This window comes from Plantactinospora sp. CNZ321 (assembly GCF_004217235.1).
Genome location: NZ_SHKQ01000001.1, coordinates 4492637 through 4723322, shown reverse-complemented (window position 1 = coordinate 4723322; position 230686 = coordinate 4492637). Strand labels below are relative to the sequence as shown.

Annotated in this window: 178 protein-coding genes, 1 tRNA gene and 4 pseudogenes (2 of these 183 cut by a window edge); 137 read left to right on the top strand and 46 right to left on the bottom strand. The window is 70.2% G+C overall.

Translation table 11 applies throughout. The features are described from left to right. From EV371_RS20555 to EV371_RS20490, 14 genes are all read left to right on the top strand, one after another. Positions 1-596, top strand: the 3' portion of a protein-coding gene (locus EV371_RS20555) for an ABC transporter permease subunit (RefSeq protein WP_130463493.1). 265 nt of this gene lie to the left of the window's left edge; 596 of the gene's 861 nt are visible here — the last part of the coding sequence; its start codon lies beyond the left edge, outside the window; the stop codon is at positions 594-596. Next, positions 596-1564, top strand: a complete 969-nt coding sequence (locus tag EV371_RS20550; RefSeq protein ID WP_130463492.1) for a branched-chain amino acid ABC transporter permease — start codon at positions 596-598, stop codon at positions 1562-1564. Before EV371_RS20555 ends, EV371_RS20550 begins: the two co-directional genes overlap by 1 nt. A gap of 273 nt (positions 1565-1837) precedes the next feature. Beyond that, positions 1838-8173, top strand: a complete 6336-nt coding sequence (locus EV371_RS20545; protein ID WP_130463491.1) for an RHS repeat-associated core domain-containing protein — start codon at positions 1838-1840, stop codon at positions 8171-8173. Then, positions 8167-8703 carry a hypothetical protein gene (locus EV371_RS20540; RefSeq protein WP_130463490.1) on the top strand — a complete coding sequence of 179 codons (537 nt, stop codon included), beginning with the start codon at positions 8167-8169 and terminating at the stop codon, positions 8701-8703. Before EV371_RS20545 ends, EV371_RS20540 begins: the two co-directional genes overlap by 7 nt. A gap of 83 nt (positions 8704-8786) precedes the next feature. After that, the gene (locus tag EV371_RS20535; RefSeq protein WP_130463489.1) at positions 8787-9926 is read left to right on the top strand and encodes an FUSC family protein; all 1140 of its coding nucleotides are present in this window, start codon (positions 8787-8789) and stop codon (positions 9924-9926) included. 146 nt (positions 9927-10072) lie between these two features. Further along, a complete protein-coding gene (locus EV371_RS20530; protein WP_130463488.1) occupies positions 10073-11494 on the top strand; it encodes a sulfatase-like hydrolase/transferase in 1422 nt (473 codons plus the stop codon). 20 nt (positions 11495-11514) lie between these two features. Beyond that, positions 11515-12357: a bile acid:sodium symporter gene (locus EV371_RS20525; protein WP_207230554.1), complete on the top strand. Its 843-nt coding sequence runs from the start codon at positions 11515-11517 to the stop codon at positions 12355-12357. 216 nt (positions 12358-12573) lie between these two features. Further along, entirely contained in the window at positions 12574-14286 is a 1713-nt protein-coding gene (locus tag EV371_RS20520; RefSeq protein WP_130463487.1) for an RICIN domain-containing protein, read from the top strand. Between the two features lie 142 nt (positions 14287-14428). Continuing rightward, positions 14429-15724, top strand: a complete 1296-nt coding sequence (locus tag EV371_RS20515; RefSeq protein ID WP_207230553.1) for a phospholipase D-like domain-containing protein — start codon at positions 14429-14431, stop codon at positions 15722-15724. Between the two features lie 461 nt (positions 15725-16185). Next, a complete protein-coding gene (locus EV371_RS20510; protein ID WP_130463485.1) occupies positions 16186-16866 on the top strand; it encodes a lytic polysaccharide monooxygenase in 681 nt (226 codons plus the stop codon). Positions 16867-17120: 254 nt separating this feature from the next. Then, a complete protein-coding gene (locus tag EV371_RS20505; protein WP_130463484.1) occupies positions 17121-17534 on the top strand; it encodes a DUF6069 family protein in 414 nt (137 codons plus the stop codon). Positions 17535-17573: 39 nt separating this feature from the next. After that, a complete protein-coding gene (locus tag EV371_RS20500; protein ID WP_130463483.1) occupies positions 17574-17927 on the top strand; it encodes a YciI family protein in 354 nt (117 codons plus the stop codon). Positions 17928-17947: 20 nt separating this feature from the next. Further along, positions 17948-19144, top strand: coding sequence for an RNA polymerase sigma factor (locus EV371_RS20495; RefSeq protein ID WP_130463482.1), 1197 nt, complete (start codon positions 17948-17950; stop codon positions 19142-19144). Continuing rightward, entirely contained in the window at positions 19141-19722 is a 582-nt protein-coding gene (locus EV371_RS20490; RefSeq protein WP_349340710.1) for a dihydrofolate reductase family protein, read from the top strand. Before EV371_RS20495 ends, EV371_RS20490 begins: the two co-directional genes overlap by 4 nt. Positions 19723-19927: 205 nt before the next feature. Here EV371_RS20490 and EV371_RS20485 read toward each other — a convergent pair whose 3' ends face one another. Together EV371_RS20485 and EV371_RS20480 are read right to left on the bottom strand one after the other, a co-directional pair. Then, a complete protein-coding gene (locus EV371_RS20485; RefSeq protein ID WP_130463481.1) occupies positions 19928-21124 on the bottom strand; it encodes an FAD-dependent oxidoreductase in 1197 nt (398 codons plus the stop codon). A gap of 122 nt (positions 21125-21246) precedes the next feature. Further along, positions 21247-22290, bottom strand: a complete 1044-nt coding sequence (locus EV371_RS20480) for an enoyl-CoA hydratase/isomerase family protein (RefSeq protein WP_130463480.1) — start codon at positions 22288-22290, stop codon at positions 21247-21249. A 57-nt stretch (positions 22291-22347) separates the two neighbouring features. Here EV371_RS20480 and EV371_RS20475 point away from each other — a divergent pair, with 57 nt between their 5' ends. Further along, on the top strand, positions 22348-23415 hold the full coding sequence (locus EV371_RS20475; protein WP_130463479.1) for an amidohydrolase family protein: 1068 nt from the start codon (positions 22348-22350) through the stop codon (positions 23413-23415). 77 nt (positions 23416-23492) lie between these two features. Further along, complete coding sequence (locus EV371_RS33490; protein WP_165436766.1) at positions 23493-23702, top strand: hypothetical protein; 210 nt, start codon at positions 23493-23495, stop codon at positions 23700-23702. 18 nt (positions 23703-23720) lie between these two features. On the opposite strand, the gene EV371_RS20465 is transcribed toward EV371_RS33490, so the two are convergent. After that, a complete protein-coding gene (locus EV371_RS20465; RefSeq protein WP_165436765.1) occupies positions 23721-24995 on the bottom strand; it encodes an amidase in 1275 nt (424 codons plus the stop codon). A 195-nt stretch (positions 24996-25190) separates the two neighbouring features. On the opposite strand from EV371_RS20465, the gene EV371_RS20460 reads away from it, so the two are divergent. From EV371_RS20460 to EV371_RS20290, 35 genes are all read left to right on the top strand, one after another. Next, positions 25191-25856: a GntR family transcriptional regulator gene (locus EV371_RS20460; protein WP_130463476.1), complete on the top strand. Its 666-nt coding sequence runs from the start codon at positions 25191-25193 to the stop codon at positions 25854-25856. A 132-nt stretch (positions 25857-25988) separates the two neighbouring features. Beyond that, complete coding sequence (locus tag EV371_RS20455) at positions 25989-28070, top strand: hydantoinase/oxoprolinase family protein (protein WP_130463475.1); 2082 nt, start codon at positions 25989-25991, stop codon at positions 28068-28070. Next, positions 28070-29806, top strand: coding sequence for a hydantoinase B/oxoprolinase family protein (locus EV371_RS20450; protein ID WP_130463474.1), 1737 nt, complete (start codon positions 28070-28072; stop codon positions 29804-29806). Before EV371_RS20455 ends, EV371_RS20450 begins: the two co-directional genes overlap by 1 nt. Beyond that, positions 29803-30990 (top strand): FAS1-like dehydratase domain-containing protein, encoded by a 1188-nt coding sequence (locus EV371_RS20445; RefSeq protein WP_165436764.1) that lies wholly within the window; start codon positions 29803-29805, stop codon positions 30988-30990. Before EV371_RS20450 ends, EV371_RS20445 begins: the two co-directional genes overlap by 4 nt. A gap of 3 nt (positions 30991-30993) precedes the next feature. Continuing rightward, entirely contained in the window at positions 30994-32151 is a 1158-nt protein-coding gene (locus tag EV371_RS20440) for an FAS1-like dehydratase domain-containing protein (RefSeq protein ID WP_130463472.1), read from the top strand. After that, on the top strand, positions 32148-33071 hold the full coding sequence (locus EV371_RS20435; RefSeq protein WP_130463471.1) for a nitrilase-related carbon-nitrogen hydrolase: 924 nt from the start codon (positions 32148-32150) through the stop codon (positions 33069-33071). Before EV371_RS20440 ends, EV371_RS20435 begins: the two co-directional genes overlap by 4 nt. Beyond that, on the top strand, positions 33068-34111 hold the full coding sequence (locus EV371_RS20430) for a zinc-binding dehydrogenase (protein ID WP_130463470.1): 1044 nt from the start codon (positions 33068-33070) through the stop codon (positions 34109-34111). The genes EV371_RS20435 and EV371_RS20430 overlap by 4 nt, the downstream gene beginning before the upstream one ends. Before the next feature lie 39 nt (positions 34112-34150). Next, positions 34151-35233: a zinc-binding dehydrogenase gene (locus tag EV371_RS20425; RefSeq protein WP_130463469.1), complete on the top strand. Its 1083-nt coding sequence runs from the start codon at positions 34151-34153 to the stop codon at positions 35231-35233. Continuing rightward, complete coding sequence (locus EV371_RS20420; RefSeq protein WP_130463468.1) at positions 35230-37536, top strand: CoA transferase; 2307 nt, start codon at positions 35230-35232, stop codon at positions 37534-37536. Before EV371_RS20425 ends, EV371_RS20420 begins: the two co-directional genes overlap by 4 nt. Beyond that, on the top strand, positions 37536-38657 hold the full coding sequence (locus tag EV371_RS20415; protein WP_130463467.1) for a CoA transferase: 1122 nt from the start codon (positions 37536-37538) through the stop codon (positions 38655-38657). Before EV371_RS20420 ends, EV371_RS20415 begins: the two co-directional genes overlap by 1 nt. Before the next feature lie 2 nt (positions 38658-38659). Then, positions 38660-39826, top strand: coding sequence for a CoA transferase (locus EV371_RS20410; protein WP_165436763.1), 1167 nt, complete (start codon positions 38660-38662; stop codon positions 39824-39826). Positions 39827-39845: 19 nt separating this feature from the next. Continuing rightward, positions 39846-40997 (top strand): FAS1-like dehydratase domain-containing protein, encoded by a 1152-nt coding sequence (locus tag EV371_RS20405; protein ID WP_130463465.1) that lies wholly within the window; start codon positions 39846-39848, stop codon positions 40995-40997. Further along, complete coding sequence (locus tag EV371_RS20400; protein WP_130463464.1) at positions 40994-41179, top strand: hypothetical protein; 186 nt, start codon at positions 40994-40996, stop codon at positions 41177-41179. The genes EV371_RS20405 and EV371_RS20400 overlap by 4 nt, the downstream gene beginning before the upstream one ends. Then, positions 41160-42317, top strand: coding sequence for a CoA transferase (locus EV371_RS20395; protein ID WP_130463463.1), 1158 nt, complete (start codon positions 41160-41162; stop codon positions 42315-42317). Before EV371_RS20400 ends, EV371_RS20395 begins: the two co-directional genes overlap by 20 nt. Beyond that, a complete protein-coding gene (locus tag EV371_RS20390; RefSeq protein WP_130463462.1) occupies positions 42314-43894 on the top strand; it encodes a class I adenylate-forming enzyme family protein in 1581 nt (526 codons plus the stop codon). Before EV371_RS20395 ends, EV371_RS20390 begins: the two co-directional genes overlap by 4 nt. An 11-nt stretch (positions 43895-43905) precedes the next feature. Beyond that, complete coding sequence (locus tag EV371_RS20385; RefSeq protein ID WP_165436762.1) at positions 43906-44499, top strand: cysteine hydrolase family protein; 594 nt, start codon at positions 43906-43908, stop codon at positions 44497-44499. After that, complete coding sequence (locus EV371_RS20380; RefSeq protein WP_130463460.1) at positions 44496-44636, top strand: class I SAM-dependent methyltransferase; 141 nt, start codon at positions 44496-44498, stop codon at positions 44634-44636. Before EV371_RS20385 ends, EV371_RS20380 begins: the two co-directional genes overlap by 4 nt. A gap of 38 nt (positions 44637-44674) precedes the next feature. Then, positions 44675-45490 carry an HpcH/HpaI aldolase/citrate lyase family protein gene (locus EV371_RS20375; protein WP_130463459.1) on the top strand — a complete coding sequence of 272 codons (816 nt, stop codon included), beginning with the start codon at positions 44675-44677 and terminating at the stop codon, positions 45488-45490. Further along, positions 45483-46361 (top strand): aldolase/citrate lyase family protein, encoded by an 879-nt coding sequence (locus EV371_RS20370; protein WP_130463458.1) that lies wholly within the window; start codon positions 45483-45485, stop codon positions 46359-46361. Before EV371_RS20375 ends, EV371_RS20370 begins: the two co-directional genes overlap by 8 nt. Before the next feature lie 76 nt (positions 46362-46437). Then, positions 46438-47601: an ABC transporter substrate-binding protein gene (locus EV371_RS20365; protein WP_130463457.1), complete on the top strand. Its 1164-nt coding sequence runs from the start codon at positions 46438-46440 to the stop codon at positions 47599-47601. Positions 47602-47876: 275 nt separating this feature from the next. Beyond that, the gene (locus EV371_RS20360) at positions 47877-48455 is read left to right on the top strand and encodes a cysteine hydrolase family protein (protein WP_130463456.1); all 579 of its coding nucleotides are present in this window, start codon (positions 47877-47879) and stop codon (positions 48453-48455) included. Positions 48456-48462: 7 nt separating this feature from the next. Beyond that, on the top strand, positions 48463-49845 hold the full coding sequence (locus tag EV371_RS20355; RefSeq protein ID WP_130463455.1) for an MmgE/PrpD family protein: 1383 nt from the start codon (positions 48463-48465) through the stop codon (positions 49843-49845). Between the two features lie 71 nt (positions 49846-49916). Continuing rightward, positions 49917-50687 carry an ABC transporter ATP-binding protein gene (locus EV371_RS20350; protein WP_165436761.1) on the top strand — a complete coding sequence of 257 codons (771 nt, stop codon included), beginning with the start codon at positions 49917-49919 and terminating at the stop codon, positions 50685-50687. Then, on the top strand, positions 50680-51465 hold the full coding sequence (locus EV371_RS20345) for an ABC transporter ATP-binding protein (protein ID WP_486484717.1): 786 nt from the start codon (positions 50680-50682) through the stop codon (positions 51463-51465). The genes EV371_RS20350 and EV371_RS20345 overlap by 8 nt, the downstream gene beginning before the upstream one ends. Beyond that, positions 51437-52312: a branched-chain amino acid ABC transporter permease gene (locus tag EV371_RS20340; RefSeq protein ID WP_130463454.1), complete on the top strand. Its 876-nt coding sequence runs from the start codon at positions 51437-51439 to the stop codon at positions 52310-52312. The genes EV371_RS20345 and EV371_RS20340 overlap by 29 nt, the downstream gene beginning before the upstream one ends. 30 nt (positions 52313-52342) lie before the next feature. Continuing rightward, positions 52343-53227 (top strand): branched-chain amino acid ABC transporter permease, encoded by an 885-nt coding sequence (locus EV371_RS20335; protein WP_130463453.1) that lies wholly within the window; start codon positions 52343-52345, stop codon positions 53225-53227. Then, a complete protein-coding gene (locus EV371_RS20330; protein ID WP_130463452.1) occupies positions 53224-54567 on the top strand; it encodes an MmgE/PrpD family protein in 1344 nt (447 codons plus the stop codon). Before EV371_RS20335 ends, EV371_RS20330 begins: the two co-directional genes overlap by 4 nt. After that, on the top strand, positions 54564-55763 hold the full coding sequence (locus tag EV371_RS20325; protein ID WP_130463451.1) for an MFS transporter: 1200 nt from the start codon (positions 54564-54566) through the stop codon (positions 55761-55763). The genes EV371_RS20330 and EV371_RS20325 overlap by 4 nt, the downstream gene beginning before the upstream one ends. A gap of 23 nt (positions 55764-55786) precedes the next feature. Further along, positions 55787-56323 (top strand): MaoC family dehydratase, encoded by a 537-nt coding sequence (locus EV371_RS20320; RefSeq protein WP_130463450.1) that lies wholly within the window; start codon positions 55787-55789, stop codon positions 56321-56323. Continuing rightward, on the top strand, positions 56320-58410 hold the full coding sequence (locus EV371_RS20315; RefSeq protein WP_130463449.1) for a hydantoinase/oxoprolinase family protein: 2091 nt from the start codon (positions 56320-56322) through the stop codon (positions 58408-58410). Before EV371_RS20320 ends, EV371_RS20315 begins: the two co-directional genes overlap by 4 nt. Further along, positions 58410-60125 carry a hydantoinase B/oxoprolinase family protein gene (locus EV371_RS20310; RefSeq protein ID WP_130463448.1) on the top strand — a complete coding sequence of 572 codons (1716 nt, stop codon included), beginning with the start codon at positions 58410-58412 and terminating at the stop codon, positions 60123-60125. The genes EV371_RS20315 and EV371_RS20310 overlap by 1 nt, the downstream gene beginning before the upstream one ends. Further along, positions 60122-61351 carry an MmgE/PrpD family protein gene (locus EV371_RS20305; RefSeq protein WP_130463447.1) on the top strand — a complete coding sequence of 410 codons (1230 nt, stop codon included), beginning with the start codon at positions 60122-60124 and terminating at the stop codon, positions 61349-61351. Before EV371_RS20310 ends, EV371_RS20305 begins: the two co-directional genes overlap by 4 nt. A gap of 27 nt (positions 61352-61378) precedes the next feature. Continuing rightward, on the top strand, positions 61379-62518 hold the full coding sequence (locus EV371_RS20300; protein WP_130463446.1) for a CaiB/BaiF CoA transferase family protein: 1140 nt from the start codon (positions 61379-61381) through the stop codon (positions 62516-62518). A gap of 43 nt (positions 62519-62561) precedes the next feature. Continuing rightward, entirely contained in the window at positions 62562-63722 is a 1161-nt protein-coding gene (locus EV371_RS20295; RefSeq protein WP_207230552.1) for an acyl-CoA dehydrogenase family protein, read from the top strand. Positions 63723-63929: 207 nt separating this feature from the next. Next, positions 63930-66164: a transketolase-like TK C-terminal-containing protein gene (locus EV371_RS20290; RefSeq protein WP_130466075.1), complete on the top strand. Its 2235-nt coding sequence runs from the start codon at positions 63930-63932 to the stop codon at positions 66162-66164. A gap of 210 nt (positions 66165-66374) precedes the next feature. On the opposite strand, the gene EV371_RS20285 is transcribed toward EV371_RS20290, so the two are convergent. Then, positions 66375-68021, bottom strand: coding sequence for an RICIN domain-containing protein (locus tag EV371_RS20285; protein WP_130463445.1), 1647 nt, complete (start codon positions 68019-68021; stop codon positions 66375-66377). Positions 68022-68433: 412 nt separating this feature from the next. On the opposite strand from EV371_RS20285, the gene EV371_RS20280 reads away from it, so the two are divergent. The 5 genes from EV371_RS20280 (at position 68434) to EV371_RS20260 (ending at position 75221) form a co-directional block, all read left to right on the top strand. Further along, a complete protein-coding gene (locus EV371_RS20280; RefSeq protein ID WP_130463444.1) occupies positions 68434-68898 on the top strand; it encodes a hypothetical protein in 465 nt (154 codons plus the stop codon). Positions 68899-69208: 310 nt separating this feature from the next. After that, on the top strand, positions 69209-70231 hold the full coding sequence (locus tag EV371_RS20275) for an SDR family oxidoreductase (protein WP_130463443.1): 1023 nt from the start codon (positions 69209-69211) through the stop codon (positions 70229-70231). A 115-nt stretch (positions 70232-70346) separates the two neighbouring features. Then, positions 70347-72161 carry a thiamine pyrophosphate-dependent enzyme gene (locus tag EV371_RS20270; RefSeq protein WP_486484716.1) on the top strand — a complete coding sequence of 605 codons (1815 nt, stop codon included), beginning with the start codon at positions 70347-70349 and terminating at the stop codon, positions 72159-72161. A 100-nt stretch (positions 72162-72261) separates the two neighbouring features. Beyond that, complete coding sequence (locus EV371_RS20265) at positions 72262-73350, top strand: enolase C-terminal domain-like protein (protein ID WP_130463442.1); 1089 nt, start codon at positions 72262-72264, stop codon at positions 73348-73350. A 488-nt stretch (positions 73351-73838) separates the two neighbouring features. Beyond that, positions 73839-75221: an RICIN domain-containing protein gene (locus tag EV371_RS20260; protein WP_130463441.1), complete on the top strand. Its 1383-nt coding sequence runs from the start codon at positions 73839-73841 to the stop codon at positions 75219-75221. Positions 75222-75355: 134 nt separating this feature from the next. Here EV371_RS20260 and EV371_RS20255 read toward each other — a convergent pair whose 3' ends face one another. Then, positions 75356-76102 (bottom strand): FadR/GntR family transcriptional regulator, encoded by a 747-nt coding sequence (locus EV371_RS20255; protein ID WP_349340716.1) that lies wholly within the window; start codon positions 76100-76102, stop codon positions 75356-75358. Between the two features lie 178 nt (positions 76103-76280). On the opposite strand from EV371_RS20255, the gene EV371_RS20250 reads away from it, so the two are divergent. The 8 genes from EV371_RS20250 (at position 76281) to EV371_RS20215 (ending at position 84379) form a co-directional block, all read left to right on the top strand. Next, complete coding sequence (locus EV371_RS20250) at positions 76281-77546, top strand: extracellular solute-binding protein (protein ID WP_130463439.1); 1266 nt, start codon at positions 76281-76283, stop codon at positions 77544-77546. A 154-nt stretch (positions 77547-77700) separates the two neighbouring features. Continuing rightward, positions 77701-78528, top strand: a complete 828-nt coding sequence (locus tag EV371_RS20245) for a carbohydrate ABC transporter permease (protein WP_486484715.1) — start codon at positions 77701-77703, stop codon at positions 78526-78528. Then, positions 78528-79355 (top strand): ABC transporter permease subunit, encoded by an 828-nt coding sequence (locus tag EV371_RS20240; RefSeq protein ID WP_130463438.1) that lies wholly within the window; start codon positions 78528-78530, stop codon positions 79353-79355. The genes EV371_RS20245 and EV371_RS20240 overlap by 1 nt, the downstream gene beginning before the upstream one ends. Positions 79356-79452: 97 nt before the next feature. After that, on the top strand, positions 79453-80580 hold the full coding sequence (locus EV371_RS20235; protein ID WP_486484714.1) for a mandelate racemase/muconate lactonizing enzyme family protein: 1128 nt from the start codon (positions 79453-79455) through the stop codon (positions 80578-80580). A gap of 154 nt (positions 80581-80734) precedes the next feature. Continuing rightward, complete coding sequence (locus EV371_RS20230; RefSeq protein WP_130463436.1) at positions 80735-81763, top strand: alcohol dehydrogenase catalytic domain-containing protein; 1029 nt, start codon at positions 80735-80737, stop codon at positions 81761-81763. Next, positions 81760-82521, top strand: a complete 762-nt coding sequence (locus tag EV371_RS20225) for an SDR family oxidoreductase (RefSeq protein ID WP_130463435.1) — start codon at positions 81760-81762, stop codon at positions 82519-82521. Before EV371_RS20230 ends, EV371_RS20225 begins: the two co-directional genes overlap by 4 nt. After that, positions 82518-83396, top strand: a complete 879-nt coding sequence (locus tag EV371_RS20220; protein WP_130463434.1) for an amidohydrolase family protein — start codon at positions 82518-82520, stop codon at positions 83394-83396. Before EV371_RS20225 ends, EV371_RS20220 begins: the two co-directional genes overlap by 4 nt. Continuing rightward, complete coding sequence (locus tag EV371_RS20215) at positions 83390-84379, top strand: aldo/keto reductase (RefSeq protein ID WP_130463433.1); 990 nt, start codon at positions 83390-83392, stop codon at positions 84377-84379. The genes EV371_RS20220 and EV371_RS20215 overlap by 7 nt, the downstream gene beginning before the upstream one ends. Positions 84380-84497: 118 nt before the next feature. Here EV371_RS20215 and EV371_RS20210 read toward each other — a convergent pair whose 3' ends face one another. After that, positions 84498-88043 (bottom strand): ThuA domain-containing protein, encoded by a 3546-nt coding sequence (locus EV371_RS20210; protein ID WP_130463432.1) that lies wholly within the window; start codon positions 88041-88043, stop codon positions 84498-84500. A gap of 522 nt (positions 88044-88565) precedes the next feature. Here EV371_RS20210 and EV371_RS20205 point away from each other — a divergent pair. The 9 genes from EV371_RS20205 to EV371_RS20165 all read left to right on the top strand — a co-directional run bounded on the left by EV371_RS20205 (position 88566) and on the right by EV371_RS20165 (position 100337). Next, a complete protein-coding gene (locus EV371_RS20205) occupies positions 88566-90101 on the top strand; it encodes an ATP-binding cassette domain-containing protein (RefSeq protein WP_130463431.1) in 1536 nt (511 codons plus the stop codon). Between the two features lie 55 nt (positions 90102-90156). Beyond that, positions 90157-91131, top strand: a complete 975-nt coding sequence (locus EV371_RS20200; protein WP_130463430.1) for an ABC transporter permease — start codon at positions 90157-90159, stop codon at positions 91129-91131. 2 nt (positions 91132-91133) lie between these two features. After that, positions 91134-92117 carry an ABC transporter permease gene (locus tag EV371_RS20195; RefSeq protein ID WP_130463429.1) on the top strand — a complete coding sequence of 328 codons (984 nt, stop codon included), beginning with the start codon at positions 91134-91136 and terminating at the stop codon, positions 92115-92117. Positions 92118-92128: 11 nt separating this feature from the next. Then, a complete protein-coding gene (locus EV371_RS20190; RefSeq protein WP_486484713.1) occupies positions 92129-93313 on the top strand; it encodes a substrate-binding domain-containing protein in 1185 nt (394 codons plus the stop codon). Positions 93314-93320: 7 nt separating this feature from the next. Next, positions 93321-94172, top strand: coding sequence for a sugar phosphate isomerase/epimerase family protein (locus tag EV371_RS20185; protein WP_130463428.1), 852 nt, complete (start codon positions 93321-93323; stop codon positions 94170-94172). A gap of 64 nt (positions 94173-94236) precedes the next feature. Further along, a complete protein-coding gene (locus tag EV371_RS20180; RefSeq protein WP_130463427.1) occupies positions 94237-96627 on the top strand; it encodes an RICIN domain-containing protein in 2391 nt (796 codons plus the stop codon). Positions 96628-97020: 393 nt separating this feature from the next. Continuing rightward, a complete protein-coding gene (locus EV371_RS20175) occupies positions 97021-97437 on the top strand; it encodes an endo-1,4-beta-xylanase (protein ID WP_130463426.1) in 417 nt (138 codons plus the stop codon). Positions 97438-97439: 2 nt separating this feature from the next. Then, positions 97440-98825, top strand: coding sequence for a family 43 glycosylhydrolase (locus EV371_RS20170; RefSeq protein ID WP_165436760.1), 1386 nt, complete (start codon positions 97440-97442; stop codon positions 98823-98825). 192 nt (positions 98826-99017) lie between these two features. Further along, positions 99018-100337 (top strand): pyridoxal-dependent decarboxylase, exosortase A system-associated, encoded by a 1320-nt coding sequence (locus EV371_RS20165; protein WP_349340727.1) that lies wholly within the window; start codon positions 99018-99020, stop codon positions 100335-100337. Positions 100338-100416: 79 nt separating this feature from the next. Here the strand turns inward: EV371_RS20165 and EV371_RS20160 are convergent, their stop codons facing one another. The 4 genes from EV371_RS20160 to EV371_RS20145 all read right to left on the bottom strand — a co-directional run bounded on the left by EV371_RS20160 (position 100417) and on the right by EV371_RS20145 (position 105153). After that, the gene (locus tag EV371_RS20160; RefSeq protein ID WP_130463425.1) at positions 100417-101967 is read right to left on the bottom strand and encodes an AMP-binding protein; all 1551 of its coding nucleotides are present in this window, start codon (positions 101965-101967) and stop codon (positions 100417-100419) included. Beyond that, positions 101964-102203 (bottom strand): phosphopantetheine-binding protein, encoded by a 240-nt coding sequence (locus EV371_RS20155; protein ID WP_130463424.1) that lies wholly within the window; start codon positions 102201-102203, stop codon positions 101964-101966. The genes EV371_RS20160 and EV371_RS20155 overlap by 4 nt, the downstream gene beginning before the upstream one ends. Continuing rightward, entirely contained in the window at positions 102196-104106 is a 1911-nt protein-coding gene (locus EV371_RS20150) for a condensation domain-containing protein (RefSeq protein ID WP_130463423.1), read from the bottom strand. Before EV371_RS20150 ends, EV371_RS20155 begins: the two co-directional genes overlap by 8 nt. Before the next feature lie 81 nt (positions 104107-104187). Further along, the gene (locus EV371_RS20145; protein ID WP_130463422.1) at positions 104188-105153 is read right to left on the bottom strand and encodes an aKG-HExxH-type peptide beta-hydroxylase; all 966 of its coding nucleotides are present in this window, start codon (positions 105151-105153) and stop codon (positions 104188-104190) included. 972 nt (positions 105154-106125) lie between these two features. Here EV371_RS20145 and EV371_RS20140 point away from each other — a divergent pair. The 8 genes from EV371_RS20140 to EV371_RS20115 all read left to right on the top strand — a co-directional run bounded on the left by EV371_RS20140 (position 106126) and on the right by EV371_RS20115 (position 114709). Further along, complete coding sequence (locus tag EV371_RS20140) at positions 106126-108024, top strand: radical SAM/SPASM domain-containing protein (RefSeq protein WP_130463421.1); 1899 nt, start codon at positions 106126-106128, stop codon at positions 108022-108024. 127 nt (positions 108025-108151) lie between these two features. After that, on the top strand, positions 108152-108304 hold the full coding sequence (locus tag EV371_RS33485) for a hypothetical protein (RefSeq protein ID WP_165436759.1): 153 nt from the start codon (positions 108152-108154) through the stop codon (positions 108302-108304). A 30-nt stretch (positions 108305-108334) separates the two neighbouring features. Continuing rightward, positions 108335-108487, top strand: a complete 153-nt coding sequence (locus tag EV371_RS33480; protein WP_165436758.1) for a hypothetical protein — start codon at positions 108335-108337, stop codon at positions 108485-108487. Between the two features lie 192 nt (positions 108488-108679). Beyond that, positions 108680-109690 (top strand): NAD(P)-dependent oxidoreductase, encoded by a 1011-nt coding sequence (locus tag EV371_RS20135; RefSeq protein WP_165436757.1) that lies wholly within the window; start codon positions 108680-108682, stop codon positions 109688-109690. Beyond that, positions 109677-110132: an SRPBCC family protein gene (locus EV371_RS20130; protein WP_130463419.1), complete on the top strand. Its 456-nt coding sequence runs from the start codon at positions 109677-109679 to the stop codon at positions 110130-110132. Before EV371_RS20135 ends, EV371_RS20130 begins: the two co-directional genes overlap by 14 nt. Next, positions 110129-112843 carry an aminotransferase class III-fold pyridoxal phosphate-dependent enzyme gene (locus tag EV371_RS20125; RefSeq protein WP_130463418.1) on the top strand — a complete coding sequence of 905 codons (2715 nt, stop codon included), beginning with the start codon at positions 110129-110131 and terminating at the stop codon, positions 112841-112843. The genes EV371_RS20130 and EV371_RS20125 overlap by 4 nt, the downstream gene beginning before the upstream one ends. After that, complete coding sequence (locus EV371_RS20120; protein ID WP_130463417.1) at positions 112840-113571, top strand: PIG-L family deacetylase; 732 nt, start codon at positions 112840-112842, stop codon at positions 113569-113571. Before EV371_RS20125 ends, EV371_RS20120 begins: the two co-directional genes overlap by 4 nt. Before the next feature lie 25 nt (positions 113572-113596). Next, a complete protein-coding gene (locus EV371_RS20115; RefSeq protein WP_130463416.1) occupies positions 113597-114709 on the top strand; it encodes an aminotransferase class I/II-fold pyridoxal phosphate-dependent enzyme in 1113 nt (370 codons plus the stop codon). On the opposite strand, the gene fxlM is transcribed toward EV371_RS20115, so the two are convergent. Continuing rightward, on the bottom strand, positions 114625-115917 hold the full coding sequence (gene fxlM, locus EV371_RS20110) for a methyltransferase, FxLD system (RefSeq protein ID WP_130463415.1): 1293 nt from the start codon (positions 115915-115917) through the stop codon (positions 114625-114627). The genes EV371_RS20115 and fxlM overlap by 85 nt on opposite strands. A 78-nt stretch (positions 115918-115995) precedes the next feature. Here fxlM and EV371_RS20105 point away from each other — a divergent pair, with 78 nt between their 5' ends. From EV371_RS20105 to EV371_RS20090, 4 genes are all read left to right on the top strand, one after another. Beyond that, complete coding sequence (locus EV371_RS20105) at positions 115996-116925, top strand: hypothetical protein (protein WP_130463414.1); 930 nt, start codon at positions 115996-115998, stop codon at positions 116923-116925. Further along, positions 116922-117284: a hypothetical protein gene (locus tag EV371_RS20100; protein WP_130463413.1), complete on the top strand. Its 363-nt coding sequence runs from the start codon at positions 116922-116924 to the stop codon at positions 117282-117284. The genes EV371_RS20105 and EV371_RS20100 overlap by 4 nt, the downstream gene beginning before the upstream one ends. After that, positions 117281-119272, top strand: a complete 1992-nt coding sequence (locus EV371_RS20095) for an ATP-binding cassette domain-containing protein (protein ID WP_130463412.1) — start codon at positions 117281-117283, stop codon at positions 119270-119272. Before EV371_RS20100 ends, EV371_RS20095 begins: the two co-directional genes overlap by 4 nt. A 62-nt stretch (positions 119273-119334) precedes the next feature. Further along, the gene (locus EV371_RS20090; RefSeq protein WP_130463411.1) at positions 119335-121062 is read left to right on the top strand and encodes an ABC transporter ATP-binding protein; all 1728 of its coding nucleotides are present in this window, start codon (positions 119335-119337) and stop codon (positions 121060-121062) included. 100 nt (positions 121063-121162) lie between these two features. On the opposite strand, the gene EV371_RS20085 is transcribed toward EV371_RS20090, so the two are convergent. Further along, positions 121163-122350 (bottom strand): cytochrome P450, encoded by a 1188-nt coding sequence (locus EV371_RS20085; RefSeq protein ID WP_130463410.1) that lies wholly within the window; start codon positions 122348-122350, stop codon positions 121163-121165. Between the two features lie 43 nt (positions 122351-122393). Next, positions 122394-123437, bottom strand: a complete 1044-nt coding sequence (locus tag EV371_RS20080) for a hypothetical protein (protein WP_130463409.1) — start codon at positions 123435-123437, stop codon at positions 122394-122396. Positions 123438-124021: 584 nt separating this feature from the next. Here EV371_RS20080 and EV371_RS20075 point away from each other — a divergent pair. The 24 genes from EV371_RS20075 to EV371_RS19965 all read left to right on the top strand — a co-directional run bounded on the left by EV371_RS20075 (position 124022) and on the right by EV371_RS19965 (position 154708). After that, the gene (locus tag EV371_RS20075; RefSeq protein ID WP_165436756.1) at positions 124022-125551 is read left to right on the top strand and encodes a class I adenylate-forming enzyme family protein; all 1530 of its coding nucleotides are present in this window, start codon (positions 124022-124024) and stop codon (positions 125549-125551) included. After that, positions 125505-126059, top strand: coding sequence for an NUDIX domain-containing protein (locus EV371_RS20070; RefSeq protein ID WP_130463407.1), 555 nt, complete (start codon positions 125505-125507; stop codon positions 126057-126059). Before EV371_RS20075 ends, EV371_RS20070 begins: the two co-directional genes overlap by 47 nt. A gap of 69 nt (positions 126060-126128) precedes the next feature. After that, entirely contained in the window at positions 126129-126599 is a 471-nt protein-coding gene (locus tag EV371_RS20065; protein ID WP_130463406.1) for an NUDIX domain-containing protein, read from the top strand. Next, positions 126593-126871, top strand: coding sequence for a phosphopantetheine-binding protein (locus tag EV371_RS20060; protein WP_130463405.1), 279 nt, complete (start codon positions 126593-126595; stop codon positions 126869-126871). Before EV371_RS20065 ends, EV371_RS20060 begins: the two co-directional genes overlap by 7 nt. Next, entirely contained in the window at positions 126868-127671 is an 804-nt protein-coding gene (locus EV371_RS20055) for a class I SAM-dependent methyltransferase (RefSeq protein ID WP_130463404.1), read from the top strand. The genes EV371_RS20060 and EV371_RS20055 overlap by 4 nt, the downstream gene beginning before the upstream one ends. Positions 127672-127726: 55 nt before the next feature. After that, positions 127727-129556 carry an acyl-CoA dehydrogenase family protein gene (locus EV371_RS20050; RefSeq protein ID WP_130463403.1) on the top strand — a complete coding sequence of 610 codons (1830 nt, stop codon included), beginning with the start codon at positions 127727-127729 and terminating at the stop codon, positions 129554-129556. Then, entirely contained in the window at positions 129553-131286 is a 1734-nt protein-coding gene (locus EV371_RS20045; protein WP_130463402.1) for an AMP-binding protein, read from the top strand. The genes EV371_RS20050 and EV371_RS20045 overlap by 4 nt, the downstream gene beginning before the upstream one ends. Further along, the gene (locus tag EV371_RS20040) at positions 131283-131690 is read left to right on the top strand and encodes a phosphopantetheine-binding protein (protein ID WP_486484712.1); all 408 of its coding nucleotides are present in this window, start codon (positions 131283-131285) and stop codon (positions 131688-131690) included. Before EV371_RS20045 ends, EV371_RS20040 begins: the two co-directional genes overlap by 4 nt. Continuing rightward, positions 131683-132747 (top strand): SDR family oxidoreductase, encoded by a 1065-nt coding sequence (locus tag EV371_RS20035; RefSeq protein WP_130463401.1) that lies wholly within the window; start codon positions 131683-131685, stop codon positions 132745-132747. The genes EV371_RS20040 and EV371_RS20035 overlap by 8 nt, the downstream gene beginning before the upstream one ends. A 14-nt stretch (positions 132748-132761) precedes the next feature. Further along, a complete protein-coding gene (locus tag EV371_RS20030) occupies positions 132762-133718 on the top strand; it encodes an isocitrate lyase/PEP mutase family protein (RefSeq protein WP_130463400.1) in 957 nt (318 codons plus the stop codon). A gap of 189 nt (positions 133719-133907) precedes the next feature. Further along, complete coding sequence (locus EV371_RS20025) at positions 133908-134573, top strand: nucleoside/nucleotide kinase family protein (RefSeq protein WP_165436754.1); 666 nt, start codon at positions 133908-133910, stop codon at positions 134571-134573. A gap of 26 nt (positions 134574-134599) precedes the next feature. Continuing rightward, positions 134600-135343, top strand: coding sequence for a hypothetical protein (locus tag EV371_RS20020; RefSeq protein WP_130463398.1), 744 nt, complete (start codon positions 134600-134602; stop codon positions 135341-135343). Between the two features lie 53 nt (positions 135344-135396). Then, positions 135397-136383 carry a hypothetical protein gene (locus EV371_RS33475; protein WP_165436753.1) on the top strand — a complete coding sequence of 329 codons (987 nt, stop codon included), beginning with the start codon at positions 135397-135399 and terminating at the stop codon, positions 136381-136383. Further along, entirely contained in the window at positions 136370-137299 is a 930-nt protein-coding gene (locus EV371_RS20015; RefSeq protein WP_165436752.1) for a methyltransferase domain-containing protein, read from the top strand. Before EV371_RS33475 ends, EV371_RS20015 begins: the two co-directional genes overlap by 14 nt. Beyond that, positions 137296-137940, top strand: coding sequence for a nucleoside/nucleotide kinase family protein (locus EV371_RS20010; protein WP_130463396.1), 645 nt, complete (start codon positions 137296-137298; stop codon positions 137938-137940). Before EV371_RS20015 ends, EV371_RS20010 begins: the two co-directional genes overlap by 4 nt. Positions 137941-137943: 3 nt before the next feature. Beyond that, on the top strand, positions 137944-138942 hold the full coding sequence (locus EV371_RS20005; RefSeq protein ID WP_130463395.1) for a nucleotidyltransferase domain-containing protein: 999 nt from the start codon (positions 137944-137946) through the stop codon (positions 138940-138942). A 10-nt stretch (positions 138943-138952) separates the two neighbouring features. Next, on the top strand, positions 138953-139417 hold the full coding sequence (locus tag EV371_RS20000; protein ID WP_165436751.1) for a hypothetical protein: 465 nt from the start codon (positions 138953-138955) through the stop codon (positions 139415-139417). 8 nt (positions 139418-139425) lie between these two features. Then, complete coding sequence (locus EV371_RS19995) at positions 139426-140022, top strand: alpha/beta hydrolase family protein (protein ID WP_130463393.1); 597 nt, start codon at positions 139426-139428, stop codon at positions 140020-140022. Continuing rightward, complete coding sequence (locus tag EV371_RS19990; protein WP_130463392.1) at positions 140019-140972, top strand: transglutaminase domain-containing protein; 954 nt, start codon at positions 140019-140021, stop codon at positions 140970-140972. Before EV371_RS19995 ends, EV371_RS19990 begins: the two co-directional genes overlap by 4 nt. Then, positions 140969-142168, top strand: coding sequence for a phosphoglycerate kinase (gene pgk / locus EV371_RS19985; RefSeq protein ID WP_130463391.1), 1200 nt, complete (start codon positions 140969-140971; stop codon positions 142166-142168). Before EV371_RS19990 ends, pgk begins: the two co-directional genes overlap by 4 nt. A gap of 221 nt (positions 142169-142389) precedes the next feature. Continuing rightward, positions 142390-148482, top strand: a complete 6093-nt coding sequence (locus tag EV371_RS19980; RefSeq protein WP_130463390.1) for an RHS repeat-associated core domain-containing protein — start codon at positions 142390-142392, stop codon at positions 148480-148482. Between the two features lie 645 nt (positions 148483-149127). After that, entirely contained in the window at positions 149128-150564 is a 1437-nt protein-coding gene (locus EV371_RS19975) for an endo-1,4-beta-xylanase (RefSeq protein WP_486484711.1), read from the top strand. Positions 150565-151262: 698 nt separating this feature from the next. Then, positions 151263-152693, top strand: a complete 1431-nt coding sequence (locus tag EV371_RS19970; protein WP_130463388.1) for an extracellular solute-binding protein — start codon at positions 151263-151265, stop codon at positions 152691-152693. Positions 152694-152818: 125 nt separating this feature from the next. Next, positions 152819-154708: an ABC transporter permease gene (locus EV371_RS19965; RefSeq protein ID WP_486484710.1), complete on the top strand. Its 1890-nt coding sequence runs from the start codon at positions 152819-152821 to the stop codon at positions 154706-154708. 235 nt (positions 154709-154943) lie between these two features. On the opposite strand, the gene EV371_RS19960 is transcribed toward EV371_RS19965, so the two are convergent. The 9 genes from EV371_RS19960 to EV371_RS19920 form a co-directional block, all read right to left on the bottom strand. Then, positions 154944-155639 (bottom strand): hypothetical protein, encoded by a 696-nt coding sequence (locus tag EV371_RS19960; protein ID WP_130463386.1) that lies wholly within the window; start codon positions 155637-155639, stop codon positions 154944-154946. Beyond that, complete coding sequence (locus tag EV371_RS19955; RefSeq protein ID WP_130463385.1) at positions 155636-156604, bottom strand: NAD-dependent epimerase/dehydratase family protein; 969 nt, start codon at positions 156602-156604, stop codon at positions 155636-155638. The genes EV371_RS19960 and EV371_RS19955 overlap by 4 nt, the downstream gene beginning before the upstream one ends. Then, the gene (locus tag EV371_RS19950; RefSeq protein WP_130463384.1) at positions 156601-157950 is read right to left on the bottom strand and encodes a nucleotide sugar dehydrogenase; all 1350 of its coding nucleotides are present in this window, start codon (positions 157948-157950) and stop codon (positions 156601-156603) included. The genes EV371_RS19955 and EV371_RS19950 overlap by 4 nt, the downstream gene beginning before the upstream one ends. Positions 157951-158114: 164 nt before the next feature. After that, complete coding sequence (locus EV371_RS19945; protein ID WP_486484709.1) at positions 158115-159197, bottom strand: glycoside hydrolase family 191 protein; 1083 nt, start codon at positions 159195-159197, stop codon at positions 158115-158117. Next, positions 159194-160090: an NAD-dependent epimerase/dehydratase family protein gene (locus EV371_RS19940; RefSeq protein ID WP_130463383.1), complete on the bottom strand. Its 897-nt coding sequence runs from the start codon at positions 160088-160090 to the stop codon at positions 159194-159196. Before EV371_RS19940 ends, EV371_RS19945 begins: the two co-directional genes overlap by 4 nt. Further along, on the bottom strand, positions 160087-160863 hold the full coding sequence (locus tag EV371_RS19935; RefSeq protein ID WP_486484708.1) for a sugar phosphate nucleotidyltransferase: 777 nt from the start codon (positions 160861-160863) through the stop codon (positions 160087-160089). Before EV371_RS19935 ends, EV371_RS19940 begins: the two co-directional genes overlap by 4 nt. 35 nt (positions 160864-160898) lie before the next feature. Beyond that, positions 160899-162452: a hypothetical protein gene (locus tag EV371_RS19930; protein ID WP_130463381.1), complete on the bottom strand. Its 1554-nt coding sequence runs from the start codon at positions 162450-162452 to the stop codon at positions 160899-160901. Then, the gene (gene pelF / locus EV371_RS19925) at positions 162449-164173 is read right to left on the bottom strand and encodes a GT4 family glycosyltransferase PelF (protein WP_130463380.1); all 1725 of its coding nucleotides are present in this window, start codon (positions 164171-164173) and stop codon (positions 162449-162451) included. The genes EV371_RS19930 and pelF overlap by 4 nt, the downstream gene beginning before the upstream one ends. A 44-nt stretch (positions 164174-164217) precedes the next feature. Continuing rightward, positions 164218-166326, bottom strand: a complete 2109-nt coding sequence (locus tag EV371_RS19920) for an Agd3-related carbohydrate-binding protein (protein WP_130463379.1) — start codon at positions 166324-166326, stop codon at positions 164218-164220. A gap of 1240 nt (positions 166327-167566) precedes the next feature. Between EV371_RS19920 and EV371_RS19915 the strand changes: the two genes are divergently transcribed. Beyond that, positions 167567-169558, top strand: a complete 1992-nt coding sequence (locus tag EV371_RS19915; RefSeq protein ID WP_130463378.1) for an acyl-CoA dehydrogenase family protein — start codon at positions 167567-167569, stop codon at positions 169556-169558. 73 nt (positions 169559-169631) lie between these two features. Here EV371_RS19915 and EV371_RS19910 read toward each other — a convergent pair whose 3' ends face one another. After that, complete coding sequence (locus tag EV371_RS19910; protein ID WP_130463377.1) at positions 169632-169913, bottom strand: hypothetical protein; 282 nt, start codon at positions 169911-169913, stop codon at positions 169632-169634. Between the two features lie 403 nt (positions 169914-170316). On the opposite strand from EV371_RS19910, the gene EV371_RS19905 reads away from it, so the two are divergent. Then, entirely contained in the window at positions 170317-172701 is a 2385-nt protein-coding gene (locus tag EV371_RS19905) for a tetratricopeptide repeat protein (RefSeq protein WP_165436750.1), read from the top strand. A 43-nt stretch (positions 172702-172744) separates the two neighbouring features. Beyond that, entirely contained in the window at positions 172745-173350 is a 606-nt protein-coding gene (locus EV371_RS19900) for a methyltransferase domain-containing protein (RefSeq protein WP_130463375.1), read from the top strand. 603 nt (positions 173351-173953) lie between these two features. Here the strand turns inward: EV371_RS19900 and EV371_RS19890 are convergent. After that, positions 173954-174829: an alpha/beta hydrolase family protein gene (locus EV371_RS19890; protein ID WP_165436749.1), complete on the bottom strand. Its 876-nt coding sequence runs from the start codon at positions 174827-174829 to the stop codon at positions 173954-173956. Positions 174830-174907: 78 nt separating this feature from the next. On the opposite strand from EV371_RS19890, the gene EV371_RS19885 reads away from it, so the two are divergent. Together EV371_RS19885 and EV371_RS34455 are read left to right on the top strand one after the other, a co-directional pair. Next, complete coding sequence (locus tag EV371_RS19885) at positions 174908-176734, top strand: hypothetical protein (protein WP_130463373.1); 1827 nt, start codon at positions 174908-174910, stop codon at positions 176732-176734. 43 nt (positions 176735-176777) lie between these two features. Beyond that, positions 176778-176913: pseudogene (locus EV371_RS34455) on the top strand (IS5/IS1182 family transposase); the annotation flags it as partial. Between the two features lie 84 nt (positions 176914-176997). Here EV371_RS34455 and EV371_RS19880 read toward each other — a convergent pair. The 7 genes from EV371_RS19880 to EV371_RS33470 form a co-directional block, all read right to left on the bottom strand. Continuing rightward, positions 176998-177660 carry a VWA domain-containing protein gene (locus tag EV371_RS19880; protein ID WP_207230550.1) on the bottom strand — a complete coding sequence of 221 codons (663 nt, stop codon included), beginning with the start codon at positions 177658-177660 and terminating at the stop codon, positions 176998-177000. 36 nt (positions 177661-177696) lie between these two features. Further along, positions 177697-178845: a hypothetical protein gene (locus tag EV371_RS19875; protein ID WP_130463372.1), complete on the bottom strand. Its 1149-nt coding sequence runs from the start codon at positions 178843-178845 to the stop codon at positions 177697-177699. Continuing rightward, positions 178842-179960, bottom strand: a complete 1119-nt coding sequence (locus EV371_RS19870) for a protein phosphatase 2C domain-containing protein (RefSeq protein ID WP_130463371.1) — start codon at positions 179958-179960, stop codon at positions 178842-178844. The genes EV371_RS19875 and EV371_RS19870 overlap by 4 nt, the downstream gene beginning before the upstream one ends. Position 179961: 1 nt before the next feature. After that, positions 179962-181077 (bottom strand): hypothetical protein, encoded by a 1116-nt coding sequence (locus EV371_RS19865; RefSeq protein WP_130463370.1) that lies wholly within the window; start codon positions 181075-181077, stop codon positions 179962-179964. An 8-nt stretch (positions 181078-181085) separates the two neighbouring features. Then, entirely contained in the window at positions 181086-183254 is a 2169-nt protein-coding gene (locus tag EV371_RS19860) for a hypothetical protein (RefSeq protein ID WP_130463369.1), read from the bottom strand. Further along, positions 183251-183862, bottom strand: a complete 612-nt coding sequence (locus tag EV371_RS19855; protein ID WP_130463368.1) for a TIR domain-containing protein — start codon at positions 183860-183862, stop codon at positions 183251-183253. The genes EV371_RS19860 and EV371_RS19855 overlap by 4 nt, the downstream gene beginning before the upstream one ends. A gap of 325 nt (positions 183863-184187) precedes the next feature. After that, a complete protein-coding gene (locus tag EV371_RS33470; protein ID WP_165436748.1) occupies positions 184188-184361 on the bottom strand; it encodes a hypothetical protein in 174 nt (57 codons plus the stop codon). Between EV371_RS33470 and EV371_RS19850 the strand changes: the two genes are divergently transcribed. The 8 genes from EV371_RS19850 (at position 184342) to EV371_RS19815 (ending at position 199517) form a co-directional block, all read left to right on the top strand. After that, complete coding sequence (locus EV371_RS19850; RefSeq protein ID WP_165436747.1) at positions 184342-190935, top strand: LamG-like jellyroll fold domain-containing protein; 6594 nt, start codon at positions 184342-184344, stop codon at positions 190933-190935. The genes EV371_RS33470 and EV371_RS19850 overlap by 20 nt on opposite strands. After that, positions 190925-191383: an SUKH-3 domain-containing protein gene (locus tag EV371_RS19845; protein ID WP_130466066.1), complete on the top strand. Its 459-nt coding sequence runs from the start codon at positions 190925-190927 to the stop codon at positions 191381-191383. The genes EV371_RS19850 and EV371_RS19845 overlap by 11 nt, the downstream gene beginning before the upstream one ends. Before the next feature lie 275 nt (positions 191384-191658). After that, complete coding sequence (locus EV371_RS19840) at positions 191659-192435, top strand: IS5 family transposase (protein ID WP_486484954.1); 777 nt, start codon at positions 191659-191661, stop codon at positions 192433-192435. 35 nt (positions 192436-192470) lie between these two features. Beyond that, complete coding sequence (locus EV371_RS19835; RefSeq protein WP_130463366.1) at positions 192471-193004, top strand: hypothetical protein; 534 nt, start codon at positions 192471-192473, stop codon at positions 193002-193004. Between the two features lie 586 nt (positions 193005-193590). Further along, positions 193591-193929, top strand: coding sequence for a substrate-binding domain-containing protein (locus EV371_RS19830; protein WP_165436746.1), 339 nt, complete (start codon positions 193591-193593; stop codon positions 193927-193929). Between the two features lie 337 nt (positions 193930-194266). Continuing rightward, positions 194267-196639 (top strand): non-reducing end alpha-L-arabinofuranosidase family hydrolase, encoded by a 2373-nt coding sequence (locus EV371_RS19825; protein ID WP_130466065.1) that lies wholly within the window; start codon positions 194267-194269, stop codon positions 196637-196639. A gap of 171 nt (positions 196640-196810) precedes the next feature. Further along, the gene (locus EV371_RS19820; RefSeq protein ID WP_130463364.1) at positions 196811-198187 is read left to right on the top strand and encodes a ricin-type beta-trefoil lectin domain protein; all 1377 of its coding nucleotides are present in this window, start codon (positions 196811-196813) and stop codon (positions 198185-198187) included. A 154-nt stretch (positions 198188-198341) separates the two neighbouring features. Next, positions 198342-199517, top strand: a complete 1176-nt coding sequence (locus EV371_RS19815) for a recombinase family protein (RefSeq protein WP_130463363.1) — start codon at positions 198342-198344, stop codon at positions 199515-199517. Between the two features lie 215 nt (positions 199518-199732). Here EV371_RS19815 and EV371_RS19810 read toward each other — a convergent pair whose 3' ends face one another. Beyond that, positions 199733-200155 (bottom strand): DUF2399 domain-containing protein, encoded by a 423-nt coding sequence (locus EV371_RS19810; RefSeq protein ID WP_486484707.1) that lies wholly within the window; start codon positions 200153-200155, stop codon positions 199733-199735. Here EV371_RS19810 and EV371_RS19805 point away from each other — a divergent pair. After that, positions 200136-200288 (top strand): annotated as a pseudogene (locus EV371_RS19805) (DDE-type integrase/transposase/recombinase); the annotation flags it as partial. The gene EV371_RS19810 and the pseudogene EV371_RS19805 sit on opposite strands and share 20 nt — an antisense overlap. 189 nt (positions 200289-200477) lie before the next feature. On the opposite strand, the gene EV371_RS19800 reads toward EV371_RS19805, so the two are convergent. The 9 genes and pseudogenes from EV371_RS19800 to EV371_RS19770 all read right to left on the bottom strand — a co-directional run bounded on the left by EV371_RS19800 (position 200478) and on the right by EV371_RS19770 (position 208035). Then, the gene (locus EV371_RS19800; RefSeq protein ID WP_130463362.1) at positions 200478-200750 is read right to left on the bottom strand and encodes an alpha/beta hydrolase fold domain-containing protein; all 273 of its coding nucleotides are present in this window, start codon (positions 200748-200750) and stop codon (positions 200478-200480) included. After that, positions 200747-202432, bottom strand: a complete 1686-nt coding sequence (locus tag EV371_RS19795) for a GH39 family glycosyl hydrolase (RefSeq protein ID WP_130463361.1) — start codon at positions 202430-202432, stop codon at positions 200747-200749. The genes EV371_RS19800 and EV371_RS19795 overlap by 4 nt, the downstream gene beginning before the upstream one ends. Further along, complete coding sequence (locus EV371_RS19790; protein ID WP_486484706.1) at positions 202425-203486, bottom strand: beta-xylosidase family glycoside hydrolase; 1062 nt, start codon at positions 203484-203486, stop codon at positions 202425-202427. Before EV371_RS19790 ends, EV371_RS19795 begins: the two co-directional genes overlap by 8 nt. 166 nt (positions 203487-203652) lie before the next feature. After that, positions 203653-204114 (bottom strand): annotated as a pseudogene (locus tag EV371_RS34450) (family 43 glycosylhydrolase); the annotation flags it as partial. Beyond that, positions 204114-204881 (bottom strand): alpha-L-arabinofuranosidase C-terminal domain-containing protein, encoded by a 768-nt coding sequence (locus tag EV371_RS33880; protein WP_207230548.1) that lies wholly within the window; start codon positions 204879-204881, stop codon positions 204114-204116. The gene EV371_RS33880 and the pseudogene EV371_RS34450, both read right to left, overlap by 1 nt. Next, entirely contained in the window at positions 204818-205072 is a 255-nt protein-coding gene (locus tag EV371_RS33875) for a hypothetical protein (RefSeq protein ID WP_207230547.1), read from the bottom strand. Before EV371_RS33875 ends, EV371_RS33880 begins: the two co-directional genes overlap by 64 nt. Beyond that, complete coding sequence (locus EV371_RS33870; RefSeq protein WP_207230546.1) at positions 205054-205572, bottom strand: hypothetical protein; 519 nt, start codon at positions 205570-205572, stop codon at positions 205054-205056. The genes EV371_RS33875 and EV371_RS33870 overlap by 19 nt, the downstream gene beginning before the upstream one ends. Positions 205573-205631: 59 nt before the next feature. Continuing rightward, a complete protein-coding gene (locus EV371_RS19775) occupies positions 205632-206561 on the bottom strand; it encodes a beta-L-arabinofuranosidase domain-containing protein (RefSeq protein ID WP_165436744.1) in 930 nt (309 codons plus the stop codon). A gap of 151 nt (positions 206562-206712) precedes the next feature. Beyond that, positions 206713-208035 carry a LacI family DNA-binding transcriptional regulator gene (locus tag EV371_RS19770; RefSeq protein WP_486484705.1) on the bottom strand — a complete coding sequence of 441 codons (1323 nt, stop codon included), beginning with the start codon at positions 208033-208035 and terminating at the stop codon, positions 206713-206715. A 348-nt stretch (positions 208036-208383) separates the two neighbouring features. Between EV371_RS19770 and EV371_RS19765 the strand changes: the two genes are divergently transcribed. The 7 genes and pseudogenes from EV371_RS19765 (at position 208384) to EV371_RS19740 (ending at position 218224) form a co-directional block, all read left to right on the top strand. After that, positions 208384-210051, top strand: coding sequence for an ABC transporter substrate-binding protein (locus EV371_RS19765; RefSeq protein WP_130463357.1), 1668 nt, complete (start codon positions 208384-208386; stop codon positions 210049-210051). Between the two features lie 70 nt (positions 210052-210121). After that, positions 210122-211156, top strand: coding sequence for an ABC transporter permease subunit (locus tag EV371_RS19760; protein WP_130463356.1), 1035 nt, complete (start codon positions 210122-210124; stop codon positions 211154-211156). Continuing rightward, positions 211153-212088 (top strand): carbohydrate ABC transporter permease, encoded by a 936-nt coding sequence (locus EV371_RS19755; RefSeq protein ID WP_486484704.1) that lies wholly within the window; start codon positions 211153-211155, stop codon positions 212086-212088. Before EV371_RS19760 ends, EV371_RS19755 begins: the two co-directional genes overlap by 4 nt. Positions 212089-212346: 258 nt before the next feature. Further along, positions 212347-214437 carry a glycoside hydrolase family 36 protein gene (locus tag EV371_RS19750; RefSeq protein WP_165436743.1) on the top strand — a complete coding sequence of 697 codons (2091 nt, stop codon included), beginning with the start codon at positions 212347-212349 and terminating at the stop codon, positions 214435-214437. A gap of 407 nt (positions 214438-214844) precedes the next feature. Next, a complete protein-coding gene (locus EV371_RS19745; protein WP_165436742.1) occupies positions 214845-216815 on the top strand; it encodes a right-handed parallel beta-helix repeat-containing protein in 1971 nt (656 codons plus the stop codon). Between the two features lie 43 nt (positions 216816-216858). Next, a complete protein-coding gene (locus tag EV371_RS34445) occupies positions 216859-216984 on the top strand; it encodes a hypothetical protein (protein WP_486484703.1) in 126 nt (41 codons plus the stop codon). A 111-nt stretch (positions 216985-217095) separates the two neighbouring features. Next, positions 217096-218224, top strand: a pseudogene (locus EV371_RS19740) (IS3 family transposase). A 95-nt stretch (positions 218225-218319) separates the two neighbouring features. On the opposite strand, the gene EV371_RS19735 reads toward EV371_RS19740, so the two are convergent. Beyond that, positions 218320-219585, bottom strand: coding sequence for an IS701 family transposase (locus tag EV371_RS19735; RefSeq protein ID WP_130465816.1), 1266 nt, complete (start codon positions 219583-219585; stop codon positions 218320-218322). Between the two features lie 101 nt (positions 219586-219686). Here EV371_RS19735 and EV371_RS19730 point away from each other — a divergent pair, with 101 nt between their 5' ends. Then, entirely contained in the window at positions 219687-220961 is a 1275-nt protein-coding gene (locus tag EV371_RS19730) for a recombinase family protein (protein WP_207230545.1), read from the top strand. On the opposite strand, the gene EV371_RS19725 is transcribed toward EV371_RS19730, so the two are convergent. Next, a tRNA-Leu gene (locus EV371_RS19725) sits at positions 220943-221026 on the bottom strand. The two genes, EV371_RS19730 and EV371_RS19725, sit on opposite strands and share 19 nt — an antisense overlap. Positions 221027-221182: 156 nt before the next feature. Here EV371_RS19725 and EV371_RS19720 point away from each other — a divergent pair. The 3 genes from EV371_RS19720 (at position 221183) to EV371_RS19710 (ending at position 223543) form a co-directional block, all read left to right on the top strand. Beyond that, on the top strand, positions 221183-221587 hold the full coding sequence (locus EV371_RS19720) for a RidA family protein (protein ID WP_130463353.1): 405 nt from the start codon (positions 221183-221185) through the stop codon (positions 221585-221587). A gap of 445 nt (positions 221588-222032) precedes the next feature. Then, the gene (locus EV371_RS19715; RefSeq protein ID WP_130463352.1) at positions 222033-222767 is read left to right on the top strand and encodes a PIG-L family deacetylase; all 735 of its coding nucleotides are present in this window, start codon (positions 222033-222035) and stop codon (positions 222765-222767) included. Then, entirely contained in the window at positions 222764-223543 is a 780-nt protein-coding gene (locus EV371_RS19710; protein ID WP_130463351.1) for a 4-carboxy-4-hydroxy-2-oxoadipate aldolase/oxaloacetate decarboxylase, read from the top strand. The genes EV371_RS19715 and EV371_RS19710 overlap by 4 nt, the downstream gene beginning before the upstream one ends. 330 nt (positions 223544-223873) lie before the next feature. Here EV371_RS19710 and EV371_RS19705 read toward each other — a convergent pair whose 3' ends face one another. From EV371_RS19705 to EV371_RS19695, 3 genes are all read right to left on the bottom strand, one after another. Continuing rightward, entirely contained in the window at positions 223874-225223 is a 1350-nt protein-coding gene (locus EV371_RS19705; protein WP_130463350.1) for a glycoside hydrolase family 6 protein, read from the bottom strand. 101 nt (positions 225224-225324) lie between these two features. After that, entirely contained in the window at positions 225325-226080 is a 756-nt protein-coding gene (locus EV371_RS19700) for a methyltransferase domain-containing protein (RefSeq protein ID WP_130463349.1), read from the bottom strand. A 49-nt stretch (positions 226081-226129) separates the two neighbouring features. Beyond that, the gene (locus EV371_RS19695) at positions 226130-227905 is read right to left on the bottom strand and encodes a DEAD/DEAH box helicase (protein ID WP_130463348.1); all 1776 of its coding nucleotides are present in this window, start codon (positions 227903-227905) and stop codon (positions 226130-226132) included. Positions 227906-228052: 147 nt separating this feature from the next. Here EV371_RS19695 and EV371_RS19690 point away from each other — a divergent pair, with 147 nt between their 5' ends. The 3 genes from EV371_RS19690 to EV371_RS19680 all read left to right on the top strand — a co-directional run. After that, positions 228053-228871 (top strand): SDR family oxidoreductase, encoded by an 819-nt coding sequence (locus EV371_RS19690; RefSeq protein ID WP_486484702.1) that lies wholly within the window; start codon positions 228053-228055, stop codon positions 228869-228871. Positions 228872-228966: 95 nt separating this feature from the next. Beyond that, positions 228967-229782, top strand: a complete 816-nt coding sequence (locus tag EV371_RS19685; protein WP_130463347.1) for a metalloregulator ArsR/SmtB family transcription factor — start codon at positions 228967-228969, stop codon at positions 229780-229782. 338 nt (positions 229783-230120) lie between these two features. Then, positions 230121-230686 carry the 5' portion of a pentapeptide repeat-containing protein gene (locus EV371_RS19680; RefSeq protein WP_349340380.1) on the top strand. The gene runs 295 nt beyond the window's last position, so 566 of the gene's 861 nt are visible here — the first part of the coding sequence; it begins with the start codon at positions 230121-230123; the stop codon falls past the right edge of the window.

The window sequence follows — 230686 nt, the reverse complement described above, 5'->3', positions numbered from 1 at the left end:
CACCCGGCGCTTCACTGATCATCACGCTCGGGCTGGCCGTCTTCGCGTACGCGGTCGAGGTGCTGGTCTGGGGCGACCAGCCTCGGTCGTTCGCCGGGGTACCCGGCGCGGTCGAGTTCGCCGGTGTCCGCTTCCAGGCGCACTATCTGCTCATCATCGGCGTGACGGCGGTCGTCTTCGCCGGCACGGCCGCGCTGTTCGCGCGCACCGACGTGGGGCGGGCGCTGTCGGCCTGCGCCTCCAACCCGTACGCCGCGCGGGTCGTCGGCATCGACGTCGTCCGGATGGGGCTGCTGGCCTTCGGCATCGGTGGTGCGCTCGGCGGGCTCGCCGGGGTGCTCGTCACGCCGATCCAACTCGTCACCTTCGACTACGACGTGACGCTGATCATCGGCGGCTTCGCCGCGGCCGTCTTCGGCGGGCTGATGCGGCCGCTGTACACCCTCGTCGGTGGACTGCTGCTCGGCGTGGCCCAGTCCCTCGTCGCGGGCTACGGCAGTGCCGCGTACCAGATGGAGGTGGCGCTGGTGTTGCTGCTCGCCGGGATGTTGGTGCAGGCGGCGCGGTCACCGGTGGCCGCGCCGGAGCCGACCTGATGGCCCGGCGGGCGCCGGCGGTGGCCGTGGCGGCGGGAACCCTCGTCCTGCCACCCCTGCTGTCCAGCAGCCACCTGACCGTCTACATCCTGCTCGGCCTCGCCGTGATGGTCACCGTCGGGCTGTCGCTGTTGATGGGGTACGCGGGTCAGATCTCCCTCGGACAGGCGTCCTTCTACGCGATCGGCGGCTACACCGCCGGTCTGCTCAGCGTGCACAGCCTGCCGCCGGTGCTCGGACTGCTCGCCGCGCCGCTGGTCTCGGCCGCGTTCGCGGTCGTGGTGGGAGTGCCGCTGCTGCGGCTGCGCGGTCACCACCTGGCCTTCGCCACCCTCGCCATGCAACTGATCCTGCTGTCCGTGCTCGCCCGCGCCGACTGGGCGGGCGGAGCGGTCGGCCTGCAGGGCATCCCACGACTGTCGGTCGGCGGCTACGAGTTCGCCGACGACATCTCCTACGCCTACCTGGTCTGGGCCGCCGTCGCACTTGTCCTGCTGGTGGCCCGCAACATCGTCGCTTCCCGTCCCGGTCGTGGTCTGCACGCCCTGTCCAGCAGCGAGACCACCGCAGCGGCCTGCGGCGTACCGGTGGGACGGTACCGGCTCACCGTCTTCGCGCTGTCCGCCGCATTCGCCGGCCTGGCCGGCGGCATCTACGCCTTCTACCTCGGCTACCTCGCGCCGGGTTCGTTCCCGGTGCTGCTCTCCATCGAGTACGTGGTGATGGCCGTCGTCGGCGGGCTCGGCACCCTGTGGGGCGCCCTCGTCGGCGCCGCCGCGATCGTCCTGCTCGTCCAGGTGCTCAACACGCTCGGCACCCAGCCCGGCATGCCCGGCTACGCGCCGAGCGTGCTGTCCTACGCCGTCTACGCGACGCTGCTGGTGCTGGTGGTGATGTTCCTGCCGCACGGCATCGTGCCGGCGGTGCGCGACCGGTTGACCGGCAGGGCGTCGAGCGGCACGGGGTAGCCCGGCACGATCGTCGCCGAAGGGGCCCGACCGACCGGTAGACCCGGGCCCGGACCTGGGCCTTTCCACAACGCCCCCGCGCCGCCCCCGCTCCGGCGGGCCGGGCTTGTACGAAAAATGTGCGGCGTCCTCACTACATTTGGCAGCCATCCAGTCCCCGAACACCCGCGCCGGATCCGCCGGTAGCGCCGCAGTGCCGCCCCCGACGGGAGGCGGGCGGAAATCGCTGGAGGCGGTCTGGCCCCGTCGTCGAACTTCCTGGGAGCGGCACCCATGAAAGCTCGGTCACGATCGCGGCTCCGACGGTCCCGGCTCGCCAGCCCGGTCGCCGTGGTCACCGGAATCTCGATGGTCATCACGCTGCTGGGCAACGTACCGGCGGCGGCAGCCGTCGCCTTCGCCTGGACCACGGCCGCGCCAGCGGAGCGGTCGGTGCCGGGCACCGACGCCGGGGCACGGCCGTTACCGAAGGACCCGGCAGAGGAGAAGGCGGTCCGTTCCAGCCCGACGGTCTCCTGGCCCGCACCGGGCCGGGCGGTCGTCGACCTGACGGCGCCGCCGGCCCGGGCCACCGACGGTGCCGGGGCGACCACCACCCGGGCCAGGGCCGGTGCACTGCCCGTCTACGTCGGTAGCGTCGCACCGGCCGCACCCGGCGTCGGCGCGGCGGTCGGCGGGTTCGCGGCGGGTGTCGGAACCTCCGGCGCGGCCCGGGCGGGCGCCGACCCGGCGGTACCGAGCCGGGTCGAGGTCAACCTGCTCGGCCGGCACGACGACGGGCTGCTGCTCCGGATCAAACGGGCCGACGGGGTGGACCGGGCCGGCCGGATCTCGGTCGAGGTGGACTACTCCGGCTTCCGGGACGCGTTCGGCGGGGACTGGGCCACCCGGCTGCGGCTGGTGCGGCTGCCGGAGTGCGCCGCGGTCACCCCGGCCGTGCCGGAGTGCCGGGGCACCGCGGTGGCGACCCGCAACAACGGCTCGGGTCGGCTCACCGGCGAGCTGCCGGTGGGTGGCGCGGAGTCCGGCCTGTTCGCCGTCGCGGCGGCCGCTGGCGGCCCGGCCGGCGACTTCGGGCAGAGCACGCTCTCACCGTCGGCCACCTGGCAGGTCGGCGGCCCGTCCGGCGACTTCAGCTGGCAGTACCCGATGGACGTCCCACCCTCGCTCGGCGGCCCGGCCCCGGAGCTGGCCCTGGCGTACTCCTCGGGCAGCGTCGACGGTCGCACCAGCGGCACCAACAACCAGCCGTCCTGGGTGGGGGAGGGGTTCAGCTTCGCGCCGGGCGGCTACGTCGAGCGCCGCTACGTGTCCTGCGCCTCGGACCGGAAGAACGGTGCGAACAACAAGATCAAGACCGGGGATCTCTGCTGGGGCACCGACAACATCACCCTGGTGCTCAACGGCCGGGGCGGCGAACTGCTCTACAACAGCGAGACACAGCGCTGGCACCTGCGCAGCGACGACGGATCCCGGGTCGAGCGACACCACGACACCAGCCTCGGCAACGGCGACAAGGACGGCGAGTACTGGGTGGTCACCACCCGGGACGGCACGCAGTACCACTTCGGCCGCAACAAGCTGCCCGGCTGGTCCGACGACACGCACGCGCAGACCAACTCGGCCTGGACGGTCCCGGTCTTCGGCAACCACGCCGGTGAGCCGTGCCACAAGTCGACCTTCGACGCCTCGCACTGCGACCAGGCGTGGCGGTGGAACCTCGACTACGTCGTCGACCCGCACGGCAACACCGCGAGCTACTTCTACACCCAGGAGAAGAACTACTACGCCCGCAACGTCACCGCGACCAAGGTCTCCCAGTACGTCCGGGGCGGCTACCTGCGCAGCATCCAGTACGGCCAGCGCGCCGACGCGATCTACACCTCGCCCTGGGTGGGCCGGGTGGAGTTCGAGGCGGCCGACCGGTGCATCCCGAACACCACCTGCACCAAGTCGGCACCGGCCAACTGGCCGGACGTGCCGTGGGACCAGGACTGCGCCAGCAGCACCAACTGCAACAACAAGTTCTATCCCACCTTCTGGACGCAGAAGCGGCTGAAGAAGGTGACCACCCAGGTCTGGGCCGGGACCGGAGCGCGCGACGTGGACTCCTGGACCCTCACCCACTCCTATCCCAACCCGGACGACGGCACCAAGGCACGGCTGTTCCTGGACTCGATCCAGCACAGCGGCCTGGTCAACGGCAGGCATGACCTGCCACCGGTCACCTTCCAGGGCAAGCAGCTCACCAACCGGGTCGACGGCAACGACAACATCCCGGCGATGAACTGGTGGCGCATCGAGACGATCCGCTCGGAGGGCGGCGGCGAGATCACCGTCAGCTACTCGCCACGGGACTGCTCCTACCAGGCCCTGCCCCAGCCAGCGACCAACACCAAGCGATGCCACCCGGTCCGGTGGACCCCGGAGGGGTTGTCCGAACGGACCGACTGGTTCAACAAGTACGTGGTCACCAGGGTCGTCGAGAGTGACCGCACCACCGGACTCACCCAGGAGATCTCCGACGTCGAGTACGTCGGCGCACCCGCCTGGCGGCACGACGAGGAGGACGGGCTGGTTCCCGAGGACCGCAAGACGTGGAGCCAGTGGCGCGGCTACGAGCGGGTACGGGTCCGCAAGGGCGTCTCCGGCCAGGTGCGGTCACTGACCGAGCTGGTCTACTTCCGGGGGATGGACGGTGACAAGACCGCCACCGAGGGGGTCACCAAGCGGGTCGACGTGGTCGACTCGACCAACACCGCGTGGCGGGACACCGACCAGTTCGCCGGGATGCTGCGCGAGTCGATCACCTACAGCGCGGACGGCAGCAGCATCCTGTCCCGGTCCATCACCGACCCGTGGCTCTCCCCGGCGACCGTCACCCGGGTCCGGTCGTGGGGGACCACGACCGCGCACAACGTGCAGCAGAAGCGGCTGGTGCAGGGCGAGGTCAGCGGCGGCCGCTGGCGGGAGACAGCGACCCTGCACACCTACGACAGCGGCGGCACGCTCCTGACCGAGCAGCACCAGGGCGACCTGGCCCGCTCGGACGACGACACCTGCACGCAGTACACGTACGCCCGCAACAGCGCCGCCTGGCTGCTGGAGACGGTGGTGCGCAAGCGCACCACCGTGGGCGGCTGCGACCGGGAGCCGACCGGCATCGCCGACGTCGTGTCGGACGAACGGTTCTACTACGACGGCAGCGACACCCTGGGTGCCACGCCGACCCGGGGCGCGGTCACCCGGCGGGAGGAGATCTCCGGCTGGTCCGGCGGCGCCCCGACCTACCTGACCACCATGGAGGCCAGCTACGACCCGCACGGCCGGCTGGAGGAGAAGACCGACGTGCTCGGCGCGCGGGAGCGGATCACCTACACTCCGGCGACCGGTCCCACCACCCGGGTCACCTCGACCAACCAGCTCGGCCACACCACCAGCACCGAGCTGGAACCGGCCTGGGGGGCCGAGGTCTCGGTCACCGCGCCCAACGGCGCCCGCAACGTCGCCGAGTACGACGCGCTCGGCCGGGTCGTCAAGACCTGGCTGGCCGGCCGAGTCCCGGGCCGGGACTCGCCCAGCGCGACCTACGAGTACACGACCCGCGTCGACGGGCCGAACGTGGTGACCGTGCGCACCCTGGAGGCGAATGGCGACTACCGCACCGAGTACCAGCTCCTGGACGGCAAGATGCGGCTGCGTCAGACCCAGGCGCCGTCGCCGCGCGGCGGCCGGGTGATCACCGACGTGAGTTACGACGTCCGCGGGCTGAAGGTGCGGGAGAGTGGCCCCTACTACAACGACGCACCGCCCGGCACCACCCTGTTCCTGCCGGACGAAGCGCTGCTGCCGGCCCAGACGGTGACCGTCTACGACGGAGCCAACCGGCCGACCGAGGAGATCTTCCTCAGCTACGGGGTCGAGAAGTGGCGGACCAGCCACGTCCACGAGGTGGACCGCCAGCACACCACCCCGCCGGCCGGGCAGACCCCGACCACCCGGATCCTGGACGCCGAGGGGCGGCTGGTGGAGCTGCGTCAGTACCGGGGCAGCACCCCGAGCGGCGAGTACGACGCCACGAAGTACACGTACAACCGGCGCGGCCAGCCGGAGACGATCGTCGACTCGGCGGGCAACGTGTGGCGGTTCGGGTACGACGCACGCGGCCGGAGGATCCGCACCGAGGATCCGGACCAGGGCGTCACGACGTACACCTACAACGACCGTAACGACATCGTCAGCGAGACCGACGCCCGTGAGGTGACCCTCTGGTACGAGTACGACGCGCTGGGCCGCAAGACGGCGCTGCGCCAGGGCTCGGCAACCGGAGCGAAGCTGGCCGAGTGGGGCTACGACCGGCTGCCCGACGGCACCCCGGCACCCGGGCTGCAGACCAGCGCGACGCGCTACGTCGACGGTGCGGCGTACACCACGGCGATCACCGGCTACGACGCGGCCAACCGGGTCACCGCGCGGACGGTGACCGTCCCGGCCCGGGAGGGCGCACTGGCCGGGACGTACACGTTCCGCAACACCTACCGGCCGGACGGCGAGGTGGAGACCGCCACCCTGCCCGGCGGTGGCGGGCTCGCCCAGGAGACGCTGCGGTACGGCTACAACGCCCTCGGCATGCCCACCACCCTCGCCGGGGCGACCAGCTATGTCACCGATACCGCCTTCTCGGTCTACGGGGACGTGGAGGAGTTGACCCTGTCCGCGGGTGACCGGTCGGTGCGCCGGTCGTTCCGGTACGAGGCCGGCACCCGGCGGCTCTCCCTGGCCGAGACGAGGCGGGAGGTCGGCCCCCAGCTGATCTCCAGCGTGGCCTACCGCTACGACCCGGGCGGCAACGTGATCCGGATGGTGGACACGCCGGACCCGGCGACCGGGGTGGCCGCGGACACCCAGTGCTTCCGCCACGACCACCTGCGCCGGCTCACCGAGGCCTGGACCCCCGCCTCCGGCGACTGCGCGGCGGCACCCACCGCCGCCGGGCTGGGCGGCCCGGCGCCGTACTGGCACTCCTGGACCCTCGACAAGCTCGGCAACCGGCTCTCCGAGACCCGGACCGCGCCGAACGGTTCCCGGAGCACCAGCAGCTATGCGTACAACCCGGCCGGTGAAGCACAGCCGCACGCGCTGCGCTCGGTGACCAGTACCGGCCCGGACGGCACCAAGAAGGTCGACGAGTACGCGTACGACGCGGCCGGCAACCTGACCAGCCGGGTCCGGGCCGGTGTCGGGCAGACCCTGGAGTGGGACGCCGAGGGGCGGCTGGCGAAGGTGACCGAGAACGGCCGGGTCACCTCCTACGTATACGACGCGGCGGGCGACCGGCTGATCCGCCGCGACCCGACGGGCACCACGCTCTACCTGGGCGAGACCCAGCTCCGGATGGACACCTCCGGCGCGGTCAGCGGCCTGCGCTACTACACCCACGGCGATCGAGCAGTGGCGATGCGCAACGGGAAGACCGGCAAGGTGACCTGGCTGGTCTCGGACCACCACGGCACGGCGGAGCTGGCCGTCGACGAGTCGAGCCAGTCCGTGACCCGGCAGCGCCGCGACCCGTACGGCGGCACCCGCGGCTCCGGTGACCCGAACCTGGCCGGTGACCGTGGCTTCGTCGGCGGCACCAACGACCCGTCCACCGGGCTGACCCACCTGGGCGCCCGGGAGTACGACCCGGCGACCGGCCGGTTCGTCTCGGTGGACCCGGAGATCAGTTACGACGATCCCCAGCACCTGAACGGCTACGCCTACGCCAACAACAGCCCGGTCAGCTTCACCGACCCGGACGGCCGGGCGTACGTCACCAAGCGGGTAACCAGCTACAAGACGGTCTACCGGACAGTGATCAAGAGAGTCACCCGGCTGATCAGGGTGCTGGTCACCATGTACGTCTTCATGCTCGTGTTGACCCTGCTCGGCTTCCTGGTCCCCCAGCTGGCGCCGATACTGGTGGCCGTCACGAAGGTGATCGTCAGGTATATCAAGGTGCTGGAGAAACGCCTGGTCAAGTACACGAAACTGATCAGGATCTGGATCAAGGACCCCAAGCACAAGAACAAAGCCCAACTGCGCGCGTTCAGCGACAAGCTGGAGGAGATGCGACGGAAGCTGAACAAGTTCATCCAGACCGCGCAGATGGCCAGCCGGCTGGCCGGGCAGCTCCTGGTCAGGGCCCTGTGGCACGGTGGGCTGATGGGTGCGCAGAAGGGGATCGGCCTTCTCGCCCGGTTCGGTCATCCGCTGAATTTCGTCGCCAACCGCGCCCAGTCCTACGGGATCGGCAAGTTGGTGGACTGGGGCACCCGGCTCACCGGCGGCGAGTGCAACACGCAGGAAGGCATGCGGGTCTGCTGGGGTGGCTGGGTGCCGTATGGTCGCACCGGCACCACCTACGGGGACACCTTCCTCACAAAGAACAGCCGACCGGACGCGGACATGATGGCGCACGAGAAGGTGCACCGCCGACAGTGGCGGCGGTACGGTGCCGCGTTCGGTCCGATGTATCTGCTGGAGGCCCTGCGGACGGGTGGTGACCCGTGCCGGAACACCTACGAGAACAGCGCCAATCTCGAGAAGGGCGACTACAAACATTGCTGAACCGGCGGCGGTCGGCCCGGGTGCTGCTGCTGTGGCTGCTCTGCCTCAGCCAGACCGCCGCGCACTGCGTCGGCGGCGGGCAGCAGGTCGAGGACGTGCTCGGCTACGTCGAGCTCGACGGCCGGACGGCGGTCTACGCGCCGCTCTGCCCGGATGACGAGGTCCGGGGCGTGCGGGTGTACACCGCCCCGGACCCGCAGCGGGGTGGCGACTTCATCCCGCTGTGGGAGGCTACCGGCCCGACCACCGACACGGTGCGGCAGGGACTCTTCGTCCTCGGCGACGACAGCCAGTTCGCCACGGTGACCCGGCCCGCCCCGGCCAGCTTTCCGCGCCGGCTCTCCGTGCACGCGGACACGGTGCGGGGCCGGTCGGCGGGCCAGGCCTGGGAGCACCCTGCGGAGCTGCCCCGCTATCCGGCCGACACCCCGCTGACGGAGCTGACCTTCGAGACCGACCGGGGCCGCCGGTCCTTCGCCGAGCTGCGCGACATGCTGTTCAGCCAGCCGGGTGCCTGCCCGGATCGCTGAGCGCTGGTGCACGCGGGCGCGCCGTGGCTGACAGGGTTTCGCGCCAGACGGTGTGCCGGGCGTGCGGGCGGGTAAACGCCGCCATGCCGTCCGGTGCGCCAGCGGAGAGCCCGGGATCACCGGTCGACCGGCTGCGGAGCCGGCTGGCCAGGACCGGTCGGACCTGGTCCCGCCGCCTCCGGACGTACCTGATCATCGGCGTCCAGGCCGGGCTCGCGGCGGCGCTCGCCTGGGTGGTCGCCCACCGGCTGCTGGACATCGAGGAACCCACGTTCGCTCCGGGCGCGGCGGTGGCGGTGATCGGCGCGTCGCTGGCCAGGCGGGCCCTGCGAACCGTCGAGCTACTCGTCGGCATCGGGATCGGCATCGCGGCCGGCGACGTGCTGATCGCGCTGATCGGCACCGGGGCGTGGCAGACCGGGGTGATCGTCTCCCTGGCGGTCACCGGCGCGGCTGTCGCCCGAGGCACCGGCCTGCTGATGACCCAGGCCGGTGCCACCGCGGTGCTGGTGGCGACGCTCACCCCGGCCAATCCGGACCTGGAGCTGCCCCGCGCGCTCAACGCGCTGGTCGGCGGCGCGGTGGGGCTCTTCGTGATGCTGGTCCTGGCGCCGCTCAACCCGCTGCGCACCATACGCCGGGTCGCCGGCTCCGCGCTGGAACTGTTCGCCCGCCAGATGCAGACCTGCGCCGAGGCCCTCGCCGCCGGCGACGCCGACCGGGCGGAGGCCCTGTTGGCCCAGATGCGCAACTCGGATCCGAAGCTGACGCAGCTGCGGGAGGCGGTCTCCGCCGCCGACGAGATGGTCCGGTTCTCCCCGCTGCGGTGGCGCCGGCGCCGGACCGTACACGCCTACCAGCACGGCGCGAAGCACATGGAGCGGGCGTACCGCAACAGCCGGACCCTGGTTCGTCGCGCCGGCACCGCGCTGCGGGACGCCGAACCGATGCCGCCGGACCTGCCGGCCGCCATCGGAGAGTACGGCGCGGCGGTGCGGCTGATGCACCGGGAGTTCCTGGCCGGTAAGGAACCGGTACAGGCCCGTGCACAGGTGCTCTCGGCGGTGCGGCTCGCCGGGGAGGCGTGCCGGCAGGAAATCGGCCTTTCCGGGACGATGGTGGTACTCCAGGTGCGGACCGTCGCCAACGAACTGCTGCGGGCCACCGGGATGCGACGCGACGAGGCCCGCCGCCTGGTCCGCCGCGCCGTCGCCGGCCACTGAACGTCCCCGGCAACCCGGACGGCACCGCGCTCGCCACCGGCGGCGCCGGCCCGCTGCGGCGCCTTTTCCCCGCAAGGGCGGCGCCGTTTCCTCCGAAGGGTGGTGCGGAGGATGTTAGAAACCATGACGAACAGGTACTGGCTCGTATGGCGACGACTGGACCCACGGGTAGGCCACCGACGGCCGGGCCGCCGGGTACGCCCCGGAGGACGCAGCCGCCGGACGTCCTGTTCATCCTGGCCGATGACCTGGGTTGGGGCGACCTGGGTTGTTACGGCTCCTCGATCCGAACCCCCAACCTCGATCGGCTGGCGGGGGAGGGCATGCTGTTCCGGCACGGCTACGCGTGCTCACCGTGGTGCTCGTCGACCCGCATCGGCCTCTACACGGGTCGTTACCCCACCCGGCTGCCGGCGGCCCTGGAGGAGCCGCTGACCACGCACACGAAGCACAACGGGATCCCCGCCGGCCACCAGACGCTGCCATCGCTGCTCCTGGCCGCCGACTACCGGACCGCGATGTTCGGTAAGTGGCACTGCGGCTGGCTGCCCTGGTACAGCCCGCTGCGTATCGGCTTCCAGACCTTCTTCGGGAATCTCGACGGTGCCATCGACTACTTCGAGCACGTCAACACGGTTGGCGAGGCCGACCTGTACGAGGGGGAGACCTCGGTCGAGCAGACCGGCTACTACACCTCGCTGATCTCCGAGCGCGCGGCCGACTTCGTCGCCCAGAATCGCGGTGGCCCGTTCTACGTCCAGCTCAACTACACCGCGCCGCACTGGCCGTGGGAGGGGCCACAGGACCGCGAGGTCGGTGCGGAGATCCGGCGCAGGTTCGGCCAGGAGGCCGAAGCCACCCCGTTAATCCACCGCGACGGAGGCTCGCTGGCGAAGTACGCCGAACTGGTGGAGGCGATGGACGCGGGGATAGGCACCGTGCTCACCGCGCTGGCGAACGCCGGGCGCGCCGACAACACCATCGTCGTCTTCACCTCCGACAACGGCGGCGAGCGATGGTCGAGAAACTGGCCGCTGGTGGGCGAGAAGGGCGATCTGACCGAGGGTGGGATCCGGGTACCGCTGATTCTGCGGTGGCCCGCCGCCGTGGCCGGGGGTCAGGTCGTCGACCACCCGATCGACACCCTGGACCTGACCGCGACACTCGTCGACGCAGCCGGGACGGCGCCGGATGAACGCTGCCCGCTGGACGGTGTGAACCTGCGGCCGTGGCTCGTCGACGGAGCCGACTTCCCCGAGCACGACCTGTTCTGGCGTACCTCGAATCAGGGCGCGCTGCGACGCGGCCGGTTCAAGTACCTGTTCGACCGCCGCGAACGGTCGGTGCTGGGCAACTGGCCGCGCCGCGACGGTCCCTTCCACCTGCTGTACGACCTGGCGGCGGACGGTCGGGAACAGGCGGACATCGCCGACCGGCATCCCCGGCTGACCGAGGAACTGGGCGCCACGTGGGCGCGGATCGACGCCGAACTGTTGCCCTACCCGCCGAGTCATCCGGGCGTACCGGAACCCTCGACGGCGAGGCCCGCCAGCAGCGAGCCGGACTAGGTCCGGGTGGCCGCGTCGCGATGATGATGCGTGATCTACTGTCCCGGGTGGCGGATCTGGCGGTCGTGATCTTCGCCGTGACCTCGATGCTCTCGGTCGGTCTCGCTCACTCGGCCAAGCAGATCCTCGGCCCGCTACGCGACGTGTGGGCGTTGCTGCGGGCGCTGCTGGCCAACTTCGTGCTGGTCCCTCTCCTCGCCCTCGGTATCGTCCGGCTCTGGCCGCTCGACCGACCGCTGGAGGCCGGGCTGATCCTGGTGGCGATGACGGCCGGCGCACCGTTCCTGATCAAACTGACCGAGGTGGCGCAGGGCTCGGTCGCGGTCAGCGCCGCATTGCTGGTGCTGTTGTTGCCAGTCACCGTCGTGTACGCGCCGATCGCCGTACCCCGGGTGTTGCCCGAAGCGGAGGTCTCCGCGGTCGCCCTCGCGGTGCCGCTGGTCCTGACCATGCTCCTGCCGCTCGCCGCCGGCCTGCTGGTCCGGGGCCGTTGGCTGGCCCAGGCCCGACGGCTGGGGCCGATCGCCCGCCGCACCTCGACCGTCGCGCTGGTGGTCATCGTCCTGGCCACCACGCTGGCCAATATCCCGACGATCGCCACCCTGTTCACCGGGGGGGCGATCATACCGGCCCTGCTGGTCATCGCGGGTGCGTTCGTGCTCGGCTACCTGCTCGGGGGCCGGGATCGCGGCCTCCGCGTCATTCTCGGGCTCGGCACCTCGCAACGGAACATCGCGGCGGCGACGGTGATGGCGACGCAGGGCTTCGCCGACAACGACACCCTGGTCATGGTGATCGTGACCTCGCTGGCCGGTTTCGCACTGCTCTTCCCCATCGCGGGCGTGCTGCGTACCCGCCGCTGACCCGGCGCCGTGCCGGGTACCCGCCGCTGACCCGACGCGCCGTGGCCGCGCCGTGATCCGGGTCGCCGGACCCCCACCAGGTCGGGCACTCCGGGGCGGCTGTGCGGCGTCTGTGCGGCCAGCCCGGAATACTCTGCGCGGCCAGCCCGGAATACTCTGCCGCGCGACGCCCGGTCGGCGACGAACGTCGGACCTGATACCACCTGGGAGGCACGGGTGCGGTCGAGACTCATCAGGGTGGTGGCGCTGCTGGTCGTCGTCGTGACGTCGGCCGGCTGGCCGCTGCCGAGGCCGGCGGGCGCGAGCGTGTTGCGCGGGATTCCGCTCGATCCGGGCTCCGCGTGGTACCCACGGGCGATCCGGCTGGAACACGCGCCGGCCCCGTACCGCGGCCGGATCCTGGTCTCCACGAACACCGGTGCGGGTGGCACGTTCTTCGAGAGCACCGACGACGGTGCGACCTTCCGGCGCATCGGCGGGCTCGCCGTCAGCCGAGGGCCGGGCGAGTTCTCCTGCTGCTCGACGCTGTTCGAGTTCCCCGAGCGGCTCGGCGACTATCCCGAGGGCACGCTGATCTGGGCGACCTCGGTCAACACCTTCGGCGGCGGCGACACGGTGCCGAACCCGGACGCGCGCATCGTCGCCTGGCGCAGCACCGATCACGGGCGCAGCTGGCTGGCGCTGCCGGGGCCGATCGTGACCGGTGGATCGGGACACGGGCTGTGGGAACCGGAGTTCTCGGTCGTCGGCGGAGACCTGGTCGTCCACTTCTCGGACAAGACACAGCAGCCCCGGTACGGCCAGACCCTGGCCCGGGCCCGCTCCGCCGACGGGGGCGACACCTGGGGCGCGAAGGTCAACACCGTCGCGGTCGACGCGAGCCCGGACCTGGCGGCGGAGGACAGCCCGGGGATGCCGGTGGTGCGCCGGCTGCCGGACGGCCGCTACCTGATGGCGTACGAGTACTGCAACATCAGCCCGGTGCCGGGCGGGCACGGCTGCCGCGTCCACTATCGGGTTTCCGCCGACGGCTGGGACTGGGGCGACCAGACCCACCGGGGCACCATCGCCAAGACCGTCGACGGCAGACATCTTGCCCACGCACCGACCATCGCCTGGGCACCAGGTGGCGGACCGAACGGTCGGCTCCTGATGATCGCCAGGCTGGTGCGGACCGGTGCCGACACCGGCGCCGCCACCGTGCTGAGGGGCCCGAGCGGCACCACCGTACTGGTCAACGACGAGAACGGGGTGGGTGCGTGGTACGAGATCGACGCTCCGGTCGGTATCGGCGACTTCCGGGACGAGAGTCTCAGCGGTGCCGAGCGCGATCTGGTCCTCGCGTGCCAGAACTACAGCTCCGCGCTGCTGCCGTCGGGGGACGGCACACGGCTGCTGGAGGTGGCGACCGACGTGCTGGACGGCACCTGCAAGGCGTTCTACGCCACCGGGGCCGTCGCGCCGCCCGGCGGTCCGGCCGGCGTGCGGGCGAACACGACGTACCGCCTGGTCAACCTGAAGTCGCGGGCCTGCCTGGACGTGGTGGCCGGCCGGGTCGCCGACGGCTCCCGGGTGCAGCAGTGGAGCTGCGACACCGGCGTGCTGGTGCAGCGGTGGCGGGCGTCGAGTAACCGACCGGGCCTCTTCTCGTTCGTCAACGCGAAGTCGGGACGCTGCCTCGACGTGCCGAACGGGAACATCTCGGTCGACGACGGCGACGTGACGCAGATCTGGACGTGCAACGGCACCGGCGCCCAGAACTGGCGGCTGTCCGCGGTCGGGCGGTCGACGTACACCATCTCGCCGCAGAACAACCCGGACCTGTGCCTGGCCGCCGCCGGCGGTTCGACGGCGAACGGCGCCGCCGCGACGCTCGTGCCGTGCGCCTCCGGCAGCGCCCGGCTGTGGTTCCTGTCCCCGACGAGCTGACCCCGGCACCGCTGGCGGTGTGTGCCGGATCTGTGCGCAGCGCTGGGAGGCTCGGCCGCGACGATGTACCCCGTGGGCGGCGTCGCCCGCCTCACCGTGACCTCGTGCCAGCCCGAACAGATCCCCTGAGGAGGACATTGCTTTGCTGCGGAGACGCCTGAGCCACATCACCGCCATCGCCGCCGTGGCCGGCCTCGCCGCCGGCCTGCTCGTCGCGGTCGCGAGCACGGCCAGCGCGGCCACCAAGCCGGTCATCAACGGACCGACCTTCAACGACCCGCTCGGGTCGGCCGCCAGCCAGGCCGCGATATTCACCCAGATCATCCAGCTGGTCGACGCGACGCCTGCGGGTGAACAGATCCGGGTGTCGGTGTTCGACTTCACCGACGCCGCGATCGCCGACGCGTTGCTGAGGGCGCACCGCCGCGGCGTCCGGGTCCGGGTGATCGTCGACGACTCGTCCTATCTGGACGGGAACGGAAAGCGGAAGGCCAGTCCGGCCTGGGACCGGCTGAGCAATCCCGTCACGGGGCTCGGCACCGACGACGGGGCACCCTCCTGGATCGTGATGTGCGACGACAGGTTCGAAGACGACGACGGCGTCGACGACGTCCGCCGCGGCTGCATCGCGACGGCCCCGCCGGGCCCCGCGTACAACCACAACAAGTTCTTCCTGTTCTCCAAGGTCGGTCCGTTCGAGGACGGCACCAGCTACCAGAAGGTGGTGCTGCAGACATCGTCGAACCTGACCGACTGGTACAAGGTGGAGTCCTACAACGACGCGGTGACCTTCGTCGACGCGACCGTGTACGACGCCTTCGCCGTGTACCACGAGGACATGCGGCGGTTGCGGTACTCGCGCACCGGGGACAACGGCTACTACCGTTCCACCCCGACCGGGAGCACCTATCGGGCGTTCTTCTTCCCGCGCCGCGACGCCACCTACCGCAATCCGTCCTCCGACACGATCGTCAACGCCCTGGACGAGATCTCCTGCGGGTACACCGGCGCGGACGGCATGCGCCACCAGACCGACATCCGGATCGTGGTCCTCAACTTCCTCGGCTCGCGCAGCCAGGTCGCGACGAAACTGGCGCAGTTGCGCGGGCAGCGCTGCTGGATCGACGTCATCTACGCGGAGAGCGACGCCACTGTCGAAGGCATCCTCGACAAGGCCGACATCCAGCGCCTGCGCTGCAAGTTCAACGTGGCGCCGGGCATCGACGTGCGACCGCACAACAAGTTCATGCTCATCGACGGCTCCTACAACGGTGGCATCGAGCCTCGGGTGTACACCGGCAGCCCTAACCTGGACGGATCGTCGCTGCGCTCGTCGGACCAGGCGCTGCTGCGGATCACCAGTGCCGCCTACCACGCCAGCTACCTGAGCTACTTCTACAAGATCCGGCGTACCTGCCGCGCCGGTATGGGCGCCTGAACGCAGTGCCGGACGGCAGTTCAGCAACGGGGGGCTCACGGGATCGTTCGGGCCGATCGGGCGCCGTACCGGGGCTGGCGGCGCGAAGCCGCGGCAGCTTCGTCGGCGCGATCCGGAAGCTCGCCGAGCCCGGGGCGACGGGGTGCCGACGCGGACCCCGGAGCTGACGCCGGACCCAGCCTGATGCCCGGCCACGCGGACGCGTGGCCGGGCATCAGGCTGTAGACCACGATCTCCAGCCCGCTATCCGTCAACTCTTTGGCGTTGATTGGTCGCTGTCTGCCAAATTTCCCAAAATGCCCGCTGTGGGAGACGCTGAGCTGCACTTGGCCACGACTCCGGCCATCTCGACACACTCGGACCAAATTAGATCAATATTGATATCTATGGTTCTCGATGTCATACTCTGCTGGAAGCGCTCCCACCTCGGCCCTTCGGTGCCTAAGAACGGAGGACGTACCATGCGTTCACACAAGCCCGACCAATCCGCCGGGCGATCCCGGTCGGCTGCCCGGCATCCCATCCGGGTGCTCGTCCTGGCCCTGACCATGGTGGTTGGCATTCTGCCCTGGGCTGGCGTGGCCCAGGCCCACGGCACCATCGTCAACCCACGGTCCCGCGCCTACCAATGCTGGCAGGACTGGGGCAGCAACCACATGAGCCCGACCATGCAGCAGCAGGACCCGATGTGTTACCAGGCGTTCCAGGCCAACCCCGACACAATGTGGAACTGGATGAGCCAGCTGCGGGACGGCCTCGGCGGGCAGTTCCAGTCCCGTACCCCGGACGGCCAACTGTGCAGCAACGGCCTCTCCAGGAACAACAGCCTGAACACGCCTGGTGAGTGGCGGCGGACCAACGTCGGCCGTAGCTTCACCGTCCAGCTGTACGACCAGGCCAGCCACGGTGCCGACTTCTTCCGGGCCTACGTCACCCGGCAGGGGTTCAACCCGGCCACCCAGCGCGTCGGTTGGGGCAACCTCGAGCTGGTCGCGACGACCGGGCGCTACGCGCCGGCGCAGAACATCTCGTTCAACGTCAATGCGGCCGGACGCAGCGGGCCGCACGTCCTCTTCGTGATCTGGCAGGCTTCACACATGGACCAGGCGTACATGTGGTGCAGTGACATCAACATCTCCTGATCACAAGAACCGACAGCGGTAGTACCTCTCCGGCCCAGGACCTTGGCGTCCTGGGCCGGAGCCGTTCGCCGTCCTGATGCTTGTGGGCGTATCGTCGCGTTCGTTCGCTATGCCCCATGACTTACCTGATGTTCGCCGGAGGTGAACGTCTTCGAAAAAATCCGGCGGGCCTGTCGATCCGGGCGGTTCGTTTTCGTAGCCCTGGTGAGAGAGCCGGACAGCGATCCGGTACACACAACCCGCTGGAGGGCAAGATGACCACCACTGACAGCCCGGTCCGGACCGCCACCGCGACGGTCGGTGCGCTGATCCGGACCGGTGTCATCGCCACGGTTGCCGCGAGCGCCGCCACCATGGCCGTCGCCGCCGGTGGCCACGCGGCAGGGGTCAGCCTCGACCTGGGTGGCGCCCCGATCCCGGTGTCCGGGTTCGGCGTGCTGACCGCTGTCTTTTCGCTGATCGGCGTCGTGATCGCCATGCTGCTGTCCCGGTTCGCCCGGCGGCCGCGGCGCACGTTCGTACACACGACGGTGGTGCTGACCGTCCTGTCGCTGGTGCCCGACGTGATCGCCGACGCCGGTGTGGCCACCAAGGCGCTACTGATGCTCACCCACCTGGTCGCGGCCGCGATCGTGATCCCCGCCGTGGCGCGCCGCCTGGCCGCCTGATCTGTCACCATCCCACCGTCGAACTACCGGAGGACCACCATGAAGCAGTACCTGCTGTCCGTGCACTTCGTCGAGGGCGCCCCGACGCCGTCGGACGAGGAGATGCAGACCATGATGCGGGAGACCGATCGGATCACCACCGAGATGCAGGCCGCTGGCGCCTGGGTCTTCGCCGGAGGACTCCTGTCGCCGGAGAGCGCCACCGTCGTCCGGATCGAGAAGGGTGCCACCACCATGAGTGACGGTCCGTTCGCCGAGACGAAGGAGCACATCGCCGGATTCTGGATCATCAAGTGTGCGGACCTGGACCAGGCGCTCGGCTGGGCCGAGAAGTGCGCGGCGGCCTGTGGCCCGATCGAGGTGCGCCCCTTCGACGAACTGTCCCAGGCCTGAACCGGGGCCGGTCACCCGACATGGACCTGGCGAACATCTACCGCGCGGAGTACGGCCGTTGCGTCGCCACCCTGGCCCGCCTCCTCGGCGACATCCACCTCGCCGAGGAGGCGGTCCAGGACGCCTTCACCACCGCGCTGCAGAAGTGGCAGACCCTTCCGCCGAACCCGGGCGCCTGGATCGTGACCACCGCGCGCAACCGGGCCGTCGACCGGCTCCGCCGGGAGTCGACCCGCGAGGCCCGGCACGCCCAGGCCCTGCTACTGCACCAACAGGACGAGCCTCAGGAGGTGGGACCCGTGAAAGACGACCAGCTGCGACTCATCTTCACCTGCTGCCACCCGGCGCTCGCCCCCGACGCGCGGACCGCCCTCACGCTCCGCCTGCTCGGCGGCCTCGAGGTTCCGGAGATCGCCCGGGCGTACCTGACCCAGGAAGCGACCGTTGCCCAGCGGATCGTGCGGGCCAAGAAGAAGATCCGGGACGCCGGCATCCCGTACCGGGTACCCGCCGAGCACGAGCTGCCCGACCGGCTCCCGCCCGTACTCACCGTGCTCTACCTGATGTTCAACGAGGGCTACACGTCCACCGCCGGACCGCTGATCAGAACCGACCTCTGCACCGAGGCGATCCGGCTCGCCCGCGAACTCGCCGCGCTGATGCCCGACGAGCCCGAGGTGCTCGGCCTGCTCGCCCTGCTGCTGCTGACCGAGGCGCGCCGCCCGGCCCGGCTCGGCCCGACCGGCGGACTCGTGCTCCTGGCCGACCAGGACCGGTCGTTGTGGAACCGGACACTCATCGCCGAGGGCCACGAACTGGTCCGCCGATGCCTGCGACGCAACCGGCCCGGCCCATACCAGATCCAGGCCGCGATCAGCGCGGTGCACACCGACGGCGCCACCACCGATTGGCAGCAGGTGCTGGCGCTCTACGACCAACTCCTCGCGTTCGCCCCGACCCCGGTCGTCGCGCTCAACCGGGCGGTCGCCGTCGCCGAGGTGCACGGACCGGCGGCGGCCCTCGCCGCGCTGGAGGAGATCGACCTTCCCGGCTACCACCGGCTGCCGGCCACCCGGGCCGAACTGCTGGCCCGGCTCGGCCGCGACACAGCCGCCCGAGCCGCCTACGACCAGGCCATCGCACTGGCCACCAACGAGACCGAGCGTGCCTTCCTGCACGCCCGTCGTATCGAACTCACCAACACAGGGACAGCATGATGACCGCTACCTACACCTTCGACGTCTTCTCCAGTCTCGACGGCTTCGGCACCCACAGCGGCAACTGGGGTGGCTACTGGGGTAAGCAGGGCCCCGAACTTCTCGAGCACCGCCTCGCCGTGTACGGCCAGGAGCAGCGCATGGTCTTCGGGGCCGGGACGTACCGGGCGTTCGCCCGGATGCTGGCCGCGAGTACCGAGGAGTCCGAGGTACGTGACGCCTGGGTCACCCGGATGAGAAGCCTCCCGGCGACGGTGCTGTCCAACACGCTGGTGGGCCCCCTCGACTGGCCGGACGCCACCGTCGTGAGCGGTGACGCCGTGGACGCCGTCGCACGGCTCAAGGAGGAGTCCGAGCTGCCGCTGCGCTCGCACGGCAGCCTGTCGCTGAACCGGGCTCTGATGGCCGCCGGTCTGGTCGACCGCGTCCAGGTGACGCTCTTCCCGGTGGTCACCGGTCGGACCGGGACGGAGCCGGTCTTCCAGGGCGCGGCCGACTTCGACCTGGAGCTGATCGAGAGCCGGACACTCGACGGTCGTACCCAGGAACTCGTCTACCGCCCCACCCTGCATTTCTGAGTCCGTGCGAACGCCTCCAGCCGCGAGGGACCTCGCCGCCCTCATCCAGGCCGTACTCCGGGACCGCTACCCGGGCGGCGAGGCGGGATCCTCGGCTGCCGCCTCCGGATGTAGACCGTCGGTCCCTCCTACCGACCTGCTGTGGTCCCTCCTACCGACCATCCCGGATCGACCCGAATCCGGGTGGGAGTCGACGAGACCCGCACTAGACCGCCCGTTCAGGGGTGGACCCCGTCTGGTTACCACGGGCCTGCAGCAGTTGCTGCCGCTTGCTGTTCCTGAGCCACCTGTGTGACCCAGGCTTACGTGCCTCGCTCGCCAGATGCTTGACGCTGGCCTCGCTGGACAACTCCTTGAGCTTCGCGCCCGGGCGGCCGCCCAGGTAGACCCTCATCGCGATGTCGTCCCGGTTGGCCAACTGGTAGATGCCGACCCGCCGCCCGAGGCTGATGCACATGGCGGTGGCGAGCACACTCACCGACGTGGGTCGCTCGCCGGTGATCCGGTGGAGCACGGTGTCAGCGGCATGTGCGCCCAGACAACCCGCGGCATAGGCGCTCATCCGGAACGGGAGGTCCGACGGTGCCGCCGAATCCCCGGCCGCGACGATGCGTTCGTCATCGACGCTGGTCAACGACTCGTCGGTGAGTAGCCGCCCCACGGCGTCGGTGCTCAGCCCGCTGCGCATGGCCAGGTCCGGCACGCCGAATCCGGCGGTCCAGATGGTCACCTCGCTCGGCAGCCTGCGGCCGCCGCTGAGCTGTACGGCGTCGGGCGTGACCGCTACGACCCTGGTGCCAGGACCGTCGACCACGGTCACCCCGAGGTCGGCCATCTGCCTGGCGGCCTTACGTCGGGCCTGCGGGTGCAGGTACGGCCCGAGCACTCCGCCGCAGACCAGGGTGACCCGACGCCCCTGCTCCGCCAGCTCGGCGGCGGTCTCGATGCCGGTCGGGCCGGCGCCGACCACCGTCACCGCGGCGGTCGGGGGCGTGGCGGCGAGGACCGACCGCAACCGCTGCGCCGCCTCCAGGGTGGCGACCGGGTAGGCGAACTCGGCTGCTCCCGGGGTGCGCCAATCGGTGCTTTCGCTGCCCACCGCGTAGATCAGATAGTCGTAGTCCACCGTGCCGCCGGTCGCCAGCGTCACGCTGCGCCCGGCCGCGTCGATCCGGTCCACGGTGTCGACCACCAGCCGGACGTTCTCGGCCAGGATCTCCCGGTATTCGACGACCGCGTCGTGGGACCCGCCCAGCAGTTGATGCAGGCGAAGCCGCGCGACGAAACGCGGGCGCGGATTGATCAACGTCACCGTCAGGTCGTCCCGCTGGGTCAGGCGGTTGGCCGCCATCACGCCCGCGTACCCACCGCCGACCACCACCACCCGGTGCTTCCCAGTCATCGGTGCCTCCTTCATTCCCATGGGGGTTTCACCACAGGACACCGTCCGGTCGAGCGTTGTGACAGGCATGAGCCAGGTCACTGCGTGGTAGGTGACGCGGGCGCCCCCCCGGGTCCGGTCGACTAGCTGGGCCCCGACCCCTGTGCGCCGTCGATCACCGCGTCCACCAGCCCCCAGGCCAGTGCCGTTTCGGCGCCGATGGGCAGCCCGGTCAGGGCCAACCAGGCGGTACGCTGCCGGCCGATGCGTCGGGGCAGGCTCACCGTGCCACCGGAGCCGGGCAGCAGGCCCATCCCGACCTCCGGCAGCCGGAACCAGGCGTCCGACGTGGCCACCACTCGTCCCGCGAAGGCGGCCAGTTCGACCCCGGCCCCGACGCAGCCGCCGTGCACGGTTGCGGTGACCCGAGGCGCCACGGCGGCCAGGGCCAGGGGCACGCTGCGGGCGGTCCGGACGAGATGCCCGACGACCGGGTTGGTCGTACCGAATTCGCCGAGGTCACCACCGGCGCAGAAGTTCGGGCCCGCGCCGCGCAGCTCGATCGGCCCGCCGCCGTCGGCCAGGCCGCGCAGCACCTCGACCAGCTCGTCCCGCATGGTTGTGTTCAGTGCGTTGCGCACCTGCGGTCGATTCAGCTCGATCGTGGTGCGGTCGCCGGCCACGGAGACCGCGACGGCCGGTCCCGGCTCCGGGCGAGGCCGCCGCTGGCGGCCGGCGAGCCAGTGGTGAAACTCCGCGCCGGACTGCAACAGCCCGTACGCCCAGGTCTCGGCGGTGATGGCGTCACCGATCCGAAGGTGTTCGGTGAGCCGGAGGAGCCGGGTGAGGGTGGCCGCGGCGACCGGGTTCGCCAGCACGCCCTCCAGCACTGGGACTAGCTGGTCAACATGGGGGACCGCGACGTCCGCCCAGGCCGTGAGGGCGGCGGTGCCGCCGCGCTCGGCCGGGCAGCCGACGGCCACGGTGACGCAGGGCGGATGCGGGGGGTCGGGGTCGATCAGCGGTACCCGGTCGGCGTCGTGCACGACCAGGACGGCACAGCCGTCGAGTATCGACAGGTGTTCCGTCGCCTCGGCGGCCTGGAGCAGCGTGATCGCCTCGGCCGCGGTGGTGTGGACGACCCGGCCCCTTCCAGGCACGCCGTCGTCGGCGCGGTCGGTGGTCATGCCCGGTCCCTCCGCGACGTCGGTCGTCAACCTAGGCCGATATTATATATTACATTGATGTGGCAGCTCGGCCCGAACGACGCCGTCGTGATCCGCGATGCCCGGCTGGGCCTGACCGCTGACCGCCGGGACGTCCTGCTCCGCGGTGGACTGGTCGCGGCGGTGGCCGTGCCCGGATCCATCGGGGGTGCCCGTGCGGGGGTGGCCGCCGATGCCGGAGCGGTGGACGTCGACGCAGGTCGAGGCGTCCTGCTGCCCGGGCTGGTGGACCATCATCTGCACATCGGTGCCTGGTTACGGGCGCGACGCTCGATCCCGCTGCGCGCCGAGGGGGTGGCGGCGACCCTCGCGGCCACGCCCCCGGACCGCCGGGGCTGGCGGGTGCTGTTCGGCCTGGACCACCAGCACGACATCGCCGCGGCGCTGCGGGTCGTGGCGGCAGTGACCGGGCCCTGCCTGGTGGTACACCGCACCGGGCATGCGAGCCTGTTCAACGCGGCGGCGGCCCGCCTCCTCGGCCGGGGGCGCTCGGCCGGAATCGACCACGGCCGTGGGTTGTGGGGGAGGGCACTGGGCCCCGCCGACCCGGAGTGGGAAAGGGATCAACTGCGCTGGTTGGCCCGGGACCTGCTCGCGCAGGGGGTCGTGGCGCTGCAGGACGCCACCCCCTACCCGGAAGCCGCTGCCGCGCGCTGCCGCTGGCTGCGTCTGCACCTGGCGCCGGTCCGGGTGAGCTTCATGGCCGATCCCGGAGAACCGTTGCGGTCCGCCCTCTGGACCAAGGTGTTCACCCGCGAACTGGCCGGTGCCTCGCCCACGGGGTCCTCCCTGGCCGTGCATGCCGTCGAGCCTGCGGAGATCATCGGCGCACTCGACCTGCTCGGGTCGCGGGCGCCGGCGCAGCCCCGGCCGCACCGGATCGAGCACGCGGCGCTCTGCCCCCGGCCGTGCTGGAGCGGATCGCGGTGGCGGGGTGCCAGGTCTGCGCAAATCCCGGCTTCCTGGTGGAGCGGGCGGCCGCGCTCGCGCCGCTGTCCCGTACCGGAGAGGATGCCTTCCTGCATCCGGTGGCCGAGATGGTTGCCGCCGGCGTGCCGGTGCGGTTCGGGTCGGACGCGCCGGTGACCCGGCCGGGGGTTTGGGGAGCTGTCGCCGGGGCGTGGGGGCGGGGCGGTGCCGGGGTACCGTTCGCCGGTCCGCCGGTGTCGCTGGCGACCGCGCTGGCGGCCGTGGTCCGGTTCCCGATTCCCGAGCGACCCGAGCGGTGGATCGGGCAACCGGCCGACCTCGCGCTGCTGGACGAGCGTTGGTTGACCGAGCCGTGCGCCCTGCTCTCCGCCGTCAGGGCGCCCGCCCTGGCCACCGTCGTCGGCGGCCGGTTGGCCTTCCGCAGCGGGGACCGGACGAACTGAGATCACCGGCGGGCGCGGTCACCGCTCGGCGGTCGGCCCGGCCAGGTGCCAGCCGGTGCGCGCCTGGACGTGCCGGGCGAACGCCAGCAGTCGTGGGTCGCTGAACGGGGCGCCGACCACCTGGAGCCCGATCGGCAGGCCGCCACGGCTGACCCCGCAGGGCATGGCGAGCGCGGGTACGCCGGCCAGGGCCCACAGGTAGGTGAACCGGGTAAGGTCCCTGACCAGCCCGAACTCGACCTCCTCCAGAGTGGCCGGCAGCACCGGTGTGGCCGGGGTGACGATGACGTCCACGGTCTCGAACACCCGCGCCAGCGAGCGTTTCCACGTCTGTGCGCGCTCACGTACCCCGGCGAGGTCGGTGCTGGTGATCGTCGCACCGAGGCGTAGCCGCTCCCGGACCAGCGCGCCGAAGTCCTCGGGGCGGTCGGCGAGGCGCCGCCGGTGTGTCGCCAGGGCCTCGGCATGGGCCAGGGTGATCGCGTCCCGGGTGGCGGTGGTGGCCAGCGGCAAGTCGACCTCGACCACCTTGTGTCCCCAGCGCCGGAACTCCGCGACGGAATCGCGGACCGCCGCCTCGATCTCCGGGTCGCAGCCGTCGAGGAAGAACCCGCCGGGGACGCCGATCCGGGTGCCCTCGGCCGGCACCGGTTCGGGGCGCGGTGGCGGCGAGTTCGGGTCGTGGCGGGCGAGTACCTGGTACAGCCGGGTGACGTCCACCGCGGAGCGGGCCATCGGCCCGACCGTGTCGAGGGAGGATGCGACCGGGAAAACGCCATCGGTGCTGATGGTGCCGAACGTCGGGCGCAGCCCGGTCGTGCAGGTGAAAGCGGCGGGAATGCGTACGCTGCCGCCGGTGTCGGTGCCGAGCGCACCGATCGCCTGGCCGTCGGCGAGGGCGGCGGCGCTGCCACTGCTCGACGGGCCGGCGATCCGCTCCAGGTCCCATGGGTTCCGACACGGCGGGTAGCGCGGGTGCGGAGCGAGCCCGAGCATGAACTCGGTCGTCTGGGACTTGCCGAGGATGACCGCACCCGCCTGGCGGAGCAGGCCGACCACGGTCGCGTCCGTGCCGGACCGGCGGTCGGCGAAGAACGCCGACCCGCAGCGGCAGGGCAGGCCAGCAACGTCGATGTTGTCCTTGACGACGATGGGCATACCGTCCAACGGGGACGGGGTCCCCAGGTCCCGGGCACGGTCGGCCTCGATCGCTTCGGCCAGGGCGGTTTCCGGGCATGTCGCGACGACCGCGTGTACTTCCGGGGTCCGCTTCGCGATACGCTCAAGGAGCATCGTCGTCAGTTCCCGAGCGGAGCGTCGGATGGGGCGGGTCGGGTGAGCGACCGGGTGGGACATCTTCCCGCCGTTCCCGCCGACGCATCGGCGCCGATGTATGTCGGGCCGGCTGAAGGATCGAAGCACCCGGGCGACGACAGCCGACCGCCTTATATATAGTATGTAGATTCGGGTTTGGGAAGGGTGCCGGACGTGACTCGCGGCTTCATGATCACCAAGGAGGAGCTGGTGGCGCGGCATGTGCGCCAGCTCATCGTCTCCGGTCAGCTGGAGCCTGGTGCGCGGTTGCGGCAGCAGAAGCTCGCCGACGAGCTGGGCGTGAGCCCCACCCCGGTCCGGGAAGCCCTGCGTAGCCTGATCAGCGAGGGGTGGCTGGTCGCCGTACCGCACATCGGGGTGTCGGTCGCGGACATCAACTACGAGGGTCTCGACGAGATCTTCACGGTCCGGCAGATGTTGGAGGGCTACCTTGCCGAGGGTGCGGCCCGCAACATGACCGACGCCATCCTGACCGTGCTGCGGAAGCTGAACCGGGAGTTCGAGGAGGCGTCGCGGCGGGGCGAGTTCATCGAGGCGCGACGCGCCAACTACGAGTTCCACCAGTTGATCTGGGAGACCGCCGGTTGCCCGTTCACGCTCGGGATCGTCAACGCGCTGTGGGCGAAGTTTCCCTGGAACATGCTGGGCGCGGTGCCGGGCCGAGGTGAGCGGACGGTGCACGAGCACACCGATCTGATCGAGGCGCTCGCGGCGCGTGATCCCGAACGTTCTGCGAAGGCATTGATCGCACACATCCAGAGCGGGCGGGCCGACCTGGAGCGCTCGACCCCGGGCCGCGACGGGGGTGCCGAGGGCTGAGCGTCCCACCGGCGGCGCCGAGGCTCAGGGCCCCAGGGCGGGCGGAAGGATCAAGGGCCTAACCAGCGAGGTCTTGTCAACTCCAGATACTATATATAATCTACTGACCATCCTAACGCTGGGGGTGGTCGAGTGCTCTGGGTTGGCTTCGACGTCGGTGGTACCTTCACCGACCTGGTCTCCCTGGACCTGCGAACGGGCCGGGTTACGGCCGCGAAAGCGCCGAGTTCAGCCACGGAACCGGCGCTCGCCGCGAAACGCGGGATAGCCCGGCTGCTGGACCTCGGCGGGCACCAGCCGGGCGCGGTCTCCCGAGTGGTCCACGGCACCACCATTGCGACCAACTCGCTCATCGAGCTCGACGGCGCCCGGGTCGGCTTCATCTGCAACCGCGGTTACCGGGACGTGGTGGAGATTGGCCGGATGTTCCGCGAGGAACTCTTCGACATCGACTTCACCAAGACCCCGCCGCTGGTGCCGCGGAACCTGCGGGCGGAGGTCGTCGTCCGGGACGGCGTCGACGGGCGACCGGTCACCGAACTCGACGAGGGAAGCGTACGACAGGCCGTGCGCCGGCTGCTCGACCTGAAGGTGCAGGCCATCGCCGTAGGTCTGCTGCACGCGTACGTCAACCCTGATCACGAGAACCGGATCCGGGAGCTGATCCACGAGCAGGCCCCCGATCTCGTGGTGAGCCTCTCGCACGAGGTATCCCGGGAGTACGGCGAACACGAGCGCTGGACGACGGCGATCGTCAACGCCTACCTCGCCCCGAAGATCCGCGGCTACCTGCGTGACCTCGAGGTCGAGATGCGGGACCTGGGCATCGACGTACCGGTCGAGGTCATGCAGTCCAACGGCGGTCTCGCCACCGTGGCGGTCGCCGCGCAACTTCCGGTACGGCTGCTCGAGTCCGGTCCGGCCGGCGGCATCGCCGGCGTCGCCCACTTCGCCGAGCAGTTCGGCTTCGATCGGATCATCACGCTCGACATCGGCGGCACCAGCACCGATGTCTCGGTGATCCTGGACCGGAAGCCCACCATCACCACCGAGCGTGCCATCGCGGGGCATCCGGTGCGGGCGGTGATGGCAGACATCCACTCCATCGGTGCCGGCGGCGGCAGCATCGCCGCCGTCGACTCCAGCGGCACGCTGCACGTCGGCCCACGCAGTGCCGGAGCCCACCCCGGGCCGGTCGCCGTCGGCCAGGGCGGAACCGCGCCGACCGTCACCGACGCCGACGTCGTGCTCGGCTACCTCAACCCGGACAGGTACTGCGCGGGCGAGCGGGAGCGGCCGCTCGACCTGCCGGGCGCCCGCGCCGCCATCCTGCGGACCGTCGGCGAGCCTAGCGGCACCACCCCGGAGCAGGCTGCGCTGGGCATCCTGTCGGTGACGGTACGCAACATGGTCAGCGCCATCCGTTCCATCACGACCCAGCGCGGGCTCGACCCGCGGGACTTCGTCCTCGTCGCCTGCGGTGGGGCGGGCCCGGTGCACGCCGGGCTGGTGGCCGAGGAGTTGCGCATCCCGAAGGTCATGATTCCGAGCCATCCGGCGCTGCTGTCGGCCCGCGGCATGCTCATGGCCGACCACCGGACGGACCTGTCGCTGTCGTACCCGTCGCTGCTTCGCGACATCGACGGCGATCGGCTCACCGCGCTCTTCGCCGAACTCGAGTCAGCCGCCCTCAACTACCTGCCCGGGGTGGACGCGGAGACGGACCCGGACCGGGAGGTGACGGTCGAACGAATCGTCGAGGTCTGCTACGACGGCCAGCAGCACAACATTCCGCTGCCGGTGCCGGCCGGCCAGCTCTCCGACGTGACGGTCAAGGCGATCGGCACCCAACTCGACGAGTGGTTCCGCAGCCGGTACGGCTTCGTACCGGCGTCCAACGTCCCGAAGCTGGTGAACCTCCGGGTCTTCCTGAGCAAGCACTCCGACACCATCCAGCGGATCCGCCGGCTGGAGATGCGGGACAAGAGCCGGGTCGCGGTGCCGGCGGTCAGCTCCCGGCGAATGGTGTTCCGGTCCCGTCCCGACGGTATCGACACCCCGGTCTACGACCGCGCCCAACTGGCCGGCGGCGCGAGCGTCGACGGCCCCTGCGTGATCGAGGAGGACTTCAGCACCACCGTGGTCTATCCCGGTCAGCGTGCCGAGGTCGACCAGGTGGGCAACATCTTCATCCGCACGGAGGTCACACGCTGATGCGCATCGAGCCGTTTGTCTTCGAGGTGGTCCAGGACGCGCTCTACGCCGTCACCCGGGAGATGGGCGACGAACTCACCAAGGTCGCGTACTCGACGGTCATCCGGGAGAGCCACGACTGCGCCACCGGCTTCACCGACGAGCGGGGCCGGTCGGTCGCGCAGTCCGAACTGACCCCCGGGCACTTCATGACGATCAGTCACGCGACCAAGGGCGTACTCAAGGTCTTCCCGGCCGACCAGTTGAAGCCCGGCGACACCATAATCACCAACGACCCGTGGATCTGCGCCGGGCATCTGCCGGACATCTTCCTGCTCACCCCGTTCTTCCACGGGGAGGAACTGGTCGGTTTCGTCTCCTCGGTCGCGCACCACATCGACGTCGGCGGGGTCAACCCCGGTTCCACCACCCCGAACACCAAGAGCATCTACGACGAGGGCCTGCAACTGCCGCCCGTACGACTGGTCGAGGAGGGCCGGTTCAACCACGCGCTGCTGGCGGTCATCCGGCAGAACTCCCGGATGCCGGATGTGGTCGCCACCGACCTGCAGGCGCAGCTCGCGGTCAACGGGCGGGGGATCACCCGACTGACCGAACTCTGCGACAAGTACGGCCGTGACGTGGTGCGGTGGGTGATGGCCGAGGGGATCCGTCGCTCCGAGAAGCTGACCCGGGAGGTCTTCGCCGGCATTCCCGACGGGACCTACACGGCACAGGACTGGGTGGACGACGACTACTGGACGGACGAGCCGGTCCCGATCCGGGTCACCCTCACCGTGGCCGGTTCCGACCTCTATCTCGACTTCGCCGGCTCCGGTTCGCAGTGCCTGGGCGGGATCAACGTCACCCCGTCGTACCGGGACGCCTACACGCAGATGGTCATCCGGTGTTTCACCGACCCCTCCATCCCGACCAACGAGGGCTGCTTCCTGCCGGTGCACGTCACCGCGCCGGAGGGCTCGGTACTCAACCCGCGGTACCCGGCGGCGGTCGCCGGCCGGCACACCTGCATACCCCGCCTCGCCGACGTGGTCGCCTCGGTGCTGTCCCAGGCGGTGGGCTCCCGGGCGATGGCCGGCTACGGGGGCATGCTGGGCCAGCCGGTCTTCGCCAGCTCGGACGCGGCCGAGGGTCGTCGCTGGATGTTCTTCGACAACTCGCACGGCGGTACCGGTGCCCGGGCGAACCAGGACGGCGTCGACTGCGTCTCCTGGCCGTGGAACGCGGCCAACCACCCGATCGAGGTACTGGAGTCGCTGGCTCCGGTCCGGGTCGAGCGGTACGAGCTCTGGGAGGAGTCCGAGGGCGTCGGCCGGTGGCGTGGCGGGCTCGGCCTGGTCAAGGACTACCGGGTGCTCTCCGGCGAGGTGAACGTACAGGTGGGCGGGGACCGGTTCACGCTGCCGGCGACCGGACTCGCCGGTGGTGGTACGTCGGTGCCACAGATCTACACGGTCGAGCGAGCCGGTGTGGTGGAGCCGGTGAAGTCCAAGAGCAGCATCATGCTCGGGCCCGGTGACGTCTTCACCGTGCGGATGCCCGGCGGCGGCGGCTACGGGCCGGCCTGGCAGCGCCCGGTCGAGTTGGTGGCCCGGGACGTCGCCATGGGCTACATCGGTGCCGAACGGGCCCGCGAACACTACGGCGTCGCCCTCGTCGACGGCGTCGTGGACCAGATCGAGACCCAGCGGCTTCGTGCCGCGATGCGCGACCGGGAGCAGGGAGGCGAGCGGTGAGCCAGACAACGAACGAGCAGGGTGCCGAGCCGCAGGAGCGGCAGATCACCGACGAGGGGGTCGCGCAACTGCGGGCCAGGCTGGGTGCCTTCTACCGCAGCGGCCCGTACCGGATCGACGTGACCGAGGACGATGTCCGCAACAACGCCATAGCCAACGGCGACTGGAACCCGCTCTACGTCGACCCCGGGTACGGGGCCCGGACCCGGTACCGGGGACATGTCGCCGCGCCGACCTATGTGGATCTGATCAAGCACTACACCGCCGCGGCCGTCGGCGGCCTGCCCGGCATCCACTCCTTCCACGCCGGCAACGACGTCGAGTTCTTCCGGCCGGTCCGTCCCGGCGACGTCATCGGCCCGACGTTCCGGCCGTGGCGGATCGAGGAGAAGCACGGCACCTTCGCCGGCCGGACGATCGCCACCGACATGGAGATCGTCTACCGCAATCAGCGGGACGAGTTGGTCGCGGTGGCGCACGGCAACGTGTTCCGGATCGTCCGGGAGCAGGCTCGCAAGCGCGGCAAGTACGAGAAGCAGCAGAAGGAGCCGTACACCGACGAGCAACTCGAGCAGATCTGGGCGGCGGTGGACAACGAGAAGATCCGGGGCGCGACACCGCGCTACTGGGAGCAGGTGCAGGTCGGTGACGTGCTCGGGCCGATCGTGCGGGGTCCGCTCCGGACCGTGGAGATCAGCTTCCGGAACTGGTTCGGTGCGGGGCGGCTCACCGGCGCGGGCGGCATGACCTACGGCGGGCACTACTACCAGTTCGAGGAGTACCTGCGCCGTCCCGGCTACGCCGAGGTCGAGGAGTCGACCGGTGTGATGGACCATCCGCACCGCGGGCACTGGGAGGACTCGTTCGCCCGCAAGATCGGCGTACCCGGGATCTACGACATCGCGGTGCAGCGTACGGCGTGGCTGGCGACGTTGATGACGAACTGGTGCGGGGACGACGGATGGCTGCGCCGGGTCTGGTGCCAGTTCCGCCGGTTCAACGTGGAGGGCGACACCACCTGGATCACCGGAAAGGTGGTCCGCAAGTGGGTCGAGGGCCGGCAGCACCTCGTCGAGATCGAGATCGAATCGCTCAACCAACGGGGCGAGCCGTCCACGCCCGGTGGCGGATGGGTCGTGCTGCCATCCCGGCACGCCGGCGGCTACGTGCCCGGGGAGGAATGAGAAATGGCGTATCCGGGACTGACCAGCACCGCCATCGACGAGGCTCGCGCCCTGGTCGGCGTGCCGCTGCGCCGCCGCCCGCACTACCGGGTGGCCGGGCGGGACGTTCTGATCAGGTGGGCCAAGGGCCTCGGCTGCCGCAATCCGCTCTACGTCGACCTGTCGTACGGCACGTTGAACACCGCTTGGGCGGCGGTCATCGGCCACCCCACGGTCCTGCTCGGCTTCGACCACACCGTCGTCGCACCGAAACTGGCCGGCATCCACACCGTCTACGCCGGTGCGAGCTGGGAGTGGTTCGCGCCGGTCCGGGCCGGCGACCGGATCGACGCGACCGCCTGCCTGACCGGGGTGGAGGAGAAGGAGGGCGACTTCTGCGGCCGGATGGTGTTGCAGACCGGCCTGGTCCGCTACACCAACCAGCACGGCACGCTGGTGGCCGAGGCCCGGCCGAGAGTGCTGCGTACCCCGCGGGACGCGGCCCGGGAGCGGGGCAAGTACCGGCACCTGAAGCGGCACGAGTACTCCCAGGAGGAGTTCCGGGAGATCATCGACGCGTACCAGGACGAGTTCGTCCGCGGCTCCCGGCCGCTGTACGTGGAGGACGTCAAGCCCGGCGACCGGCTGCCCAAGGTGGTGAAGGGGCCACTGACGACCGAGGACATGAACTTCTTCGTGGGTGAGATCAACGAGACGCTGTTCTTCCACGAGTTCGTGGCGCACATGCGGCGGCATCCGGCGGACGTGTACTGGCACCCGGACCTGAACATGCCGGACTCCTGGGACGCCTCGCTACTGCTGGACGCCCCGGCGCAGGAGTTCGGCTTCCCGACCGCCCACGACACCGGCCTGCAGCGGATCGCGTGGTTCGACTGTCTCGTGACGAACTGGATGGGTGACCTGGCCCTGTTGCGACGGCTCGACGTCCGGCTGACCCGGCCGTTCCTGCACGCCGACACCGCCTGGCTCTCCGGGGAGGTGGCCGGGACGCGGTGGGAGAACGGCACCCCCCGCACGGAACTCTCCCTGGTCTGTCACAACCAGCGCGGCGAGGTGGTGGCGCTGGGCACGGCCGAGGTGGAGCTGCCGTCGCGCGACTTCAGCGTGCCGCAGCCGGGCCTGGTGCTGGCCGACGGTTACCGGCCGGGGGTGGTCAGGTGACCGGGGACCGGAGCGAAGCCCGGCACCCGGGCCAGCCTGGCCGCGCCGGAGAGCCCGGGCGCCGGCCGAGCGTGACCGTCGCGGCCCTGCAGATCGATCGGGTGCGCGGGGACAAGGCCGCCAACGTCGCCCGCGCCGAGCGGGCGATCCAGGCGGCGGCGGCCCGGGGCGCGAGGCTGATGGGCCTGCCGGAGCTGTTCAACACCGAGTACTTCCCGCAGGAGCTGGACACCCGGTACTTCGAGTACGCCGAGACGATCCCGGGCCCGACCACCGACGCGATCGCCCGGCTCTGCGCCGAGTTGGACGTCTGGGTGGTGGCGCCGCTGTTCGAGGTGGACCCGGGCTCGAACGTGTTCTACAACTCGGCGGCGGTCATCGGCCCGGACGGGGTGGTCGGGCGCTATCGCAAGCGGCACATCCCGTCGATCCCGTACGGGTTGGAGAAGTCGTACTTCGCCCCGGGCAACGTCGGCTATCCGGTCTTCGAGACCCCGTTCGGCCGGATCGGCACGATCATCTGCTACGACCGGCACTTTCCGGAGTGCTACCGGCACCTGGCGTTGGGTGGCGCGGAGGTCGTCTTCACCTGCGCGAACAGCCCGACGGCGTTCAGCCGGCGGAACTGGTTGCCGGAGATGCAGGTCAACGCCACCGCGAACGGCATCTTCATCGTGCAGACCAATGTGGTCGGTACGGAGGGGCACCACACGTTCTTCGGTTCGAGCGCGATCGTCGGGCCGCGTGGCGACACCCTGGGCCAGCTGGGCGACGACGGGCCGGGGGAGCTGGTGGCGACGGTGGATCTCGACGAGATCCGGCTGACCCGGCTGCACTACGGCGGGGTCCGGGACGTGGTCTGGGCGGACTTCGGCCTGGACGGCGCCCAGTCGCCCTGGCTCGACCGGGCGGCGTCGTGAAGGCGGTCCGGATACACCGGCACGGCGGGCCGGAGGTGCTGCGGCTGGAGGAGGTGCCGGACCCGGTGCCGGCCGAGGGCGAGGCGGTGGTCCGGGTCGACGCGGTCGGCCTCAACCACGTCGAGCTGGACGTCCGGGCGGGAATCTCGGGAATGCCGGCGCAACTGCCGCTCATTCCGGGGTTGGAGCTGGCCGGGACCGTGGTCGAGGTGCGGGGTGTACCGCCGCCGGGCATCCGGGTGGGCAGCCAGGTGGCGGTCTCGTACACCGTACCGTGCTGGGAGTGCGGGTACTGCCGCACCGGCCGGGACAACATCTGCCGGCGCCGGCAGATCTTCGGGGTCACCCGGCCGGGGTCGTACGCGGAGCTGACGACGGCGCCGCTGACGGCGCTGGTCGCGCTCCCCGACGGCATCGACGTCCGGCAGGCGGCGGCCGCGCAGATCGCCTTCTCCACGGCCTGGCACGTGCTGGTGAACCGGGGACAGCTCGCCGCCGGGCAGACGGTGTTGATCCACGCGGTGGGTAGCGGCATCGGCAGCGCCGGTATCCAGGTGGCCCGGTTGGCGGGGGCGCGGGTCATCGCGACCTCGTCCAGCGCCGCGAAGCTGGAGCGGGCCCGGGCCTGGGCCGACGAGGTGGTCGACTACTCCCGGCCGGAGTGGGTGGACGAGGTGCTCGAGCTGACCGGCGGTGCCGGCGTCGACCTGGTGATGTCGCACGTCGGCGGTGACGAGTTCCGGGGGAGTCTGCGGGCGGTGCGGGACGACGGCGTGGTGGTCGTGGTCGGCGGCCACGCTGGCGAGGTGGTCGACGTCGACCTGATCTCGCTGTTCCGCAGGCAGTTGCGCGTCATCGGGTCGAGCCGGGCCACCCAGGTCGAGATCGCCCGGGTGCTGGACCTGGTCGCCCGGGGAACGTTCCAGCCGCAGATCCACCGAGGGCTGCCGCTGGCCGCGGCGGCGGAGGGGCACGCCCTGCTGGCCGGGCGCCAGGTGTACGGGAAAGTGCTGCTGGAACAGCGACTCCGGGACGGATAGATCTTGCCCCGCTCGCATTTCTTATATAATATTTCATTCATGAGGGCGGTTGTACTGAGTCGGTTCGGTGCCGAGGAAGAACTCCGGCTCGCGGAGGTCCCCGACCCGGTGGCGGGGCCCGGTGAGGTCGTCGTCAAGGTTCTCGCCTGCGGCGTCAACCACGTCGACCTCGACGTCCGGGCCGGGATCAGTCGGTTTCCCATCGAACTGCCGCGGATCCTCGGCAGGGAGATCTCGGGAGAGGTCGTGGCGACCGCCTCCGACGTCACCGAACTCGCGGTCGGCGACCGGATTGCCGGCGGGGAGATGTTCACCTCGTGCTGGCGGTGCGACGCCTGCCTGGCCGGGCGGGACAACCTCTGCTGGAACGTCGCCTATCCCGGCGTGTTCCGGGACGGCGGCTACGCCGAGTACGTCGCGCTGCCCGCCCGGGACTGCGCCCGGCTCCCGGCCGGACTGACGCACGAGGTCAGCGCCGCCGCCCAGGTCACCTTCGGAACCGCGTGGCGGGCGCTGGTGCGCCGCAGCGGGGGAGCGGAGCCCGGGCAGAGCGTGCTGATCACAGCGGCCGCCTCGGGTGTCGGCTCGGCCGGCGTGCAGGTTGCCCGGCTGCTGGGCATGCGGGTGTTCGGGGCCGTCGGCAGCGAGGCCAAGGCGGCCGCCGTACGCGAACTCGGCGCCGAGGCCGTCTTCGTCTACGGCCGGGACGACCTCGATGCCGAGCTGCGGGAGCGGACCGCGGGCCGTGGCGTGGACGTGGTGTTCGACATCGCGGGCGGTGACGTCTTCCGGGAGTCGATGGCGGCGCTCGCGCACGGCGGCCGGCTCGTGGTGGCCGGCGCACACGCGGGCGAAATCGTCCCGACCGATCTGATCGAGATCTTTCGTTACGAGCGGACCATCGCCGGCACCGCCCGCGCGACCCGGGGAGAGATGAACACCGTGCTGGCGCACCTCGCGGCCGGACGACTCTGTCCGGTGGTGGACCGGGTGCTCCCGCTCGCCGCCGCCGCCGACGCGCACCGTCGGCTGGCCAACCGGGTCAACGTGGGCAAGGTGGTGCTCCGGCCCTGGGACACCGCAGTGGAGGACGCCGTGCCGGACGACGGGAGGAAACCGTGAACCCACCCTTCGACGGCCTGCGGGCCGTACTGGTCGACCCCTCACCCGCGGTCGGCATGGCCGGCTGGCTGCTGTCCCGGATGGGGGCCGACGTCACCCTGCTGGAACCGGTCGGCGGTGGCCGGCTGCGCCGGCAGCCGCCCTTCGTCGACGACCGGAGCACGCTCTTCGACTACCTGTCGGCCGGCATGCGCCTGGCCCGGCTCGACGGTCCGGGCCAGGACCTTCCGGTGGCGGACGTGCACGTCCTGCTGCACGGGCTCACCGAGCTGCCGGAGCGCTGGCGGGCGTCCGTGGCCCGGACGTCGGTGCCGCCCCGCGGCCGGGTGGTGGTGGCCTGCACCCCCTACGGCCAGCTGGGGCCGCGCCGGGGCTGGCGAGCCAGCGAGGTCACGCTGTTCCAGGCCGGCGGCGAGGGCTACCTGATGCCCTCCGGGCTGGCGTTCGAGCAGTTTCCGGAGCGCCCGCCGATCGGGGTGGGTCGCTACCTCGCCCACTACCAGGGCGGGGTGTCCGCCGCGATCGCAGCCCTGGCCGGGTTGCGGACCTCCCGGGCGACCGGCGAGACCGAATGGGCCGACGTCTCCATCCAGGACATCGAGGTGTCGTTGAACTACTTCACGGTCTCCCGGTTCGTGGAGGGGGTCACCGAGTGCCGGGCCAACCGGGCGTTCCGGTACGGCGGGGTGTTGCGCTGCCGGGACGGGTTCGTCGAACTGCTCACCCTGGAGCAGCGCCAGTGGGAGGCGCTGCGCGAGATGATGGGCGACCCGGAGTGGGCCCGCGCCCAGCGGCTGCACGACGCGGTCTCCCGGGGACGGCACGGCGACGAGGTCAACGAACACCTGCGTGCCTGGGCGGCAGAGCGCGGCGTCGCCGAGGTCGTCGAAGTGGCCGCCCGGCACGGCGTGCCCTGTGGACCGTTCCTCGCCCCGGCCGAGCTGCCGTCGGACGGCCAGCTGCGGTCCCGGGAGTTCTTCGAGTCCCGGCCCGGTGCCGGCGGCACCCGGGTCGTCCCGGGCACCCCGTGGCGGCTGTCGTCCTCCGGCGACACCGCCGCCGCGCCCGCCGGGGGCGGCGAGCCCGGGAACGCGCCGTCCGGGCGGCAGGGCGTGCGTCGCCCGCTGGACGGGGTGCGCATCGTCGACTTCACCAACCACGCCGCTGGCCCGTACTGCGCCATGGTGCTGGGGCTGCTGGGCGCGGAGATCATCCGCATCGAGTCGAACGCCCGGCTGGACATCCAGCGCCGCCCGCATCCGGTGTACGGGCGGCTCAACGTACCGACCTTCGACTACCTGGGCACGCACAAGAAGTCGATCACCCTGAACCTGAAGCGACCGGAGGCACGGGACCTGGCCCGGCGGCTCGTCGAGCTCAGCGACGTGGTGCTGGAGAACTTCCGCCCCGGCGTGATGGAGCGGCTCGGCCTCTCCTGGCAGCATCTCTCACCCGGCCGGTCCGACCTGGTGATGATGTCCCTGTCGGCGTACGGGCAGACCGGGCCGATCGCGAGACGGCCGGGATACGCACCGATCTTCGCCGCCGAGGGTGGCCTGGGCTACCTCACCGGCTACCCGGACGGACCGCCGGGGGAGATCCGGAACCTGATGGACCACCAGGCGGGTCTGGTCGCCGCGTACACGGTGCTGTCGTTGCTGGAGAAGCGGGGAGCGACGGGCCGGGGCGGGCACGTCGATCTCGCCGCCCGCGAGGTCGCGGTGATGCTGGTCGGCGAGTCGGTGCTCGCCGCGCTCGACGGTGGCCGGAGCGAGCGGGTCGGCAACGACCACGAGGTCTGGGCGCCGCACGGCGTCTACCCGGTCGCTGGCGAGGACCGCTGGGTGGCCCTCGCCGTCCGCGACGACGACGAGTGGCGGCGCCTCGTCGAACTGATGGGGCACCCCGCCTGGTGCGAGCCCGGCTGGGCGGACCGGACCCGGCGGCACCGCGACCGGCAGCTCATCGACGAGCGGCTCGCCGGGTGGACCCGGGAGCAGCCGGGCGAGGAACTCGTCGCCCGGCTACAGGCCGCCGGCCTGGCCGCCGACCGGTCGATGACCGCCGCCGACATCCTCGGCGACGCCCACCTGCGCGAGCGGGGCTCGGTCACCGTGCTGCACCACGAAGAGCACGGCGAGCGGCACACCGTTGGCAGCCCCTGGCGGTTCGCGACCGCCGACGCCACCTTCCGGCAGTGGTCCCCGGCGCTGGGCCAGCACAACACCGAAGTCATCCAGGGCCTCCTCGGAGTCTCCGAGGAGGAGTACGACCGCTGGGTACGAGATGGGGTGATCTTCTGATGGACGGTCCCGACACCCCACTGGCCGGGGTCCGCGTCGTCGAAGTCAGTGAGCGCGGCGGCGCCGCCTACGCCGGCCGGTGCCTACGACGGCTCGGTGCGGACCTGCTCAAGCTGGAGCCGCCGGGCGGGGATCCGCTGCGCCGGTCGGCGTCCCGTCCGCACCGCCGGGACGGCGCGACCACCACCGCGGCCTTCGACTATTTCAACGAGGGCAAGACCAGCCGGGCGCTCGACGACCCGGCCGACCTGCCGGGCCTGCTGGCCGGCGCGGACGTCCTCGTACTCGACATCGAACCCCGCCGGTACGCCGACTACGGGCTGGATCCCGACCGGCTCACCGAGCTGGGCCCCCGGGTCGTCTGCGCGATCACGCCGTTCGGGCTCACCGGGCCGTACCGGGACTTCGCCGGCCCGGAGATCGTCACCTCTGCTTTCGGCGGGATGTCCGTCGGCATCGGCGAACCGGGGCGCCCACCGTTGAAGATGCCGCTGATGCAGTCGGCGATCCAGGCCGGCCTGGTCGCCGCGATCGCCGCGATGGGCGCCCTCACCGGTGACGACGAGGGCAGCCCCTCGGTGGTCGACATCTCCGAGACGGACGTCTGGGCGACCATCCACGCGGGTACGACGATGGTCAGCTTCCTCTTCGCCAACCGGCTGCGGCGCCGGGAGGGACGGCGGGTGCTGGGGCAGCCGTACCCGCACCAGCTGTTCCGGTGCGGGGACGGCTACATCGCGATCCAGGCATCGGAGCGCCACCAGTACCAGGCGTTCCTCGACATGGTCGGCAATCCGGACTGGGCGGTGCAGCGCCGGTTCGGCAGCCGGTTGCAGATGAACACCGAACACGCCGACGAGATCGACGAACTGCTGGCGCCCTGGTTCATGGCCCGCACCCGGGAGGAGATCTTCGCCGAGTGCCGGCGGCGCCGGATCCCCGCCGCGCCGGTGTACTCGGTCGCGGACGTGCGTGCGCAGCCGGCGCTTCGGGACCGTGGCTGCCTGGAGAGCTATCCCGGTGCCACCGGCGTCCGGGTGACCGCGCCCGCCCCGCCGTTCCGGTTCCGCTCGGCCACCCTCGCGCCGGCAGGTCCGGTCCCACCACTGGAAGGAGAGTGACCGTGCTCCTGAAGAACGTCCGGGTGCTCGACTTCGGCTGGGTGTGGGCCGGCGCGGTGCCGGGTCAGATGCTGGCCTTCCTCGGCGCCGAGGTCATCAAGATCGAGACCCGGAACCGCCTCGACTACATGCGGCTCGGCCCGCCCATCGTCGGCGACCGCCCCGATCCGGAGCAGCAGCCGATGTTCCACAACGTCAACCGGGGCAAGCTGTCCCTGACCGTGGACTACCGTACGCCGCAGGGCCGGGAGATCCTGCTCGACCTCGTCGAGAAGTGCGACGTGGTGATCGAGAACTACTCCCCGGGGGTGCTGGCCCGGGCCGGCCTCAGCTACGACGACCTCGCCGCGCGCCGGCCCGACCTCGTCATGCTCTCGCTCTCCGGCGGCGGGCAGACCGGCGAACTGCGGGAACTGCGCAGTTACGCATCCACCATCGCCGCGTACAGCGGCCTGGACGCCATGTGCGGCTATCCGGGCGAGGACCCGCTGGGTGTCCAGCAGTCCTACCCCGACCCGAACGCCAGCCTGCACGGGGTCACCGCGCTGGTCGCCGCGCTGGTCCGGCGCAATCGGACCGGCATGGGTGACCACATCGACATGTCGCAGGTCGAGGCCGGGCTGGCCACGGTCGGCGAGGCGCTGGTCGCGATGGACCTGTTCGGCGAGGTGCCCTCGACCCTGGGCAACACCGCACCGGCGGACGAGGTGCTGCACGAGGTGTTCCGGTGCGCCGGTCCGGACAACTGGGTCGCCGTCGCCGTGGCCGACCAGGCCGGGGCCGCCCGGCTCACCGCGCTGCTCGGCGCGGACGCCGTCGCCGAGCAGGGGCTGGCGGGCGCGCTGGCGGCCTGGTGCCGGGGGCGGGACCACACCACGGCCATGGAGGAACTGCAGCGCGCCGGGGTGCCGGCGGGCGCGGTGACCACCGCCGAGGACAGGTTCGCCAACCCGCACTACCAGGCCCGTGGGGCATACGTGGAGACCGAGCACCCGGTGATCGGCTGGGAGGTGGTCTACCGCGAGCCCTGGCGGTGGAGCGGGGACACCGGGCTGACGGTCGGCCGGGCGCCGATGCTGGGCGAGGCGAACGAGTACGTCATCCGCGACCTGCTGGGGCGCTCGGACGAGGAGTACCAGCGCCTGGTGGACGACAAGATCCTTTACTGAACCGTGAGGAGACACCGCCATGACCACCGCAGAAACCAGCGTGCCGGAGCTTCCCGAGGCCACGATCACCGAGGAGGCGATGGCGGATCTGCGGGCCCGGATCGGGACACAACTGCGCCCTGAGCAGTTCATCCGCGAAGCCACCATCGACACGATCAGCAACTTCTGCAACGGCATCGGGGACCAGAACCCGCTGCACCGCGAGCCGTCGGCCGCACAGTGGAGCCGGCACGGCAGCATCGTGGCCCCGCACCTGTTCCTGTACGCCCGTACCTGGCCGGGCCGGACCCGGTTCGGGCTGGCCGGGGTGCACGGCTTCCACGCCGGTAACGACGTCACCTTCCACCGCCGGGTGCGGATCGGCGACCGGATCGACGCGGTCGACCGGATCACCGGGGTGGAGGAGAAGCAGAGCAGATTCTCCGGCCGGCTGGTCATCACCATGGTCGAGACGACCTTCACCAACCAGCACGGCGAGGTGGTCGCGGTCGCGAAGGGCTGGAACACCCGGCACGAGCGGAAGGCGTCCCGCGAGGCCGGGAAGTACAAGACCGACGTCGACCGGTCCCCGGACCTGCAGCAGGTGCTGCGGGCCGAACAGATGCAGGTCACCGAGGCGGAGCGGATCCGGGGCGCCGAGGTCCGGTACTGGGACGACGTCAACGTCGGCGACCAGCTCGACGAGGTGGTCCGGGGTCCGTTGACCACCACCGACGTGACCGCGTTCCTGGTCGGCTGCGGCCGGGGGCGCGCGCACGGCGTGATGCTGCGCGAGGCTGGCCGGCACGCGAAGCACTACTTCCGCAACCCCGACGCCGGCGGCGCCCTCGAATACACCGGGATGGGCCACCAGCTGGCCAGTGTCGCCGCGCAGGTCGGCGCGCCCGGCGTCTACGACTTCGGCCCGCAGCGCATCTCCTGGCTCGGCACCCTGGTCGAGTACTGGATGGGCGACGACGGGTTCATCAAGCGGCTCCGTGGCGAGCTGCGCCGGTTCAACGTCGTCGGCGACATCACGTACCTCAACGGCCGGGTGGTCGAGAAGCGTGTCGAGGGCGACGAGGCCCTGGTCGACATCGAACTCACCGGCACCAACCAGCTCGGCGAGGTCACCATCCCGGGGCTGGCGACGGTACGGTTGCCCACCCGGCGGGTTGCGGGGCGGCAATGAACCTGATCGGCAGCAAGCTGGCCTGCGCGGTCTGCAACGCCCAGGCCGTGGTCACCCAGGGCGGCGAGGGCGAACTGCACTGTCACGAGCAGCCCATGACCGTCCTGGCCGGTTCCGGTGACAACCGCGCCGCCCCGGTCCCGTCGAACGACAACGACCACTATGACCCGTTCTACGACTGATCCGCTCGGCGACCGGGTGACCCTGGCTGCCGCCGCGCTCACCCCGGCGGTCGCGCGTGCCGCCGTCCGCTTCCAATGGTCCCGGGACGGGCTGGTGGTCGTCGGGCCGCACGGTACCGAGGCGCTGGTGACCCGGGGCAGGTACGCCGGCTCGGTGCCGGTGGCGCCGGTCGCCGCGCTCGGGGCGTTCGTCGCTGCGGTGCTGGCTCACCGGCCCCGGCCGGGCGCACGGGTGGTGGCCGACGTCGACGCCCTGCTCGGGTCCACACCGGCGGCCCGGGGCGAGCAGTGGCTCGGGTTCCACCGGGTCGGCGACGGCTGGGTCAGCCTGGCGACGGCCGGGGCGGCGCAGCGGGAACTCGCCCGGTTCGGTCTCACCGACGCGCGTCGCCGCCGGCTGGGTCCGGTGGGTACCGCGTGCCGGCTCCAGTCGCTTGGCCTGGCTTCGCTGCCGGCCAGGGCCGGCGTGCGGCCGTTGGTCGGGCCGGACGCCGCGGGGGCGGAGCCGGGCCGCGCGGCGCACGGTGACCGCTCGCGGGTGTGGTCCGCCGACGGCTGGCGCCCGCTGCGGGGTTGCCGGGTCCTCGGGCTGGGCCGGCTGGTGGCCGGCCCGTACGCGGCGAACCTGCTCGCTGCCGCCGGCGCCGACGTGACCCGGGTCCGGGCCCCGGGCGACCCGGTACTGGAGCGCGCGGACGGCGCGGGCGAGCCGATCGAGATCGACCTGCGTACCCCGGCCGGCCAGCGGCGGGTCGCCGACCTGGTGGCCGGGGCCGACCTGCTGGTGGAGAACTTCCGCCCCCGGGCCTGGCAGCAGGTTCTGCCGGAGCGCCTTCGCGCGGTGCTGCCCCGGCACGTGGCGGTCCGCGGCTTCCCCGCCGCATCGCCCTGCCGGAACTGGCGGGTGCTCGGGTTCATGGCGGAGGGCCTGTTCGGGGTGGGACTGACCCACGCCGACGGGACCGGACGGGTCCCGGCGTCGGCGGTACCGGTGTGGGACCGGGTGACCGGCGCCGCCGCGGCGGCACAGGCCGTGGCCCTGCTCACCGGCGCACGGGGCGCCGCCGAGGTCTCCCTGGTCGGGCTGGCCCGGAGCATCCTTCCGCGGCAGCGTGCACCGATGGGAGGTCGGCGATGAACCTCGGGCTGCTCCTCGACTCGATCGCCACGGTCTGCCCGGACCGGGTCGCCATCACCGCCGGCGGCCGGCGGATCAGCTACGCGGCGCTGCACGACGGCGCGCGGGCGCGGGCGGACGCGCTCCAGGATCGGTTGGGCGGCCGCCCCCTGGGCTACGTCGGCACCAACCAGCCGGCCTTCCCGCTGCTGCTCTTCACCGCCGCGTACGCCGGAGTGCCGTTCGTGCCGCTGAACTTCCGGGTGAAGCAGGCCGAGTACGAGCACTACCTCGCCACCTCCGGCCTCGGCGTGGTGGTCGCCGAGCCCCGCTATCAGGCGATGTTGCGGGACGCCGCCGCCGCGGTCGGCTCGCCTGCCCAACCGGTGGGGCTGCGCGACCTGGCCGGCGTCGCCGCCACCCCCCGCTCCACCGAGGTGGCCGGGCCGGACGACGCGGTGCTGCTGTTCACCAGCGGTACCAGCGGACCGGCGAAGCTGGTCCGGTTGAGCCACACCAACCTCACCAGCTACGTGCTCAGCACCGTGGAGTGTGGGTCGGCGGGACCGGACGAGACCGCCCTGCTGGCCGCCCCGCCGTACCACATCGCAGCGGTGGCGAACACCTTGACCTCGGTGTTCCGGGGGCGGCGGCTGGTGCTGATGGACCGGTTCGACGCCCGGGAGTGGCTGAGGCTGGTCGCCGCCGAGTCGGTCACCCACGCCATGGTGGTACCGACGATGTTGGCCCGGATCCTCGACGTCGTCGAGGCGGAGCCGGCGCTGACCCCCGACACGCTGCGCAACCTGTCGTACGGCGGCTCCCGCCCGCCGGACGGTCTGGTGGAGCGGGCGATGACCTTGCTGCCGGCGGAGGTGGGACTGGTGAACGCCTTCGGGCTGACCGAGACCAGCTCGACGGTGGCGATGCTCACGCCGGAGGACCACCGTGCCGCCTGGCGCAGCGAAGTGCCGGCGGTGCGGGCCCGGCTGCGGTCGGTCGGACGGCCCGTCCCCGGGGTGCGGATCGAGGTGCTGCGCGACGACGGCACCCCGGCCGCGACGGGTGAGCCCGGCGAGATCTGCGTCCGGGGCGAGCAGGTCTCCGGCGGGTACGTGGGCGGCCGGCTGCGGGTCGACGACGCGGGCCGGTTGCACACCGGTGACCTGGGACACGTCGACGACGAGGGGTACCTCTTCGTGGACGGCCGGCTGGACGACCTCATCATCCGTGGCGGGGAGAACATCAACCCGCACGAGATCGAGGCGGTGCTGGCCGGGCATCCCCGGGTCGACGAGGCGCTGGTCTTCGGCGTACCGGACCCGGAGTGGGGCGAGTCGGTGGCGGCGCTGGTCACCGGCGCCGACCGGGTCGGCGCCGACGAGTTGCAGCGGTGGGTGCGTTCCCGGCTGGCCAGTTACAAGGTGCCGGTACGGATCGACCGGGTCGACGAGCTTCCTCGCAACGACCTGGGCAAGCCGTTGCGGTCGGCGGCGAGAGAGCTGCTCGGCGCCGACCCCGGGTCACGAACCCGGATCGGTCGACCGGGAAACGGATCGAGCTTGCCTGACCGAGCCTCCCTGACCGAAGAACGATGAATGGAGTCGTCATGGCCCGTCCCGTGCTCGTCCTGATGGACTTCCAGGAAGGCATCTGTCGTCCCGACGGCCCGATCGGCCGGCAGGGCACCGCTGCCGAGGTGTCCCGCCGGGGCGTGCTGGAGGCTGCCCGGTCGGCGCTGGAGTGGTTCCGCGTGGCCGGCCATCCGGTGATCCACGTGCTGGTCGCCTTCGATCCCGACTACCACCGGCTCACCTCCTCGTCTCGCCGGTTCGCCGCGATGCGGCAGCACCGGATGCTGCTGGCGGACGACCCATGGGCGCGGATCTGTGCCGAGCTCGCGCCGGTGCCGGGGGAGCCGGTGGTGGAGAAGGGCTGCGTCAACCCGTTCGTCGGCACCGCACTGGGCCAGATACTCAACCGGCTCTCCCCCGCCGACCTGGTACTCGCCGGGGTCGCGACCAACCATGTGGTCGAGTCGACGGCCCGGTACGCCGCCGACAGCGGTTACCCGGTGGTGGTGCTGGAGGACGCCTGCGCCAGCTTCACCCCGGAGCTGCACGCCTTCTCGGTCGAACAGATGCTGCCGGCGTACGCGAGGGTGACCAGCGTGGCGACCTACCAGGAGGAGGGTTCCAGATGAGCAGGCTCGGCAAGCGGTACCGGTGCCAGGAGTGCGGCACCACGGTGCTCTGTGTGCGCCCGGGGCCGGAGGAGTTCCGGTGCTGCGGGCGGGAGGTGGTCGAACTGACCATGCAGGAACTTCCGTCCGGGGACTGACCGTGAGGCGCGCCCGGGACGTACCGGAGGGAGGCAGGATGGAGGATCCGCGGTGGGCCCGCAGCTGGCTTTTCGTGCCGGGCGACCGGCCGGATCGGTTCGGCAAGGCCGAGGCCAGCGGCGCGGACGTGGTCATCGTCGACCTTGAGGACGCGGTGGCTCCCGGGGCGAAGGAGGTCGCCCGCCGGCACGTCGCGGCGTGGCTCCGCGCCGGGAACCGGGTGGCGGTACGGGTCAACGGCGTCGCCACACCGTGGTTCGCCGACGACATCGCCGCGCTGGTGGTGACGCCCCCGCTGGCGGTCGTGCTGCCGAAGGTGGAGAGCGCCTCGGAGGTCGCCGCCGTCCGGGCGGTGCTGCCGGTACCGGTGCTGCCGACCGTGGAGTCGGCGCGCGGGATGCTCGAACTCTCCGAGGTCTGCCGGGCGGAGGGCACCTGCCGGATCGTTTTCGGGTCGCAGGACTTCGCGATCGACGCCGGCATCGACCCGGACTGCGTCGAGGCCGCCGCGGCGACGCGGAGCTGGCTCGTGCTGGCCAGCCGGGCGCACGGCCTGCCCGGGCCGATCGACGGGCCCACCCGGGCCTGGGACGACCCGCAGGCGGTGGCGGACGCGGTCCGGTTGGCCCGACGCATGGGTCTGACCGGCAAGCTCTGCATCCATCCCGCGCAGGTCGCCCCGACCCGGCAGGGTTTCGCCCCGCCTCCGGAGGAGGTCGCCTGGGCGCGGAGAGTGGTGGCGAACGGGGCGCGGGGGGCCGTTCGGGTGGGTTCGGAGATGGTGGACAAGCCGGTACTCGACCGCGCGGAGCGAATCCTCCGGGAAGCCGGGGGGACGGTCGGGGATGGCTGACCAGGCGGGGGAGCCGGGCGAGGGGCGGCGCGGCAGCCGCGGTGCCGGGTGGGCGCCGCTGCGGCGGGATCGCCAGGACATCTTCACCCGGCGGATCAGCGCCGGTGAGCCGGCCACCGCGGTATGGGTCACGATGGGTTGGCCGCACGTGATGGAGTTGCTCGGGGCGGCGGGGGTGCACGCGGGCTTCATCGACCTGCAGCATGTCAGCTTCGGCCTCGCCGAGGCGCAGCAGCTGATCCTTGCGGCGGAGGCGGCGGGGGTGTCGGCGTACGTTCGCCCCACCCGGGTCGACCGGGACGAGGTGTCCCGGATTCTCGACGCCGGCGCCAGCGGGGTGGTGTTCCCGGAGGTCGAGGACGCGGCGACCGCGCGTGCCGCGCTGGCGGCGCTCCGCTATCCACCGCGCGGCGTCCGGGGCTGGGGCGGTGCGCACACCCGGTTCGCCGGGTGGCAGGGCGGCGCTGCCCGAGACGAGGTACTCGGTCTTCCGGTCGGTGGCGGACGGCCGGTCCACAATGCAGATTTCGTGTCCCGGGCCGAACGGGTCGCGTGTGTGGTCATTGTCGAGAGTGTCCGCGCGGTCGAGAACATCGACGAGATAGTGGCCGTGGACGGGATCGACGGCGTGATTTTCGGTTGGGGCGATTACTCGGTCGAGGTCGGGTTCGACCCGTACGCCTGTGACGCCGCCGCCGATCGTGTCTACACCGCGTGCCGGCGCCGCGACGTCGGGGTGGCTCTGCCGTACTCCGAGTCCGGGCGGGAACGCTTTTATCCGGGGTGCTTCTCCGTGGTCGGGGTGGACACTCTGATGTTCAGCGCGGGGCTGCACAGCGCGGTGAAGGGAGGGCGAACGCACTGGTCGTAGCGCACAGTCAGCCGTTTGGGGGAGGTCTATCGCGGGGGCATATTTTATATTTAACGCACCCTTGAAGGGAGTCACTATGCGTAAGTCAAAGCTGACTATACTAACGACCCTTCTCTCGTGTTCCGCATTGCTCGCCGCCGGTTGTGGCGGGGAGGGTGGATCCGATGGTTCCGGCGAGGGCGGAACCCTCACGATCGCCATGATCCAGCCGCTGACCGGGACGTCCGGCTACTACGGCGGCCGCATTCAGCAGGGTGCCCAACTCGCCGTCGACGAGGTCAACGCCGCCGGCGGTGTGCTCGGCAGGAAACTGGCGCTCACCGTAGAGGACGGGCAGTCCGACAAGACCCAGACCGTCAACCTGTTCCGCAAGCTCGCCTCGGACCGCAACGTCCCGGTGATCGTCGGGCCGACGGACTCGTCGAGCTACCTCGCCGCGGCACCGCTGGCCGAGTCGCTCAAGGTCACCTGGTTCAGCGCCGGATCGGGCTCCCCGTGGCCCGACGGCCTGCCCAACGACTACACCTACCGCAACACCGTGCCGTTCGAGGTGATGGTGAGCAGTCACCTGCGGAACGTGCTGCCCAAGCTGGGCGCCACCGAGGTCTCGGCGATCTACTCGCCGGACAACGCAGGGGTTGCCGGCCCGCAGGAGATCGGCAGCAGGACCGTCAAGGAACTCGGCATCACGGAGGCCGCCGTGGTCGAGGCGAAGTCGGGTACCACCGACTTCGGCCCGCAGATCACCCGCCTCCAGGCGAACAGCCCCAAGGTGGTCATCGTCAACCTGACGACAGCCGACGCGTCGCTGTTCATGCGGCAGGCCCGCGGCCGTGGCCTGCAGGCACAGTTCGTCGCCGGGCACAACGGGCTGCTCGACCTCAAGGTCATGGAGCTGTCGCAGGGCGCGGCGGAGGGCCTGATCGTGCCGTCGCACTTCAGTGCCGACCAGAGCGATCCGGAGGTCAAGAAGTTCCTCGATGCCTGGGCCGCGAAGAACGGCAAGCTCGACGACTATCTCGTCACCTACGGCTACGACGTGGTATTCATCATCAAGCAGGCGATCGAGGCGGCGAATTCCGTATCGGACCGTACCGCGATCGCCGAGAACATCGGGAAAATCAAGGACCTCTGTCTGGCCAGCGGCTGTTACAACTACGAAGGTCCGGGCGACCGGGTCGGCGCGGATGTCTTCCCTATCGTCATGACCGCGAATGGCTTCGAGAAGTGGGCCCCCTGACGGGTCGCCGTCCGGCCTCCGGGCCGGATGGCGCTCATTGAACCTTTCTCAACCTGAACCGCGCGGCGCTCACACACCGCGTCCGACCTTGCGCTCCCACGGACCGCAAGGGGAGGTTGAAAAAGGCTCATTCATGAATCTCGTCGACAACGGTTCATCGGGCATCCGTTGAACCCTGGGAGAGGAAAGCCGTGTCTGACACTGCGAAGGAGCTTGGAGTTCCAGCAGCGAAACCGCCACTGACACCGGGTTCAACGGCGCTCGTGCTGATCGACATGATTCTGGGCGATACCGATCCGGAAGTCGGCCTGGGCACCGTCGTGGCCAATCCGTACTTCTTCGGCCGGATCGCCGACCAGGTGATACCCAACGCCGAACGGCTGCTGGGCTTCTTCCGGGACAACGGTCTGCCGGTGATCCACGTGCGGGTGGTCAGCAACCCGGACGACGCCGGTGACTGGCCGAAGACCTACCGCCCGTACCTGCTCGCCCGCCGGCTTCTGCCGGCCCGTCCAGGCGAGCGGGGCTACGAGTTCGTCCGGACGCTGGAGCCCCGCCCCGACGAACTGGTGATCGAGAAACGGTCGATCAGCGTGTTCAACTCCACGGGGCTGGACACGGTGCTGCGCCGGATGCAGGTCGACGACCTGGTGTTCGTCGGGGTCGCCACGAACTACGGCGTCGGGCACAGCGCGATCGACGCCGCCGACCGCGGTTTCGGGGTGGCCGTGGTGGAGGACGCCACGGCCGCCTATTCCGCCCAGACCCACGACGAGTGGATCGCGATGAACGGGAGCTACTACTTCCGCCCGCTGAGCACCGACGCGGTCATCGCGGAACTGTCGCGGAAGTAGGACCAGGATGACAGCCGAACCGACGCCCAGCACCGAGGGTTTCTACCTGGACCGGGTCGCGGCGTTCGTCGAGGGGTTCGACCTGGCGGACGCGCCGGCGGCGGTCGCCGGGCACGCCGGGGCGATCCTGCTCGACACGGTCGGCGTGATGGTCTCCGGCAGTACGGCACCGGAGGTCCGCAAGTTGCAGTCCCGGCTCGGTCGGGTGGTCACCGACCGGGCCGGGACGGCCTCCAGCCCAGGATCGCCGCTGGCGTTCACCCCCGCCACCGCCGCGTTCCTGAACGGCACCGCCGGCACCTGGGACGAGCTGGACGAGGGCAACTACGTCACCCACCAGCATCCGGCGATCCACGTGGTCCCGGCCGCGCTGGCGGTGGCCGAGGCGCACGGCCGGTCCGGGCGGGCGCTGCTGGAGGCGGTGGTGCTGGGGTACGAGGTGGCGGCCCGGGCCGGCGCGGCCACCACGTTCCGGGACGACGTCATGCATCCACACGGCACGCACGGCATCCTGGGCGGGGCGGCGGCGGTGGCGAAGCTGCTGCGGCTGACCGCGCCGCAGATCCGGTCGGCGATCGGGGTCGCCTCGTCGATGTCCGTCGCCACGGCGCGCGGGACGGTGTTCGAAGGGGCCACCGTGCGCAACACCTACGCCGGACAGGCCGGCCAGCACGCCGTCCTCGCCGCCGACCTGGCGCTGGCCGGGTTCACCGCTCAGCGCGACGGGCCGGGGGCGGTGCTCGGCAGCGTCTCCGGCACGGCCTTCGACCGCGACCGGTTCACCGACGGCCTCGGCACCGACTTCATGCTGACCCGAAACTACTTCAAGTTCCACGCGTGCTGCGCCTACAACCACGCCACGCTCGACGCGCTGCGCCAGGCCACCGGAGCGCGGACGATCGCCGCCGCCGACATCACCCGGGTCGACATCGCCACCTACTTCCCGGCCACCCGGATGACGGCGACCCACCTCCGCAGCCCGCTCGCCGCGAAGTTCTCGCTGCCGTTCACGGCCTCGGCCATGCTCACCCGGGGAAGTTGCGACCGGGAGGTGTTCGAGGACCGACACCTGCGCGCTGCGGACATCCGGGACCTGATGGGCCGGGTGCACGTGGTGGAGGACCCGCGGGCCACCCGGGACTACCCGCAGGCACAGCGGGCGAGGGTACGGGTGCTGCTCGCCGACGGGTCGACACTGGCCGCGTCGGTCGAGCGGGTCGTCGGCGACTGGCGGGCGCCGGTCCCCGAGGCGGCCCTCACCGCGAAGTTCGATCGCCTGTCACAACACCTGTCCGGCACCGCCGCGACCCGGCTGCGTCAGGGGCTGCTCCGACCCCAGGGCGTGTCGGCCGGGACACTCGGCGATCTGATACGGGGAGAAACCGTATGACCCGTCCCCAGGAAGACCTGAAAACCGGCGGGGCAACCTCGGCCACGCCGGGCCACCCGGGGCGAGCCGGCGTGGCTGCGCCGCTGCTGGCCTGTGCACACGTGTCGAAGAGCTTCGGGGGCGTGCACGCGGTCCGGGACGTGTCACTGGCCGTACCCGAGGGCGGAATCGTCTCGCTGATCGGCCCGAACGGGGCCGGGAAGACCTCGTTGTTCAACTGCCTGTCGGGCTATCTGCCTCCCGACTCCGGCACCGTCGTCTTCGACGGCACGCCGGTCGCCGGGGTGGGACTGCACCGGGCCGCCCGGCTGGGTCTCGTCCGGACCTTCCAGAACATCCGGATGTTCTCCGCGCTCACCGTGATGGAGTCGCTGATCGCGGCACAGCACCTGCGGGCCCGTACCGGGCCGGTGGCGAGACTGCTCGGGCTGCCGAAGGCGAGCCGGGAGTGGAAGCGGATGGTCGCCCGGGCCGAGGAGCTGACCGAGCTGCTCGGCCTCGTCGAGCACCGCAACCTGCGGGCGAGCCGGCTGCCGCTGCTGGAGCAGCGCAAGCTGGAGGTGGGGCGGGCCCTGGCCACCGGCCCGCGCATGGTGCTGCTCGACGAACCCAGCGCCGGAGCGACCCCGAAGGAGGCCGAGGAACTGGTCGGGATCATCCGTGCGGTGAACTCGTCCGGGATCGCGGTGCTGCTGATCGAGCACAGCATGAGTGTCGTCATGGACGTCTCGCGGTGGATCCACGTCATGCATCTCGGCGAGCTGCTGGTCGAGGGGACCCCGGCCGAGATCGCCCGCCACGACGAGGTACGCCGGATCTACCTGGGGGATGACGATGAGTGAACCAGCGGACCGGCCCATGCTGCGGGTCAGCGACCTGGTCGTGCAGTACGGCGTGATCCGTGCCCTGCAGGGCGTCTCGCTGCAGGCCCGCCCCGGTCAGATCGTCACCGTGGTCGGCCCGAACGGCGCGGGGAAGACCTCCCTGCTGCGGGCGATCAGCGGCATCACCCGGGTCCGGTCCGGCCAGGTGACGGTGGGCGACGGCACCGACGTCACCAGGCTTCGGGTCGACCTCCGGGTACGCCGGCACGGCATCGCCCTGGTGCCCGAGGGGCGCGGCATCCTGACCATGCTGACCGTGCTGGAGAACCTGGCCCTCGGCGAGCGGATCGGCGCCCTGCGCCGACCCGACCGGGACCCGAAGGAACGGTGGCGGGAGGTGCTCGGGCTCTTCCCGGTGCTGGAGGAGCGCGGACACCAACTGGCCGGTTCGCTCTCCGGCGGCGAGCAGCAGATGCTGACGATCGCCCGCGCCCTGCTCTGCGAACCGGCGATCCTGCTGCTGGACGAGCCGAGCATCGGCCTCGCGCCGCTGATCATCCGCCGCATCTTCGACTCGCTGCGAACCCACCTGGAGGGCAGCGAGCTTTCGGTGCTGCTCGTCGAGCAGAACACCAAGCTGGCCCTGGACGTCGCCTCGTACGGCTACGTGATCGAGCGGGGCCAACTGCAGATCTCTGGACCGACGGCCGAGCTTCGCAACAACCCGCTGCTGCGCGAGGCATATCTCGGAAAGGCAATGGTGCCGGATGAGCCAGCTCCTTCAGACAATCATTGACGGTGCGGTCCTCGGCAGCACGTACTCGCTGCTCGCCCTGGGGTTCGCGCTCGTCTTCGGGGTGCTCGGGGTACTCAACGTCGCCCACGCCGAGTTCGCGGTGCTCGGCGCGTACATCGCGCTGGTCACGGCCAACTCGCTCGGCGCCAATCTGCTGGTGGCACTGCTCACCGCGATTGCCGTGGGCGTGGTCAGCGGTGTGCTGTTGCAGACCGCCGTGCTGCGCAGACTCACCACCGAACAGCACCTCTCCGCCTTCATCGCGACGGTCGGCGTCTCGTTCGTCATCCAGTACGGCATCGCCCGGATCTTCGGTGCCCGGCCGCAGGCGTTCCCGGCGCTCATCCCCGCCGATTTCCACACCGTCGCCGGGGTCACCATCTCCAACCCGCAACTACTGATCATGGCGGTCGCCGCCGCGACGGTGGCGTTCCTGCTGGCCTGGCTGCGCCGGTCGTCCAGCGGTCGGGAGATCCGGGCGGTCGCCGAGAGCGAGACCGTCGCCTCGATCCTCGGGGTGAACGTGATCCGGATCCGGCTGCTCACGATCTGCATCGCCACCACCATGGCCGCGGTCTCCGGCGTCCTGCTGAGCAACCTCAACGGGGCGGTCACCCCGTTCATCGGCAGCGAGCTGTCGCTGAAGATGTTCGTCATCGTGCTCGTGGCCGGCATGGGCAGCATCGGCACTCCGGCACTGGTGGCGCTCGGGCTCGGCCTCACCGAGTCGATCACGGTCGTCTACGTCGGCGCGCAGTGGCAGAACTTCGCGGGCTTCCTCGTGCTGATCCTCATCCTCCTGCTCCGGCCGCAGGGGATCGCGGGGAAGGCGGTCCGCCTTGGCTGAGCACCACTTCGACAGCGTCCGGGAGAGCCGATGAACAGCTACTGGACCAGCGTACTGACCACGGCGACGATCCTGTCCATCGCGGCGGTCGGGTTGCAGATCACGATCCGGTCGGGTCAGTTCTCGGTCGCGCACGCGGCACTGATGGGGCTCGGCGGCTACCTCGCCGGGTACGCCGCCCGCGACTGGGATGTCGGCTTCCTGCCAGGCCTGGCACTCGCCGCGGCGGTGGGCGCGCTGGTCGGCGTCCTCATCTCCGCCCTGCTGCTGCGGCTCGGCGGGCTGACCCTCGGCATCGCCACCCTGGCCATCGGCGAGGGCCTGGTCATCATCGCGAACACGTTCTTTCCCGGGAAGGCGGACGGTCTGATCGGTGTGCCACTGCACACCACCCTGCCGATCGCGCTGGGATTCCTCGCCCTGGTGATGCTCATCGCCACCCGGCTGCGGGCCAGTACCTCCGCACTGGCGCAGATCGCCAGCGGCGACGACAACCTCGCGGCCAACTCGTTGGGCATCTCCGCCACCCGGACCAAGCTGTGGGGCTTCGGCATCGGTGGCGCGATCGCCGGGTTGGCCGGCGGACTGAACGTGTTCTTCCTCGGCCTGATCATCCCGCACGACCTCGGTTTCGCCCTGGAGATGCAGCTCCTGCTCTTCGTGATCATCGGAGGTCGCGCCACCATCTGGGGACCGGTACTCGGGGCGTGCTTCATCACGCTGGGCACCGAGATGCTCCGGGTGGCCACGCTGGACCGGTACTGGATTCTCGGCCTGCTCCTGGTGGCCGTCGTGCTGTGGCGTCCGGAGGGCGTGCTGGTGCGGATCCCGCTGCGGTTCGGCGTCCCGCTGCGGACCGCCCTGCTCGGCCCGGTGCGCCGGTGGCGGTCGCGCGAGCCACAGGTCGAGGGATGACCTCCGCTCCGTCGGACCGGGCGGGCTTTCCGTGGGGCCGGGCGAGCGCGCTGCTGGCCGTCGCGCTCGCCACGGCGGTGGCCGGGACGAGGTCCCGGGAGGCGGCGCTGCTGTCGCGGGCGCTTCCGACATCGTCCGAGGCCGGTCCCTGTGCGCTGCTCGGCCGCTCCGAGCGGACCAGCGCCACCCACGCGGCGGTGTGGAACGGCGCGCTGATCCACTGCGCCGACTACGACGACACCCACCAGGCCAGCGTCGTGCATCCGAGTGCCGCGGTGCTGCCGGCCGCGCTGGCCGCCGCCGATTCCGGCTCGCGCACGGTCGGCGACCTGATCCAGGCGTACGCCCTGGGCTGTGAGTCGGTGATCCGGCTGGCCCTGGCGGCACCCGGCGGCTTCCACGCCCGCGGCTTCCACGCCACCGCGGTGTGCGGGCCGGTCGGCGCGGCGGTGGCGGCGGGCTGGTTGGGGGAGCACGACGAGCGGACGATCCGGGCGGCGGCCGGGATCGCGGCGACGCTGGGCGCAGGGTCGTTCGAGTACATCAACTCGGGTGGCAACTCCAAGGTGCTCTATCCGGGGTTCGCGGCGCGGACCGGCCTCGAGGCGGTGGCGCTGGCGGCGGCCGGCTTCCGGCCGCCGACGGCGGCGGTCGACGGGACGTATGGCCTGCTCGCCAGCCACACCGGGGTGCGGAGGCCGGCGCCACCGCTGGTGCTCGGCACCACGGCGCCGGCCGACGGGTGGCGGTTCACCGAGACGGCGGTGAAGTCCTATCCCTGCTGCTACTTCAGCCAGGTTTTCCTGGACGCGCTGGCGCTGCTGCGCGACGGTGTTCCGCCGGATCAGGTGGAGCGGATCGAGTGCCACGGCCCGCGCGAGATGCTGGAACCCGTCTTCGAGCCGCGCGAGCGGCGGATCCGGCCGGTGGACGGCTACGACGCGAAGTTCGCGTTGCCGTTCCAGCTCGCCGCGATGCTGGTGACCGGCCGGATGGACGTCTCGACCTTCGCGTCCGCGACCCTGGCCGACCCGCGGATCGGGCCGCTCGCCGAGCGGGTGGTGCCGGTCTTCACCGACGAGCTGGGCCGCTACCCGGCGGCGATGCCGGGGCGGGTGGTGCTCTGCCGGCGGGACGCCCCGGCGGTCTCCGTCGCGCTGGACGCGTCGCGCGGCGCCGGGAGCTGGGAGTTGGGCTCCGAGTACGTGACCGCACGGCTGCGCCGCGACCTGGGCGCCCTGACGCCGACGCTGGTCGGGGTGCTCTCCGATCCGGCCGCCCCGGTGCACCGGCTGACCGAGCCACTCGCCGGCGGGGTGGCTGCCTCGGCGGTCGGATGACCGCCCTGCCGGCGCCGCCCGCCCCGCAGGTCGTGCGGGGCATGGTGGGGCTCTGCTCCGTGATCGTCGGGGTCTCGCCGGGCTGGTCGCTCATCTCGACCCTGGGGTTGGCCTTCCACACCCAGTTGCGGGTCAGCGAGGTGGGGGTGGGGCTGCTGGCCGCCCTGGTGAGTTTCGGATACGTGGGTGCCAGCCTGCCGCTCGGGCGGTTGATCGACCGTTCGGGCGGCCAGGCGCTGCTCACCGGCGCGTCGAGTGCGCTCGCGGTGTTGTTCGTCGCTCTCGTACTGGTCGGGCGGGTGTGGGCGCTCGCGATCGTGGTGTTCCTGGCCGGGGCGGTCTGGTCCGGCTGCGTCGCGGCCACCAACCGGTACTCCGTGCTGATCGCGCCACCGAACCGGCGCGGCATCATCATGGGGGTCGTCCAGGCGACCACGATGCTCGTCGGCGGCGTCTCCGCCGTGGTGCTGCCGCAGGTGGCGACCCGCTGGACCTGGCGGGAGGCGGTGCTCCTGCTGGCGGCGGTGGCGGTGCTCGCCGGTGTGACGACCGGGCTGGCGCTGCGGGGGCACCACCGGGTGCCGACGCCGGGGGAGCGCCCGAAGCGCGCGACGATCCGGTTCACCCGGCCGTTCTGGGCGCTGCTCGGCTACGGCGTCGTGATGGGCGTCGCGATGCACTGCGCCTGGACGTTCATGCTGATCTTCCTGGACGCCGAGGGTGCCTCGACCGCGTTCGGCAGCGTCGCCCTGGCATCGCTGTTCCTCTGCGGGGGCATCGGCCGGCTGTTGTGGGGGCTCGTGGTCGACCGGGGCGTCAGCCACTGGCCACTGCTGGCGTTCTCCGCGCTGGGCGGTGCGTTGGCGATCCTGCCGATGGCGCTGGGAGTGGGCGAGGTGGTGCTGCTCTGCTGCGTGGTCGGGATCGGCACGCTGCTGGTCGGTCACAACACGGTCTTCATCCTGGCCGGGATGCGGATGGTGCCGGCGAGCGGGTGGGCGGTGGCCGGGGCCGCGCTGACCTCGTCGCACGTCGTGGGCGGCATGGTGGGGCCGCCGCTGTTCGCGCTCGTGGTGGAGCGGGGCGGCGGCTACGGTCGGGCCTGGGCGGGGGTCGCTGCGCTGCTGGTGCTCAGCCTGGCTGCCCTGTGGGTGGCGTCCCGGCCATTGCGAAGCAGTGCGGTGCAGGATATATAATATAGCAAGCCCAGGGAGGTGCTGTGAGGCAGGACGAGAAGCAGAACGCCTGGGACGACGCCACGGTCGTCTCCGTCGTACCGGGAAACTTCTACGAAGACTTCGTCGCCGGGACGGTCTACCGCCACGCCAGAGGTCGGACGATCACCGAGGCCGACAACATCTGGTTCACCCTGTTGACGAACAACACCAACCCGCTGCACTTCGACCGGCCGTACGCGAAGGCGGCCGCGATGAAGGACTACCTGGTGGTCTCCACCCTGACCCTCGCCGTGGTCACCGGCCTCACCGTGCCGGACATCAGCGAGAACGCGGTCGCCAACCTGGGTTGGGACCGGGTGGTGCTCGCCGCCCCGGTCCGGATCGGGGACACCCTCTACGCCGAAACCCTCGTCTCCGGCGTCCGCGAGTCCGCCTCCCGCCCCTACGCCGGCATCCTGCAGACCTCGACCAGGGGCCGGAACCAGAACGGCGAGGTCGTCATCACCTTCGACCGCGTGATCATGGTCTACCGGCGCGGCCACGGCCCGCGTGGCAACGGCGGAAAGGGACAGGGATGAGCGCCGACAGCCGGCCGGAGCCGCTCCGCGTCGGCTGCGACATCGGCGGCACCTTCACCGACTTCGTACTCTCCGACGCGCTCACCGGCGAGATCACCGTGCACAAGCGACTGACCACCCCCGAGGAGCCGTCCCGCGCCGTGCTGGAGGGGCTCGCGGTACTGCGGGAACAGGCCGGCGACCGGGCGATCGAGGCGATGGTGCACGCGACCACCCTGGTCGTCAACGCGGTCATCGAGGCGAAGGGGGCGGCCACCGGTCTGATCACCACCCGTGGCTTCCGGGACATCCTCGAACTGCGGCGGCACATGCGTACCCACGTGTTCGACATCTACGGCGATCCCGCGCCTCCCCTGGTACCCCGGTGGCACCGGCACGAGGTCGACGAGCGGATCTTCGCCGACGGCGACGTCGTCACGCCGCTGGACGAGGAGCAGGTACGGACCGCGGCCCGCCGCCTCGTCGACGCGGGCGTGCCGACGATCGCGGTGGTCTTCCTGCACTCGTACGCGAACCCGGCCCACGAGCGCCGCGCCGCCGAACTGATCCGCGAGGTCAGCCCGACCGTGGAGATCTCGCTCTCGTCCGAGGTGCTGCCGCTGATCGGGGAGTTCAACCGCACCTCCACGACCGTGATCAACGCCTACGTCAAGCCGCTGATCCGCCGTTACCTCAGCCAACTCGCCGAGGCGTCCGGGCAGTACGGCGTCAACCGGTTCCACGTGATGTCCTCCGACGGCGGTCTCAACGCCGTCGACACCGCGACTGAATACCCCTGCCGGATGATCGAGTCCGGTCCGGTGGCCGGCGCGATCGCCGCCCGGTCGGTGGCCGCGACGGCCGGGCTCGACCATGTCCTCTCCTTCGACATGGGCGGTACCACCGCCAAGGCGTGCCTGGTCAAGGGCGGGGCCGTACCGATCACCTCCGACCTGGAGGTGGCCCGGACACACCGGTTCCGCAAGGGCAGCGGCTACCCCGTCTCCGTCCCGTCGGTGGACCTCATCGAGATCGGCGCCGGTGGCGGCAGCATCGCCAGCCTCAACGGTCTCGGACTGATCCAGGTCGGCCCGGAGAGCGCGTCGGCCCACCCCGGTCCGGCCTGCTACGGACTCGGCGGGCAGCGTCCCACCGTCACCGACGCCGACCTGGTGCTCGGCTACCTGTCCGCCGACAACTTCCTCGGCGGGCAGATGAAGCTCGACACCACCGCGGCCCGGGAGGCGATCCGGGCGCACATCGCCGAGCCGCTCGGCATCGGCATCGAAGAGGCGGCCTGGCGGATCCACGACGTCGCGAACGAGATGATGGCGCACGCCGTACGCCGGCACATGGTCGAGAAGGGTGGCAGCGACGAGCGTGTCACCCTGGTCGCCTTCGGCGGCGCCGGCCCGGTGCACGCGTACAACCTCGCCGACAAGCTCGGCTTCGACGAGGTTCTGGTGCCGCCCCGCGCCGGGGTCGCCTCGGCGGTGGGGCTGCTCGCCGCCCCGGTCGCCTTCCACCTGGCGCACGCGCTCAAGGTCGGCTCCGCCGATCTCGGCCCCGGCCAGTTGGACCGGGAGTTCGCGCGGTTGGCGGAGACGGCCCGAATGCATGTCGCCCGCGCGATGCCGGAGGGCGAGATCGTGTTGCGGTGCGCAGTGGACGTCCGCTTCGCAGGCCAGGGCTTCGAGCTGCGGCTCGACCTCGACCTCGACCGAATCTCCTCGCTGCGCGGGACGGACATCGACGCGCTCTTCTTCCAGGCGTACGAGAAACGGTTCGGCTACTGCTACCCCGACATGCCGGTGGAGATCGTCAACCTGCACGTGGAGGCGTCGACGGTGTCACCGGACAACGCGGTGCTGGCCACGGCGCCGACGGACCGGGCGGCCCGCCCGGTCCACCGACCGGTGTGGCACCCGACGGCCCGCGAGTATGTCGAGCAGCCCTGCTACCGGCGTGACCAGGTGGCCCCGGGGACGAGGATCACCGGCCCGGCGGTCATCGAGGAGGCCGAGTCGACCACGGTGGTGGGCTTCGGCGGGTCGGCAACCGTCGACCAGGGAGGATCGATTCGGTTGCGGGTGGAGGGGAGTTCCTGATGAGCGCCGAAGCCGCGACGACATCCATCGACGCGATCTGGCCGCGGATCCTGTCGTGCGCCGACGAGATCTCGCTGACCCTGCTACGGACGTCGTTCTCCCCGGACGTACGGGAGAACTTCGACTACGGCAACGCCGTCTACGACTCGAAGGGCCGGATGCTGGCACACGGCTGGCCCAGTGCCACCGGTCACCTGACCACGATGGGAAGCTGCGTCAAGGACGTCATCGCCCGGGTCGACCCGGCGACCCTGGTCCCCGGCGACGTGCTGATCGGCAACGACCCGTGGACCGGCAGCGGGCACACCGCCGACGTCTTCGTCGTCACGCCGATCTTCCGCGGCGACCGGCTCGTCGGGTACGCGATGAACATCGTGCACCACCTCGACATCGGCGGACGCCCCAACTCCACGGAGAGCCGGTCGATCTACGAGGAGGGGCTGCGCATCCCCGTCACCCGGCTGGTCCGCGCCGGCAGGCTCAACGAGGACCTGATCGAGATCATCCGCTACAACGTCCGTTTCTCGGACAAGGTGGTGGGTGACATCCTCGCCCAGATCGGTGCCAACCAGGCCGGTGCGACGCGCTTCCTCGAACTGCTCGACCGGTACGGCCTGACCGACCTCGACGAGATCGGCGAGCAACTGTTCCAGCGCACCGAGCAGGGCATGCGTAACGCCATCGCCGCGATTCCCGACGGGATCTACCGGGCGGAGGTCGACATCGACGATACCGACCGGGCCGGCAACCCCCTCTGGCTGCGGATCGCCATCGAGGTGGCCGGCGACAGCGTAACCATCGACTTCACCGGCAGCTCACCGCAGGTGGACCGGCCGATCAACTCGCCGCTCACCTTCACCTCGACCTACTCGGTGGTCGGGATGAAGTTCGTGACCGACCCGTACCTGCCGTTCAACGAGGGCGCCTACCGGCCCATCTCGTTCCGCACCGAACTGGGCACGATCGCCAGCGCGACCTTCCCCGCTCCCACCTACTGGCGGGGTGGGGTGGGCCTGCTGGTGCCGGATCTGATCATCAAGGCCATGTCGGCGGCCATGCCCGGGCAGCTGCCCGCATCCAACGGATCGCTGCCGGTGTGGCTGTACACCGTGCATGGGACCCGCACCGACCGGCAGCCGTTCCTGCTGCACAGCCACTGCTTCGGGGGCACCGGCGGCCGCCCGCATGCCGACGGCCTGTCGTCGACCGGCTTCCCGTACAACATCCAGGACGTGCCGACCGAGGTTTTCGAGAGCGACACGCCGGTGATGTGCGTCCGCCGGGAGTTGCGGGAGGACTCCGGCGGCCCCGGCCGGTTCCGGGGTGGCCTGGGCGAGCGGGTCACCCTCCGCGCTGCTCCGGGCAAGGTCGCCACCGACCGGGTGATCACCGTGACGGGCATGTTCGGCCGGACGAAGAACGGTGCGCCCGGGGTGGAGCAGGGTGGACCCGGGGCGACCGGTGGGCTCTACGTCGACGGGGTCTCCACCGGTGACCGCTCCTACCAGGACATCGACTTCGAACACGACCAGGAGCTGACCCTGCTGCTCCCCGGCGGCGGCGGGTACGGTTCTCCCGCCGAGCGCGACCCGGAATTGCTCGCCAACGACCTGCGCGCCGGGTACGTCTCCGCGGCGGCGGCGCAGCGAGAGTATCCCGCGGTCCTGCCGAGGGCCATGGAGATCCTGGCGGACCGGGAAGGCACCCCGAGGTGACCGGTCCCGGTGTCGCGGCACACCTCGCCCTCTGGGCGGCGACCTTCGAGCCCACCCCGGCGGAGCTGGACCTGGCTCGCCGGGCGCTCGGCGACACGGTGGCCGTCACCCTGGCCGCCCGGGAACATCCGGCCGCGCGGCTCGCCCGTCACCTGCCACCCGCGGTCCGCTGGGCCGCCACCGGCCACCTGCTCGACTTCGACGACGTGCACATTCCCTCGACCGCGCACGTCAGCGTGGTCGCCGTGGCGGGGACCCTCGCCGCCGGTGGGGACGCGCGCTGCTACCTGGCAGGTGCCGGCGTGATGGCCCGGCTCGGCACGATGCTCGGCTGGCGGCACTACGAACGGGGCTGGCACGCCACCTGTACGGCCGGGGCGCCCGCCGCCGCCGTCTGCGCCGGTCTGGCGCTCGGCCTGGACGCCGACGGCCTCACCCACGCCATGGCGCTCGCTGTGCCCGGTGCGGGCGGGGTACGACGGGCCTTCGGCACCGACGCCAAGTGCCTCCAGGTCGGCTTCGCCGTGGACGCCGGGGTGCGGGCGGCGGAGTTGGTCGCGGCGGGGGCCCGGGCCGACCCGTCGGCGGTCGACGAGTGGGCGGCGCTGCTCGGTGGCGATCCGACCGGGCTGCGGGTGGCCGGCCCGGCGGTGCCGGACGGTCTGGCGATCAAGCTCTTTCCCTGCTGCTACGCGCTGCAGCGGCCGATCGCCGCCGTGCTGACGCTGCCCCGGCTTCCGGAGCCGGCCCGGCAGGTGGCGAGGGTCGTGGTGCGGACCGCGACCGCCACCGTCGAGCCGCTGCGCCACCATCGGCCGCGCACCGGTCTGCAGGCGAAGTTCAGCCTGGAGTACGGCATCGCCGCCGCGCTGCTCGACGGCTTTCCCGACCTCGACTCGTTCACCGACGGGGCGGTGGCCCGCGAACCCGCCCAGGCGCTGCTGCGCCGGGTCGAACTGCGCGGCGAGGAGGGTGGAACCGGACTGCTCGACGGCGAACTCGAGCTCACCGTCAGCCTCGTTGACGGCTCCTCGTACGAGGCGCGCGTCGGCGATCCGCCCGGCGCGCCGGGTCGGCCGCCGAGCGACGCGGAGTTCGGGGCCAAACTCGCGGGCTGCGGCCCCGACGTGCCCGCGCTGGTCGACGGCCTGACCTGGTCCTCCGCGCCAGAGTTGCTGGCCGCCGAGCTGCCGGCCGCCGAGCCCTCCGCCGCCAGATCCCGCTGACCGCCTGGAGAGTCGATGCTGCCACCCATGCCCCCGCTACGCGGACTCACCGTCGTCGCGTTGGAGCAGGCGGTCGCGGCGCCGTTCGCCTCCCGCCAGTTGGCCGATCTCGGTGCTCGGGTGATCAAGGTCGAGCGACCCGGCGGCGGGGACTTCGCCCGGGCCTACGACGAGACGGTCCGGGGCATGTCGAGCCACTTCGTGTGGCTGAACCGGTCCAAGGAGTCCATCGCGGTGGACGTCAAGACCGACCGGGGCCGGCGGATCGTCGAGGCGTTGGTCGGCCGGGCGGACGTCTTCGTGCAGAATCTCGCCCCGGGTGCCGCCCAGCGGCTCGGTCTCGGCGCGGACGTCCTCCGGTCCCGGCACCCCGGTCTGATCCACTGTTCGATCTCCGGCTTCGGCGAGGGCGGGCCGTCGTGCCGCAAGAAGGCGTACGACCTGCTGATTCAGTGCGAGGCGGCGCTGCTGTCCGTCACCGGAACCGCGCAGACGCCGGTCAAGGTCGGCATCTCCGTGGCCGACATCGCCGCCGGCATGTACGCGTACACCGGGATACTGACCGCGCTGCTGCGCCGAGCCCGCACCGGGGAGGGCGCCACCATCGAGATCTCGATGCTGGAGGCGCTCGCCGAGTGGATGGGCCACCCGCTCAACTACGCGATGTACGGCGGAACCGCACCGGCCCGGTCCGGCGCGTCGCACGCCGCCATCGCCCCGTACGGACCGTTCCGGTGCGCCGGGGCGGCGCAGGTCTTTCTCGGCGTGCAGAACGAGCGGGAGTGGGCCGTCTTCTGCGCCGACGTCCTGCGCCGCCCGGAACTGTCGACGGACGTCCGGTACGCCAGCAACAGCCGGCGGCTGGCGAACCGGGAGGCGCTGACGGCGGTCATCGAGCGGACCTTCGCGGACCTGCCGATGGCGGAGGTGGAGGCGCGGCTCGACGGCGCCGGAATCGCCAACGCCCGGCTGCGGGACCTCGCCGGGCTCGCGGAGCATGCACAGCTCGCCGCGCGCGGGCGCTGGCGCGAGGTGGACTCCCCGGTCGGCCCCCTCCGCGCGCTCGTTCCGCCGGCGACCTTCGTCGACGAGGAGCCGGTGATGGGGCCCGTTCCCGCGCTCGGCCAGCACACCGAGGCGATTCTCGCGGAACTGGAGCTGCCGTGACGACGGGGGCGGCCGGCCGCGCCGCGACGAGGGGATAGCGATCATGGAGGGTCTGTCCGCGGAGGAGACGGCGGTCGCCGAAACCATCCGGGACTTCGTCAACCGGGAGGTCAAGCCGGTCGCGCGGCACCTCGACCACGCCAACACCTACCCCGAGCGCCTCGTCGAACAGATGAAACGGCTGGGTGTCTTCGGGCTGGCGATCCCGCAGCCGTGGGGCGAGGTACGGGTGAGCACGGCCTGCTATTGCCTGGTCACCGAGGAACTGGCCCGGGGATGGATGAGCCTGGCGGGGGCGATGGGTGGGCACACCGTGGTGGCGAGCCTGATCGCGGCGCACGGTACCCGGGAGCAGCAGGACCGTTACCTGCCGCGGATGGCGACGGGAGAGCTGCGGGCCACCATGGCGCTCACCGAACCGGGCGGCGGCTCGGACCTCCAGGCGATGCGGACTACCGCGCGCCGCGACGGCGACGGTTACGTCGTCAACGGCTCCAAGACCTGGATCAGCAACGCCCGACGGTCGGACCTCGTCGCGTTGCTGTGCAAGACCGACCCCGCCGCGGTCCCCGCCCACCGGGGTATCAGCATCCTGTTGGTCGAGCAGGGTGATGGCTTCACCGTCTCCCGCGACCTGCCCAAGCTCGGGTACAAGGGTGTCGAGAGCTGCGAGCTGTCGTTCGACGAGATGCGGGTACCGGCCGACCGGATCCTCGGCGCCGTGCAGGGGCGGGGCTTCGCGCAGATGATGCGGGGCCTGGAGATCGGCCGTCTCCAGGTCGCCTCCCGGGCTCTCGGCGTCGGCCGGGCCGCTCTGGAGGACGCGCTGCGGTATGCACAGCAGCGGGAGTCGTTCGGAGTGCCGATCTGGAAACACCAGGCCATCGGCAACTACCTGGCGGAGATGGCGACCGCGCTGACCGCCGCCCGGCAACTGACCCTGTACGCGGCCCGGCGGCACGACGCGGGGCAGCGCGTCGACATGGAGGCGGGCATGGCGAAGCTGTTCGCCTCCGAGACAGCCATGCGGATCGCGCTCGACGCCATCCGGATCCACGGTGGGTACGGCTACTCCACCGAGTTCGACGTCGAGCGGTACTTCCGCGACGCGCCACTGATGATTGTCGGTGAGGGTACGAATGAGATCCAGAAGAACGTCATCGTCCGTCAGCTCGTCACCCGAGGCTCGGTCGAGCCGGACTGACCGGCGTCCGGCTGACCCGTGCCGGACTGACCGGCGTCCGGCTGACCCGTGCCCGGCTGGGCTGCTGCGCCCGGCCGCTCGGAGGCCGCGGCCGGCAACGCGTCCGCGGAGGTTACCGTGAGCGCTCCGGCCCGTCCGCAGGACACCGGACACCAGCACGCGACGCTGCGCGAGATCGAGCGCCGGGTGCTGTGGCTCTCGACGGCAATGGTCCACCACGCGAACCAGGTGCGTCCGAACCCGTCGGGCCTGAAGGTCGGTGGCCACCAGGCATCCTCGGCATCGATGGTGTCACTGATGTCCGTCCTCTGGTTCCGGCACCTGCGGGCGGAGGACCGGGTCTCGGTCAAGCCGCACGCCTCGCCGGTCCTGCACGCGATCAACTACCTGATCGGCGACCTCGACGTCTCGTACCTGACCCGGCTGCGGGAGTTCGGCGGTCTCCAGAGCTATCCGAGCCGGACGAAGGACCCGGACCGGGTGGACTACTCCACCGGCTCGGTGGGTATCGGCGCGACGGCTCCGGTGTGGGGTGCGCTTTCCCGGCGCTACCTCGACAGCAAGCTGGGTACCACCGGGGGCGGGCGGCAGTACTCGCTGCTCGGCGACGCCGAGCTGGACGAGGGTGCCGTCTGGGAGGCGTTGCTCGATCCGGTCGTCGGCGAACTCGGCGAGGTCGTCTGGGTGGTGGACCTCAACCGCCAGTCGCTGGACCGGGTCGTGCCGAACGTTGCCGCCGGCAAACTGCGGAGCATGTTCGCCGCCGCCGGCTGGCAGGTGATCACCGCGAAGTACGGCACTCTGCTGGAGGAGCTCTTCAGCCGACCCGGCGGAGCCGTGCTGCGCGAACGCATCGACGAGATGCCGAACCCGGAGTTCCAGCGGCTGCTGCGCTGCGACGGCGACCAGTTGCGGCAGCGGCTGCCCGGCTCCGACCCGGCCCGGGCGGCGGCAATCGCCGAGTTGATCGCGCGGTTCGACGACGAGACGCTGCTGGATGCCATCGCCAACCTGGGCGGTCACGATATCCAGATCCTCGACCGGGCCTTCTCGGAGGTCGACGACACCCGCCCGACGGTGATCCTCTGCTACACCGTGAAGGGGTACGGGCTGCCGACCCAGGGCCATCCGCAGAACCACTCCTCCCTGCTCACACCGGAGCAACTGCGTCGGCTGGCCGACCGGCTGGGCGTCGACCCGGACGACCCCTGGCGCTCCTTCGCACCGGAGAGCGACGCCGGACGGTACTGCGCCGAGACCGCGGCCCGGCTGCGTCGGTCGGACCCCGTGCCGGCCGCCGTCCCGGCCCTGCCCACCGACATCGGGCACACCCCGTCGGGCAGCAGCTCCACCCAGGCGGCGCTCGGCCGGGTCCTGCTCGATCTGACCCGGACCGCCCCGGAGGCGGCCCGGCGGCTCGTCACGGTCAGCCCGGACGTCAGCTCCTCGACTAACCTCGGCGGCTGGCTGAACAAGGTCGGTGTCTGGTCCGTCACGGACCAGCCGGACTGGTTCGCGGACGACCGCGAGACGATCCTGCACTGGCGGGAGCGGCCGACCGGGCAGCACATCGAGCTGGGCATCGCCGAGACGAACCTGGTCGGTCTGCTGGGGGAGCTGGGCGCGACCTGGAGCCGGTGGGGACAACCACTGCTACCGATCGGCGTGCTCTACGATCCGTTCGTCGAACGAGCTCTCGAACCCTGGTCGTTCGGTATCTATGCCGGTGGCCAGTCGATCCTGGTCGGTACGCCGTCCGGGATCAGCCTGGCTCCCGAGGGCGGTGCGCACCAGTCGATCAAGACCCCGTCGATCGGCCTCGAACAGCCCGGCTGCGTCAGCTACGAGCCCGCCTTCGCCATCGACACCGAGTGGACACTGCTGGCGAGCCTGGCCCGGCTCGGCAGGCCGGGCGGCTCCTCGGCATACCTGCGCCTGTCGACCCGCCCAATCGACCAGACCCTGGCGGAGGTGCCCGCCGACCCGGCGGTACGCGAGCGCCGACGCCGGCACGTCGTTGCCGGGGCGTACCGGCTGTGCCGGGTGGAACGCCCGGCGGTGACAATCGCGGCCATGGGGGCAGTCGTGCCGGAGGCGCTGTCCGCGGCGCAGCGGCTGACCACGGTCGGCGTGCCCTGTGACGTCGTCTGCGTCACCAGTGCTGACCTGCTGTACCGGGCGTTGCGGGCACGGCAGGGCCACACCGACGCGAGCAGCTGGATCCTGGACCAGGTCTTTCCGCAGAGCCGGGCGACCCCGCTGGTCACCGTCCTGGACGGTCACCCGCACGCCCTCACCTTCCTGTCCAGCATCCACCAGGTGCCGGTGTCGTCGCTCGGGGTTGCCGGGTTCGGGCAGTCGGGCTCGCTGGCCGACCTCTACCGCCAGCACGGAATCGACGCCGATGGCATCGTCTCGGCCGCGCTCGACCTGGTTGCCTGACCGGCCGACCGGGCAACTGGCGGGGATCTCACCGCCTGAGCCGGTGCCCCGGGCGGACCGCGTCAGGGTGCGGGCGGGATCCGGGTCCACGGATCCCGCCCGCACGTTGTCCGTCGCCCAGTTCGCCGTCGGGAGGAGGACGGTGGGCCAGGACCACTTGTCGTGGTTGGGGTATGGACTTGCTCCAGTGGTCCCCGTCAACCGGACAGGTTACGCCCGGGACCACCGTTGGTTGGTCCCGCCGTGGCAGGACCAGACGATCACAGCGGTGCCGTTCGCGGTTCCGGCGTTGTTGACGTCCAGGCAGAGTGACGGGGATCGGACGTTACTGATGGTGCCGTTGCCGTTGAACACCCACTGCTGGTTGTTGCCGCCGTTGCAGTCCCAGATCTGCACCCGGGTGCCGGCGGTGGCGTTGAGCGGGATGTCCAGGCACTTGCCGAGCAACTGGAGGGCCTGGCCGGACTGCGTGAACTGCTGGTTGGCTCCACTGTGGCAGTCCCAGATCAGCGTGCCGGTGCCGTTGGCCGTGTTGCTGTTGTCCAGATCCAGGCACCGGCCGCTGGACTCGCCGCGCAGTCGGAAGGTCGACGGCGGCTCGGTGATGCCACCGCCACTGACCCGGTACACGACCGTGCCGTGCGCCGGCACGCTGGCCGAGATCGGACCGGTGCTGCTGGAGGTGGCGTTCGTCCAGGTGTCACGCAGCGTGAACGAGCTGCCGGTCTTGCCGATCGCCGCCGCGGTCGTGGAGATCGTCGTGGTGGAGCCGCCCTGGTTGAACAGGGCCACCGCGACGTCACCGTTGGACAGGCGCTTGGCCAGCACCCGCCGGGTGCCGTCGAAGGACACCTGGACCGCCTGTAGGGCCAGCGGATCCTGGTTGATCGCGATGAGGTTCTGGTTCTTCAGGATGGCCTGGGTGGCCGAGTTCATGTTCCGCACGTCGTTGCCGGCGATCAGCGGGGACGCCATCATCGCCCACAGCGCGAAGTGACTGTGCATCTCCGTGTCGTTCATGCCGCCCCGGCCGACCTCCATCATGTCCGGGTCGTTGAACGCACCGGGCCCGGCGTAGTGGGCCAGCGGCACGGTGACGTTGACGATGTTCTGGATCCCCATCGGGTAGCCGTTGGTCTGCCCGGTGTCCCAGGCGTTGGTGATGTCCTCGGTGGTGCGCCACATGTTGGCCACGTCGCCCCAGTTGCGCATCGGTCCGGTCTTCTCGTGGATGCTGTTGGAGTTGATGCTGTAGACGATCGGTCGTCCGGTGGCGGCCAGCGCGTCGCGCATCAGGGCGAACCTCGCCACCTGGTCGTTGATCGTCCCGGTGGGAGAGCACCAGTCGTACTTGAGGAAGTCGACGCCCCAGGCGGCGAACTGCCGGGCGTCCTGGGCCTCATGTCCCTGGGCGCCGGTCGCCCCCGGATAGCTGCCGAAGTACTGGGCGCAGGTGCGGTCCAGCGGGGCCTGGTAGATGCCGAAGAGCAGACCCCGGGCGTGCAGGTAGTCCCCCAGCGCCTTCATGCCACTCGGGAACCGGGACGGGTTGGCCTGGAGGTTCCCCTGCGCGTCCCGGGTCGAGTTCATCCAGCAGTCGTCGACCACGACGTACTTGTAGCCGAGGTCCCGCATGCCCGAGCTGACGATGGCGTCGGCCACCTGCCGGATCAAGGTCTCGTTGATGTTGCAGCCGAACGTGTTCCAGCTGTTCCACCCCATCGGCGGGGTCCTGGCCACCCCGTTGTTCAGCGCCAGCGCCGGACGTGGTGAGGCGGCGGGCTCCACGACCGCCACTGCCACCGCCACCAGAGCCGTGGTCAGGGCAGCCAACCATCTCGTCGTACGTGCGTGCATCGAGCCTCCAGAGATCTACGGGAACGGGCGGCGGCAGGTCCTGGACAGGCGCCGGTGACCTCATGACGGAGCATGGGCAGGTGTCAATGTGAGCGCTAACATACTCTGCCGATCCGAGAAGTGCAAGACTGTCGATCCGAGAAACGGCAAAACGTGTGTCGTGGATTGCCGGACGGCGAGGTAAGGCAGGTCGGGACCATAAGTCACCGCTTCACCTAACAGAAAACCGCGGTGATTCTGTTCCTTTGGTCAGCCTCGGCGCCGGCACCGAAACTGTTATCCAGCACGCCCGTATCCAGTCGTCACTCGACGTAGCTCGGTCCCCCACGGACGTGCGAGAAGGCAGCGGTTTGCGAGGTTCCGTACCGGGAAGATCGGGCGTTGGCCAACGCAACGCCAACGGAGAACGCCGATGAGTAGCCAGCATCGAACCGACGACCTCGGGCGCCCTGTCGGCCAGCCCGGCCCGGCCTCGCCGAGCCGGCCGTCGGCGAACTGGTCAGCGCCGCGGGTGGCGGTGCTGACCCGGGCCGGCTGGGGGCTGACCCTGTTGCTGACGCCCCGGCTCGTGCTGCGGGTCCTGCACGGCCGCGTCGATGCCCCCGCCCTGGTGGTCGCTCGCCTCCTCGGGATGCGTCACCTGCTCCAGGCGGGCGTGACCGCCTGGCGCCCGAGCCGTCCGACCTACCTGGCCGGCGCCGCTGTCGACACCGCGCACGCCCTGAGCACACTCGGGCTGGCCTTGGCGGATCGGCAGCGGCGGGTGCCCGCGTTGGTCGACACCATGCTGGCCGCCGCTTGGACGGCCGTCGGCGTCTGGTCGGGGCCGGTGCAGGATCGCTCGGCGAAGCGCCGCGTACCCGCCGTCGGTCGCTGAACAGCCGGGGCACCGTCCCGTTCGGGCCGCTGGCGGGGACGAGGGACCGCACCGGCGGCTAACCGCTGCTGAGCGCTACTGCTGCCTCGAGCAGCAGCGCGTGCACGAACGCCTGAGGATCGAGTCGTTTCCTGGCACGTGCGAGCCAGGACATCACCACCGCCGGCCCGAATCACGGAACGCGCCGGATGCCCGCTCGGGCCCGTCCGACACCCTCGCGCGGTCGCTTCCTGGCGAATCGGGGAGGCGCTCGCTTCCTTCCCGCCGAATTGGGTAGAGAGCGTCTGTCGGACGGGAGCGAGGAGCCAGCATGCGCCACGAGCGGTCACCCGGCGTCGCGGTCGTGACCGGTGCGAGCGCCGGTGTGGGCCGGGCAACGGTGCGGGAACTGGTCCGCCGGGGTACCACCCGGATCGCCCTGCTGGCCCGCGGCAGCACCGGCCTGGCGGCGGCGGCCGACGAGGTACGCGAGGCCGGCGGCACCCCGTTGCCGATCGAGACGGACGTGGCCGACTATGACCAGCTCGCCGCTGCCGCCGAGCGGGCCGCCGCCGAACTCGGGCCGATCGACCTGTGGATCAACGACGCCTTCACCTCGGTGTTCGCACCGTTCACCCAGATCGAGCCGGCCGAGTTCCGCCGGATAACCGAGGTGACATACCTCGGCTTCGTGTACGGGACCAGGGTCGCGCTGGCGCACATGCTGCCCCGGGACCACGGCACGATCGTGCAGGTCGGCTCCGCGCTGGCGTACCGGTCGATCCCGTTGCAGTCGGCGTACTGCGGTGCCAAGCACGCGATCGTCGGCTTCACCGAGTCGGTGCGGTGCGAGCTGCTGCACGACCGCAGCCGGGTGAGGCTCACCGTCGTGCACCTGCCGGCGGTGAACACTCCGCAGTTCGACTGGGTGCTGTCCCGGCTGCCTCGACACGCCCAGCCGGTACCGCCGATCTACCAGCCGGAGGTGGCCGCCCGGGGGATCGTGCGGGCCGCGTACCGGCCGAACCGCCGGGAGTACTGGATCGGCGCGTCGACCGTGGGCACCATCCTCGGCAACCGGGTCCTGCCGGGCCTGCTGGACCGGTATCTGGCCCGTACCGGCTATTCAAGTCAGCAGACCGGCGAGTCGACGACCGGGAGCCAGCCGGCCAACCTCTGGCGACCGGCGGACGGCCCCGACGGCCACGATTTCGGTGCACACGGTTCGTTCGACCGGAAGGCACACGGCCGCAGCTTCCAGGCGTGGGCGTCGCAGCACCGGAGGGAACTGGTTGCGGGCACCCTGGCGCTGGGGGCGGCGGGCGCGGCGCTGGGCCGGATTGTCCGGGGCTGACCCCGCCGACGGCGGCGCGGATACCAGCCGCCCGGCTGGTTTGCGGTCGAGAAGGCCGGGTAGCCCCCGCTCCGTCCGCCCTGGTCCGCCGTGTCCGACGGCAGGCGAACGCCGCGTGGCGGCGGGAGCGGAAGAGGGGGCGAACCCGGACGAGGAGGACGACGTGCAGGAGATCGTGGGCGAGAGCCTGGCCCGACGCCTGGTGGCGTGGGGGGTCGACACCGTGTTCGGGCTGCCCGGCGACGGCATCAACGGTCTGATGGAGGGATTCCGCCGGCAGCGGGAGAGGTTGCGGTTCGTGCTGGTGCACCACGAGGAGGCGGCGGCCTTCATGGCCACCGGCTACGCCAAGGCCACCGGGCGGCTCGGGGTGTGCGCGGCCACCTCCGGGCCGGGGGCGATCCACCTGCTCAACGGGCTCTACGACGCGAAGCTCGATCACGTGCCGGTGCTGGCGATCACCGGCATGCAGGAGACCTCGGTGCTGGGCGCGCACTACCAGCAGGAGGTGCAGACCACCCAGCTGTACCAGGACGTGGCCGCGTACAACCTGATGGTCACCAACCCGCAGCAGATGCCGGCGGTGGTGGACCTGGCGATCCGCGACGCGCTGAGCAAGCGGACCGTGGCGCACCTGACCTTCCCCAACGACGTGCAGGTGGCACCGGCCGCCGAGGACCCCTACCGGCACGTCAGCCCGGGCAAGCCGCCGATGAGCGCAGCCGTGGTGTCGTACCCGCGGCTGGCGGCGGATCCGGATGAGCTGGCGAGGGCGGCCGAGGTGCTCAGGGCCGGCCGCAAGGTGGCCATGCTCGTCGGCGTCGGCGCCCGCGCCGCCCGCGAGGAGGTGCTGGCGGTGGCCGAGGCCCTGGCCAGCCCCATCGTCAAGACGCTGCCGGGCAAGCTGGTGGTGCCGGACGACCACCCGCTGACCACGGGCGGGCTCGGCCTGCTCGGTACCGCTCCCAGCGAGGAGCTGATGGAGGAGTGCGACACGCTGCTGATGGTGGGCACCTCCTTCCCGTACGGTAAGTATCTGCCCGCTCCGGGGCAGGCGAAGGTGGTGCAGATCGACGTCGACCCCAGCCTCATCGGGATGCGGCTGCCGGCCGACGCCCCGGTCTGCGCGGACGCCCGGCTGGCGCTGCGGGACCTGTTGCCGATGCTCGGCCACGGCCCGGACCGCTCGTTCCTGGAGAAGTACCAGCGCAAGATGAGCGACTGGCGGTCGCAGATGGCCAGCCTGGTGAACCCGGAGCGGTCGCCGATCGCACCGCAGTACCTGATCGGCTGCATCGACGAGGCGGCCGCCGACGACGCGATCCTCACCTGTGACTCCGGGACCATCGCCACCTGGTCGGCGCGGCACTGGACGATCCGCGGCGACCGCGAGTTCTACCTCTCGGGCAACCTGGCCACCATGGCTCCCGGCCTGCCGTACGCCGTCGCGATGCAGCACGCCTATCCCGGCCGGCAGGTGATCGCGTACGTCGGTGACGGCGGTTTCGCCATGTTGATGGCCGAGTTCCTCACCGCGGTCCGGCACGAGCTGCCGATCAAGGTGGTGATCAACAACAACAACTCGTACGGGCAGATCCTGTGGGAGCAGATCATCCTCGGCTACCCCGAGTACGCGGTGCGGCACCGCCAGCCGGAGGCGGACTTCTCCACCTGGGCCCGTGGCTGTGGCGCGTTCGGGGTCAAGGTGACCGACCCGAAGGCGCTGCCGGGTGCCATCCGAGAGGCGCTCGAGCACCCCGGCCCGGCGCTTGTCGACTGCGACGTCAACCCGAACGAGCCGCCGATGCCCGGCAAGATCAGATATGAGCAGGCGAAACACTTCACCGAGGCGTTCCTGCGCGGCCAACCGCACAAGGTCGCCACCGTCGCCACCGTTGCCCGCGACAAGATCAACAAGCTTCGCGCATGACCGAGGTGCTGCCCGACCCGGTCACCCGCGGGGCGGCGGCCGGCCTGGTAACGGCCGCCGGACCGGCCTCGGCGACCGCGCTGGTACGCCGGTCGGGGCGATGACCGGGATCGGCCTCACCGCCGAGGCGTACCGGATTCCCACCGACGCCCCCGAGGGCGACGGCACCCTCGGCTGGACCGCCACCACACTGGTACTGGTCCGGGCGCGGGCCGACGGGCACACCGGGATCGGCTGGACCTACGGTCCGGTCGCCACGGTCGGCGTGGTGGCGGACCTGCTCGCCCCGGTCCTCGCCGATCTCGATCCGGACGACGTGCCGGCGGCCTGGACCCGCATGCGGCGCCGGCTGCGCAACGCCGGCCGCCCCGGCGTCGCCGGGCTCGCCCTGTCGGCCGCCGACTGCGCGCTGTGGGACCTGAAGGCCCGCCGGCATGCCCTGCCGCTCGCCCGACTGCTCGGCACCGCCCGCCGGGACGTGCCTGTCTACGGCAGCGGCGGCTTCACCACCTATGACGCCCAGCGCCAGCACCGACAGCTCGCCAGCTGGGTGCACGAACAGGGCATCCCCCGGGTGAAGATCAAGATCGGCGAGGCGGACGGCACCGCGGTGGAGCGTGACCTGGCCCGGATGACGGCCGCCCGCCACACGATCGGCGACGGCACCGAGTTGTTCGTCGACGCCAACGGCGGCTACCAGCGCAAGCAGGCGATCCGGGTCGCCAGCGCCGCCGCGGACCTGGACGTGCGCTGGTACGAGGAACCGGTCAGCTCCGACGACCTGCCCGGCCTCGGTCTGGTGCGGGACCGGGTCACCGCCGACGTGACGGCGGGGGAGTACGGCTACGACCTCGTCTACTTCCAGCGCATGGCTCCGTACGTCGACTGCCTCCAGATCGACGTCACCCGCTGCGGTGGCATCAGTGAGTTCCTCCGGGCCGCCGCGGTGGCCGACGCCGCCGGGATCCAGGTGTCCGGGCACTGTGCCCCGCATCAGCACCTGCCGGTCGCCGCCACCACGCCGAACCTGCGACACCTGGAGTGGTTCCACGACCACGTTCGCATCGAGACGATGCTCTTCGACGGCACCCATCCGGCCACCGGCGGCGCGGTGCCCGTCCAGACCGAGCGGCCGGGCAACGGGCTGGAGTTCCGCGCCGAGCAGGCGCGGCGGTTTCGGGTGGCCTGACCCGGGCGTCAGCGGCCGGGGCGAGGGGCGGGTGTTCCGCTGGCTGGGCCGGTCGCCTGGCCCCGCGGTGATTCCTGAGTCGTGGCTTTAGTTCCGCTCGACAGGCTGGCCATGTAGTCCCTGACCTCTGCCGCCCTGGGCACCCAGGCGGCACCGCCGCGGCTGACCCACCTGCTCGCCCCTCGCCCGGGAAGAAGGCCGAGCTGCGGGGTTCGGCATTGACATGAGTCGTTTGACGTATGACGATGTGAGCGCTAACTTTTCGGTCGCGGTGTCAGGTGGCTGCCGGGAGCCCTGACGATGCACCGCCGCGATTCGCACGGACTCGCCGCATCGTCGGCTCATGGCGGGGCCGGTCGTCCGGGGCGGTGGCCGCGGGTCTGTTGCGGAAGACCTCACATGCCGACGCCCACCACCGGACGCCGGCACCATCCCTGGGCGCACGCGTCCGTGCTGCTCGCGTGCGATCCCGACAGAAGGAGCTGATCATGAAGGCCACCGGTGAGGCTCGTCCCGCCTCTCCACCCAGACATGGCTGGCGGTCAGGACTGGCCGTCGCGGCGGCGGCGGCCGTCGCGGTCGGCACGCTCGTCGCGGTGAACCCCGCGCCCGCGTCGGCGGCGACGGTGGACACGAACGCCTGGTACGTCCTGGTGAATCGGAACAGCGGCAAGGTGCTGGACCTGTACGGCCTGGCCACCAACGACGGTGCGCGGATCACCCAGTGGACGCGAAACGGCGGCGCGAACCAGCAGTGGCAGTTCGTGGATTCGGGAGGTGGCTACTACCGGCTGAAGTCCCGGCACTCCGGCAAGGTCCTCGACGTGTACAACCTGTCGACCGCCGACGGCGGTGCGATCGTGCAGTGGACCGACCTCAATGCGGCGAACCAGCAGTTCCGGCTGGCCGACTCCGACGCAGGGTACGTCCGGCTGATCAGCCGGCACAGCGGCAAGGTCGTCGAGGTGCAGGGCGCGTCCACGGCCGACGGTGGGAACATCGTGCAGTACTCCGACTGGAACGGCACGAACCAGCAGTGGCAGCTCGCTCGGGTCGACGGCGGCGATCCGCCACCGGGTGGTACCGGCTGCGGCAGGGCCCCGACGCTGTCGAGCGGCACGTACACGATCCAGAGCAACGGCAAGAGTCGATCCTTCATCCTGCGGATGCCGGCCAACTACAACAACAGCAACCCCTACCGGTTGATCTTCGCGTTCCACTGGCGCGGCGGCACCATGCAGGACATCTCCTCGGGCGGCACCAGTGGGTCCGCGTGGTCCTACTACGGCCAACAGGAGCAGTCGAACAACACCGCGATCCTGGTCGCGCCGCAGGGGCTGGGCAACGGCTGGGGCAATGCCGGCGGTGAGGACGTGACCTTCGTCGACGACATGGTCCGGCGGATCGAGAGCGACCTCTGCGTCAACCCGAGGCAGCGCTTCGCGCTCGGCTTCAGCTGGGGTGGCGGCATGAGCTACGCCCTCGCCTGCGCTCGGGCGAACGTGTTCCGGGCCGTCGCGGTCATCGCCGGAGCGCAGATCAGCGGCTGTAGCGGCGGTACCCAGCCGATCGCGTACTTCGGGCTGCACGGCATCTCGGACAACGTCCTGAACATCTCGCAGGGGCGGTCGCTGCGGGACACCTTCGTCCGGAACAACGGCTGCACCGCCCAGAACCCACCGGAGCCGGCGGCCGGCAGCCGGACGCACATCACCACCGCCTACTCGGGCTGCCGGTCCGGTTACCCCGTGCAGTGGGCCGCGTTCGACAACGGTCACATGCCCGGTCCGGTGGAGGGGACCTACGCCGAGAGCGGCATCACGACGTGGACAAAGGGTGAGATCTGGCGGTTCTTCGCGCAGTTCTCCTGAGAAGGGGCGCGGTTTCTCCTCAGAAGCCGGCAGATCTCCGCAGAAGGGACGGAAGGCGTGACGGGCGGGCTCGTGGCGCGCAGGGGTGCTGGCACCCGCCGCGCGACCGGGAGCCCGCCGGGTCCGGCGACGGTTCAGCGCTGAAGACGGCTGGGGCTGCCCGTTCCGCTGCGGCGGACGAGCCATGCCTCGGTGATGTGGGTGAACATCGCCTCGGCCGCACCGTCCGGATCGTGCGCGGCGATGCGTTCGTAGATGCGCCGGTGCCCGCGGTTGGACGCCACGCACAGCGAGCGTTGGGTCCGGCCCATGTACCGGGCGGTGTTGACGACCTGACTCTCCAACGCGCGTACCACACCCCGGGCGATACGGTTGCCGGAGGCCTGCATGATCGTGTCGTGGAAGGCGCGGTCGTGCTCGTGATAGGTGGCGTGGTCGTCGACGAGCTCATCCATCCGCTTCACCTGATCGCGTAACCGCTCGATGGTTTCCTGGTCCGCCAGCCGGGCGGCGACGTTCGCCATGTCGGACTCGAGCACCCGGCGGGTGACGACGAGGTCGTCGAGGATGGCGAGACTGTCGTCCTCGGCGATGGTGGCCCCGAGGACGAGTTCGTCGAGCATGTCCCAGGACGACCGCGGGGTGACCATGGTGCCGGCGCCCTGGCGGACCTGTACCAGCCCCTTCTCCTGAAGAATCTTCACCGCCTCCCGGACGACGGTCCGGCTCACGGAGAAGGTCTCGCAGAGCACCGGCTCGGGCGGGAGCGACGTCCCGGACGGGTGCGTCCCGCGGACGATGCGCTCCACCAGCTCGGCGGTGACGGCCCGGGCGAGGTTGGCGGGTCGCCGCGTCCAGGCCGGGGGCACTACAGCATTCAAAACGGTCTCCTGCGATCGCGTCATGTCCCCTCCCGGTGGCTCACCGCGCTGGTAGCCCGGTGTCCGTGGTCAGTGTACGGCCGACCGTTGACGAGTAGACATCATACGAGTTACGTTTCCGCGTGATGACGCCCGACGGTCGGTTCGCCGGCCACCCCTCGTTCAAAGGTTGACAACGATGAAACACCGAGCAATATGGCCGGCCGTCCTCGTTGTGGGACTGGCGCTGGCCGGTTGTGGAAGTGCCACAGGGTCGAACTCGTCGCAGGGCGGGTCGGAGGGCAAGCTGGTGGTGTGGGACTGGAAGTCTGGTGAGCCTTCCGCCGCACCCTACATCGAGAAGGCGAAGGCGGACTTCGCGAAGAAGCATCCGGACGTGACGGTCGAGTTCGTCGCGCAGCCCTTCGACCAGTACTACACGCTGCTCGGTGCGGCGATCCAGTCCGGCAAGGGCCCGGACGTGATCCTGTTCAACGGGGGCGGCCAGATCCGTGACCGAGTGGACGCGCTCGTGCCGCTGGACGAGTACGTGACCGAGGACAAGCAGCGGCTGGCCGGCTGGGACGCCTTCACCAAGGAAGGCAAGATCTACGCCAGCCCGGTGACGCTGCAGGGCCACCCCATCTACTACAACAAGGCGCTCTACGAGAAGGCCGGGCTCGACCCGGCCAGCCCGGCGACGACCTGGAGCAAGTTCCTCGCCGACTGCGCCGCCATCGCCAAGGCCGGCGCCAAGTGCTTCGCCCTCGGCAACAAGGAGGGTGTCGGCATCCAGTTCTGGCTCTCGGGCCTGGGGTCGGGCATCCTCACCGCGCAGGAGTACGACGACTGGATCGCCGGGAAGCGCGACTGGACCTCGCCCAACGTCAAACGGGTCTTCGAGCTCTGGAAGGAGGCCGGCGACGCGGGCCTGAACAACGAGGGCGCGAACTCGACCGCGATGTTCAACGACTCGTTCGCGCTCTTCCAGTCCGGTAAGGCCGCCCACGTCATCGGGCTGATGTCGGACGTGGGGCACTGGAAGGACTTCAGCGAGTTCCTGACGACCGACAAGCTCGGCGTCATGGACGCCCCGGTCGTCACCGCCGGGACCACCCCGAGCCTGCCCTACGACGGCGGGATCGGCTACGGGGTCGCCAAGTGGACGAAGGACCCGAAGGTGGCCGCCGACCTGGTGCGGGCACTGACCTCGACCGACGCGTTGCGGGCCTTCTACGCCGAGGCCGGCGCGATCGCCGCGGACACCACGATCGACGTGTCGCAGGGCGGCCCGGCCGTCGCCACGATCGTCTCCGAGATCAAGGGCGGCAAGCCCGCCCTGCACGTGGCGCTCTCCTCGAAGACCCTGGACCTGATGGGGCGGCTCTCCCAGCAGCTGCTCGGTGGTTCGATCACCGTCGACGAGGTGGTGAAGCAGTTGGCCGCTTCCGACCAGGCGGGCTGAATCCGTGCCGATCGGAAATGTACCGTCGTCGGTCCGTCCGGCCCAGGCCGGACGGACCGACGGGGCGGCGCCCCGGCCGGCCCTTCATCGCGGCGGCGCACGTTCCCGGCGCTCCGCTGGCCTGCGGTCCGAGCGCCTCGCCCCCTTTGTCCTGGTGGCCCCGGCCGTTCTGATCATCGTGGTGATGCGGCTCTATCCGCTGCTGCTCGGGGTGAACTTCTCCTTCACCGGCGACGGTGAGCGCAACGGGGTGGCGGTCGGTCTCGACAACTACCTGGAGCTGTTCCAGGATCCGCTGTTCCGGACCGCGCTGGGCAACGTGGGACTGCTGGTGCTGCTGCTTCCGCTGGCGGTGGCGATTCCCGGACTGCTCGCGACGTTCATCTACCTGCGGGTGCCCGGTCACCGGCTCTACCGCGGCGTCTACTTCTTCCCCGCGGTGCTCTCCCCGGTCATCGTCGGCGCGATCTTCAACCTCCTGCTCGCCTTCGACGGTCCGCTCAACACCGTTCTCCGGGCGGTCGGGGTCGGGCCGGTGGACTGGCTCGGGAACCCGGACGTCGCGATGTTCGTGGTGGTCGGCGTGCACGTCTGGGCGACCTTCGGAATGGCCCTGGTGGTGTTCCTCGCCGGGTTCGCCACCCTGGACGCCGCGCTCATGGACGCGGCCCGGGTGGACGGGGCGTCGCTACCCCAGGTCATCTGGCACGTGATCATCCCGGGTCTGTCCCGCACCATCCAGTTCGTCTTCGTGACCACGATGATCGGCATGCTGACCTCCATGTTCGGCCTGCTCTACGTCATGACCAGCGGCGGTCCGGAGGGGTCGACCTACCTGCCGGAGTACTACATCTGGATCCAGCAGGGACAGATGAACCGGCCGGCCCTCGCGTCGGCCGCGTCGACGGTCCTCTTCGTGATCATGATCATGGTCGGGCTGCTCCAGATCAAGCTGCTCAAGCGGGCGGGAAGGGAGGACTGATGCGTCGTATCCGTCTGGGCCGGTGGCTGGTCGCCATCCCGATGGCGCTGCTCGCGATCGCGACCGTCTATCCCGTGCTGTTCACCGCCAACGTCGCGATGAAGACCCGGCGTGACTACATCCTCGACCGGTTCTCCCTGACCGACGCCCTGCGCTGGGAGAACATCAGCACGGCGTGGACCAGCGTCGGCATGGGCCGGTACTTCGTCAACTCTTTGATCGTGGTGACGTCGTCGGTGGTCCTGCTGCTGCTGCTCGGGTCGATGGCCGGGTTCGCCCTGAGCCAGCTGCGGTTTCGCGGTTCGACGGCGCTGTTCCTGGCCTGTCTCGCGGGACTGTTCGTGCCCTTCCAGGTGATCATGGTGCCGCTCGCCCGGATCATGGCAGACAGCGGCCTCATCGACACCTACCCCGGACTGGTCCTCGTCTACGTGGCCCAGTTCCTGCCCTTCACCGTCTTCCTGATGACCAGCTACTACAAGACCATCCCGCCGGAGATCGTCGACGCGGCCAGGATCGACGGCAACAGCGTGTACGGCGTGTACCGCCGGATCATGCTGCCCCTGGGCACTCCGGCGCTGCTGTCGGTCGGCATCCTCAACGCCCTGTTCTGCTGGAACGACGTCCTCATGGCGCTGGTGATGATGCCCTCGGCCGACCACCGGACCCTGATGGTGGGCGTCACCTCGCTGCGCGGGCAGTACTCCGACGACATCCCCACCTTCGCCTCCGGCGTCCTGATCGCCGCGGTGCCCGTCCTGGTGGTGTACCTGTTCCTCCAGCGCCAGATCGCCGAGGGCGTCGCGGCTGGTTCCACGAAAGGCTGACATGCGGATCACCGGATATCGGACACTCAGTACAATCCAGGAATGGGGGCGGTCCGTCGGCGACGCCAACGGCGTCTTCTCCGACGGAGTGGTCCCGGTGTCGATCGTCATCGTCGAGACCGACGAAGGCATCTCGGGGGTCGGCCTCGGGCCGCACGTGGAGATCGAACGGATCTTCGCGGCCATCGACGGCGAAGATCCCCGTGCGGTGACGACCCTCTACGACCGCATGCTGCGGCACACCTTCAAGGCGGGTCACGCGGGCCCGGTCTTCGGCACCATCGGCGCACTCGACACCGCCCTCTGGGACATCAAGGCGCAGGCGGCCGGCGAGCCACTGTGGCGACTGCTGGGCGGACGTGACCGGCGGGTCCCCGCCTACGCGTCCGGCCTGGACATCGGGCTGACCGACGAGGAACTCCTCGCGACCTACGAGGTCTACGCCCGGTACGGCCTGCGCGCCGCCAAGCTCAAGGGCGGCCTCGACATCGAGCGCGACCGGCACCGCCTCCGCCTGGTCGGGGAGTTGCTGACCGAGGCCGGGCACGGACGGCGGCCGGGTCTGATGCTCGACGTCAACGAGGCGTGGACCCGCAAGCAGGCCGTCCGGCACGTCTACGAACTCGAACGCACCCTCGACCTGATCTGGATCGAGGAACCCGTCCGGCGCTGGGACGCCGAGGGTCTCGCCGCCGTCAGCCGGGGGGTGCGCGCGTCGGTCGCCACCGGGGAGAACCTCACCGGGCTTGAGCAGTACCGTCCCCTGATCGCCGCCGGGGCGGTCGACATCGTGCAGATGGCCGCCGTCTGGGGAGTCACCCACTTCCTGCGGGCGTCCGCCCTGGCGCACGCGCACGACCTGCCGGTGAGCCCGATCGGCAACAGCCCGGTCGGGCTGCTGCACGCCGCCACCTCGGTGCCGAACCACCTGACCAGCGAGTTGCAGGACCTGGTTCCACCGGTCGGGGTCTCCATCGACCTGCACGTCGAGGACGGTGCCTTCGTGCTCGGTGACTCGCCCGGCCTGGGCGTCCGGGTCGACGAGGACCAGATCAGGGCGATCACCCGGCGTCCGGAGGCGCAGCCGTCCGAGGGTCCGCACGTCCGGCCGGAGCGGGCCGGGCGGCGACTGCTGGCCGGGCTCGACGGCATCGCCCCCGCACGGCGGCTTCCCGGAGCGCCGCTGCACTCCCACAACGACGTCTCGCCCACCGCACGGCACTGACCCCAGCCCGCGTCTGCTACCGAAAGGATCCTCGCGTGCCTCCCTCGCCGTACCGTCCAGACGGACCACCGCGGCCGCCGCGCTGCCGGCTGCCCGGGCCACGACCATGTCCGGTCGGGACGACCGACGTACCGACGGCCGAGACGGAGGATCGATGAAGGCAGTGGTCTACCGGGGGGCACGGGACCTCGGAATCGAGGAACGTGACCCGGAGCCGCCGGGTCGAGGCCAGTTGCGGATCGCGGTGGCCTACACCGGGATCTGCGGCACCGACCTGCACATCTACCACGGGGACATGGACGCCCGGGTCGGCCCCTCGGCGATCATCGGACACGAGATGTCCGGGCGGATCGCGGCCGTCGGCGCGGAGACCACCGGCTGGTCGGTCGGCCAGCCCGTCACCGTGATTCCGACCCGGTCGTGCGGGCGGTGCGCCGCCTGCCGGAACGGAAACTCCCACATCTGCCACGCCATGGACTTCCTCGGCATCGACTCGCCGGGCGCCATGCAGTCCGCCTGGAACGTCCCTGCGGACCTGGTCCTGCCGCTCCCCGAGGAACTGCCGCTCGACCACGCGGCGCTCGTCGAACCGGTCGCGGTCGCGGTACACGACGTCCGTCGGGGGAACGTCACCGCCGACGACCAGGTGGTGGTGGTCGGCGGCGGGCCGGTCGGGGTCCTGATCGCCGTGGTTGCGAAGGGCCGCGGCGCGCGGGTCCTGCTCGTGGAGCCGGACCCGTTCCGGCGCGCCGCCGCGACCGGGATGGGTATCGAGGCCGTCGACCCGAACGCGACCGACGTCCTGGCACTGGTGGACGACCGCACCGACGGCGCGGGCGCCGACATCGCCTTCGAGGTCTCCGGCTCCGCGGCCGGCGTCGCCACCGCGGTGGACGTGCTGACCACCCGGGGCCGGCTGGTGATGGTGGCGATCCATCCCCGGCCCCGGGAGGTCAACCTGCACCGGTTCTTCTGGCGCGAGCTGGAGCTGCTCGGCGCCCGGCTCTACCAGCGGGACGACATGGCGGAGGCGATCCGCCTGGTCGCCTCCGGCGCGATCCCGGCGGAACGGCTCATCTCCCGGGTCGAGCCCGTCGAGGCGGTGACCGCCGCGTTCACGGCGCTGGAGAGCGGCGGTGGCGTGCTGAAGGTGCTGCTCGACTGGCGGGAGGACGACCGGTGACCGGATTGTTCGACCTGTCCGGGCGGACCGCCGTGGTGACCGGCGCCCGGCGCGGCATCGGCCTGGCCATGGCCGAGGCCCTGGCCGTGGCCGGCGCCGACGTCGTCGGTGTCTCCGCCCAACTGGAACCGGAGGGGAGCGAGGTGGAACGCCGGGTACGGGCGGCCGGCCGTCGATTCACGGCGCTGCGGGCCGATCTTGCCGACCGGGCGGCCGTGCACCGGTTGGCTCGGGACCTGACCGCGCTCGGATCGATCGACATCCTGGTGAACAACGGCGGCACGATCGCCCGTACCCCGGCCGCCGATCACCCGGACGAGATGTGGGACCACGTCATCGAGGTGAACCTGAGCAGCCAGTTCGTGCTGAGCCGGGAAATCGGCCGGACGATGGTCGAACGCGGTCGAGGAAAGATCATCTTCACCGCGTCGCTGCTGAGCTTCCAGGGCGGCATCACCGTCCCCGGCTACGCCGCGTCGAAGTCGGGCGTGGCCGGGCTGACCAAGGCACTGGCGAACGAGTGGGCGGCCCGGGGGGTTAACGTCAACGCCATCGCGCCCGGTTACATCGCCACCGACAACACCCGGGCACTGCGGGACGACCCCGATCGTGACCGAGCGATTCTCGCCCGGATCCCGGCGGGCCGCTGGGGCCAGGCGGAGGATCTCGGTGGCGCCACGGTGTTCCTGGCGTCGGCGGCGTCGGACTACGTCAACGGGATCGTGCTGCCCGTCGACGGCGGATGGCTGGGCCGATGACCGCGGAGCAGGCGCCGGGACGCCCCGGCATCGTCGACGCGCACCACCATCTCTGGGTCCGGGCACGGCATCCGCAGCCCTGGATCGACCCGGTGTCCATGGCGGCCATCGACGCCGACTTCGAAACCGTCGACCTCGCCCCGCTGGCCGAGAGCGCCGGCGTCACCGGGACCGTTGTGGTGCAGTCCATCGCCTCGGAGGCGGAGACGGTGGAGCTGCTGAGCATCGCGGTCGACGACACCCTCGTCCGTGGGGTCGTCGGCTGGGTGGAGCTGACGGCCGACGACGTCGCCGACCGCATCGACCGGCTGCGGGCGGTACGGGGCGGAGACCGGCTCGTCGGGATCCGCCACCTCGTCCAGGACGAGACCGATCCGGCGTACCTGGACCGTCCGGACGTCCGCCGCGGGATCGCGGCGGTGGGCGCCGCCGGCCTGGTCTTCGATCTGCTGGTCCGCCGACACCAGCTACCCATGGCCGCCCGATTGGCATCCGACCTGCCCGAGGTGCGGTTCGTCCTCGATCACCTCGGCAAGCCCGCGCTGGGCGGTGCGGAGCCGACCGACTGGTCCCGGGACCTGCGGGCACTGGCGGCCTCGCCGAACACGACGGCGAAGCTCTCCGGCCTGGCCACCGAGGTACGACGGTCACACTGGACACCGGAGGACCTCCGACCCGCCGTCGACACCGCACTCGACGCGTTCGGGCCGGATCGGCTGATGTTCGGCTCGGACTGGCCGGTGTGCCTGCTCGCCACCTCGTACCGGGGGTGGATCGAGGCCCTGTCCGAGTCGCTGGGTGACCTCGGCGCGGCCGAGCGCGCGCTGATCTGGGCGCAGACGGCACGGCGGGTCTACCGGTTGGGGGCATGGTGAGGACCCTCGCGCTGCCGCGCCGCCCGGCGGTACGGCTGACCGAGTTGGCTCTCGGCGCATCCCAGGCCGGCAACCTGTACCGGGCGATCACGAACGAGGAGTTCGCCTCCGCGGTCGACACGGCGTGGGACGCGGGCGTCCGGTACTACGACACCGCGCCGCACTACGGACTCGGGCTGTCCGAGCGACGGCTCGGCGCCGCACTGCGGCACCGGCCGCGCGACGAGTACGTGGTGTCGACGAAGGTGGGCCGCCTGCTCGTACCGACGCCGGAGGACGCGTACCGGCGTGACCCGGAGGGGTTCGACGTCCCCGCCAGCCACCGACGGGTGTGGGACTTCAGCCGTGACGGTGTCCGCCGCTCGATCGAGGCGAGTCTCGAGCGCACCGGTCTGGACCGGTTCGACGTCGTCTACCTCCACGACCCCGACGACCACTGGGAGCAGGCCGCGACCGAGGCGATACCGGCCCTGGTCGAGCTGCGGGACCAGGGCGTCGTACGCGCCATCGGGGCCGGCATGAACCAGTCGGCGATGTTGGCTCGGTTCGTCCGGGAGACCGACGTCGACGTGGTGATGTGCGCGGGACGGTACACCCTGCTGGAGCAGGGTGCGGCCGATGACCTGCTGCCCGTCGCCGCGAACCGACGGGTGGGCGTGGTGATCGCCGGCGTGTACAACTCGGGGCTGCTGTCCCGCGACCGGCCACCGGACGAGGCGCGCTACGACTACCGGCAGGCCCCGCCGGAGCTGGTCGAGCGAGCGCGGCGGATCGCCGCGCTCTGCGGGACGTACGGCGTCACACTGCCGCAGGCGGCGCTCGCCTTCGTCCGCCGGCACCCGGCCGTGGTCTCGACGGTGGTCGGCGTGCGCGACGGATCGCAGGTGACCGACGCCGTGCGGCGGTCGGAGGCCGCCGTGCCGGACGAGGTCTGGGACGCGCTGGTGGCGGCCGGCCTGCTCGCCGCGCCGCCGTCCGGGTAGGCAGACCGGGCCCGACCGGCCCGCCCTGGTCGACGCCGACCCCCGGTCGGAACCGGCTCCGTTCTGCTGAATGCCGGTTCCGACCGGGACGCCACTGACTAGCGCGACAGCGGTCGGGTCACGCCAGGGTGAACCGCCACTGCTGGTTGGTGCTGCCATGGCAGTTCCACTGCAACAACCGGGCCCCGTCGTCGGTGGCGGCGCCGTTGACGTCCACACAGAGCCCGCTGGACACGCTCTTCACCGTGTACACCCCGGAGGTCCCGGTCGGGGTGACCGTGAACTTCTGCTGGTTGCCGTTGTTGCAGGTGGCCTGCTGGAGGAAGGCTCCCGCAGCGGTGGAGCCGCCGGTCACCTCGGCGCACTTGCCGCTGTGCACCGCCTTCAGGTAGACCGCGCCGGCCCCGGCGTCCACGGCCTGCCACTTCTGGTTGTTGCCGCCGGTGGCCGTCCACTGGTGGATCTGGGCACCGTCGGCGGTGGAGACGCCGCTGACGTCCATCATTTTGCCGCTGTGCTGCGCGGTGAGCGTCCAGGTCCGGCCCGCTACGCCGTCGGTGTTGGGCAGGCCGACCCCGCTGCCGCCGAAGGTGTGCGAGTCGAGGTCGAACCAGTTGTTCGCGGTGCCCTTGAACACCATGTAGAGCGGGTGGGTTCCGCCGAGTGCGGCCACGTTCACCGGCGGCGTGGACTGGTAGTTGTCCCAGCCGCCGGTGCTGGGCACCGAGGTGGTGGCCAGCAGTGTGCCGGTCGGCGAGTCGGCGCGCAGTTCGATCGAGCCGCCGCCGGATGGCGACGACAGGCGGTAGCTGACGTTCGTGATGCCCGACAGGCTCATCGGGGTGAACGCGATCCAGTCGTTGTTGGAGATGTCCCCGATGCGTTTGCCGCTCTCCGCGCCGGCCTGGTCGATGATCCGGGTGCCGGACTGGCTGCTGTGGTACTCGGCCTGCTTGTGCTTGGGCTGGAGGATCGCCTGCCCGTAGCCGGTGAGCGGGGCCGCGCCGCCGGCGCCACCGTCGTCGGTGTAGTGGGCGTTGAGTACGTAGTACAGGTTGGCGCCGTCGGGGTGTCCACCGAGCAGGTCGGTGGAGATGGTGCCCGAGCAGCCCGGGTAGTCCGTGGTCTCGTGGTGGTGGTCGTCGTGCCCGAGGGCGGGTTTGACGAACACCTTGGCGCAGTCGATCGGGGCGCCTCCGGGATCGGAGACGTTGACCGTGTAGGACACCTTGTCGCCGAAGGTGAGCATGCCGCCGTTGGACGGGGTGCTGATGGTGACCACCGGGGCGGTGTTGCCGACGGTGATCTGGACGTTGGCGAAGCCGGTCTTGCCGCTGCTGTCGGTGACCTTCAACTGCGCCGTGTAGTTGCCGTTGCTGGTGTAGACGTGTGACGGACTGGTCGCCGTCGAGGTGGTGCCGTCGCCGAAGGTCCACTGGTAGCTGAGGGTGTCACCGGGATCCGGGTCGGTCGTACCGGCGCTGCTGAACTGGACGGTCAGCGGCGCGTTGCCGCTGGTGGGCGTACCGGTGGCTTTGGCGATCGGTGACCGTCCGCCCTGGATGTAGTCGATCCGGTAGAGCCCGGAGTCGTTGTTGCCGCCGCCGAAGTTGGTGCCCCACTCGAGCAGGTAGAGCGAGCCGTCCCGGCCGAACTCCAGGTCCATCGGCTTGTTGAAGTTGCCGGCGGGCAGGAACGGGTTGGTGCGGGTGACCGCCGTGGCCGAGTCGAAGTGGACCTCCTTGAGGTAGTTGCGCGACCACTCGTAGAAGAAGTGCACCCCGTCGTAGTAGGGCGGGAACTTCGTCGGGGACGGGTTTGCCGGGTCGTACCGGTAGACCGGCCCACCCATCGGCGCGGATCCGCCGGAGCCGAGCTCCGGGAAGGTCGGCGAGGTGCCGTAGCCGTACCAGATCTGGGGCGCGACGACCGGCCGCAGGTTGGTCAGGCCGGTGTTGTTGGGCGAGTTGTTCACCGGCGCGGCGCAGTTGAACTTCGCGCCGACCGCACCGGTGTCCGGGTTGTACGGGGCGTAGGGCTGGTTGTCGCCGTGGCAGAACGGCCACCCGTAGTTGCCGGGAGACTTGATCACGTTGAGTTCGACGAGCCCTTCCGGGCCGCGGTTGGTGGTCGGCGGGTTCCGGTCGGGCCCGTAGTCGGCCAGGTATACCCAGCCGTTGGCCGGGTCGATCGAGAACCGGAACGGGTTGCGGAAGCCCATCGCGTAGATCTCCGGCCGGGTCTGCGCCGTCCCCTGCGGATAGAGGTTGCCCGTCGGAATGGTGTAGCCGCCGCTGGCCGAGGGCCGGATGCGTAGCAGCTTTCCCCGCAGGTCGTTGGTGTTGCCGGCGGTGCGGGCCGCGTCGAGGTTGGCCTTGCCGGGCCGCCAGTCGAGCGGGGCGTAGCCCTGCCAGTTGGGGTCGAGGTTCGGCGGCGTGTCGTCGCCGGTGCCGATGTAGAGGTTCCCGTCCGGGCCGAACTCGATGTACCCGCCGGTGTGCCCTGGCTCCGGGAACGTACGGTCGCGGTAGGCGGGGATGTCGATGATCCGGACCTCGCTGGAGAGGTTCAGCGTGTCGCCGGTGAGCGTGTAACGGGAGACCCGGTTGACGTCGGTCGTACTGCTCGCCGGCGAGTGGTAGAGGTACACGTGACCGTTGCTGGCGAAGTTCGGGTCGAGCGCCATCCCGGTGAGGCCATCCTCGCCGCCGGTGTAGACGCTGAGCGTGCCGGCGGTGACGGTGGTGTTGGTGGACGGCTTGAAAATCTTCAGTTGCCCGCCCCGCTGGACGTAGAGCACCCGGCCGTCGGGTGCCACCGCGAGTGCCATCGGGTCGATGGTGTTGTCGTCGAGGGCGCGCTTCTCGAAGTTGCCCCAGACGGTGCCGCCGCAGTCGCCGGGCTCGTTGCCGGCGGCCCACTTGACGCCGCCGAGAACGTGGTTGCGGAAGTTGGTCTCACTGTAGGACTCGGCGGCGTGCCCCATCGCGGTGGCCCAGATCCGGCCGCCGCTGACGTTGCGGCACCACGAGATCGGATGGTCCGGACCCATCGCCCGGGAGCCCGGGTTGTAGGTGCGTTCGTCGGCGGTCACCAGGACGTGGACATCGCCGCGCGGGTTCTTGTCGAAGTTGTACCACTCCTCGCTGCGGTTCCAACGCTCCGGGAGGGCGGCCGTCGAGGGATGCTTCCGGTCGGCGACGATGGCGGTGCCGGGCAGCACGCCGGGGGAGTGCTCCGGCATGTGGGCACCGGCGTTCACGGTCTGGTCCCACCAGGGGTACTCGCCCTCGATCCCCATGTCCGTGGCGTTGTGCACGGCGACGATGCCCTTGCCGCCGGCGAGGAACCCCTCCACCGCCTGGCGCTGGGCGGCCGAGGTCCACACCATGCCCGAGGTCTGGAACATGATGAGGACGTCGAAGGTCGCGAGGTTGGCCGGGGTGAAGACGTTCGCGTCCTCGCTGTGCACCAGTTCGAAGTTGTTCGCGGCCGCCTGTTGCTGGAACATCGATATCCCGGCGGGGATCGAGTCGTGCCGGTAGCCGGTGGTCTTGGTGAAGAGCAGGGCGCGGAAGGCGGGAGCCGCCGAGGCCGGAGGGATGAGCGCGAGCGACAGTAACAGGCCGGCGAGCACTCCGATGATCAATGTTTTGCGACGCATGCCGTCTCCTAGTTCGGGCGGGCAACGAGATTGCGGTCACGGGCCCGGCGGCGTGCCAGGTTGTGCCTGGGCACGCGTGGGGGCACGGGTGTGCTGGTCGCGTCGTGCCGTCCGCCGCAACGGCAGTCAGCCCCACAGGACGTCACACACCGTGACGTACGGGTGCGTCCCCCGTCCCGTGGTCTGCAAGGTGTCGGGATGAGCTCTGCATCAAGGACCATCGATCCCAGCGTGGGTGTCTCGCGTCGCTCCGAGGTGGGGGCGGCCATGTCTGGCCCCTCGGCCCGGCGTCGCTGCCGATCGAGTGGCGGGCCCGGCGGTCGCCTCAGGTCGAGGATTGCGGAGCCGCATCCAAACATCTATCTTCATACGTGTGATGTTTTGCTCATGTCAAGCGAATGTTTGCGACGCAGGAACGTAAGCCTCCGCATCCCGCCCAAAAGTTCGTCGCTGTGCGAACGGAACGACCCGGTGCGGGGTGAAGGAACTTTGCCGGCGACTACTATCTGTGAGGGCCTCTGGATGTCAGATCCACGGACGGCACCGCTGCTCGCTCTGCGCGGCATCGGCAAGTCCTTCCTCGGGGTACGCGTCCTCGACCGCGTCGACCTCGACGTCGGGCCGGGCGAGGTACACGCCGTCGTCGGTGAGAACGGCGCCGGGAAGTCGACCCTCATGAAGATCGTCTCGGGCGGGTACGTCCCGGACGAGGGCACCGTCGAGTTCGCCGGTGAACCGCGCGGGTTCCGCAGCCCGCGCGACGCGCAGCGGGCCGGCATCGGCATCATCCATCAGGAGTTCAACCTGCTGCCGGAGCGCACCGTAGCGGAGAACGTGTACCTGGGCCACGAACCGGTACGCCGTGGGCTCGTCGACCGCCGGGAGATGCTCGGCCGCACCGGCCGACTGCTCGCCTCGATCGGGGAGACCGCCCTGCCACCCGACGCCCGGGTGGGACGTCTTGGTGTCGCGCAGCAACAGGTCGTCGAGATCGCCAAGGCGCTCGCCCTCGACGCGCGGCTGCTCATCATGGACGAGCCCACCGCGGCGCTGGCAGACCACGAGGTCGAGTTGCTGTACGGCCTGGTACGCCGACTCCAGGAGCGGGGCATCGGCATGCTGTACGTCTCGCACCGGCTTGCCGAGGTCTTCGACCTGTCCGGTCGGATCACGGTCCTCAAGGACGGCCGGCGGGTGACCACCGTGCAGACCGCGGACACCACCGCCGACGAGCTGGTGCGGCACATGGTCGGCCGGGAACTGTCCAGTTACTACCCGGACCGGGCCGGCCCCGATGATCGCGGCCCGGTCCGGCTCAGCGTCCGAAACGGGGGCAACCGGAAGCTGCGCGGTGTGGACCTGGAACTGCGCGCGGGTGAGGTGCTCGGCATCGGCGGCCTCCAGGGTGCCGGGCGGTCGACCCTGGCCCGTGCGCTCTTCGGGGCGACCCCGTTCACGACCGGCGAGGTCACGATCGACGGCACACCGGTCCGGCTGCGCTCGCCGCGCGCCGCGATGCGGGCCGGCGTCGCCTACGTCACCGAGGACCGCAAGGGCGAAGGCATCGTCGCCCGGCAGTCCGTACTGGACAACGCGCTGCTCGCCAGCCGGGCCGTCTTCGCCGCCCGATCCGGACGCGCCGCCCGTACCGTGCGGGTCCGCGAGTTGCTCGCCGCGGTGGACGTCCGGGCCGTCGACGACGACCAGGAGATCCGCTTCCTCTCCGGCGGCAACCAGCAGAAGGTCGTGCTGGCCCGGTGGCTCGCGGTCAACCCGCGGATCCTGCTCTTCGACGAGCCGACCCGGGGCATCGACGTGGGGGCGAAGGCGGCCATCCACGATCTCGTCCGCCGCCTCGCCCGCGACGGGGCTGCGGTTCTGATGATCTCGTCCGATCTGCCGGAGCTGCTGGGAATGAGCGACCGGATCGTCGTGATGCGCGACGGCCGCGTCGCGGGCGAACTGCCGGCTGGCACGACCGAGGAGGACGTCGTCGCCCTGGCCGTCGGGACCCCGGGTTTGCGAGCCCCGCAGTCGCGAACAGAGGTAGACCAGTGAGTGCGAGGAGTGAGCCGGGTTTGCGAGCCCCGCAGTCGCGAACAGAGGTAGACCAGTGAGTGGGCTTTCCCTCGTGTCGGCCCGACGGCCGGTACCGGGCGTGTTCGTGGCCCTGACCCTCGTCCTGGCGATCGGCTGGCTGGTCGTGGCGATCGACGGCGGCCAGCTGTTCAACCAGTCGACCACGGTGAGCCTGTTGCACGTCGCGGCCGGGCTCGGGCTGGTCGCCGTGGGGCAGACCCTGGTCATCCTCGGCGGCTCGCTCGACCTGTCCGTGGCGTACGTGATCAGCCTAAGTACCCTCGTCGCGGCCGAGACGATGGACGGCCGCGACGGCGCGTTGCTGCCGGCGGTCGGGCTGGCGCTCACCGTCAGCGCCGGCGTCGGGCTGCTCAACGGGCTGCTCGTCACCAGACTACGGATCAACGCGTTCATCGCGACCCTCGGCGTCGGGCTGCTGCTCAAGGGATACCTCGACAACGGCTACGACGGGCCCGCCGGCACCACCGCTCCCTCGCTGGTACAGACCCTCGGATATCAGCGCGTCGGTCCGGTACCGCTGTCCTTCCTGCTGCTGGTCGCGGTGACCGGGGCGGCCTGGTTCGTCCTCTCGCGGACCCGGTTCGGTCACCATCTGGTCGCGGTCGGGGGTGACCCGGAGGTCGCCCGGCTCTCCGGCGTCCGCACCGACCGGGTCCTGGTCACCGCGCACGTGCTCTGCGCGCTCTGCGCCGGCATCGCCGGCATCTACCTCGCGAGCCGGCTCGGTTCCGGTGCGCCCCGGGTCGGCACCGAGGGTCTCTACGACCTGGAGTCGATCGCCGCGGTGGTGATCGGCGGCACCGCCCTGGCCGGCGGGCGCGGCGGTGTCGTCGGCACCCTCGGCGGAGTGCTGCTGCTCGCCAGCATCGACGCCATCTTCAACCAGCTCGAGGTGGACGCCTTCTTCAAGCAGGTGATCCGGGGCGCCGTCATCATCGCCGCGGTCGCCGTCTATGCCCGCCGGGCGCTGCGGAAGGCGGACTCCTAGCCATGCAGACCGTTCGACGCCCGCCGCTGCCGCTGCGCATCCCGCGGATCCGTGCCGGTGGCGTCCTGCCGATCCTCGTGATCCTCGCGGTGCTGCTGGTGCTCGTCGCCGTCCGGCAGCCCGACTTCCTCGCCCCGCCGTCGCTGATGTCGTTCCTCGGCCGCTCGGCGCCGGTCATCCTGCTCGCCGCCGGCCAGTACTTCGTGATCGTCTCCGGCGAGTTCGACCTCTCCGTCGGCTCCCTGGTCACCGCCGAGGTCGTCGTCGCCGCCCGGCTGATCGACAGTGATCCGTCCCGAACCTGGCCGGTGGTCCTGGTGCTGCTCGCTGGAGGGGCGCTCGTCGGGCTGGTCAACGGCCTGGTCACGACCCGGCTGCGGGTGCCCTCGTTCATCACCACCCTCGGCATGTTCCTGATCCTCGTCGGCGCGGTGTACCTCTGGTCCGACGGCGCCCCCAAGGGCGGGCTCTCCGAGGAGTTCCGCCGGTTCGGCCGGCGCGCGTTCGAGGACGTGCCGGTGCTCGGCCGTTTCCCGTACGCCCTGGTGGTCCTGCTGGTCCTCGCGGTGCTGGCCGTGCTCCTGATGCGTTCCGACTTCGGTCGCACGCTGGTCGCCGTCGGCGACAACCCGCGCACGGCCGAGCTGACCGGGGTACGGGTCTGGCGTATCCGGACCGGCGCGTTCATCCTCAGCGGACTCGCGGCGGCGGTCGCGGCGATCCTGCTCGGCGGCTACAGCGGCGTCTCGTTCCAGGCCGGCGCGGGTCTGGAGTTCGGGGCGATCACCGCGGTCGTGCTCGGCGGCGTCGCGTTGGGTGGCGGTCGCGGTTCGGTCGTCGGCGCGATGCTCGGCGCGTTGACCCTCGAACTGCTCTTCGCCCTCATGAACTTCTACGGCGTCTCCGGCGCCCTCAGATCGACCGTCCAGGGCGCGATCATCCTGTGCGCCGTGGCGGTCTCCGCTCTGCGTTTCTCGTCCAGATAAGGGGATTCACCGTGAGACGTCACATGGCGGCCCTGGCCGCGGTCACCCTGCTGTCGCTAGTCGGCTGCGCCACCGACGAGCCGGCGGCGACCCCGTCCGGCACCTCCACCGGGGCCGCGGGAGCCGGCACCGGGGAGCAGTCGAAGTTCTTCGTGCAGGCCGACTACGACAACGAGCTTGCGCTGCTCGCCGCCACCCCGACCGGTCCGGCCGACAAGCCGTGGGAGCAGGCGCTCAACCCGACGATGGTGGAGACCGCGAAGTTCAGGAAGGCCGGCCCGTACAAGATCTGCTTCTCCAACGCGGCGCTGAACAACCCGTGGCGGCAGGTCGGGTTCAAGACCATGCAGGCCGAGGTCGAGGCGCAGGGGAGCCGGATCAAGGAGTTCGTCCACGTCGATGCCGAGGGCAAGGACCAGAAGCAGATCGCGGACATCAACGACCTGCTCGGCAAGGGCTGCGACGCGCTCATCGTCTCGCCGAACACCACCGCGACGCTCACCCCGGCGGTCGAGGCTGCCTGCGCTGCCGGCCTGCCGGTCGTCGTGTTCGACCGCGGCGTGAACACGAAGTGTCCGGTGACGTTCATCAACCCCATCGGTGGGTACGGGTTCGGGCACGTCGGGGCCGAGTTCGTCAGCCAGCGGATGAAGCCCGGCGGCAAGCTGCTCGCCCTGCGGATCCTGCCCGGTGTCGACGTGCTGGAGACCCGCTGGTCCGCCGCGAAGGTCGTCTTCGACAAGGCGAAGGTCGACGTCGTCGGGGTCGAGTTCACCGACGGCGACCCGGCCAAGACCAAGAAGATCGTCGACGACTACCTCCAGCGGTACGGCACGATCGACGGCGTCTGGATGGACGCCGGTGCGGTCGCGGTGGCGGCGGTCGAGGCGTTCCAGGACGCGGGCAAGCCGGTGCCGCCGATCAACGGCGAGGACCAACTCGACTTCCTGAAGATCTGGAAGGACGAGAACCTCACCGCGATCGCACCGACCTACCCGACCTACCAGTGGCGTACGCCGATCATCGCCGCGCTGCGGATCCTCGACGGCCAGCAGGTCGCCAACCCCTGGAAGCTGCCCCAGCCGACAATCACCCGGGAGAACCTGGACAGCTACCTCGACCCGGGCATGCCGCCGCTGCACTACGCCATGTGCGGCTGCACCGACCTGCCCGGCTATCCAGAGCGCTGGAAGTAGGGACCCTGTGCACGCCATCGGGGTCAATCCCTGGGTGTGGGCCTCGCCGGTCGACGACGAGGCCCTGGCCGAGCTGATTCCACGGATCGCCGCCTTCGGCTTCGATGCGGTCGAGTTGCCGGTCGAGCAACCCGGCGACTGGGACCCGGTCCGCACCCGGGACCTGCTGGCGGCACACGGCCTGGCCGCGGCCGGCGTCTGCGCGGTCACCCCACCCGGGCGTGACCTCGTGGACGCCGCGCCGGACGTCGTCACGGCGACCGTGGCGTACCTGAAGGGCTGTGTGGACAGCGCGGCGGTCCTGGGCGCACCGTGCGTCGGAGGCCCGGTCTATGCCGCGGTGGGCCGGACCTGGCGGATGACGCCTGCGGCCCGCGCGGCCTGTTACGCGGAGTTCCGGCGGGCGCTGGCGCCGGTCGCCGACCACGCCGGCGCCCGGGGCGTCGCCATCGGTGTGGAGCCGCTCAACCGCTACGAGACGAGTGTGGCCAACACGGTCGAGCAGACGGTGGAGCTGCTCGACGGCCTGCCGCCGAACGTCGGCATCATGATCGACACATACCACATGAACATCGAGGAGGCCGACCCGTACTCCGCGATCGTCCTGGCCGGGCCGCACATCAAGCATGTCCAGGTCAGCGGCACCAACCGGGGTGCACCCGGTGCGGACCACTTCGACTGGCCCCGCTTCTTCGCCGCGTTGCGCAGCACCGGTTACCGGGGCGCGGTCTGTATCGAGTCGTTCACCGCCGAGAACGAGACCATCGCCACCGCCGCCTCGATCTGGCGCCCGCTCGCCCCGTCCCAGGATCGGCTCGCCCAGGACGGGCTGAGCTACCTGCGGCGGATTCTCCGCTGAACGGCCGGCCTTGTCACACCTGGACGATCGGCCACACCACCCTCATGCAGGTAAGGAGACTCCCGTGTCCGTACCCTCAGTTCTCGCTGCCCGGCGGCGGGTGCTGGCCGGAGCCGCGGCGGCGTTGACCACCGCGGCCACCGTGACCGTGGTGGCCGCCTCGGCCGCCCCCGCGCTGGCGGCCACCACCACCCTGTACGCATCCCCCTCGGGCAGCGGCACCGCGTGTACCGCCGCCACGCCCTGCTCCCTGGCCGGCGCACAGACCGCGGTCCGATCCCGCACCGGGGCGATGTCCGGCGACATCGTCGTCGAGCTCGCCGACGGGGTGTACCGGCTCACCTCCCCGCTCCGGCTGACGGCCGCCGACTCCGGAACGAACGGCTACCGGGTGATCTGGCAGGCCGCCCCGTCGGCCCGTCCCGTGATCAGCGGCGCCCGGGCGGTCACCGGCTGGTCCCTCGTCGACTCCGGCAGGAACATCTGGCGGGCCAACGTCGGCGCCGGTCTCGACAGCCGGCAGCTCTACGTCGACGGCGCCATCGCCACCCGGGCCCGCACCCAGGTCAACCGGGCCGACTTCACCGCGGACAGCACCGGGATGAGGTTCACCAACAGCGCTCTGGGCTACCTGAACAACCTGGCCAACGAGAACCGGGTCCAGATCGAGAGCGTGGGGTCGTTCACCGACCGGTACGTCTCGGTGCAGAGCATCAACGGCAACCTGATCACGATGCAGCAGCCCGGATGGAGCAACAACAACTTCGGGTACGACACCTTCACCAGCCCGCACCGGGCCGGTCCGCTCTACCTGAGCAACGCCTACGAGTTCCTGGACGCGCCCGGTGAGTGGTATCTCGACCCGGGCAGCGGCGCGCTGTCCTACATCCCGCTCGGCGGACAGAACATGAACAACGTCAGTGTGGAACTGCCGACGCTCCAGTCCCTGGTCAACCTCGGCGGCAGCTACGACGCGCCCGCCCACCACCTGACCTTCAGCGGGATCACCTTCACCGGCACGAGCTGGCTCGGGCCCAGCGGCAACCAGGGCTATGCGGACCAGCAGACCGGTGCCTACATCGCGGGCAACTGGAGCTGGCCCAGCTTCACCTCCTGCCACAACGGCTGCCCGCAGTTCGAGGCCGCCCGACCGAACTGGCTCCAGTCGCCCGCCGCCGTACAGATCTCCGCCGCCAACAACATCACCTTCACCGACTCTAGATTCGTCAACCTGGGGCAGACGGCGGTCGGCATCGGCAACGACGCCGGTGCACACGGCAGCGGGGTCGGCCTCGGCGCCAGCAACATCACCATCAGCAGGTCCGAGATCGCCCACAACTCGGCCGGCGGCATCATCGTCGGCGGCGTGCGCGCCGACGCGCACCACCCCAGCGACCAGCGGATGGTCAACCGGGACATCACCATCAGCAACAACCGGCTGCACGATCTCGGGGTGGAGCACCGGGGCATCGTGTCGGTCCTGACGACCTACGTCACCAACGCCACCGTCTCGTACAACGAGGTGTACAACATGCCGTACACCGGGATGTCGATGGGGTACGGGTGGGGTGCCAACGACGCCGGCGGGAGCAACCACTACGCCGACCGGGGTCTGTACAACTACCAGCCGCGGTACTCGACACCGACGACCGCGTCGAACAACCGGCTCGTCGGTAACTACGTGCACGACGTGATGCAGCAGATGAACGACGGCGGATGTATCTACACGCTGTCGGCGAACCAGGGTGGATTGATCAGCGACAACTACTGCCTGCGGACCAACGGCTACTTCGGGATCTACTTCGACGAGGGCTCGCGGTACTGGACCGCCAGGAACAACGTCTTCTCGAACACCGGTACCTGGGCCACCGCCAACTACTGGTTCGCCGAGAACATGGGCAACTTCACCGTCACCGACAACTGGTCGACCAACGGCAGCACCAACGTCACCAACGGCGACCGGGGCAACGTCGTCTACGGCAACGTCACGGTGAGCGGCGGCAACTGGCCGTCGGGCGCCCAGGCCGTGATGGCGGCCGCCGGGCCGCAGAGCGGCGGTGGCCAGCAGAACGTGCAGGTCGTCGGGGTTCAGTCCGGCCGCTGCCTGGAGATCGGCGGGTCGAGTACCACCAACGGCACCCAGGCGCAGCTCTGGGACTGCACCGGCGGGACGAACCAGCGGTGGACCTACACCGCGGGCAGGCAACTGATCGTGTACGGCAACAAGTGCCTGGACGCTTCCGGGCAGGGCACCACCAACGGCACCCTGGCGATCATCTGGGACTGCAACGGCCAGACCAACCAGCAGTGGAACGTCGGTTCGAACGGCACGATCACCGGCGTGCAGTCCGGGCTCTGCCTCGACGCGAACGGCCGGGGCACGGCGAACGGTACGAAGGTGCACCTCTGGGCCTGCCACGGCGGCACCAACCAGCAGTGGAACCTGCGCAACTGACCGCGCGGGTGGGTGGGGCCGGGCCCTCGGCGCGGTCCCACCCACCGACGTCCCCGGGGGTGCGACGGCCGCGACCACATGTCACGGGTTTCGATAACACAAAACTGCGGTGGTTCTGTTTTTCCACCGATTCGGTGCCGCCGTCGAGAAAGTGCTACTGACCGCGTCCGTCGAAGGTCCCTACCTGAGGTGAACCGCGTACCGACCAAATTTCGGGTAGCTGTTCCCGCTTGCCTCTTGAAGGCCGCGTGACCATCTGGCAATCTCCAGGTATCAATGTGAGCGCTCTCGCAGGGCCGATCCCTACTGCCTCGGGCAAGGCGTAGCGGAGGTGTTAGCGCTTACAGAGCGCAGCGTCCCTGTCCGTAGCGGTATCGAAAGGTTGATAAATCAATGAACCACTGGATCGAGGCCGTCTTCCGTGCCGCGGACGCCGCCGATCCGGGCGCCAAACTCTGCTACGACGACCACAACACCGACGGGCTCAACGCGAAGTCCACCGGCATTTTCCGGCTCGTCGAATCGACGGGCGGCTACCTCCACAGCCGGGTACGTCTCGTGGCTCCGTACGGCAGTTCCGGCTACCGGCCGGGTCTGCACCGGGCGGGCCCGGCCGCGGTTTCCAGCCGCGGCGGCAGCGTCGTGAACGCCGACATGTCGCTGCCGCCCGTGGCCTGGGAGGGCCGGCGCGGAGAGGGCAAGCTCCGCGCCGGCCCGGTCGGCGACCAGCACCACCAGCAGGTCAGGGCGACCCCTCTCGCGACGAGGCGACCGGGTGGGAGATCCAGCGTGATTTCGAGCAGGAGGTAACGATGAAGTCAGGAATCTTCGGCCGTACCGCAGGCAGACGCCGGGTGGCCCTGATGTCCGTGCTGCTGTGTCTCGCGGTGTCGGTGCCGGGGGTGGCCCGGGCGGACAACCCCATCGTGCAGACCATCTACACGGCTGATCCGGCGCCGTTGGTGCACAACGGTCGGATCTACCTCTACACCGGTCACGACGAGGACGGCTCGACATACTTCACGATGCGTGAGTGGCGGGTCTGGTCATCGGCGGACATGGTGAACTGGACCGACCACGGCTCTCCGATGAGCCTGGCCACCTTCAGTTGGGCCAGCGCCGACGCGTGGGCCGGCCACGCCATCTACCGCAACGGCAGGTTCTACTGGTACGTGCCGGTCAAGAATCGGGCGACCGGCCGGATGGCCATCGGAGTCGGCGTGTCGGAGAGCCCCACCGGGCCGTTCCGAGACGCGCTCGGTCGCCCACTCGTGGAGAACGGCGAGATCGACCCGGCCGTCTTCATCGACGACAACGGTCAGGCGTACCTGTACTGGGGCAACCCCAATCTGTGGTACGTGCGGTTGAACGCCGACATGATCTCGTACTCGGGCAGTGCGACGCAGATCCCGCTGACCGCGGCGGGGTTCGGCGCCCGCAACGGGAACGCGAGCCGGCCGACCCTCTATGAAGAGGCTCCCTGGGTCTACAAACGGAACGGGATGTACTACAACGTCTTCGCGGCGGAGTGCTGCTCGGAGTTCATCGGCTACTCGACCGCTCCCGGCCCGACCGGGCCCTGGACCTACCGCGGGACGGTCATGCCGCGACAGGGTGGCAGCTTCACCAACCACGCCGGCGTGATCGACTTCAACGGCGGCTCGTACTTCTTCTACCACAACGGCGCCCTGCCGGGCGGCGGGGGCTTCACCCGTTCGGTGGCGGTGGAGAAGTTCAACTACAACTCCGACGGCACGATCCCGACGATCAACATGACCACGGCGGGAGCTCCGCAGATCGGCACTCTCAATCCCTACTCCCGGCAGGAGGCCGAGACGATCGCCTGGGAGACCGGTGTGGAGACCGAGCCGGCCAGCGGCGGGGGAATGAACGTCGGCTGGATCGAGAACGGGGACTGGATCAAGGTCAAGGGCGTGGCCTTCGGCGCCGGCGCCGGCTCCCTGAGCGCCAGGGTGGCCTCGGCGACCAGCGGCGGCCGCATCGAGGTTCGCCTCGGCGGCAGCAACGGCACCCTCGTCGGAACCTGCACCGTGCCGGGTACCGGGGGCTGGCAGACCTGGACGACCGTCAGTTGCCCGATCAACGGCGCGACCGGTACGCACGACCTCTACCTGCGTTTCGCCGGTGGCAGCGGCTACCTGCTCAACGTCGACTGGTGGCAGTTCCAGCCACGGTGACGGGCTGGCCGACCACGGACCATCGCCTCCGGCGAGACCCTGCTTCGAGGGTCTCGCCGGAACCCGTGAGGATCAACAGATGACTGCTGGCGGTCGCCCTTCGAAGGGGGTCGTGACACCGCCACTCCCGGTCCGGCGATTGGCCGCATCAACAGCATCGGGCCGGAGCGCACTATCCTCGACGCATCGAAGGTGATCGGTCAGAATCCGTTGCCGATGGTGGCCGTCGACGCCGAGGTCCTGGCGCCGGGCCGGCTCAAGCGTGACCGCGAATGGAGCTGGGAGATGAGCAGGCACCCGTCGATCGCCGCGTTCGGTCTGGAGGGCGGGAAGCTGCTGGTCGGCGGTGTTCCGGTGGACCGGTTGGCCGAGCAGGTCGGCGGCACGCCGTTCTTCGCGTACGACAGGGCGCTGCTCACCAACCGGATACGGCGCATCCGGGCCGCGTTTCCGGTGGGCATCGAGCTGAGCTACGCGGTGAAAGCGAATCCGATGCCCGCCGTCGTCCAGCATCTGAGCCGGCTCGTCGACGCATTCGACGTGGCCTCGGCGAGGGAACTGCGTACCGCGCTGGACACCCCGCTCGACGGGGCCAAGGTGAGCTTCGCCGGCCCGGGGAAGAGCGTCGCCGAGCTGACCCAGGCGGTCGCGGCGAACGTGACGGTGGTGGTGGAATCGCACACCGAGGCCACCCGGGTGACGGCCGCCGGGGAGCGGCTCGGGATCCGGCCGAGAGTCGCGGTACGGGTCAATCCTGACTTCGTCGTCCGGAGTTCCGGAATGCGCATGGGCGGCGGGCCGCAGCAGTTCGGGGTGGACGCCGAGCGGGTGCCCGCACTGCTCAAGGACCTCACCCGGATGGAGCTGGACGTCATCGGGTTCCACATCTTCGCGGGGTCGCAGAATCTGCACACCGACGTGCTGTGCCAGGCCCAACGGCAGACGGTCGAGCTGGCTCTGCGGCTGACCGAGGCCGCCCCGGCGCCGGTGCGGTACCTCAACCTCGGTGGCGGCCTCGGCATCCCGTACTTCGAACGGGACGTCCCGGTGGACCTGGAGCGGATCGGTGCCAACCTCACCGAACTGCTCACCTCGGCGATCCGACCCGATCTGCCCGACGCGGAGGTCGTCGTCGAACTCGGCCGGTACATCGTCGGTGAGTGCGGGGTGTACGTCACCCGGATCGTGGACCGCAAGGAGTCCCGGGGTCGCACCTTTCTCGTGGTGGACGGCGGCCTGCACCACCAGCTGGCCGCCACCGGCAACCTCGGGCAGGCCATCCGGCGCAACTATCCATTGGTCATAGGCAACCGGATGGACGACGAGATCGACGGACGGGTCACCGTGGTGGGATGTCTGTGCACTCCGCTGGACCTGCTGGGCAACGAGGTCGCGCTGCCCCGGGCAGATGTCGGCGACCTGGTGGTGCTGTTCCAGGCCGGTGCGTACGGGCTGACGGCGAGCCCGACCGCCTTTCTGGGCCATCCGACGCCGCCGGAGGCCCTGGTCTGATCCGACGCACGGGGCGCCGGGCGGGGTCGGTTGGACGATCGGGTCGGGTGGTGGCGTCGGCCTCAGCGCGTGATCCCGGCTACGACCCGGACAACCGGAGCGCGAGCTTGTCCACCTTGCCGTTCGTCGTACGTGGCAGTTCCTCGGTGACCACGCACACGTCCGGGGTGCCGGCGCCGCCGAGCCGCTCGCCGACACCGGCCCGCACCTGCCGAGGCGTCAGCGAGGTCACCGCCCACGCCAAGAGTCGGCCGTCCGGCCCGGGCGGCAGTACGGCCGCGCCGCGTACCTCGGGGATGTCGAGCATGGCTGCCTCGATCTCCTGCACGCTGATGCGTACGCCGCGCCGCTTGAAAAGGTCGTCGCGCCGACCGGCCACATACAGGCGTCCGGTGTGGTCCAGGTGGCCGTAGTCACCGGTGTAGAAACTCGGCTCGCCGCTGTCGGGGGCAGGCCGGAATCCACCGGCGGTATGCCCGGACGCCGCCCAGTAGCCGGCCATGACGTGCGGTCCCACCGCCACGATCTGTCCGGTCGCGCCCGGTGGGAGGGTCCGGTCGTCGTCGTCGACGACCAGGATCCGGGTCCCGTGCAACGGCCCGCCCACCGTGCCGGGCCGGGACAGGTGCTCGTCGGGTTCCGCGATGGTGATCCGCTTGCACTCGGTGGTGCCGTACATGGCCACGACCCTGGCCGAGGGCGCGGCGAAACGCAGGCCGGCTGCGTGCGCCTGAGTCAGCGCGGCACCGGTGTTCGTGATCAGCCGGAGCGCGCTGCGTTCCCGGTCCCGGCGGGCGAGCCAGGCGAGCAACTCGGCGAGGGTCGGCACCACCGGCAGGACGGTGGCCCCGGCGCCGCGGATGCCCCGAAGTAACCCACCGTCGACGGCGGTACCGCCGAACACCAGTTCCGCGCCGGCCAGCGCGCAGAGGAAGACCTGATACAGCCCGTAGTCGAACGAGAAGGGCAGGCAGCAGTAGACGACATCCTCCGGGGTGTACCGCAGTCGGTCGGCGATGGCACGGGCGGCGAAGACCACCCGAGCGTGCGGGCACACCACCGCCCGGGGCTGGGCGGTGCTGCCGGAGGTGTAGAGCATCAGGGCGGGATCTTCTTCGCCGACCGTCGCCAGCGCGTCACCAGCCGCGGTGAGCGCGGTGCTGAGCACGGCGGGCGGTGCGCCGCCCGAGGCTGCCGCCGCGACCGGCCTCGCCGCCTTCAGCCGGCCCGGCTCGACCACCGGTACGGCGCTGAGGCTCCGGGCCCGGGCCGCCTGCTCGCCTTCCGCCACCACCAGCGACGGGTCGGCGTCGGCCAGCAGCCAGCGCAGCCGGTAGGGTGCGGTCGCCGGGGCCACCGGAACGAGGACCGCGCCAATCCTGACCGCCGCGAAGAGCAGCGCCACCGACTGCCGGGACGGCGGGAGAAGGCTCAGCACCCGGTCACCGGCACGGACGCCCTGGGAGCGCAGGTCGGCGGCCGCCTCGCCGGCATGCCGGTGCAGGTCGGCGTAGGTCCACCCACCCGTGATGTCCCTGACGGCGGCGCGATGCGGGAACCGGGCTGCCGCGAGGTCGAGAATCTCGTGGACAAGTCGCGGGCTGACCGAGTCGTCCCGGCTCCCGGTCATTCCGGACAGCCCAGCTCACGCAGGATCCGCACCGCCGTCTCGAAGTTGTTCAGCTCGATCGTGTGATCCGCGCTGAACTCCACGCCGAACTCTTCCTCGATCGCGACCATCAGGCTCATGTGCCCCATGGAATCCCACCCCGGTATCTGGTACAGACCGACCTCACCGACGTCGAAGTCGGGGTCGATGTCCAGCGTCTGGGCGAAGACCATGCGTAGCCGGTGGTGGTCAGGCAAGGAGATCCTCCTGTGTCGCGTGATCGGGCACCAACGGGCGGGTGGGCCTCCCGGTGCTCGCGGCCAGAACCGGGAGCCCCGCCCAGCCGCCGACCTCGGATCCGGGCCCCGGCCCGGTCGGCACGCCGTCGCAGGCGACGTACCGGTGCGGTGCCGCGGCCGTGCGCATCCCGGGCAACATCCCGACGATGTCGGCGTGCAGCCGTTCGATGTCCAACTGTCTGCCTCCGGCGTCCAGGTAGGCGGTGAGCAGGGCGCCGCCGTCGGCGGACGCGGCCGTCACCGCGCACCGGTCGGTGCCGGCCGCGCGCCGCAGCAGCCCGGTGGCGGACGGCAGGTGCACCCAGCCCGCCCCGGTCAGGCACCAGTCGTCGTTGCGCTCTGTCGGCGAGAGGTCGACCAGGTCACCGACGTCAGGAATGCCGATGTCGGCCACCACCGCCGCGCAGAGCAGTCGCTCCACGGCACGCAGCCACGCCGGACCCTCCTCGCCGGGCAACATGGCGGTGTCGAGCAGCATCGTCAGGCGCAGCGCGTCACCGGCATCGTCGGCGTAGACGAAGTACGTGCTGGTGCTGCTCTTGTCGGCGCCCACCCAGCGGCAACGGGACCGCTTCGCGGCCGCTTCGAGCAGGCGCCGGTCCGGCCGGACCGGCGCCGTGCCCGGGGCGTGGCGCAGCCGGTTGTTCAGCCAGCACGACAGGTCGAAGGCCAGCCCGCGGTCGATTTCGATCTGCCGGCGCCGGACCGCGAGCGGTCCGGGGGGATACTGGCCGAACCGTGCCGCGGTCACTACCGCGGCTTCGGTCCGGGTGAGGAGGTCGGTGATCGACGCGTCGGCCATCTCCACGTGGATCGGCACGTCCTGGGTGAACATTCCGACGGCCGAGCGCGTCCGCGCCGACATCCGGTTGCCGACGGTGAGCTGAAGGAACGCCCGTTCCAGGCCGCTGACGTAGCCGGCGACCGCGCAGATGCCGGCGGCCAGCACGGCCGTGCGGCTGACCTGGTGCCGCGCCGCCAGCACCGGCACGGCGAGGGCCAGGGCTGGGGAGTCCAACCGCACGTACCGGAACCGCGGCTCCTCCGGCTCCCGCGCGGGGCGGGGCAGCATGGTCTGCGGCATTGCCCGGAAGGTCCGCTCGTGTTGCGCCAGAGCACGTTCACTGAGGCGCAGCCCGGCGGACGAGGACTCCCAACCGGCCTGGTCCAGGGGCTGCCAGGCGCCGGGCGCCGGGCGCGCCGCGCCGGGCAGGTGCGTCTTGTCCGGCTCCGTCAGCAGCGGGCGCAGCCCGTGTCCGACGTGCCAGGCTCCGGTGAAATCGATGACCAGGTGGCAGGCGGCGAACACCAGGTACCAGGGCTGACCGCCGGAGGTCAGCAGCGCGACCCGTACCGGGAGTTCGTTGGTGAAATCGAACGGCTCGCCGGCCAGTGTGTCCACGGCATGGTCGACGGCTGCCGGCTCGGCGCCTACCTCCGACACCTCCACGAAGAGGCGACCGGACGACAACACCCGCTGGCGAAGGCCGTCCGCGGACTGGAAAAAGACCGTTCGCAGCGCTTCGTGCAGCGTGATCAGGTCGCGCAGCACCTCAAGCACTTCGGGCAGGGGCACCCCGGAGCGCAACGGCCAGGCGAACCGGAGGTTGAGGCTGGCGGTGTGCGGGTGCAGCCCCGCCATGATGGCGAGGAGATGCTGTTGGGCCCAGGTCACCGGGCCGGTCGGCCGCTCGGCCGAGGTGAACGCGACGGGCTCGTGCCGCGCACCGGGCAGGAGTGGCCGTGCGGGGCACGGCGACGTCCTGTCCGCCTCCCCGTGCGGTCCGCCCGCGCCGTCAGCTGGATCCGAGGCGTGGGTGCCGTGCGGCTCGGGTTGGCAGGGGTTCATCACACTGGTCACGCGGCAGCTCCCGTACGTGGCGAACGATCTCCGACGGACCGCGCCGGTGGCGGCCCGGCCCGGACCCGCAGCCGACCTTCATCAGAGCGCGCGCGCCGCGGCGAACACGTCGGCGAGACGCGACCGCAGGTCCGGCTCGTCGATGAGGTCCAGCGCCCGGGAATGATCGTCCTCGGCCGCGGCCAGCAGGGGCCGTTGTTTGTCGAGATACGCGGCGAGGTAGGCGGCGACGGCGCCCTGGACCTGGCACAGCACCCGATCGGCGAAGATGACCGTGAGCGGGAACGCCCAGCAGGCGTGGATGAAACCGAAGGCTGGGCGGTGCTTGCGTTTCCAGGGACTGTGGAAGGTGACGCTCTCCGGGATCTTGATCTCGTAGGTGGCGAGTGCACCGTTGAGCCAGTTGTGCCCGGCCTCGTGGATGATGTCGCGGGCGAGTACGGTCGGGTCGTCGACATGGTCGACGAAGATCGTGCCCGGCAGCCGCGTGATGCTCCAACTTGTCAGCACCTCACCGAGGGACCGTCGGGCGAGTAGCACGATCACCGGGGCGGATCCGTGTAGCAGGGTTCCGAACCCCGCCTCGGCGCCCACCCGTACGGCCTCGACGACCAGGTCGCGCGCAGGACCGGACGGCGGCTGGGTGTCCGGCCCGAGGAGACAGATCGGGGTGTCGGAGATCTCCGTTTCCAGCATCTCGTCAGCGGACGGGTCGATGAGGAGATGGGTGCCCACCGGTGTTGCCACGAGGTACTCCCGGTGACTGCGCTTCGGCGCCGAGCGGTACCACCCGAATGCCGCTGGGTCGTTGCGGCGCGCGGCCCGTTCGGCACCTTCCAGGAAGTGATGCGCAAGGGCGTCCGCGACCGGGTCGCCCGGCAGCTCCGGACCGCCGCCGGGGAGCCTCCCCTCCGGGGAGGGTGCGGGGGGCGTGCCAGGGCCAGGCGCGGCAGCGGCGTGGTCAGCCAGCAGGGCATGGATCCGTTCCGCCCGTCCGCGCTGAAAGTGCTCGACACTTGGAAGGTCGAATACGGCATCGAGGTTCATCGGCGGTTCCTTCCCCGTTTGCGCTGTTCTCGAAGTGGCAATGATGCGCGTTCGTCTGGCTGCTGGTCGGCCACGGACGTGACTTCCGTGGGCGTCTCCCGCACCGACCGTTACGGGGGGCCCTACCCGTCCGCGTCGTGTCTTCGCCGAGCGTGGCTGACCCCGCACGAGGCGCTTCTGCCAATGGGTCACCGGAGGGAGACAGTCGACGGCGAATCAGCTCACGCGAAGTCCCGTCACCTGTCAGCTGGTATGGACGAGCGCGGCGGAGCGTCGGCGAATCCGGAGGTCCGCGTGCCCGTGCCGGTGGTCGCCATCGACACCTGCTGCTGAGGCGAATCGCCAGTCGACAGTGGACCGGGCGTTCAATGATCGATCAGGTCTCGTTGGCCCCGCGACCTGCGGTATCGGCGATTGATGATCGTTGCAACCGTGCCTCCGTTCTCGCCGCCTCCCCGTTCTGTTGGCTGCTCGACCGGTCTGCTGCAGGAGTGTACCGCGAAGGTCGCATGCTCGGCAGGGCTTGCCTAACCAGAATTTCCGTGGTTTGCTGCTGAGCAGACATTGAGTCTTGACGATTGCGATCGTTGATCAGCGGGGGATCGATATGGATGTGCTTAGGTCAGGTCATGTCTGCTGCCGTTACGCGGACGTGACGGACGAGGAAGCTTTGGACCGGGGGATCACCGCCGTTCTGCCCTCGTCGCGTCAGCCTGCAGGATGTTTGACGATAATCTGATCCGAAGCGCCGAGGACGGACGGACACCTCCGGCCTGCCTGAATCGGATGTCGCCCGGGCCTGGTGGCTTGAAATCCCTGACGTATTCCCGGCGACCAACAGTCCGGCCCGGCACGGGGGCGAGCCGGTCGAGCACGACACTCAATTCTCTGACCTAATCATGAGGCCCAGCCTGCTCGGCGATGAGAATGCGGCCACGCGGGTCGGCTCGGCATACGGCGGGGGAGGCCGTTATGGGGCGCATTGCGCACCCGGATATTGAGGCGCTCTATAAGTCGCTGGAGGAGTCGGCGCCCGACACGGCGGTCTCGGTCATCGTCAAACTCCGCGGGGAACTGTGCGACATCGACTGTTTGTACTGCTACGAGAAACGCAAGGAGGCACCGGGCGGTGCCCGGATCTCCGTCGAGCAGATCGACCAGCTCTCCCGGCTGTTCCGGAATCGTCCGCTGGTCGTCGAACTGCATGGCGGCGAGCCGCTGACGATCGGCAAACCCATGATGGCCGCCGTACTCGACGCGTTGAGCCGCCAGCCGACGGTAGTCAAGGTGTCAATGCAGACCAACGGCGTACTGCTCGACGAGGATTGGCTCGACCTGTTCGACGAGCGCTACCCCGGGCTGTCGATGGGTGTCTCATTGGACGGCGACGCCGACGCCAACGCGTGGCGGGTCGGATACGACGGGCAGCCGACCTACCCGAAGGTCGCCAGGGCTCTGCGGATGCTCGCGGACCGGGCCCGACCGGTCGGCGTGATCGCCACCGTGACGCGGCGGTCCCTGGGTCGTGCCGAGGACATCATGAACCACCTGGCCGGGTTCTCTTCGGTCAACTCGTTGAGCTTCGTCCCGTGTTTCGACACCGTCGTCCGGCGGGCGACCAGGCCGGTAGGGCAGCGACCGACCAGGAGCCGCGAGCTGCAACTCGCAGCGGTGTCCGGTGCCGCCCCACCGTCCTGGGCGGTGACCCCCGAGGAATACGGCGAGTTCGTGCTGCGGGCCACCGCGCACTGGATCGGCAGCGGTCTGTCCGCGCGGATGAAACTGGAGCCTGCCGTCTCGACGATCCGCCGGCTGCGCGGCCTGGGCACAACCTTCTGCCACTTCTCCAACCTCAAGTGCGACCACGTGTTCACCCTGTACCCGGACGGCCGGTTCGGCAGCTGCGACGAACTGCCCTGGCCGGGCGCACAGCTCGGGCACCTGCGACGGCTGGGCGACGAGGGCGAGGTGGTGGACCGCCAGCGGAGCCTGCCGCTGCTGACCGACGGCCAGGGGCTGATGGCCAAGTGCGTGTCCTGCCGCTACCGCGACACCTGCGGAGGCGGGTGCGTGGCCTCCCGGCTGCGCCATCGGGAGGCGTTCGCCAGCGACGACGCGTACTGCGATCACCGGATGCGACTGGTGGACGGGGTGGCCGCACTGGTCGCCCAGCCGGCGGATCCGTGGGGTGCCTGGTGCCGCCGGTTACGGTGGCGGCCCCGGACCCCGAACGTGATGCGGGACGTGGCACCCTTCCTGGCACGCTGGGACGACGCGCGGGTCGTCCGTGAGCCGGTCGAACTGCGGCACAGCGCGCATGGCAACGTCAACTGCGTGGGCGAGCCCGGCGTGCACGAGGCGCCGGACCTCGACCCTCGGCACCCACAGTGGCGGGCCGGCATCGAGCCAGGCATCTGGCCGCTGCTCGACGTCGTTACCACCGATTGGGGCTGCGTCACGTACGACAGCTGCCAGGGCCACCGGTACGACGGGCTCGACCTCCAACCGGTGGGCGCGACCGTTGGAATCCTGCCCCGGGATCGTCGTGAGTACGCGAGGATCGCCTCGGCCCTGTGCCGGGTGACCGCGGAGGCGGAGGGACGGGTGCCCTCGGCGTGTGTGGTAACCGCGGGCCGTGCCGACCTGCGGTGCGCCACGTCCGGCCGCAGTTACCCGGTCCTGGACCTCGGCATCGCGCGAGCGGAGCGGGCGGGCTGGGACGACTATTTCGACGCCCTCCCGGCCACGGTCGACCTCCTGGTCGGGTGGACGCGGAAGGTGCGGCCGGGGTCGCTGGGGCAGTGCGGATGCCCGGACCGGGACGCGGTGACCGTCGGCAGCCCACGGACCGCCACCGGGGTCGCCGGGTGAGGCTCGTGCCGCCACCGGACGCGGCCTTGCGCGGCAGGCGCGTCGGGGCGCGCAGAGATGTCCGACCCAGGCTGCAACGCCGCAGCTCGGGTCGGGTGTTGGGAAGCTCTTCCGGAAGGAGAGGCAGATGACCGAAGACCGTAGGATCACTCGCTTCCTCGAGGACGTGGAGTCCTTGCGTGAGGACGAGGCGGTGCTCAGCACCGCGCACACCTCCGCCGTCTCGGCCGACGGCTGGACGGCCGAGGGCCGTCCGTCCGACGACTCGACGGAGTCCTGACCACAGATGACCTGAAAGGAGAGGCAGCAGATGGACGACGCCCAGCAAACTATGCAGTTCCTCCGCGCCGTGGCATCGCTGCGCGACGAGGAGACCGTCCTGACCACCGCGCACACCGCTGCGGTGTCCGTGGACGGCTGGCCAACCGAGGATCGCCCGTCGGACGAGCCGACGCAGTCCTGAGCCGGATCGGCCGAACTGAGTCACGCCCGTTGGCCCTGCCGCGAGGTCGAGGTACCTGAGGGATCGCAGCAGGATCGGCTGACCGTGACACGTGGCCGCCGTGGGCGGGTCGCGGGTCGCCATACCCTGGCGACCCGCGCACCGCGACACGGCCCCGGGTGTGGACCGCATGGACCAGGAAGGACGGGCTCGGTGACAGGTAGCGGAGGGGAGCCACTCGTCGCGGTCTACGCCGACCTCGGGCCGGTGGCCCGGAAGGCCGTACGGGCCGACGACGGGTTCGTCGACGGTGCCGACGTCGACGGCGGCACGGTGGATACGGCGGATGTCGTCGGGCTGGTGGTCCGGTCGGAGTCCCGGGTGGACCGGCCGTTCATCGCCCGGTTTCCGAGGCTGTCGTTCGTGATCCGTGCCGGCAGCGGCACCGAAAACCTCGACCTGGTCGAACTGCGTCGACGGGGCGTGCGCCTGGTACGCAATCCCGTCGTGTCCGCCGAATCCGTGGCGGAACTCGCGTTGGCCGGGCTGGTCAGCCTCGCGCGACGGGTGCCGATCGCCGCCGCGCTGCTGCAACGGGGCGAGTGGCGCAAGGCCGACTTCGTCGGGGAGCCACTGCCCGACCTGGCGGTCACGATCTGGGGTGCTGGTCCGGTCGGCCGGGCGGTGGCCCGTCGGCTCACCCCCGAGTGTCGTTCGGTGCACTTCGCCCAGTGGCCCTCGCTGCCGTCCGACGCGCCCGCGATAGCCGTCGAACCGGCGCTGGCCGCAAGCGACGCGCACATACTCTGTCTGCCGTCGCGACCGTCGACCCGTGGCTGGTTCGGCCCGCGGCGGCTGGACCGGGTACGGGACGCCCGGCCGTACCTGCTCAACCTCGGCCGGTTCGATGTGGTCGACGTCGCGGCCGCGGTTCGGCGGCTGGCCGACGACCAGCTCCGGGGGCTGTTCATCGATCCGGTCGACGCGCACCACCTGCCTGAGCTGCGGGCGGCGACCGCAGTGGCCGACAGGGACCTCAACCTGCTCGCCACCCCGCACCTCGGAGCGCAGCGGCGCGACGTTCTGACCCGGCTGGGGGAGTGGGCGCTGGACACCGCCCGCCTACTGGTGAAGGAAACGCGCGACGACCAGGCCCCGCACCGATCGCCGGCCGCGCACCTGGAAGCCACAGCAGCCGACTGGAGAGACGATGCCCGAAGTTGATTTCGACCTGGCGATCCAGGCCTCTGTCGACACCGTCTGGAAGACGGTGCTCGACGTCGCTTCGTACCCCGCCTACATGGAGAACGTGCTGGAGACCCGCATCCTCCGCGACGACGGGCAGGGCACGAGGGCAAGTTCCTGGTCGATCCTGCTCAAGGGCGCCGTCCTCGAATGGACCGAGGAGGAGTCCATCGATCACGACCGGCGGCGGATGGATTTCCGGCAGATCGACGGCGACATGGAGCACCTCGAAGGGTTCTGGCACGTCCGCCCGCTGGAGGACGGTCGCGTCTCGGCCCGGCTGTTCATCTCCTTCCGGATCGGCATACCGTTGCTCGCCGACATGCTCGACCCGCTGGCTCGCAAGGCGATCCACGACAACAGCCAGGACATGCTGCTCGGCATCGAGCGGCGTACCCGACAGCCGGCGGGGGCGCCGTGACCGTCCGCCGACCGGCGACCGACGACCTCGCCACCGTCCTGTCGCTGGGTTCACTCGCGCCTCGGTGCGATATCGCGGAGGCGACACGTCGGCTGGCCGACATCCCCGCGGAGACGGTCCTCGACTGGCTGAGCCGGCACAAGGTGGTGTCCATCGCCGTCCGACGGTTGGCCCAACCCGGCATCCACCTCCCGCCGGCGCTCGCCGACGGGCTGGCCCGATCGGCGGAGCATCGACGGCTGGTGAACCGTAACCTCGACGTGGAACTGCCCCACCTCACCGACCTGGTGGCGCGCAGTGGGGCCCGGGCCTTCCTGATCAAAGGCATGGCTTCCCGGGCCTGCTATCCCGAGCCGTACGACCGGGACATCGGCGACTTCGACCTGTGGGTACCCGACACCGCGGAAGCCGTCGCGCTGGCCGGCGAACTGACCGACGCCGGGTACCGGATGGCCGAGCACGAGTTGCCGTGGATCAAGTCGACCCGGTCGGGCCACCTGTACGGGCAGTTCCTGCTGGAACGCGAGGTCGCCGACGGCCGGGTGGCGGTGGATGTCCACTACGGCGGATACTCGGTGCGCCACTGCGGCCTGCTGCGACTGAACCCGGGAACGGTCGGTCCGGGACTGCACCGCCTCGACACCCTGCAGAACATGCCGATGTTGGTGGCCAACGCCGCCGGCGACTACTTCATGACGCTGAAGGATCTCAACGACCTCTACCTCGCCGTCGCCGACAGTGGCTTCGACTGGGACACCGTTCGCGCCCGGGTACGCGAGATCGGGCTGGCCGGCTTCTTCAACAACATGCTGAGGCAGCTCAGGGAGTGGTTCTCGCTGACCGACGCCCAGGCGGAGACCGTACGCGGGCTGCGGTTCCGAGCGGCGTGGGAGCCGGCGCCCTCCCGTACCGGATGGGTCTGGAACCGGCGCTGGCTGGTGACGGTCGCGCACGCCGCCGCTACCGGGCTGCGGGTCTCGCCGGCAGACACCGTGCGAATGACCCGCACCGCGGCCGGGTACTACCGGCATCGGTTGACGTTGCGGCTGGGTGGTGCCTCCGACGACCGCCCGATCCGGGTTCCGGACGACCTCAACCCGTGGACCTGCGTGCGGCTGGTGCCGCTGCCCTCGGCGGTCCGGCTGCTGGCGCCCGAGCACGACGAAGACCGGGTGGTCGGCGTATCCGGGCAGGTCACCCCGCTGGTGCCAGGGTGCGCGGCGCTCGGGGTGGTCGCCACCCCGGCCGGGGACGCGGTGCTCCTCAACGGCGGGGTCTTCCTGCCGACCGTGTCCTACGCGTTGGATCCGGCCCTGATCCGCACCGTCCACGAACTCGCGGTGAACGCCGGGGCGGGCCGCGTCGACGCGGGGACCACCGGGAAGGGCGAGGATCGCGGTGCCGCTCCGGGACCTGGTGCTGTCCAAGACGCCGCTGTCGTCGGGGATGCCCGTGTCGTCGACGATGCCGATGGCGGGCGGGAGCCCGGGGGCAAGGCCCACCCGGCGTTCGGGGTGATCCGACGGCACCTCTCTCCACCGCTGGCGCTGGCGCAGCGGCTGGTCGGCCTCGGTGCGGTCGAGATCGCCGCCTCCGGGGCCGAGGTGACCCTCTCCGATGGACGCAGCGCCGTCGATTTCGGCAGCTATGCGGTACCACTGGTCGGGCACGGCCACCCCCGGGTGACCGCCGCGGTCCGGTCGCAGCTGGAGACGCAGGCGATCACCACCCGTACCCTGGCCAACCCGGTGACCACCGGCTACGTCGAACGGCTGGTGGCCGCCGTCGGCGTGGCGGACCTGCGCCGGGTGTGGCTGGGCCTCAACGGCACCGATGCGGTCGAGGCCGCACTGAAACTGGTCCGTGCGGCCACCGGCCGGCCCCGCGTACTGGCCGTGTGCGGTGCCTTCCACGGCAAGACGATGGGATCGCTCGCGGCGACCTGGAACGACCATTACCGGGCACCCGTGCGCGCGCTGCTGACCGGGGTGACGCACATCGACGTCGACGACCGGTCGGCGGTGGCGCGAGAGGCCGCGGCGGGCGACGTCGCGGCCCTGATCTTCGAGCCCGTGCAGGGTGAGAACGGGGTCGTGGTGCTTCCTCCGGAGACGCTGCGGAGGTGGACGCACGATGCACATCAGGCGGGCGCGCTCGTGGTGGCCGATGAGATACAGACCGGCATGGGTCGGTGCGGACCGCTCTCCGTCGCCATCGGGCTGGGACTGCCGATCGACGCGCTGCTGCTCGGCAAGAGCCTGGGGGGCGGTGTGTTGCCGCTCTCCGCGCTCATCGGCACCGATCGGGTGTACGAACCGCTCATGCGTGATCCGTTTCTGCACGTGGCCACCTTCGGCGGCCACCCACTGGGCTGCGCCGCGGGAACGGCAATGCTCGACGTCGTGGCCGAGCTGGCCGTGGCCGGAGACAGGCTGGCCCGCCAGGTGGAGGCGGAGCTGTGCAAGCTGCGGGACAACCACCCGACGTCGCTGGTCGAGGTTCGGGGCATGGGCCTGCTCTGGGGACTGAAGCTGCGCACGCCCGAGCTGGCCGGGGCCGTGCTGACCACCGCCGTGCAACGAGGACTGCTGCTGTCCCCGTGCCTGGGCCGTCCGGAGATTCTGCGCCTGCTGCCCCCGATGACCACCACAGCCGACCAACTGGAGCGCGCGATGGCGATCCTCGACGAAGCGATCGGGGAGGAGGAATGACCGCGGTGACCGCATCGGACGTCCCCGAGCGGGCCCTGGTCGTCGCCGCGCACGCGGACGACGTCGACTTCCGCTGCGCCGGAACCCTGGCCGCATGGTGCGGGCAGGGCACTGCGGTAACCCTGGCCCTGCTGACCGACAGCGCCAAGGGCAGCCATGACCTGTCCCTGTCGGACGACGAGGTGGCTGCGCTGCGGCGTACCGAGCAGCGTGCGGCCGCGGCCCGGGTCGGCTACCGCGATGTGCGAGAACTGGGGGAGATCGACGGCCTGCTCCGGGCCGACGAACGGGTGATCGAGTGGCTGGTGCGGGTGATCCGCGACGCCCGGCCCGACGTGGTCCTGACCTACGACCCGTGGGCACCGTACATCCTGCACCCGGACCACACGACGGCCGGTGACGCCGCGTTCCGCGCGGTGATCCGGGCGAGGGAACCGCGATTCTGCCGGGACCTGGCCGACGAAGGGCTTCCGCCGTGGCGCGTATCGCAGCTCTGGTTGTTCGGCGCACCGGAGCCCGACCACATCGAGGACATCTCCGGGTCGTTCGACACCAAGCTCGACGCGATTCTCTGCCACCGCAGCCAGTACGAGACGGAGATGGGGTTCTCCGAGGGGGACGAGGCCGGCCGGGCGGCGTTCGTGGAGCGGATGCGCGCGATGTTCGGCAAGATTGGAGCGAGCGGTGGCTTCAGCTACGCCGAGTCGTACCGGCGACTCGCCCTCTAGCCGGGCCGCGTCGTCGCCGCTGCCCATGGATCTCTGCGACGACGCGGCCGACTGGCACGACTGGCTCGCCGGACACGTCGGCACGGCGGCCGGTCGCCGCGGTCCGCTCGGGGAGCGGGACGCCCATCGCCACCTGCGGCACTTTGTCGCCGAGCAGTTCGGCGATCGATACCTCGACAGTCACGACTGGGCGTACACCCCGGGCACCGGGCGGATGCTGGACCACCTGCTGGGTGCGGTGCCACCGGACGGCCGGGGCGCGGTCCTTCCGACCTACCAGCGGGTGGCGGCCAGCCTGCCGGCGGGCGCGGCGGAGACCTCGGTGGTGCTGCCGCCGGCCAGGTGGGCGGAGGCCGGCTTCACCCCGCCCTGCAGGCCGCCGGCCCTGTTCGTGGTGAACCCGGTGCACGCGAACCCGGTCGCCGCCTCGCTCTCCCGTGAGTTTCTCGACGACCTGGCCGGCTATGCCCGATCAGAGGACGTGTTGGTCGTCGAGGACGACGCGTTTCGCGGCACCGGCCCGGACGATTCCGGTCCGCCGGAGATGCTCGGCCGGTGCCCGGACCGGACCGTGTACCTGGGGAGCTGGACGAAAGCCCTCGGCTGGCCGGTCAAGGCGGGCATCGTGGGCTGGCCCCGGGCCGCGTCACGTGCGCGGCTGCTGCGGCCGGGCGCACCTGTTCCACCCCCCGAACTGCCGATGGACGTTTCGGCGGTGCTCGCCGCAGGCCTGTTCGGCGCCATCCAGCGGCACCGCCGGGAACGGCTGGACCCGCGTCGGGCCGCGGTCACCGCACTGCTGCGCGCAGCGTCGATCGGATTCGTTCCGCCCACCGGCGGTACGCACGTCGCCGTATTGGTTCCCCGGGCCGAACTCCTGCGCCGCTCGCTGGTGTCGGCGGGCCTCGGCGGGCTGGGAGCGGAGACCTTTTACCAGCAGGGCGGGTCGGCCGATTCGTTCGTCCGCCTCGGACTGTCCAATGTGACGAGTGCCGCCTGGCCGTCGCTGCTCGACCGGCTGGCCGAGGTGTTGGCCGGGGATCGACCGGACGGCTACCCCGGGCCGGCACCCGACGGCGCGGCCGGTGCCACGGACCTCGCGGCCGACGGGACCCAGGTCAGGGCGAGCACGCTGTGATGCTTGGGCACCTCGAATTCGCCCTCGGCGAGCCGCCGTCGCTCGCCGGCCGGGTAAGCGCGCAGCGAGACGCCGGAGACGTCCGGCCGCCCGGCTGCCTGCCAGTCGTGGACCGCCCCGAGCAGGTGCCGGTGCGCGGCGCCGGGCGTGCCGAACGCCCGGACCAGAAGCTCGAACACGGTGGGATCGGCCAGATCGAGCGGTTCACCGGGTCGCCGGGCGAGCGCCGCGAGGTCGGTTCCCCCGGTGACGGCGAAGGTGACCCGCTCGTGCCACGGCGGGTTCTTCCACTCGTACATGCACGGCACCGGCCCGGCGGCGACCCTCTCCGGCGATCCGGCGCTGATCAGCCGTACCGGGTTCGCGAGGTGGACCGACAGCCACAGGTCGAGGCCGTTGTGCACGTCGAGCAGCGTGGCCGACACGCCCGTCGGCTGGTCGTACGGCGGCGCGTCCAGCAGCCGGCGTACCGTGCCGACATCCACCGGCCGCTCGTCCGGGACCAGCAGTCGTACCCGCCGATCCGGGTCGATGTCGATCTTGTGTTCGGGCCCGGCGTTCGCACCTCGCAGCCGCATGAAGCCGCACTGCTCGACCGAGACCGACCGGAGGTGGTCGCCGTGGCGTTCGAACGCGACCGAGAGCTGGCTGCCGCGCACCGAGATCGGCAGCAGTACGCGCCCGCCGTCCGCGAGCTGGTCGAGCAGCGCGGGATACACGTCCCAGACACCGGCGGTGGCGATGATCCGGTCGTAGGGCGCTGCCTCGGCGTACCCCAGGGCACCGTCACCGCACCGGACGGTGACCGCCCGGTGGCCCGCCCGGGCCAGGTGCTCCCGGGCAGCGGCGACCAGGTCGGGCTCGATGTCGATGGTCACCACCCGTCCCTCGGCCCCGACCAGCGTGTCCAGCAGCGCCGCGTTGTAGCCGCTGCCGGTGCCGATCTCCAGGACGCGATGACCGGGCCGTACGTCGAGTTGGCCCAGCATGATGGCCATCATCGACGGCTGCGAGGACGAACTCATGATCCGGGCACCGCCGAACTTCACCGGCACCGCCTCGTTGAGGAACACCACCTCGGCCGGTACGCCGGGCAGAAACAACTCGCGAGGGACGCGCGCGAAGGCCTGGCGAATGTCAGGGTCGTCCACGACGCCGAGCCGGTCCAGGGTGTCGATGAGCGACTGTCGCAGATCGTCGATGCTCATGCTGGGGATCAGTACCCTTCGTATCGGGGCGAGCGACGCACGGGACCACGAAATATATCAAAGACGTCAATTGGTCTGGTGCCCTCGTCGCCGGCCCGGGTGGCGTGGCTCCTCGCCCGGGCCGGCGACCTGCGGTCCTCGGGCCGACCCGAACGCGCTGTCCGGTACTACCGGCGGGCCGGCAGGCTCGCGGCCCGGCGTGGCCAGCCGGCGCTGCGGGCCGCGGCGCAGGCGGGGTACGGTGCGGCGGCGCGGGACCGGCGCCGCTTCTCGGAGGCGGTGGTACCGCTGCGTGCGGCGGCCCTGGCCTACCAGCGCCTGGGCGACCGTCGGGGCCTGTCGTACGCCCTACGCAACCTCGGTGTGGCGCGACGCCATCTCGGACACCTCCACCAGGCGAGTCGGCTGCTCCGGGCGAGCCGGCGGTTGGCCACCGTGGCCGGTGACCCGCCGGGCGCCGCTGTCGCGACGCTGCACCTGGCCATCACCGAGCGGCTGCGCGGGGACCTGCACCTCGCGGCGGCGCTGCTGCGCGCCAGCGCCGAGCAACTGCGCGCGGTCGGCCGACCGCACCAGCCGGTGGTGGCCGGGCTTCACCTGGGCCTCACCGAGCTGGCTGCGGGCCGCACCGGCCAGGCACGCCGGCTGCTCCTGGAGAGTCTGGCCGGGTTCACCCGCCTCGGCGAGGAGCACTGGGTCGCGGTGAACCTGTTCTGCCTGGCGCAGGTCCCCGGCGGCGGGACGGAGCGGGTCGACGCCTACCTGGCGGATGCCCGCGCCCGGTTCGCCGAGTTGGGGGACGGGTGGTGGCTTCGGCGGCTGGACCAGAGCCTGGTCAGGACCGCGACAACGATGACGACCGGCAGCGCGGACAGGGACGCGTACCGTGCCGCCCGCGACGCCCCGAGTGGCGACCGATCGTCAGATGCCGGTGACCCGGCGCGCTCGGCCGGGTCGGGTGCGACCCGGCCGAGGGGTAAGGACCTGGACGGAAGGGAATATCCATGAGCGGGACCACAGCTCCCCGATACCGCTACGTGCGCTCGTTCACCAGCCTCATCGAGCGGGACAACCTCGACGCGGTGAAGAAGATCTACTATGACGAGTTCCTGCCCGCACTGGCTACCGGCCCGCGGCCCTACCAGGCGCATGCGCTCATCGAACTGGCCGACGACGCGTCCGATGTGGTCGAAGCGGTGATCCACACTCGCTGGGAGTCGCTCGACGCCCTGCACGAGGCGATGGGAATCGAGCAGGTCGGCACCTCGCTGATGCGCATGCTGCTGCTCAACAAGGAACGGCCGAAAATCGCCACGTACGTCATCGACGACCCGGACGCGGCGGGCGACGGGCCGGGCCGGCCGTGAACAGAGTGGCGCGCCGGGCGGCGGCCGGCCTGGCCGCGGTGCGGGACCGGCACCGGGCGTTGGGGTACCTGACCAGCACGGGATGGCGACCCACGTCGGCCGCGGTGGGCTACCTGCTGCTGCGCGCGACCGCACCCGCGGCGTTCGCTGTCACCGCCGGCGTCTTCGTCGACCGGATCGTCCGTACGCCCGGTGACCGGCTCGACGCCGGTGACTTGATGGTGGTGCTGGCGGTGCTCGCCGGACTCTTCACCATCCAGGAGTTGAGCACCGCGATGCACGCGCCACTGCGGCAGCTCATCGTCGGCGAGGTGAACGCGGTGATGCGACAGCGCGCCATGGCGGCGGCGCTGCGTGGCGGTCGTACCGAGTTTCTGGTCGAGGCGGAGACCCGGGCCTGGCTGGGCGAGTTGGGCGCGCTCACGCAGCAGTCCGGTACGCCGGGCGCGGCCGCCGCCGGCGTGGTCTTCGTGCTGGCCGAGTATCTGACCGCGTTCCTCGCGGTCGCCCTGCTGGCGACCTTCTCCTGGTCGCTGGCGGGCCTGCTGCTCGCCGCTGGCCTGTGCGTCCGGTTCACCTTCCGGTCCCGTTGCATGGCGTTGGCCGCCGCGTCGATGGAGGGCGCCGGCGAACGCACGGTCGCCCGGTACTACGCCGCCGTCGCGCAGGACCTCGGGTACGCCAAGGAGGTCCGGTTGTTCGGCCTCGGCACCTGGCTCGCCGACCGGTTCGACGACAGCGCGCAAGCCGGGGTCGCACCGCTGCGGCTGGAGCGTCGACGGCTGGCCGTGCCCCGGGTCGCCGCCGTCTACGGACTGGGCTTCGTGGCCGCCGCCGTCGCATTGGCCCTGCTCGCCCGGGCCGGCGCGCAGGGGCAGCTCAGCATCGGCCGGCTGGCCATGCTCATCACGGCCTGCTTCCTCGCTCTCGGCATCGGCCGGTTCTTCGAGGCGTGGGACTTCGACATCGAGTTCGGTACCCGGTTGGTGCCGGTGCTGGAAGCGCTGGAGCGCCGGACGGCCACCGCCGACCGGGCTGACAGCGGTGGCGCCGGCCCCGGCGTGGCGGTCGGCGCCGGCCCCGGCGTGGCGGTCGGGGCCGGCCCCCCGGACCTCCCAGGCACCCCAGGGGTGGGCGGCGCCCTGGTCACGACCGGTGCTTCTCCGGTCGAGAGCGACGGGACCCCGGAAAACCGGCCGCATGGCGTCCGGCTGGTGGACGTCGGGTTCGGTTACCCAGGTTCCGCCGGCGCGGTGCTCGACGGCGTCAACCTCGACATCCCGTACGGTCACTCGTTGGCGATCGTCGGTTCCAACGGCGCCGGGAAGACGACGCTGGCCAAGCTGCTGTGCGGGTTGTACCGGCCGGTCCGCGGGCAGATTCTGCTCGACGGTGACGCACGCCCCGACGCCGCGGAGGATCTGCGGCGGCACACCTCGGCGATCTTCCAGAGCTTCCTGCGGTACCGGGCCACCGCAGCCGAGAACATCGCCTTCGGCGCGGTCGAGCATCTCGCCGACCGTGCCGGGGTCACCAGCGCGGCCCAGCGCGCCGGCGTACTCGACGCGCTCCGGGCGTTGCCGCACGGGCTGGACACCGTGCTCTCCGCCGACCACCCGGGTGGTGCGGACCTGTCCGGCGGGCAGTGGCAGCGCGTCGCGTTGGCCCGCGCGCTCTTCGCCGTGGATCACGGAGCCCGGATGCTGATCCTCGACGAGCCCACCGCCAGCCTCGACGTCCCGGGCGAGACCGAGTTCTTCGAGCTGTTCCTCATGCTGGCCGGGCATACCACGCCGGTGCTCATCTCGCACCGGCTGTCCACGGTGCGGCACGCCGAACGCATCGTCGTGCTGGACGAGGGGCGGATCGTCGAGGCGGGCTCGCACGAGGAACTGATGACCGACGACACCCGGTACCGGCGGATGTTCCGGTTGCAGGCGTCCTACTTCCATACCCCGGCCGGCGCGACCGACGGAGGCGCACGATGAGCCGGGCCGGTGCCGGGTTGCGTTTGGCGCTCGCCACGGCCGCTCGGACGGATCGTCGCAGGTTGCTCCTGGGCGCCGGGCTGATCGTCGGCTCCGGCGTCGTGGGCGGCTCGTTCCCGTTGTGGTCGAAGTACGTCATCGAGGCGGTGCTCGACGGCGGGGCCGGGCCCGCGGCCCTCGCCGCGGTGGCGCTGGCCGCGTCCTGGGTGCTGGCAATGGGGATGTCCAACGTGGGCGCCCTCGCGCTCTACGACGTCCGCGACGCGATGGACATCACCGCACAGCGTGCGCTGATCCGGGCGACAGCCCGGGTGCAACGGCTGGACGGCGTCGAGTCACCCGCATATCAGGACACGCTGGCCCTGGTCCGCGCCGAGCCGGACTGCCTCTCCCGGTGCGTCGACGCGGCGGCCTGGTCGGCCTGCCTACTGCTGCAGACCACGGTCGCGGCCGGGCTGCTGGCAACCGTACATCCGGTACTGCTCGGGCTGCCGGTGCTGGCCGTCGTCGCGTTCCTCGTCGGGGCCTGGTACCAGCGAGGCGCGGAGCGGGTCGAAGTGGCCACGTCCGGCGACGAGCGGCTCGCGGCGGCGCAGTTCACCCTCGCGCTGGACCCTGCGGCCGGCGCCGAACTGCGCGTCTTCCAGCTTCCGGGCGAGCTGCTGCGCCGACATGCGGCCCTGTGGCGGTCGGTGGTGGGCCGTCGGGTGGCGGCCGAGACCGGAGCGGCGTTGGGACGCAGCCTCGGGCTGCTCGCGGTGAGCCTGGGATTCCTGGCCGCGCTGGCCTTCGTCGCGCTGCTGGTGCCCAGGGGACGGGCCACCCTTGGCGATCTGCTGCTGGTGTACGCCGCCGGCCAGCAGGCGTACATGCTGACCGGCAGCAGTGTGCTGGCCACCACCCGGCTGTACCGGCTGGCCGTCGCCGCCGGTCGGCACCACTGGCTGGCGGAGTACCCGGAGCGGGCCGCCGTGGAGGCATCGCCTGAGGTATCGCACCGGTCCGCGCCGGCCGCGGTGTTGGACGGCATCGAGCTGCAGAGCGTGACCTTCCGCTATCCCGGCGCCGAGCGGCCCGCCCTGAGCGGCGTCACCGCGCGTATCCCGGCGGGCTCGGTCGTCGCGCTGGTCGGGCACAACGGAGCGGGCAAGTCCACGTTGGTCAAGCTGCTCTGCAAGCTGTACGAGCCGAGTAGCGGCGGCATCGCGGTGGACGGGACCGACCTGCGCGAGATCCCGACCGACGCGTGGCGCGACCGGCTCACCGGCGGATTCCAGGACTTCGCCCGGTTCGAGCTGCGGGCCCGGGAGTCGGTCGGAGTCGGTGACCTCGCCGTCCTCGACGACCTTGCGCGGGTGCGCGCGGCCCTCGACCGGTGCGGGTACGGCGGGCTTGAGCGGGAGCTTCCCGCCGGTCTGGACACACCGCTGGGCGCGGTGTTCCCGGATGGGGTGGGTCTGTCCGGCGGGCAGTGGCAGCGCGTGGCACTCGGCCGGTCCGCGATGCGTCGGGATCCGCTCCTGCTGTTGCTGGACGAGCCGACTGCGAGCCTCGACGCGCAGGCCGAGGACGACATCTTCCGGACATACGCCAAACTAGCCGCGACCGGAGCCGCGGACGGCCGGATCACCATGCTGGTCACGCACAGGTTCTCCACGGTGCGGGTCGCGGACCTGATCCTTGTCCTGGACAGCGGCAGGCTGGTCGAGTCCGGCAGTCACGACGAGCTGATGAGCCGGGCGGGGGTGTATGCCCGGATGTACCGCGCCCAAGCCGACGGGTACCGATGACGGGCGGGTACCCGATCGAGGGTCGTGCGGTGCCGGCCGCTCCATCCGGGCTGGCGCGGGTGTGCCAGGGGTGCCGGCCGGCGCAGCGCCGGCACCCCTGTCAGAACGAGACCGGCAGGGTGTCCAGGCCGCGTAGGGTGAAGGTCTCCCGCCAGCGCGGCGTCTCGTCGACCAGCTTCATGTCCGGGAACCGGCGGGCTATCTCGGCGAAGACCGCCTGGGCCTGCAGGCGGGCCAGCGGCGCGCCGAGGCAGAAGTGGATGCCGGCGCTGAAGGTGAGGTGCTGGTTGTCCGTGCGGGTGATGTCCATCCGGTCGGGGTCGGCGAACCGCTCGGGGTCGCGGTTCCCGGCGCCGATGAGCAGGACCAGGTTCCGGCCGGGCTCCAGGTCCATGCCGCGTAGCGAGATGGGTTCGTGGACGACGCGGCTGGTCATCTGGACCGGGGCCTCGTAGCGGAGCATCTCCTCCACGGCGGAGGGGGCCAGCTCCGGCCTGGCGGCGAGCAGGTCGAACTGGTCCCGGTTGCGCAGCAGCGCGAGCAGTCCGTTGCCGATCAGGCTGCTGGTGGTCTCGTGCCCGGCGACCAGCAGCAGGGCGGACATCGACAGGACCTCGTCCTCGGTGAGCCGGTCGTCCTGGTACCGGGCTTCCACCATGGCGCGGAGCAGGGTGTCGTCACTGGTTGCCCGGCTGTTCAGGTGGTGCCGGAAGTAGGAGCGGAGTTCCCGCCGCGCACTCCGCCCGGCCTCGTTGGCCTCCGCCGAGACGACGGGGTCGAGCAGGTAGAACAGAGTGGTCGACCATTCCTTGAAGCGGCCGTGGTCATCGGCGGGTACGCCGAGTAGCTCGCAGATGATGGTGAGTGGCAGGGTGACGGCCAGATCCCGGATGACGTCCATGCCACCGTTCGCGGCGGCCCTGGTCAGCAGTTCGTCGACCAGCGACTCGACGCGTGGCCGTACCGCCTCGATCCGTTTGGCGGAGAAGGCGCTGTTGACCAGCCGGCGCAAGCGGGTGTGGTCCGGGGGGTCGAGGAACAGGATGTCCTGTGCACCCTCCAGGAAGACGTCGGTGACCGGCGGGGTGTCTCCGCTGATCCGGCGCGGGTCGCGGCCCAGCCGGTTGTCACGCAGCAGGGCGGAGATGTCCTGGTATCCGCTGAGGAACCAGAAGCCCGGTGGGTCGAGGAACACGACCGGGTCGTGGGTCCGCAGCGCGTGGTACAAGGGATACGGATCGGCCCGGACGGCCGGGTCGAAGAGCGCCATGATCGATGGACTGTCCACTGTTCCCCCATGGTGTATGGCGATCGGTTGTCTCCGGGCGAGGTCAGTGACCCTGGCCGGGACCCAGACCGATCAGGTTCTTCTCGAACTGCCGGGGCCCGGGTACGTAGGAATTGATCAGGTCGAACGAGTCGATGCACGACAGGCTCTCGGCCACCGGATACACGATGTCCTCGACCGCGCGCAGCTCGGCCGAGGCGGTGGCCAGGTGTCGCTCGATCTGGTCGCGGGAGACCACCGGCAGGTCGGGTGCCCCGGCCGATCCGCCGGGGACGGGTGCCGAGTCGCCGGGCGCCAGCGCCGACGCGAGGCGCTGCCAGTACCGGTGCCGCACGGCGGCGGCGAAGGCGCGGGTGGCCGGCAGGCAACTGCTGACCCTGGTGCCGTCGGGCATGGTGTGGAAGCGCTTGGCCGGCCGGGCGTCCGGTGGGCCGCTCGTGGCGTTGACGTACATGTTGCCGGTCTCGATGAACAGCCGCAGAAACTCCACTCCCGCCGCCGCGACGAGGTCTGCGGTGTACTCCGCCGGGTCGTCGTTGCGCGACACCACGAGGGTGGTCAACGGCTCGTCGTCGGAGATGACGTCGCGCTCCCCGGGCAGCACGCCGTCCTCGTGGATGAGGGCGCCGCCGGCCAGCCGCACGAGGTAGCCGAGGCCGGTCGCGGCCAGCAGCGCGTCCACGGCGGCGGCGAACAGGGACGGCGGCGCTCCGGCCGGGTCGCGGATCACGTCTGCCGGCACCACGTAGCTCTCCCCGGCCGGCAGGCACCGGTCCGCGTCCGCGACCAGTGCCCGGTGCGGGCCCACGGCCAGGGCGGGGACGCCCGTCCAGCCGTCGCGGAGCAGTTCGACTGTCGCGGACGTGACCGGCTGGCAGAGCAGGTGTTCGAGGATGGTGACCCCGAGACGCCGGCCGGAGTCCTCGATCGGTCGGCCCCCGGTCGCCTTGTCGATCTCGTCGCGCTGCTCGTGCCGGTGGTACCGGTTCCGGACGCGGTCCCATCGGAACGGTTCGGCGTGCAGGTACCAGCGATGGATGTGCAGACCGTCGGCGGCCAGCAGCCACGCGTCCTGAAGAGTCACCACGTCCGTCGTCTCCACTTTCCGCGGCACGGGTCAGCGAGGGTGGCGGAGGATCCTGCTGAAGGCGCGCTGCCGTCGTACGAGCCGCGCGTCGCGGGGTCACTCCTGCAGAGCGATAGCCGTCTCAATCGCGGTGCGCTGATCCTACCAAATGCTGCGTGGCGGTACCAGGCGCTCCATTGCGGGAATGGTCGCGATGCCGTAACGCCGAAGGTTTCCTACGATTTGGAACTCGGAATCGAGGGCGCCGGGGGAGACGTGACCGCTCTTGTTGATGATGATGCCGGTTGACTAGCCGGCGTTGGCGTGGTTGGCTGTCTGGCAGACATCGACAGGAGCCGACCTGATGCCGGCGACGGATGATTGACGGGGGACATTGATGAATGCGACCAACACTTGATCGTAATTTGACCGCAACCCGACCGTAGGGCCTGGCTGAACGCGGGTCTGCGTGTCATGACGCCGGTGTAGCGGTGATCTCCTGGGCAGACGGCCACGGCGTGCTCTGCCCTCACATGCACATTTCGCATGCACCTTGATTGGTTGTTCTCCTCGTGGTGGGAGCAGAGTGCGTGATGGAGTCATTGGTGGTTCCCGGCATGCTGCATGCGGCGGCCAAGGCCGTGCCGGAAACGATTGCATTGATTCTCGACGGCGATCGTGAGTTGACCTACGGACGCTGGCGGGAAAGGGCCGACCGGTTTGCGGTCGCGCTTCAGACCCGGGGTGTCAAACAGGCGGACCGGGTCGGCCTGGTCTACTCCGGTGGTGACTGGCTGGACTACGCCGTTGCCTATTTCGGAGTCCTGACCTGTGGCGCCACCGCCGTGCTGCTGTCGGGGCAGCCGCCCGCCGACAAGCTGGCGCGGCTGGCGGTCACCTACCGCCTGGCACTCGTGGTCGTGGGGTCGGGGGACGTCGGCTCCAGTGAGGCCTGCGCGGTGCTCCGACACGCCGACCTGGAGGGTGGCGTGGAGCCGGGTGCGAAGCCACGACCGGTCACCATCGGCCCCGACGACGTTGCGGAAATCATCTTCACGTCCGGCACCCAGGGGCTCTCCAAGGGTGTCGAGGCGACCCACCGCAGCATGCTGTACCGGAGCAAGCGACCCGACCCCCGGGTCCTGATGCACCCACTGCCGCTCGGCAGCGCCGCCGCCCAGATGCTCATGGTGGACGCCGTACGCGGCCACCAGACACTCGTGGTGATGTCCGAGTTCCACCCGGGACGGTTCTGCCGACTGGTCATCGCACACGAGCCATGCTGGATCGGCATGGCCCCGGCGGTCGGCGCGATGCTGGTTCGGGCCGGTGCGCACCGCAGGTTCCGGCTCAGCTCCGTCACCGGCGTGACGTTCGTCAGCGCTCCGCTGCAACCGGCCACCCTCGGCCAGCTCAGCCTGCTGTTCCCGGCCGCGACCATCCGCAACTACTACAGCTCGACCGAGGCGGCACCGGCGGGTGTGGGCACCGTGTTCGACCCGGCGCGGCCGCTCTCCGTCGGCAGACCGGACGACGGCTGTGAGGTGCGCGTGGTCGACGACGACGGCGACGAGGTAGCCGCCGGCGTGCGCGGCGAGGTCCTGTTGCGCGCGGAGGGCGCCGGCACCCGGCGGTACGCCGACGACCAGGCCGCCACCGACCGGACCTTCCGGGACGGCTGGGTGCGCACCGGTGACATCGGATACCTCGACGATGACGGATACCTGTTCCTGGTGGACAGGAGGGCCGACACGATCAACGCGGGAGGTATGAAGATCTCCACCCTGGAGGTGGAGCACGCGCTCGGTCAGCACCCGTCGGTGCTGGAGGTGGCGGTCTTCGGCCGGCGCCACCCCGTCCTCGGTGAGGTGGTCGAGGCGGCGGTGATCGTGGACCCGGAGTCCCCGGGGACCGATTCCGCGGCTCTCATTCGGTTCTGCGCCGAGCGGTTGGCCCGGCACCAGGTGCCGGCGCGAGTTCACCTGGTGGACGACTTTCCCCGCAACGCGTTGGGCAAGCCCCTCAAGCGGGTCCTGGCGGAACGGGCGGCCGACGCCGGTGGGCGGGAACGGGCGGGAGAGGAGAAGAATGATGGCCGGACCCGGTCTGGGCGAGAACTCTCCGCCCTCGGTTGACCCGCCCGGGCCGGGCCTGGGCGGCGCGGGGGCCACGGGTGCCGGACCGAACGGGCCGTCGATCAGGCTGACCACCAAAGCGGTGGTGGTACGCGACGGAGCACTTCTCCTGGTCGAGTACCGCTGCCCCGGCGACACCGGACACTTCAGTCTGCCCGGCGGCCGTACCCGACCGGGCGAGAGCCTCGCTGAGGCGCTCGCCCGCAAGGTGCGCGAGGAGACCTGCCTGGAGGTACGGGTAGGACCGCTGTTCCTGGTCGTCGAGTACGTGCCCGACCGGCACGGGCAGGTTCACGGGCCCCTGCACCGGGTCCAGCTCCTGTTCCGGTGCACAGCGTTGGACACCGGGCAGGAACCCCGGATGCCCGACACGCACGAGCCGGGCCAGTACGCGGTGCACTGGATGCCGCTGACCGAACTGCCCCGGATCCGGTTGCAGCCAGCGGTGGCGGAACCGTTGTGCGAGGCGTTGGCCGGTCCCGGCGGGCGAGACCTGCTGGCGTGGTGATCACTGCGGCGCGGTGACCCACGGGTGGTACTTCGGTGGAACCGACAACAGGATGGGAGAACGGGGACGATGAACGGGGCGCAGGCCATCAGCGTGAGCGTGAAGGCCGTTGTCATCGAGGACGACCGCATTCTGCTGGTCGAGTACCAGTATCCGGGCGACACCCACTACAACCTGCCCGGCGGCCGGGCCCGCTACGGCGAGCCGCTGCGTGAGGCGCTCGTCCGCAAGGTGCGGGAGGAGACCGGCGCCGAGGTCGAGGTGGACCGACTGCTCTTCGTGGTCGAGTACGTGCCGGAGCGCTGGGACTACGAGTTCGGCGACTACCAGAAGGTGCAGTTCAACTTCCTCTGCCGGATGGCGCCGGGAAGCCCGCGTCCCGCCATGCCGGAGGAACTCGACGACAAGTACCAGACCGCGGTGAGCTGGGTGCCGCTCGACGAGATGGAGCAGCTCGTCCTGCTGCCCAAGGTCACCCCCGCGATCAAGGCGGCGCTGGCCGAGGACGGCCGCGCGGACCCGTTGGTCGACCGATGGTAGCCGGCACCGATCCGGTCGAGGTTTGGGACGCCGAGTTCGAGAGCCTGTTGCGGGCGAACCTGCGGCTGTTGCCGGCCGACGAACGACTGACCGCCGACGCACCGCTGGCCGACCTCGGCCTCGACTCGGTGTCCACCCTGGAGATCCTTGCGGCCATCGAGGAGCGGTACGGCGTGGAGCTGGGCGAGGAAACGCTGAGCGACGAGGTTTTCGCCACCGCGGGGGCACTGTGGACCGCGCTGCGGACAGCGACGCCCGGGAGCAGCCGATGAACCGGGTCGACCCGCTCTGGAAGGTGGTGCAGGAAGGGCTGGCCACCTACCACCCCGACCGTATCGAGGACCACCCGTACGTGCGGTTCTACATGTTGAACGAGGGCCGTTTCCCGGACTTCCTCGGTCTGGCCGAGCAGGCGCACCCCGAGGTGTACGACGAGCTGATGCGGCGTTACCGGCAGCGCTGCTCCGGAGCACTGGATGAGGAAGCGCCTGGCCGGATCTCGCCCACCTCCCGTACCGCGCAGCACTTCTACTACCTGGTTCGGCTGGTCGCCAAACTGGGATCACCGGAGCCACACCGGATCTGCGAGATCGGGGGTGGCTACGGAAACATGATGCGGATGCTCGTGCAGCTCGGGCTGTGTCGCAGCTACCACGTGGTGGACATCGCGGGCGTTGTCGACCTGCAGCGCCGCTACGCCGCGCGGGTGCTCGACGCCGGGCAGCTCGCCCGGACCCGGGTCCTCAACGTGGAGGACGAGAAGGATGTCGTCGAGCTGAGCGCCACCCGGTACGACGTCGCGCTCTCCTTCTTCGCGGTCAGCGAGGTGCCGTACGAGATGCGCCAGTGGTATCTGGAGCGGGTGCTGTTCCCGGCCTCCGCGGTCTACCTCGTGGGTCAGCAGCGATGGCGCGCCCAGCCGGTCGGCGAGCATCTGATCGGGGCGTTGGCCGAGCGGTTCTCGCTGGACAAGTACGACTTCTTCGCGCCGTCCGACCAGGAGAGCCCCACCTTCGAACTGTTCGCCGACCGGCGAGCCGACGGCGCGGACAGCGTCCCGGGGCGGCCGTGATGGCGGTCCCGGTGTGCCGGGCGGCCATCCCGGGGTGCAGCGGCGGAGGCCGGCCGTGAGGTCCTACGGGTACGCCTCGACCTGGCGCCGGCTGATCCCGGGGCACCTGCTGGTCGACGCGGACTGGCTGGAGCCGGTCGAGGACCTGATCGCTCGGCCGGACATCCGGTCTCGGCTCCGGCAGCACGACCTCGACCGGAGCTACCCCCGGGACGTGGTGGAGAAGCTGTGGAGTCTGGGCGCGGGCACGGCGTTCGACCCGGACACGGCGACCGCCGCGCAGATCGGGGCGTTGAACGAACTGCTGGCCCGGCACAGCGGCAGCCTGGCCATCACGATCGGGGTCAACGGACTGGCGCTGCTTCCGGTCTACCTCCGAGCCACTCCCGCCCAGCGGGACCTGGTCCGGGTCCGGCAGGCCGACGGCGTCCTGGCCGGTCTGCTGCTGACCGAGTGGTCACACGGCTCGAACCTGTCCCGCAACACCGCGACGGCCACGGCCATCGGTCCGGCCACCGGGGGCGACCCGTCCGTCGGGGCTGCCCACCGCTACCGGGTGGCCGGGGAGAAGCATCTGATCAACGGCGGGACCGAGCACGACCTGCTGGTCACACTACTGAGACTGGGGCAGGAGGACGGCCCGTCCACCGCGGAGGAGCTCTTTGCACTGTTCCTGATCGACCGCGACGACACGGTACGTCCGCTGCCCGGTTGGGCCACCCTGCCCGTACCCGCTGCGGACATCTCGGGAGTACGGTTCGAAGGCACGTTGGTGCCGGCCGAGCGGATGATCGGCGCGCCCGGTGAGGGGCTGGAGATCATCGCGCAGACCCTGGCGCTGTCCCGGGGCGGTATCGGCGCGCTGGCCTCCGGCGCGGTCGGCGGCGCGCTCGCGGAGGCGCTTGGGTACGCATCGACCCGTGACGTCTACGGCGGCCCGATCATCGGGCTCGGCGCCATCGCCGAGCACCTGGTGCGGATGCGGGCACTCGACCTCCTGGTGTCCGCCACGTCGGTCAAGGCGACCGTCCTGTCCAACGCGATGGGAACGGCGGCGACGCACTTCACCGCCGTGGCCAAGTATGCCTGCTGCGCGTTGGCCGAGGCGGCTGTCGGCGAGGGCAGGGCGGTGCTCGGTGCCCGTGCGCTGCTGGAAGAGACGCACTACACCGGCTTCGTCCGGGACGTGCTGCTGTACGGCGTGTTCGACGGCACCAGTCACGTCATCCTCGACCAGCTGCGCTGGCGCCTGCGACGCTTCGCGGCCGCCGCGGAGGCCCCCGCGGAACCGGTGGCGCGACTTGCCGACGCCTACGCGGCGGCGCCCCGGGCGCTCGTGGACCTCGCCCGGCGGCGATCCAGGCCTTACCTACCACCGATCGCGGCCAGGTGCGCGGGCCTGGCCACGGCCAGTGGGTCGGCACGGGTGCGGGATCTGCACCGGTTGGTCTCCGAGCTGTGCGCGGTCTGCGCCAGGGTCCCCGCCGACGCCGACGACCAGGCGTGGTGGTTTGCCGCCGCGGCCATCCTGGCCGAGGCCGAGGCGCTGTTGGCGGCCTGCGAGCTGGTCGACCCGGACTGCCGGCGCGCGCTGGGCCTGACCGGAGTCCACCCGGAGGACCTGGAGGGAGCCCTGGACTACGCGCTCGGCTGGCGCTGCCCGGAACTGCTTGGCCGACTGGAGTCCCTCGCCGACGACCTCGGCGCACCGGTCACGTCACCGCCCGGTGGGACCGGGGCCGACGATGCTGCCGCCGACCCGGTCACGAGCGGTCGGGCCGCCGCCGGGTGGACCGCCGCCCGGCGGCGGGGGCGTCGGGCGCTGACCGGGGTGGGCCCCGGGTCGCACGCGGAGCGGTCCTCGACGGAGGGGCTTCCGTCATGACCGGAACGCCCGAGGGGCTGCTGTCGTGGTTGGACGACCCCGCCGAGGAGCGCGGGATCCGGTTCGCCGGTCCGGGCGACGAGTGGGAGTTCTGGTCGTACCGCCGGTTGGCCGAGTTGACCCGACGTGTCTCCACCGGACTGGCGGCGCGGCTTGAGCCGGGCGCGGTGGTGGGCATCGTGCAGGGATCCGGCCCGTCGTTCGTGGCGACCCTGTTCGGCGCGATGACGGCCGGATGCGTACCCTCACCGCTCGCCCCGCCGCTGGCGTTCCAGGACGCCGACGCGTACGCCGCGCATGCCGTCGGGCTGCTCCGGTCGTCCCGGGCAGCGGCGGTCGTCGCGGACGAGGATCTGGTGGCCGACCTGGCGCCGCTGGCTGCGGTGGCCGGCGTGCGCTGGGTGACCACGGCCGGTGAACTGACGCTCGGATGCCCGCCGGACGGGCCGGCGCCGGAGGCGCGGCGCCCAGCGGAACTGGCACTGGTGCAGTTCACCTCGGGCAGCAGCGGCGCGGCCAGGGGGGTACGGGTGCCTCGCCGGGCGGTCGAGGCCAACGTGGCGGCCATCCGGCGGTGGCTGGAGATGACGCAGGTCGACGTGACGGCGTCCTGGCTGCCGGTCCACCACGACATGGGTCTGATCGGCTGCCTACTGGCACCGGTGGTCAACCGGAGCGACCTCTGGCTGATGCGCCCCGAGCAGTTCGTTCGCAACCCGACGCGCTACCTGCGCTGCTTCGACACGTCCGGGGCCACCCGGGGAGGCGGGGCGGCGCTCACCGCGATGCCCAACTTCGGCCTGGCGCACATCGTCCGTCGGGTGCGCGCCGAGGCGCTGCGCGGCGTGGACCTCTCCGGGTGGCGCGCGGTCATCCTCGGCGCCGAGCGGATCGACGCCGCCATGCTGGAGGCGTTCGACGCGCTGCTGCGCCCGCACGGCTTCTCGCGCCGCGCCCTGCTTCCCGCGTACGGGCTGGCGGAGTCGACGCTGGCCGTGACCGGCCTGCCGCTGGCCGAGGAGTGGCGGGCCACGGTCGTGGACCCGGGCGGACTGGAAGCCGGGCGGCGGATGCCGACGCCCGTCTCGCCGGGCGCCGGTCGGCGGCTGGTCGGCTGCGGCAGGCCTCTGGCCGGTACCACCGTGGAGATCCGGGACGACGAGGGCAGGCTCCTGCCGCCAGGCACTCTCGGCGAGATCGTCGTACGCGGCCCCTCGGTCGCGGCCGGTTACCTGGAGGGAACCGCCGAGGGGTCGGCCAGCGCGTTCCTCCCGGACGGCGGCCTGCGCTGCGGCGACGCCGGTTTCCTCGGCGAGGACGGGCAGCTGTACGTGCTGGGCCGGCTCGGCGACAGCATCAAGGTACGTGGCCGGGCGGTGTTCGCCGAGGACATCGAGTCCGTGCTCGCCGAGGGAGGCATTCCGCCGTCCCGGGCGGTGGCGCTGCTCGGGGCGCGAGCCGGCGTACCCACCCTGGTCGTGGTGTTCGAGTCCGCCCGGCCCGAGTGGCTGGCATACGCCGCCACCTGCGCCCGGGCCCGGGCGGAGGGGGTGGAGATGGTCCTGCTCGACGCCCCTCGCGGCACTGTCGTACGGACGTCGAGCGGCAAGCCGAGGCGGCGTCTGCTCTGGTCGCGTTACCTGCGCGGCCAGTTGCCGGGCGTGGTCAGGTCCCCCGGCGACCAGGCGGTGTCCAACTCGGCTGTAGCGACGACCGGAGGTGTCGGTTGACCAGGAACGGTTTCGGCGACGGAGCGGCCGCCGTGTGGAACGAGGAGCGGCTACGGTCATCGGTGCGGGCGCTGGTCCTCGAACTCGCGCCGCACCCGGCGGTGTCACCATCCGCGGAGGCGCGGCTGGTGGAGGACCTGGGTTTTCACTCGCTGGCCCTGCTGGAGCTGGCGCTCACCCTCGAGGACGAGTTCGGCCTCCCGAAGATCAACCAGGCGGTCGCCCGGGGCATCCGCACGATCGGCGCGGTCGAGGACCACGTGGTTGGGGTTCTGACCGCGGCCGGGCCGGTTGACGCGGTCGATCCCGGAGGTGGGCGGACGGGGCTCGGACCGGTGGCGGATTCCGCCCGAAACGCGGGCGACGCCGTGCCGGACCCGACGCGGGAGCGGGCCGATGAGTAAGCCAGCGAGGGAGACCCCGGCAGGGCGTCCGGGCAGCATGCTCGTCACCGGAGCCAGCGGTATCGTCGGCAGTGAGCTGATGGCCCAGGCCCGCGCCCAGGGCTGGGATGTCGTCGGCGTGGGCCGGCGGGGCGACCCTGCCAACGGCGTGCTGACCTGGCGGATGGGCGCCGAGCCGCCGCCGGCCGAGATCGACCGGCCGTGGGACGTGGTCATCCACTCCGCGGCGGACACCCGGTGGAATCTGCCGCTCGCCGAGGCCCGGTCGGCGAACCTGGCCCCCACCGAGGCGCTCACCACGGTCGTGGGGCGGCAGACCTTCGTGGTGCACCTCTCGACGTTCTTTGCCGCCGGTCGCACCGGCACCGCGCGTTCGCCGGCACCGGAGGACTACCGCAACAGCTACGAGTGGTCCAAGGCAGCCGCCGAGCGGTTCGTCCGCGACACGTTTCCACGGTCCGTCATCGTCCGCCCACCCATGATCATCGGGCGGTCGACCGACGGGGTGATCACCCGCTTCAACGGCATCTACACGGTGCTCGGTGCTGCCACCTCGGGCCTGCTGGCGGTGGTGGTCGGCGATCCCGACGCGCGGGTCGAACTGGTACCGGTCGACGCCACGGCCGCCCTGGTGCTCGCCCTGGCCCGGGACCGGGACGACTCGGTGCCCGTGCACGTGCTGGGTGCGGGCGAGGAGTGCCTCACCCTGCGGGAGATCATGGAGATCGGATTCAGCGCGCTGAACGCCGTCCGTCGGGCCGAGGGCGTCGAACCGGTCGAGTCGCCCCCGTTCGTCGGGGTCGACGCCTGGGAACGCTTCTACCTCCCGTTCTCCCAACCGCATCTGAACGAGCGTCAACGGTTGACGATCGATATCCTCGACGCGTTTCGGCCGTACTTCGCGGAATCCATCACTCAGAACATCACCGACAAGGTCACCGATGTCGGGCCTGCGGTCGACACGGCGGTGCGCTGGTGGGCGCGCCGCCGTTCTCGTATCGCGCTTCGATCACCGTGGCGGTGGTCGCTCGGGTCAACTGGAAACGGACCGTTGTGAAAGGGCGCCTAGCGATGAAGACGAGGAACGCACGAGGGCTACTCGGCCCGCGGGCGCTGTGGATCGGCGTGTATGACGGGTTCTCCGCGAAGCTGGTGGCGAGATCGTGGCTAGCGGGCACCCTGCCGGCGGAGAGTGCGCTCTGGGTGTCGAGCTTCTGCGTGTCGGCGAGCCTGCGGGCATGCCCGGACGCGTCGATCGTGAGCTCGACCGAGATGATCGCGGTGGGACGGTACGTGGAGACGGCGGCCGGTGGGATGCCGGTCGTCCTCGACTGCGACTGCGGTTACGGGGACGCCGACGTCTTCCGGCACGTCATCGAAGAGATCTGCCGGACCAGCCGGATCGCGGCCGTTTGTTTCGAGGACAAGGTGTTCCCCAAGCGGAACTCCTTCTACGGACGGGACGAGCAGCACCTGGAGCGGCTGGACGTGTGCGTCGAGAAGATCCGGGCGGCGGCGGAAAGCCGGACCCGGCATCGCGACAACCTGGCCATCGTGGCGCGTACCGAGGCGCTGGTCGCCGGTCAGGGCGTGGACGCGGCGTTGGAACGGCTGGACGCGTTCGCCTCGGCAGGTGCCGACGCCCTGATGGTTCAGGCGACGGGCCCGATCGACGAACTCGACGAGGTGTGCCGGCGCTGGTGTGCGGTGTCCGACGTGCCGCTGGTGGCCGCGCCCACCATGTACCCCAACCATTCGCCGGAACATTTCTGGAGCAACGGCTTTGCCGTCTACATCTACGCCAACCAACTGCTGAGAGCCGCCGGGTACGCCGCCGACGCGACGCTGCACTCGCTCGCGGACACCCTCAGCCCGCCGGCAGCCCAGGCCGACGGGATGTGGTCGGTGACCGACCTCAACGACCTCGTGGGCGCCTCGCCGGAACAGCGGCGGGAGACGCTGCACAAACGTCGCCTGGAGGCGGTCGTCGGCGCCGGTATGGCGGCCGGCACGCCCCCTCCCGAATGAACCCTGCTCGCTTCCCGGCCCGGACGGAAGCAGCGGCGAAGGGCACCCTCCGGTGAAGTTGTTCGATGACCGGTCAGACCCGCTTCGAGCATGAGTTGTTTCGCATAGCCCAGGTCCGCGCACGAATACGATGACGGCGTTCGGCGACGTTCACGGCACGGCCGGATGCCGCGAGGAAATGGAGACCTGTTGAAGCGACACATGTTCGTCGTCCTCGAAGGGGGCGACGGCTCCGGGAAGACCAGCGTCCGGAAGCACCTCTTCCGACGGCTGGTGGACGCCGGTGACGAGGTGCTGACCGTCATACAGACGTCCTGGCTCGTGCCGGAGCACACCGAGGTCATCACCAACGCGCGGTTCCACCAGACGGAATATCCGCCGGAGGTGATCACGAGGGCTTATGTCGGCGACAAGGAGGCGACGACACGGTACTTCGTCGAGCCGCACCTGCCGTTCCGACATGTCGTCGGCGACCGCTACGTCGCCAGTGACATGGTCTACCACCGGCTGCTCTGGGACATACCGCCGGAACGCACGTACGAGGCGTACGCGGCGAGTTCGATCCGCTTTCCCGACCTGACGGTATTCGTCGACACCGACCCCGACACCGCGTACGCCAGGTTGCAGAACCGGGCCGGTGACCGGCGGAACCGATGGGACACGCTGGAGGCGCAGAAGACCCTGTACGAGGCCTTCCAGGAAGCGCTTTTCAGTGGGCGTTACCCCCGACTCGGCTCGGTGGTGCGGGTGGACAACCGGGGCTCCTTCGAACAGACCGCCGCCGCGGTCGACCGACACGTGCTGCCGCTGGTGAGGGCGGTCGGCGCGGAATCGACGTCCAGAGAAGGACGGTGATGCGATGCGCTGATGTCACGACAGGCGTGACCGACCGGAGAAGTCCCTCGCACGACGTCCGACAACTAGAGCGTAAGGAACTGGTCATGGTGTTGTTACCAACGATCCTGTGCTACTCGGTGGAAGGGTTCCTGCGACCGGCCGAGGCAGCCGAAATCTGCGACGAGATGGATATGCACAAGGCGGGCCTGCCCCAGGAGCGGGTGCTCGCGGGCGGCGGGAACTCGATTCACACCGTCAAGAACCTGACCGTCGAGCAGGCCGTGCAGGTGTACGAGCCGAAGGGACGGGTCGAGGTGCTGGAACTGCCGCCGCGGGTGCTCGACATTCTGGGCGAGGCGGTGTCCCGCAACATGCCCAACATCTGTCGTGCCTACCCCGAGGTGCGGACCGTCGGTCCCTGGTTCTACGTGGAGTACGAGCCGGGGCAGTTCATCACGCCGCACGCCGACCAGTACAAGAACAAGAATGCCCCGGAACACCCGAAGATCGGCGGGCTGAGTGTTCAGCTCAACGACGGTTTCACCGGCGGTGAGTTCTACGTGGAGACCTGTGGGTCGCCCGATATCTGGACCGAGGCGGACGGCGAGACCCGGCTCATCCGCCGGGCCAACGACTCCTCCGAGGAGTTCCGCTCCATTCCGCGTACCCGCTGGACGTCGACGCCCGCCGTGGGCACGGCCTTCATGTACGGATCGCAGTTGGTGCACGGGACGGAACCGGTCACTTCCGGGCGGATCCGGAAGGTCATCAGCTGGCTGGTGGGCTGAACGGCGATCCGGTCGGTCCGCGGACCGGCGGCGCGGAGAGAAGGGAGCGAGGGGTGAGTCTCACCCTTGAGGACGGTTGGACCACGCTCATCGACGGCCTGCAGGTCCATAGGTACTACCTGCAGGTGCAACCGGCCCGGGACCGGCAACTCGAACGGTGCCACGAACTGGCCCGGCGGCGGCCCGGCGGGGCCACCCTGCCACCGCTGCCCGAGTTGGTCTCCCGGTTCGGCGCGGGGCCGCTGGAACACCTGCTGCACCCGGCTCGCCCGGGTGGACCGGAGGTGCCGTCCCACGGCACCCCGCCGACGTCGTCGGCCGCGGCAGGTGGCCTGGCCGTGGTGGTCGACGAAGCCGCGTGCCTTTCGGCGGCCGGAGTGCCGCTCGTGCCGGTGGACGCGGTGGCCGCCGGCACGAGCGCGTGGCCGGACGGCACCGAGAAGGTGATCCGGGCGGCGTTCGAGCAGGCCGGCCTGAGTTACCTCCTGACGCTCTGCGCCGAGGTGGTGCTGCTGACCCCGCACGGGTCCGCGTCGGACGCACCGGGGGCGTCGGGCTCCCCTGACACTCCCGGTGCGGCGCCATGGTCGACGGTTCTGGTGTCCATCGGAACGTCGCCGCTGCGTCAGGCCGCCCTGCTGGCCGACGCCGCCGCACGGCAGATGCTTACCTGTTTCGCCCGCGCCGCCGACGCCGGTCGGGGCGGTGGCCGGCTTCGTTCGCCCGTGCGCGGCGCCGAGCGGCCGGTGACCGAGGTGGCGGCGGACATCATCGGTGTGGCGGCCGAGTGGCGACTGCTCCGGGCGGTCGTCCAGGGCGGCGGCCCGAGGCATGGCGGCGGCGCGGGTACAGGCGTGCCGGATTGGGTCGGCCGACGGCTGGCGGCGCTCGACGCCCTGCTGCCCGAGTGTGCCGCCGTACTGGAGCCGCTCCAGGAAGGGCTGGCGGAGCCGAACACGTACGACCTCGTCGCCGGCCTGCTGCCGGGGGAGCACCGGTTCGTCCGCTACCGGGAGGGCGGCGGACTTGGACAGCACTGACATCCGTCCGGTCACCGGCGCCGCCGTTCCGGTAGGCAGCCGGACGGCAGCCGATGGTGGCGAGGCCTTCGTCCACTACCTGGACCTGACTAGCACCCTGCGGTTCTTCCAGCGATACAAGGAGCGTTCGTACTCCGCGCTCGACCTCGACGCCGCGGCCCGGGTGCTGGACGCGGGCTGTGGCGTCGGCACCGACGCGTTTGCCCTGGCCGAGCGGATCGGGCCGGACGGTGTGGTGCACGGTGTCGACGTCGATCGGCATCTCGTGGACGAGGCGGTGGCCCGTGCCGCCGCCGAGGGCTGGTCCGAACGGGCGCGGTTCCACCTCGGCGACGTGACCGACCTGCCGTTTCCCGACGGGTCGTTCACCGCGTGCCGGGCCGACCGGGTGCTCGTCCACGTGGCGGAGGCCGGAACGGCTGTGCGGGAACTCGCCCGGGTCTGCCGGCCGGGCGGCGTGGTGTTCGTCAGCGACCCGGACTACGCGACCGTGGTGATCGACGCAGCGTGCCCGGAACTCACCGACACCATCGTCCGGGCGTACGCCGCCGGTCTCGCCAGCCCCTATGTGGCACACCGGCTGCCGTTGCTGTTCCGCCAGGCCGGCCTGCGGGATGTGACGGTCTCGGCCGACACCTTCGTGGTCTCCGACCTCGCCGTCGCCCAGCAGGTCCTGGAACTGGATCTGATGGCCGAGCGTGCCGTTCGCTCGGGCGCCGTCGACCGGCGGGCCGCCGACGGATGGCTGGAGGACCTCGGGGAACGCGCCAGCCGCCACGAGTTCTTCGCCGCGGTCACCGGGTTCGGCGTACGCGGCCGAAAACCAGGAGGTCCTTCCGGGACGGGTAGCCGGCGGGAAGGCGCCCAGCCGCCGTCCACGGTTCCCCGAGATCCAGCGTCAGGAGGCGAACGATGACATGGCCGCTGGCCGCCATCGAGGCGGTGTCCGGTGCGGGCAAGACAACAGTCCGAAAGCACCTGTTCCACGCGCTCGCCCAACGCGGCCAGCCGCCGCTCACGGTGAACCAGATCTCCTGGCTGGTGCCGGCGCAGGCCCGGGTGCTGACCCGGGCCTACTACCAGGGCCTGCCGACGCGGGCCGAGGAGATCCTTGACGCGTACCTGAGCGACAAGCAGACGCTCGCCGATCGTTTGATCAACCCGCACCGGGCCGAGCGTGTGGTCGTCGCGGACCGGTACGTCGCCAGCGACCTGGCGTACCAGGAGGCGATCTGGGGCCTGACGCCCGAACTGGTCTATCCCCGGTACCGCGCCGCCGACGTGCCCCTGCCCGACGTGGTCGTCTACCTGGACCGGCCCCGCGACGCCGTGCTGGAGCGGCTCCGAGGCAAGAAGCCGGAAGAGCGGGCCTGGTGGGAAAGCGAGGAAACCGTGGGCCGGCTGTACGACAGCTTCCAGCGGGTGCTGGCGCTGTTGGCGACCGACGGCGTCGAGGTGATCACTCTGGACGCCATGCAGGGTGCTGACGCGCTGCGGGAGGCCATCGACGCGTCGGTGGTGCCGAACCTGCTCGGCCAGCGGACCGGGAGGGCGTGAGGCATGGCCGGTTACTGGGGACGGGAAAGCGGATTCAGCACCGCCGACGCGCTGCGGGTGGTCGGCGTGCGCAGGCAGGAGGTGGAGCGGCTTGCCGGCAGCATCTTCGCCGACCGACCCGCCTTCCTGGTCGGTTCCCTGGCGGCGGGACTGGGCAATGAGGGCAGCGACATCGACGTACACGTCTTCACCGAAGGTGACGCGCCGGTCGGCCTGATGGAGCTGTTCGCGGGCGAACGGCCGGTCGAGGTGCAGCAGTTCGATCTCGGCATACCCCGGGGCCTCATGGCCGGGTTCCGGGCCAACGCCGCGGTCCGGCAGTTGAAGATCGGGCCGTGTGCGGTGGGCGGTGAGGCGCCGGCGCGCGCCACCCAACGCCGGATGGCTCACTGGCTGTACGCTCTGCCGTTCTCCGCCGACCAGATGCCGGCACGGGTCTTCGCGGAGGACGACGAGTCCTGGGTCCACGCGGTCCTGGTCCGTGGCGCGGTGGAGGAGACCCTGCTGTGCGCGGCAACTGCCATCCTTGCCGAGGAGACCGGCGCCTCCGCCACCGCCTACACCTGGCGGCGCACCGGACGCTGGCTGCTGGAGACCGTCGTGCGGGCGGCCGGTGATCTCTTCGTCGCGGAGAAGTGGCTACCCCGGAGGATCGCTCGGGCGGGCGTGGCGGCGAGTCTGGCCGGCGACCTGTACGGGCTGACCGATGGCGCGGGCTTCCGGAAGATGCTGGGCCGGCTCGGGGTCGAGGGGCTCGACCCGAAGGACGTGGTCGTGCTGCGCCGGCCCGACGACGCCGAGCCAGTGAAGATCGGTCCGGCCAGGTTCATCCTGCTGACGAAGACCCGGCTGGTGCAGGACACCGGGGTACCTGCGGGGCCGCTCGGCGACGCGCTGGCCGACGTCGGCCCGGAAGCGGTGTTGCGGGCGGTGGGCAGCCAGGAGTTGATTCCCAGAGTAGATCCGTCACGATTGGATGCGGTGCTCAGTGACCAGCTATGACGCCTACTGGATGGCGACTAGCGCGACCGTCGCCACCTGGGTCTACGCCCTGCACGTACAGCCGTTCCACGTGGATGTGGAGGCGGCGCTGGCGGCGACCGAGTGGCCGACCGCTACCGAGGCGGCGGGGTTGATGCTCAAGGAGATCGGGGTCTGCACGCTGGCCCTGCACGGCTACCGGGACACGCCGTTCGAGGCGGAGGTGCACGCCTCTCTGCTCACCCTCGAACCCGAGTTGGTCGAGACCATGAGTCGGGTGCCCGTACCGATCGGCGCGGGTGAAGCCGAGGCCCGATCCGCCGCGCGACTGGCGTTCGAAGCCGAGGAACGGCTGGTCGAACGGCTGCCGATCTACGTGCCGATGCTGCGCAGTCCGGAGGGCTTCTTCCCGGCGCTGCGGCTCGGCGCGGACCTGGACAAGCTCCGCGACACCCTGCAGATGCCCAAGACGTTCTGGCGCAACTGGATCCCGTGAGGCAGGGCGTGCGCGGGGGAGAGGCCGGCGCGGCCCCGCTGGCACTGGTGATGGTGGTGTCCGGCCCGGAGCGGCCCGCGATCCGCGCGGCCTGGTCCGACGCGGACGAACTGACCGCGGACCTGATCGTGCTCGACCCTGCCGAGGACGGTTGGCCGGGTACGCCCGGGCCCTCCACGCTGGCCGGATCGACCGGCGGCGGCCCGTACGCCGTGTTCGCCTCCGGCCCGGTGGTTCACGACACGGTGGCCGCGATCGCCGGGCTGTCCGGGAACGACCGTCCGGTTCGGCTCTTCATCGCGCACGCCCGGCCGCCCGTGTGGCGACCGGAGCGGCCACCCATGATCCACGTGCCGTGCGGGGTGCTGTCCGGCTTGCGCGACCCGGCGGCCCCGCCGGTCGCCATGGCCGGCTGGCGTCGTCACTGTGCCGGTCCGTTCAGCCTTCAGGTCTTCGACGCCGACGGCGGATTCCTGGGTACCCACAGCCGCGAGGCGCTCTCGGGGATCCTGGAGGACCTGCGGATGATGCCGACGCAGGCACCGGGCCGGGGATTCCGGAAGGTACGGGTTGACCCGGACGAACCGACCGGGGAGGCCCGGTGACCGGGGTGAGCGTGGACGAGATCGACCGGCTGGTGTCGCTCCTGCGCCGGATTCCGCTGCACGCCCGGCGATTTGCACTGACGCCGGCGGCGGCCCGGAGTTCGTACCGGCTCGACGCCGACCTGCTCGAACTGCTCGTGGCGGCCGGGCTGCCGCACGTGGGCACGGGCGAAGACCGGTTGTTCGACCACCATGACCTGCTCAACGTCTCGCTCTGTCTGCACCGGCGCTCGCCCCAGCGGGTGGCGATGCGGTACTGGGCGGCGGTGCTCGACCGACCCGTCGGCGAGTGTCGCGAGTACGAGCTCTCCTATCTCCCGGTGTGCCCGTCGCCCGGGCACCCGGGCGACTGCAGGTTCCTGCTGTGCGAGCCGGAGGGCCGAGAGTCGGTGCGGTGCGGCGCCGGCGACGGCGCGACCGCCCTGCTGACGGTGCGGGTGCGGCTGCTCAACGACTGGCCACCGCTCCCGGACGAACTCGTGGCGGTCATCCAGGAAACCGACGGGATCGAGTTCCACCGCGTGCCGGACAGCCTCCGCTGGGACGTCGGTTTCCTGCTCGGGCAGGGCTTCGGTGACTGCGCGGCGACCGCGCGCCTGCTTGTCGAGCGGGGCGTGCGCAGGGGACTCACCATGCGGCCGGTGTTCGGGCTCATCGTCGCGCCCCCGTACTCGGCGCCGCATTTCTGGGCGGAGGTGCTCGTCGACGGGCGGTGGGTGCCCGCCGACCCGGGGATCATCCGTGGCCTGATCCGGTGGGATCTACTGGATCCGGCCTGGCCGGTGTACCGCTCGCCGGGGGCGTTTCTGGCCCGCCTCAGTACCCGACACGCGTTCATCGCCTCGCACGAGGGCGTCGCCGCCGACGTCGCGGTACGTACCCGGCAACTGCCGACCACGGGTGCGTCCGGTCCGGGACCGGCATCGGAGCCGAGGGCGGGTGCCGGATGAGGCGATCCGATCCGGCCGGGACAACCATCCGAGGGCCGCTCGACGGGGTACCACTGCTGGCGGACGTGCCCATCGACGCGGGCGCGCGATGGATCTACACCGCCGGCTTCAACGTCGCGCCGGGTAGCCGGAGCATGGGACGGGTCGACATCGAGCGGGCCGACCTGGCCAGGCTCGCCGACCATGGGGCCAGGGTGGCCGTGCTGTCGCATCAGGGCGACGGGCCGCACAACGCCCGGCATCTCGGCCATGTGGCCCGTCATCTGAGCCGCACCCTGGGCCGGCGGGTCGGGTACCTGCCGATCAGCGTCGGCGACATGGCGAGGCGGGCGGCCCGCGCAATGCGCCCCGGAGACGTCGTGATCTTCGGTAACACCCGGTTCCATCCCGGTGAGCAGGCAAACGATTCGATGTTGGCGGGGGAGTTTGCCCAGCTCGGCGACCTGGTCGCCGTCGGTGGGTTCGCCAAGGCGCACCGGGTGCACGCGTCCAACGTGGGTATCCTGGCGTACCGGCCGGGCTTTGTCGCCCGCAGCATCGCAGACGAGATTCGACTGCTGGAGCCCTGGGCGCGGACGGACGAAGCGAGATACTCGGTCGCGGCCCTCGGCGGCACCAAGCTGGAGAAGTCCGAAGTCGGGCTGGCGCACCTGGTGGACCGGTACGACCTCGTCATCGTGGGCGGGGCCGTGCTCAACGCCGTCCTCGTGGCGCTCGGTCACCCCGTCGGCGGCTCGGAACTCGGCAGCCACCCGGAACGCTGCGTGGCCGCCGCCCGGAAAGTGCTGGCCCGGCCTACCAGGGCAGAGTTGTACGTCCCGGCACAGGTCGTCGTCGCGCCCAGGAACGGCACCGGGCCGGCCAGGGTGTGCCGGGTCGGCGAGCCGATCAGCGATGCCGAGTGGATCGTCGACCTCATCCTCGAACCGGGAGTCCTGCACCGGCTGGCCCGGCTTGGCGGGTCCGGGGGGCGGGGACTGCTGGCCGGTACGCCGGCACTGTACCGGCAGGGTCATCGGCGGACGACGGATCTCCTGCTCACCGCGTTCTCCTCGCCCGGGGCGCGCTCGCTGCTGCTGGGCGGTGACACCGTCGCCGAGCTGCCATGGAGCGGTCCGGCGAGCACCGGCGGCGGGTCGGCGTTGACCGTGCTCGCCACCGGGGGCTGCCGGCTGCTGGACGTCCTGCGACGGTGACGGCCGGAGCAGGACCTGCCGCCGTCCCGGCGTAGCGGTCGCCGATCGAGGCGGTTGGTGCGGCGGAACGCACATCGACGGTACACGCGCGCGTACAACCGGTGACCGACTCGCGTCCGGTTGAGAGTGCTTTGTGCCATCTCACGGCCTTGGTCGGAGGGGACCCGTCGCTACCATTCGACGACCACTGATGTGTGTCGATGCATGGTCGGGGGTTCGAGATGGACGGGACGGCACGGGTACGTGCAAGAGCCGCACTGATCGGCGGTACGGCACTCGCCCTGCTGCTGTCCGGGAACGTACCCGCCCGGGGTGCGCCGGCCGCCGGCAACGAGGCGCGTGCCGTCGCGCCGGCGGCGCTCTCGGTCGCCGGTACGCCGGTGGCCCGCAAGCCGGTGCCGCCGGACCCGGCGGAACGAGCCGCGGCCGGACCCGCCCCGGTCGCCGTCTGGCCGGCGCCGGGCACCGCGGAGGTGACCACGCCGGCCAGAGGTGGTGCGGGCGTCGCGGCAGCGTCCAGCCGCGCCGGTGACCTGCCGATCTGGCTCGGCGCGGCGGGACCGGAGAGCGTCCGTACCAGGGTCGAGGTGCTCGCCCCGGACCAGCCGCGGCGACTCGGCATCACCGGCATGCTGATCCGGCTCGGCCGCGCGGACCCGGCTGCGGGGACCAAGCCCGCCCGGGTGGCGCTGGAGGTGGACTATTCCGCCTTCCGGGCGGCGGTCGGCGGCGAGTTCGCCGCCCGGCTGCGCCTGGTCCGGCTGCCCGACTGCGCGCTGTCGGCCAGCTGCGCGACCGGCGCGGCCGAGGTGACCACCCGCAACCGGTTCCGGGACAGCCGGCTGCGGGCCGAGGTGGAGGTGCCGGCCACCGGCAGCGCCCTGTACGCGGTGATGGCCGCCCCGTCCGGCAGCACCGGTTCGTTCGCCGCGACCGAACTGGCCCCGTCCGCCCGATGGCAGGTCGGATTGCAGTCCGGTGAATTCACCTGGTCGTACGGGATGAAGGCGCCGCAGGTGCCGGGCCCGGAGCCTGAGCTGTCCCTTACCTACTCGTCGGGCGGCGTGGACGGCCGGATGGGCTCGTCGAACAACCAGCCGTCCTGGGTCGGTGAGGGCTTCGACCTCGCGCCCGGCTACATCCAGCGCTCGTACCGGCAGTGTCAGAAGGACAGCGGCGGCAACGCGGGCACCCTCGACCAGTGCTGGGTGTCGCAGAACGCCACCTCGGTCTTCGACGGGGTGGGCGGGGAACTGGTCCGGGACGATGTCACCGGCACGTGGCGGGCGCAGGAGGACAACGGCTGGCGAGTCGAGTTGCTCACCGGCGCCAACAACGGTGACAACGACGGTGAGCACTGGCGGCTGACCTCGCCCGAGGGCACCCAGTACTACTTCGGCCTGAATCGGCTACCCGGCTGGACCGGCGGGCAGACCGAGACGCAGTCCGCCTGGACCGTCCCGGTCTTCGGCAACCACCCGGACGAGCCGTGCCGCACCAGCAACCCGGCCACCTCCTGGTGCCACCAGGCGTACCGGTGGAACCTGGACTACGTCGTCGACCGGCACGGCGACGTGATCTCGTACCACTACCAGAAGGAAACCAACTCCTACGGGCGCTGGAACGGTATGCCGTACTTCGGCGAGACCACACCGTACACCCGGGGTGGCTACCTGGCCCGGGTGGACTACGGCCAGCGGGCCGACTCGATCTACACCCGCCCGGCCCCGGCCCGGATCGTCTACACCGTGGCCGACCGCTGCCGGACCACCGGCACCGCGTGCGACCCGGCGAACCCGGCCAACTGGAAGAACTGGCCGGACACCCCGTGGGACCAGAGCTGCGTCAGCTCCTGCACGTACTACTGGGAGCCGACGTTCTGGAGCGGCAAGCGGCTCGCCTCGGTCGCCACCGAGGTGCAGACCGGCGGCGGTTACGCGCGGGTGGACTCGTGGACCCTGCGCCACTCCTATCCCGACCCGTACCCGTCGTCGGAGCCGTGGGGCGAGGAGGGCGACGCCAGCCGGTCGCTGTGGCTCAATGGCATCACCCGTACCGGGCAGGTGGACGGGACGATCGCCCTGCCCGAGGTGACCTTCGCCGGCGTGGCGCTGGCCAACCGGCACAACTCCAACCAGGATTTCCCCAGCCTCTACAAGTGGCGGGTCGCGGCGATCAACAACGAGACCGGTGGCCGGACCGAGGTGCGGTACTCGTCCGCGCAGTGCGGCGTCGAGCCGTACCTCGCCCCGGACCGCAACGTGAGCCGCTGCTACCCGCACAGTGACCTCCCGTCGCCGTACGGCGGTCCCGACGTGTTCTACAAGTACCTGGTGGCCGGGGTGACCGAGCGCGACCTGGTGGGCGGCAACCCGGACCAGGTCACCGAATACGAGTACGTCGGTGGGGCCGCCTGGCGGTACGACGACTCGGACGCCACGCCGACCGCCGACCGGACCTGGAACCAGTGGCGCGGGTACGAGAAGGTGCGGGTCCGCACCGGCAGCCCGGGATCGGGCACCCAGACCCTGACCGAGCACCTGTTCCTGCGCGGCATGCACGGCGACCCGAACCTCGACGGCACGACCAAGACCGTCCGGGTGGCCGACTCACGCGGCGGCGTCGTGAACGACCAGCCGTACTGGCGCGGCTTCGCCCGGGAGAAGACGGCGTTCGCGGTGGCCACCGGTGCGGCCGTCGAGACCACCCTGTCCGAGCCGATGCAGATCCGACGCACGGCCACCCGGGTCCGGCCGCACGGCGCGCTGGAGGCACACCTGATCGGCGAGAAGGTGGCGCAGACGGTGACCACGCTCTCCGGGGCGACCCGGACCACCGAGGTCCGCAACGACTACGACAGCTACGGCCGGCTGATCCGCACCAACGATCTGGGCGACGTCGCGGTGGCCGGGGACGACGTGTGCAACCGGGCCACCTACCTCGACAACCTGTCCGCCTGGGTGCTCAACGCGCAGGCCCGGGTGGAGACCGTGGGGGTGTCCTGCGACGCCACCCCCAGCTACCCGGCCGACCTGGTCTCCGACCGTCGGTTCTACTTCGACGGATCGACCGTGTGGGGTGCCACGCCCAGCAGCGGAGACGTCACCCGGGTCGAGGAGGCGACCGGTCACAGCGGTGGGGCGCCGGTCTACGTGGTGACCGAGCGGATGGTGCGGGACGCGCACGGGCGGATCGTCGAGAAGTTCGACGCGTTGGGCAACCGGACCATGTCCACGTACGGCCCGGCGACCGGCGCGCCGCCGACCGTGCTGACCGTCACCAATCCGCTCGGGCACGTCACCACGACGAACTTCCACCCGCTGCTCGGGGTGGCGGTACGCACGGTGGACCAGAACAACCGGGTGGTCGAGACCGCCCACGACGCGCTGGGGCGGGTGCTGCGGGCCTGGGGTCCGGGCCGGGACCGGGCCAGCCAGACCCCGACCGTGGAGTTCGGGTACACGATCCGCAACACCGGGCCGTCGGTGGTGGAGACCCGCGCGCTGCTACCCGGCGGCAGCGGCTACCGCAGCAGCTTCACGTTGCACGACGGGCTCTTGCGGGAACGGCAGACGCAGTCCCCGTCACCGGCCGGCGGGCGGATCGTGGTCGACACCCGGTACGACGCGCACGGCCGGGTGGACCGCACCAGCGGTCCGTACTGGAACAACCAGGCCGGTCCGGGCGGGACCCTGCTCGACGTACCGGACTCGTCGATCCCGGCCCTGACCCGGTTCCTCTACGACGGGGCGAACCGCGAGACGGCCGAGATCTTCCTGAGCAACGGGGTGGAGAGGTGGCGCACCACGACCACGTACGGCGGGAACTGGATGGCGGTCGACCCGCCCGCCGGCCAGACCGCTACCCGTGAGGTCTACGACGGACTGCACCGGGTGGTGGAGCTGCACCAGTTCGTCGGCGGCGCCCCGACCGGGCTGTACGAGGTGACCCGGTACGGCTACGACAAGGCCGGGAACCTGGCCACGGTGACCGACCCGGCCGGCAACGTCTGGCGGAACTCGTACGACCTGCGCGGGCGCAAGACCCGTACGGAGGATCCGGACACCGGCACCAGCACGTCCAGCTACGACCACGAGGGCCGGGTCACCTCGACCACCGACGGGCGGGGCCGAACCCTGGCGCACACCTACGACGCGCTGGGCCGCAAGACCGGCACGTACGAGGGTTCGACCGGCGGGGCGAAGCTGGCCGAGTGGAGCTACGACACCGCACCGGGCGGCCGGGGACTGGTCGCGGGGGCGACCCGGCACGCGGGCGGCCACGCGTACCGCACCGAGGTGCTCGGGTACGACGGGGCAGGTCGGCCCACCGGGAACGCGTTGGTGCTCCCGGCCGCAGAGGGGGCGCTCGCCGGGCGGTACGAGACCCGGTTCGAGTACAACGCGGGCGGGCAGGTCACCGCGACCCACCTGCCGGGTGCTGGCGACCTGCCGGCGGAAACGCTGCGGCACGGGTACGGGGCGGGCGTGCTGAGCCTGCCGACCACGCTGGACACGTCGAGCACGACGCTGGTCGCCTCGACGGCATACACCGAGCTTGGGGAGCTGCGAGCGCTGTCGCTGGGTGCCGCGCCGGTGCAGGTGACCCGGGAGTTCGGCTACGAGACCGATACCCGGCGGCAGGCCAGCGCGGTGACCCGGACGAAGGCGGGTGGCACCGAGACCACGGTGTCGTCGGTCGGCTACAGCTACGACGCGAGCGGCAACGTGACCCGGATCGCGGACACGGCGGTGGCCGACACCCAGTGCTTCCGCTCCGACTACCTGCGCCGGCTCACCGAGGCCTGGACCCCGGCGTCCGGGGAGTGCGGCACGCCGCCCAGCGTGGCCTCCCTCGGCGGGCCGGCGCTGTACTGGCATTCGTACCGCTACGACAACGTCGGCAACCGCACCTCGGAGACCTTCCGCTCGGCCGGCGGCGACACGGTCCGCTCCTACACCTATCCGGCCGCCGGCAGCCCGCAGCCGCACACGGTGCGATCGGTGACCACCACCGGGCCGGGCGGCTCCCGCACCGACACCTACGCCCACGACGCCGACGGCAACACCACGGTCCGGACGGTCGACGGGGTGGCGCAGCAGTTGACCTGGGACGTGCAGGGGCAGCTCGGCTCGGTCACCGAGAACGGGAAGGCGGACACCTCCTACCTGTACGACGCGGATGGCGCCCGGTTGATCCGGCGTGACCCGGGCGGCACCACCGTCTACCTGGGTGACACCGAGCTGCGGTTGGCGGCCGGCGCGACGACGGTGACCGGTACCCGGTACTACGCCTTCGGCGAGCGGGCCGTCGCGGTCCGTACCACCGGAAAGCTGACCTGGCTGGTGCCGGACCATCACGGCACCGGGCAGCTGGCCATCGACGCCGCCACCTCGCAGGTCACCCGCCGGTACCTGCTGCCGTTCGGCAACCCGCGCGGCCCGGTGCCGCCGGGCTGGCCGGGTGAGCGGGGCTTCGTCGGCGGGACCGTCGACGGCACCGGGCTGGTACAGCTGGGAGCCCGCGAGTACGACCCGGACATCGGGCGGTTCGTGTCCGTCGACCCGCTGATCGACACCGACGATCCTCAACAGCTGCACGGGTACGCGTACGCGAACAACAGCCCGGTCACGTTCACCGACCCGGACGGGTTGCTGGCCAACGCGAAGGAGAAGCCGAAGCCGAAGAAGCCGAGGGAGCCGAAGGAGCGCAAGCCGGACCCGCGCCTGGTCGGGGTGCGGGACAAGGAGATGCGGGAGCGGATTGTCAAGATCGCTGAGGCGGAGTGGAAGCGGTCGCAGAAGCTCGCCAAGAAGTACGGCGGTCTCGACAAGATCCCCGAGTCCGAGTTCGACAAGTACTTCAAGGAGCTTCGCAAGATGCTCGGCAAGAAGCTCTACAACGAGAAGTTCGGCTCCTGGTTCGAGAACGCCGACGCCAGAACGGCCTGGTGCGGGGTCTTCGCCACCTGGGTGCTGGTCAAGGCCGGCGTGAATCCCAAGGACCTACCCAAAGGGGCGGCGTGGGCGACGAACTGGGGCCGGAACGACGGTAAACACCGAGATCCGCGTCCCGGCGACATCGTGGTGTTCGGGAAGCCCGGAGCGGACGGGCACGTGGAGTTCGTGACCAAGGTGCACAAGGACGGCACGATCACCACGATCGGCGGCAACCGCAGGAACCGGGTGAACAAGCAGCGGATCGATCCGAGAAAGGCCACCGCGGGCGCGTCACAGAAGATCTGGCGCTACATCAGCCCACCGGTGTACGTGGCCGGCTGGAGGGACCCGCAGGGGAACTTCGCCTGGAAGTGAGCCGGCGCGGATAGTCGCGCCGTGGTCGGGGCGGCCCGGATCGACGGGCCGCCCCGACGCGCGGATGACCCCGGCGGGTGCCGAAAACTCGCCCGGAGCCCGGGACGCCCTCGTCCTTCTCTCCGGGCCGGAGCCGGGTGCCGACTCCGCCGACCGGCTGGCGAAGCCGGCGACAACGGACGACGGCCCCGGACCGATCGGCTCAGGGGCACCGGGCCAACGTAGTCCGCCAACTGACCCAGGATCGGGGCGTCCGCAGATCGCTCCAGAAAACTGGACGCCCCGATCGCCCCGACATTCCGCCGAAGTCGCACGGGCGAATGTTTCGGTACCGGTGGGTCGACGGTGGACGCGATCGAGGATTGTCCTCCGGTCCGATCCCGACGGCTCGGGTCGTTCCCCTCTCCTACCTGCACCGACCTGCGTCCGCCGGCTTGCCGGCATCCGGTCGGCTTCCGGAACGTTTCCGGAAGCCGTTGACAGTGCGGCCGGCCGGTATCGATACTGATCCTTCTGAGGCATGCATATGCGTCAATTGTTGACGTCAAGCATCAAGGAGGTCCGGTGACCAGCGGCCTGAGACAGCGTAAGAAAATTACTCGGATAGCTCTGCCGGCCGCCGTGTTGTTGCTGACAGGCGGCGCTGTGACGGTCCAGTCCATGGACCCGGCCGCTGCGGCCGAGACCACGCTGCGGGCCGCGGCGGCCAAGGCCGGGCTGTTCTTCGGCGTCGCCGCCTCACCCAACCGGCTCCACTCGATCGTCGGTCAGGAGTTCAACCAACTGACACCCGAGAACGACATGAAGCCGGACAGGATCGCCACCTCGAGCGGCGGGCTGCAGAACACCAGCGGCGCCGACAACCTGGTCAACCACGCCCAGGCCAACAACATGCTGGTCCGCGGCCACACGTTGGTGTGGCACTCGCAGGCCGGCGCGCTGCAGGGTGCCAGCCAGGCGACGCTGAACACCTTCATCGGCAACGCCATCAACCGCTGGGGCAGCAGGATCGCGTACTGGGACGTCGTCAACGAGGCGCTGGAGGACAACAACACCGGCCGGCGCCGGAACCAGTGGCCGCACACCATGAACCGGGACGCGAACGGCGACGGTGACTTCTTCGACTCCGGCGACACCGACGTCATCCGGGACTCGTTCATCCGGGCGAAGCAGGTCGTGCAGGCCGGCGGGCTGACCACCAAGCTCTGCATCAACGATTACGACGTCGAGGGCCTGACCGTCCAGGGCGGTACCCCGAACCGCAAGGCCAACGCGCTGTACGACATCGTCCGCAACTACCGGCAGTACATCGACTGCGTCGGGTTCCAGGCGCACTTCAACGACAACCCGAACAGCATCATCACCGACGACCTGCAAGCCAACATCCAGCGCTTCGCCGACCTCGGCGTCGAGGTGCACATCAGCGAGCTGGACATCGACGACGACCTGAGCAACAACGACATCGGCACGGGCCAGGCGGAGAACTACCGCAAGGTCGTCCGGGCCTGCCTGAACGTCGCGAAGTGCACCGGCATCACCGTCTGGGGCATTGCCGACAGCGAGTCGTGGCGCTCCTCGGAGCGGGGCCTGCTCTTCACCGGCAGCAACGGGAACTACCAGAAGAAGGCCGCCTACCACGCGGTCCTCGACGAGCTGAACAAGGGCCGGAACTCGACGCCGCCGCCGACCACGCCGCCGGTGACGCCCTCCGTCCCGCCGACCACGCCACCGGTCGGCCCGACGACTCCGCCCCCGACCACTCCGCCGCCGACCACTCCGCCGAACCCGACCACCGGGTGCTCGGCGACGGTCTCGCTGAACTCCTGGACCGGTGGCTTCGTCGCCACCGTGCGGGTCACCGCCGGCGCCGCGCCGATCAGCGGGTGGAGCGTCCAGCTCACCCTGCCGTCCGGGGTCACCGTGACCAACGCCTGGAACGCCAACCGCAGCGGCTCCAGCGGGACCGTGCAGTTCAGTAACGTCAGCTACAACGGGTCGGTGAACGCCGGCCAGTCCACCGAGTTCGGCTTCCAGGGCGTCGGGACGGCCACCGGCCTGAGCCCGGTGTGCACCGCCACCTGAGCACCACCCGTGCTGGACGGGCGGCCCGCGTCCGTCCAGCACGGGCCCGGCGCTGATGACGGCGCTCCGTAGCGGGATCTGATCGTCCACTCTCGTGGCACCCTCGTCGTCCGCCCGCCGATGCCGGGCGGGCGACGAGGTTCGCCGACCTTCGACGACCGGTTCCAGGTACACGTTCTCGGTCCGCCGGATCTTCGACGCCGGCCAGCCGAGCGCCGCCCGCCGGGCCGCCAGGAGCGCCCGCCCGCCGGGCCGCCGGGAGCGCGAGGCCCTTCTCGTCAACGGGCCGACGGACGCGGCAATCCCCGTCGACAGACACCGGCGGCACAACGGAGGGCGCGACCGTCCTCAATGGCAGGGCCCGAAAGTCGCGTCACCACCTCGGTCGAGGTGATTGATGGTAACAAATGGCATTGATCTGCGTTCTACCTCTAGGCGCGACTTTCCGGAATGTGTAAGGTGAGCGCACCGCCGAGCAGGCCGACGTCCCGGGCCGGCGGCGCGTGTGTCGGGGCAGGTCGGGGGAAGGTCGCGCCGCGCACCTTTCCGATTGACTGCGCGGCAGAGGCGGGTTGCGACCGCTCGATCGGGCGATCCGTCTCCTGGGTGCGGTTATGCGGACGTCCACAGGGGAGGCGGCAGGCATCTCGGCCCCCTTCGACGTGTAGCGGTGAGCTGAGACGAAGGAGGCAATGGCCATGGAGGACAACCCGTTGTGGTCCCGACGCGGCTTTCTGGGAACGGGGGTGGGGCTGCTCGGCGCGGCCGGTCTGGCCGGGTGCGGGGGCGGCTCGCCGTCGACCCCCCGGGTGCAGGCCGAGGTCCCAAAGGAGCTGGTCGATGCTGCGGCATCCCTGAAGGGCTCCTCGATGGGGATGCTGTCGCAGAAGCTCTACTCCGAGTCGGCGAACGCGGCGCTCGACAGCTCGATCAAGAAGTTCGCCGACACCACCGGTACGAAGATCGATAACAGTCTGGTTCAGGCCGACGCCGGTGATGTGGTGGCCAAGATCGACGCCGAGGTCAAGGGTGGCGTCGCACGGGACCTGGCGTTCATGACCGACTCGCGGTTCGTCGCCCAGTTCCAGGCGCTGGGCGACCTGGAGGACGTGACGGACGTCGTTCAGGCGCTGACGGCCAGGTACGGCGAGCCGACCGCCGAGTCCAAGAACTTCTGTGTCTTCGACGGCAAGTGGTTCGCCATCCCCTACCACTTCATCGGTATCGGATCCTTCCTGCGCAAGGACTGGATGCAGGACAAGGGCATCACTCCCAAGGACATCTACACCTGGGAGGAGCTGCGAGACCTGTGCCTGGCCATCTCCGATCCGTCCAAGCGTCGGTTCGGCTGGGGCATGACGGTGAACCGGTCCGGTGACGCCAACGGCCTCATCGAGGCACTGATCAACTCCTACGGCGGTGCGATCGCCTCCAACGACGGCAGGAAGGTCACCTTCGACTCGCCCGAGACGGTACAGGCGGTGACCTTCCTGGGCGACATCTACACCAACCCCAGGTACAAGCCGATGCTGCCGCCCGGGGTGGCCGCCTGGACCGATTCCAGCAACAACGAGAACTGGCTCGCCGGGATCCTTGGCTACACCCGCAACCAGTTCAGCGTCTACGCCGACTCCAAGACGAAGAAGAATCCCGTCTACGACAACACCCATGTCTTCGCCGACTGCATCGGGCCAGCCACCGACAACCCCCTGCTGCTCGGCCAGTCCCAGGCCTTCGTCATCTTCAAGGGCGCCAAGAACGCCGCACTCGCCAAGCTCCTGGCGCAGTACCTGGTCAGTGCGCCCGCGCTGCTCGGGGTGGCGAAGGAGGCGCCCGGCCTGGCGCTGCCCGCCTGGGAGAAGGTCTGGGACGCCGACCCCTTCTTCACCAGTGGCGACCCGGCCTTCCCGATCATGCGCAGGATCACCGAGCAGTCGCTGCCGCTGACCACGAAGAACGGCCTCAACTTCCCGCAGAAGGCCAGCGCGGGCCAGCAGGCCGCCGTCGGGGCCTACGTCCTCACCGACATGATGCAGCAGGTCATCCAGGGCACGCCGCCCGCGCGGGCCGTGCAGGCAGCCCACGCCAAGATGGTGCAGATCTTCATCCAGCAGGGGCTGCCGCAGTGACATCGGTCCGCCCGGCACCGGCCCCGGCGGCGAGGGCATCCTTGCCGCCGGGGCACGGCTCTCTCACCGCTGTCCAGCGGCGACTGGGTCGTGACTGGCGACTGGCGGCACTGTTCCTGGCGCCCATGGCCGTACTGGTCGGCGGGCTCGTGCTCGTGCCGATCGCCTGGTCGGTCGTCACGAGCACGACGGAACGGCACGGGCAGGAGAGCGTCTTCGTCGGCCTGGCCAACTACGTCGCCCTGGCCGGCGACGAGCAGTTCCGCGCGGGCGTGCTGAACTCGTTCGTCTTCACCGCGTACGCCGAGGTGTTCAAGGTGGTGCTGGGGTTGTCCGCGGCCCTGCTGCTGCACCATCTGCGCCGTGGGCGGGCCGTGTTGGCCGGGCTGCTGCTGTTGCCGTGGGTGGTGCCGACGGTGGTCACGGCATTCAGTTGGCGCGCGCTGTTCGACCCGATCTTCGGCAGTGTCAACATGCTGCTCACCGAGTCGGGGATCGGCCCGCTGCTGGCAAGCGCGCACCTGGTCGACAGCTGGCCTGCCGGCTGGCTGTCCGACGCGTCGCTGGCCATGCCGTCGGTGATCCTCGTCAACGTGTGGAAGGGGGTGCCGTTCTTCACCGTCGCGTTCCTCGCCGGCCTGAAGGCGATCCCGGCAGAGCAGTACGAGGCGGCGACGGTCGACGGCGCCTCAGTGTGGCAGCGCTTCGCCCACGTGACGCTCCCCGGACTGCGTCACGTGATCACCGTAACGGTGACCCTGTCGTCGATCTGGACGTTCAACAACTTCGACCTCATCTGGCTGCTGACGCAGGGTGGCCCGGGCAACGCGACCACCCCGTACGTGCTGGTCGCCTACTCGAAGGCGATCCTGCAACTGCAGTACGGCGCGGGGGCGGCGGTCACCCTCGTGATGCTGCCGGTGATCGGCGGGCTGGTTTTCGTCCTGGTCCGGTTGTTGCGCCGGGACGCCGGCACCGAGCTGCCCCGACGGGCTCGGGCGGTGCGGACGGCGCGGAAGGCGCGGAAGGCGCTGCCGTGGGCGGTCGCCCTGGCGTTCACCGCTCTGCTGGCCTTGGCGTCGCCACACATCGTCTGGAAGGCGGCCCTGGTCCTCGGGGTGATCCTGCTGGTCGTGGCGGTGGTCGGCCGGGTCGTCTCGGCGCTCCAGAACTGGGGGCGTCGCCGGGCGTCGTCCCTGGTGTCGAACCTGGCGTCCGGTGTGGCGCTGGCCGGGTTGCTCCTGTTCGTCCTGGCCCCGCTGTACTGGATCGCCGTCACGGCCTTCAAGTCCGAGGGCCAGATCGTCATGCGCGACCACGACCTGTGGCCGACGCCCTGGACTCTGCAGCAGTTCGCCGACCTCTTCGCCACCAAACCCTTCGGCCGCTGGTACCTGAACACGGTGCTGGTGTCGGCGGCGTCCACCGCGGCGGCACTGGTCTGTGCTGCGCTGGCCGGCTACGCCCTGGCCCGGCTGCGGTTCCGTGGGGCGCAGAGTTTCACCGTCACGGTGCTGATCACCTACGTGATGCCGGGCGCGCTGCTGTTCATCCCGCTGTACCAGCTACTCATCGGGATGCGGCTCACCGACTCGCTGTGGTCCCTGGTGGTGACGTACCCGACCTTCACACTTCCGTTCGCCACCTGGCTGCTGGTCGGGTACTTCTCGTCGATCCCCGTCGAGTTGGAGGAGGCCGCGCTGGTCGACGGCTGCACCCGCCTCCAGGCGTTCCGCCGGGTGGTGCTGCCGCTGGCCAAGCCGGGACTGCTGGCGGTCGCGCTGTTCACCCTGACCAACGCCTGGAACGAGTTTCTCTTCGCCTTCGTGTTCATCACCAAGGACGAGTACAAGACCCTTCCCGTCGGGATGCAGTCGATGATCATCGGAGACGTCGTGCCGCAGGGGCAGCTCGCCGCGGCGTCGCTGCTCGTCAGCATCCCCGTGGTCATCATGTACGCCTTCGGGCAGCGTTTCCTGACCGAAGGACTCACCGCGGGCGCGGTGAAGGGCTGACCCGGGATCCCAGCATCCCGTCGAACGACACGAATCCTCGATGGTCGGGAGCGCCGAGCCCGACTCCACCGCGGGCAGGGACGGGTCCTCGGCCATGAGCCGCAGTGCCCGCACCGGTCCGGGCACGATCGCCCGCCCCGGCTCCCCGCCGGGCCGGGACCGCCCCGCGTGGTGGGAAGCGGCCGACACACGCGGATCAGCCACAGCGCGGCGGGGGAGGGCGGAGCGGGCAGCGTCAGGTACGGGACAGGGCGCGGTCGCCGACGAAGGACTGGAGGCCGAACTGGCGGGCCCGGCGTTCGGCGAAGTCGGCCAGCCCCGGGCTGTCGGCGTAGTCGAGGCTGTAGAGGTCCAGTTCCAGTTGCAGCAGTTGCTCGGCGATCTGGGCGTGGAACTCCAGTACGTCGGGCGGCCACGGGGCGTAGTAGCCGTCCTCGGTCCACCGGGCCGAGAACGACTCGAAGACGATGCCGTCGATGATCTCGGCCAGCCGGGGCAGCATGCCGAAGCCCCGGTTGGCCAGCAGGTACGCCGGGTTCGCTTCCTCCCGGATCGCAGCCACCAGGGTGAGCAGGTGCGGTACGTCCTCCGGGTAGGTCAGCTCCACGTTGAGGGTGTCCAGGAAGAGCCCGGCGAAGCCGCGGGCGATGGCCTCCTTGGCCGCCCCGACCACGTGCGCCACCCAGAGCGGGTGCCCGACGTGGACGAACGCGCCACCCCAGTCCGGGTTGCGCTCCTGGCGCTGCCAGGGCGCTGGCGGTCCCTGGTCCTCCGACAGCGACAGGTAGCCGAGGGTCTGGACGTTCTGCCCCGCGAGGTAGCGCAGCTCGGCGGGCTGGTAGAAGTCCGGCTGGAGCACCACCCGCAGATATCCGGTGAGGTCGTCCAGCCGTCCGTCGCCGTAGTAGAAGCAGATCGGGCGTCGGTTCATCGCGGCCACCCGTGCTCGCGGTACCAGGCGAACGTGCTGCGCACGCCCTCTTCCAGGCTGACGGTGGGTTCGTAGTCGGTCAGTTCACGGAGCCGGGACAGGTCCGGGCAGCGGCGGGCGACCGAACCGGACGGCGCCGGCTGCGCCTCGATGGCGGGGCTCACCCCGGCCACTCGCAGGACGAGTTTGGCCAGGTCACCGATGTTGGTCTCCTCGCGGTCGTTGCCGATGTGCACGATCTGGCCGCTGGCGGCCGGGGTGGACATCAGCCGCAGCATGGCCTCGACCGCGTCGTCGACATGGCAGAACGCCCGGAACTGGTCGGCGCCGGGGACCGGGAACGGGTCCACCTCTCGCATGGCGCGCAGGGACATCTCCGGGATGACGTGATCGGTGCCCATCCGTGGCCCGTACACGTTGTGGAAGCGGCCGACCACCGTCTCGAAACCTCGGGCGCGGGCCGTGTGCAGGAAGGCGGCTTCGCCGAGCAGCTTGCTGACCGCGTACGCGAACCGGGGTTCCGTGATGTCGGAGATCATGGTCGGTACGGTCTCGGACGTCGGTACCGGGACCACTCCGGCGGTCACGCCCCCGGCGTAGACCTCGCTGGTGGAGGCGAAGAACACCCGTTCGCCGGGGGTGACCCAGTCGAGCAGGTGCAACGCGGCGAGGGTGTTGACCCGGACCACCCGGGCCGGGTCCTGCGCTACGTTGCGGACGCCGACGACGGCGGCGAGCAGGTAGATCTGGTCCCAGCCCGGTGGCAGGGCGGCCCAGGTCTGCGGTGCGGTCAGGTCTCCGGAGACCACCCGGACCGCCGGGTCCTTCCGGAGGCGGTCGAGGTCGGCGTCGTCGCGACCGCGTGAGAAGTCGTCCACGATCGTCACCTGATGACCCTCGGCCACCAGCCGGCGGGCGAGGTGCAGGCCGATGAAACCAGCCCCGCCGAGCAGCAGCGCCCTCATGCCGGCACCGCCCCCGCGTCGGAGGCGGCCGGTGCGGCGGCGGGGGTGGGGGCGGGCGGAAGGTAGCCGAGACCCGCGTAGCGGATTCCCGCCCCGGTCACCGCGTCGGCGTCCAGCACCCGCCACGAGTCGTAGACGAACGCCGGTCGGACCTCGTCGAGTACCTCCGAGATCCGGATCGCCCGGTAGTCCGGGTGGTCGTTGATGATCAGTACGCCGTCGACGTCGGTGAACGCCTTGTCCAGACTGATCGGCTCGCCGCCGTACTGCCGGATCACGTCGTCGGTGACCATCGGGTCGTGCCCGAGAACGGTGACCCCGGCGGCGGAGAAGACCCGCATCATGGTGGCGATCGGCGTGCCACGCATGTCGTCGGTGGGCGGCCAACCCTTGTACGCCCAGCCGAGCACCGCCAGGCGGCTCCCCAGGCTGCCGCCGCGGGCCTCGACGAGCATCCGGACCACGGTCTCTCCCACGTGGATCGGCAGGTACTCGTTGAGTTCCCGGGCCTTGCCGACCAGGAACGGCCGCCGCTCACCCGCGCTGTCGATCATGATGTACGGGTCCTTGGAGAGGCAGCCACCTCCGACGTACCCGGGCTTGGCAAGATCCGGGCGCGGGTAGTCGACGTTCGCCGCCCTGATCACCTCCAGCGGATCGAGGCCGTGTCGCTCGGCGATCAGCGCGATCTCGTTGCCGAAGGAGTAGATCAGGTCGGTGTGGCAGTTGTTGGAGAGCTTCACCAACTCGGCGGTCTCCAGCCCGCTGACCGGCACGATGGTCTGGGCCAGCCCGGTGAAGAACTCGACCCCGGCGGCCAGGCTCTCGGCATCCAGGCCGCCGACCACCTGGGGCAGCTCGACCAGCTCGCGCAGCGCCTGGCCCTGGATGGTCCGTTCCGGTGCCATCACCAGCCGGACCCGCTCGCCCCAGGCGGCCCGCAACTCGGGCAGTACCACCCGGCGGCTGGCGCCGACCGGCACGGTGCTGCGGACCACGACCAGGGTGTCCGGCCGGCAGGTGGCGGCGACCGCCCGGGCGGCGGCGGCCAGGTTCGCCAGGTTCGGCCGACGGGTGATGTCGTCGACCGGCGTCGACACACTGATCACCGCCACGTCGACGGTGTCCCGGGGCAGTTCGGTGCCCACCTGGATGTCCCGGCCGATGCGGGCGGCGAAGATCTCCTCGACGCCGGGCTCGAAGATGTGCGGCCGACCACGGGACAGCGACGCCAGAACCGTCGGCGACACGTCCGCGCCGTACACCGTGTGGCCCTTGTCGGCGAGCGCGGCGGTAAGTGTGAGCCCCACATAGCCCATACCCACGACCCCGACTTTCCTGCCCATACTGTTTCCTTCCGTTCTCAGCGATGTCCTGGTTGCAGCGACGAGGATCTGCTGCGCGGACTCCTCCGATGCCTGGACCGTCCGATTGCCCGGACTCCTCCGATGCGTGGTGCTCGGCCCTCGGCCGTCGCGGCGGTGCGACTGCCTCGCCGGGACGGTGCGACTCAGCCGCAGGGGGCGGTGAGCCGGTCGAGCTCCCGGACGGTGACCGTGCCGGCGAACCGTTCGGCGCGATAGCGATCGCAGACCGCCCGCACGTGATCGGCCCGCACGGCGTAGTCGACGGCGAGCACGAACTTGCCCGCGTCCCGCAATGCCCGGGTGTGTGCCAGGTTCTCCGTGCACCAGTCCCGGGTGCACGGCTCGTCCATGGCGAGGTAGAAGAGTTCCTCCATTCCGATGCCGTCGATGGCGGCGGTGTAACCCGGCTGCTGGCGCAGTTCGGGGGAGTTCTGCGGGACGATCAGGAAACCGGGCCGCCGGGCCTTGGCGTACGCACTGATCCGGACGATCAGGCCGGCCATCTCGACGGCCAGCCGTGCCCGGTCACGACCCTGGGCGGAGTCGAGGGAGATCTCCTCGTACGCCAGCGGCGTATCCAGGTAGACCCCGTCGAAGCCGGCCCGCAGCGCCTGGTCCACCCGGGGCCGCACGACCCTTTCCCACCAGCGGCCGTCCCAGTAGTGCACGAAGTACTCACCGGGCCAGTCCGGCCACTCGTTGGCCAACAGGTCCGGGGCGCGGCGCCGGAGCACCGGGTACTCCGGGCGGAAGTTCTCGATGCTGCCGATCTCGAAGTACGCGAGTACCCGCTTGCCGCTGCGGCGCAGCGCGCCGATCTCGGCAGCGGTGAAGTAGCCGGTGTGTCCGTCCCGGGCCAGGTCGACGACGGCGAGCTGGTACCGGCCACGGGCCAGCGCGTCGAGTCCATTGGCGCTGTACCCCTGGAGCTGGTACGCCCAGTCGACGATCGTCCGGGGTGCGGGCGGTGTGGCAGCGGCGCCACCGGGTGTGGTCGTGGCCGGTCGGCTCGGCCGCGCCCCGGCGCTGGCGGTGCCGGCTGAGGCGGGCCGGCCACCGTCCGGCGGCGTCGTGCCGGTGGCGGGTGCCGGTGCCGACCGAGGGGTGGCATCGGGCCGACCGGTGACCAGCGCCCACACGGCGGTCACCACCAGCACGGTCATCCCGGCGAGGCCGGCCACGAGCCAACGGCGCCGGGCCCCGTCGCCCGTGCTCCGGTGGCTCACCGGGCCTTCCCGGAGGACCAGACGTCCTTGATCGACGCCGCCAGGTCGCGCACCGGGGACCAGCCCAGCTCGTCGTCGGCCCGGCTGATGTCGGCCCTGATCCAGCCGACCGCGGTCGAGCGTGGCGGCCCGGCGTCGGCCTCCCGGATCCTGCCGTGGTAGCCGGCCGTGGCGGCCAACAGCTCGACCGCCTCCCGCGCGGTGACCGCCCGACCGCTGCCCGCGTTGAAGACCCGGTGCCGTAGCTCGGGCGCGAACACCAGGGTGAGGATCAGCGCGGCGAGGTCCCGCACGTCCACGAAGTCCCGGTACGCCGAGAGCGGTCCCAGGGTGATCTCCGGGGCATCGCCGGCCAGCGCGGTGCGGATCCGTGCGGCCGCCCGGCCCAGCAGGTTCTCCTCCGATATCCCGGCGCCGATCGGATTGAAGACCCGCACCGACACCGCGTCGGCCTGTCCCGATTCGCCGGCGAGCTGGAACAGCCGGGTCCCGGCCAGGTGGCTGACGCCGTACGCGCTGACCGGCTGCGCCGGGTCGGTCTCGCTGACCGAGGCGCCGGGTGCCACCACGCCGTACTCGCCGGCCGAGCCCAGCCGGATCAGCCGGGCGTGCGGCGCCGCCCTACCGACGGCTTCGAGCAGCTTCACCGCGACCAGCGTATTCGCCCTGAGTAGATGGGTGGCGGAACCGGTGAGCGCGCCGACACAGTTCACCACCGTGTCCGGGGCGACCTCACGCAGTATCGCCGCGAGTCGGTCGGGTGCGCCGTCGAACAGATCGAATGTCGTCCGGCCCGGGCAGATCACCTCGGTGGTCCTCGGGTCCGACTCCAGCGCGGCTCGGGTGTGCCGGCCGATGAAGCCGGAGGCCCCGAACAGCAGCACCCGGGTCATCCGCGCTCCCCAGAGCGCACGGTGTCGGCCCACTCGCCGACGGCAGCCGCGGTGGCGCGTTCGGGCTCCTCACAATTCGGCAGCAGCAGCGGCTTGAGCTTCGCGAACGTCAGGTTCGCCTCGTCGTAGTCCTCCGGGCGGCCGATGTCCAGCCAGAAACCGTCGAACGGATACGTCGCCGGGTACTCGCCCGCCGAGAGCAGGTCCAGCACCAACTGGTCGAAGCCGAGCGGAAGTCCCGGTGGGTACGGCGTGAGCGTCTTCCGCGACATCCCGTACACGCCCATGCTGACCGGGTAGCGCAGCGCCGGCTTCTCCCGGAATCCGACGATCCGTCCGGCGTCCACGTCCAGCACCCCGAAGTCGATCCGGTGCACCCGCTCGGAGGTTGCCAGGGTCAACCCGGCGCCGGAGAGCGTGTGGGTGTGCAGCAGGTCGGCATAGTCCAGGTCGGTGAGGATGTCTCCGTTCATGACCAGGAACTCGTCGGGCAGCCTCTCCTTCAGCGCGAACAGCGGGCCGACGGTGGACAGCGGGCGGTCCTCCTCCACGTAGTCGATGTCGAGCCCCCATCGGCGGCCGTCTCCGACGAACGCCTGGATCAACTGGCCGAGATAGTTGATCGCCAGGGTCACCGAGGTGAACCCGCGCGACGCGAGCTGGTCGAGCACGATCTGCAGGATCGAGTGGCTGTCACCGATCGGCATCAGGGGTTTGGGTAGCGTCGTCGTATACGGCCGCAACCGCACTCCCTTGCCGCCTGCGAGGATCACCGCGTGCAACCTGACCTCCCCAAGGGCCGAGTGGACTACCGGTAGTGCCGGACCTGCCCGATCACCGGAACGAGACCGAGCGCGAACAGCGCCTGGAGCAGCACGATGCTGCCCAGGTAGAGCGAGGTGTCGACGAGCGCGGCGTCACCCTGCCCGAGCACGGGTGCGGCACCGAGCAGCGCGCCGACCCCGACGTGCAGCGCGACGACGAGCGCGATGGACAGGCACAGCCAGCCGTACCGCCCGCGTCCGGCCAGCAGGAACGCCAGGTAGTAGGCGCCGGCGAGCGCGACGTGCGCGACCGTCATCACCGTGCCGGCGGCCGACAGCACCCCCGCGTTCCAGAGGCCGGCCAGCAGCGCCGCCCCGAGCACCGCCGGCACCGCGAGGCAGGCCGCGACGTCCCGGCCGATCATGCGCCAGACCGCGGCGACGAACTCGCCCGGCCGGCGGGCGCGCCGGGTCAACGCGATCGCGATCGCCGGGAACCGGCTGGTCCGCCACTCCACGAAGCCCATCGACACGAACAGCGGCATCGCGGCCGCCGCGATGTCCAAGCGGCCCAACAGGTACGGCACCTGGGCGTGGAAGAGCAGCGCGGCCGAGCAGAGGCCGTAGCCGGCGACGCCGAGCAGCACGGACGCCTCCGGCCACAGCGGCTGCCGGGACGCCGGTTCCTCGGCGGTGGTGGTGGGCCGGGCGGCCCAGAGGGCCGCGGCGAGCGTCGCCAGCACACAGACCGCCGCCGCCACCACTGCCGACCGGCGCAGCGCCGTCCCGCCGACGACCAGGTAGGCCGTGCCGGACAGGACGACGGGAAACATCGCCACGGCCAGCCAGGACTCCCGCCGGTAGAAGATCAGCAGCGTGCTGGCCATCTGGTACGCGAGCTGGCCGACCATCATCACGGCCAGCGGCAGGCCACCGTACGGCAGCATCGCCGCGCCGAGCACCACGCCGAGCAGTGGACCGGTCAGCGCCGCCATCCGCAGTATCCGGCTCGCCGAACGCGCTCGGCGCTGGCCGAGCAGTTGGTACGCCGAGTACGCGGCCACGCCCGAGTAGATCCAGCCGAGTGTGCCGGCCAGGACCAGTCCGAGTACCAGACCCGGCCGCCCCACGACCGTCAGCACGGCCGGGAACGCCACGCCCGGCAGCAGGTAGAGCGGCCCGTGCGCGATCGTTCGCAGGCCGTCCCACCGGTGCGCGCCGGTCGTCGTCGACGTGCCCGCCTGGTCGTCGACCGGCGAGGGCGGCCCCATCCGCCAGAACACCTCGGAGGCGAGTCTGAAGACGTCGGCGTAGCCGTACTCGACCTGCGCGGTCCGGTCGGTGTGCCCGTCGGCCTCCAGCGCGGCGGCGACCTGCAGCGCGTCGACCACCCGGCCCAGCCGGGGCCGGACCCGCTCGACCAGGTCGTCCACCGGATCGGTGGAGATCCTCGGCAGCAGGATCGTGCGTTCGGTCTCGCGTGGCTGGGCGTCGCCGTGCGCCGGTGCCGCCTCGGCGGTCACCGTGCCGCCGCGTCGCCGGGTCGGGTCGGCGTCGTCGTCGGGGGAGGTCGGCACGGTCCGGTCGCCGGACGTCATCGCGACTCGCCGACGAGTCGAGGTGTCTCGTCCATCGGCTCGCCGGCGGGACCGGCCGACGCCGGCCGCCCGGGCCAACCGGACGGGCTCGGGGCACGACGCGGAACCGGCGCCGCGTTGGGCCGCTCCGGTGTCTCCCGGTCGCGCTGCCGGGGTAGCCGGGCGTTGACGGTGGCCACCCCGGGCCGGATCCTGTGGTCCGGAACCCTGACCCGGCCCTGCGCCTGGCCGCGTGGCGGAGCCAACGGCGCGGAGACCGTCGGTTGCGCGACGAGCCGCTCGTAGATGTCGCGGTACGCCTGGAGCGAACGTTGCAGCGTGAACCTCTCCAGGACCCGGGCCCGGGCGACCGCGCCGAGCCGCAGTCGCAGTTCCCGGTCGTGCAGCAGCTTCACGCAGGCGGCAGCGACGGCGGGTACGTCCCGCGGCGCGACGACGATTCCGGTGTCACCGACCGCCTCGGCGACGCCACCGACGTTGGTGCACACGGTCGGCCGCCCGCACGCCATCGCCTCCACCACGGTGTACGGGAAACCTTCGGAGATGCTGGTCAGCGCGACCAGGTTGCCGGCGTGGTAGGCCTCGACCGCGCTGCCGACCCGCCCCTCCAGGGTGGCGTGCCCGGCCAGTCCGAGTTCGTCGATCAAGGCTTGGCAACTGGCGTGGTAGACCTGGTTGGCGGCCGGCGTCCCGCCGAAGATGCGCAGCCGGGCGTTCGGGATCTCCGCGCGGACCAGCGCGAAAGCCCGGATCAGGGTGTGCAGGTCCTTGAGCGGGTCGATGCGACCCATGAACGAGATGGTCGGCGTCTCGGGTTCGCCGACGGCCGGAGGAAACTCGTCCGGGTCGACGCCGTTGTACATCGTCCACATCCGCTCGGGGTCGGCCCCGTTGTGCAACTGCCAGCGCCGGTTGTACTGCGAATGCGGCGCCAGCGCGTGGCTGATGAGATAGGCCGCGCCGGCCAGCGACCGGAAGAAGCTCAACACCAACACCCGCACCGGGTGCGGCGCCTTGTCGTGCAGATATGAGATGTAGCGTTCCCGCAGGTAGATGCCGTGCTCGGAGAGGACCAGCGGGGTTCCGTAGGCCCAGGTCGAGGCCATCCCGACGAGCATCGCCAGGCCGTTCATCGACGAGTGCACGATGTCGGCCCGGACCGGCGGCATGCTCAGCGGCCGCATCATGTGCGAGATGAGCCAGGCCGCCTCCAGCGCGTCGGCGACGGTGAGCGCGGGCCCGGCCTCGTCGACCCGGAGGCTGCGCCAGGCGTCCAGCATCATCCCCAGGGCCTGGTTGGAGAGCATGCCCCCGCTCAGGTCGCCACCGTCGGTGGCGTACTCGAACAGGCCGCGCAGGGCGAGCAGGAAGGTGCTCCGGTTGACCGCACCCGCCTGGGAGCGGGTCGACTCCAGCGGGGTGACCAGCGCACGCAGGAACACCTCGTAGGACTCGATGAACCCCACGCCGGGCCGCCCGGACCGGACCGGCAGCCCCCGCTGGGGGCGGCGGCCCGGCGGCCGTCCGCCCCACAGCGGGATCGAGTGCACCCGGTCCAGGTTCGCCGGCCGGTCGAAGACCGGCTTCTCGGTCCCGTCCACGGTGAGCGCCACGACCTCCCACCGGTGGTCCGGCATGCCCCGGATGAGCTGCTCGCACCAGACGCTCACGCCGCCCATGGCGTACGGGTACGTGCCTTCCGAGACCAGTGCGATCCTCACCGAGTGCTCCCGTTCACTTGCGCGTCACCGGATGTCCCGCCCGGTCAGGGGCGGGGGGCGGCGTCGAACGTCACGGCGGTGTTGGCCGTGAGTGTCACCGGGACGGTGACGTCGGTGCCGTACGTGGTGGCACCCGCGGTGGCGCTGGTCACGCCGCCGAGTTGGACCGTGCCGGCGGCCGGCGAGGTCACCGTGATGGTGTCGGTGCTGCGGTCGTAGACCGCCTCGACCCCGGCGTCGAGCGCGGCGAAGTGGGCCGTACGCGCCCGGCCGTACGCGGCGATGTCCACCCACGACGAGTTCAGCAGGGGTACGGAGTAGTACGACTCGTACTTGGTCAGCACCGCGTCCACCCAGTCGGTGAGCAGGGTCTCTCCGGCCCCGTAGTCGCGCACGTTGGCGATGTGGAACGTGTGCGCGTAGATCGAACCCGACGCGACGTGCTGTAGCGCCACCCCGGCCTCGTAGTCCAGGAGTTGCTGGTAGGTGCGGTCGGTGGGCCAGTACGGGAAGAGTCCGTTCGGACCGTAGAAGGAGTTGTAGAAGACCGTCTGCTCGGCCGGGGTGGTGGTGTGGTACGCGATGTTCGTCGGCCAGGCCGGTACCACCAGGATGCTCGACTCCAGCGGGTGCACGATGCCGGCGTTGAAGTTCGCCGGTTTGTGGCTGGTGAACGACATGTTGCCCACCACGGCGGTGACGCCGAGATCCTCCGCAGCCTGGAGCAGCGCCGGGTTGGACCCTTCCAGCCCGTGGTCGGTCGGCGCGCCGGTGTCGTCGTCCGGATCGTCGTTGTAGACCCCGAGGCCGGAGTACTCGGGGGTCTTCAGCACGCTGTTCGGAGGGTTGAGCCCGATCGCGATGCCCGCGGTCCGGTTGTCGTCGATCTCGCTGTAGGAGGTGGCGTAGTTCGTCGCGTTCAGCTCGGGGTGGTTCAACGTGTGGTTGATCCACCGGAAGTTGTTCTTGAGGCACTTGGTGGTGGCGGTCAGGGTGGTGGCGTCACCGTTGGGGCTGCACGTGCTGCCGGCGAACGGGTCGATGTCGGCACCGTTGTACGCGATGTTGAAGGTGAATCCGGCCGCCAGCGGGTGTGCGGAGCGCAGCGCGGTCTGCTGCGCGTCGAGGTTGACCGTGTCGTGGCCGCTGACCTGGAACCCGGGGGTGTACTCGACGGTCCCGTTCTCCAGGTAGTGGTCCGAGGTGTTGAACCAGTCGTCGATGTCGACGTTGAGGTGGTGCTTCTGCTCGCCGAGGTACAGGCCCTTGCTCGCCCACCGGACGAGACCGTAGACCAGCAGGTCGGAGTGGAGCAGGAACTGGTTCGAGGTGAACGTCAGCGCGATCCGCTCCCGGCCGTCGGTGGAGGTGGTGAGTACGGCGAGTACGTCGGAGCCGTTGGTCATCAGGGCCTGGGCGGCGCAGCCGGGCCGGATGGCGGTGCGGTAGACGTACGACTGGGTCACGGGGATCTGGGCGGCACTGTCAAGATAGTCGAAGACCGCGGCACCGTCGTTCGTCAGCGAGACCGGCAGGGGAGTGTCCCCGACCCCACCCTCACTGACGCCGGTGAGGCAGTGGTCCTCCGGCCAGGTCCCGTAGCTGGTGTAGAGGGATGCCTGCCGGACACCGAAGTTGCGCTCGTACGCCCAGAGGGTGTTCCACTCCGTGCTGCTCAGGCCGCTGATGTAGCTGCCACCGGACTCGTACAGAAGCATGCTGTTGGTGAGCAGGATCGCGTTGTAGTTGCCGACGCCGTCCGGACGCACCAGCGTGCTCGGGGAGAGCGGGTCGGTCGCCGAGTAGAGGACGTCGTAGGAGGCACCGAGCCGGTCGAGCATGGTGGTGAGAGTGGGTACGCCGAAATCGTCCGTGTTGGTCGCCACGATCAGCGCCCTGAGCGCGACCTGGTCGTTGAGACCCTGGACGCCGAGACTGCGGCCCTGGGCGGTCGCCTTGGACGGATCCAACCGGACGGTGCCGGACTTCTTGGGCAGCGGGCCGGGGCGGGCCGGCTTCGGGCTCGCGACCTCGCCGAGGCCGGGGATGGCCGGCGGCTGGGCGGGCGTGGTGGGCGGTCCGGCGATGCCGGGAGTCTGGCTGCCGAGGACGACCGCGAGCGCGGTCAACCCGGCGAGGGCGAGTCTTGTCACACGCTGGCGAGTAGGCCCGGTGTGGACCATGTACTGACCTCCGATGAGGAGAAGACCGGTTAGCAGTCCATCGAGGACTAGCGAAGTGTCACGAAGGCTATCAATGATCACTGTCGTCGCCGAAAAATGCGGGTGTCGTCTCTTCAATTGACGCGGGCATGGCATGAATGCTAGGACCACCGCCTTTCGAAGCCTGCTTGCAGTGATATGTCCCAGTAGGAGCTTGCATGACTTTCGAGCACTTCGGTGGCAACCGTTCCGGCCTCCAGTGGCTAACAGAATGCCCTCTGACGTGGCCTTTCGTCGACGGTCGACAAATGGGTGATCGAGAACGGGGTCCAGTTTGCCTGGGTTTCTCCGCAGAAACTACATGCGCCCCCAACTCAAATCGACGATCAAGCTATGGCCTGCAGAACCTCATCCGTTCGCGGGAATTCCGACAACCATCAGCACGCTGTTATGCGCTGTCCAGCCTTGCCGTCACACGGCCGTACGGACATATCGAGCTGATGGGTTAACGGCTCGCGACGTTGCATGGTCGGGGCATGGACAGCAGACCTGCGGGATGCGGGTCGGGGTAGGATGCTCGCGATCCTCGTTCCGACGACGGTGGCCGCCCCTGTCGACCGACTCGCGACCAGCGTCCCGGGCATGGGCCGCCGGGCCGCTCCGGCAATTCCTGGATAGGCGATTCCAAAGTCCGAGTACTGGATGCCGAGGTCCCGCACGCGCTGTCAGCTGCAGATCCAGCCTGATGGCCCTGTGAGCGTGTGGATCGGGAGATTCGAGATGCTCTGCGGCATGGCGCCGGCGGCGACGGTGATCGAACGCCGAGGGCAGCGCTGAGCCCAGGACACGCATTTGCGGACGACGCCTCGACGCCGGTCGGACCGCGTTCGGATCGCACCTCGGACACGTCGAGGACCAGCCGAAATGCTCGATAGTCACGCTATGGAGTTCGGCAGCGTATCGCACGCCGAACAAAACCACTACCGTCAGATCGACAGGCATCGAATCGCGCACCTGGTTGCCGAATCGGTAGGCATCCTCGGCCGGGCCGTTCGCGGTCGGAACCACCTCAGCGCTCCCTCGCTCGGCAGGGATGGCAGTCAGCGGCTTTCGTGGGATTGGTCGAGGGTGTCCCGTCTCACCGTGCTCTCGGCGACTGGATCACCGCCTTGGGCCGGTACCCTTGGTTGGTACAGACTGTGTGCATATGTCCGCTAACCGAGGGGTGACCATGCCCGATCACGCGTCCGGCGACATCGACCTCGCTCGCCTGCGGGAGGTTCTCGACGGACCGTGGGCCGAGGTCCGCAACGCGCACCGGCGGCACCTCGATGCGCGCTTCCTTCCGGTGTACGGCGAGACCGGTGACCAGGCACGTGAGCGGATCTCTCGACTGCTCTCCGAACTTCCCCTCGAGCTGGGGATCGCGTCGGCGTTCCCCGCCGAGTACGGCGGCAGATCCGACGTGGGGGGCTCGGTCGTCGCCAGCGAGATGCTGGCGCAGGTCGACCTGTCGCTGATGGTCAAGGCGGGCGTGCAGTGGGGTCTGTTCGGCGGCGCTGTCGCAGCCCTGGGCACCCGACGGCACCACGACGCCTATCTGCGGGACATCATCTCGGGCAAGATCCTCGGCTGCTTCGCGATGACCGAGACCGGCCACGGCTCCGACGTCCAACGGCTGCGCACCACCTGCGCGTACGACCCGCAGACGCAGACCTTTGAGCTGCACACTCCGCACGAGGCGGCGCGCAAGGACTACATCGGCAACGCGGCCCGGGACGGGCGGATGGCGGTGGTCTTCGCGCAGCTGATCGCCAACGGGCGGCGGCACGGCGTGCACGCGTGGCTGGTCCCGATCCGCGACGCTGCGGGTAACCCGCTGCCCGGCGTGACCATCGGCGACGCCGGGCCCAAGGCCGGCCTGCACGGCGTCGACAACGGACGGCTCAGTTTCGACCATGTGACGGTGCCGCGTGACATGCTGCTGGACCGGTACGGCCAGGTCGCGGAGGACGGGACGTACACCAGCCCGATCGAGAACGACTCACGGCGCTTCTTCACCATGCTCGGCACGCTGGTCCGTGGCCGGGTGAGCGTGGGCGGCGCCGCGTCGGCGGCCACCAAGTCGGCGCTGACCATCGCGGTGCGCTACGGCGACGTCCGCCGCCAGTTCGGCATTCCCGATGCGGACCGGGAGGTGCTGCTCAACGACTACCTGGCCCACCAGCGCAAGCTGCTTCCCGCCCTGGCCACCACGTACGCGTTGCACTTCGCCCAGGCCGAACTGGTCGCCGCGCTGCACGAGTTGCAGGGTGGCGGCGACCCGGTAGACGAGCATCGGCAACGGGAGCTGGAGTCCCGGGCCGCTGGTCTCAAGGCCGCGCAGACGTGGCACGCGACCCGCACCATCCAGACGTGCCGCGAGGCGTGCGGCGGCGCCGGCTACATGGCCGAGAACCGGCTACCCGGACTCAAGGCTGACACCGACGTCTTCACCACCTTCGAGGGCGACAACACGGTGCTGCTGCAGCTGGTGGCCAAGGGGCTGCTCACCGGCTACCGGGACGAGTTCGGCTCGTTGGACGGCTGGGGGCGCGCATCCTTCGTCGCCGAGCAGGTCCGCGCGATGGTGCTCGAACGCACCGCCGCGCGGTCGGTCATCGAACGGCTGATCAGCGCCGTGCCCGGCCGCGACGAGGAGGTTGCCGTCACCGACCGCGGCTGGCAGCTCAAGGTGTTCGAGGACCGCGAGGACCACCTCCTCGACGGCGCGGTCCGTCGCCTCCGCAACGGCGCGGCCACGAAGAAGGACCGTCCCTTCGACATCTTCAACGACGTTCAGGACCACGTCCTGGCCGCTGCCGCCGCGCACATCGACCGGGTCACCCTGGAGGCGTTCGTCGCCGGCATCGAGGGCACCGCCGACCCGGCGGTCCGGGCGCTGCTCTCCCGGGTCTGTGACCTGTACGCGCTCAGCGTCATCGAGGTCAACAAGGGATGGTTCCTGGAGCACGCCCGGCTCACGCCGGCCCGCTCGAAGGCGATCACCGGCGTGGTGAACGGACTACTCAGAGAGCTGCGTCCGCACATGCGGACGCTCGTGGACGGTTTCGCCATTCCGGAGGAGTGGCTGCACTGCGCCATCCTGCGCGAGGAACCCCACCGGCAGGCGACCATGGCCGCCCACGACGCCGCCAGTGATCCGCAGGCAGTCCCGGCGTAGGTGGCGAGGAGGCCATGCCCCATCGATGGGCATGGCCTCTGTTCGGACGACTGTGTGTACCGTCGGGCTCGGGTCAGCTGTACGAGATCGCCGTCAGGGTGCAGGTGCGGACCCACGGCCCGGGGTTGACCGGCCTCCGGTCGCAGGACCAGGTCGAGTTGATCGGCGAGGTGCCCGGGGTCAGGCTGTAGGTCGAGCCCTGCCAGCTGCCCTCCGGGTAGAACTCGTAGCCGTAGTACTCGCTCCAGTTCAGGTAGCACCGCACGTCCAGCTTGATGCTGGTTGCGCTCGCGGGGATCACCTTGGTCCATGTCCTGGTCGGGTTGGTCGGACTGAACGGTGAGACGGAGTCCATCGGAAGCCATCCGGGGCCGGGTGCACCGGGCCACCCGCCGCCGTCCACGCCCAGGTACGGCCCGACCGGAGGCACCGGTGACCCGTAGCAGGTCGTGCTCCCGTAGATGATCCGGGTACCGTCGGCCACGGCCGGCGGCGGCGCTGCGGTAACCGCCGCGACCATGGTCGTAGCCAGCAAGCCGAGGGTGGCTGTGATTCGCCGTAGTTTTCCAGTAGCCATCAACGCGCGACCGTCCTTCCTCTGGGCACTCCGGTCGGATGCTTGAGGGCATCCTCGTTCGCCGATAGCGTTGACGGCGTTCGGGATGGACAGGTGCGGACGACCGGGGCCAACGTGGCAGGTAGCGACGGTACAGCCGTCCGATGCGCCGGACAGCGCCGGACAGCGCCGGGGACCGCCGGTGTCCGTTGACGACGGCCGCCTGCTGCTGCGGCAACTCTGTGACGATCTGCGGCTGCTCCGGTTGCAGGCGGGCGGACCGAGCCTGCGCAGCCTGGCGATGCGGGTACGGCTGGGCAAGAGCCAGTTGGGGTCGATCGTCAACGGCCGGATCGGACGGCTGCCCGACTGGGAGGTCGTCCGGGGCGTGGTGGACGGCTGCCGCCAGTACGCCCAGGACCGTGGCCGGCTGGACCGGCTGTCGGTGGCCATCGGGATCGAGGAGTTCTGGCGCCCGCGGTATGCCCTGGTGGACTACGCCTTGCAGCAAGCCGCGCGGCGGCGGCCACCGGCGCCACCACCACCACCACCACCGGCGCCGCCGGCTCGGCTGGTGACGGTACCCCGGCAGTTGCCGGCCGCCACGCGGCACTTCGCCGGGCGGGCCGGTCCGCTGGCCGCGCTGAACGCGCTGCTGGCCGACGCCGCCATCGCGAACACCGCGGTGATCTCGGCGATCGGGGGCACCGCCGGGGTCGGCAAGACGGCCCTGGCCGTGTACTGGGCACACCGGGTCGCCGACCGCTTCCCCGACGGGCAGCTCTACGTCGACCTGCGCGGTTTCGGTCCGGCCGAGCCCGCGATGGAGCCGGCCGAGGCGATCCGTCGCTTCCTCGACGCCCTCGGCGTGCCACTGCGGCGGATTCCGCCGGAGCCGGACGCACTGGCTGCCCTGTACCGAAGCGAACTTGCCGGTCGGCGGCTGCTTGTCGTGCTGGACAATGCCCGCGACGGCGCGCAGGTCCGGCCGTTGCTGCCCGGCGCTGCGGGCTGCCTGGTCCTGGTCACCAGCCGCGATTCGCTCACCGGACTCGTCGCCGCCGAGGGCGCCCAATCCGTCACCGTCGATCTGCTCACCCGGGACGAGGCACGGCAGCTGCTGGCCCGCCGACTCGGCAGCGCGCGGATCGCCGCCGAACCCGACGCGGTGGACGAGATCATCACGCGGTGCGCCCGGCTGCCGCTGCCGCTGGCCATCGTCGCCGCCCACGCCGCGACCCGCCGGGTGCCGCTCGGCGAGCTGGCCGAGCAACTCGGCGACGGTAGGCAGGCGTTCGGGCTGCTCGACACCGGCGATCCGAGCACCGACGTCCGCGCGGTGTTCGCCTGGTCGTACCGGGCGCTCGCGCCGGCCGCGGCGCGCGTGTTCCGGCTGCTCGGCCGCCATCCTGGTCCGGACGTCACCGCGTCCGCCGTGGCCAGCCTCGCCGCGCTGCCGTTGCCCGACGTGCCGCCGCTGCTGGCCGGACTGACCCGCGCCAACCTGCTCACCGAACCCGCCCCCGGTCGGTACGCCTGCCACGATCTGCTGCGCGCCTACGCCGCTGGCCTGTGCGACGTCCTGGAGACCCAGCCGGACCGGGAGGCCGCGACCGGCCGTATCCTCGATCACTATTTGCACACCGCCGGCGTCGCGGACCGGCTCCTGCATCCCTATCGAGACGCCGTCACCCTCGAAGCGCCCCGGCTGGGCGCCACGCTGGATCATCTGAGCACGCCGGACGCCGCCCGTGCCTGGCTCGCCGCCGAGCTTCCGGTGCTGCTCGCGGCGGTGGACCACGCCGTGACCGGCGGGTACGACCGACACGCCTGGCAACTCGCGTGGATCCTGGCCGGCTATCTCGAACACAGTCGACGCTGGCCCGACCAGCTCGCCGTCGGCGACGCGGCGACGATCGCCGCGGGCCGGCTCGCCGATCCGCGCGCGTCGGCCATCGCGCACCGGATCCTGGCCCGTCCGTACATCGAGACCGGTCGTCACGCCGACGCCCACACACACCTCGAACGCGCCCTCGCCCTCGACACCGGCAGCGGTGACCTCGCCGGGCAGGCCCACGATCACCATCTCCTCGCCTACCTCGGGGAACGGCAGGGCCGGTACGCCGTCGCTCTCGACCACACCTGGCAGGCCCTGGCGCTGTACCGCAGGGCGGACCACCGGCACGGGCAAGCCTCCGCCCTCAACGCGGTCGGTTGGTTCCAGGTCCACCTCGGCGACCACGCCCAAGCCGTCGCTGCCTGCCAGGAGGCTCTCACTCTGCTCCGCGGGCTGGGCGACCGCCGCGGCGAGGCGGCGACGTTGGACAGCCTCGGCTACGCGTACCACCATCTCGGTGACTACCCGCGTGCCGTCACCTGTTTCCGGCAGGCGGTGGTGCGGCTGCGGGCACTCGGCGAGCGCTACCCGGAAGCGAGCACACTCATCCACCTTGGCGACAGCCACCGGCTCGCGGGCCAGCCGGGCGCGGCGCGGTCCGCGTGGCGCCGGGCACTGGCAATCCTCACCGACCTCGACCACGCAGACGCGGAAGGGGTCCGGGCGAGGCTCGCCTCCGCTGACCCCTAGGGGCTGGATGAGCGGGTGCGGGACCTGCGGTTACCGTGATCGCATGGCCAAGCCGACCCGCTGGGTGACCGAGACGAAGCCGGGACACTCGCAGTGGTACATCGAACGCTTCCGGCGGCTCGCGGCCGAGAGGGCGGATCTGGCCGGCGAGGCGCGGCTGCTGGATGCCCTGGTTCCGCCGCGTGCTCGGATCCTGGACGCCGGCTGTGGCACCGGTCGGGTGGGTGCCGAACTCGCCACCCGCGGGCACCGGGTCGTCGGCGTGGACGCCGACCCGGCCCTCGTCGAGGCGGCCCGCGTCGACCATCCGGGTCCCCGCTGGCTGGTGGGTGATCTCGCTGAGCTGGACCTCGCCGCCGAGGGCGAGCCGGAGCCGTTCGACGCGGCGGTGTGCGCGGGCAACGTGATGGCGTTCGTCGCACCGGGCACGGAGCGGGCGGTGTTGTCCCGGATCGCGGCGCACGTGCGCCCGGACGGGATTGTGGTGGTCGGCTTCGGCACCGATCGGGGTTACCCGCTCGCCGACTTCGACGCCGACGCCCGCGCCGCCGGCTTGCGCCAGGAGCACCGCTTTGCCACGTGGGATCTGCGCCCCTGGCGAGACGGCGCCGACTTCGCGGTGACCGTGCTGCGCCGGCCGGCCGACTGACGACCTCGACGACGACCGCCGGTGCCCCGGCGGCCCGCAGGCGGTCCAGGTAGTCGACCACCTCTGCGGGGACGGCCGGGGCATTGACGGTGGCCGACCGCGATGCAGAGCTGGCCCGCTATTGGCTTCCGCGCGGATCACGCCTGCTTCATGCTGATCTGCTTGGGCACGGGCTGCGGACCTGCCGCAGCAGTCAGTGACCTCGGTCCCGGCGGAGAAAGCACGACAGAAGCCGCATGAACTCGTGCGGGTGCTCGACCGCCGGCACGTGCGGCGCAACGGCCGAGCCCGTGCAGACGGACATCGGCCAGGTGTTCGAGCAGGGGCAGGGCTGCCGTCCCGAGCGGGGTGCCCCGGTCCTCGGCGCCGTGGACGAGCAGCACGGGCGCGCGGATCCCTGCCAGCGTTTGCGCCGAGAGGGTGAGCTGGTCGACCCATCGTGCCCTAGGTGGAGGGAACCACGACTCGAACGCGGCCGCCCCCGCTCGCATCGCAGCTGCACGGGCAGCGACGGCGGAATCGGTCACGAGCGCTTGGTCGAGGACGAGGCGACTATCGTCGATCACCACCTTGCGGGGATGCCTCCCGACCTGGCCGACGTCGTCAGAAGTGATTGTGCTGCGTGTTGTTGTCGCCGACCTGGACGCCTTTCGATCCGGTGACCGTGATGTTGTACCTCGATGACGGGGAGGGGGGCAGCGGGTTTGGGGCTAGCGGCGGCTCGGTAGCGCCTGCCGGGCTGCCTACGTGGCCGGGACTGGCGGGGGCGCTCGGCTGTTCTCCGAATGCGGCCATCAAGTGCCTTTTCAGGGTCGGTACGGTGAGGCTCCCGGTCGCCTCCGGGTCGAGGATGGATGAGTGATTTCCGGGCAGAATGCTGGCGTTCGGGAAGCTTCCCTGCGCCGACCCACGTCGTACCACATTGTCGGTGCGCCCGGCGTAGACGTAGATCGGGATCGGGCAGGTCCGTTCCGAAACCTGCGTCGCTGCGACGATCTGATTGAGGACGGTACGCCGGGCGGCTGTCACGTCGGCGCTGAACGTCTGTAGATCGCGTGCCTGTGGGTGCCGCCGGAGCCCCGCTGCCGTCCGCAGCGACCGCAGGTACTCCGAGCCCTCGTTCGGACAAGACAACAGAACAATCAGTGCGATGCGGGTCAGCTCACGGCCGCGCCCCTCGTTGAGCATCCACGCCAGGTACCGCTGGAGGATCAGACCGCCCTGGCTGTGCGTGACGAACGCAAGCGGTCCGTCTGGAGCGACATGGCGGATGTACGGGTCAACTGATTGGGCGATGTCGTTGTAGTCGGGAACCCTGGTAGCGCTGAACGGTAGCCGAAGCTTCGGCGATTCGTACCGGAAGCGATGAACGGAGAGTCCACGCAGGTCCCGATCGGCCTCGATATGCTCGGCGAGACGATGCCACGTGGCCGGAGATGACCAGAACCCATGTACCAGGACCAGATTTCCATCGATCATCTGAACCTCCGGCATTGAGGTGGTACGGAATCGTCGTCTGCGAAGCGTATCGGTCGGGTCGAAAAGGCGGACCACTCGGTGGAAGAGACGTCTCCTACGTACGAGACCAAAGTCAGCGGCAGCGAAGGTGTGAATATCGGCCCAAACCCCACTCAGTACAACTATTTCGGGGCTGGAAGGAGCTTCTTTGAGGTGAGGTGGCTCCCCGGCCCCCAGCAGGCAAAGGTGGGGATGCCGGTCAAGCGGCGACTGCGGATCGTGAACCACGACGACAAGCCGCACGAGGTGGGCCTGAGCCGTAGTGGGCCCTATCGCCGCATGATGAGAAGTCCCGCGTCCGTGCGGGTCCCCGCCGACGACGAGGTGGATGTCGACGTCACGTTCGTCGCGGAGGCGTCGGACCCACCTGGGGGAACCTCGGCCCAGATCAGCATGCTGCTGAGGTGGAACGGACGCATCGAGGCAGACGCCGACACTGAGCTAACCGTCACACCGCACGCCGCCGCGCAACTGGAGATCACGGGCGAGCGCGTCGGAGAGCACCGGGTATCGGTAGCCACCAGGGTTCGCAACGCCGGGAACGTCCACCTGTCGGGCCTCCGCGTCCAGACCGTCAGCGAGCAGAGCAATGCGGTGTCGGCCTGGCCGGATTCACCCTTTGCCCTGGACGTGGGCGAGTACAGGGATCTGCCGATCGAGATCGACCGGCCGACCTGGCAGCTTCCTGGTGCTGCAAGACCGACTGTGGAACTCGTTGCGCACGCCGAGCACTGCCGCTCCGCGTCCGCGAGCGTTACGGTCCCGCCCATCGTGGCGCCGTCCCGGCTCGTCGCGGCCTGCACGGTGCTGGCCGCAGTCCTGACGATCGCGGTCTGCGTGCCGATCTTCTCCAGCGACGAGAAGCCGGGCGCGGGCACGGCCACCAGACCGGACACCCACTCGAGCGCCGCCACGACATATCCGGTGGACCTGCTGATCGACCGCTCGGGCTCAAAGGAACAGTCACGGCAGCCGGTGTTGATCGACCAATCCGGCGAGAGAACACCGCTGCCGGCCGGCGGCGGCATCCACGTCGCGGTCCGGGTCCCCTCCGGCTGGCTTGTCAAGCGGACCAGCACCGGCAACGAGTACGAACTGCTGCACGCGACGGATGGATCTGGGCCACAGCAACTGGCGAGGGGCAGCGGACTGCTCTTCTGGGTTCACGACTCCGGGAAGCGGATCATCATCGACCTGCGCGGTGCCCAGGGAGTCGTCAAGGTCCGCTCGCTCGATACCGGCGACGAGCAGACCGCCAAGCTGCCGAACTCGGTGCGGATCATCGGTTGGATCGGCGATGCCGTGCTCGTTCGCCTCCCCGGACGCGGGGCGCCGAAGCAGCCGGAGGCAGCCGACTACCGCCTCGACTACTGGGACCCCAGCGAACCGTACACGCCAACACCAGGCGAAACAGGCGGATCGGTGCTCGGCGTCGACGGCGACCGAGTCCTGACCTACGAGCCGACCACCAGGTGCTTCATCCTCGCCGCCCAGACGAAGCGGTTCGCGGCGGTGCATCCGCCGCGCTGCGACCTCCCGTTCGCGCTGAACCTCAAAGTGCTCGATGGCAACTGGTCCAGCTTGTCGCCCGACGGCCGTACGGTGGCGCTGCCCGGCGCGGGTGGCACGCCGGCCCTCATTCCGCTTGATGAGCTGTTCGGCGACGGGACGCCCCGGCCGGTCACCAACCTCGGCCACGACGTGTCCCAGCTGCGGTGGCGCGGCGGGAGCGAGGTCGTCGCCTTGGAGGCCGACGGCCACGGGCGGCTAGCCGTCTGCACCGTTGCCACCGTCACGTGCTCGGCGACCGATGCGCCCATGCGGAACGACCTCGACCGGACGCAGCTCGTTGTCCGCCTCGGCTAAGAACTCCTAACCAAATGATGGTGGGCGTATCCGGTGGAGGTTTCTCCTGGCCAAGCTCAGAGCCGCCGGTCACCTGGACATGTCCCGGGCGGTGATCGACGGCCCCCACATACGCGCGCTCAAAGGGGGCCCAAAACCGGGGACCGAGCCCGGTCGACCGCCGCAAGCCAGGCTCGAAACCCGATCGTGCCCCAGCCCCACCGCCGGCACCACGTCGACCAGCTCAACGGCGGTGACGGCATTGTGGAACCGCGCAGGCCGGCTCACTCCTCCATGTACTCAATGGGGATGCTGCGATAGCCGGGCACCGTCGTCGGGATCCGCAGGGCCTCGGCCTGCGCCGACTGGACCAGCGTGTGCAGCAAGGTGTTGAGCATGTTGGTGATGGCGGCCGTGTCGTCGACTGCGGCGTCGAAGGCGCCCTTGGTGCCGATGCGGGCCAGCACCGCTTCGACCGCGTTGCCGAAGCCGAACGAAACGGTGTGCGGCCGGCGCTTCCAGCCGGCATCGGTGAGCGCGTTGAACTGGGTGGCCCAATCTTTGTCACTGGGCGCGCCGTCGGTGAGGATAAACACCGCGGGACGCAGCACACCCCGCCCGGCGGCGATCAGTTTAGCGACGTCCTTTTCGATGCGCTGCCGGACCAGTGCGAACATCGCACCGTAGTTGGTCACCCCGGTGCAGGCGAGCCGCGGTAGGTGGGTCATGTCGTCGAGACTCGTCATCTCGAGAACGACGTGCGGCCCGGTGTTGAACGTGATGATCGAGACATGCGCGAACTCGGCGACCCGGGGGCTGTCGGCCACGTTGGTGACCACGCGCTGCACAGTCTTGTTGAGCAGGTCGGTGTGCTTCTCCATCGAGCCGGACGTGTCCACCACGAGATAGACCGGCAGGCACTTCTTCTTGACGGCGGTGTCACTCACGATTTAGCCATACCCTTCGCAACGGTTCACAGGAGATCAGACGAGCCAGTGCACGACGGCTACGACGCCGAAGGCCACAGCGGCGATGAGGAAAAGAAGCACCCCGCAGCCGAACGCCGCCGTGCCCGCCGTGACGTCTTGTTGAGTGGTCGCCGAACCATTCGGGGGCGCGGGCTTCGGAGTCGCCGGCTGCGAGGTGGACGCGGTCGCGCGTGCGGGCCGGGTCTGTTGCGGGGCCGGCTTCGTCCGCTTGACCGACGGGCTCCACTCGACCCAATCCACGACGCCGGTCGTATCCTGCGGTCTCGTCGATGGCGCCGGCGACATGGTACCGGTGAAGGCCGCGGCGAGCTCGGCGAGCGGCGGACGGGCGTCGCGGCGGGCTTCGACCAGGATACGCCGCAACGTGGCGGGCGCCGCCCCGGACATCGCCGACAGCGCGGCGGTCAGCGGCTCGACGTCGCGTACCGTAGTCAGGCACCGCGCGATCAGCAGCGCCGCCCGGTAGCGGTCGGTGTAGTTGTCCACCTTGGTGCCGGGTGGCGTCTTCGGATCGTCGAAGTTCGGGGTGATGACGTAGTCTCGCGGTCCGAATGAGCAGCCGTCGATGTCCAGCAGGAACACCTCGTGCTTGACCGGCTGCCAGAAGGCGTTCGCGTAGGACCAGTCGGCATAGACCAGCCCGCGCTCCTCGAAGAGCGCGGCGATCCGCGCGAGAGTGGTGCACATCGTCGCCCGCTCGGCGGCCGGTTGGGCCGGGATGGCGCGCTGGGTGAGGAACCTGTCCGGCTTGGCCAGCAGGTCGATCTCCAACGTGGTGCGGCGGGCCGGGTTCTCGACGTCCGTCGGGGAGCGCCACGCGACGGTGAAGGCATCCGGCGCCCGCGGCAGCAGCACGCCCACCGTGTCGCCGCCGTCGGTGACCCGGCTGCTCGGCCAGGCGGTGGCCATCTCGACCAAGCGGCGCTGGTCCCGGCTCATCGCGGAGGGTTCCGCGATCAGCCGGTCGAGCGCCGCGCTGTCCGTCTGGCGGCGTACCTCGAGGGTGTACTTCTTGAACAGGAGGGACGGCGCCGCCGGCACCACCCAGACCCCCTCGCACTGGCCGCCGTTGGCCAACGGTGTGTCCGGGAGCCGGCCGAGCTGTCCGATCTCGACGACTGCGGGGAAACGGGTGGCGGTCACCGGCGGTCATCGCTCTGCCCGGCCCAGACCACCACACTGGTCCGGTCGTCCTGCTGTCCCGGCGCGTCGAAGTCGACATCGAGGGCGAACGACGCCAGCGGCGGTGGCTCGGCCCACCGGGCGTGCAGCCACTGCGCAAACCCATCGACCTCGGCCAGCGCGTCGCTCACGCCGTCGGTCATCACCGCGAAGACCGCGCCCGGCTTGATGGTGAAGGTCTTCTGCACCACGGCGTCCGGGTAGTGCGGCAGGAACTCGCGCAGGACGTTGCCGTCGAAGGCGGATTTCGGTCCGCCGATCATGGCCTTCCAGCCGTTCGCGACGCGGTACCAGGCCTCGGTGTCGCCGAGCCGGCACGTCCAGAGCGAACGACTGCCGTCAGGATGGGGACGGGCGTCGACCACCGCGACGGTCAGCGTCGTCCGCACGTCGCCGGCGGTGAGGCTGCGCTCCTCGGCCGACTGGATCATGGCGCTCGCGATGCGTTCGTAAAGCTTGGTGGCGGGCAGCGACTCCGGGCACCGCCCGGAGTCGAGATGCCGGCGGACCAGCGCGACGGCCTGGCCGGTGGCGGCCTGAGCCCCGAGTTCGGCACGCGAGCTGTCGGCCATGCCATCGGCCACCGCGATGATCAGGTGCCGGCCGTCGCGGTCCTGGGCGACGCGGTAGGCGTCCTGCCGGGGCAGCGCAGGGTGCTCGCACCGGTGGCCGGCGCCGACCACGGAAGCGCCCCGCACGTGCAGATCGCCGACCACGGCCTGGTCCGCCGCCAGGCCGGACGGCGAGGCCGAGCCGGCCGGCAGCCGCCACTGCCGGGCGGCAGCCGGTGAGCCTCTGCCGAACCGCGGCGGGTACGCGGTCGCCGGATTCTGCGGCGCGATGACGACCGGCGGTCCCGTGCGCGGGTGCCGGGGAGTCGTTGGCAAGCCGCGTGGGGAGCCGGTGCTGATCTGGCCGTCGCCCTGCGGCTCCGTCGCGAGCGGGACATCGCACTGAACGGGCGGCAGCGCCGCCCGTGGATCGAGAACCTGCCGGACCCGCGAAATCACCCGGCCGGCGAGTTCGCGCACCCCGCCTGCCGGCCGCACCTGGCCGTCGCCATCACTGATCGTCAACTCAGTGGTCCGCTTCGCCGGTGCTGCGCCGCGGCTTGAACTCTTGCCACCCGACCACGCCGGTGGAGTCGGTGCTCTCGCCGGGCACTGCGGACCCCGCCTGGGCGGTCGCCGGTTCCGGCGCCGGGGACAGTCCGGCGGCCGGCCGCAGCGCCTCCTGCTGGGGCAGGTCGAATGAGTACCAGGTCGTCGCGGGCGCCGCCCCGCAGCTCGGCCCGGCGCCGTCGGACGGGCCGCCCCCGGTCATCGAGGCCAGAAGGTTCTGCACGGCCGCGTCCCGGAGGGGCTCGGCGTCGACGTCCTGGAAGATGCCGTTTTCCAGCATCTTGTCGACAATCGCGGCGGCGTTGGCGAAGCGGGCCTGCTGCCGCTGCTCCAGCTCGGACTGCCGGTCGCGCATCATCTGCAGCACGGTCAGCGACTGATCCGGGTGGTGCCGCAGAAACGTGGTGATCAGCCCGAACTCGCCCTGCACCATGGCCGCGACCGCGGTGTGCCGTTCACGCTCCAGTTCCTGCTCGTTGCGCAGCTCCTGGGTGTTGAGCGCGTGGCCGCGCTGAGCGAGTGACAACTTCCGGTCGATCTCCTTGTGCTCCTGAAGGTACTGCTTGGCGGCATCGTCGTGAGTCACGTGCGCGCTGATGCTCTCGATCACCACGCCCAGGTTCGGCAGTTCCAGCGGCCGCCCGGCGACGAGCTGATTGCACCCGGCCTCCACCGGGGCGAACTTGTCGATGTCGTGGCGCCGGCTGATTTCCCGCATCCGGGTCATGACGTAGTGGACGACCGACGGCTCCACCCGCCCGTCGGCCCGCTCCACGATGATCTTCGCGGCGTCGGCAACCCGCCACCCGACAACGGCGTTCACCGCGAAGAAAAAGGAGTCGTCGCGGGACGGGAGACGGTCGTTGATAGTGACGGTCTGGTGTGCCGAGTCGATCTCGCACATCGTCCGGTAGCGGCCGGAGAGCAGCTCCCAGCGCGACAGCGGGCGACCGGGGCACTCCACCGTGCCGTCGACCGTGGTGTAGACAACAATCACGCTGAAGGACCGGACCGGCTTCCACAGGTGGAAGCGGGCGACCGGGGTCTCCTTCAGGACTATGGAGCGCGGCATGGTGGTCCTCACTGGTTGATCGAGAGTTCGGGGCGGCCGCCACCTGGCGGCTGCCCGACGGCGCTCAGGACCGCGGCGGCGGTGAGTGGTGCGTACGTCGTGCCGGAGCGCGTCAGCCACGACCGGGCGGTGACACCCAGGATCTTGGCGGTGCGGGTGCTGCCAGCCGCCGCGACCGCGAAGAGCGTGACCAAGGCCCCGCGGATCGCCTCCTCGCCCTCCGCGACGCCGGCCCAGATGCCGGCGACCGTCCGGGCGTCTTGCGCGAAGAGCCGGCCGTTGAGGGTGTGGAACCACGCAGACGCCAGCACGTTGCGGATCCGGTGGTCGGCGGCGGACAGGGCGAGCAGCAGCGGCCCTTCCCGCGGGTAGACCAGGTCGGTGGCCAGGGTGAGGAAGGCCAGCTCTCCCGTGGGCGTGCGCGGGTCGATGCCGTTGCCCATCCAGCGGACCACGAGCTCGAGAATCGGGCCGGTCTTGCCGTGATCGGCATCGACGAGTTCGGCGAGGCTGTAGGAGATTGCCAGTCCCACCTCGGCGCTTCCGGTGACTGCCAGGCGGTTGAGCCGGTCGAGCGCCCGGTCGGGGAAGTCGCCGCCCAGCGCGGCGCCGTAGGCCCGGGCCGCCGCGGCCTGCAGTTGCCACGGCGCGCTCGGCGCCGCCCACTCGTCGACCAACGCCAGCACCTGGTGCTGCAGTTCCGGCCGGTTGCCCGGGTCCTGCAGCGCGTACGCCGCGAGTTCCCGGCGGCGCTCCGAGCGGCTGCGGGCCCACGGCCGGATGACCGTGCGCAGGATGTGCTCGAAGGCGCGTTCGGCCAGCACGCCGACACCCGCCGCGGCCCGAATCCGGACCGCGTCATCCGGATGCCCAGCGAGGTCGCGCAGCCACTCCAGCAAGTTGTCGCGGACGTCGTCGTACTCGTCAGACACCAGCCGCAGCACGATGGGCGGATAGTCGCTGTTCAGGAACCGGATCACCTGAGCCGGCACCGTACCCAGTCGGCTCGGCACGTCCTCCCAGGTCAACCCGGCGCGGATCGCGTTGATCCGGGCGGTCCGGCTCTCGCCGAACTTGTCGGGTCCCGCCGTGCTGGTCACCGAGGGCACCTCCAGCAGCTTCGCCAGTGACTCGGCGGTGGCCGCGACGGTCTGGTAAGGAAGACCGTCGAGCAGGGCCAGCGAGATCGCCAGAGCCTTGAGCGAAGTGGTCGGTAGGCTAAGGAACCAGCCCTCGACCTCGCGCTCCATCGAGCGTCGCATGCGGGCGCGCACGGCTTCGACGTCCGGCCCGCCCGTGCCCCAACTCTCGTGCAGGTGCCAGGCCAAAGCGGCGACCCGGTCACACGGGCTGTCCGCGGTGATCTCCTCGGCGAAAAGTTTCGTGACGTCGGAATGGTCGAGTGCCTGCGCGCAGCGGGAGGCGCCGACCAGGTAGGTCAGCCGGGCCCGGAGCACCTCCCGATGCGCGGGCGCCGGGCCGAGCGTCACCACGAACTGGTGCACGCCCGGGTCCCGGAAGGTGATCTCATCGCTGACCGTGATGACCACTCGGGAGCGAGGATCTAGTTTGCTCTCGAGGTCGGTGAGCGAGGCGGCGGTGAGAGCCTGCGCGACGGCCGGCGTCATCTCCTCGACCAGGTGCGCGGTATCGGCCTTGACGGTCCGGGCGATCTCCTCGGGCAGCACCGTCGGCTTATAGGCGAGGAACTGGAGGATCCCGGCCTCGGCGCACAGTCGCATGGCAGCCGCGGACTTACCCCGGCCGCGGGGCGCCTGAATGATGACGAGCCGGCGCGATCCGGCGGCCGAGGCGAGCTTCGGATAGGCCTCGCCCACCGCGTATCCGTACCGGGCGAGGTCGACGAGACGCCGGCTGACCTCGAAGGTAAGCACCGGGCGGGCGTCGTCGGAGAGGTACTGCTGGTAAATGATCTGGTCGCCACCGATGACCGTGCCCTTGACGCGAGCGTCACCGCCGACGGAGACGCCGCCCTGGCGGAAAACCGCCCGGGCCGCCCTCAGGTTCTCGTTGGTCTCGGCCGCCCGGCGTGGGGTCGCCGCGTTGGCGCGGAGCTCATCGCCGGCATCGTTGATCTTCCGGGCCGGGGCGTCGGCCTCATCGGTGGAGTCGGCCTTCCGCCCTTCCGGCCGATCGGCCGCTTCGGGCGTGGTCATTGGGCGTCACCGAACCCAGCCCGCGGCCCGCGGACGTTGCCGTAGACATCGCCGCCGATCACGGGACCGATGACCTTGGCATCTCCCTTGATCCGTACGCCACCCCTCGACGGGGCGTCGTTGCCTTTCGGCTCGCGCCGTTTCCGCCCGGAGACAAACAGCCGCAACTCCTTGACCAGGTAATCCAGGTCAGCTCCGTCGTGGCGGCTGCGAAGCGTGACGAACTGCCGGTCCGGCAGCGTTGTCAGAGCGTCCGGAAGGTCACTCGCCACCAACGGCTTCGCCCCGTCGAGGAATACCGGGATCACTCGGATCGATCGGTCCACGGCTTCCACGATCTCCCGGCGCACGAAGTCGTTCGGGTCGTCGATGCGCCGGCGACCGGTCGCGTCCTCCAGGGTCAGCCAGTCGGGGCCGATGACGACGAGCAGGACGGCGCTGCCGCGTAGGGCGGACCACAACTCGTCGGGGAAGTCGGCACCCGCGTGCATGGACCGGCAGTCGCGGAAGACGTTCTCCGCACCGAACTCGGCCCGGAGCCGCTCGTAGACCAGCCCGGCGGCATAACCGGCGTCATCCGTACGGTAGTTGACGAACACATCTGCCATCGGCAGCCTTCCACAGAGATGAGCACAGATGCAAAATATCGCACGCCCTATTGGCCGTTGGTGATCAAGGAAGCAATTCAATCTTGAGCGCAATGAACTGATCTCCTCGCCATCATGGGCGTGGGAAGCGCCGGAAGCAATGCGTTTCCCTCGCCCAGTCGGGTGGTCAACGGGACACAATTCGCGGGGTGGGTGGACAGAAGGTTCCACCGTGCTTTCACAGCAGGGAGCCGGGCATACCCGTTCGTACACACCTTCATGGAGCAGTGACTCAGTGCAAACCCATGCGTCACTTGCGTGACGACGCCGGATCTGCTAAAAGCCGTCAGCGGCTTTGCGCCTGAGCCTCCGAGATGACGGCCCGCACCCGCGCCACCGGGGCGAACCCGGACCAGCGGACCAGGGCCTGATTGAGCAGCGCGAGATCACTGCGCACCGTGGCCGAAGCCCCGAAGCCGAGCTCGGCGAGCGTCTGCAACGTGGTGACCTCGACGACCAAGGTCAACGACGGCAACTGGCACCACGTCGTCCTGTCTGCCTCGTCCAGCCGGCAGACGGTCTACCTCGACAACAAGATGGTCGGCATGCTCGGCCCGATCGTGCTGGACGCATCGGTGCACTCATATATCGGTGCGGGTACCACCAGGGGTTGGCCGAGCGTCTCCGGGGACACCAGCTACTTCAAGGGCAACATCGCGGAGTTCGCCTACTACGAGCGGGAACTGCCGGCCACCGAGGTGGACGCGCACTACAAGGCGTCCCGAAGTGCGCTGCAGCCGGGGGCGACCCCGACGCTGACCCCGGTGTCGACCGTGAGCGTCACCGATCCGACGAACCAGGTCTCGAAGCAGGTCTTCGACATCGTCAACGGCGGCCGGCTGATTGCCGCGACCGACGAACTCGGCCGGACCACCTCCTACGGCTACGACGTCGGCGGTTTCGAGACGATCGTCTTCGACCCGCTCGGCATGAAGACCGTCTCCGGCCGGGACGTACGCGGAAACGTGATCCGGTCCACCGTCTGCCGCGACCGGCAGTGGTGCGACAGCACCTACTACAGCTTCTGGCCGAACTCCACCACTGCCACCCCCGCTCCGGATCCCCGCAACGATCAGCTCACCGCGGTCCGGGACGCCAGGTCCCAGTCGGCGACGGACAACGAGTTCCTGACGAGGTTCGAGTACGACACCGCCGGCAACCGGACCAGGATGGTCCCGCCGCCGGTGCCGGGATATCCGGGTGACCGCAGCATCACCCTGACTTACACCACCGCGACCACTCCGGCGGTGGGTGGCGGGGTAACCCCGCCCGGCCTGCCCTACACGGTCACCTCGGCTGAGGGTGGTCGGCAGACCACCGAATACAACGCCGCCGGCGATGTCGTCCGGATCACCGATGCGGCCGGGTTGGTCACCGAGTTCGCGCACGACGGTCTCGGTCGGACGGTGCGCAAGACCGTCAAGACGGGCGCGACGGTGGGCGACCTGACCACCACCTACACCTACGACCTTGCCGGACAGGTCGTCGAGCAGGTCGACCCGCCGGTGCTCAACTCGGTGACCGGCGCGGTGCACACCGCCTCCTGTCCGAGCGGTGACCGGCTGCGTGTCGTCGAGGAGACTTACGACGCCGTCGGGCAACACCTGACCAGCAGCGTCACCGGTCAGGACGGCACCACCACCCGGGTCTCCTCGAAGGCGTACTACGCCAACGGCAACCTGGCCTCGGAAACCGACGCAATGGACTGGGTGACCCGATACGAGTACGACCTCAACGACAACGTCACCAAGATCACCCGTACCGACGGGGTCAAGACGTACGTCGAGGAGGAGAACACCTACGACGCGGTCGGAAACCTCTCCTCCCAGCGTCGGGACAACGGCGCCAACCTGACCTTCTACGACTACGACCAGGCGAACCGGCTTGCCGAGGTCATCGAGCAGCCGTTCGACCTGCACCGGCTCACCAACTACGTCTATGACGACGACGATCGGGTGGTCAGCACCCGGCACTCGGTCGGCCAGCTCGAGACGCCGTTGCAGACTACCGAGGCCACCTATGACCCGATGGGCCGACTCACCTCGGAGAGCGTCACCCTCAGCAGCTCGGCCGGACCGGTCGGCTGGTGGGAGATGGGCGAGACCGGTACCAGCAGTTGGACGGCCTTCGACTCGTCGCCCTCCCAGCAGAACCTGCACTCGTGGGACGCGGCCATCGGCCGGTCCGAGGGCGCCGCCTCGTTCAACCGGGCCGACTTCTACGGGTCCCAGCAGCCGATGCTGCTCACCACCCAGTCGTACTCGGTCTCGGCCTGGGTGAAGCTACGGGACCTCAACACGAGCCAGGTCGTCGTCGGGGAGGGCGGCAACAACAGCGTGGCGTTATGTCTGGCGTACGACCACGGCCCGAAGAAGTGGACGTTCCTATCGGCGTCCGCGGACTCGGCGTCTGCAACAGGACGCGGACCCACCAGTTCCGTCGCGCTGGCCACCGGCACCTGGGTGCACCTGGCCGGAGTCTTCGACTCCAACACGAAGGCGATGACGTTGTACGTCAACGGTGCACCGGCAGGCACGGCTACCCAACCAACCCCCTGGAACGCGGTCACCCCGCTGTCCGTCGGTGGGCTCTTCGTCGGACCAGATGAGCTTCATCAGGTCAACGGACTCATCGACAACGTGCAGGTCTTCCAGGAGGCGCTGTCCGCCGAGAACGTGACGCGGCTCTACGGGGGCGGCAACGGCCGGACCGCGCACGTGACGGCGACCAGCGAGAAGCTGACCACGAGCTACCAGGTCGACCGGCGCGGCCTGACCACCGCGGTGACGGACCCGATGGGCAACATCACCCGCTACGAGTACGACGCCGCCGGAGCGCTGGTCACCACCACAGCACCGGCGGTCTCCGTGGAGACCTTCGGCGGACCCGGACCGGTCTCGTCGGTCCCGGTGACCCGGACCGGCTACAACACCTTCGGCGAACCCACCGAGTCGCAGGATCCGTTGCAGAACACGATCACGACCCGCTACGACGCTATCGGGCGGCCGACCGAGACGATTCTGCCCGACTACGCGCCGCCGGGTGGTACGCCGATCGTCGGCGCCCGGACGAAGACCGTCTACGACGGGCTGGGACGGGTCGAGGCGACGATCGATCCGCTGGACAAGGAGACCCGGTACAGGTACGACTCCCTCGACAATCCGATCGAGGTGATCGACCCGGCCGGCAAGGTAGCGAAGGCGTCCTACAACGCGGTCGGCGACCTGCTGGAGACGACCGACCCGACTGGCGCCAAGCGGACCGCCACCTGGGACTTCCTGGGGCGGAAACTGACCAGCAGCGAGGTCGTACGCCAACCGACGCCGCAGACGAACACGACCTTCTACGACTACGGCACCGGCGTCTACGGAACGACCCCGGCGGCCGGGCCCTGGCTGCGGAAGGTCACCAGTCCGGACGGGGTGACGCAGCAGGCCACCTACAACTGGCTTGGTGAGCTGGTGACCAGCGCCGACGGCGCCGGGAACACGACGAGATTCGAATACGACGGCCTTGGTCGTACCGTCAAGACGATCCGGCCGGACCAGACGAAGCAGACGGTCAGCTACGACGGCGCGAGCCGCCCGACCCGGGTGCAGAATCTCGACGCTGCCGACCAGGTTCTCACCATGGAAAGCGTCGGCTACGACGACAACGGCAACCAGACCTCGGTGAAGGACGCCCGCGGTACGACGACGACGTTCAGCTACGACGCGCTGGGCCGGGTTACCGGCGAGATCCAGCCGACCTCACCGACCACGTCGATCGGCACGTCGTTCGGCTACGACGCGGCCGGCAACCGCACCAGGTTCACCGACGGTCGGGGCAACGCGTTCTGGACCACGTACAACGCATGGGGCCTGCCGGAGTCGCAGATCGAGCCGGCGACACCGGCCTATCCGAACCTGGCCGACCGGACCTTCACCGTCGGCTACGACAGGGCGGCCCGGCCGAAGACGTACGCCATGCCCGGTGGCGTGACGCTGACCAGCGGCTATGACGACCTCGGCCGACTGATCCGGCAGAGCGGGACGGGTGCCGAGGCCGCCACGGCCGACCGGAGCTTCGGATACGACGACGCCGGACGACTCACCTTGCTGTCGGTGCCGTCGGGCACGAACTCGTTGACGTACGACGATCGCGGTCTGCCGCTCTCGGTGACCGGTCCGACCGATACCGCCTCCTTCACCTACACCCGCGACGGCCAGATGGCGTCCCGCACCGACGCGGCCGGCACGACCGCCTACACCTACGACGCCGCCGGCCGGTTCAAGACCGCCAGCAACACGACGACCGGAATCAACCTCTCCGTCGGCTACAACGCGATGTCCCAGGTCGCCACGATCACCTACGGCGCCAGCAACGTGCGGTCGTTCACCTACGACGGCCTGCAACGGCTGAGGACCGACACCCTGAAGACGGCTGCCGGCGGCACGGTCGCGTCGATCACCTACGGATACGACCTGAACAGCAACATGACGTCGAAGGTCACCACCGGCTTCGCGGGCGCGTCGTCGAACACCTACACCTACGACCTGGCCGACCGGCTGCAGAGCTGGCAGAGCGGCTCGACCAGTACCACCTACGCCTACGACGACTCCGGCAACCGGATCCAGAACGGCGCGAAGACCTTCACCTACGACGCCCGTAACCAGCTTCTCGCGCAGAACGGCACCACCACGTACGCCTACACGGCGCGCGGCACCCTCAAACAGACGACGTCCGGATCGGTCAGCTACACCACCCGCGCCGACGCGTTCGGCCAGGTGATCTCGCAGCAGGCAGCCGGCGGCACCAGCAGCTACGCCTACGACGCCCTCGGCAGGGCGATCCGGCCCGACTTCAAGTACACCGGACTGGGTAACACGCTCGCCCAGGACAGCACCGCCACCTACACCCGCGGCCCGACCGGCGAGCTGCTCGGCTCGGGAACCGGCAGCGGCGCCTCGTCGACGTACGCCTGGACCGACCAGCACCTCGACGTCGTCGGCCAGTTCACCGCGACCGGCGCCACCCTGGCCGCCTCGACCACCTACGACCCGCTCGGTGCGGTCCGGGCCACGGCGAACCCGGTCGGCAGCCTCGGCTACCAGGGGGAGTGGACGGACTCACAATCCGGCCGGGTCAACATGCTGAGCCGCTGGTACAACACCGACACCGGCCAGTTCGACACCCGGGACACCGCGACCGTCGACCCGCTGCCCGACTCGATCGCCGCCAACCGCTTCCAGTACGGCGACGGCAACCCACTGACCACGGTCGACCCGACCGGGCACTGGGGCTGGTCGAGCTTCAAGAAGTCGGTCACCGGTGCGGTGCGGAGCACCGTCAGTGTCGCCGCCAAGGCCGTGAAGTACGTCGCCTCGGGCAAGGCCCTCGCGGATGCCAAGAAGGCCGCCAAGAAGGTCGTCAAGAAGGTCGTCAAGACGGCGAAGAAGGTCGTCAGCAAAGCGAAGAAGGCGGCGAAGGTCGTCAAGGAGTCCACCACCCGGTGGGCGAAGAAGAAGATCAACGCGGTCAAGGACGCCGCCAGCGCGGCCAAGAAGTGCCTGAAATCCGGCGTCGGCAAATGCGTGAAAGCAACCGCCACCCAGGCGCTGAAGAAGGCCGCCGCGAGCGTGAAGTCGACGGTCGAGGCAATCAAACAGGACCCGTGGAAGTTCGTCGCCAGTGCTGCCGTGGCGGTGGCGGCGACGGTCGCGGTCGGCGCACTTTGCGCGACCGGGGTCGGCTGCCCGATCCTCGCGGGGGCGGTGGCCGGCGCGATGGCCGCCGGTGCTGGCTACATGGTGGACGTCGGCCAGGGCGACGAGGACTTCACCTGGAGCGGACTCGCCGGGACGATGATCGAGGGCGGTCTTGACGGGGCGTGGAGCGCCGGTCTCAGCAGGATCACCGGGGGTCTGGCCGGGGCTGGTGGCTCGGCTGCCGCTCGGCTTCTTCCCGGGCGTAGTGGAGGCGCGCCGTCGATCGGTGGCCGTCTGCCGAGTGGTGCCGGTGGTGGGTCGGCGGCTCGTCCGGTGGGTGGTGGCGGTTCCGGCGCGCACGCGTCTCCTGTGGTCCGGACACCGCAGGGGAATCGTGGGTCCTCGGGCGGTGGGGGTTGCCGACCTGGGCAGGCGGCTGCCAGGCACAGCTTCGATCCCGCGACCCGGGTGCTGATGGCCGACGGCAGCAGCAAGCCGATCAGCGACATCCGGATCGGCGACGAGGTGGCGGCGACCGAGCCGACGACCGGGGACACCCAGGCGAAGCAGGTCACGCACCTGCACGTCAATGTGGACGATGAACTGACGAACGTCACCGTTCGGGGCAGTGATGGCGACACCACGGTACTGAGGACCACCGCACATCATCCCTTCTGGGATGCCACGGAGCGGCAGTGGGTCGACGCCGGGAAGTTGCAGCCCGGCCATCGACTGCTCGTACACGACGAGGACCGGCTCGAGGGCGACGGCACGGGCGCCGGTAGTGGAGGCGGTGGCCCCGGGGCCGAGGTGACCGTCGTCGGCGTCGCCAACTTCGACGGCAACAAGGTCATGCGCGACCTGACGGTCGCAGACATCCACACGTACTATGTGATCGCCGGCGACGAACCAGTCCTCGTACACAACAATAACTGTGATACTGCGCTGGGGGGTGCGAAGGAGGTTGCGGATGCGACAGCCTCCGTTCGGCCCTCTGCAGCAAGGCCGGTGGTTGCCGAAGCGATCAAGCTGCCGAGCGGGCGAGTCATAGCGAGTGCTAGTGTCCGCGGAGCAACGGTTCGGACACACCCCGCAGTTCAGGCGGTCCTTAATACAGTCGCTCCTGGCGCCCGAGGTGTCGGTCATGGGCAATGCGGCCTGGTCGTATGCCTTTCGCAGTCGCTATACAGCGGAGAGAGTCCAATGGGAGCCGATGCGGCAGCCGTCTTGATCAGAGGCGATGTTAAACACCCCAAGCATGGATTCCCGGTGGGTCCATGCAATAGTTGCCAAGCTCTTGTTGAGCACTTCGACCTAAACTTCTTGACGGGTGACTATGATGGGTGATCTATCCGAAGAAGTGGAGCGGGCACTCCTGCTCGCAGGTTGGACACCTGGTCGACGCGTTGACACGTCGGCCTGGCGTACCCGCCTGGAGAGCTCTGGATTCGTCATGCACGAGGCGGCTGAGGGATTCCTCTCTGAGTTTGGTGGCCTGTCTTTCGAGTACGGCGGTGATGGGATTTCGCGGGCGCGAGAAGCATTCAAACTCGATCCACTTCTCGGACTCGGTGAAGATGACAGGTTTAGCGAGTGGGGTCAATTGATTGGTGTATCTCTGTTTCCGATCGGTGAGCTCGATCAGGGTAGATACTTCCTTGGCCTCGACGAATTTTGGACAATATATCTTGTAGCGGATTGGCTTGCTCGGTTTGGTGTCGGCCTCGACGGCATCCAAAGCCTCATACGGGGGAACATGCCAGAAGTGCTCTACGATATCTATCCCCAATCTTGATCGTAAATTCTCGTCTGAAGGACGGCATGGCTTACCAACTTTGACGGGGAGAAGCGCCGCAAGAACTCGCCGGGCCCGGAATCCCCGCCCGGAGCAGAAGCGGAGCGGCGCACATGATCCTGGGCCTCTAAGTGAGCGTTTCGGATGTGTGTTGGTCGGGTGTGTCGCACAGTGGGTCCGATCGTTGAGGTCGGATGGCTCGGTAGTCGGGTATGGAGCGTGTGCGGCGGTACCCGTCTGACCTGACTGATGCCCAGTGGGAGATCGTGGAGGTGATGCTGCCTGGCCAGAAGTGGATGGGCAGGCCGGAGAAGCGTCCTCGCAGGGCGATCGTTGATGCGATCTTGTACGTGGTGCGGACCGGTTGTCCGTGGCGGTACCTGCCGTCAGATTTCCCGCCGTGGCAGACGGTGTACGGGCACTTCAAACGCTGGGACAAGCGCGGTGTGACCGAGCGGATCCTCACCGAGCTGCGTGAGCAGGTCCGCCTCGCTCACGACCGCGAGGCGGAGCCGACGGCGGGGATCATTGACTCGCGCAGAGTGTGTGAAAGCCGCGGATACCGTGCCTGCGGTCAGTCGTGGCTACGACGCGAACAAGAAGATCAACGGCCGGAAGCGGTTCATCGTCACCGATACCCTCGGGCTGCTGGTCACCGTCTGGGTGCTGGCCGCGTGCTGGCAGGACCGCGACGGCGCAAAGCCGCGCTGCTCGCGACCTACGCGGCGACCCCGATTTGGCACGTCTTCGCCGGTCAGGGGTTCGCCGGCCGGTTCGTTGACTGGGCCAAGAACGTCTTGAACACCACGATTGAGATCGTGTGTAAGCCGGCTGACCAGCGGGGATTCGTCGTGCATCCGCGCAGGTGGGTGGTGGAGAGGACGCTGGGCTGGTTGATGCTGCACCGCCGCCTGGCCCGCGACTACGAAACCGACCCTGTCACCGCTGAACACATGATCCGCTGGGCCGCGATCACCGGCCTGCTGAACCGCCTCACCCGCGGCGGACCCGCCACCCGCCAACCCCGCCGTACCTTCAACACACCCGAGTAACCCACATCTAAAACGCCCACTAACCCGACCGGAAGATGCAGGGTCAGCACTCCCACGGCGTGGCCTGCTGCCGCTGCCGATTCCCACAGGAGTACGCACTTGCCAACAAGATCGACCACCCGCGCAACGTGATCATGCGTGAGGAGGCGTTGATCACCCCGTTGGACACCTGGCTGGTCGGCGAGTTCGGACCACTGCAGCGTCGGCACACCATCGCCAAAGTCCTCGACCAACTCAGCCTCGGCGCACCTGCCGTGGCTTCGGCAACGCCGGTGGGACCGACGGTGGCCGACTGCGACTCGAAGCTGGCCCGCTACCGGGCGGCGCTGGAAGCGGGCGCGGACCCAGTCGTGGTCGCCGGATGGATCGCCGAAACCCAGGCCGAACGGCAGGTCGCCGAGGAACGGGAGCGGGCAGTAACCGCATCCGGGGTTCCAGACGCCACCGGACGCCTCACCGAAGAAGAGATCATCGCATCGTCGAGGAACTCGGCGACCTTGTCACCGCTGTGCGAGACGCCGAGCCCGAACACAAGATGGAGGTGTACCGCAGCCTCGGGCTGCGTCTGACCTATGAACCGGATACGCAAACGGTGCGGGCAGATGTAGATCTTGCCACGCACCCTTGGGATTCGGTTCGTGTCCGAGGGGCGATCGATACGGCAACCCCACCAGTCCTGTACGCGGATGCGGATGCCGTAGTCGACTATCGCTGGTAGCTTCCCCCGAGCGATTCCACCGTCTCCACCGCCGGTCTCGGCCCCGATGGCGCCGACGGTAACCTAGTGATCTCCGGCTGCTCCTCCAGGTCGACGTAGTCGCCGCCTCGAGCACCGCCATCGCGCAGCGCAGGTTCTGCGACGGCGGTACGGTATCTGATGCTGAGCCGCTGCGCCCTGCCGACAATCCTGAACCATACTGCTCCAGAGGCATCGTATCCGTCTGGGTTCTGCCGCAATCGATGCGACCGGAGCATCGGACTGAAATGCCAGGTCGGAGCCCCTTTCCTGAAAGTCAGGGAAAGGGGCTCTTGCTTGTTGACAGGCAACGAGTGGGCAGACGACGGATGGTTGGCGTCTGCGGCGGTGGTAGGTCCGTTCGATCCAGGCCACGATCGCCGTCCTCGACTGCTGGCGGGTAGTCCAGGATCTGCTGGTTGAGGGCGCGGACGAACTTCCTGGACCTGCTGGCCCGTACCGATCGACCTACCGCGATCTTTGCCTGCAACGACCTGCACGCGCTCGGCGTCTACCAGGCCGCCCGGCGGATGGGACTGCGGATTCCGGGCCTGAGCGTGGTGGGCTTCGACGATCTGCCGTTGGCCACCCTGGTCGACCCTCCGCTGACCCACCGTCCACCAGCCGCTCGCCGAGATGGCCGCCACCGCCACCGAGTTAGCGCTCGCTCTGGCGCGGGGGAGCGGAGCCCGCAGCTCGGGCTTGAGCTGGCGACGGCTCTCACCGTTCGGGGGAGCACCACGCCGGCAGCCGCCTGACCGGAAGCGAGGGCACCGCCAACGCTGGAAAGTCCCTGGCCGACGCGCTCGGCTAGGTCCAGTCGGCCGCTCCGTCTCCGAAACTTCCAAGAAGGCGCTGAAACTACCGCTTGCCATGGCTGGCAGTTTTTGGAAATCTAGTTCCATCGATCAGCCTGTTAGCGCTCACATGGATCGGTGACCACCCGCTCACCCACCGATCACCTCGTTCGCCGGTAGCAGGCCGCCATCCACCGCAGGAGGACCAGTGATCCCCCGGACCCGTCCCGCCGGGCGTCGATTCAGAACGCTCGCCATATCCGGAACGGCCGCCATCGTCGCGGCCCTCGTCGTGTCCCTGCTACCCAACCTCGCCCAGGCCGCCGCGAGCACGCTCGGCGCGGCTGCCGCCCAGTCCGGCCGGTACTTCGGTACCGCCGTCGCCGTGGGCAGACTCGGCGACAGCGCCTACACGAACATCCTCAACCGTGAGTTCAACCAGGTCACGGCCGAGAACGAGATGAAGCCCGACGCGCTTCAGCCGAACCGGGGCCAGTTCAACTACACCAACGGCGACCGGCTGGTCAGCCACGCCCAGGCGCGCGGTATGAGGGTCAAGGGGCACACCCTGGCCTGGCACGCCCAGCAGCCGGGCTGGATGCAGTCGCTGTCCGGCAGCGCCCTGCGGCAGGCGATGATCGACCACATCACCGCGGTGGTCACCCACTACCGGGGCAAGCTGGACTCCTGGGACGTGGTGAACGAGGCGTACGCCGACGGCGGAGGCGGCGGTCGTCGTGACTCAAACCTGCAGCGCACCGGCAACGACTGGATCGAGGTGGCGTTCCGCACCGCCGACGCGGCGGACCCGAACGTCAAGCTCTGCTACAACGACTACAACATCGACAACTGGTCGGCGGCCAAGACGCAGGGCGTCTACAACATGGTCCGCGACTTCAAGCAGCGCGGCGTGCCGATCGACTGCGTCGGGTTCCAGACGCACTTCACCGGCGGGTCGAGCTACCCGAGCAACTACCGCACCACGCTGTCCAGCTTCGCCGCCCTCGGCGTCGACGTGCAGGTCACCGAGCTGGACATCACCAACGCGGACGTGAACCAGTACCGCAACACCGTCAACGACTGCCTGGCGGTGGCGCGCTGCACCGGCATCACGGTGTGGGGCATCCGCGACTCGGACTCGTGGCGCTCCGGTGAGCGGCCGTTGCTCTTCGACGGCAGTGGCAACAAGAAGCCGGCGTACGACGCGGTGCTCACCGCACTGAACAGCGCCACCCCCAACCCGACCACGCCGGGACCGAACCCCACCACCCCGGGACCGAACCCGACCACGCCGGGGCCCACCGCCCCACCCGGCTCCGCCTCTGAGATCGTCGGCGAGCAGTCGGGCCGGTGTATCGACGTGCCCAACTCGTCCACAACCAATGGCACGCGGGTGCAGTTGTACGACTGCAACCGGGGGTCGAACCAGTCCTGGACGTACACGTCGAGCAAGCAGCTGCAGGTGTACGGCAACATGTGCCTGGACGCGGCGGGTTCCGGTAACGGCGCGGCGGTGCAGATCTACAGCTGCCACACCGGGACCAACCAGCAGTGGAACGTGAACTCCAACGGCACGATCAGTGGAGTTCAGTCCGGGCGGTGCCTGGACGTCTGGAGCACGGCCAACGGTGCTCAGGTGCAGTTGTACGACTGCCACGGGAACACCAACCAGCGGTTCAGCCTCAGGTCCCTCGGCGGACCGACCACCGTGCCGACGACCGCCGCACCGACGACTGGCGCGCCGACCACGCCGCCGGGTACCACCTGCAACCTTCCGACGTCCTACCGGTGGTCGTCGACGGGTGCCCTGGCGCAGCCGAGGTCCGGTTGGGTGTCGTTGAAGGACTTCACCGTCGCGCCGTACAACGGTCAGCAGCTGGTGTACGCGACCACGCACGACACGGGAACGAGGTGGGGTTCGATGAACTTCGGCCTCGTCTCGAACTTGAACCAGCTGGGTTCGGCAAGCCAGAACGCGATGAACTCGTCCACTGTCGCGCCGACGCTGTTCTACTTCGCCCCGCGCAACATCTGGGTGCTGGCCTACCAGTGGGGTGGCACCGCCTTCTCCTACCGAACGTCCACCGACCCCACTAACCCGAACGGCTGGGGTGCGCAGCAGACGCTCTCCACCGCCAGCATCTCCGACTCCGGCACCGGTCCGATCGACCAGACCCTGATCGCCGACGACCAGAACATCTACCTGTTCTTCACCGGTGACAACGGTCGCGTCTACCGGTCCAGCATGCCGCTGGGGAACTTCCCGGGCAGCTTCGGGTCGAACTACACCACGATCATGACCGACTCGACGAACAACCTGTTCGAGGCGGTGCAGGTCTACAAGCTGCAGGGTCAGCAGCGGTACCTGATGATCGTCGAGGCGATCGGTTCGCAGGGCCGCTACTTCCGGTCGTTCACGGCCACCAGCCTGGGTGGTTCGTGGACGCCGAACGCCGCCAGCGAGAGCAACCCGTTCGCTGGTAAGGCCAACAGCGGCGCGACCTGGACCAACGACATCAGCCACGGTGAGCTGATCCGGACCAGCGCCGACCAGACCTTCACGGTCGACCCGTGCAACCTGCAACTGCTCTACCAGGGCCGCTCGCCCAGCTCCGGCGGTGACTACGGTCTGCTGCCGTACCGGCCGGGTCTGCTGACCCTGCAGCGCTGATGGCGTGACACAGCTCCGGCTTAGGTGAAACGGAGACGGGGCGGGCTCGGCGCACCGCCGAGCCCGCCCGGCCCCCGCAGCACCGGATTATCCTGCGGTCCGAGCGAGGGCATCCGCCTCGGGCCGTCCCCAGATCTCCGACCACCGACGACCCGTGCAAGGAGTCAGGCAATGCTGAAACACAGGTACCTCCTCCCATCCATCGCGGCCGCGGCGGCCCTTGTCGTGGCTGCGGCCGGCGGCGCGCTCAGCGGCGGCTTCGGCGGAACGGCTTCGGCCGCGACGAACGGCACCCTCGCGGCGACCGCCGGCTGCGGCAAGGCCCCCACGCTAGCCAACGGCACCCGCACGATCTCCAGCGGCGGACAGAACCGCAGCTACATCCTGCGGCTCCCCGACGGCTACGACCGCAACCGCCAGTACCGGCTGATCTTCGGCTTCCACTGGCTCAACGGCTCAGCCCAGAACGTCTCCTCCGCCGGCTACTACGGCCTCCTACCGCTGTCGAACAACAGCACCATCTTCGTCGCCCCCCAGGGCATCGACGCTGGTTGGGCCAACACCAACAACCGCGACCTCACCCTCTTCGACGACATCCGCACACAGGTCGAAAACGACCTCTGCGTCGACACCACCCAACGCTTCGCCCTCGGCTGGAGCTACGGCGGAGCTATGAGCTACGCCGTGGCCTGCGCCCGGCCCACCATCATCCGCGCCGTCGCCGTCCTGTCCGGCGCCCAGCTCAGCGGATGCAACGGTGGCACCACACCTGTGCCCTACTTCGGCATCCACGGCACCTACGACAGCGTGCTGAACATCTCCCAGGGCCGGTCGCTGCGCGACACCTTCGTCCGGAACAACGGCTGCACGGCGCAGAGCCCGCGCGAGCCGAGCCGAGGCAGCCTCACCCACATCACCACCGTCTACACCGGCTGCCGCTCCGGCTACCCGGTGCAATGGGCCGCGTTCGACGGAGACCACACCCCCAGCCCCGTCGACGGATCCTCCAGCCCCAACGACTCCCGCACCTGGACCTCCGGAGAAATCTGGAGGTTCTTCACCTCACTCGGCTCCACCAACCCCACCACCCCACCCGGTAACCCCACCACCCCACCCGGCAACCCGACGACTCCGCCGGTGAACCCGACCACGCCGCCGGCCGGTGGTGCGAGTCAGATCGTGGGCGTGCAGTCGAACCGGTGCGTCGACGTGCCCAACTCCTCCCACAACAACGGCACCCGGGTGCAGCTCTACGACTGCAACCGGGGGTCGAATCAGTCCTGGACCTACACCTCGGACAAGCAACTTCGGGTGTACGGGGACATGTGTCTGGACGCGGCTGGTTCGGGTAACGGTACTGCCGTGCAGATCTACAGCTGCCACGGTCAGACGAACCAGCAGTGGAACGTGAACTCCAACGGCACGATCAGTGGTGTGCAGTCCGGGCGGTGCCTGGACGTGTGGAGCACGGCCAACGGTGCGCAGATTCAGTTGTACGACTGCCACGGGAACACCAACCAGCGGTTCAACCTCGTCCCCCTCGCCTGACGACCGTGACCGGCTCGACGTACGACGAGCCGGTCCAACCCACCGTTAGCACGCCGGCCCGGCCGCCTGGCCGGGCCGGCTATGGTGCGCCCGTGGATAACAGAGCCGGCGCCGTTGCGTTGCCGGTGGTCGTGAGCTGAGGCAGCCTTGACGGGTGAGGCTAGCGAGTGGTCGTCCCTGGTCGCCGCCGAAGTCGGCGTTCACCGGGTTCCGGTTCCCGGCCGAGGTGATCGTCGTCGCCTTCCACGGCGATCACCTCGCCGGCGTCGCCGCCGTGCTGGCCGCTCACGGGGTCCAACTATGGCTTCCCGAGACCCGCGACCCCGTCGACCTGAACAACCCCACCCACCAGGCCCTGGCCATGCTGCTCGGGCACCAGTCCAAACGGGAAGTCCTCCGTGCCCGGTTCCGCACCACGATGGCCATGCGCGCGCAAGCCCGCGATCAGGGACGGCACCTCGGAGGGCGACCGCCCTACGGCTACCGCCTCATCGACGCCGGAACCCACCCGAACACCGCGCACGCCCGCTGGGGACGCCGACTACACCGACTCGACCCTGACCCGGTCACCGCACCGCACGTGCAGTGGATCTTCGCGCAGCGGATTGCTGGAACCAGTGCCGGCGGCATCGCCCGTACCCTGAACCACCTGGGTGTTCCGTCACCATCGCAGTACGACCGCAGCCGCAACCGGCACCGGACAGCGGAAGGGTGGACGGTGCGGACGGTCGCGGAGCTCCTCGCCAACCCCCGCTACACGGGGCGGCAGGTGTGGAACCGGCAGTACACCGACCATCAGGAAACCGAGCCGGGGGACCGGCGCACCAGTCGAGGATCGGTACGGCGCTGGAATCCACGGGACCAGTGGGTGCTGTCGGCCCGGTTGGTGCACCCGCCGCTGGTGAGCGGGACGGATTTCGTCAAGGCTCAAACGGTGAACGCGGTCGGCACGCCGGAGGACGACCGGCCGCGCCGGTACCTGCTTACCGGACTGGTCGTCTGCCGAGCCTGTGGCCGACGAGCTGACGCGCACTGGGTACCCGGGTGGCCCGGATATCGGCGCCGCCACGGCCGCACCAGCGCCAGTCCGCCCCTATCCGGCCGGCCCAAGCCGCTGTACCTACGCGGAGACCTGCTCCTCGCCCGCGTCGCACGGCAACTTGACGATCGAACGACGGAAGCGCGTGACGACGCGCGAGCTACCGCCGCGTACCTGCGGGCGAACCAGATCACCCTCACCTGCGACGCCGACACCATCACACTCGGTCGGCAGCCGTCGACGGCACGAATTTCACGCCAGAAGCAGCGACCCCCGCCCGAACCGCTCTGAAACATGAACGGTTCTGGTGGGGGTTAACGTGTCCGAGATCGATACCGCGACCCCCACCGGCCCGTCCACAGGAGAGTGAAGTCATCATCCATGGCGCCATATCACCGAGGCGCGACACATGACCAAGGGCGGGCGCGCTCGGCCTGCTCGACAAGCCAGCCATCCTCGTCGGTGTTCCGTTGCAGCAGGACGAGCGCGGTGTCGTCGCAGTCAGATCAGTCCGTTCTAGCAAGCAGAGCCCCGGACGCGGCAGGGCCATCTGTCGTACGCGTGGCAGCGACGTTGAGTGCCGGGGTCAGGTCGGTGATCAGCGCGTCCAGGCGGGCGTCCTCGTACACACCGTCGACGTCCGTGAGCCACTCGGTGGCGCCGGGAAGAGAGAGCATTTCTGTGAGGAACCGACGCCCGACGTCGTCTCTGTCCGCCGTTACCAGCAGCCGCACGCCGGCGCCGGCCAGGCCGCGCAGGAGTGTCCAGGCCGCCGACGATGGCCGACACACCAGCGGCAGACAGGTCTGGCCGAGACGCTCGGCAGCAGCTTCCGCTACTGCCGGGTTTTCGCAAAACCCGGACTTCCGCAGGGCGCTGACCACGCTGAAGGTCACGCCCAGCGAGGTCGTGACCGACGCCGCCCCCACCTATACCAGCGTGTTGGACGACCTGGTCCCGTCGGCGTGGCACCACGTCGAAGGGCACGCCAACAATCCGATCGAGGCCGACCACAGCCAGCTCAAGCACCGGCTCAGACCGATGCGCGGACTACGCACCGACCGCACCGCCCAGACAATCATCACCGGACACGCCTTCGTGCAGAACCTCCGACGCGGACACTACGAACTCGCCACCGACGCCCCACCCGCGACCCGGGCGGCCGCCGCGTTCACCGAACTCGCCCAGCGATCTGACCGCAGCCCCCCGCCGAGTTCCGCATGTCCACCCATCGAACAACGCAACAGCGCACTATCGCAAGCGCGAAGCGAGAGCGTCCAGCGTCCGCCGGGCCGGAGCGAAGCCGACCAGGTCGAGGTGCCCGTGCGGCACGCCGGCTCGCGTCGTCTCGACGACGTCGACGCCCGCAGCGCGCAGCCGCGCGCTGAAGAGCTCTCCGCTCGCACGAAACGCGTCGAACTCGCAGTTCTCCACGTACGTCGGCGGGAAGCCCTCCAGGTCCGCCAGGCCCGGGAAGGCCTCGCCGTTCGCCACCTCGAGCTCGGGCACGAGCAGTCTGATCATGGCCCCATCCTGCCTGGCTCGTCGACCCCCCGATCCGGGCGCTGGCCGCCGGGGAGCGTCGGCGCGACCGAGGCGACCGCCCAGGCGGGCAGCGTGAGGTCGATGTCGAGGACGCCGTCGTCGCCGACGGTCAGCGTGCTGCGGTGGAGGCCGTCGGCGACGTGGCGCAGCTCGGCGGTCTGTTCCCGCGTGATGTTGAGCGGGGCGCCCATCTGGTACCAGGCCTCGGCGACGTTCCCGTGCTCCCAGTCGAGGATCTCCACGGTGAGCTCGGTGCCCGGGCGCAGCCCTTCGACCCGGTGCCGGACGCGGCGCTCGGGGCCCATCTCGGCGAGGGCTCGCGTCTCGGCGTAGCCGTTGCGGGACGCGAGCCCCGTCGTGCCCATCTCGGCGGGGTAGTTGTAGAAGATGGCCGACACGTCACCCGTCGCGGACGAGCGGGTGATGGCACCGTCGGGCAGCTCGGCCAGGAGGCGGTCACCGAGGCGGTGGAGCATGGCCATCGCGTGGAACGTCGGCTTGTGCAGGCCGTTCTCGTTGACGAACCCGAAGCCTCCGTGGAAGGGGCCGATGCCGCCGCCGCCCTCCTCGAACACGTCGGTGAAGGTCCAGTAGGAGATCGAGTCGGCCAGCGGCGCGCCCTTGAGGAACGCCCGGACGATGTACGCGGCGGCGAAGAGCGTGTCGTGGATCGCGTCGCGACTCGACGGCGAGGTCGACCACTCGGTGATGTGCAACTCGGCGTCCGGGTACGGGCTGTTCTCGATGATCGTGCGCAGGACCTGCAGGTCGACGTACGTGGCGTCCTTCTGGCGCGTGATCGCGCTGACGTTGCCCAGGGAGTCCGCCGCGTAGTCGGTCGGGTACAGGTGGGTGGAGAGGAAGTCGACCGGCAGCCCGCGCTGTGCGCAGTACTCGATCAGCTCGTGGATCCACACCGGCTGCCAGTCGAGCGCGTCGGGGTCGGTGGCCACCGCGGTCTCGACCTCGAGCGACGGGTCGTGGGTCTCTCCGGAGTAGCGGGCGTCGGGGACGAACACGCTCGTTGACGGGCCGCCGACCCGCAGCCGGGGGTCGATGGCTTTGATCGCGCGCGCCGTGGCCTCGTACAGCTCGAAGTACTGGGTGCGTGTCCCGGTCCAGAAGTTCGGCACGAGGTTCGGCTCGTTCCACACCTCGAACGGCCACTGCCGCACCTCGTCGATGCCGTACCGCTCGATCCAGTGCCGCACAGTGGCGTCGACCAGCGCGACCCAGCGGCCCATCTCCTTCGGCGGGCTGCAGTGCGCCTTCCACCAGAACAGCGTCTCGGTCCGGGTGGCGAGCTGGCGCGGCATGAACCCGAGCTCCACGAACGGGCGGGCGCCCGCGTCGAGGATCGCGTCGAACACCTTGTCGACATACGCGAACGTGTGGACCGGCTCAGGCAGCGGCTGGTTCGGGCCGAAGCCGCCGCCGTTGTCCGTCCGGTAGACGAACATGTCGTCGTGGAACAGGCCGTGGAAGCGCACGTGCCGGGCGCCCAGCACCTGGACGGCTTCGCGGAAGTGCGCCTGCCAGTCCGCCCGCAACGCCTCGTTCGCGCGGCCAGCACCGACGCACTCGTTCCACACGTGATGCAGCGGCACCTCGGCGGGTGCCTGTCCGTCGATCAGCAGGGCTGACGTCGCCTGCTCAGTCATGGAAGCTCCCTCGCTTCGTCGGTGAGTGGGGTTTGCGAGGCCCGGTGGCGTCGCTGACACGGAACCAGTCCACGTCGACGTATCCCCCGGGCTCGGCAGTGGCGTAGTTGAAGAGGGCGAACCGGTACCCGGTGAAGTGCGCGAGGTCGTACTGCATCTGCACGGTGTCGCCCAGCCACGTCCAGTTGCTGCCGTCGTACGAGTACGCGAACGACGCCGTATCGACGGCATCCCGGAGGTCGACGTCCGCGCGCAGGTAGACGACGCCCGCCCGCAGCGGCACCGGTGCGCTGGTGAAGGCGATGACTCCGTCGCCGCCTGCCCGACGCATCACCAGGCTCTTGGTCCCGCCCTCCATCGTCACGGCGATGTATCCGTACTTGCGCTGGTAGGCGGAGATGCCTGCGACGTCCCCGTCCTTCATGTGCGAGACGGCCAGCGAGATGGCGCCGGAGCTCGTGGGTCCGAGCGTGCGTTGGGTGAGCGTGTTGCGCGCATCGAGGATGCTCGACGCGACGCTGCCCGTGGTCAGCCGCAGGTGTCCGGGCCGCTCGGTGAGCGACCAGAACCGGTTGTCCGGGTTGTGGTTCCACTGCCACTGGAGCCCCAGGTTCGACCCGTTCCATGCGTTCTCGGCGGACTCTGCCAGGAGGTCCGCGTTGGCCGTGTTCCAGTGGCCCGCGCGCTCAAGGAGGTTGTCGAAGTCGTCCGAGGCGACGACGGCGGCCTCGTCACCGGCCGTCCGTGCGGCCGCCTCGGGCGTTTGCGGATCGAGAGCGAACACCGGCCACCCGTCGTCGTCCCAGGTCACGCCAACAAGCTGAGGCGAACGACCCAGCGGGCCCTCGTCCTGGAACAGCATGGCGTACCACTGTCCGTCGTGCGTGTGGACGACTCCACCCTGGGCCACGCCGGTTCCGGGTCGGCCCCCGACCGTCACGCTCTGGCTGAGCACGACCCGGCCCTCCCACACGCCGCCCGCCGACTGCGGCGTTAGTGACGTCGACCGCCACAGCACCTCCTGGCGGATGCCACCCGACGGCCACTCGATCATGAAGACGTAGTAGTAGTCCCCGATCTTGTACGCGTGAGCGCCCTCGGCGTTCAGACCGCTGGTCTGGTCGACGTTGGCGTCCCTCGACGAGCCGCGTCGCCGGGCCGTCCCACGCAAAGGTCCCGTCGTCGTGCCGCCGCAGCCTGCGCAGGTCGATCGACCCGCCACCGTAGACAAGCCAGACGTCGTCGCCGTCGAACAGCAGCGACTGATCATGGGCGTACCCGTCGAGCACCGACCTGCTCCACGGCCCGCGCTCGACGTTGGGAGTCGAGTAGACGTACGTCTGCTGCGTGGTGAGGCTGCCGACCGACACGTAGTAGGTCCCGTCATGGAACCTGATGCTCGCTGCCCAGCTGCCCTGGCCGTACGCGTCCTGGCCGTTGCGCAGCGCAAGCGCGTCCGCGTCGTCGAGGATTGCCGCGGTATAGCCGGCGATGGACCAGTGCACCAGATCGCTCGAGCGCATGATCGGGACGCTCGGCGCGAAATACATCGTCGTGCTGACCAGGTAGTAGTACCGGCCGTCGAAGACGACGTCCGGGTCGGGCACGTCCGCGAAGATGACAGGGTTGGTGAAGTCTGCCCCCGCCCCGCCGTCGCGGATGTTCACGTTCGGTCGGTCCATCAGCGCAGCTCGAGCGCCACGGTGACGTAGGAGTGGGCGGGCAGGTCGACCTCGAGCCCTCGGGGGTGAGGGCGCACGCCGGCATGGTCGGTGGGGGCGACGGCGTCGAGCTGCTCGGGGATGTTGTGCGCGTCGAGCGCGGTGGCGGTCAGCAATCGCGCGGCGTGCCCGACGACGTCGCGGCCGCGCAGGTCCAGGACGAGGGTACGGTCCACCTCGGCGTCGAGGTTGGACAGCGAGACCAGGGCGGTGTCGCCCTTGACCGACGCGGACGCCGAGACCGGCGGCAGCTCGGTCGCGTCGACGGCGCGAGTCTCGACGTCGCGCAGGTGAACCGCGAGGGCGGCGGCGTCGTGGTAGCCGGTGTTCATAGCGAAGACGTGGTACGTCGGGGTGAGCACGAGCGCCCCGGTGTCGGGGTCGGTGAGGATCATGGCCTGCAGCACGTTGACGGTCTGGGCGATGTTCGCCATGACCACGCGCTCGGCGTGACGGTGGAACGCGTCGAGGTGCACGGAGGCGACCAGGGCGTCGCGCAACGTGTTCTGCTGGTACAGGAACCCGGGGTTGGTGCCCTTCTCCACGTTCCACCACGTGCCCCACTCGTCCACGACCAGGCCGACCTTGCGATGCGGGTCGTAGCGGTCCATGACCGTGGAGTGCCGGGTGAGCAGCTCCTCCATGCGCCGGGCGCGGGCCATGGTCACGTACCACTGGTCGGTGCTGAACCCGGTGGCGTCGCCCTTGTCCGACCACGGCCCGGCCATCCCGTGTAGTAGTGCAGCGACACGGCCTGGAACGGGCCCGCCGACCCGGCCGGGTCCGCCGCCAGGTCGTCGAACGAGCGCATGAGCGTCTCGGTCCAGTGCAGGTCGGCCTCGTTCGCGCCCGCCGCGATCCGGTACAGCAGGTTGCCGCCGCAGCCCCACGCCTCGTTGCCTAGTCCCCAGAACGGCACCCGCCACGGCTTCCGCGCCCGTTCGCCCGCCGCAGCGCCGCCATCGGTGAGTCGTCCGCCCGGGTCAGGTACTCCACCCAGTCCGACATCTCCGCCACCGACCCGGACCCCACGTTCCCCGACACGTACGGGTCCGCACCGAGCAGCTCGCACAGGTCCATGAACTCGTGCGTGCCGAACGCGTTGTCCTCCACCACGTCGCCCCAGTGCGAGTTGACCATCCGCGGGCGGCTCTCGCGCGGGCCGATGCCGTCACGCCAGTGGTAGTCGTCGGCGAAGCAGCCGCCCGGCCAACGCAGGTTCGGGATCGAGATCGCCCGCAACGCCTCGACCACGTCCGAGCGGATGCCCCGCCCGTTCGCGACCGGCGAGTCCTCACCCACCCAGAACCCGCCGTAGATGCACCGTCCCAGGTGCTCGGCGAAGTGCCCGTACACGTGCCGGCTGATCGTCGCGCCGGGCAGGTCGAGGTCGATCACTGCGGTCGTGGTCGTCGTCATTGTCTCCCCATCAGTTGCGGGTTCCGTCATTGCAGGCCTCAGCGGGCCGTCGGGGCCCATCACGGTGGAGCGCGGCGACCATCCGGGGATGCGCACGGACAGCTCGGCGCCGGGGACGACGTCGCCCTCGACGCGGATCTCGACCTGCCCGTCGGCGGGGTAGCCCGTGACCATCCGGACCGTGCCCGTCCCGAGCTCGGCGGGCAGGTCGATCTCCGCATCCGCGAGCTGGTGGAGCCAGAGCGCCATCGGTGACGGTGGCGACGTAGGCGCTCAGCTGAGCGACGGTGCGGGCGATGTTCGACGGCGTGTCCGACTGCGGCCGTCGACTCGCGCACCGGGCGGTGGTCCTGGAAGTAGTGCGCTCCGAGCGAGCCGGCGGGCAGCAGGCCGTGGCCGCGCAGGTCGATCATTCTGGATGCGAGGTCCAAGCACCTGCGCTTCCCCGTCAGCCGGTACAGCTCCACCAGGGCCGTCTCGATCTCGGGGTGTCCGCAGATCCCGTCCTCGCCCCCGGGACCGAACCGCTCGACGAGCAGGTCGGCGAGACGGCGGGCGACGTCGAGCAGGTCGGTGCGTCCGTCGGCGCGCGCCAGTGCGACGGCCGCCTGGATGAGGTGCCCGGCGACGTACATCTCGTGCGTCCACTCGAGCGCCGCGAACTTCTTCTCCGGTGCGACGCCCTGGATCCACGTGTCCACGTACCCGGAGGGCTCTTGCACGCGCGCCACCAGGGCGATGACGTCGTCGAGCCATGAGTCGAACGCGCGCGTGCGGGTGCGGGCGATCTCCCACGCGACGGCCTCGATCACCTTGTAGAGGTCGGAGTCCGCGAACACGAGGCCGCGGAACTCCGCGTCCGACTCCCCGAGGAGCCGGCGGAAGTTGTCGAGGACACCGGAGACCTCCAGCTGCTCGATGCAGTGCGGGATGGTGGCCTCGCCGTTCCGCTGCTGCCAGGCCGCCAGCGGACCACCGACAAGACGCACGGACGGGATCGGCAGCGGCCGGTGCCGCGTCTCGGTGATCGGGGATGCGGGGACGGCGCGCAAGGCGGAAGTGCGCGCAGGGTTGCTCACAGCATGGTTTCCTTCGACCGATTCGGGCTAGAGCGGCGCGCGGCGTTCCGCGCGCGAGGCCCTACGCGCCACCGCGGGTTGAGCCACGCACCACGAGACGGACGGGCGCGACGACGTGTCCGGCCGGGCCGGTCCAGCCCGCCATCTGCCGGTGCAGCAGACCCACCGCTGTCTCGGCGACACCTTCATGGTTCGCGTCGACGGAGGTGAGGCCGGGCGGAACGAAGCTCGCCATCTCGAGGTTGTCGAACCCGGCGAGCTGGACATCGACGGGCACACGAAGCCTGCTCTCTGCCAGGGCCGCGACGGCGCCGAGCGCGATGACGTCGGTGGCGGCGAAGACGCCGTCGAAGGGCAGACCGGACGCGATGACGTCGAGAAGGGCATCGCGTGCGGCCGCCGGCGAGTAGGGGGAGATGGGCACCACATAGCGTGCGTCGACGTCGAGGCCGGCATCGCGAAGTGCGCGCTCCCAGCCAATGCGGCGGTCCGACGTCATCATGTGCGCGGTGTCGAACGTGCAGCCCAGCGCAAGGATGCGCCGCGAGCCGTGCTCGATCATGTGCGCCGTCGCGAGGCGGGCGCCCTCTTCGTTCGCCAGCCGGACGTGGTTGAAGCGGTCGGGCACGTCACGCTCGCCGAGCAGCACGATCGGCTTGGAGGTGCGCACGCGGTCCAGCTGGTCGCGGTCGAGGCCGGCGACGGACAGCAGGACGCCGTCGTAGAGCTGGAGTCGCGCGACGCTCAGTGCCGCCATCTCATGCTCCGGGCTGCCGCTCGTCCGCTCAAGGACGAGGTGCCGCCCCTCGGCCTCGATCAGCGGCGCGATCTTGTCGGCGACCTCACCGAAGTAGTCGTGGAAGCTGGGCACGATGAAGGCGACGGTGTCGGTCCGTCCCGCGCGCAGGTGTCGCGCGGTCAGGTTGACCTCGTACCCCAGAGCCTCGACGGCGGCCATGACACGGGCACGCGTCGGCTCGCCGACCGGGAGGCGCTCGTTGAGGACGTTCGACACGGTCATGACCGAGACGCCCGCCTCACGGGCGACGTCCGCCATCCTCACCATGTGCATCCTCCTTTCCGCGACGTTCTGCCAGCCCAGCAACCTCTGACGAGACGCTCGCCGCCCGGCCACACTGCGGGGCGCCGCCATATTATCGATCAAATCCGGCTTGGCAAATGCGTCCAATGAGCCGGATAGGGCGAACTTGTGGTGACCCAGTGACCGGGTCCCGGCACCATCCCACGCCTGCGGCGCCACCACGGTCACTGTCTCACCGGCCTGCAGCGACACTCTGCGCCTGATGCGCTCCTGCCCGTCTCCGGGCACATCGATGGTCACCTCACGCGTCGCCGAGGCGTGGAGCACCAGGCTCGACAGCACCCCGTCCCGCCACTCGTGATCGACGGCGCCACCGCCCCGGCGGCCGTGAACGGCGGCGCCCAGGCACCGTTACCGAGCAGGTAGCAGTCGGCAAACCCGTCGGCGGGGGCGTCGTTCTGGAGGGTGTGGCGCTCGCGGCTCTTGCGTGTGCACCGAGACGTCGTCGTCTCGGTGCGTGCGCGAGGTCTTGACGGCGCTCGATCCCATCTCTACTTTATCGCTAAAATCGCGACAGGATGAGGACGCGAGGCCCGCTCTCGCGTCCACAGGGCACAGCTTCCGGTCGACATCGCCCGGACAGGTTTCTCAGAGGGAGAGACATCCGGACAGTTCTCAATAAGGAGATACATGAAGCGTGACCTCAGACTCGGCGTCCTGCGCCGGACCGGGCGGTCGCTCACCGTGGCCGCCACGACCACGGCACTCATCACCCTGGCTGCCTGCTCGCCGGACAGCGCGGACAAGGGCGACTCGGCCCTCACGGACTCCGCAGCCATGACGAACTACGCGGCAGACACGACGTTCAAGGCGTCGGCGCCGGTGAAGTTCTCGATGCTCTGGACCGACTGGCCGGAGAACCCGGTCAAGCCCTCGTGGCAGGTCTTCGACGAGATCAAGAAGCGCACCAACGTCTCGCTGGACCTGACGAACATCCCGTTCAGCGACGCGACGGAGAAGCGCAACCTGCTGGTCAGCGCGGGCGACGCGCCGCAGATCATCCCGCTGACCTACACCGGGGACGAGCAGCAGTTCGCGGCCACCAACTCCATCCTGCCGATGAGCGACTACGTGAAGTACATGCCCAACTTCCAGAAGTACGTGAAGGAGTGGGACCTCCAGCAAATGATCGACAACCTCCGCCAGGCGGACGGGAAGTACTACATGGTCCCCGGCCTGCAGGAGGTCTCCGTCCCGACCTTCACGCTCGTCATCCGCAAGGACATCTTCGAGCAGGTGGGCGCGAGCGTGCCGCAGACCTGGGACGAACTGCGCAACGCCCTGGTGAAGATCAAGGCGAGGTACCCCGACTCCAAGCCGCTCGCAGACGGCTTCGAGGGTCAGTCGATGCTCAACTACGCCGCCCACGCGTTCGGCACCGTCGCCGGTTGGGGCTTCGGCAACGGCACCCAGTTCGACGAGGCGAGCGGCAAGTTCATCTACGCCGCCACGTCGCCCGGCTACAAGGCCATGGTCGAGTACTTCCACAGCCTGGCCGCTGACGGTCTGCTCGACACCGAGTCGTTCACGGCTTCGAACGACGGTTCCGGCACCGTGACCGAGAAGTTCGCCCAGGGCAAGGTCTTCGCCGCGTCCGGCTCCAACGGCACAGTGAACGATTTCTCCACCGCGCTCGATGCGGCCGGCCAGAAGGGCAAGTACCAGGTCGTCGAGATCGCCCCGCCGGGCGGTCCCGCTGGCCAGGTCGTCGAGCCGCGCAACTTCTGGAACGGCTTTATGCTCACAGCCGAGGCCAAGGACGACCCGCACTTCCTCTCGATGCTGCAGTTCCTGGACTGGCTGTACTACAGCCCCGAGTCCCGTGACCTGTTGCGCTGGGGCGTGGAGGGCCAGACCTACACGAAGTCGGGCGACAAGTACACGCTCAAGCCCGAGTACTCGCTGAAGTCCTTCAACATCAACCCTGGCGCCAAGACCGACATCGGGACGGACCTCGGCTACTCCAACGACGTCCTGTCCGGCTCGACCGAGTCCCGTGCGCTCAAGGTGAGCTACAACCCGCCCGCATACGTCGACTACATCAACTCCGTCCTGTCGACCCGCAAGCCGCGTGCCCCCTTCCCACCCGCTCCGCTCAACGCTGACGAGCTCGAGCAGGCCTCGCTGCTCGCGACGCCCCTCAAGGACACGGTAGAAACCAACACACTGAAGCTCATCCTCGGCGAGCGCCCCTTGAGTCAGTGGGACGACTACGTCAACGAGCTCAAGGGCAAGAACCTCCAGGGCTACCTGGACCTGATCAACGGCGCCTACGAGCGGTTCAAGAAGAACGGCTGAGGCCTCGACCTCGTCGGTCCGGCGGGGCGCCACCCGGCGCCCCGCCGGACCTCCTCTTGAGGGGTAGGACATGGAAATCAGAGACGAGGGCGCCGACGGCGTGCTGGTCGCCGACAAGACAGCGAGCCCTCCACGAGCTCGGACGGCACCGGCCCGATCCACGAGCTCACGCTTCCGGCGCCGTCGAGGCACGCCCGCAAAAAAGGTGCCGTGGCGCGTGGCACTGCGACGAGACGGCGTGCTCTACCTGATGGCCGTGTTGCCGGTCGTGTTCCTGCTGGTGTTTCGGTACGCGCCGATGCTAGGCAACGTCATCGCGTTCCGGCGCTTCCGTCCCGGCGGGAGCATCTTCGGCGAGACCTGGGTCGGGCTGCGCTATGTGAAGATGTTCATCAACGATCCGACGTTCTGGGACGTCTTCTGGAACACAGCCATCCTCGGTGGCCTGACACTGGTTGTCACGTTCCCGCTGCCGATCGTGCTGGCACTCATGCTCAACGAGGTGCGGGTCAGAAAGTTCAAGAAGGTCGTCCAGTCGATCTCGTACCTACCGCACTTCCTGTCGGTCGTGATCGTGGCGGGCATGCTCATGCAGTTGTTGTCGTTGCAGGGCACCGTCAACCAGATCGTCCAGGCGCTGGGCGGCGACCCGATCTCCTTCCTGGCCCGCGCGGAGTGGTTCCGCACCATCTATGTCGGGTCCGAGGTCTGGCAGACGGTGGGCTGGGGCACGATCCTCTACCTGGCCGCTTTGACCACTGTGGACCCTGCGCTGTACGAGGCTGCGCGCATCGACGGCGCCAACCTGTGGCGGCAGACGTGGCACGTCACCCTCCCCGGCATCCGCCCCACCATGATCACGCTGCTGATCCTCAACATCGGGTCGTTCCTCAACGTCGGCTTCGAGAAGGTCCTGCTGCTGTACACGCCGCTGACCTACTCCACGGCCGACGTCATCTCGACCTACCTGTACCGGGTCGGCCTGCAGTCCAACAACCTCAGCTATGCGGCGGCGATCGGCCTCTTTCAGGCCTGCATCGGCCTGGTCATGGTTCTGTCCGCGAACCTCATCTCGCGCCGAATGGTGGGAGCAAGCCTGTGGTGACGACGACGAACAACCTGCTGACGACAAAGCCGGCGGGTGCCGGGAAGCTGGTCGGTCCGCGTGACTCGCGTGGGTACAAGGCGTTCACCGTCCTGAACATTATCGCCCTGGTTGTGATCTGCGTGGTGACGCTCTACCCGTTCATCACGCTGGTCGCGCAGTCGTTCTCCAGCCCTGGTGCCATCAAGGCAGGCCTGGTCAACGCAATCCCCGTCGGCTTCAATGTCCGCACATACCAGGCGGTGATGCAGGACAGTCGCTTCTGGACCAGTTATGGCAACACCGTGCTCTACACCGTCGTGGGGACCGCTATCGCGATGGTGCTCACCACAACCTTCGCCTACGTGATCTCCAAGCGGCATCTGCGCGGGCGCAACGCCCTCATCGGCCTCGCCGTGTTCACCTTGTTCTTCAACGGCGGCATCATCCCGAACTACGTCCTGATCTCCTCGCTCGGGATGAAGAACACGATCTGGGCGGTCGCGCTGCCCGGAGCGCTCTCCGTCTTCAACCTTCTGGTCATGAAGTCGTTCTTCGAGAACCTCCCCCACGAGCTTGAGGAAGCCGCCCAGATCGACGGGCTCGGTTCGTTCGGCATCTTCATCCGGATCGTGTTGCCGCTGTCGAAGGCCATCTTGGCGACAATGATCCTGTTCTACGCGGTCGGCTACTGGAATGACTGGTTCACCGCATTCCTCTACCTCGACAAGAACGACCTCTTCCCGCTGTCGCTCTTCCTGCGCAACCTCATCGCGGGCGCGTCGACCACCACCGCCGAGAGCGCCGCTGCCGCCGGCACGACCTCTGCCGCCATCTCCCCCAACATCCAGGCCGTGGCGATGATCCTGGCGATCATCCCGATTCTGTTCATCTACCCGTTCGTGCAGCGGCACTTCGTGTCGGGCGTGATGCTCGGCTCCGTCAAGGGGTAACCGTAGGCGCGGACAGCCGTGCGGCAGTCCGTCGTTGGCCTTCGTGCGACGCAAGGCTCGGCTCGGCGATGGCGGCATTGACTGGACGGGACCCGGGCCCATCGGGAGGTAATGGGTCCGGGTCCCGACAGTCCTGCCCGACGGCCCAACTGGCAGCGAAGACGCTGCGCACATCTGCCGGTCTCAACCCAGCGATGGCGTGCTCAATCGCGGCCACCGCCGGGTGCTACTTCGACACGGTCGTGGAAAGGACTAGCTGTGAAGCTCCTGAAGGACTACGTCCTCGGCGACACGATCGCCCGCTACATGCAGCCTGTTCCGGGCGGGCCGGTGGGAATGATGCTCTTCCCGGCCGCAATGGCGGGCCAGATCGCCGAGAAGTCGTCTGCCATCGACTCGCTCGTGCAGATCAAGACCGTCGGTGACACATACCAGGGCGGTTCGGCCGGTCGTTCGTTGCGGAACGGAGGCACTGTCGCCACGCTCACCGTCGAGTCGCAGCGCGAGGAGACGACCGACGCAGGTGTCACGGTCGTGACCCTCCTGCGCACGCACCAAGGGTGCCTCGTCGAACACCATCTGCGGTGGCAATCGGGCGAGGCCGCGCTGGACTCATCTGCTGTCCTTCGCAACGAGGGACCGGAGACGGTGACGCTAGAGCTTCTCTCGTCGTTCTCGCTCACTGGTCTGACACCCTTCGCCGAGGGCGACGCCCCCGGCGGTCTGATCCTGCACAGGCTGCGCAGCGCCTGGTCGGGCGAGGGGCGTCTGGTGTCTGACCACGTCGAGGACCTGAGCCTGGAGCCAGCCTGGGCCAGCTGGGATCGGTGTCTGCGCTTCGGTCAGGTCGGATCCTGGCCGGTGCACGGGTTCTTCCCGACTGCGTTCGTCGAGGACAGCCGTGCTGGCGTCTGCTGGGGCGTGCAGATTGCCCACCCGGCCTCGTGGCAGATCGAGCTGGGCCGGACGGACGCCGCCCTCAACCTGTCGGGCGGGCTAGCGGACCGTGAGCTGGGCCACTGGACGAAGAGCGTGGCTCCCGGGGAGGAGTTCCGTACCCCCGTCGCGTACCTGACGGTCACGCAGGGTGGAGTGGACGACGCCGCCCACCGGTTGACGGCTCGCCACCAGCTCTTCCTGGATGTGCCCGCGGTCGAAGAGGCTCTGCCTGTCATCTTCAACGAATACTGCACCACCTGGGGTTCGCCGTCGCCGCAGAACCTCAGAGCGATCGTCGACCGGCTTGCGGGCAAAGGGATCCGATATCTCGTCATCGACAGCGGCTGGTACAAGGCCGAGGGCAGTGAATGGTTCAACGGTCACGGCGACTGGGAACTGGACCGCCGAACGTTCCCCGACGGGCTGACCGAGGCGCTTGATCACATGCGGTCCGCCGGGATGATCCCCGGCATCTGGTTCGAGTTCGAGACGGTCGGCTCCCGGGCCACGTCATTCACGCTCACCGACCACCTGCTCAAGCGCGACGGCGTCCCCGTCACAGTAGGCGACCGGCGCTTCTGGGACTTCCGTGACCCGTTCGTGATCGGGTACCTCAAAGAGCGGATGATCGACTTCCTCAAGGCCAACGGCTTCGGCTATCTCAAAGTCGACTACAACAACAGCATCGGAATCGGGTGCGACGGAGCAGAGTCCCTCGGTGAGGGGTTGCGACAGCAGATGGCCGCAGTCCAGGGCTTCTTCCGGATGATCCGCGAGCAGATGCCCGAGCTCGTGATTGAGAACTGCGCGTCCGGCGGCCACCGGCTGGAGCCCTCGATGCTGGCCCTCACAAGCATGTCGTCCTTCTCGGACGCCCACGAGTGCGCGGAGATCCCCATCATCGCCGCCAACGTGCAACGCGCGCTGCTCCCGCGGCAGAGCCAGATCTGGGCAGTGCTGCGCACGCAGGACTCCCCACAGCGGCTTGCGTACTCGCTCACCGCGACCATGCTCGGCCGGATGTGCCTATCGGGCGAGATCCACGAACTGAGTGACGAGCAGTGGGCTGTGGTCTCCCGGGCAATCTCCTTCTACAGGTCGTCGGTCCCGGTGATCAAGAACGGTGTCAGTCACCGGTTCGGACCGAAGGTGAGGAGCTATCGGCACCCCGAAGGGTGGCAGGCAGTCCGGCGACTGTCCAACGACGGCGCCCAGATCCTGGTCGTCGCCCACCGGTTCGGAGCCGCTGAGCGAAGTCCGATCGAGGTTCCTTTGCCACCGGGGAGGTACGAGGTCAGCGACATCTACTCTCACCGCGAGATCGTGGTCAAGGTGACCGAGGAACTAGTAGCCGTGGAGCTGGATGAGCCGTTCTCTGCCGCGGCATTGGTGCTCACGCAGATCAAGTGAGATATGCCGGGAATCCGGTCCGCGCCGGGTGCCGTACGCTTGGCCGCGCAACTTCGGAGTCGGGTGCCGCGGCCCTCAGGTGGACTCCAAATGAAGAACGAGTGGTGCACTGGGTGGGGTGTGACGGCAGTTTCTGGTCGTCAGGCGCTCTGCGAGCACTTCCGAGTGAGCCGTACTTTTCTCACGGATCCCAGAAGGTCGTTGGCGTCATTGGACTCGCCATCGTCTCGCAAGGTAATCGCGCTCAGGCGCAGACGTCTAGGTATCGATAGAAACTCTAGAAATGGAAATCATCAATGGTCAGCAGCGCTCTTACTTTCCCCGTCCCTGAGGCTGAGGTTCCCGGCGTGGAGCTGCACGTCGCGAAGTCTGGTTCCGACACCGCAGACGGAACCGCGGAGGCCCCCTTGCTCACGATCGGTGCTGCCGCGGCGCTGGCTCAGCCGGGGGACACCGTCGTCGTGCACGAAGGCGTGTACCGCGAGTGGGTGAACCCGCCGCGCGGCGGTACGGCTGCTGCGCCGATCACCTACCAGGCTGCGCTGGGCGCGGACGGCCTGTTCGAGACGGTGACGATCTCGGGTGCTGAGGTGATCGCCGACTGGCATCCGCACACGGGCTCGGCGGGCCGGGTCTGGGTGGCGACCGTGCCGAACGCCCTGTTCGGGTCGCGCAACCCGTACCTCGAGCGCATCGGTGGGGACTGGTTCTTCGACCAGGTCAACACCTGGCACACGGGCGAGGTGTATCTCGACGGCAAGTCGTTGTACGAGTCGCTGACCATGGCCGGCGTCGAGCACCCCGAGGTCACCGTGGACTCGTTCGACCAGGCGGGCTCGCTGCTGACCTGGTACTCCGAGGTGGGCGACGACGTCACCACGATCTGGGCGAACTTCGGGGGCGCCGACCCGGCGGAGCACCAGATCGAGATCAACGCGCGCACGTTCGTCTTCTGGCCCGCCGCCACAGGCATCGACCACATTACGGTGCGCGGCTTCACCCTGACGAAGGCCGCCACGCAGTGGGCCCCGCCCACGGCGCTGCAGGAGGGCCTGATCGGCCCGCACTGGTCGAAGGGCTGGGTGATCGAGGACAACACGATCACCGACTCGAAGAACGTCGGCGTCTCGCTGGGCAAAGAGGCCAGCACCGGGCAGAACGAGGCGGCCGCAGGGCCAAAGGGCGCCAAGGGCGGCACACAGCGCGAGCGCGAGGTGATCCAGCGGGCGCTCGCCCTGCGCGGGCCCGCCGCGGGCGAGCCGCACCCGTGGAACCGGGACCACGTCGGCTCCCACACGGTGCGCCGCAACACGATCCGGGACTGCGAGCAGGCCGGCATCGTCGGGCACCTGGGGGCGGCGTTCTCGACCATCAGCGACAACCACATCTCTCGCATCCACGTGAAGCGACAGTGGCACGGCGCCGAGGTGGCCGGCATCAAGCTGCATGCCGCGATCGACACTGTGATCAGCGGAAACACCATCCATCACACGCACCGAGCCCTGTGGCTCGACTGGCAGGCCCAGGGCACCTTGGTGCGGCGCAACGTCTTCTACGCATCCACCGCCGAAGACTTCATGGCCGAGGTCTGCCACGGCCCGTACCTCGTGGACTCGAACCTCTTCCTGTCCCCGTGGGCGGTCAAGGACATGTCCACCGGCGGCGCCTACGTGCACAACTACATCGTGGGTCGCATCGCGAACTGCACCGAGCACCAGCGGTACACCCCGTACCACCTGCCGCACTCCACGGCCGTCTACGGAGTCTCGAACATCCTCGGTGGAGACAACCGCTTCTACAACAACGTCTTCGTCGGCGACCGCGCGCGCGCCGAGCACACCGAACCGCAGTCGGAGCCGACGCTCGCGAGCTTCTGGTCCGGCGCGATCGACATGGACGGCGTGCCCGGGCAGGCCACCTTCGTGCCGACTCCGGTGGGCACCTCGCAGTACGACGCCTACCCTACGGCGAAGGAGTACCCGAACGAGGACGGCAGCGCGCTGGCCGGGCCGCGCCTCCCGGTCTGGGTCGAGGGCAACCTCTACGCGGAGGGCGCCGAGCCGTTCCGCGCGGAACCCACGGCCATCATCACAGGCGCATCACCCGTGCGAGTCGAGGTGCTCGACACCGCAGCCGGCACCCTTCGCGTCGAGGTGACCCACCCGGGCGGCACCCACGTGGTCGCCCCGGTGACCACCGAGCGCCTCGGGACCAGCTACCAAGCCGAGATGGGCTACACCAACCCCGACGGGTCTGACCTGGACCTGAGCGCCGACCTCTGTGGGATCCTCCGAGGTGAGGTTGTGCCCGGCCCGTTCGCCGCATCGGCGCCCGTCACCCGGATACTTTCCGCGCCAGAACCGGCGGGCCGGCGCTAGGTCCGGCCACGGAGTGCCTCAGCGCTGGCGGAACGATACCGCCGTGAGCCGCGCAGCGCGTCGCCCAGTGCTGTTCCTCGACGTCGACGGCACCGTGCTACCCACGGGTGGCGCCTCCCTCCCGGAAACCATCGAGGGCTGGTACGCCACCTGGCGGCCACACCAGTGACTTGGACGCCGCGCACCACTTCCGTGGCGCGCCACCGATTCGAGGGTCTGCTGCACCGATAGGTGACATCTGAGATGGCTTGCCCTGGTGGCGGGCTGGCAGGATGTAGCCGTGCCAAAGCCCTACCCCCGTGAGTTCCGCGACGATGTTGTGCGGGTGGCTCGTGACCGTGAGCCTGGTGTGACGGTCGAGCAGATCGCGAAGGACTTCGGGGTGCACCCGATGACGTTGTTCAAGTGGCTGCGCCAGGCTGACGTCGACGCCGGTGACAGGCCGGGTGTCAGTAGCGGCGAATCGACCGAGCTGCGGGAGGCTCGTAAGCGGATCCGGTTGTTGGAGCAGGAGAACGAGGTCCTGCGCAGGGCTGCGGCGTATCTGTCGCAGGCGAACCTGCCGGGAAAAGGCTCTACCCGCTCGTGAGCGAGCTGGCCGCTGACGGGATCCCCGTGGCGGTGACGTGCCGGGTGTTGAAGATCGCTCGTCAGCCCTACTACCGGTGGCTCGCCCGGCCTGTCGGCGATGCCGAACTGGTTGCCGCCTACCGAGCGAACGCTCTGGTGGACGCGCACCGCGATGACCCGGAGTTCGGGTATCGGTTCCTGGCCGACGAGGCCCGCACAGCCGGGCAGGCGATGGCTGACCGGACGGCGTGGAAGATCTGCTCAGGTAACGGGTGGTGGAGCGCGTTCGGCAAGCGCAAGCGGAGCGGCAAGGACCGCAAGGTCGGTCCGCCGGTGCACGACGACCTGGGGAACGTGACTTCACCACGACCGGCCCGAACCGGTTGTGGCTGGCCGACATCACCGAACACCGCACCGGCGAGGGAAAGGTCTATCTGTGTGCGATCAAGGACGTGTGGTCGAACCGGATCGTCGGCTACTCGATCGACTCGCGGATGAAGTCCCGCCTCGCGGTCACGGCGCTGGACAACGCGGCCGCCCGGCGCGGTGACCTGGCCGGTTGCATCCTGCACACCGACCGCGGGTCGCAATTTCGATCAAGGAAGTTCGTCCGGGCCCTCGACCGGCACCAGATGCTCGGATCGATGGGCCGGGTCGGGTCCGCTGGCGACAATGCCGCCATGGAGTCCTTCTTCGGGCTGCTACAGAACAACGTCCTGGACCGACGGACCTGGCACACCCGGCAGCAGTTGCGGATCGCGATCGTGACCTGGATCGAACGGACCTACCACCGCCGACGCAGGCAACACTCGCTGTCCCGGTTGACCCCTATCGAGTAGGAGACCATCATGACCCCACCGGCCAGTCAGGCCGCGTGACTGGAACTGTCACCTATCGGTGCAGCAGACCCTAGTACGGCAGCCGCCCTTCGTGATCAGAGCTGAAGTTCGAGGTTGAGGCGGCGTGTGTAGTGGCATCGTCGGGCTCGGGCTTGATGCCGGCGTCGCCACTGTGACCAGCGCAGACGATGGGCGAGTTGGGTGATCGGGCGGATGATGCCGGCGTTGATCAGTCGTCGAACCTCGTTGACCGTCAGCTTGATCAACCCAGTGCTGGCCGGATCGTCTTTGGCGGCGTCAGCGGCGCAGATCACCAAGACGGCGAGGGCGGCCAGGGCCAGGGTGGTGAACCGGTGCCAGGAGTCCCAGCGGCGGACCTGGTGCTGGTCCAGACCGATCTGGCCCTTCGCGGCCTGGAAGCTCTCCTCAACGGTCCATCGGATGCCCGCGACGCGGACGAGTTGGGCGAGGGCGGCCCGGCGCGGAGTCCAGCAGCGGTAGAAGGCCAGCTCACCGGTAGTGGTGTTGCGGCGGATCAGCAAGCTGTGGTGGCCGTCATTGTCGGGGTCGGCGTCGGTGGTGACATCGTCGAGCCAGGCCCAGTCGTAGTAGCGGGGGCCTTTCGAGCCGACGCCGGCCGATCGGCGCTGCCAGGCCGAGTCGGGCAGGTCGTCGGCGATGCGGTCGGCGCGAACTCTGGTCTTGCCGCCGTCGAGTGGGACCAGGTGGCTGCGGGACACCGCGAGGACGTAGCCGAGGCGGTGTTCGCGCAGGTGAGCGCGGAACGCGCCGCTATTGCCGTAAGCCTCGTCCGCGGCGGCCCAGCCCGCCGGCACGCCGGCGTCGATCGCGGCGGTGATCATGTCGGCGGCCAGCTCCGACTTGGTAGCGAATTCGATCTCGTCAGGCACGCCAGCAGCTGCGCACCGCTGACGGTCCTCGGTCCACGACGCCGGTAGATACACCCGACGGTCGATCAGCGTGTGCCCGCCCGAGCCGGCGTAGCCCAGGAACACCCCGACCTGGCTGTTCTCGATCCGCCCGGCGGTGCCCGTGTACTGCCGCTGCACCCCGACCGTGTGGGTGCCCTTCTTCAGGTCGCCGGTCTCGTCGACCACCAGGACTGCCTCCGGGGCACCGAACCGGTCGGTGATCAGCTGCCGCAGGTCGTCGCGGACAGCGTCGGCGTCCCACACCGCCCGGTACAGCAGCCGCTGCATCGCGTCCGGCCGGGCGTGACCGGCCCGCTCCGCCAACTGCCAACACGTCTTGATTTCAAGATCAGCCAGCAACCCGGTCACGAACTCCGCCGCTGCACGACGCGGCTCCACCCGCCCGAACCGGCCCGCGAAGCACCCCAGCACGCCGGCCAGCACCCGCTCCCACCGGACGACGGCTACGCTGTGGCACGCGGCCACCGCAAGATCTGATGTTGTGTCCACAACACACAGACGATCACGCGGTGGCCGTCTCGCGTCCACCCCACCCGAGCAGCAAGATCCCAAACGGCGGCTGCCGTACTAGGTTCCTCGGTGGGCGCCCGCCCTACGGGTACCGCCTCGCCGACGCCGGACCGCACCCGAACCCGGGCAAGGCTGCCGACGGCCGCCGCCTGCACAAGCTGGAACCCGATCCTGCCACCGCGCCCGTTGTCCGGCGGATCTTCGCCATGTACCTCGCGAACAACGGCTACTTCGCCATTGCCGAGGCGCTTACCCGCGACGGCGTCCCTTCCCCGTCAGCCGCCGATCCCGCCCGCAACCCGCACCGCACCGGTGAAGGCTGGGCCAAGAGCGCGGTCAAGAACATCCTGTCCAACCCCCGTTACACCGGTCGCCAGGTGTGGAACAAGCAGCGTAAGGACGAGGTACTCGTTGACGTCAATGACGTGGCCCTCGGCTACGAAACCCGGATGCGCTGGAACGACAAGGACTCCTGGGTGTGGTCCGAGACGATCGCGCATCCACCGCTTGTCACCGTCAACGACTTTGAGCTTGTTCAGACGATCATGGCGGCCAGCGGCCGAGGCCGCACCGGTACCCAGCAACGAAGGACGCGCCGCCACTACGTCCTTCGCGGACTCATGCTCTGCGGACTGTGCGGACGCAAGATGCAGAGCCACCAGGCACATGAGGCCGCTTACTACCGGTGCCGGTACCCCAACGAGTACGCCCTCGCCAACCACGTCCAGCACCCCCGCAACGTCTATGTCGCGGAACGAGACATCGTCCCCGCCCTCGACAACTGGCTCCTTAAAGCGTTCGCCCCGCACCGGCTGACCGATACGATCCGCCGGCTCCACGCCGCCCAACCCGAGGCTGGACCCGGGACCGTCGTCGCGCCGGAGATCGCCGCCGTGAACAAGATCATCGCTGCGTGCGACGCCAAACTCGTCCAGTACCGCGCCATCGCGGACGCCGGAGGCGATCCCGCCACCATCGCCGCCTGGATGGCCGAGGTCAACGCCCAACGCGCCGCAGCCCTCGCCCGACGCGACAAAGCAGCACGAGAACCGGCTCCCCGTCGCCTCGCCGAGGACCACATCCGACGCCTCGTCGGCAGCTTCGACGACATCCGCAACACCCTGCGAGACGCCGACAGTAAGGACAAGAGCAACGTCTACCGCGAGCTACGGCTCGCCCTCACCTACGACCCCGGCCAAAACAAAATCAGCGTCGAGGCTAAGCCCGACGCTGATTACTGTGGGGTAACTGTACGTGTCCGAGGGGGGACTTGAACCCCCACGCCCTATACGGGCACTAGCACCTCAAGCTAGCGCGTCTGCCATTCCGCCACCCGGACCTGCATTACGGCACCGGACGACGGTTGGGGCGAGGAACTCGCACACCGACCGCTCGTGGTGCCGCACGGGGGACAACTGTACACGGCGCCGGTGGATCGCGCACGGCGGCATACCCCTGGCCACCGGGGACGCGCCGCCCCTGCAGAATCGGTGCCATGACGATCTCGCGTAGCAACCCGGAGAGCCTGCATGTTACTCCTGGTTACCATCACGTCACGGTCGTTTCTGCCGGGCGTACCGCGTATCTGGCGGGGCAGTGTCCGTTGGATGCCGCAGGTGTGCTGGTCGGTCCCGGCGACTTCGGCGCGCAGGTTGATCAGATCGTCGCCAACACCCTGGTCGCACTCGGCTCGGTGGGGACCGGGCCGGAGCAGGTGGTCCGTACGGTGATCTATGTTGTCACGGCGGATCGGGAGGTGTTGGCCGAGGTGTGGCGACGCTTCCAGGCGTCGCCGCTTGCCTCGGCGTTCACCACCGCCAGCACGCTGCTCGGGGTGGCCCAGCTCGGCTATCCCGGTCAGTTGGTCGAACTCGACGTCACTGCCGCCCTGCCGGGCTGACCCCCCGCCGGGCCGCCTGCCCGGGCGGCCGTCTGGCCGGCTGTGGTCGGCGTCGACGCGTCGGGGTACCGGCGTACCGGCGTACCGCGCACGACGTTAGCGCGGCCGACGTTAGCGCGGCACCCCTTCGGTCGCCGCGATCTTCGTATTGTCGGGTCCGAGGCTTGCGGAGAGGCATCCCGCCGTCGCGTAGCCGGCGCCACAGCTTGCGGTAGGCATTCCGGTGCCTGTCCGGCACCGCCGTCCCGGTGGCGACTCGGGCCGCTCTGTCAGGCTCAACGCGCCCAGCAGCGGCAGTGCCCGACCGTCCGGCGGCCAGGATTGTTGACAATCTTGTTGGCAATGATGAGGCACACATCTATGATCGGTCTGCCTCCGACAAGCGTTGCGGCTTCCGCTCGGGGACGTAGGGCGTACTCGCGGAACTGCTCGGAAAGGATTGTCGATGACAGCGTCTCCGATCGGGCCGGGCCCGATCCTCGTGGTGAGTGCACACGCCGCCGATTTCGTCTGGCGTGCGGGTGGCGCCATCGCGCTCAGCGCATCCCGGGGCCAGCAGGTGCACGTGCTGTGCCTCACCTTCGGCGAGAAGGGCGAATCGCAGGGACTGTGGAAGCAGCCCGGGATGACCCTCGAACGGGTCAAGGAGGCGAGACGCGACGAGGCGGGCCGGGCGGCCAAGGTGCTCGGCGCCGGAATCGAGTTCCTCGACGCCGGGGACTACCCGCTGAGGGCCACGGACGATCTCTACGACAGCGTCGTCTCGATCATTCGTCGGGTCAACCCGGCGGTGATCCTCACCCACTCGGCCAAGGATCCGTACAACCTGGACCATGCGCTGACCCACGAGATCGTGCTCCGGGCCAGGATGGTGGCCCAGGCGGCCGGGCACGACCGGGACACCCGACCGATCGGCGCCCCGAACGTGTTGCAGTTCGAGCCGCACCAGCCCGAGCAGTGCGGGTTCCTACCGAACCTGCTGCTGGACATCAGCCCGGTCTTCGACCGCAAGGTCGAGGCGATGCGGATCATGGGCGCCCAGGGGCACCTGGTCGCGTACTACACGGATCTCGGCGTACGGCGCGGGGTGCAGGCGGTCCGCAACGGCGGCGACCGGTCGATCACCCACGCCGAGGCGTACCAGCGGGTCTTTCCGGTGGTCGGGAGTGAGTTGCTGTGACCGGGCACGTCATCGTCCGGAGCGACGCCGCGCCGCCGGCCGACGCCGTCGCCCAACTCGCCGGGCAGGGCGTGTCGACGGTGCACGAGGCCCAGGGGCGCAGCGGACTGCTCGGGCACCTGCTCCGGCCGATCTACCCGGGCGCCCGGATCGCTGGCCGTGCGGTCACCGTCTCGGCCCAGCCGGGCGACAACCTCATGATCCACGCGGCGGTCGAGCAGACCCGGCCCGGCGACGTACTCGTGGTCGCCTTCACCTCGCCCAGCACGGACGGTGCCTTCGGTGAACTGCTGGCCACCTCCCTGCGGGCCCGGGGTGTCGTCGGCCTTGTCATCGACGCGGGCTGCCGCGACGTGGCCGCGCTGACCAAGCTGGGCTTTCCGGTGTGGTCCCGGGCGGTCTCCGCGCAGGGCACCGTGAAGGCGAGTCCGGGTTCGGTGAACGTCCCGATCGTGCTCGGCGGCGGCTACGTGCGCCCCGGCGATGTGATCGTGGCCGACGACGACGGGGTCGTCGTGGTGCCGCGCGAACGGGCCCGAGAGGTCGCCGCGGCCGGGGCCGCGCGTGAGGCCAAGGAGGAGGAGAAGCGCCGGCAGCTCGCCGACGGCGTGCTGGGACTGGACATGTACAACCTCCGTCCGCTGCTGGACCGGCTGGGCGTCCGGTACGTCGACGCCACCGACCAGGGCGGCACGCCGACCACCACTGCGGCCGATCCGGCCGTGACCGCTGCCGACCCTGGCACGACCGCCGCCCCATCCACCGGCGCGTCCTGACCGGTAGCGGTCCGTACGCACCGACCGGCCGTAGGCCGGGGCGAGCGCCGATCCCGGCCTACGATGCGGCCGGGATCGGCGCGCTGTCGCAGCGAGACCACCAGTTCCTGCGGACGGTGGTCGGAGACATCGTTCGTCGACCCGCCGATGTGGCCGTTCGTCGACCCGCCGACGTGGTAGGAGTGCACCCGGACCGGGGCCGGGAGGAAGGTCCAGTCCAGGCGCCACCAGCGCGGCCGGCCGGAGTTGTCCGACCAGGATGCCGGACAACGCGCCGGGGAGACGTAGCTGGCGTCCCGGAGGCTGTCGGGCAGCTCGGTCGGGTGGTGGTCACAGCGGTGGCCACGCGTTCTGGATCAGCTGCCGGAAGTGCGCGGGGAACCACTCGCCGACCGGTGGGGCGTTCCGCATCGCGCCGCTGGTCACCGAGGGGAACAGGTGCGGACGGTACGTGGGGTCGCACATCGGCTCGTACGGCCGGTTCGCCCCGAGTACGTCGCTGGTTCCGTCCGACTCGCCGGGCGGCTTGATCCAGGCGTACGCGTCGATGCCGACCCCCGGCGCCGCCACCGGCCGGACGCCGAGTCCGGCGCCGACCTGGTTGCACCAGTTGCCGAGATAGCCGCGCCGGTCGGTCCGGCCCGCCTCGACGTACTCCTCCACGCTGGTCGACGGTCCGGGGCCGACGGGCCGGTCCGGGCCGCCCCACCCGTTGCGCGAGGTGTCGACCAGCATGCCGACCCGCGCGGAGAACCCGGCGGAGACCAGCAGCTGGCGCAGTTGTCGGGCGTACGGCAGTTCGTCGACGTAGGCATTGCCGGCGATCCAGGCGGTGTCCCGTACCGGCTCGCCGTTCACGACGTCGTCGGCGTCGAGGTAGGGCTCGCGCAGCACCGAGTAGTTGGCGACGTTGACGGTGAAGCCGTGCACGGCCGAGGGGGTGCTGCCGGCGGTGGTGGCCGCCTGGTACAGCAGCGCGGCCGCCCTGGCCCCGTCGGGCGACCAGCCGAGTCGGCCGTGGTGGCCGGCGTCCAGGTAGGCGTAGACGTTGGGCACCGTGGCCAGCCTGGACAGCGCGTAGCCGATGCCGGCGAGGTAGCTGCCGTCGGCCATGGCCTGGTCGCAGCCGGCGGTCGCGGCAGGGCGGGGCCAGGTGTGGGTGACCAGGTTGGGCAGCGAGTTCGGCTCCACGACGGTGACGATCCGCAGGCCCGCGTAGCTCGGATCGGCGAGGACCGCGACGATCGGGTCGACGAACTCGGTCCGGTACCGGTCGAGTTCGCCGACGGCCAGCTCGCCGTAGCTGACCCGGCGGTCGCAGTCCCGCCCGGGCAGGTTGTAGAGGGTCAGCTGCACCAGGTCGGCGCCCTGGGCCAGGGCCGCGGCCAGGTGGGCGCGCAGCCCCATCCGTCCGGGGGTGCCCTCGATGGCGGCGATCCGGTCCAGCCACACCGCGGTCGGCTGGTCGGCGACGGCCGCCCCGCCCGGTTCGGCGCTGGCCCGTGCCGACCACTCCGGGTTGACGTATGCCGTCGCGTCGACGTACGGGTTGTCCACCCGTCCGGTCTCGGTGGCGCGGGCGGGGGAGGCGGCGGCTCCGGCGAGCAGGGCCAGGGTGGCCAGCACGGTCAGGGCCCGACGGGATCCCGCCGAGGAGGATACGGACAGCGGCAGTGTCATGGTCGCGCTCACCCCGCGAGTTCCGGCCGTCCGGAAGACAGCAGATCGATAGTCGTGAATCGATAGTACGCTGTGGACCGGTCGACGGCGCGCCGGACGGGTCAGCCGGGGGTGCGGCCGACGGCGTACCGGAAAGCGTTGTCGAGGCGGTAGCCGCCGCCCGGCTGCCGGAACGGCCGGGCTGCGTCGCACACCGTCGACGCGGTCGCGGCCAGCGTCTGCGGATCCTCGCCGAGCAGGACGCCACGCACCAGCGCGTCGTCGTCGGCCGCGTACCAGGGGACCGGCACCAGCCCCGCCACCACCACGTCGAGCCCACCGTCGGCGAGCAGCCGTTCGAGACCCCCCGGCTCCCGGAGTTCGCCGTCGGGCAGTGGCTCCTCCCCGGAGGCGTCCGCGACGGCCCGCTCGATCGTGTCCAGGTCGTTGTGCCGCCCCTCCGCCCAGTTCGCGATCGCGACCAGTCCACCGGGCTGGGCGACCCGGACGAACTCGGCGAGCGCGTCCAGGGTGTCGGCGGCGAACTGCACGGCATTGACCGCGGCCACCAGGTCGAACGTGTGGTCCGGCCAGGGTAGCCGCTCGGCGTCGCCGATCCGGAGGTCGGCGGCGGGCACCCGGGACCGGGCCAGCGCCACCATGCCGGGCGCCGGGTCGACCCCGGCGGTCTGCGCGCCGAGCCGGTCGAGATAACCGAGCAGGTCGCCACCGCCGCAGCCGACGTCGAGCACCCGGGAACCGGGCCCGATCCCACCCGCCGCCACCAAGACCCGCCAGACCGGCTCGGCGAAGCCGCCCCACAGGTCGGTCCAGCCGGCCGCGACCGCCGACCAGCGGTCCGGATCCGCCCCGTCCACCCGCCCCTCCTCCGATGCCGGCCCGCCCGGGCCACTCCGCCGTTCGGGTTCAGCTGTCGCGCTGATCGCGGCCGACCTCGCGGTCCCGGCGTACCGTCGCCTTACGCCCCTTGATGGTGCTCTGCCGAAGCCGGGTGATCACCTCGTTCGCCGCGGACCTCGGCACCTCCACCAGGGAGAACCGGTCGGTGATCTCGATCGAGCCGATCTCCCGGCCGCTGACCGCGGTCTCGCCGGTGATCGCCCCGACCAGGTCCTGCGGGCGAATGCCGGCCCGCCGGCCGACCCCGATGAACAGGCAGGCCATGTCGCCGGGGCGGGGCCGCCCGCCGCGCCGGTCGTCCCGGCCGCCGTCCCGGCTGCCGTATCGGCCGCCGTCGCGACCGCCGTCCCGCCGGGAGCGGCCGTCCCGATCCGCCCGGAACGCGACCTGCGGGATGTCCTCCTCCTCGTCGACCGGGCCGCCGGCCGACTCGTGCGCCAGCTTGACCGCCGCCAGCGCCACCTCCATCACGTCGAACTCGTCGGTGAGGGTCTCGACGATCACCCGGAACGGTGCGAGGTCGTCCTCCAGCAGGCTTTCGTGCAGCGCCGCCCGGGTCATCTCCAACCGTCGGGTCCGCAGGTCGGCCACGGTCGGGATCTTGTCGATCGAAATCCGTTGCCCGGTGGTCCGCTCGATGGTCTTGAGCATCCGGTGCTCCCGGGGCTCGGCCAGGGTGATCGCCACCCCTTGCCGGCCGGCCCGGCCGACCCGCCCGATCCGGTGCACATAGGACTCCGGGGCTGGTGGCACGTCGTAGTTGACCACGTGGGTGAGCTGCTCGATGTCCAGCCCTCGCGCGGCCACGTCGGTCGCCACCAGCAGGTCGGCGGTGCCGGCCCGGAGCCGGCCCATCACCCGGTCCCGCTGCTCCTGCGTCATCCCGCCGTGCAGCGCCTCTGCCCGGTAGCCGCGACCGTTCATGGTCTCGGTGAGCCGGTCGACCTCCTCCCGGCTGCGACAGAAGACGATCGCCGCGGTCGGCGCCTCGACATCGAGTACCCGGCCGAGGGCGGCCGGCTTGTGCGCCCGGGCGACCACGTACGCGGTCTGCCGGACCAGCGGGGCGGTCCCGGTGGGTGCGGGCTGCCGGCCGATCTCGATCCGGGCCGGATCCCGCAGGTACTGCCGGGCCATCCCGTCGATCCGGGCCGGCATGGTGGCGGAGAAGAGCACCGTCTGCCGCTGCTCCGGTACGTGTTGCAGGATCGCCTCGATGTCCTCGGCGAATCCCATGTCGAGCATCTCGTCCGCCTCGTCCAGCACCACCGTGGCGAGGCCGTCCAGTCGCAGGGTGTCCCGGGCGATGTGGTCCAGGGCCCGTCCGGGCGTGGCCACCACCACGTCCACCCCGCCGTCCAGCGCCCGCAGCTGCCGGGCGATCGGCTGGCCCCCGTAGATCGGCAGCACCCGTACGCCGAGGTCCCGGCCGTACCGGTGGATCGCCTCGGAGACCTGCACGGCCAGCTCCCGGGTCGGCACCAGGATCAGCGCCACCGGCGCCTTGGAGCGCTGCCCGTCCGGTAGCCGGTGCAGCAGCGGTAGCGCGAACGCGGCGGTCTTCCCGGTCCCGGTCGCGGCCTGGCCGAGCAGGTCCTGACCGGCCAGCAGGGGTGGGATGGCGGCCCGCTGGATGGCGGTGGGCTCCTCGTAGCCCAGCGTGCCGAGCGCGTCCAGGAGTTCGGTCCGCAGCCCGAGGTCGGCGAAGGTGCCGGATTCGTCGTCGGGGTCGTTCGGGCTCGTGCTGACCGGCGGAGCGGATGGTGCGCTGTCGGAACTCATACCCGCCAGCTTTTCACCACGCCTGACGGGGCCTTTCGGCGACCGGCCGATCCCGGCCCGCCAGCCCCCACCGGCCGGCTTCTCCGGGTCGGCCGCGCGGCTCTCCGGGGCATCCGGTGCCAGCTTTACCGGGATACTGTCTGCCCTGTGGACGCGGATGGCCTCGGACTCGCCCTGCCCGGCGCGGCCGTCGTGGTGACCGGGGCGGGATCCGGCATCGGCGCGGCGCTGGCCACCCGGTTCGCCGCCGAGGGCGCCCGGGTGCTCGTCAACGACCTGGACCCCGACGCGGCCCGAGCGGTCGCGGCCCGGAACGGCGCGGAGGTCTTCCCCGCCGACATGGCCGACCCGGGCGCCGTAGCCGCGCTGGTCCGGTACGCCCGGGACCGGTTCGGGCGGATCGACCTGTTCTGCGCCAACGCCGGGGTGCCGGGCACCGGCGGGCTGGACGCCGCCGACGAGGCCTGGGAGCGCGCCTGGCGGGTCAACACGATGTCCCAGGTGTACGCCGCCCGGGAACTGTTGCCCGACTGGCTGGCGGCCGGGCGGGGCCGGCTCCTCGTCACCGCCTCGGCGGCAGGTCTGCTGACCCTGCTCGACGCCGCTCCGTACTCGGTCTCCAAGCATGCGGCGGTGGCCTTCGCCGAGTGGCTGCGGGTGAGCTACGCCCACCGGGGCGTCGTCGTGCAGGCGCTCTGCCCGCAGGGGGTTCGCACTCCGATGCTGGAGCGGGGCGAGGGTCCGGGCGCCGCCCTGCTCGCCGCCGGGGCGGTCGATCCGGAACAGGTCGCCGAGCTGGTGGTGGCGGCGCTGGCCGACGACCGGTTCCTGGTGCTGCCGCATCCGGAGGTGGCGACGTACTACGCCCGGCGGGCCGCCGACCCGGATCGCTGGCTACACGGGATGAACCGGGTGCAGCGCGACATCGAACGGTCGGCTACCCAAGGGCAGGGCGCTGCCGATTGACGCCGTGGTGGTGGCGGGCCGGCGAGATTGACAGGCAGCCGAATGGCTGCCTATGTTGATAGGCAACTGGTTGGTTGCATGTTGGAGGTGACGGGGTGGACGAGGTGTTCAAGGCACTCGCCGACGGCAGCCGTCGGCGGCTGCTGGACAGCCTGAACACCCGGGACGGGCAGAGCCTCCGGGAGCTGTGCGTCGGGCTCGCGATGACCCGGCAGTCCGTCAGCAAGCACCTCGCGGTGCTGGAGGCGGCCAACCTCGTCACCACGCTCCGGCGTGGCCGGGAGAAGTTGCACTACCTCAACGCCGAGCCGGTCAACGCCATCGCGGACCGCTGGATCCACCGGTACGACCAGAGGCGGGTGCAGGCACTCGCCGACCTCAAGAGGGCATTGGAGCAGGAACCCATGGGCGAGCGTGAATTCGTTTACACCAGCTACATCAGCACCACCCCGGAACGCCTCTGGCAGGCGCTGACCGATCCGGCCTTCACCAGCCGGTACTGGGGGGTCACCTTCGACACCGACTGGCGGGTCGGCTCGGAGATGGTCTGGGTGCACAACGGCGTACGCATCAGCGGTCCGGAACAGGTCGTGCTGGAGGCCGAGCCGTACCGCCGGCTGTCGTACGCCTGGCACGACTTCAGCCCCGAGTTCGCCGAGGCGTACGAGATGGATCCGGCCGAGGTGGCCAAGCTCGCCGACGAGCCGCGCAGCAGGGTGAGCTTCGAGATCGAGCCCCGGGGCAGGGCGGTGCGGCTGACCGTCGTACACCAGGGTTTCGCACCGGACAGTTCGCTGCTGGACAGCATCGGCGAGGGCTGGTCGGAGCTGCTCTCCAGCCTCAAGACGTTGCTGGAGACCGGCGAGCCGTTGCCGCAGGGCGAGCCCGAACCCGCGCCGACGGCCGGCTGACCTCGCCCGGTGCCACCACCGTGCCAGCACGGTGCCAGCACGGTGCCAGCACGGTGCCGCGACCACCGCCGTCTCCGTCCGGCCCGCCCGGTAGGTACCCTTTACCCAGCTCAACCACCGGGTGGGTCGGCGCGGAGCACGTCGGAGCCCACCGTTCGGCCCGCGCGACCTGGAGATCAACCAACGTGTCCGGCACCTCCGAGCCCGTGGCAAGCCCGACCGGTCCGTCGGCCGGTCCGTCGGCCGGTCCGTCGAGCGGTCCGTCGAGCGGTCCGTCGAGCGGGGCGTCGAGCGGGGCGGCCGGCCCGTCGAGCGGACCGGCCGGGCGGCCGCGAGAGCTGCGTGCCGACTGCGACCGCTGCTTCGGGCTGTGCTGCGTGGTGCCGGCCTTCGCCGCCTCGTCGGACTTCGCCATCGACAAGCCCGCCGGGCGGCCCTGCCCCAACCTCCGCTCCGACCACCGCTGCGGCATCCACCGCGACCTGCGGGAGCGCGGCTTCGTCGGGTGTACGGTCTTCGACTGCTTCGGCGCCGGCCAGCAGGTCGCCCAGGTCACCTACCAGGGGCGGGACTGGCGGACCGACCCGGAGGTCGCGGCGGGGATGGTCGAGGTCTTCCCGGTGGTGCGGCAGCTCCACGAACTGCTCTGGTACCTGACCGAGGCGCTGGCACTGCGTCCGACCGAGCCGCTGCACACCGAACTCGCCACCGTCCGGGCCGCGACCGAACGGCTCGCCGACGGTGATCCGTCCTCGCTGGTCGCCCTGGACGTTCCGGCCCACCGCCGTACCGTCAACGAACTGCTGCTGCGGGCCAGCGAGCAGATCAGGTCCCGGGCCGGACGCAGCGGGCCCGACCGGCGGGGCGCCGAGCTGATCGGTGCCGATCTGCGCCGTGCCGACCT

What these genes read in the sequence shown, in the direction of transcription:
- EV371_RS20550 (WP_130463492.1), top strand. Translation starts at nt 596, where the DNA reads ATGGCCCGGCGGGCGCCGGCGGTGGCCGTGGCGGCGGGAACCCTCGTC.
- EV371_RS20545 (WP_130463491.1), top strand. Translation starts at nt 1,838, where the DNA reads ATGAAAGCTCGGTCACGATCGCGGCTCCGACGGTCCCGGCTCGCCAGC.
- EV371_RS20535 (WP_130463489.1), top strand. Translation starts at nt 8,787, where the DNA reads ATGCCGTCCGGTGCGCCAGCGGAGAGCCCGGGATCACCGGTCGACCGG.
- EV371_RS20530 (WP_130463488.1), top strand. Translation starts at nt 10,073, where the DNA reads ATGGCGACGACTGGACCCACGGGTAGGCCACCGACGGCCGGGCCGCCG.
- EV371_RS20525 (WP_207230554.1), top strand. Translation starts at nt 11,515, where the DNA reads ATGATGATGCGTGATCTACTGTCCCGGGTGGCGGATCTGGCGGTCGTG.
- EV371_RS20510 (WP_130463485.1), top strand. Translation starts at nt 16,186, where the DNA reads ATGCGTTCACACAAGCCCGACCAATCCGCCGGGCGATCCCGGTCGGCT.
- EV371_RS20505 (WP_130463484.1), top strand. Translation starts at nt 17,121, where the DNA reads ATGACCACCACTGACAGCCCGGTCCGGACCGCCACCGCGACGGTCGGT.
- EV371_RS20500 (WP_130463483.1), top strand. Translation starts at nt 17,574, where the DNA reads ATGAAGCAGTACCTGCTGTCCGTGCACTTCGTCGAGGGCGCCCCGACG.
- EV371_RS20495 (WP_130463482.1), top strand. Translation starts at nt 17,948, where the DNA reads ATGGACCTGGCGAACATCTACCGCGCGGAGTACGGCCGTTGCGTCGCC.
- EV371_RS20490 (WP_349340710.1), top strand. Translation starts at nt 19,141, where the DNA reads ATGATGACCGCTACCTACACCTTCGACGTCTTCTCCAGTCTCGACGGC.
- EV371_RS20485 (WP_130463481.1), bottom strand. Translation starts at nt 21,124, where the DNA reads ATGACTGGGAAGCACCGGGTGGTGGTGGTCGGCGGTGGGTACGCGGGC.
- EV371_RS20480 (WP_130463480.1), bottom strand. Translation starts at nt 22,290, where the DNA reads ATGACCACCGACCGCGCCGACGACGGCGTGCCTGGAAGGGGCCGGGTC.
- EV371_RS20475 (WP_130463479.1), top strand. Translation starts at nt 22,348, where the DNA reads ATGTGGCAGCTCGGCCCGAACGACGCCGTCGTGATCCGCGATGCCCGG.
- EV371_RS20465 (WP_165436765.1), bottom strand. Translation starts at nt 24,995, where the DNA reads ATGCTCCTTGAGCGTATCGCGAAGCGGACCCCGGAAGTACACGCGGTC.
- EV371_RS20450 (WP_130463474.1), top strand. Translation starts at nt 28,070, where the DNA reads ATGCGCATCGAGCCGTTTGTCTTCGAGGTGGTCCAGGACGCGCTCTAC.
- EV371_RS20440 (WP_130463472.1), top strand. Translation starts at nt 30,994, where the DNA reads ATGGCGTATCCGGGACTGACCAGCACCGCCATCGACGAGGCTCGCGCC.
- EV371_RS20425 (WP_130463469.1), top strand. Translation starts at nt 34,151, where the DNA reads ATGAGGGCGGTTGTACTGAGTCGGTTCGGTGCCGAGGAAGAACTCCGG.
- EV371_RS20415 (WP_130463467.1), top strand. Translation starts at nt 37,536, where the DNA reads ATGGACGGTCCCGACACCCCACTGGCCGGGGTCCGCGTCGTCGAAGTC.
- EV371_RS20405 (WP_130463465.1), top strand. Translation starts at nt 39,846, where the DNA reads ATGACCACCGCAGAAACCAGCGTGCCGGAGCTTCCCGAGGCCACGATC.
- EV371_RS20400 (WP_130463464.1), top strand. Translation starts at nt 40,994, where the DNA reads ATGAACCTGATCGGCAGCAAGCTGGCCTGCGCGGTCTGCAACGCCCAG.
- EV371_RS20395 (WP_130463463.1), top strand. Translation starts at nt 41,160, where the DNA reads ATGACCCGTTCTACGACTGATCCGCTCGGCGACCGGGTGACCCTGGCT.
- EV371_RS20390 (WP_130463462.1), top strand. Translation starts at nt 42,314, where the DNA reads ATGAACCTCGGGCTGCTCCTCGACTCGATCGCCACGGTCTGCCCGGAC.
- EV371_RS20385 (WP_165436762.1), top strand. Translation starts at nt 43,906, where the DNA reads ATGGCCCGTCCCGTGCTCGTCCTGATGGACTTCCAGGAAGGCATCTGT.
- EV371_RS20380 (WP_130463460.1), top strand. Translation starts at nt 44,496, where the DNA reads ATGAGCAGGCTCGGCAAGCGGTACCGGTGCCAGGAGTGCGGCACCACG.
- EV371_RS20375 (WP_130463459.1), top strand. Translation starts at nt 44,675, where the DNA reads ATGGAGGATCCGCGGTGGGCCCGCAGCTGGCTTTTCGTGCCGGGCGAC.
- EV371_RS20370 (WP_130463458.1), top strand. Translation starts at nt 45,483, where the DNA reads ATGGCTGACCAGGCGGGGGAGCCGGGCGAGGGGCGGCGCGGCAGCCGC.
- EV371_RS20365 (WP_130463457.1), top strand. Translation starts at nt 46,438, where the DNA reads ATGCGTAAGTCAAAGCTGACTATACTAACGACCCTTCTCTCGTGTTCC.
- EV371_RS20360 (WP_130463456.1), top strand. Translation starts at nt 47,877, where the DNA reads ATGATTCTGGGCGATACCGATCCGGAAGTCGGCCTGGGCACCGTCGTG.
- EV371_RS20355 (WP_130463455.1), top strand. Translation starts at nt 48,463, where the DNA reads ATGACAGCCGAACCGACGCCCAGCACCGAGGGTTTCTACCTGGACCGG.
- EV371_RS20345 (WP_486484717.1), top strand. Translation starts at nt 50,680, where the DNA reads ATGAGTGAACCAGCGGACCGGCCCATGCTGCGGGTCAGCGACCTGGTC.
- EV371_RS20340 (WP_130463454.1), top strand. Translation starts at nt 51,437, where the DNA reads ATGAGCCAGCTCCTTCAGACAATCATTGACGGTGCGGTCCTCGGCAGC.
- EV371_RS20335 (WP_130463453.1), top strand. Translation starts at nt 52,343, where the DNA reads ATGAACAGCTACTGGACCAGCGTACTGACCACGGCGACGATCCTGTCC.
- EV371_RS20330 (WP_130463452.1), top strand. Translation starts at nt 53,224, where the DNA reads ATGACCTCCGCTCCGTCGGACCGGGCGGGCTTTCCGTGGGGCCGGGCG.
- EV371_RS20325 (WP_130463451.1), top strand. Translation starts at nt 54,564, where the DNA reads ATGACCGCCCTGCCGGCGCCGCCCGCCCCGCAGGTCGTGCGGGGCATG.
- EV371_RS20315 (WP_130463449.1), top strand. Translation starts at nt 56,320, where the DNA reads ATGAGCGCCGACAGCCGGCCGGAGCCGCTCCGCGTCGGCTGCGACATC.
- EV371_RS20310 (WP_130463448.1), top strand. Translation starts at nt 58,410, where the DNA reads ATGAGCGCCGAAGCCGCGACGACATCCATCGACGCGATCTGGCCGCGG.
- EV371_RS20300 (WP_130463446.1), top strand. Translation starts at nt 61,379, where the DNA reads ATGCCCCCGCTACGCGGACTCACCGTCGTCGCGTTGGAGCAGGCGGTC.
- EV371_RS20295 (WP_207230552.1), top strand. Translation starts at nt 62,562, where the DNA reads ATGGAGGGTCTGTCCGCGGAGGAGACGGCGGTCGCCGAAACCATCCGG.
- EV371_RS20290 (WP_130466075.1), top strand. Translation starts at nt 63,930, where the DNA reads ATGGTCCACCACGCGAACCAGGTGCGTCCGAACCCGTCGGGCCTGAAG.
- EV371_RS20285 (WP_130463445.1), bottom strand. Translation starts at nt 68,021, where the DNA reads ATGCACGCACGTACGACGAGATGGTTGGCTGCCCTGACCACGGCTCTG.
- EV371_RS20280 (WP_130463444.1), top strand. Translation starts at nt 68,434, where the DNA reads ATGAGTAGCCAGCATCGAACCGACGACCTCGGGCGCCCTGTCGGCCAG.
- EV371_RS20275 (WP_130463443.1), top strand. Translation starts at nt 69,209, where the DNA reads ATGCGCCACGAGCGGTCACCCGGCGTCGCGGTCGTGACCGGTGCGAGC.
- EV371_RS20265 (WP_130463442.1), top strand. Translation starts at nt 72,262, where the DNA reads ATGACCGGGATCGGCCTCACCGCCGAGGCGTACCGGATTCCCACCGAC.
- EV371_RS20260 (WP_130463441.1), top strand. Translation starts at nt 73,839, where the DNA reads ATGAAGGCCACCGGTGAGGCTCGTCCCGCCTCTCCACCCAGACATGGC.
- EV371_RS20250 (WP_130463439.1), top strand. Translation starts at nt 76,281, where the DNA reads ATGAAACACCGAGCAATATGGCCGGCCGTCCTCGTTGTGGGACTGGCG.
- EV371_RS20240 (WP_130463438.1), top strand. Translation starts at nt 78,528, where the DNA reads ATGCGTCGTATCCGTCTGGGCCGGTGGCTGGTCGCCATCCCGATGGCG.
- EV371_RS20230 (WP_130463436.1), top strand. Translation starts at nt 80,735, where the DNA reads ATGAAGGCAGTGGTCTACCGGGGGGCACGGGACCTCGGAATCGAGGAA.
- EV371_RS20220 (WP_130463434.1), top strand. Translation starts at nt 82,518, where the DNA reads ATGACCGCGGAGCAGGCGCCGGGACGCCCCGGCATCGTCGACGCGCAC.
- EV371_RS20215 (WP_130463433.1), top strand. Translation starts at nt 83,390, where the DNA reads ATGGTGAGGACCCTCGCGCTGCCGCGCCGCCCGGCGGTACGGCTGACC.
- EV371_RS20210 (WP_130463432.1), bottom strand. Translation starts at nt 88,043, where the DNA reads ATGCGTCGCAAAACATTGATCATCGGAGTGCTCGCCGGCCTGTTACTG.
- EV371_RS20205 (WP_130463431.1), top strand. Translation starts at nt 88,566, where the DNA reads ATGTCAGATCCACGGACGGCACCGCTGCTCGCTCTGCGCGGCATCGGC.
- EV371_RS20195 (WP_130463429.1), top strand. Translation starts at nt 91,134, where the DNA reads ATGCAGACCGTTCGACGCCCGCCGCTGCCGCTGCGCATCCCGCGGATC.
- EV371_RS20175 (WP_130463426.1), top strand. Translation starts at nt 97,021, where the DNA reads ATGAACCACTGGATCGAGGCCGTCTTCCGTGCCGCGGACGCCGCCGAT.
- EV371_RS20170 (WP_165436760.1), top strand. Translation starts at nt 97,440, where the DNA reads ATGAAGTCAGGAATCTTCGGCCGTACCGCAGGCAGACGCCGGGTGGCC.
- EV371_RS20160 (WP_130463425.1), bottom strand. Translation starts at nt 101,967, where the DNA reads ATGACCGGGAGCCGGGACGACTCGGTCAGCCCGCGACTTGTCCACGAG.
- EV371_RS20145 (WP_130463422.1), bottom strand. Translation starts at nt 105,153, where the DNA reads ATGAACCTCGATGCCGTATTCGACCTTCCAAGTGTCGAGCACTTTCAG.
- EV371_RS20140 (WP_130463421.1), top strand. Translation starts at nt 106,126, where the DNA reads ATGGGGCGCATTGCGCACCCGGATATTGAGGCGCTCTATAAGTCGCTG.
- EV371_RS33485 (WP_165436759.1), top strand. Translation starts at nt 108,152, where the DNA reads ATGACCGAAGACCGTAGGATCACTCGCTTCCTCGAGGACGTGGAGTCC.
- EV371_RS33480 (WP_165436758.1), top strand. Translation starts at nt 108,335, where the DNA reads ATGGACGACGCCCAGCAAACTATGCAGTTCCTCCGCGCCGTGGCATCG.
- EV371_RS20130 (WP_130463419.1), top strand. Translation starts at nt 109,677, where the DNA reads ATGCCCGAAGTTGATTTCGACCTGGCGATCCAGGCCTCTGTCGACACC.
- EV371_RS20120 (WP_130463417.1), top strand. Translation starts at nt 112,840, where the DNA reads ATGACCGCGGTGACCGCATCGGACGTCCCCGAGCGGGCCCTGGTCGTC.
- EV371_RS20115 (WP_130463416.1), top strand. Translation starts at nt 113,597, where the DNA reads ATGGATCTCTGCGACGACGCGGCCGACTGGCACGACTGGCTCGCCGGA.
- fxlM (WP_130463415.1), bottom strand. Translation starts at nt 115,917, where the DNA reads ATGAGCATCGACGATCTGCGACAGTCGCTCATCGACACCCTGGACCGG.
- EV371_RS20100 (WP_130463413.1), top strand. Translation starts at nt 116,922, where the DNA reads ATGAGCGGGACCACAGCTCCCCGATACCGCTACGTGCGCTCGTTCACC.
- EV371_RS20070 (WP_130463407.1), top strand. Translation starts at nt 125,505, where the DNA reads ATGATGGCCGGACCCGGTCTGGGCGAGAACTCTCCGCCCTCGGTTGAC.
- EV371_RS20065 (WP_130463406.1), top strand. Translation starts at nt 126,129, where the DNA reads ATGAACGGGGCGCAGGCCATCAGCGTGAGCGTGAAGGCCGTTGTCATC.
- EV371_RS20060 (WP_130463405.1), top strand. Translation starts at nt 126,593, where the DNA reads ATGGTAGCCGGCACCGATCCGGTCGAGGTTTGGGACGCCGAGTTCGAG.
- EV371_RS20055 (WP_130463404.1), top strand. Translation starts at nt 126,868, where the DNA reads ATGAACCGGGTCGACCCGCTCTGGAAGGTGGTGCAGGAAGGGCTGGCC.
- EV371_RS20045 (WP_130463402.1), top strand. Translation starts at nt 129,553, where the DNA reads ATGACCGGAACGCCCGAGGGGCTGCTGTCGTGGTTGGACGACCCCGCC.
- EV371_RS20035 (WP_130463401.1), top strand. Translation starts at nt 131,683, where the DNA reads ATGAGTAAGCCAGCGAGGGAGACCCCGGCAGGGCGTCCGGGCAGCATG.
- EV371_RS20030 (WP_130463400.1), top strand. Translation starts at nt 132,762, where the DNA reads ATGAAGACGAGGAACGCACGAGGGCTACTCGGCCCGCGGGCGCTGTGG.
- EV371_RS20010 (WP_130463396.1), top strand. Translation starts at nt 137,296, where the DNA reads ATGACATGGCCGCTGGCCGCCATCGAGGCGGTGTCCGGTGCGGGCAAG.
- EV371_RS20005 (WP_130463395.1), top strand. Translation starts at nt 137,944, where the DNA reads ATGGCCGGTTACTGGGGACGGGAAAGCGGATTCAGCACCGCCGACGCG.
- EV371_RS20000 (WP_165436751.1), top strand. Translation starts at nt 138,953, where the DNA reads ATGGCGACTAGCGCGACCGTCGCCACCTGGGTCTACGCCCTGCACGTA.
- pgk (WP_130463391.1), top strand. Translation starts at nt 140,969, where the DNA reads ATGAGGCGATCCGATCCGGCCGGGACAACCATCCGAGGGCCGCTCGAC.
- EV371_RS19980 (WP_130463390.1), top strand. Translation starts at nt 142,390, where the DNA reads ATGGACGGGACGGCACGGGTACGTGCAAGAGCCGCACTGATCGGCGGT.
- EV371_RS19970 (WP_130463388.1), top strand. Translation starts at nt 151,263, where the DNA reads ATGGAGGACAACCCGTTGTGGTCCCGACGCGGCTTTCTGGGAACGGGG.
- EV371_RS19965 (WP_486484710.1), top strand. Translation starts at nt 152,819, where the DNA reads ATGGCCGTACTGGTCGGCGGGCTCGTGCTCGTGCCGATCGCCTGGTCG.
- EV371_RS19960 (WP_130463386.1), bottom strand. Translation starts at nt 155,639, where the DNA reads ATGAACCGACGCCCGATCTGCTTCTACTACGGCGACGGACGGCTGGAC.
- EV371_RS19955 (WP_130463385.1), bottom strand. Translation starts at nt 156,604, where the DNA reads ATGAGGGCGCTGCTGCTCGGCGGGGCTGGTTTCATCGGCCTGCACCTC.
- EV371_RS19950 (WP_130463384.1), bottom strand. Translation starts at nt 157,950, where the DNA reads ATGGGCAGGAAAGTCGGGGTCGTGGGTATGGGCTATGTGGGGCTCACA.
- EV371_RS19940 (WP_130463383.1), bottom strand. Translation starts at nt 160,090, where the DNA reads ATGACCCGGGTGCTGCTGTTCGGGGCCTCCGGCTTCATCGGCCGGCAC.
- EV371_RS19930 (WP_130463381.1), bottom strand. Translation starts at nt 162,452, where the DNA reads ATGACGTCCGGCGACCGGACCGTGCCGACCTCCCCCGACGACGACGCC.
- EV371_RS19915 (WP_130463378.1), top strand. Translation starts at nt 167,567, where the DNA reads ATGCCCGATCACGCGTCCGGCGACATCGACCTCGCTCGCCTGCGGGAG.
- EV371_RS19910 (WP_130463377.1), bottom strand. Translation starts at nt 169,913, where the DNA reads ATGGACTCCGTCTCACCGTTCAGTCCGACCAACCCGACCAGGACATGG.
- EV371_RS19900 (WP_130463375.1), top strand. Translation starts at nt 172,745, where the DNA reads ATGGCCAAGCCGACCCGCTGGGTGACCGAGACGAAGCCGGGACACTCG.
- EV371_RS19890 (WP_165436749.1), bottom strand. Translation starts at nt 174,829, where the DNA reads ATGATCGATGGAAATCTGGTCCTGGTACATGGGTTCTGGTCATCTCCG.
- EV371_RS19865 (WP_130463370.1), bottom strand. Translation starts at nt 181,077, where the DNA reads ATGCCGCGCTCCATAGTCCTGAAGGAGACCCCGGTCGCCCGCTTCCAC.
- EV371_RS19860 (WP_130463369.1), bottom strand. Translation starts at nt 183,254, where the DNA reads ATGACCACGCCCGAAGCGGCCGATCGGCCGGAAGGGCGGAAGGCCGAC.
- EV371_RS19855 (WP_130463368.1), bottom strand. Translation starts at nt 183,862, where the DNA reads ATGGCAGATGTGTTCGTCAACTACCGTACGGATGACGCCGGTTATGCC.
- EV371_RS19845 (WP_130466066.1), top strand. Translation starts at nt 190,925, where the DNA reads ATGATGGGTGATCTATCCGAAGAAGTGGAGCGGGCACTCCTGCTCGCA.
- EV371_RS19840 (WP_486484954.1), top strand. Translation starts at nt 191,659, where the DNA reads ATGCTGCCTGGCCAGAAGTGGATGGGCAGGCCGGAGAAGCGTCCTCGC.
- EV371_RS19835 (WP_130463366.1), top strand. Translation starts at nt 192,471, where the DNA reads ATGCAGGGTCAGCACTCCCACGGCGTGGCCTGCTGCCGCTGCCGATTC.
- EV371_RS19820 (WP_130463364.1), top strand. Translation starts at nt 196,811, where the DNA reads ATGCTGAAACACAGGTACCTCCTCCCATCCATCGCGGCCGCGGCGGCC.
- EV371_RS19800 (WP_130463362.1), bottom strand. Translation starts at nt 200,750, where the DNA reads ATGATCAGACTGCTCGTGCCCGAGCTCGAGGTGGCGAACGGCGAGGCC.
- EV371_RS19795 (WP_130463361.1), bottom strand. Translation starts at nt 202,432, where the DNA reads ATGACTGAGCAGGCGACGTCAGCCCTGCTGATCGACGGACAGGCACCC.
- EV371_RS19790 (WP_486484706.1), bottom strand. Translation starts at nt 203,486, where the DNA reads ATGATCGAGTGGCCGTCGGGTGGCATCCGCCAGGAGGTGCTGTGGCGG.
- EV371_RS33880 (WP_207230548.1), bottom strand. Translation starts at nt 204,881, where the DNA reads ATGGCCGGGCCGTGGTCGGACAAGGGCGACGCCACCGGGTTCAGCACC.
- EV371_RS33870 (WP_207230546.1), bottom strand. Translation starts at nt 205,572, where the DNA reads ATGACGACGACCACGACCGCAGTGATCGACCTCGACCTGCCCGGCGCG.
- EV371_RS19765 (WP_130463357.1), top strand. Translation starts at nt 208,384, where the DNA reads ATGAAGCGTGACCTCAGACTCGGCGTCCTGCGCCGGACCGGGCGGTCG.
- EV371_RS19760 (WP_130463356.1), top strand. Translation starts at nt 210,122, where the DNA reads ATGGAAATCAGAGACGAGGGCGCCGACGGCGTGCTGGTCGCCGACAAG.
- EV371_RS19720 (WP_130463353.1), top strand. Translation starts at nt 221,183, where the DNA reads ATGACGATCTCGCGTAGCAACCCGGAGAGCCTGCATGTTACTCCTGGT.
- EV371_RS19715 (WP_130463352.1), top strand. Translation starts at nt 222,033, where the DNA reads ATGACAGCGTCTCCGATCGGGCCGGGCCCGATCCTCGTGGTGAGTGCA.
- EV371_RS19705 (WP_130463350.1), bottom strand. Translation starts at nt 225,223, where the DNA reads ATGACACTGCCGCTGTCCGTATCCTCCTCGGCGGGATCCCGTCGGGCC.
- EV371_RS19695 (WP_130463348.1), bottom strand. Translation starts at nt 227,905, where the DNA reads ATGAGTTCCGACAGCGCACCATCCGCTCCGCCGGTCAGCACGAGCCCG.